The organism is Actinoplanes sp. CA-051413 (assembly GCF_050955795.1).
In the GTDB taxonomy this organism is placed as follows: Bacteria; Actinomycetota; Actinomycetes; order Mycobacteriales; family Micromonosporaceae; genus Actinoplanes.
In genome coordinates, this window is sequence record NZ_CP192100.1 from 1 (window position 1) to 197,500 (window position 197,500).

The following is a 197,500-nucleotide window of genomic DNA, read 5'->3' on the forward strand; positions in this document are numbered from 1 at the left end:
GTGGCCGATACGGTCGACCTTGGCGGGGTGTGGACCGCTGCGACGGACGAGCTGGCGGACGAGATCGCGTCCGCTCAGCAGCGTGCGTACCTGCGGCTCACCCGGCTGCGCGCCATAGTCGAGGACACCGCGCTGCTGTCCGTGCCGGACACGTACACCCGGGATGTGATCGAGTCGCGGCTGCGGCTGGCGATCACCGAGGCCCTGTCGCGCCGGCTCGGCCGGCCGATCCAGGTGGCCGTGACGGTCCGCCCGCCCGAGGACGGCACCGGCCGCCCGGGCACGGTCTACGGCACGCCGCCTCCCGAGCCGCCGACGCAGCCGCCCGCGCACTACGCGGACCAGCAGCAGCACTACGCCGACCAGCAGCCGCCGCGCTTCGCGGAGCAGCAGCCGCCGGCATACCCGGACCGCTATCCACAGCCGCCGTCCTTCGGTCACCAGGACAACTACGATCAGGGCTACGAGAAGTCGTACGAGCAGAGTTACGAGTCGGCCGACGGACCGACCGGTTCCGCCCAGGCGCCGTTCCCGCGCGCCGTCCCGTCGGCCCGTGACTCCCGTGACGGTCAGGACGCCCTGTTCGCCGCGCCGCTCCCGATGCCGGTGCGCCCGGCGGAAGGCCCGAAGACGGTCGCGGAGGACCAGCAGGAGAAGCAGGCTCAGACCCGTACGGAAGCAGAGCCGCAGCGTCGCGAGGCCCCGCGCCAGATGCCGCACTTCGCCGAGGCGCCGAACGAGTCGACCGGCCGCCGGATCGCCACCGACCCGGCCCAGCTGCGCGACAACCAGCGCCGCCCGGACGAGCGCCCGACGATGCACGCCCAGGACCGCCGCGACGACACCCTGCAGATAAGGCAGCACAGCGGCGACAACGGCCCGGGCCGCGCGCCCATGGACATGCGCGGCCAGGACCGCGACCGCCGGCCGGGCGGCAACGACGGCAACCGGCTGAACCCGAAATACATGTTCGAGACGTTCGTCATCGGCTCGTCGAACAGGTTCGCCCACGCGGCGTCGGTCGCGGTCGCCGAGTCCCCGGCCAAGGCATACAACCCGCTGTTCATCTACGGCAGTTCCGGGCTGGGCAAAACGCACCTGCTGCACGCGATCGGCCACTACGCGACGACGCTCGGCCACGCCCGCTCGGTGCGCTACGTCTCCACCGAGGAATTCACCAACGACTTCATCAATTCCCTGCGCGACGACAAGACGCAGGCCTTCCAGCGGCGCTACCGCGACGTCGACATCCTGCTGATCGACGACATCCAGTTCCTGGAAAATCGCGAGCGCACCCAGGAAGAGTTCTTCCACACGTTCAACACGCTGCACAACGCGAACAAGCAGATCGTGATCAGCTCGGACCGTTCCCCGCGCCAGCTGGCCACCCTCGAGGACCGCATGCGCACCCGCTTCGAATGGGGCCTGCTCGCGGACATCCAGCCGCCGGACCTGGAAACCCGCATCGCAATCCTGCAGAAGAAGGCCGCGCAGGAACGCATGTACGCCCCGGACGACGTCCTGGAATTCATCGCCTCCCGCGTCTCGAACTCGATCCGCGAACTCGAGGGCGCCCTCATCCGGGTGACCGCATTCGCCAGCCTGACCAGGTCGTCGGTCCAGCTCTCGCTGGCCGAGGAGGTCCTGCGCGACTTCATGCCCGACGGCGCCGGCCCGGAAATCACGGCCGACCAGATCATGGTGTCCACGGCGGACTACTTCGGCGTGAGCCTGGAAGACCTCCGCGGCCACTCCCGGTCGCGAGTGCTGGTCAACGCCCGCCAGGTAGCGATGTACCTCTGCCGCGAACTGACCGAGCTCTCGCTGCCAAGAATCGGCCAGGCCTTCGGCGGCCGCGACCACACCACGGTGATGCACGCGGACCGAAAAATCCGCCAGCACATGGCCGAGCGGCGATCCCTCTACAACCAGATCGCCGAGCTGACCAACCGCATCAAACAAAACACCTAGACCTTTTCCGGTACGCGCAGCGGCACCCACAACCGCAACAGCGGCTCAAGCGACCACAGCAATCAGCCAGGACCACCTCAAGCCCGGCGATCCCCCGCCGGGCTGAAGCGGCGCCAACCCCACCGGCCGTCCACACAGCTACCGTTCACCGCCGTGATCGCCGTGGCGGACGAAGCGGGATGGTTCCGCGGTTGCCGGTCGCCTCGACCAGTGCGGCCGCGACCGGATGAGGTGTTCCGCCCTGGCAGTCCTTCTGTCATATCGCGCCGGCCGGCCGAGGGTTCGCGTGCCCAAAAGCTCAGGGGTGAGATTCCCTCCGGGCCGATGGGTCGAAGGTTCCCTGGTGGGCCGGTGCGTGGGCGGCCCCCCACATGCCGACCCGCGCGGCCGATGAGCGTTGAGCCGGCCGAGTTCCCCGGCGGACCCTGGCCCCGGCGCTGTCTCCGGCAAACCGAGCTCGGACATCACAGCCCAGGCGGACCCGGACCCTGTGTCGTCACCGGCGACGACTCGCCCTCACCGAGCAGACCTTCTGCACCGGCCAGCAGCAACTTCGACGTGCCAGCTCAAGCCTCGCAGCCCCGCCCGGCCGAAACCCTGCCACTTTCACGTGAAGCCCTTCAGCTCTGACAAGCCGAAACCCTGCTTCCGCCGGTGAAGGCCTTCCTTCAGCTGGCCGAGCAAGAAGCTCACCACCGCGGACGCGATCTCCTCACCGTCGGGTGACGCCTTGGGCCGAAGGACAGAGGTCCCGTCGCCCGCTGGCGAAACCCTCCATACGAGAATCTGGTCCACCGCCAGGCAAAGCCCAGGGCTGCCCAGGCGCCCAGATTCGGTCACCTATTCAGGCCGGCCTCGTCCGACCGGCCAGGTCCGGGCGGCCAAGCCCGGTTGCTCCAGCCCGGTCGGTCAAGCCAGGTCGGCCCGGCCCGGTCACCTAGCTCCAGCCGGCCACGTCTAGTCGGCCGCATTCGGTCCACCAGGTCCGACCGCCCTGGTCCGGTCCACCAGGTCCGACCGCCTTGGTCCGGTCCGCCACGTCCGACCGGCCTGGTCCAGTCGGCCTGGTCCAGTCGGCCTGGTCCAGTCGGCCTGGTCCAGTCGGCCTGGTCCAGTCGGCCTGGTCCAGTCGGCCTGGTCCAGTCGGTCGCAAACGGTCCGTCTGGTCCGGTCCGCCTGGTCCAGTCGGCCTGGTCCAGTCGGTCGCAAACGGTCCGTCTGGTCCGGTCCGCCAGGTCCGGTCCGCCACGGTCGGTCCGCCAGGTCCGGTCGGGTTGGTCCAGGTCGGTCGCATTCGGTCCGCCAGGTCGGGGCGGCCAGGTCGGGGCGGCCAGGTCGGGGCGGCCAGGTCGGGGCGGCCAGGTCGGGGCGGCCAGGTCGGGGCGGCCAGGTCGGGGCGTCGCCCATGAAGATCCCCTCAGCCGCCGCGCGAAGCCCCTGCCCACGACCAAAGACTGCGGATCTTCCGATCGACGCCGTTCGCGCCGCGAAGCCGAAGCCGCCGCTGCTGCCGCCGAGATCTACATCAAGATCGAGTCGCCTCATCCCAGCCGACAAAAGCGGTCACCCGGCCGAGCGCAGTCCAGATCACCATGGCGTGAAACCCATCGCCTCACCGACCAACGACCCCGTATCGCGCAGCAGACGCCGTCACCCCACGCCAAGAGGCCTCGCCTCGCCCAATTGAGGCCCAGCCGCACTCCAACGGACGACTGACCGCTCCAACGGACGACTCACCGCGCCCCGCGGACGCCGGACCACGCCACCCGCGGACGCCTCGCCCGATCCCCGGTGGACTCGCCCAACCCCTCGCACCGCCCGACCGCGGCGTCGGATCCCGCGACTTATCCCCACCCCGTTCGTGTCAACGCCGCGACGAGACGGGATCGTGCCAACGTTATCCACAGCAGTTCACAGGCGTTCACAGGAAGTTATCCCCAGCGGTGGAAAACCTTCGGGGCCGTACCCCACAGATGTGGATGGGGCCTGGGGAAATCGATGTGGACAGACACGCACGGTCACGGCTGTCCCCACAGGCTGTGGACGCGTGTGGATTTCCTGTTGAAGGTTCTGGGGACGACGAGCCGGTAGCGTTCCGGCGTTATCCCCAGGCCTGGGCACAAACCCGGTGGATAACCGGTGGACAGACGGTGGACAACGGTGGACAACCGGAGTCGGGTCGACGACTGTGGACGCAGACCGGGGTTTGTACCCTGGTTTCCCACATGTGAATCACCGGTGGATAACCCGCTGACCTGCGCAAACGGGAGTTCTCCACACTTTGCACAGGACCGATGAAGACGACTATGTCTTCTCTAGGGAAATCCAAAAAGCAATCATCAGCGTTGGGGAAGGTGTGGATGAGCCGCTCGGCGGTCCGAACCATCCCTGACTTACCCACAGCACCGGGGTCGGACGCATGCTGCGCCGACCCGCGCCATAGAGTTCAGTGGGCGCCATCAGCACATCCGATGCTGGTTCGTCGAGAAAGAGTGACGCGGAGGGCATGGCATGAAGTTCCGGGTGGAGCGAGACGCACTCGCCGACGCTGTGGCGTGGACGGCGAAGAGCCTGCCGAGCCGCCCGTCGGTGCCGGTGCTCGCCGGCGTCATGTTGCGGGTGACCGACGGCAGGTTGCACGTCTCCGGCTTCGACTACGAGGTCTCCAGTCAGGTGAGCGTGGAGGTGCAGGCCGACGCCGACGGCGCCGCCCTGGTCTCCGGCCGGCTGCTGGCTGAGATCACCAAGGCACTGCCGAACAAGCCGGCGGACATCGCCGCTGTCGGTGCGCATCTCGAGCTCGTCTGCGGCAGCGCGCGCTTCACGCTGCCGACGATGCCGGTCGAGGACTACCCGACCCTGCCGGAGATGCCGTCCAGCGCCGGCACGGTCGACGCACAGACGTTCGCCTCGGCTGTCCAGCAGGTCGCTATCGCGGCCGGCCGCGACGAGACGCTGCCGATGATGACCGGCGTGCGGATCGAGCTGAACGGCACGTCGATGGCGATGCTGGCCACCGACCGCTACCGGCTCGCCATGCGGGAGCTCCAGTGGAGTCCCGACGACCCCGACATCAGCCTCAACGCGCTCGTCCCGGCGAAGACGCTGAACGACACCGCCAAGACGATGGGCCCGCTCGGCGGCGACGTCATCCTGGCTCTGGCGCAGGGCAACGCCGGCGAGGGCATGATCGGCTTCGCGGGCGGCACCCGACGCACGACCAGTCGGCTGCTCGACGGCGCCAACTACCCGCCGGTCCGCTCGCTCTTCCCGGCCAGCCACAACGCCGAGGCCCGGGTCAGTGTCTCCTCGCTCGTCGAGGTGGTCCGCCGCGTCGCCCTGGTCGCCGAGCGCACCACCCCGGTGCTGCTCAGCTTCGGCGAGGACGGCCTGGTGGTCGAGGCCGGCGGCACGGAGGAGGCCCGGGCCAGCGAGGCCATGGAGGCCGCCTTCACCGGCGAGCCGCTGACCATCGGCTTCAACCCGCAGTACCTGATCGACGGATTGCAGAACCTGGGCGCCCAGACCGCCGTACTCTCGTTCGTCGACGCGTTCAAGCCCGCTGTGATCTCCCCCGCGGCCGAAGACGGCGAAATCGTGCCGGGTTACCGCTATCTGATCATGCCGATCCGGGTAACCCGCTGATACTGGGCGGAAGAACCACTCATCTAGGGGGAACACCATGCAGCTCGGCCTTGTCGGTCTCGGCCGGATGGGCGGCAACATGCGCGGGCGGATCCGCTCCGCCGGGCACGAAGTCGTCGGCTACGACCGCAACCCGGACATCTCCGATGTCGCCAGCATCGCCGAAATGGTCTCCAAGCTCGCCGCGCCGCGGGTGGTCTGGACGATGGTGCCGGCCGGTCACATCACCGAGAGCACGATCGACGAACTGGGTGGGCTGCTGTCCGCCGGGGACATCATCATCGACGGCGGGAACTCCAAGTTCACCGACGACCAGCCGCGGGCCGACCGGCTCGCGCCCAAGGGCATCGGCTACATGGACTGCGGTGTCTCCGGCGGCATCTGGGGCAACCAGAACGGCTACGCGCTGATGGTCGGCGGCTCCGAGGAGAACGTCGCCACCTGCATGCCGATCTTCGAGGCCCTCAAGCCCGGCGGCCCGTACGGCTTCGTGCACGCCGGCCCGGTCGGCGCCGGCCACTACACCAAGATGGTCCACAACGGCATCGAGTACGGCATGATGCAGGCCCTCGCCGAGGGCTGGGAGCTGCTCGAGGCCTCCGAGTACGTGGACAACGTGCCCGGCGCGATCAAGAGCTGGCGCGAGGGCAGCGTCGTCAAGTCCTGGCTGCTCGACCTGCTCGACCGGGCGCTGGACGGCGACCCCGAGCTGGCCAAGCTCAAGGGCTACGCCGAGGACACCGGTGAGGGCCGGTGGACCGTCGACGAGGCGGTCCGGCTGGCCGTTCCGCTGCACGTCATCGCCGCTTCGCTGTTCACCCGCTTCGAGTCGCGGCAGATCGACTCGCCCGCCATGAAGGCCGTCGCCGCGCTGCGCCAGCAGTTCGGTGGCCACGCCGTCGTCGGCTGAGCGGTCCAGGCGGCTTCACCGCACGGCAAAGGAGCTGAACAGCCCAGGCGGCTTCGCCGCACTGCAAAGGAAATCAGTGAGATGTACGTACGCCGGGTCGAGTTGACCGACTTCCGTTCGTACGAGCGGGTGACGGTCGACTTCGACCCCGGCGTCGCGGTGCTCGTCGGCCAGAACGGCATGGGCAAGACCAACCTGATCGAAGCGCTGGGTTACGTGGCCACTCTGGACAGTCACCGGGTGGCCACCGACGCGCCGCTGGTCCGGGCCGGTGCCAGCTCGGCCGTGATCCGCAGCGAGATCGTCCACGATGGTCGCGAGCTGCTGGTCGAGCTCGAAATCGTGCCGGGCCGGGCAAACCGGGCCAGGCTCAACAGATCACCCGTACGCCGGTCCCGCGACGTGCTCGGCGCGCTGCGGATGGTCTTGTTCGCGCCGGAGGATCTTGAACTGGTCCGCGGTGATCCGGCCGAGCGCCGGCGCTATCTCGACGATCTGCTGGTGGCCCGGCTGCCCCGGTTCGCCGGGGTGCGCGCCGACTACGACCGGGTGGTCAAGCAGCGCAACGCCCTGCTGCGCACGGCGTACCTGACGCGCAAGGTCGGCGGCACGCGCGGGCAGGACCTGTCGACCCTCGCCGTCTGGGACCAGCACCTGGCGCATCACGGGGCTGAGTTGCTGGCCGGCCGGCTCGAGCTCGCCGCGTCCCTCGGTCCACATCTGACCAAGGCCTACGACGCGGTGGCGGCCGGGCGGTCGACGGCCACTATCGCGTACGCGTCGCGGCTCGGCGACTCGCTGGCGCCGGACCGCCCCCAGCTGGAGCAGGCGCTGCTCGCCTCGCTCGCCGAGCGGCGGCAGAACGAGATCGAGCGCGGCGTCACCCTGGTCGGCCCGCACCGCGACGATCTTTCCCTCACCCTGGGCGAACTGCCCACCAAGGGGTACGCGAGCCACGGCGAATCCTGGTCGTTCGCGCTGGCCCTGCGGCTGGCCGCCTACGACTTGCTGCGCGCCGACGGGATCGAGCCGGTGCTGGTGCTCGACGACGTCTTCGCCGAGCTGGACTCCGGCCGCCGGGAGCGGCTGGCGGCGCTGGTTTCGGACGCGACTCAGTTGCTGGTGACGTGCGCGGTGCCGGAGGATGTCCCCGCGACCCTGCAGGGCGCTCGCTACGACGTCGGACCAGGAACGGTGACCCGTGTCTGAGGGAACCCCGGAAAAGCCGCCAGCGGCTCCCAGGGACGCCGCGAAGCGGGCTGCCGGAGCGCCGAAGCGATCCACTGCGGGCACCGGTAGGGCCCGGGACCAGGCGGGCAACGCGACCCCCGGTTCCGACGGGCGGGCCGGTGACAACAGTCCCGACAGCTCTGGAAGCGGACCAGGCGTCGCGGCGGAAGCCGGGACAGCGGTCGGGCCGGAGCTCGCGCGCGCGGTCCTGGACGCCGCGCTCGCCAGACGGCGAGCCGCTCAACAGGCGCCGCGACGCCGTACCGGAAATGACGAAGGCACCGGCCGCCGCCTGCGCGGCTATTCCGGCCCCGGGCCGGATCCGCGCGATCCGCAGCTGTTCGGCGTGATGCTCGAGCGGATCATGAAGCAGCGCGGCTGGCAGAAGCCGGCCGCCGAGGCCAAGGTCTTCGGCGCCTGGGAAAAGGTCGTCGGCCCGGACGTCGCCCAGCACAGCCGCCCGGTCAAGCTTGACGCCGGCGTGCTCACCGTGGAGGCGGAGTCGACCGCGTGGGCGACCCAGCTCCGCCTGCTCGCGGCCAGCCTGCTGAAGCGCATCGCCGCCGAGGTCGGCCACAACGTGGTCACCAAGCTCAACATCCACGGCCCGGCGGCGCCGTCCTGGGCCAAAGGCCCGCGCCGGGTGCAGGGCCGCGGCCCGCGCGACACGTACGGCTGACAGTCCGGTCTTCTCAGTAGTCGGCGAAGACCGCGAAGCCCCGCTCGGCGCAGCGGCGGTAGAAGCCCGACAGCACCGCCAGCTCCGTACGGGCGAAGCTCCAGTGCGGTGCGTTGCCCGCCTCGTCCCGCAGCGCCGCCAGCCGCTGGTCCAGCCAGCGCAGCTGCTGCTCGGCGAGGCGTCCGCCGGCCACCGCGGCCCGCATCACGTTCGCCACGCTGTCGAAGGTGACCAGGTCGCCGTACGGCTGGTGGCCTTCCACGAAGCGTTCCAGCCCGCCGGCGATCCAGGCGCAGCCGTCCGGGTCGATGACGGGGTCCTCGTCCTCCGCGGCCGCGTCGGTGGCGTAGAGGACACCCTCCAGCCCCAGCAGCAGGTCGACGAGCTCCGTGTAGGCAGTTGCCCGTACCGTGCCGGTCTTGGCGATGTGCAGCGCGAGCGCGCCGGTGGGCGCGGCGATGTCCGGCGCGTCCGCGACGGCGCCGAAGTCGACGAACTCCGCGGGGGCGACCGGGTCGTAGAACCGGTTCGTCCGCGGCCAGTGCACGGCGACGTTGTCCAGCCCCTTGTCCAGCGCCATGGCGGGCTCACCTCTCCTCGAACTGCCGGGCTGCGGACCCGTCCGGCCGTGTACCGGGCCGCGCGGGCGAGGTTACGACACCGTCGCCTGCTGTCGTCAGGCAGTGTCGCAGCGCGTGGCCCCACCCGCGCGGAGGCGCGCCTCGAGGTCCGGGCGTCGAACGGTTCGCCGTTGCGGGGGGCCCGCATTCCGTGTAGGGGGACTCGTGGGAGTGGCCTTCAATCGCGCTACGGCAATCTGAGGTACCCGGACGAGGGTGCCGGACCCTCTACAACTCGCTCCGACGGAGTAGAATCGACGGAGACCGGGAAAGTCCGCCCCGTGACGGCACTCCGTCACGCTACGCGATTTTTCCAGCCGATCACGATCCGCGGGTGACCGCGGCGACCGGCGCGCTCGGCTCCACCGGTGGTCCGCCTTCTTCCCGCGGCTCGTCGCCGGTGGCTCGCCCTGCCCGTCGGTGGCCGCCGGCCGCCCGCCAACCCCGTGACCAGCCCGCCTCGCGCGGGCCGGCGCGAGAAAGTGGCCGAGGGTGGCAGAGAACACGCAGGAATACGGTGCCGGTTCCATCACCGTGCTCGAAGGTCTCGAGGCGGTCCGCAAGCGCCCCGGTATGTACATCGGTTCCACGGGCGAGCGGGGCCTGCACCACCTGGTCTGGGAGGTTGTGGACAACGCCGTCGACGAGGCGCTCGCGGGCTACTGCGACACCATCGACGTCGTCCTGCTGCCGGACGGGGGCGTCTCCGTCACTGACAACGGCCGCGGTTTCCCGGTCGACCTGCACCCCAAGCTGAAGAAGCCCGGCGTCGAGGTCGCACTGACGGTCCTGCACGCGGGTGGCAAGTTCGACGGCAAGGCGTACGCGGTCTCCGGCGGTCTGCACGGCGTCGGTGTCTCGGTCGTCAACGCCCTCTCCACCAAGATGTTCGTGGAGATCCACAAGTCGGGCAACGTCTACCGGCAGCACTACACCGCCTCCAAGCCCGGCAAGCTGGAGAAGGGCGAGGCGACCTCGCGCACCGGCTCGATGGTCCAGTTCTGGCCGGACCCGACGATCTTCGAGACCGTCGAGTTCGACTGGCAGACGATCTACCGGCGGATCCAGGAGTACGCCTTCCTCAACAAGGCCCTGACGATCAACCTGGTCGACCGGCGCCCGGAGTACGTCGACGAGGAGGGCAAGGCCCGCGAGGTCACCTTCATGTACGAGAACGGCATCGCCGACTTCGTGCGCCACCTCAACCAGACCAAGGCCCCGATCCACAAGACGGTGATCGAGTTCGAGGCCGAGGCGAACGACGAGGGCATGGCCCTCGAGATCGCCATGCAGTGGAACGAGTCGTACGGCGAGTCGGTCTACACCTTCGCCAACACGATCAACACCCACGAGGGCGGCACCCACGAGGAAGGCTTCCGGGCCGCGCTGACCAGCATCGTCAACCGGTACGGCGCTGAGAAGAAGTTCCTCAAGGGCGACGAGAAGCTCTCCGGTGAGGACATCCGCGAGGGCCTGGCCGCGATCATCTCGGTGAAGCTGACCAACCCGCAGTTCGAGGGTCAGACCAAGACCAAGCTCGGCAACACCAACATGAAGAGCTTCGTCCAGAAGATCGCCAACGAGCAGATCGCCGACTGGTTCGACCGCAACCCGGCCGACGCGAAGCAGATCATCACCAAGGCTTCACAGGCCGCCCGGGCCCGGATCGCCGCGCAGCAGGCCCGCAAGCTGGCCCGGCGCAAGTCGCTGCTGGAGTCCGGCTCGATGCCGGGCAAGCTGGCCGACTGCCAGTCGACCGACCCGCGGGTCTCGGAGCTGTTCATCGTCGAGGGTGACTCGGCCGGCGGCTCGGCCAAGCAGGGCCGCGACAGCCAGATCCAGGCGATCCTGCCGATCCGCGGCAAGATCCTCAACGTGGAGAAGGCCCGGATCGACCGGGTGCTGAAGAACAACGAGGTCCAGTCGCTGATCACGGCCCTGGGCACCGGCATCCACGAGGAGTTCGACGTCGCCAAGCTGCGCTACCACAAGGTGGTGCTGATGGCCGACGCCGACGTGGACGGCCAGCACATCCAGACGCTGCTGCTCACCCTGCTGTTCCGCTTCATGCGGCCGCTGGTCGAGCTGGGCCACGTCTACCTGGCCGCCCCGCCGCTCTACAAGATCAAGTGGAACAAGCGCGGCGACGACGCCCAGTACGCCTACTCCGACCGGGAGCGGGACGGCCTGATTGAGCTGCGCCAGCAGAAGAAGGCGAACGCCAAGCCCGACGACATCCAGCGGTTCAAGGGTCTGGGCGAGATGAACTTCCGCGAGCTGTGGGACACGACGATGGACCCGGGCTCCCGCACGCTGAAGCAGGTGACCCTCGACGACGCCGCAACCGCGGACGAGCTGTTCAGCGTCCTGATGGGTGAGGACGTCGAGGCGCGGCGCTCGTTCATCCAGCGCAACGCCAAGGACGTGCGGTTCCTGGACATCTGAGGTACGGGTGAGCGGCGTCGCTCGACGCCGCTCACCTCGGGTTATGCACAGCGAATCACCGCTTTCCACAACGTTATCCACAGCGAAATGCGTAGCCTGACGCCTTTTGTCGGGTTTGACTGTTAGTAAGGGTTAACTGTGACGGATACTCCCGAGACCCCCGCCGAGGAACCCCAAGACGTGCCCGGCGGCGGAGTGAGCCAGCGGGTCGAGCCGGTCGGCCTCGAGGTCGAGATGCAGCGCTCGTACCTCGACTACGCGATGAGCGTCATCGTCGGGCGGGCGCTGCCGGACGTGCGGGACGGCCTCAAGCCGGTGCACCGCAAGATCCTGTACGCGATGTACGACGCCGGCTTCCGCCCCGACCGCGGCTACGTCAAGTGCGCCCGCGTCGTCGGCGACGTCATGGGTAACTACCACCCGCACGGTGACTCCTCGATCTACGACGCCCTGGTCCGGATGGGCCAGCCGTGGTCGCTGCGCTACCCGCTGATCGACGGCAACGGCAACTTCGGCTCGCCGGGCAACGACCCGCCGGCCGCCATGCGCTACACCGAGTCGAAGCTCTCGCCGCTGGCCATGGAGATGCTGCGGGACATCGACGAGGACACCGTCGACATGCAGGACAACTACGACGGGCGGGCCAAGGAGCCCACGATCCTGCCCGCGCGGTTCCCGAACCTGCTGGTCAACGGCTCCGAAGGCATCGCGGTCGGGATGGCCACCAAGATCCCGCCGCACAACCTGCGGGAGATCGCCGCCGCCGTCCAGTGGTATCTGGACAACCCGGAGGCCGACGAGGCCACCACGCTCGAGGCGGTCCTGGGCATCGTCAAGGGACCCGACTTCCCGACCCGCGGTCTGATCGTCGGCCAGCAGGCGATCCAGGACGCCTACCGCACCGGCCGTGGTTCGATCCGGATGCGCGCCGTGGTCGAGGTCGAGGAGGACGCCCGGGGCCGGCCGTGCCTGGTCGTCACCGAGCTGCCGTACCAGGTGAACCCCGACAACCTGGCCGAACGGGTAGCCGAGCTGGTCAAGGAGGGCAAACTCACCGGGATCGCCGACATCCGCGACGAGTCGTCCGGGCGTACCGGAATGCGGTTGATCCTGGTCCTGAAGCGCGACGCCGTCGCCAAGGTCGTGCTGAACAACCTCTACAAGCACACCCAGCTGCAGGAGACCTTCGGCGCCAACATGCTGGCGCTGGTCGACGGTGTGCCCCGCACGCTCAACCTGGCCCAGTTCATCCGGCACTACGTCGACCACCAGATCGACGTCATCCGCCGGCGCACGGCCTACCGCCTGCGCAAGGCCGAGGAGCGCGCGCACATCCTGCGCGGCCTGGTCAAGGCGCTGGACATGCTCGACGAGGTGATCGCCCTGATCCGGCGCTCGCCCACCGTCGAGGACTCCCGCCAGGGCCTGATGCAGCTGCTCGACGTCGACGAGATCCAGGCCACCGCGATCCTGGACATGCAGCTGCGGCGCCTGGCGGCGCTGGAGCGGCAGAAGATCATCGACGAGCTGGCCCGGATCGAGATCGAGATCGCCGACCTCAAGGACATCCTGGCCAAGCCGGAGCGGCAGCGGGCGATCGTCTCCGAGGAAATGGCCGAGATCGTGGCCCGGTTCGGCGACGACCGCAAGACCGTCATCATCCCGTTCGACGGCGAGGTCTCGATGGAGGACCTCATCGCGCGCGAGGACGTTGTGGTGACGATCACACGAACTGGTTACGCGAAGCGCACGAAGGTCGACCTGTACCGCTCGCAGAAGCGCGGCGGCAAGGGCGTGAGCGGCGCATCCTTGCGTCAGGACGACATCGTCAGCCACTTCTTCGTGATCTCCACGCACTCGTGGATCCTGTTCTTCACCAACAAGGGCCGGGTCTACCGCGCGAAGGCCTACGAGCTGCCCGAGGCGAACCGCGTCGCCAAGGGCCAGCACGTCGCCAACCTGCTCGCCTTCCTTCCGGACGAGCACATCGCGCAGGTCATCCAGATCCCGGACTACCAGGTCGAGCCCTACCTTGTGCTCGCCACCAAGAATGGCCTCGTGAAGAAGACCCGCCTCGAGGAATTTGACTCCAACCGCAGCGGTGGCATCATCGCCATCAACCTGCGGGAGGATGACGAATTGGTGGGCGCCACGCTGGCCGCGCCGGAGAACGACCTGCTGCTGGTCTCGAAGAAGGCTCAGGCCATCCGGTTCAACGCGACCGACGAGGCGCTGCGGCCGATGGGGCGGGCGACCTCGGGCGTGATCGGCATGCGCTTCAGCGAGGCGGACGAACTGCTCGCGATGGAGGTGGTTCGTGAGGGCATGGACGTTTTGGTCGCGACCAACGGCGGGTATGCGAAGCGGACGCCGATCGAGGAGTATCCGGTGCAGGGCCGGGGCGGCAAGGGCGTGCTGACAGCCAAGATCACGGAGCGTCGTGGTGGGCTCGTCGGAGCGCTCGTGATCGACCCGGAGGATGAACTATTTGCCATCACCAGCAATGGTGGTGTCATCCGGACTCCCGTGAAGCCTGTACGGCGCACGCGGGATCGGAACACAATGGGGGTCAAGCTGATGGACCTCCCAGAAGGTGTAACCATCGTGGCGCTTGCTCGCAATGCCGACGAGCCTGACGAACAGGACTAGTTGATGCCGGAGACACAGGCGAAGTCGGGGGGCCCGGGATCCTCGGCATCTCCGGTCGACGCGGAGCCGAAGAAGGACGGCGCCGCACCGACCGGACGCGAGGGAGCCGGCCGCGCGGCGGTACCAGCCGATGCCCCGTCCCAGCCGAAGTTCACCCGCGCGCCGGGCATGGCCCCGCCGCCGGGTGAACCGCCCGCCGACAGTGACGGTCAGGCCGAGCAGAAGCGGCCACCGGCCGCCCCGGCGGGCCCTTCGGTCGCCAAGGGCTCGGCCACGGTGCCGATCGTCACCAAGGGCAAGAGCGGCGGGTCCGCAGCAGCGCCCCAGGGCGCGCAGGCCGGGCGCTCCGGGGTCCAGCCCCCGGCGAAGCCCGGTGCCGCGCCCCAGCGGCCCGCTGAGGCCCCCAAACGCCCGACGGGCAACGCGGCCGCCAGCGGTTCCGCCGCTGTCGGTGCCGCCCGGGTCTCCGAGGCGGTCCGTTCCGCGCGCTCGACGGTGACGTCGGCCGCGGCGCGTGGCCCGCGCCGGGCCCGGCTGAACCTCAAGCGGATCGACCCCTGGTCCGTGATGAAGTTCGCCTTCGCCGTGTCCGTGGTCCTGTTCATCGTGGTGGTCGTGGCCACCTCGGTGCTGTACCTCTCGCTCGACGCCATGGGCGTCTGGCAGACGGTCAACAACAGCCTGCAGAGCCTGGTGAACACCACCGGCGGCGGCACCGAGGCCGCGACGGCCGGCGGCGGCTTCCGCATCACCGCCTGGGGCGTCATCGGCACGTCGATGCTGATCGGCGCGGTCAACGTGGTGCTCTTCACCGCACTGGCCACGCTGGGCGCGTTCATCTACAACGTGTGCGCCGACCTGGTCGGCGGCGTCGAGCTGACGCTCGCCGAGCGCGACTGATCCACCCCGATCGTGGTAGCGGCCGCCGTGTCCGGCACGGCGGCCGCCCCCAATTTTGGGTAGCGCCACGGGGTACGGTAATCTTCGTGTCGCTGTCACGGGGCTATAGCTCAGTCGGTTAGAGCGCAGAGCTGATAACTCTGAGGTCGCTGGTTCGATTCCAGCTAGCCCCACCAAGCATCACCTCCCGCCGCAGATGTAAGGGGATCCAGCCATGCTGAAGAAGCTCCTGATCGTTGCCGGCGTCGTCGGCGCGGCGGCCCTGGTCGTCAAGAGGGTCAAGGCCTCCAGCGACGAGCGCGCCCTCTGGCACGAGGCGACGACGGCGCCCGACCTGCGCTGACGCCCCACCTACCGGGGGCCCTAGCTCAACTGGCAGAGCACCGCCTTTGCAAGGCGGGGGTTAGGGGTTCAAGTCCCCTGGGCTCCACAAACCAGCGCGCCGGTCGAGGTGGCTTCCAGCCCAGATCGGCCTGGGCGTAGCGGTCCGGGACCGAGGCCCACATCCGCGAGATCATTCGGATCCAGGGTGCGATTCCACATCTGCGGCCGGCGGTCGGTGAAGTCCGTAAGGCGCGGTGCACCTGGTCGGGTGAGGCCTTGGTCTCCAGGTCGAATCGCATTCTGTGATCCGAGCAGGGTCTCGGCAGATCACTGGAGTGGGGGCGAACCTTCCGCACTTCGCACGCGCTTTCGCCATCGGTGGTGGCGCCATGCGGCGGCTGTGACGGCCACGGCGAAGAGCAGCGCGGTAGTGCCTTTCCAAGTGCGCTCGAACCACCACCGGTTTTCACCGAATGCCGCGTCGCCGGCCATCATGAGCCAGATCCCTGGCCAGGCCCACTGCCAGCCGTGTGGCCGGGAGAAGGTGTCGGGCGGGTCGGAGAGGCCGACGTAGACAGCGGCTGCAGCGCCGCCGACCACGACGAGCGGAATTCCGAAGCGCCAGACGACGTCCCATAGCGACACGAGGCGATCATGGCATCTCGGCTGCTCGCGCGGTGCCCTCGATCCGACCCGGGCGGCGCTATCGCGTGGTGGTCTCGCGGATCATCGCGTCGGTCTCCGGGTCGGGCATGAGTTCCCGGACCTCCTGCGCGCAGCGGCAACTGGCGGCGATCTTCGCAGCCCACTCCAGCGCATCTTCGCGGGTGGCGACCTCGACGACCGAGAAGCCGCCGATGATCTCCTTCGTCTCCGGGTAGGGGCCGTCGGTCACCGTCCCGTTCGTGGCCACGATGCTCGCCCGCTGCCTTTCGAGGCCGGCGCCGTACACCCACACGCCGGCGGTGACCGCTTCCTGGACCACCGCGTGCGAGGCCTTGGCGACGTCGGCCATCTCCTCAGCGGGTATGTGGTCCATTGCGCCCTCGTTGAACGAGATCAGGTATCGGGTCATCCCATGACTCCTTGCCCGGGCGACGAAGCGCCGGAATCCGGTTCCCAGATGAGGATCTGGCGGTGGTGGCTGAAGCCGTTGCGCAGGTAGAAGTCGACTGCGCGGCGGCCTGAGTGGACGGTCACGTGCTCCAACTCCCGGCGTACGGCCTCGGCCAGGATCGCGGCCATCAGCGCGGCGCCGACGCCCTGGTTGCGGTGTTCCGGGCGGACCATGACCGACTGGACGTCGCCGTACCAACGATCCGGCGACTCGTGGCCGGGGACCCGCTCCGCGACGTGCAGCCAGGCGCTGCCGACCACGGACCCGTCGACCTCGGCGACGAACGGCAGGTGCGTCTCCGCATGGGCTGTCATCCAGCCGGCGAACGCCGCGAGTTCGTCCGGTCCCAGTTCGCGCAGCTCCGCCAGTGCTGCCACGTCCGCCGCGCCGGCCATCCGCACGATCACCCGGCGAAGTTTACGGGGACCGAGGAGGCCCTGCTGCCCTGTCAGGACGCCCGAGCGCCGATGGAGTTGCGATCTCGTCAGTCGCCGCCGATCCATTGAGGCGGCTGCCTCCTGAAAGAGTCAAGAGCCATTCGGTTGTTGCGGTGGGTCGGGGATCCCGGTCAATATCCACATGTGACGATGCGCACACGAGAGTGGATGACGACTGGCGAGGCGGCTGTGCTGCTGCGTTCGTCGCGGGCGCATGTGGTTGACCTCTGCCTGCGGGGGCTGCTGCCGTACGTGACGATCAGCTCGCGGCGGCGCATCCGCCGCTGCGACGTCGAGGCCCTGATCCAGCCGCGGATGGACCGGGACCAGCTCGAGACGCTGTGGCTGCACCGGGCCGTCGCCGGTCGGCTGGTCCGCAACCCCCGGGCGGTGCTGGCCGCCGCCGCCATCAACCTGCGCCGGCTGCGGCGGATCCATCCCGAGGGCCGGGCGTGGGAGTGGCTGGACCGGTGGGACGCCGTGCTGGACCAGGGAGTCGAGGCCGTGCTGGAGGCGCTGACCTCGTCGGCCGCCTACGCCATCGAGCTGCGGGAGACCTCGCCGTTCGCCGGGATTCTGCCGGAGAGCGAACGGCGCGCGGTGGTGGCGGCGTTCGCCGAGAGCCGCCGGGACCACGCCCGGTCGATGCCGCCGGAGAAGTTCGAGCGGGTGCTGCGCAGCGTCTGACTGACTCGTGCGTCACAGCCTCTTCTGGCCGAAGGTTGCCGGGTGAATAGTTAGCCCTACTAAGATCCTGTCGGCATCCGGGAGGTTCGATGCCTTCTTCCACCGCCGCCCAGCTGCGCGAACTGCTGGAAAACCTGCTGCAGTCGCCCTTGCCGGTCCGCCTCCGCGCCTGGGACGGATCCGAGACCGGCCCCACGGGTACGCCGATCCTGATCATCCGGAACAGACGGGCCCTCCGCCGGCTCATCTGGCGGCCCGACGAGCTCGGCCTGGCCCGGGCGTACGTGTCCGGCGACCTCGACGTGGAGGGCGACCTGTATGACGCCCTCGGCCGGCTCGCCGCGCTGATCTTCCGCGGTGCCGACATCCACGGGCTGCCGAAACGTGCTGTCGCCGCTGAGCTCGTACGCCTGGGTCTGCTCGGACCGCAGCCCAAGCCGCCGCCGGAGGAGATCGCGATGCGCGGCTCGCGGCACAGCCGGGGCCGCGATCGTCAGGCGATCAGCCACCACTACGACGTCGGCAACGACTTCTACCGGCTCGTGCTCGGCGAGACCATGGTCTATTCGTGCGCATACTGGACCAGCACGGACGCCGGATACCAGCTGGCCGACGCGCAGCGCGACAAGCTCGACCTGATCTGCCGCAAGCTGGAGCTCAGACCGGGCATGCGGCTGCTGGACGTCGGCTGCGGCTGGGGTGGGCTCGCGCTGCACGCGGCCCGCGAGTACGGCGTCGACGTCGTCGGCATCACGCTGTCGGCGGAGCAGGCCGACCACGCCCGCAAGCAGGTGGCCGAGGCCGGGCTCACCGCGCACGTGGAGATCCGGATCCAGGACTACCGCGATCTCGACGACGGCCCGTTCGACGCCATCTCCAGTGTGGGCATGGCCGAGCACGTCGGCACCGGCCCGTACGCCGAGTACGCCGCCATCCTGTTCCGGCAGCTCAAGCCGGGCGGACGGCTGCTCAACCACCAGATCGCGGCCCTGCACCCGGCACCCCCGGCCGAACGGAAGCGGCGCTCCTTCATCGACGCGTACGTGTTCCCGGACGGGGAGCTGGCGCCGCTGGGCACGACGGTGTCGCTGCTGGAGGAAGCCGGCTTCGAGGTTCGGGACGTGGAGGCGTTGCGCGAGCACTACGCGAAGACATTGCGGGCGTGGGTGGCCAACCTGGAAGCGAACTGGTCTACGGCCGTACGGCTGGTGGGGGCGGGACGGGCCCGGGTCTGGCGGTTGTACATGGCGGCTTCGGCGATGTCGTTCGAGCAGGCGCGGATCGGGGTCAACCAGGTGCTGTGCGTACGGGCGCACCGCGACGGCACCAGCCACCTGCCGCCGACCCGTAGGGAGTGGTTGGGTGCATCGATGTGACCGTTGCCACGTTAGGCGGTGCCCGGGTCGGTCGGCCCTGAGAAAGCGCCGGTCGGAGGGGTCGGCAGGGCCAGCAGACAGGCATCCCTGTCGGATGCCCGTGACCATGCGGGCACCGTCCGACAGTTAGCCTTCATTCGTGAGTGGACGGAAGCGAGCCGCGGCCATCATCGTGCGGGACGGCCGGGTATTGATGGTGCACGAGCGCAGCCTGCGGGACGGCAACCGGGAGTGGTGGACGCTGCCCGGCGGCGGCATCGATCCCGGCGAGACCGCCGAGGATGCGGTACGCCGTGAGGTGCTCGAAGAGGTCGGCCTGGTGGTCAAGGAAGCGCGGTACCTGCTGGACACGCCGTACCCGTCGGGGATGACGTCGGTGTTCGCGGTGACCGTGGCGGACGGCGAGCCGCAGCTCGGGGCGCACGTCGGTGGTCCGCTGCCGGTCGGGCTGGACTGGGTGCCGCTGCCCGACGTACGCCCGGACGGGCCCGGCCTGCCGATCCCGCCGATCATCGTCGCGCTGCCGGTGGACTGACCCGGTTACTGGTCGGCGGGGGCGGCCGCGGCTTCGGTGGTCGGCGACGTGATCGTGCGGCGGCGTTCGAGGACGAAGTAGGCGCAGCTCAGCGCGTACCCCAGGGTCAGCAGGCCACCCACGGCCCGGACCATGATCGGCGCGACGGCCAGGAGCGTCATGCTCAGCGCGCCCACCGCCCAGCAGGCGAGCAACGCGGTGTTGATCGTGTCCTGGGCGGCCCAGCCGCCAGGGCTGCGGCGGCGCGCCTGCCGCTGGATCTCCGTCAGGAGCGCGTGGCCCATGCCGCAAGCGAGCAGGCCGAGCAGCACGGTGGCGAAGACGGAGTGGGCGCCGCCGGCCACCGCCGCGACAGCTGTGCCGCCGGCCAGCAGAGCGAGACCACTGACGGTCCCGACCCGTGCGCTGCGTCTCTCCTCCACACCCACTGACAGTCGGCAAGATCTCGCCCGGCCTGAGGAGCGGGGTGACTTTCTGGTTATCCGAGGGCGGTTCGGGGGAGGATGTCCGACGTGATCGGAACCCTGAAGCTCGAACCCGCGATGTCCCGGCTCGACCTGCTCGCGGCGCCGGTCGCAGCCGCGCTGGAGGTGTGGCCGGCGGAGGCGCCCATCGACGGGGACCAGGTGCTGGTCGCGCCCATCGACGCGGACCTGGCCGACACGGCCGCTTTCTGCGAGGCGTACGGCGTGACGCTCGGGGAGTCGGCCAACTGCGTGATCGTGGCGGGCCGCCGCGGCGAGATCACCCGGTACGCGGCCTGCGTGGTCCTGGCCACCACCCGCGCCGACGTCAACGGGATCGTGCGCCGGCACCTGGACGTGCGCAAGGCGAGCTTCGCGCCGATGGACGACGCGGTGCAACTCACGGGCATGGAGTACGGGGGCATCACGCCGATCGGGCTGCCGCAGTCGTGGCCGGTGCTGGTCGACGCGCGGGTCGTCGCGACGCCGCACGTGATCATCGGCTCGGGGGTGCGGCACAGCAAGATCGCCATCGCGGGGCCGGCGCTGGGGGCACTGCCCGGCGCCGAGGTCATCGACGGACTCGCCCGCGAGATCTGACCTGGGCGTGATCTTGGCGCGTGGGGTGGTCGACGGGCTCGGCCGCGAGGTCTGACCGGGGCATGCTCCTGGCGCTCAGGGTGGTAGACGGGCTCGGCCGCGAGGTCTGACCGAGGCGTCATCCTGGCGCGCAGGGTGGTTAGACGGGCTCGGCCGAGAGATCCTGACCGGGCGTGCTCCTGGCGCTCAGGGTGGTAGATGAGCTCTGACCGGGCGGGGAATTGGGTGGACCGGCTGACGCGGTCCTGGTTCGGTCGGAGGCGTGATGCAGATCCGGCCCACGCGGCCCGCCGACCTGGCCGTCATCCAGCGGATCGAGCTGGCCGCCGGTGAACTCTTCCGCGCCATCGGTATGACCGCCATAGCCGACGACCCGGTACCCACCATCGAGGTGCTGACCGACTACCAGCGCGCCGGCCTCTCCTGGGTGGCTGTCGATCACACCGACCAGCCGATCGCCTTCATCCTGGTCAAGCGGGTCGACGGCAACGCGCACATCGAGCAGGTCAGCGTCCATCCCGACCACGCCCACCAGCGGATCGGCCACACCCTCATCGATCACGTCGAACGCTGGGCCGCCGGTCAGGGCCTACCCGCCCTCACCCTGACGACCTTCCGCGATGTGCAGTGGAACGGCCCGTACTACGAGCGGCTCGGCTTCACCGTGCTGACGGGCGCCGAGCAAGGTCCCGAGCTGCGGGCACTGATGATCGAGGAAGCCGCCCACGGCCTGGACCCCGAGCACCGAATCGCCATGATCCGCCCCATCCACAACGATCAATAACGTTTCACGTGAAACAGTGAGCGTTGAGCGGTGAGCGGTGAGCGGGCGAAGCTGCCGACAGCTCATCGAGAGGAGTCGACGGCCTCTCGCCGGGCGATCTCCTCCAGCGCCGAACGCAGAGCCGCCGGCTCCTGCGCGCCCTGGATGACGAACCGCCGGTCGACCACGTAGGTCGGCACGCTGGTGATCCCGAGCTCGCGAGCTTCGGCCAGATCGGCGTTGACCGCATCCGTGCCGGCCGGCGTGGCCAGGTAGGCGAACGCCGCCCGCGCGTCGAGCCCGATCGACCCGGCCAGCTGGGCCAGCGCGGCATGCGAACCGAGGTCGGCACCCAGCGCGAAGTGCGCGTGCTGCAAGGTCTCGATCATGTTGAGCTGCAGCTCCTGCGCCGCGGCCCAGGCCACCAACCGGTGCGCGTCGAACGTGTTGGCCGCGACCGCCCGCTCGTAGTCGAGCGCCAGCCCCTCACCGCGGACGATCTCCGTCACGTGCGCGATCATCTGGTCGACCTGCCGCGGGTCGCCGACCTTGGCCGTCATGGCCTGCCAGGTCGGCAGCGGCACCGGAACCGGCGCGGGATCGAGCTGGTACGCCCGGAAGGTCATCGAAGCGCCCCCGGGAAAACCGAGCAGCACCGCCTCCAGTCGCCGCTTGCCCAGGTAACACCAGGGGCAGACGAGGTCGTACCAGATCTCTATGTTCAAGATTCTTCAGTCCGGTCAAGGGCGGCGGTGGGGCGGTCGGATGGGGACTGCTCGCGGATCTGCCGCTTGAGCCGCCCGAGGATCGCCGTGCCTCCGCGGATCCGCAGCGGACTGATCGCCGTGGCCAGCCCCATCCGGTTGTAGAGGTCGTCCGGCACCGCCAGGATCTCGCTGGTCGACGCGCCCTCCAGGCCTTCGGCGAGGATGCCCGCGAAGGCCCGCGTCGTCGGCGCCTCGGGCGGGCAGTCGAAGTAGGTGCGGACCGTGTCGTCGGGCTGCACCTCGGCGCGCAGGAAGAACTGTGTCTGGCATTCCGGCACCTGTTCCATGCCCTCATGGCCGAGGGAGTCGGGCAGCGGGGGCACCGCGTCGGAGAACTCCAGCAGCATCTCCAGCACCACGTCGCGCGGCGCGGAGGCGAAGTCGTCCACGATCTCGGCCAGTTTGGCAGGCATGTCGCTCACGGCTCCGACCTTACGTCGAGGGGGTCAGGCCGCGGCCGAGGTCGGCAGGAGGGCCAGATCACTGAGGCTGATGATGCCGACCACGTTGCGGTCCGCGTCGCAGACGAGCAGCCGGCGGACGCCGCGCTCGCGCATCGCCTGGACGGCCTCGTCCACCCCGGCCGACTGCTCGATCATGATCAGCTCGTGGGTAGCGATCGAGGCCAGGGTCGTCGACTTCGGTGGCCGGCCGTCGGCGATGGCCCGGACCACGATGTCGCGATCGGTGACCAGTCCGGCGATGGTCGGGCCCGCGGTCACCACGACGTCGCCGATGGACTGGTCGCGCATCGCCTGCGCCGCCTCGTCCAGCATGGTGTCGCCCGGCAGGTAGACCACCCGCCTGGTCATGACCTCAGCGACCGTGGTCCTCGCCATGGGTGGTGACCTCCCCGTTCTCGTGTCACTCGTGTCCAGCCCGTACCCGTGCTATCCGATCGTTACACGCGCCACGTCGGCGATCGGTACATCGTGTCGCTCGTCCGTGCGGCGGTCGCGGAACTCGGCGTACCCCTCGGCCAGCCGGCGGCCGACCACCACGATGCGCCGGATGCCGATCAGCTCGGCGTCGGTGAACTTCACGCCGGCCGACAGCTGCGGCCGGTCGTCGACCAGCACCCGCAGGCCCTGGGCTTCCAGCTCGGCGGCCAAGGTGAGGGCGGCGTCGATCTGACCGCCCTTGCCGGCCGCGATGACGTGCACGTCGGCCGGGGCGACCTCGTCCGGCCAGAGCAGGCCGCGGTCGTCGTGGTGCTGCTCGGCGACGGCGGCGACCGCGCGGGAGACCCCGATGCCGTAGCTGCCCATGGTCGGGCGCACCGGCTTGCCGTCCGCGCCGAGCACGTCGACCGAGAAGACGTCGGTGTAGCGGCGGCCGAGCTGGAAGATGTGCCCGATCTCGATGCCGCGCCGGATGGCCAGCTCGCCCTCGCCGCAGGCCGGGCAGGCGTCGCCGGCGCGGACCTCGGCCGCCTCGATGGTGCCGTCGGGAGTGAAGTCGCGGCCGGCGACCACCGAGGTCGCGTGCCGGCCGGGCTCGTTGGCGCCGGTGAGCCAGGCGGTGCCGGGCGCCACCCGGGGGTCGGCGAGATAGCGCAGCTTGAGACCCTGCGGGCCGATGTAGCCCTTGACCAGGTCGGGCCGGGCGGTGAAGTCGTCGAACATGGTGGCCGTCGCCGGGCTGAGGGCCGCGTCCAGCCGCTTGAGGTCGACCTCGCGGTCACCCGGCACGCCGATGACCAGCAGGCTGTCCTCCCGGCCGGGGTGGTGCACGGTGACGACCACGTTCTTGAGGGTGTCGGCCGCGGTCCAGTCGGTGCGGCCGTCGAGGGACTGTTTGTTGGCCAGCTCCACGAGGGCGGCGATCGTCGGGGTCTCCGGAGTGTCGTGGACGGTCAGCGGGTGGTGCTCGCGCTCCGGGACAGCCGGGACCGGGGTCACCACGGCCTCGGTGTTGGCCGCGTAGCCACAGGTGGTGCAGGCCACGAACGTGTCCTCACCCACCTCGGATGTGGCGAGGAACTCCTCCGAGGCCGAGCCGCCCATCGCCCCGGACATCGCCGACACGATGGTGTGGTCGAGGCCGAGGCGGTCGAAGATGCGCTGGTACGCCGCGCGGTGCCGGGCGTACGACTCGGCCAGGCCGGCGTCGGAGAGGTCGAACGAGTACGCGTCCTTCATCAGGAACTCGCGGCCGCGCAGCAGCCCGGCGCGCGGGCGAGCCTCGTCGCGGAACTTGGTCTGGACCTGGAAGAGGATCAGCGGGAAGTCCCGGTAGGAGCTGGTCATGTCCTGCACCAGCAGGGCGAACATCTCCTCGTGGGTCGGCGCCAGCAGGAAGTCGGCGCCGCGGCGGTCCTTGAGGGTGAACAGGTCGTCGCCGTACTCGGTCCAGCGGCCGGTGACGTCGTAGGGCTCGCGGGGGAGCAGGGCCGGGAAGGACACCTCCTGGCCGCCGATCGCTGCCATCTCCTCGCGGACGATCGCGGTGATCCGGTCCAGCACCAGCTTGCCGAGCGGCAGCCAGGTGTAGCCGCCCGGGGCCGAGCGCCGGATGTAACCGGCCCGCAGCAGCAGCCGGTGACTCGGCACCTCCGCCTCGGCCGGCTCCTCGCGCAGGGTCTTGAGCAGCATGGTGGACATCCGCAGCAGCATGCGACGAAGCCTAGAAGCCACCACCGACAGGAATCATCCGGTTATCCGGTGTCGCCAGCGTCACGCTGACGCGCGGCCGGGCCGGTGCAAAACTGGCTCAAGCGGCGGCATGGAACGGGGGAAAAGGCCATGAGCTGGAACAACTTCGTCGCGCTGGGCGACAGCTTCACCGAGGGCATGGACGATTCGTACCCGGACGGCACCTACCGCGGGTGGGCCGACCTGGTGGCCGCCCGGCTCGCCGTCGACGCCGGCCCCGGCTTCGGTTACGCCAACCTCGCCGTCCGCGGCAACGTGCTCGGCCAGGTCCTCGCCGAGCAGCTGGACCCTGCCCTGGCCATGCGGCCGAGCCTGGTGAGCTTCGCCGCCGGCGGCAACGACATCCTGCGCCGCCGGGTCGACGCGAACGGCCTGGTGCACAAGATCGACCCGGCGATCGCGCAGTTGCGGGCCGCCGGTGCCGACGTGATCCTGTTCCGGTTCGCGGACGTCACCGCCCACCTGCCCGGCCAGCGCATCGTCGGGCCCCGGGCTGCCGCCCTCAACGACGGCGCCCGCGAGCTGGCCGACCGGCACGGCGCCATCCTGATCGATCTCTTCGCCGACGACGCGTTCCACAATCCGCTGCTGTGGAGCTCCGACCGCCTGCACCTGTCCGCGGCCGGGCACCGCCGGGTCGCCGCGCACGTGCTCGACGCCCTCGGTGTCGGTGTCGACGAGGAGTGGCTGCTCGTGCCGCCGATGCCGGCACCCACCCCGTGGCTGCTGGCCCGCGGCGCCGACCTGCGCTGGGCCGGGCAGCACCTCGCACCCTGGATCAAACGGCGGCTCGCCGGCGCCTCCTCCGGTGATCTCGTGACGGCTAAGCGTCCCGAGCTGCGCCCCATCGAAGCGATAGCGTGAGTGACATGTCAGTAGAGAACGATCCGGCGCCGGCCCTGCAGGCGTACGCCCACCCCGACAAGCTGGTCACCACCGAGTGGCTCGCCGCCCACCTGGACACCCCCGGACTCGTGGTCGTGGAGTCCGACGAGGACGTGCTGCTCTACGAGAGCGGCCACATCCCCGGCGCGGTCAAGGTCGACTGGCACCTCGAGCTCAACGACCAGCTCACCCGGGACTATCTCGACCCGGCCGGGTTCGCCGCGATGTGCGAGGCCAAGGGCATCGGCCGGGACGACACGATCGTGTTCTACGGCGACAACTTCAACTGGTGGGCGGCGTACGCCCTCTGGGTCTTCAGCCTGTTCGGGCACCGCGACGTGCGCCTGCTCGACGGCGGCCGGCAGAAGTGGGTGGCCGAGGGCCGCGAGCTGACCCGCGACCGCACCGAGCGGGCGCCGGCGACCTATCCGGTGCCGCAGCGCGAGGACGGTCCGCTGCGCGCGTTCCGGGACCAGGTCATGGCCCACATCTCGAGCGGGCGCCCGCTGGTCGACGTGCGTTCCCCGCAGGAATACACGGGTGAGCTGACCCACATGGCGGCGTACCCGCAGGAGGGCGCGCTGCGTGGCGGGCACATCCCCGGTGCGCTCAGCAAGCCGTGGAAGTCGGCGGCCAACGAGGACGGCACCTTCAAGCCGGCCGACGAGCTCACCAAGATCTACCGGGACGAGCTGGGGCTGGAGACCGGTGACGACGTGATCGCGTACTGCCGGATCGGCGAGCGGTCCAGCCACACCTGGTTCGTGCTGCACCACCTGCTCGGCTATCCGCAGGTCCGCAACTACGACGGCTCCTGGACCGAGTGGGGCAACCTGGTGCGCGCCCCCATCGCCAAGGGCACCGAGCCGGGCGGCCTCTCCTGACGGTCCGCGTGGCGGCCTGACTGCCCGCGTGGCGGCCGCCGCCTAGATTCGGCGGCATGGGAGCAGCCTGGCGGGATCACAGCGCCACGATCATCGCCACGTTGCTGCTCCTGCCGCTGGCCGGCGTCGTCGCGTACCGGTGGCGGCGCCGGAGCCGGTCCCGGCGCGACGCTCTCGCCGAGGTCGGTCTGCTCTGCTGGACGCTGCCGTTCCTCGGCATGCTCTTCACCCCGCAAGCCACGCCGCGGTCGATCGACCTCGTGCCGCTGCACGACCTGCCGTCCTGGTTCTCCGGGGATCCGGGCACGGCGGTCGCGCAGTTCGCCGGCAACCTGGCCGTCCTGGCCGGGGTCGGTTTCTTCCTGCCGGTCCGGTTCGGCTGGGCCGCCTCGCTGCTGCGCATCTTGGCGATCGCCGCGGTCAGTGCGGTCGTGATCGAGGCCCTGCAGTGGGTCCTCGCGATCGGCCGGGTCTCCAGCGTGGACGACGTGATCGTCAACACGGCCGGTGCGGTGCTCGCGGCCGCCTGTTCGGGCCGGTGGTGGGTCACGGAAAAGGCGGACACCGAAGGTCAGATCGTGCCGGTACCCTGAGCGCCTCAGCGCCGACGGGGAGGGCGACGAACCGACGTGAGCAACACTTTTCAAGTCGACCTGCGGGGCATCGTCGACCTGCTCAGCCACCATCTCTATGCCAGCCCGCGGGTCTACGTGCGCGAGCTCCTGCAGAACGCGGTCGACGCGATCACCGCGGTGCGGCAGGACGGGACCGGTGCGACCGCGCGGATCAGCATCGAGTCCGCCGGCACGACCGGTGACGGCAGCCTGCGCATCGCCGACAACGGCATCGGTCTCACCGAGGCGCAGGTGCACGAGCTGCTGGCCACCATCGGCCGCAGCTCCAAGCGCGACGAGCTCGGCTTCGCCCGGCACGAGTTCCTCGGCCAGTTCGGCATCGGCCTGCTCTCCTGCTTCCTGGTCGCCGACGAGATCCGGGTGCACACCCGCCATGCCGACGCCCCACCGGTGCTGTGGACGGGGTACGCCGACGGTCGCTACGACGTACGGCCCGGGCCGGAGCGGGAGCCCGGCACGTCGGTGACCCTGATCCCGCGCCGCGGGTCCGAGATGTTCCTGGCCGGCCCGACTGTCACCCAGCTCGCCACCCTGTACGGCTCGCTGCTGCCGGTCGACGTCACGGTGGACGGCACCACCGTCACCGTCGGCGAGGTCCCCTGGGCCGCCGGTCGCCGGGCCGCGATCTCGTACGCGGAACGCACCCTCGGCTTCACCCCGTTCGACGTGATCGAGCTGGACGTGCCCGAGGCCGGGCTCACCGGCGCCGCGTTCGTGCTGCCCACCCCGGTCAATCCGGCCACCCGCGGCGGTCACCGGGTCTACCTCAAGCGCATGCTGCTGGCCGAGGCCGTCGAGGGCCTGCTGCCGGAATGGGCCTTCTTCGCCCGCTGCGTGGTCGACAGCACCGAGCTGCGCCCGACCGCCAGCCGCGAGGCCCTCTACGACGACAGTCTGCTGGTCGCCACCCGCGAGGCCATCGCCGACCAGCTGCGCGGCTGGCTGGTCCGGCTCGCGTCGACCGACCCGCGCCGGCTGGCCGAGTTTCTGCGCATCCACCACCTCGGGGTCAAGGCGCTCGCCCTGCACGACGACGAGATGCTGCGCCTGGTCGAGCAGTGGTGGCCGATGGAGACCAACACCGGCCAGATGACCCTGGCCGAGTTCCGCTCCCGGCACGGCCTCATCCGGTACGCGGCCACGACCGACGAGTTCCGCCAGCTGGCGGCCGTCGCCGCGGCCCAGGACGTCGGGCTGATCAACGGCGGTTACACCTACGACGCCGAGATCATCGAGCGGTTGCCGCAGCTCGACCGGGCCATCAAGGTCGAGCGGCTGGAGCCGACCGACCTGGCGACCCGCTTCGACGCCCTGGACGCCGCCACCGAGCTGCGGCTGCGCCCGTTCCTGTCGGCCGCCCAGCGCCGGCTCGACCGGCTCGGCTGCGAGGTGGTCGTGCGCACCTTCGAGCCGGCCAACCTGCCCGCGCTCTATCTGGTCAGCCGCGCGGCGCACTTCCACGAGGAGTTCACCGCCACCCGGGAGAAGGCCGACGAGTTGTGGGGCGGCGTGCTCGACGCGCTCGCCGACAGCGACCCGCCGGACCGTCCGCAGCTGGTCCTCAACCACCGCAACCCGCTGGTCCGCCGGGTCACCGCGATCGGCGACGCCGACCTGACCGCGCTGGCTGTCGAGGCACTGTACGGCCAGGCCCTGCTGCTCGGCTACCACCCGATCCGGCCCGCGGACGCAGCTCTGCTCAACACGTCGTTCCTCGGCCTGCTGGGCCGGGCGGTCCCGGGGGAGGCGCAGTGAGCCGGTCCGCCGAGGAGCTGTGGGGGCTGCTCCAGGAGGCCCACCGGATGCCGTACGGGGCCGCGCAGATCGCCGTCATCGAGCAGGTCATCCGGCACGCCGACGCGCTCGGCGACCGGGAGCTGGGCTATCAGGCGCGCATCCTGGCCACGACGGCGTACACGTACGGCGGTGAGGTCGCGAAGTCGTTCGTCACGTTCTCCTGGTGCCTGAGCGACTTCGACCGCGACCCGGCGCCCTTCCACGCCCGCACCGAGCAGGACCTGCTGTGGCATTTCAAATACATGGTGTCGGCGCTGACCAAGTTCCCCGAGGTGCCGCTGGCCCGCACGTACGCGGTGCTGGACGACATGGAACGCCGTTACCTGGAGGCCGGCCACAGCCTGCAAGCGGTCCACAAGCATCGGTACGTGGTGGCCCGGCACGTCGGCCTGGAGGACGAGGCCAACCGGCTCTACGAGCGGTGGAACACGACGCCCCGCGACGATCTCTCCGACTGTGCCGGCTGTGACCCGTCGGCGCAGGTCACCTATCTCTCCAGCCGGGGCCGCGACGAGGAGGCGGTGGCTCTGGCCGAGCCGGTGCTGGCCGGGCGGCTGAGCTGCACCGAGCAGCCGCAGACCATCCTCAGCGGCCTGATGGTGCCGTATCTGCGCACCGGCCGACTGGAGGAGGCCGCGGACGCCCACCGTAGGTCGTACAGGCTGATGCGCGGCAACCTCGCCGATCTGTGGGAGATCGGTGACCACATCGCGTTCTGCGCGCGGACCGGCAACGAGAACCGCGGGCTGGAGATCCTGCAACGGCACATCGACTGGCTGGAGCGGGCGCCGTCCCCGGCCGCGGGCATGAATTTCGCCGCGTCGTCGGCGCTGCTGCTGCGCCGGCTCGTCACCCTGGGCCACGGCAAGACGATCGTGCACCGCCGGGAGAAGGACGACGTCACGGCCGAGGATCTCGCCGAGGAGCTGGCGGCGTTCGCCACCGCGCTGTCGCTGCGTTTCGACGCGCGTAACGGCACCACGGCGCAGAGCCGGCTGATCGCCGCGGAGATCGCCGCGCAGCCTTACGACGTGGTCCTGCCGTTGTCCGCGTCCGCCCGGCGCCGTCCGGCCCCCGCACCGCAGCCGGTGCCCAAGCCCGCCGGGCCGGTCGAGATCCCGGCCGACGCCGATGCCGACACGTTGCTCGGCCTGGCCGAGGAGCACGAGCTGCAGGACCGTGACGACGAGGCCGACGCGGTCCTGGCCGTGTACGACGCCAAGTTCGGCAAGGGTGAGGACGTGGTGGCCGCCGCCGACGGTGATCCCGCGGTGATGCAGCGCGCGGCCCGCCGGGCGATGTTGCTCGGTAGTCAGCTGTGGCGGGCCGATGACCAGGACGGCACTGCAGTTGTGTGGCGCCGGGCGATCGACCTGTTCGCCGCCGCCGGCTCGGAGGGTGACGCCTCGGTGGCCCGGGGCCGGCTCGGCGTCTCGGTGGCGCTGGCCGGGCGTCCCGACGAGGGCCGGACGCTGATCGAGCCGGACACCGCCTATCAGGAGGAGCACGGTGACGCCCGGCAGCGGGCGGCCGCCTGGTCCCGGCTGGCACTGATCAACCTGGTTCAGGACCGCCCCGAGGAGGCCAACGCCGCGCACGATCGGTCGGAGCAGGCCGCCGCCGAGACCGATGATCCGCGCCTGCGGGCCTTCTATCTGGCCCGGCGCGCTTCGAACCGGGCCGCCGCCGGTCGTCACGAGGAGGCCCTGGCTGCGGCGGCCGAGGCGCGCGCCTACTTCCAGGAGCACGGTCCGGCTCTGCGGCTGGCCGACGCGGCCGCCCTGTTCGGCCAGCTCACCTCCGATCCGGGGGAGGCCGCCGAGGCGTTCGGTGAGGTTCTGGCCGCCGGCGAGCCGGCCGCCGCGCTGACCGCGCGACTCGGCCGGGGCCGGGCCCTGGTCCACCTCGACCGCCCCGGTGAGGCGATCGACGATCTGGTCGAGGCCGTCGCGCTCTGCGCCGAGCAGGACCTGGACGAGGGCGGCGCCTTCATCCGGCAGGAGCTCGCGGACGCCTACCGGCAGGCCGGAAGGATCGTGGAGGCGGCCGAGGTCGCCGAGGAGGCCCTCGCGGGGCTCGAACGGCTCGGCCACGACGAGGCCGCGGACAACACCCGGTTCCTGCTGGCCGGGCTCTATCGCCAGCTCGGTGACAACACGGGCTCGCTCGCGCTCTACGAGGAACTGGTCGGGCGGCTGGCCGACAATCCGGCCGGCCGTGGTCAGATCCGGGAGAACGCCGGGGACCTGTTGTTCCGGCTGGACCGTGACGCCGAGGCCGCGGAGTGGTTCGGTGCCGGGGCCGAGGATCTGCGGGTGGCCGGCGATCCGCTCGGTGAGCTGCGGTTGCTGCGCCGCCGGGTGATGGCTCTGCACTGGGCGGACGACGTGGCGGCGGCCGAGGAGACATACCGGCTGGCCGAGCGCAAGCACGCCGGCCTGCCCGCCGAGGTGGGCGAGGAGCCGGGCGCGGTGTGGGAGCGGGCGATGCTCGGCTTCGAGATGGCCCGGCTGCTGCTGGCCCGGGGCCGTGCCGCCGAAGCTGTGCCGTATGTCACCGATGCGCCGGAGCGGCTGCGGGAGGTGGGGTCGGCCGGCGAGGCGGACCAGGTCGCGACGCTGCTGGGGGAGGCGCTGCTGCGCGCCGGACACCCGCAGCAGGCCGAGGACCTGCTCTGGCCGGTGCTCGGGGAGATGGCCCAGGACGCGCCGCAACGGCAGGTCACGGCCCGGGTGCTGGCCGAGGCGCTGGAGGCCGGGGGCAACCTGGAGCAGGCCGCACGGTTGCGCCGTACCGAAGGGGTGGAGGAGGACTAATCGGCTGAACGGCCGTTAAGGCTTCGGCTTGACAGCGGGTTAGAGTTGCCAGGTGACGGTAGATCAGCAGCAGCGTCCGGGCCCGCCGGCCCCCCGCCGGCGCTCGCGCCGGGACGAGATCCTCGAGATCGCGGTCGGCCTCTTCGCCGCACGCGGATATCACGGTGTCTCGATGGATGACATCGGCTCCGCCGCCGGCGTGACCGGCCCGGCCCTCTATCACCACTTCGCCGGTAAAGAGGCCATGCTGGTGGCCGCGCTCATCCCGGTCAGCGAGGGACTGCTGCACGGCGGCCAGGAACGCGTCGGCCGGCACTCCCAGGACGCGCACGCCGCGCTCACCGACCTGATCGAGTTCCACGTGGAGTTCGCGCTGGCCAACCCCGCGGTCATCGCCCTGCACCTGCACGAGCTCGACCGCCTCCCCGAGGAGCCGCGCCGGCAGATCCGCCGCCTGCAGCGCCTGTACGTCGAGGAGTGGGTCACCGTGCTGGCCACGCTGCGCCCCGAGCTGGAGCCGGCGGAGGCCCGGGTGCTGGCCCACTCCGCGTTCGGCCTGATGAACTCGACGCCGTTCCTCGGTGGTGAGGTCGATCGCCGCCGCCGGGCCGTGCTGCTGCGCGAGGCGACGGTGCACGCCCTCATCGGCCGCTGACCCGGCGGGTCGCGGGTAAGCCCGGCACTGCGAGTGGCCGGCCGCCGAGACGGCCGGGAAGCACGAGGGAAAAGAGCGAGATGATCGAGTCGCTGCTCATCGCCAACCGGGGCGAGATCGCCCGCCGGATCATCCGGACCGCCCGGCGGCTGGGGATCCGGTCGATCGCGGTCTACTCGGAGGCGGACGCGGGGATGCCGTTCGTCGCCGAGGCGGACGAGGCGGTGTGCGTGGGACCGGCCAACCCGGCCCAGAGCTACCGCAACACCGAGGCGATCCTGGAGGCCGCCAAGTCGACGGGGGCGCAGGCGGTGCACCCCGGCTACGGCTTCCTGAGCGAGAACGCCGAGTTCGCCCGTACGGTCGAGGCCAACGGCCTGGTGTGGGTCGGACCGTCCGCGGAAGCGATCACCGCGATGGGCGACAAGATCAACGCTCGCAACCTGATGGCGGCGGCCGGTGTCCCGGTCGCGCCGGGCACGCACGATCCGGCCGCGACCGTCGAGGCCGCGATCGAGGCGGCCGCGGAGATCGGCTATCCGGTGATGGTCAAGGCCGCCGCCGGCGGTGGCGGCATGGGCATGGCGGTCGCCGAGGACGAGGACGGCCTGCGCACCGAGTACGACAAGGTCCGCGCGTTCGCCGAGCGGATGTTCGGTGACGGCTCGGTGCTGATCGAGCGCTACTTCCCCCGGGTGCGCCACGTCGAGGTGCAGATCCTGGGCCTGGCCGACGGCCGGGTGGTGGCCCTGAGCGAGCGCGAGTGCTCGGTGCAGCGCCGCAACCAGAAGCTCGTCGAGGAGGCGCCCTCCCCGGCGGTGTCACCGGAGCTGCGTGCACGTTTCCTGGCCGCCGCGGTCAAGGCGGGCGAGGCGGTCGGTTACCGCAACGCCGGCACGGTCGAATGCCTGCTCGACCCCACCACCGGCGAGTTCTTCTTCCTGGAGATGAACACCCGGCTCCAGGTCGAGCACCCGATCACCGAGCTGATCCACGGCATCGACCTGGTCGAGGAGCAGCTGCGGATCGCGTCCGGGGCGGCGCCGACCTTCGATCCGGCGACCATCCACGCCACCACGGGCCACGCCATCGAGCTGCGGATCAACGCGGAGGACCCGAAGCGGTTCCTGCCCGGTCCGGGCCAGGTCACGACCTGGGTGGAGCCCACCGGCGACGGCGTGCGGGTCGACGCCGGCTACGGCCCGGGGACGACCGTCACGCCGTTCTACGACTCGCTGATGGCCAAGCTGATCGTGCTGGGCACCGACCGGGCGGATGCGCTGGCCAAGGCCCGGGCCGCGGTGGCCGGCTTCGAGATCGCCGGCCCCAAGCACAATCTGCCGTTCTTCGCCGAGCTGCTGGAGCACGACGAGTTCCTGTCCGGCAACTACGACACCGGCATCGTCGCCCGGATGCGCCCGGCGAAGGTCAAGAAGGGGTAGCGCTGATGGACACCGTCTCGATCCGCGAGGTCGCGCCGCGCGACGGCCTGCAGAACGAGGAGCCGATCCCGACCGGCAACAAGGTCCGGCTGATCGACGCCCTCTCCGGCACCGGCGTGCGCCGGATCGAGGCGGTGTCCTTCGTGCACCCCAGAGCCATCCCGCAGATGGCCGACGCGGACGAGGTGTGGGCGCGGGCCTGGCACAACCCCGACGTCCGCTACTCCGCGCTGATCCCCAACACCCGCGGCGCCGAGCGGGCGATCGCGGCGGGCTTCCGCGAGATCGAGGTGGTGGTGTCGGCCAGCGACACCCACAACCGGCGCAACCTGAACCGCTCGACCGACGAGTCGCTCGACGACATCACCGGCCTCATCCCGCTGATCCACGCGGCCGGCGCCAAGCTCGAGGTCATCGTGGCCACCAGCTTCGGCTGCCCGTTCGAGGGCGACATCGACCCCAAGCGGGTGGCGTCCATCGTGGAGCGGGTCCGCGCCGACGGCGCCGACCGCATCGCGTTCGGCGACACGACCGGCATGGCGACCCCGCGCCGGGTCCGTGACCTGCTCACCGAGGTACGCCCGGACCTGCTGCACTTCCACAACACCAGGGGTACGGGGCTGGCGAACGTGCTGACCGCCCTGGAGCTGGGCGTCACCGAGTTCGACGCGAGCGTGGGCGGGATCGGCGGCTGCCCGTACGCGCCGGGCGCCTCGGGCAACATCGCCACCGAGGAGCTCGTGCACATGCTCGAGGACATGGGCATCCGCACCGGAATCGACCTGGACAAGCTGATCGCGGTGGCGGAACTCGCCGAGGACCTGCTGGGTCGCACACTCCCGTCGGGTGTTCTTCGGGCCGGGCCGCGCACCAGATTGGTGTGATCCGAATTCTCTTTACCGTTCTTTCGCTTCCGGTGCGACGCGATCAATTTTCCGGAATGCCTGCGTGACCCTCGCTGGGCCGCTTCGTTACCAATACCGAGTGGCCGATATCGCCTTGTTCCTTCCGGGCGGGCAGTCGGTCCAGTAGGAGTCACGAGCCGACGGACAGGGGCAGGACAATGACGGGACGGGTGGTCGAGCGCGATGCGCGTACGGCGTACCGCTCCGCGTCAGTCCGGCCCGCCGGTGTCTCCGCGCTCATGCCGCCCCACAGCCAGGGGGCGGAGCGGCGCAAGGAGCACCGCGCAGGACGCACCGGATCCCGGTGGGGCCTGCGTGCACTGGTCGTCGGCGGTCTGGCCGGCGCGGCCTGGCTGCTCACCGGCGCTGCCGCGCACGCCGCGGACCGTGATCCGGCGGGTGAGGGACTGTCCCTCGGCTCGTCGCTGATCGGCTCTGTGGTGCACGGCGAGAGCCACAGCGTCCCGGTGGTGGACCGGGTCCTCAAGGCGGCCGTCAAGCCGCTGGCATCCGATCACCACCGACGTCTCGCTGCCGCCGTGGCGCTCCCGGGCAAGCTCGTGGGAACGCCGGCCCCGGCCACGAAGAGCAGCAACGACGCGGATCCCGTCCTGGGCGGGGTCGACAGCGTCGTCCGGGAGTTGACCGCCCCACTTCGCCCTTCCGGTGAAGCGGTGGACACCCGGAAACTCGTCCCGGTCACCGATGTCCGGGAGCCCGAGCCGCCGCGGGCGGGGAGTGCGCCGGCGCTGCCGGTGCGGCACTCCGCGACGCGGGTGAGCGGCTCCGAGGTCTCGGGGACCGACGTCTCCGAGGTGGACGCCGAGCAGTCCGATGAGGACCTGACCGCGGCCGGCGAGATCGTCGCCGACCAGGTCAGCACGGTCGGCGAGGTCGTGGACAGGGACGAGGAGGTACCGGCGGCCGAGCGTCAGCCCGACCGGCGGGACCAGGTGGGAAAGACCGTCGCCCGGCAGCACACCTTCGCTGCCGACCGGCACCGGGCCGCCGCCACGGCGGCCGAGCTGGAGACGGTCAGCGACACACCCGGCGGTGACGGACCCGCGCCTCTGCGGGTGCACCTCGGGGCAGCGAACGGCGTTCCGGCCTCCGGGCCGTCAACTGCGACGGAGGGCGGCTCTGCGGCCTTCCTTCCGGCCAAGGTCGCGGACAGTACGGTGGCGTGCCACCGGCTGCCCATCGCGGCCGACGTCGAGGTCCGGCGCCATGACGCCGAGGCACCGACCGTCTCACCTGACTAGTACCGGCACCGGCCGGCATCTCCGTCACCCGCGGCACTCCAGCGGATGCGGTGTGCCCGCACCACGGGCCTGATTCCCGAACCGCTTGCGAACAGGCGGCGAATCACCTCGGGGCCCAATCTCCGGTACGCCACCGCTCTGCAATGCGTCACTCGCAACGGGCGCACGTCGACAGGCGGGGTCAGGGCAGTCCATGAAAAAGGCTCGTGGCACCGCTGCGCCCGAAAGCACCGATCAATTGAATACGCGTCTCACCATTTTCTGACAATTCTGAAAGGCATCTTCTTTCCATGAAGACTTGGGTTCGTAAGACTCTCAGCGTCGGTGTTCTGGCGGCCGGCGCCCTGCTGTTCGCCCCCGGCGCAGCGCAGGCCGACGTCTCGCAGGACAGCTCCGGCAACGTCGGCATCCTCAACGGCACGCAGGTGTTCGCCCCGATCGCCGTGCCGCTGAACGTGGTCGGCAACTCGATCGGCGTGGCCGGCGAGGCCAACTCGGCCGGCTCGGGCATCAACTTCGTCGAGAGCGGCCAGCACCGCAAGCGCGGTGGCAAGGGCGGCGTCTCGCAGAACACCTCCGGCAACTTCGGCATCGCCAACGGGACCCAGGCGTACCTGCCGATCTCCGTGCCGGTGAACGTGGTCGGCAACTCCGCCGCGGTGCTGGGCCTGGCCAACGCTTCCGGCGCCGGTGTGAACCACGTCGAGAGCACCAAGGTCGAGCACGGCAAGGGCAACAAGGGTGGCCGCGGCGTCGACCAGAACTCCTCCGGCAACTTCGGGGTTCTGAACGGCACGCAGGTCTACGCGCCGATCGACGTCCCGATCAACCTGTGCGGCAACGCGCTCAGCATCCTGGGCCTGGCCCAGTCGCAGGCGGCGTGCGTCAACGGTGACGGTGGCGGCCACCGCCGCGAGTCCACCTCGCAGGACACCTCGGGCAACTACGGGATCGCCAACGGCACCCAGGTCTACGCCCCGATCTCCGCGCCGCTGAACATCGCCGGCAACTCGATCGGTGTCGCCGGCGAGGCCAACTCGGCCGCCGTCGCGAAGAACGAGTCGGCCCGTGGCCACGACTTCTCGCAGGACTCGTCCCGCAACGTGGGCATCCTGAACGGCACGCAGCTCGCGGCGCCGATCAGCATCCCGATCAACGTCTGCGGCAACTCGCTCGCCGTCCTCGGCCTGGCGAACTCGGCGGCGGCGTGCGCCAACGACGTCGACGTCGACGGTGACCGCGGTCACGGCCACGGCCACGGCAACGGCAACGGTGGCGACAACGGCCACGGCCACGGCCACAACGGCAACGGTGGCGACAACGGCGACAAGGACGACGACTACGTGGCCGGCGACGGTGACGTCAAGGGCGACGGCTACGGCGACAAGGACGACGACGACGTCGCCGGCGACGCCGGCAACCAGGACGACAAGTACGGCAAGCCGGCTCGCAAGAGCACCCAGGAGGCGGGCGCCGTGGACGGCCTCACCCAGAACCTGAGCAACGCGGGTGGCCTGAACGTCGGTGGCCTCAGCGTCCTCGACACGCTCGGCAAGTAAGTAGTTGCGATGAGGCCCGGGTCACGCCGGTCCCGGGCGTGACCCGAGCGACGCCCCTGGGCGTCGGGCAGTAAACCGGCGCTCCTCCACAGCGCCGGTCGTACGAAACGGACGGGAGTCCCCGCTACCTGCGGGGGCTCCCGTTCGCCGTGTCTGGTCTCCGTCCCCGGAATGCGTTAGCCTAACGATCGTTCAGGGATCGAATGAAGGGGACCAGGTGGCACCCGATCTGTATGGCGAGGACGCGCTCGCACAGGCACGCAAGCGGGCGATGGCCGGCGGCGCCGAGCGCTATCACGCCGCCAACGCCGCGAAGGGCAAGCTCTTCGCCCGCGAGCGGATCGCGCTGCTCGTCGACGACGGCTCCTTCGTCGAGGACGGGCTCTACGCCAACAGCTTGGCTGACGGACTGCCCGCGGACGGCGTCATCACCGGAAACGCCCGGATCGACGGGCGCGAGGTGTGCGTGATGGCCAACGACTCGACCGTCAAGGCCGGCTCGTGGGGCGCGCGTACGGTCGAGAAGATCATCCGGATCATCGAGCGGGCGTACGAGTACGGCGTACCCATGGTCTATCTGGTGGATTCCGCGGGCGCGCGGATCACCGACCAGGTCGACCTGTTCCCCGGTCCCCGCGGAGCGGGCAAGATCTTCCACACCCAGGTCCGGGCCTCCGGTTCGATCCCGCAGGTCTGCGCGCTGTTCGGGCCGTCCGCCGCGGGCGGCGCCTACATCCCAGCCTTCTGCGACGTGGTCGCCATGGTCGAGGGCAACGCAAGCATGTATCTCGGCTCCGACCGGATGGTCGAGATGGTCACCGGGGAGAAGACGACGCTCGAGGCGATGGGCGGCGCGCGGGTGCACTGCGCCGAGTCCGGGGTCGGGCACTTCCTCTGCAAGACCGAGCAGGACGCGCTCGACGTGGTCCGCTCGTACCTGTCCTATCTGCCGGCGAACTGGACGCAGCAGCCGCCGGCGGCCGAGGCCCAGGAGCCCGCCGCCGTCGATCTAGCCGCGCTGGTCCCGGTCAGCGAGCGCCGGGCCTTCGACATGCGCCGGTACGTGAAGGGCATCGTCGACAAGGGCTCCTTCTTCGAGATCCACGCGCTGTGGGCCCGCGAGCTGACGGTCGGCTTCGCCCGGCTCGACGGCCAGGTCATCGGCGTGGTCGGCAACAACTCGATGTTCAAGGGCGGAGTGCTGTTCGTCGACTCGGCCGACAAGGCCAGCCGTTTCGTCCAGCTCTGCGACGCCTTCAACGTGCCGCTGCTGTTCCTGTCGGACGTGCCCGGCTTCATGGTCGGCAGCGCGGTCGAGAAGCAGGGCATCATCCGGCACGGCGCCAAGATGATCAGCGCCATCTCCGAGGCCACCGTGCCCAAGATCTGCGTCGTGGTGCGCAAGGCCTACGGCGCCGGCCTGTACGCGATGGCCGGTCCCGGCTTCGACCCGGAGGCGACCATCGCCCTGCCCACCGCCAAGATCGCGGTGATGGGCGCGGAGGCGGCCGTGAACGCCGTCTACGCCAACAAGATCGCGGCGTTGCCCGAGGGCGAGCGGGCGGCCTTCGTGGCCGAGCGCCGGGCCGAGTACGAGCGCGACATCGACATCCTGCGGCTGGCCAGCGAGCTGGTCATCGACACCATCGTGGAGCCCGCCGACCTGCGCGGCGAGCTCGTCCGCCGGTTCGCCGCCGCGCGCGGCAAGGACCGCGGATTCTCCCGGCGCCGGCACGGCGTCACCCCGGTCTAGAAAGGATCCGTCATGGTCGACTTCCGGCTCAGCGAGGAGCAGGAGGCACTGGTCATCAGCGTGCGGGAGTTCGCCCGCGAGCAGGTGGCACCGGTCATCGCCGAGCACTACGAGAAGAAGACGTTCCCCTACGAAGTGATCCGGCAGATGGGCAAGATGGGCCTCTTCGGCCTGCCCTTCGCCGAGGAGCACGGCGGCATGGGCGGTGACTACTTCGCACTCTGCCTGGCCCTGGAGGAGCTGGCCCGGGTCGACAGCAGCGTGGCGATCACCCTGGAGGCGGGTGTCTCGCTGGGTGCGATGCCGATCTACCGCTTCGGTACGGACGCGCAGAAGGCCGAGTGGCTGCCCCGGCTGACCAGCGGTGAGGCGCTCGCCGCGTTCGGGCTGACCGAGCCGGGCACGGGTTCCGACGCCGGCGCCACCACCACCCGCGCGGTGCTCGACGAGCGGACCGACGAGTGGGTGATCAACGGTTCCAAGGCGTTCATCACCAACTCCGGCACCGACATCACCTGCCTGGTCACGGTGATGGCCGCGACCGGCACGAAGGCGGACGGCAGCAAGGAGCTGTCCACCATCATCGTGCCGTCGGGCACTCCCGGCTTCACCGTCGCGCCCGGCTACTCCAAGGTCGGCTGGTGCGCGTCCGACACCCACGAGCTGGCATTCGACGACGTGCGCGTGCCGGCGGCCAACCTGCTCGGCGAGCGGGGCCGCGGTTTCGCCCAGTTCCTGCGCATCCTGGACGAGGGCCGGATCGCCATCGCGGCGCTGTCGGTCGGCCTGGCCCAAGGCTGCGTCGACGAGTCGGTCAAGTACGCCAAGGAACGTCAGGCGTTCGGCCGGCCGATCGGCAACTACCAGGCCGTCCAGTTCATGATCGCGGACATGGAGATGCGCGCGCACACGGCGCGGATCGCGTACTACGAGGCCGCGGCCCGGATGCTGGCCGGCGAGGACTTCAAGCACCAGGCCGCGCTGGCCAAGCTGTACGCGAGCGAGGCCGCGATGGACAACGCCCGGTACGCGACCCAGGTGCACGGCGGCTACGGCTTCATGAACGAGTCCGCGGTGGGCCGCTTCTACCGCGACGCGAAGATCCTGGAGATCGGTGAGGGTACGTCCGAAGTGCAACGCATGATCATCGCGCGCGGCCTCGGACTGTAGATCTTGGACTCCCGGTCGGTTTCTGCGGCAAATCCGACGGCGGGAGCGTCGGTTACTCGACAAATTGCATGCTGAAGTCGGCATCCATCGATCTGGGTGCCTAGGTTCGAGACATGACGTCCGATCACGGGGCGGACCACGATGGTCCGGGATTCGACGCCGTGCTGCGCAGTTACCGGCTGCGCGCGAAGCTGACCCAGGACGAGCTGGCGGCTCGGGCCGGGGTCGGTGTGCGGACGGTGCGTGACCTCGAACGGGGTCGCGCCTCCAGACCGCAGCGGACCACGGTGGAACTGCTCGCGGCCGCACTCGGCCTGGCGGGCGCGGACAGGATCGCGTTCCTGGCCGCCGCACGCGGTCAACCGGCCGGTGCATCCGCGCAGCCGCGCTACGTACGCCTGCCGCCGGCCGGTGATCTGATCGGCCGCGACGGTGATGTCGCCGAGCTGGTCACCCGCCTCGCCCCGGCGCGCGACGACGGCCCGCGTGGCGTCACGCTGGTCGGCCTGGCCGGGGTGGGCAAGACCAGCCTCGCCCTCACCGTGGCGCACCGGGTCGCCCCCGCGCATCCGGGAGGGGTCGCCGGCATCGTCGTCACCGACGGCTCCACCACCGGCGAGGTGCTCGGTAGCGTCGCCGCGGTCTTCGGGGTGGGCCGGCCCGACGATCTCGCGCCCCGGTTCGCCGGCCGGTCCGCGCTGCTGCTCGTCGACGCGGTCGACCGCGCGTCCGAGGCCGTCGCCGAGGCCCTCAGCCGGCTGCTGCGCCAGCATCCGACGCTGCGTTTCCTGGCCACCGGCCGGCACCCGGTCGGCCTGCCCACCGAACGGGTCTGGCCGGTCGCGCCGCTGGTCGCGCCGCCGGAGGAAGCCGGGCCCGAGCTCGCCGACGTGGCCGGCTATCCGGCGGTCGCGCTCTTCCTCGACCGGCTGGCCCGGGTCCGCGGCGGCCCGGTCGAGCCGGACGAGGTGGCGCCGCTGTCCGCGCTGGTCCGCCGGCTCGGGGGGCTGCCGATCGCGCTGGAACTGGCCGCCGCCCGCGGCCGGGTGCTCACCGTCGCGGAGATCCTCGACCGGTACGGTGACCGCGTCCTGGACCTGTCCGGCCGGCCCGCACCCGGTGCCGTCGTCTCCGTCCGTGAAGCCGTCGCAGCCAGCTACCGCCTGCTCGCGCCGGACGAGCAGCGGGCCCTGCACCGCCTCGCGACCTTCCGCAACCGCTGGTCACTGGACCTGGCCGAAGCCGTGATCGCGGACGGCTCGGCCACCGACGCGGTGCACCTGCTGGACCGGCTGCTGGAGCTGGGCCTGCTCAGCGCCCGCGGCGCCCGCGCCTTCCGGTTCCGCCTGCTCGATGTCGTCGGCGACTTCGCCCTGGAACGTGCCGCCGCCGACGGTGACCTGCCCACGGCGCGGCACCGGCACGCCGAGGTGATGGCCGACCTGGCTCAGGACATCGCACCCGACCTCAAGGGTGGCCGGCTCGCCGAGGCCGCCGCCCGGCTGGACGACGTCGCCGGTGACCTGGGCGCCGCGCTGACCTTCGCGGCCCGCGAGCATCCGCACATCGCGTTGCGGCTCGCGGCCGCGCTGCCCCGGTGGTGGCGCTTCCGCGGCCGCGATGTCACCGGCCGGCAATGGCTGCGCCGGCTGCTGGCCGACCCCCGTACGGCGGACGCCGACCCGCTGGTCCGGGCCTGGGCCAAGGTCGGGCTGGCCCAGCTGGCCCTCGAGCACGGCTCGGGCACGGAGGAGATCGGCTCCGCGGAGGCCGCACTGGCCGACTTCGCGGGCCTGGGTGACGTGCCGGGACAGCTCACCGCGCACACCCAGCTGGCTGCCCTGTGGATGACGGCCGGCGGATACGAGCGGGCCCGCGGGCACGGCGCCGCCGCATTGGAGCTGGCCCGCAGCAGCGGCCACATCCGCGACATGGCGGTGGCGGAGAACAACCTCACCTGGCATGAGATCCGCGAAGGCGATCTGGGCGCTGCCCGGGACCGGCTCGCGGAGGTGGACAGGCTGGCCGGCCGGTGCGGCGAGCACCGGCTGCGGGCGGTGGCGGCGGCGAACCTCGCCGAGGTCGAGCGGCTGGACGGCCGGTTCGAGCAGGCCGCCCGGCTGGGCCGGGACGCGATGGCCGAGCTGGAGGACGTCGGTGATCCGGGCCACCGGCGCCGGGTGCTCGCGACGGTCGGCCTGGCACTGGCCGAGAGCGGCCGGGTCGCGGAGGCGCTCGACGTGCTGGCCGAGCTGCGCGGACCCGAACCGCAAGCGCCCGCCGACGGACCGGCGGCGATCGTGGAGGCGGCGATCGCCCTGCGACAGGGCGAGGAGAAGCGGGCGGCGGAGACCTTCGCGGCTGCCGCCGAGGCGTACGCCGGTGGCCACGATCCCCGTGACACGGTGGAAGCGCTGGTCGGGGTGGTGCGGAGCACGCCGGACGCGGAGCGCCGGCAGGAGGCGGTGGTCAGGCTGGCCGAGCTCTGCCGTACGGGTGGGATCACGCTGCTGCCCCGGGAGCGGGAGCTGCTCGGACCGGAGGCGTTGCGCGGGCTGGAGAAGCAGCCCTGAGCTGTGCCGGGGCGTGGACGACCGGCGCTTGTGTGCCCCCCACACGCCGGCCGTCCCAACGCCCCGGTCACGCGGCGTGAACGAAGGCACCCCCGTTTGCCCAGCCTTCGGCCTCGGCCGCGCCGCGTCCCCCTGCGGAGATCACCTTAACCGGCACCCCCGGGGGATTCGCGGATTTAAGCGGCTTTTGCCCAGGCGCTGACGGGCTTCTGCCGGTACTTCTGCCGGTTACCGCCCCGTTCGGCTCAGTGGCCCGGCACGGCCGGTAAGGCGTCCTCTTCCGAGCTGCCCGCCGTCGCGCACGGGTTGACCGCGTCGCGGATGGTCCGCAGCGACTCCAGCATCTGCGCCAGCTGGTCGGGTGTGAGCTGGTCGATGAACCACCGCTGCACCAGCTCCAGGTGCCCCGGCAGGATCTCGTCGAGCCGGGCCAGGCCGGCGTCGGTGATCACCGCGAAGGAGCTGCGGCGGTCGCTCGGACAGGCCTCGCGGCGGATCAGGCCGCCGCGGTCCATCCGGTCGACGACCCGGGTCACCCCGCTGGTGGACAGGGAGGTCTGGCCGGCGAGGTCGGTCATCCGCAAGCGGTTCTGCGGCGAGCGGGCAAGGCGCATGAGCACCTCGAACTCGACCGGGGAGACCCGGTGCTGCTCGAACTGCGCGGCGAAACGGCTGCTCAACCCGGTGAACGCCTCGGCGAAGAGGCCGATGGCGGTGAACCGGGGGTCATCAAAGTCGGTACCCACGTGAGCCAGCTTACCAGCGGTCTCTTGACACGGGGAATATTGCTTGGCATATAGTTGCTCCGTCAGACAACAACCTGGCTCTGCCTTCGAGAGGAAATGTCATGACCGACGTCGCCAGCACCCGCGAGTTCGAGGGTCTGCAGATCCCGTCCGCCGGCACCTACCAGCTGGACGCCGCGCACAAGCGGGTCGGCTTCGTGGTGCGTCACCTGATGGTCAGCAAGGTCCGCGGCAACTTCGCCGAGGCGGACGCGACCATCACCATCGCCGAGGACCCGCTGCAGTCCTCCGTCACCGCTTCGATCGTCACCGCGAGCGTGCAGACCGGCAATGTCGACCGGGACAACCACCTGCGCACCGGTGACTTCTTCGAGGCCGAGAAGTACCCGGCGATCACCTTCCGCAGCACCGGCATCAAGTCGCACGCCGGCGCCGAGTTCGTCCTCGACGGTGAGCTCACCATCAAGGACGTCACCAAGCCCGTCGAGCTCGTCGTCGAGTTCGAGGGTGCGACCACCAGCCCGTACGGTCAGCAGGTCTTCGGTTTCAGCGCGACGACCGAGATCGACCGCGAGGACTGGGGCCTGACCTACAACATGGCGCTCGAGTCCGGCGGCGTCATGATCGGCAAGAAGGTCAAGATCGAGATCGAGGGCGAGGCCATCCGCCAGGCCTGACCTCCACCGATCCGCAGCGAAGCGCCGTCCGTTCGGGCGGCGCTTCGCCGTGTCCGGCCGTCCGACTGGCGGCATCACCGGCCGAGTGCGAGGGTAAACGTTGCGCTGCCGCGTGCTTACCCAGAGCTGATGTGTGTCCGATTCGTCCCTGGCCTTGGTTAGCGGGTGCACATACCGTGAGAGCGTCACGCGAACGTGCCAGGAGGAACGATGGGTAAGGACCTCTCAGGGGTCGTCTTCTCGCAGGACGACCGGGTCCACTATCGGCAGAAGGTCCGGCGCTGCCTCGACGTGCTGGCTCTGATGCTGGACGACTTCGCCTTCGACGCGGAGAGCCCGATGACGGGCCTCGAGATCGAGCTCAACCTCATGGACGCGGACGCCGAACCGGCGATGCGCAACGCCGAGATCCTGGCCAACCTGGCCGACCCGACCTTCCAGACCGAGCTCGGCCAGTTCAACCTCGAGCTCAACGCCCGCCCCCGGCTGATCACCGGCAACGGCTTCGCCGACTACGAGGAAGATCTCGTCGAGAGCCTGAGCCGCGCCGAGGACCGGGCGAAGAAGGCGGACAGCACCATCGTGCTCATCGGCAGCCTGCCGACCCTGCAACCCCGGCACCTGGTGCTGGCGAACCTCTCGGCCAACGAGCGGTACCGCGCCCTCAACGACCAGATCGTCGGCGCCCGCGGCGAGCAGTTCAGCGTCGACATCCGCGGCGTCGAACGCCTCCAGACGGCGAACGACTCGATCGCGCCCGAGGCGGCGTGCACCAGCGTGCAGTTCCACCTGCAGGTGCCACCGGACCAGTTCGCGGCGTACTGGAACGCGGCGCAGGCGGTGGCCGGGATCCAGGTGGCGGTGGGGGCGAACTCGCCGTACCTGCACGGCCGGCAGCTCTGGGCCGAGACCCGGATCGCGCTGTTCGAGCAGGCCACCGACACCCGGCCGGACGAGCTGAAAGCCCAAGGGGTACGCCCCAGAGTGTGGTTCGGCGAACGCTGGATCACCTCGGTGTTCGACCTGTTCGAGGAGAACGTCCGGTACTTCCCGCCGCTGCTGCCGATCATGGACGAGGAGGACCCGGTAGCGGTCCTCGAAGCCGGCGGAGTCCCGTGTCTCGGGGAGTTACGCCTGCACAACGGCACTGTCTACCGCTGGAACCGCCCGGTCTACGACGTGATGAACGGCCGTCCCCACCTGCGAGTGGAAAATCGGGTGCTGCCGGCCGGCCCGACGGTGGTCGACATGCTGGCGAACGCGGCCTTCTACTTCGGCCTGGCCCGGCAACTGGCCGAGGAGGACCGGCCGATCTGGTCGCAGCTCTCCTTCGGCGCGGCGGAGGACAACTTTCACGCCGCGGCCCGCCGCGGCATCGAAGCGACGATGTACTGGCCGGGCGCCGGGGAGACCCAGGTGACCGAGCTGGTGCTGGACACTCTGCTGGCCAAGGCCCACGCCGGACTCGACCTGTTCGGCGTGCATCGGACGCACCGCGACCGGCTGCTCGGCATCATCGAAGCCCGCTGCCGCACCGGTCGGAACGGTGCGACGTGGCAGACGGAGGCGGTGTGGTCGGCGGAACACCGCCGCGGGCTGGACCGGCAGGGGGCTTTGCACGACATGTTGCTTCGATACAGCTCACTCCAGCAGACGAACGAGCCGGTGCACACCTGGCCGGTCGACTAGCTCAGCGGTCCTCGTTCTCACCGGCGCGACGGCTTGGCGGTCGCCGCCGGGAATCCTGCACGGGCAGCTCAGCGGTGTCGTCCTCGTCGATCCACAGCCCGGCGCCTCCCGAGGCCGTGCCTCCCGCGGCGGTGCGACCCGAGCCGGGGCCCGCCGAGCCGACGGCTTTGGAACCAGCTGCGCTTTTCGCATCAGGGTCCTTCGGGGCGGCATCCCTCCCCGCGTTGTCCTTCGAGCCGGTGTCCTGTGAGCCGGTGTCCTTCGGTGCGGCCGGCTTGGCGGCGGCCGCCGGCTTGGCCGGCGTTGCGGCGCGGCTGCCGGTTGCTCGCGCTTGCCGGGGAGTTGACGGCTGCGGCGTGGCGCGCGCGGGAGTCGCCTTTGTGGACTTCGCGGGGTTCTTCTGCGCGGGGGGCGTTTTATCGGAAATCGCGGTATCCGCTGGTCCAGCCTTCGAATCCGCCGCAGAAGAAGCGGTGGTCTTCGGAGCTGCGGGGCGGTTTTCACCCGATTGAGCGTCGTTGATCTTCGCGATCGGGGGAGAGGCGGGCGGCGGGGCGACCGTCGATCGGGTGTCGGATCGACCCGGGGCGGACGAGGCCGCCGGCCGTGCGCTGCCATCGACAGACGGCGCTCCGGACCTGGGAGAGCCGGCCGGCCGCGACCGTCCGCGGGCGGGGGCCGCTGCCGACGCGGGGCCGGCTTGAGCCGGGGCCGCTGCCGACGAGGAGCCGGCCTGTGCCGGCGCCGCGGCCGAACGTGGTGCCGCAGGGGCCGAGGCAGTCGCAGCGGCAGGGGTCGAGGCGGTCGCAGAAGTGGGGGCTGCGGCGGTCGCGGAAGCAGGGGCCTTGGCGCGGCCGGTGGCGACCGCCGAGGGGTCGACGCCCGACTCAGCGTCACGCTGTGTTGCCTTGCCACGCCGGAACCGGTCCATGAAGGACCGGCGTTGGCGGGGCTCTGCATCGGCCGGCGGAGGGGTGGACTCGGCCACCGGAGTGCTTGTGGTGTCCGATTTGGCCGCGTTCTTCGGCGCAGGCCTGGGCGACGGCACAACCGCAGCTCCGGCCCCGGCGGGATCCGAGCGAGCGGCGCGGGCTCGCGGGGATCCGGCCTCGGGGTCGGCCGCCGTTCCAGCGCCCACTGCCCCGGCGCCCACTGCCCCGGCGCCCACTGCCCCGGCGCTTGTCGTCTCCGAGCTCACGGCCCGGGCGCTCGTCGCCTCCGAGCCCATGGCCCGGGTGCTCGTCGCCTCGGAGCTGGAGGACCCCGACCTGGCAGGTCTGGAGCTAGCGGATCCGGCGGTGGCGGACTTGGCGGTGGCCGTTCGGGCACCGGCTGACCCGGCGCTCGTGGGATTGGCGTTTCCAGATCCGGCGGCAGGTTCGGAGTCGGCCGCCTTGGCGCTGACCGCGCCGACTTTGCGGGATCTTGAGCCGCGCGCATCCGAGCTGCGAGAACTCACCGATGCCACGTCGTCAGAAGCTGCCGGCAAGGCGGCATCCCTCGACGCAGATCCGGCCGCCCGACGCGCAGCACCGCGCTGGCCCAAGGCGACCGTCAGCGCCGACCCCGCCAACCCGGCCAGCACCGCGTAGGGCGCAATCAAATAAGCCGACTGCAACGGACCAGGAGTGCCGGTCAGCTGCGGAGCCAGCACGAAGAAAGCCGCCGCCACCAGCAGCGGCCCGACCGCCCCGGACGACGCAGCGCCCACCCCCAGGTCACCGCGCCGAACCGCCGGCAGCGCGCCGATGACCCCGATCACCAGCGCCGCGAGCAACGTCAGCAGCGCGCTCGGCCAGTAGATCGTCCCGTACTGGTCGTCGGGGGAGTCCGGGGAGAAGAACTGCCAGCTCGACAGGTACGTCGCCGAGGGGCGGTGCCAGAAGATCGTGGCCACGACCGCTGCCACGGCCAGGGACCAGAGCCAGGCCGCCGTCGCGATCAGGTTTGCCGCCACCGGTCTGGAGACCACTGCCCAGTACGCGATGGCCAGGCCCAGGAGCACGCCGATCACCGCGTACCCGCCGGCGATCGTCTGGGGTGAGAAGGTGTCCGTCCGTACCGCTGCCCGGGCCGGGAGCGCGATCAGCGCGACCGTCAGCAGGGCGCCGACCGCCGCGGACGCCGCCAGCGCGAAGCGCCACGGTCCGCCGGTGCCGCGGCCGAGCCGGCCCGCGATGACCGCGCCGAACACGGTCGCGCTCGCCGCGATCCAGGTCGCCCAGCCGAGACTGCCCAGCCAGACGCTGTCGTCGGCCGGCACCGCCGGCCACACCACCACGCCCAGGCCGTAGCCGAGGCCGAGCTGGGCGGCGCCCGTCCCCGCGGCCACTCCGGCCGCGGCTGCCACTCGCGCTGTCCAGCCATTGTCGGCCATGCCGGGCACTGTAGCCGTCGGTGACGATGCCTGCGAATCAATGAGTTGATGCGCCAAGATTGGTTAGGTTGGCGGCAGAGGACGCCCGAACGGAGAGGATCCGGCGATGTCCGACGACGACGAGCGCCGCCGCCTTGATGAGACAGGTGAGTACTTTCCGTTCGCCGAGGATGAGGAAGTTCCCCCGATCGGTGGTCCCCCGAAGGATGACCGGACGGCGCAGTTGCCCCGCGCCGCCGCGGATGTGGACCGCACCCAGCTCTTCCCGCCGGCGGCGGACGACGCAACGTCGGTGATTCCGGCCGACGCGACCGACGGTACGCGCACAGAGCGTCACCCCCGCAGCACGGACAACTGGGCCGACGACGGCGATGCGGTGTGGTCCGCGCGGGCCGGGGTACGTCCGCCACGCCCCGGCTACGGCGACGAATACGCCGGCACGGACTGGGCGGCAGTGCCGGCCGACGAGCCGCGCGGTCGCTGGTGGACGCCGATCGCGGTGGGCATCGTGGCGTTGCTGCTGCTGGCCCTGCTGGGCTGGGGCATCTACCTGATCGTGCAGTCCACCAGCGACGATGCCACCCCGGGCGTGACTGCCTCTCCCGCGCCGCCGGCCACCACGGCCGTGACGACCGCGCCCACCTCCACGCCGCCGTCCACGGAGCCGGCGACGACTCAGCCGACCACTTCGGCGCCCGCCACCCCGAGCGACATCACCGTGCCGGCGTTGAAGGGACTGTCCTCGGACGAGGCGCGGGGGGCTCTCGACCGCAAGGGCCTGAACTACCGCCTGCGCTATGTGACCAGCGATTCTCCGGCCGGGACCGTGATCGACAGCGATCCGGCCGAGGGCCAGCAGGTGCCGGCGGACACGGTGATCACCCTGATCATCGCGGCGGGGCCGACGACGTCGCCGACCCCCACGCAGACGCAGACCACCGGGCCGACCGGGCAGCCGGGGGAGGACTGACTCCGGTCGGAGATCAGCGGTTGGCGCGCAGGGCGCGGGCCTGGATGGCGCCCGTGGTCATGCCCGGCTGGCGACCGTTGCGGGTGCGCGGGTCCGGAGCCTTGCCGACCTGTCGCAGGCCGCCGACCTGCACAAAGATGGACCGGCGCTCGACCGCGTCACCGGACGCGTTGAGCTCGTAGCCGTCCAGCCAGATCCAGCCTTCGTACGTCGGCCAGTCGTGCACCCGGATGACCCGGAAAAGCATGGGCGCCGCGAATTGGACGCTGGCCGCCTTCGTCACGTGTATGACATCGCCGGACCGAGGAAGCACGTCATCTCCTGTCCTGAACCCAGTAGGGGCAAATTGCACTTTGCCGCACGGTGAACACAGATGGTCCAGTGTGCCCGGCTGATGCATCTTTGCACCATAACGATTGTGCCAATCATCGCAACGGTGCGGTTTAGCCGCTACCGGCCCGGTCGCTGCTCGCGGACTTCTTCGAGTCCGGCGAGGACAGTCGGCTACGGTCGGTCCCCCAGTGCGCGGCGTCGCTTTTTGGTGCATTGCTGCGTACCCGGCGCGTGTATCTCAGGTTCCCACAAGAACACTAAGTGACGTGCGCCATACGGAAAGATTGCACCACGAGGCGAATCGATGCAAGTTGCAGGTCAGCCGAAAGTGACTAAACGATCACTGTGGACGCTTGAGGGATCAAGAGACCACCAGACAGACTGAGGGCGACAACGCCGTACGGTGGAGCCCGCGCCGTCCGGTCGCATGATGCCACGCAGCCCGGAGGTGAGCGTGAATCCGCGCCGCAGCCCCACCATCCGCCGCCGCCGACTCGGTGCTGAACTACGCAGATACCGCGATGCGGCCGGCGTGACCATCGACGTGGTGGCCGAGCGTCTCGGCTGTTCACCCTCCAAGGTGTCCAGAATCGAGACCGGCCACACGAGCGCCACTCCCCGCGACGTAAAGGACATGCTGGACATTTACGGCGTCAACGGCGTCGAATCGGACGAATTAGTGCAAATATCCCGTGAAGCCCGGCAAAAGGGATGGTGGCACCCGTTCAGCCCCGTGCTCACCGGCGCTTATGTCGGTCTCGAAGCGGCGGCCCGGTCGATCAGGGCGTACGAGCAGCAGGTGATTCCCGGTCTGCTTCAGACCGATAAGTACGCAATAGCGATGATCAGGGCCGCCCGATCGGATGACAGCGACCGAGAAATAGAGCAACGGGTACGCGTCCGGATGGCTCGCCAAGCGTTATTGATTCAGGACGATCCGATCGATCTTCAGGTGGTGCTCGATGAAGCGGTGGTGAGTCGCCCCGTCGGCGGCGACCAGGTCATGCGGGACCAATTGCTCCGATTGGTCGAGGCGAGCCGGCTGCCGAACGTCACTCTGCAGATCCTGCCGTTCGCGGCAGGGGCCCACGCCGGCATGGACGGCACATTCGCGATCCTCGACTTCCCCGATGCCGAGGACCCCAATGTGGTGTTCGCCGAGAACGCGACCGGCGGGCTGTTTCTGGAGAAGAGCGACGAACTGCGCAAGTACAACTCCATCTTCGACACCGTCCGATCGGCGGCCCTCTCTCCCGAGGAGTCCAGAGACATGATCGTTAGGCTGGCAGAGGAGCCATTGTGGAAAGTGAGACCAAGGGTTTCCGGATCGACCTGAGCCGCGCGCAGTGGTTCAAGAGCACACGCAGTGGCCCGAACTGTGACAACTGCGTGGAGGTGGCCTTCGTCGAGCAGGCCATCGCGGTTCGCGACTCCAAGAACCCGACGGGACCCGCGTTGATCTTCACCGCCGCCGAGTGGGACGCCTTCGTGGGCGGAGCCAAGGGCGGCGAGTTCGACCTGTAGAGCAGGTGACCCTCGACCGCCCCCGCCACGAGCGTGGGGGCGGTCGCTGCATTTTGCCCCATTTGCGCCGTCGCCCGTTCGGGTCGGCCTCGTTGAACGCTCTAAGCGCGGACCGGACCGCGCGCCCGGAGAACCGCCGTCGGCCCGTACGGCTGACCGTCCCCCTCGCGTGACGGTGCGGGCAGGCGATCCATACGAGCGAGGCAAGGCGAAACAGATGACGATGGGTTCCGACAACCTCAGCAACGGATCCGTGACCGCGCAGGACCGCTTCAGCGGAGGCGTGAGCGCGTACCGGCAGACCCGCCGCGACGCGGCCCTGGCCGCTGACAACGGCGACGAACTGGTCTCGCGCGGCAGCGGCGGAACCGGTCTGTCCGGCCTGCCGACCCGTACCCCGATCGAACCGACCAGTGCGCTGGACCGGGCGGCCAAGCTGCCCTCGCTGGACCTGCAGGGCCTGACCGAGCCGGTCTTCCCCACCAGCGGCGGCTGGGTCGACGCGGGCAGCTCCCAGTCGATGGCGGACCACCCGCTGCTGCGCGGCCTGCTGCTGGAGCTGCCGGTGCGCGGCACGATGCCGGACTCGGGCTGGCTGGACCGCTGGTTCGAGGCGGCTCGGTCCATCCTCGAGCTGCTCTACGTCCAGGAAGCCAAGCGCAAGTAAGGAGCGCTATGCGGCCCGGTGCGCCGAGGATGCGTAGTTCTCGGCCGGGCCGGTTTCCAGCGGCAGCGCGGTGTAGGTCTCCGCCGAGGTCTGACGCGCCGGCACGGCCCGCAGCCGGACCTTGCCGATCGGTGCGAAGACCTTGACGTTGAGCCGGCTGTGCCGGATCGCGTGCCGGATGCCCAGCGCGAGCACCGCGACTCCCACCACGGTCAGCACGATCCCGGCGACCTGGGCGCCGGGCACCTCGATCACGCCGGCGGCGATCGGCACCCCGGCCAGCGCGGCCAGCCCGGTGATCTGCAGCGGCGTCGCCACCAGCGGATGGGCGGCGGCGGCCAGCAGCGCCGGCGGCGCCGGCGTCAGCGGCGCGGTGGCGAACGCGCCCGCGCCGCGCCGCACCTGAGCGAGGCGCCGCGCGGTCACCAGCACCACGACCAGCGCGGGTACGGCGGGAAGCACAGCAGCCGCCGGAGCCGCGGAGTGACCGGACAGCGCGCCGGTGACCAGCGGTACGGCGATGAACACCGCGACCCCGCCACCGACCAGCATGGACAGTGTGCGAGCGCGCCGGCGCAGCTCGCGAGCCGTGCGAGCGCTCGGCAGGGCGTCCGCGAGCAGTCCGGCGATGAGCCAGACCCCGGCGAGTACGCCGATCAGGATGAGGTCCGTCGTGGTGTTCACATCGACAGCCTTCACCCGTCGCGCAAGCGGCAAAACCGGGATATGCCCGGACGGTCAACCCGTAGGGGTGCGCTCGTGACTTTGCGTGAGCGCCCTTTTACGAAGCGAACTCATCCCAATGGGCGAAGGGGACAATGCCCCCTGTTGCAGCCGTGACCGGTGTCCTAGTGTCGGGTGCCAGACGGCACCGATGCATCGGTGCCGGCCACGGGTTCGACCTGGGGAGGTCGGCCGGGGTTTCCGGCGGCGACGCCGTGAGACCCCGGCACCGCCCGGGCCGACCGCTTCGAGCCCTTGGGACAGCTCAGACCGCGAACGTCTGGACCGGCTCGGTGGCCGGCGCGGGCGGCGTCGCCTTCCACAGGCCGAGCTTCTGCACGGCCAGCCGGGACAGGTAGGCCGGGTTCAGCAGGATGTAACGCCTCCACAGCCGCTTGGGCTCCAGCCCGAGGCGCCAGAGCCACTCGAGGGCGTACTTCTGCATCCACGCGGGCGGGTTCTTCAACAGCCCGGCGTGGTAGTCGAAGGCCGCCCCGACGGCGAGCAGCGGCATGTCGAGGAGCGGGCGCATCGCGTACGTGAAGATCTCCTGGCGTGGGCAGCCGAGCCCGACCAGCACGATCCGCGCGCCCGACGCCTTGATCCGGTCCGCGATCTCCACGTCCTCGCCGGGCTGGGCGGCGCGGAACTTCGACGCCTCGACCCCGGCGATCTTCAGCGCCGGGAACATCCGCTCCAGTGCCGGCACGAGCTTGCTGAGGGTCGGTTCCGTGGAGCCGTACAGGTAGACCGGCAGGCCCTCGGCCGCGGCCTGGCGCAGCACGCGCAGGGTGAGCTCGGGGCCGTAGACCCGGTCGGTCAGGCCGGCGTGGTGCAGCAGGTTGAGCGCGCCGCGGACCGGCTGCCCGTCCGGCGTGACCAGGTCGAACGAGTTGAGCCGGGCGTTGTGCGCCTTGTCCTGCACGCCGGTCATGACCCCGTGCACGGCGAGCGCGGTGACGGCGTAGTGGCGGCGTTCGCGGGCGGCGTCGAGGATCTGGGCCACGGCGGCGTCGTAGTCCACCGCGTCGACGAGCACGCCGAGGACGTTCTTCTTGCCCTGGGCGATCACGGCTGGGGCACCCACTTGTCGACGTTGGCCTCGTAGATCTCCTGGAGGATCATCGGGACGTCGTAGACCTGCTTCCACTGCGGGTAGTCCGCCTGGAAGGCCGCCATCGAGCCGATCCACCACTGGTGGTCGCCGATCCGGTTGTCGTCGACGTACTCGGTGACCATCTCGGTGCCGCTGATCTTCTCCGCCATGGCGAAGGCCTCGAGGTTGGAGCAGTTCGAGTGCCGGCCGCCGCCGAGGTTGTAGACCGCCGCCGAGCGGGGGTTGCGGAAGAAGGCCTCGAACGCGCTGAGCACGTCGTGGCTGTGGATGGCGTCGCGGACCTGCTTGCCCTTGTAGCCGAAGATCCGGTAGAGCCGCCGTTCCATGTTGGCCCGCATCACGTAGCCGAGGAAGCCGTGCAGCTCGGTCGCCGAGTGGGCCGGCCCGGTGAGGGTGCCGCCGCGGAAGATCGCTGTCTTCATGCCGAAGTAGCGGCCGTACTCCTGGGCCATCACGTCGGCGGCGACCTTCGAGGCGCCGAAGACCGAGTGCAGGCACTGGTCGATCGACATGTCCTCGGTGATGCCGTCGGCGTACGGGTGGGCCGGGTCGATCTCCCAGCGGGTCTCCTGCTCGATCAGCGGGAGCCGGTTCGGGGTGTCGCCGTACACCTTGTTGGTGGAGCAGTGGATGAAGGCCGCGTCGATGCAGTGCTCGCGGGTGTTCTGCAGCAGGTTGAGGGTGCCGCCGGCGTTCACGTCGAAGTCGGTGAACGGGTCCCGCACGGCCCAGTCGTGCGACGGCTGTGCCGCGGTGTGGATGACGACCGCGATGTCCTTGCCGTACCGCTGGAAGATTCGCGACAGTGCGTCGCGGTCCCGGATGTCGACCCCGTGGTGCGAGTACGCCGTCCCGAGGTCCGCGGTGAGCTGCTGCACGTTCCAGGCCGTCGACGCCTCCGCGCCGAAGAACTCCTGCCGCATGTCGTTGTCGATCCCGACGACATCAAGGCCCAGCCCGGCAAAGTGCCGAACCGCCTCAGAGCCGATGAGACCACCTGATCCAGTTACCAGGGCGACGGCCACGAGCAAACTCTCCCAGAGGTCTCGGGGGCAAAACCAGTCGAGAGCATAACGCCACCCCCCTCACGCTCCGCTGTCACCCAAAGGAGCAAGGCACAAACCCAGGAGAAGAGAAGGAGGAGAAGAAGGGGAGGGGTAGGAAACAGGGACCCCGATGCCGAGCGAAGCGAGGCGAGCTCCCGGCCAGCGCGACAAGATCACTCACCGTGCCCATCGCAACGCGGGGCTTCCGGGGGCTCGGCCCCCGGAGCAGATATGCCGATCGCCCCCGGTCCGCGCGTTCCGCGGACAGAGGGCGACCAGGTGATCGGGTGGGGATGGGGGGAGTTGAACCCCCACGTCCTTTCGGACACACGGACCTGAACCGTGCGCGTCTGCCATTCCGCCACATCCCCGTGGCATTCAGTTAGCCGGAACAGACTACGCTGTCCCTCGTTACACCGCGAGCAGATACTGCCCTTGGCGCCAGGGAAGACTAGCACGGCGTCAGGGGCCGCAATACGAGGGTCAGGAGCGACCGGTTGCTCTTCGCAGAGATGCGGAAGCGGCGGCCGGATACCATCATGTCCTCGGAACCCGAGGAGGAGCCGGTGAGCGTGCTGCAGCGCTTTGAGAAGCGGTTGGAAGGCCTGGTCGAGGGTGCCTTCGCGAAGGTGTTCAAGGGTGTCGTGCACCCGGTGGAGATTCTTAATGCCATGCAGCGGGAGGCCGAGGCGCACAAGGCTATCCTCGCTGGTGGTCGCACCTTGGTGCCCAACCGCTACGTGATCGATCTCTCGCCGTACGACCACAGCAGGCTGGCACCGTATGCCGCCGCACTGGCCCAGGAGCTGGCCCAGTCGCAGGCGGAGTTCATCGGTGAGCAGGCCTGGACGGTCTATGGCGACGTCATCGTCGAGATCGAGCGCGGGGACGGGCTCGATACCGGCATGTTCCGTGTCACAGCGGAGGTGTACACCGGCGGCGAGGTCGCGCCTGTGCAACAGCCCGCCTATGACGCTGCGCCGGCGTATTCGCCGTACGACCAGCAGCAGGGCGGGTATCCGCCGCACGGGGGGCACAACGGCCGCAATGTCGGCCTGGTCTCCGGTGACGGCCGCACTTATCCGTTGCAGATGGGCTCGACGGTCATCGGCCGTGGGGACCAGGCGAATCTGCGTCTGCCGGATGTCGGGATCTCCCGGCGCCACGCCCGGCTCGACTATGACGGCAGCCAGGTCGTGCTGACCGACCTGGGCTCGACGAACGGCACGATGGTCAACGGCCAGCGCGTATCGGCCGTGGCGCTCAACCCGGGCGACATGATCCAGTTGGGGACGACCACCCTCACGTTCCGAGTGGACGGCTAGGCACCTTGCCAGAATTTGTCCTCACCGTCGCCCGCTTCGGCTTCCTGATACTGCTGTGGATCTTCGTGTTCACGGTGGTGGGAGTCATCCGTAAGGATCTCTTCGCCGGGGTCCGGTCCAAGAGTCTCGTCGCCTCGCCCCGAGGGGTGGGTGGCGTGGTGCCGCAGGGCCGGCCGGCGAAGGCGAAGCGGGGCAAGGCTGCCCGGCAGCTCGTGGTGACAGCCGGTCAGCTGGCCGGCACCAGGATCACTCTGGGTGAGGCTCAGATCACTATCGGACGTGCGGAGGACTCGACGCTGGTCATCACGGACGACTTCGCGTCGGCCCGGCACGCCCGGCTCGTACCGCGGGACGGTTCGTGGTTCGTCGAGGACCTCGGCTCGACGAACGGCACCTATCTCGATCGCGGTAAGGTCTCCGGACCTACTCCCGTCCCCCTTGGCGTGCCGATCCGGATCGGCCGCACTTCACTCGAGTTACGGCCATGACCCTGACCCTGCGCTACGCCGCCCAGAGCGACCGCGGTCTGATCCGAGACGGAAACCAAGACTCCGTCTACGCCGGACCGCGGCTCCTTGCCGTCGCCGACGGCATGGGCGGCATGGCCGCCGGTGACGTCGCCAGCAACATCGTCATCGCGGCCATGGCTCCGCTCGACGAGGACGTCCCCGGCGATGCGCTGGTCGACGCCCTCCGGCATGCCGTGGGCACGGCCAACCAGACCCTGCGCGACACCGTCGACGCCAATCCGCATCTGGAGGGGATGGGCACCACGCTGACCGCGGTGCTCTTCTCCGGCAGCAAGATCGGCATGGTGCACATCGGCGACTCGCGCGCCTACATGGTGCGCCAGGGTGAGTTCGCCCAGATCACCAAGGACGACACCTACGTCCAGATGCTGGTGGACGAGGGCCGGATCAGCCCGGAGGAGGCGAGCAGCCACCCGCAGCGGTCGCTGCTCACCCGGGCGCTCGACGGCCGGGACATCGATCCGGAGTATTCGGTCCGCCAGGTCCTCAAGGGCGACCGCTATCTCATCTGCAGCGACGGGCTCTCCGGCGTGGTCAGTGCCGAGACCATCGGCGAGAGCATGCGCGACATCAAGGATCCGCAGGCGTGCGTCGAGCGGCTCGTGCAGCTCGCGTTGCGCGGTGGCGGCCCGGACAACATCACCGTGGTGGTCGCCGACGCGACCGACGCGGACATCGTCGAGCAGGCCCCGATCGTCGGCGGCGCGGCCGCCCGCGACCGCGGTAACTCGACCGTCGCGGACGCTTCCAGTGCTGCTGCCCGCGCGGCGGCTCTGCAGGCGCCCCCGCGGCCCGCGCAGCCTTCCGGCCCGCCGTACGACCGGGACGAGCCGGAGCCGCAGCCGAAGAGGCACCCGGTCCGCACGAGCCTCTTGCTGCTCGTGCTGCTCGGCATCCTCGGCGGCGGCCTCTATCTGGGCTGGCAGTACACCCAGAAGCAGTATTACGTCGGCGCCACCGAGCAGGGCCAGCTCGCGATCTTCCGCGGCGTGCCCGGCCAGATCGCCGGCCTCGACCTCTCCAGTGTCAACGAGACCAGTACGGCTCGCCTGGACGACCTCACCTCGGTCGCCCAGGACCGGGTCAAGCAGGGCATCCACGCGGCCGATCAGCCTGACGCCCGGCGGATGCTGCAGGAGCTGACCAGCGACGAGCCGTCCAACCCCAACCTGAAGCCGATCTGCGTGGCCGGCAGCGCCGCGCCGACGGTGTCGGAGCCGGTGACCCCGTCCGGCACGCCGTCCGCGGTCGGGAAGACGTCGTCTCCCGGCCGGCCCACCTCCTCGTCGGCGCCGGCTCTCGCGCCCACCATCACGCCGGACGCCCTGCCTTCGGAGTCTGCCCCGCCGGTCGTCGACCCGGTCGGGTGCCGGCCCGTCGACTGAGCGTCCGCTCACCGAAGTCTGGGGACCCTTTCTTGACCGCGCCCGCCCTTCCGGCTCCCACACCCGCGACCACGGGTGAGATGCCCCGTGTCCCGGGCACGAAGACCGGGCGCAACGCGGAGCTGGGTCTGCTCGCGCTGGCGATGAGCATCGTGGCCGCGTACGGCGCCATCGTCGAGTCCAACCAGTTCGACAAGATCACGCCGACGTTCTGGGTGCCGGCCGCGTTGCTGAGTGTCCTGTTCGTCGCCCTGCACCTGGTGGTCCGCTTCACCGCGCTGTACGCCGACCCGGTGCTGATCCCCACTGTGGCGCTGATCAACGGCCTCGGAGTCGGCTTCCTGCGCCGGCTCGACCTGGCCCGGTCGATCGCGCAGAAGCAGCCCGAGCCGGGCATCTTCGCCGGGGTCGGTGGCCGTCAGCTCGCCTGGACGCTGGCCGCCCTGGTGCTGGCCGCGGTGCTGCTGATCGTGGTCCGCGACCACAAGACGGTCTCCCGGTACGCGTACACCCTGGGCCTGGTCGGCATCGTGCTGGTGATGATCCCGGCGGTGCTGCCGGCCAGCATCTCGGAGATCAACGGGGCCCGGCTGTGGATCCGGATCGGGTCGTTCTCGATCCAGCCCGGTGAGTTCGCCAAGCTGGCCCTGGTCTCTTTCTTCGCGTACTACCTGGTCCGCAAGCGGGAGGTGCTCTCGCTGGCCAGCCGCCGGGTGCTCGGCATCGACTTCCCACGCGGCCGCGACCTCGGTCCGGTCATCACGGTGTGGATGCTCTCCCTGCTCGTGCTCGTCTTCGAGAAGGACCTCGGCACGGCCCTGCTCTACTTCGGCCTGTTCGTGGTCACGCTCTACGTCGCCACCGAACGGGTCAGCTGGCTGATCATCGGCCTGGTGATGTTCTTCGGCGGCGTCTACGTGGCGTACCTGCTCGGCGCGTCGGTCGGCGGCCCGTTCGCCAACTTCTACGACCGCGCCACGGTCTGGCTCGACCCGTTCGCCGCCGAGAACTACAACCGCCTCGGCGGCAGCTATCAGCTCGTGCAGAGTCTGCTGGGCCTGGGCACCGGTGGCCTGTTCGGCACCGGCCCCGGAGCCGGCTCGCCGAGCAAGGTGCCCGAGGTCCGCACCGACTTCATCTTCGCCGGCATGGGTGAGGAGATCGGCCTCTTCGGCCTCTCCGCGCTGCTGATCTGCTACCTGCTGATCGTCGAGCGCGGCCTGCGGGCGGCCCTGGGCGTACGCGACTCGTTCGGCAAGCTGGTCGCCGGTGGCCTGGCGTTCACCCTGGGTTTGCAGGTCTTCGTCATCCTTGGTGGCATCACCGGGCTGATCCCGCTGACCGGTCAGACGACGCCCTTCCTGTCCGCCGGTGGTTCGTCGCTCATGGCGAACTGGCTGCTCATCGCGATGTTGCTGCGGATCTCCGACGCCGGCCGCAGACCCGCGAGCGGTGGCCCGACGCCCGCGTCCGGTGGACCGAAGCAACCGCCCGCCCAGCTGCACGGCGCCATGACGGAGGTGATCAAGCCGTGAACGCACCCCTGCGCAAGGCCGGCGTGGTCATCCTCGTCCTGTTCGGCCTGCTCTTCGCCAACCTGAACTGGGTTCAGGGTTACAAGGCCGACGCGTACCGCACCAGCGACTACAACGGCCGGGTCCAGGTCGCGGAGTACGAGGTGCCGCGCGGGGTCATCGAGGCGGACGGCCAGGCGCTCGCCCAGAACAAACTGACCGACGACGAGCTCAAGTACCTCCGGCAGTATCCGGAGAAGCAGGTCTACGCCCCGATCGTCGGCTACAAGCCGGTGAACATCGCCGAGGTCGGCATCGAGCGCACCGAGGACGAGTTCCTCTCCGGCGCCAGCGACAAGCTCTTCGCCGACCGGGTCAGCGCCATGTTCACGGGGGACAAGAGCGGCGGCGGCAACGTGGTGCTGTCGATCAAGACCAAGGCCCAGGAAACGGCCTGGAAGCAGCTCACGAACAACCAGGGTGGCGCCAAGAAGGGGTCGGCGGTCGCGATCGACCCGCGCACCGGCGCAATCCAGGCGCTCGCCTCGTTCCCCAGCTTCGACCCGAATCCGCTGGCCAGCCACGATGTCGACGCGGCCGCCGCGGCGTACAAGAAGCTGAACGGGGACAAGGACAAGCCGCTGCTCAACCGCGCGCTGTCCGAGACCTACCCGCCCGGGTCCACCTTCAAGGTGATCATCTCGGCCGCGGCCCTGCAGAACGGCTACGACCAGAGCACCGAGATCCCGGCCGGGCAGAGCTACACCGCGCCCGGCTCCGGCGCTCCGATCCGCAACTCCGAGGACCAGACCTGCCCCGGCGCGCAGGTCACCCTCAAGGAGGCGCTGACCGACAGCTGCAACACCGGCTACGCGCAGCTGGGCGTCAAGCTCGGCGGCGACAAGGTCAAGAAGGCGGCCCGGGACTGGGGCTTCGAGCAGGACGACCTGACGGTCGGCAACCTCAAGGGCTCGGGGCTGCCGGTCGCGGCCAGCCGTACCGGTGAGATCAAGAACCCGGACGGCAGCATCGACCAGGCCGGGCTCGCCCAGTCGTCGATCGGGCAGAAGGATGTCCGGATGACGACCCTGCAGGGCGCGATGATCGCCGCCGCGGTGGCCAACGACGGCCGGCAGATGCGGCCGTACCTGGTCCAGCAGCTGCTCAGCCCCGACCGGCGGCCGATCTACAACGCCGCCCCGGAGACGCTGCGCACGCCGGTCAGCGGGGACGTCGCCAAGGACCTGCGCGAGATGATGGTCAGTGTCGTCGAGAACGGCACCGGCCGGCGGGCCAAGATCAGCGGCTTCGAAGTCGGCGGCAAGACCGGTACGGCGCAGAACGCGACCGGCGCCGACAACCACGGCTGGTTCATCGGATTCGCCTTCAACGACAAGGGTGAGGCAGTCTCAGCTGTCTGCGTCATGCTGGAGAACGTGCCTGGCGATCACCCGAGCGCCGAGGCGGCCCGGATCGCCGGGCTCATCATGAAGGCCGCGGCGGGCCGGGGAGGGGACTGACATGATCAGCCCTGGGGTCACCCTCGGCGGCCGGTACCGCTTGGACGAGCGGATCGCCGGCGGTGGCATGGGTGACGTGTGGCGTGGCACCGACGAGGTGCTGGGCCGGACCGTCGCCGTCAAGATCCTGCTCCCGGCCCTGCTGGACGAGCCCGGCTTCGCCGAGCGGTTCCGCGGCGAGGCCCGGACCATGGCCACGATCAACCACCCCGGCGTGGTCGACGTCTACGACTACGGCAGCGACCAGCAGCTCGCGTTCCTGGTCATGGAATACGTGGAGGGCGACGCCCTGTCGCGCACCCTGAGCCGGGTCGGCCGGCTGACGCCGGCGCGGACCATGGCGCTGGTCGCGCAGGCCGCCGACGCCCTGCAGGCCGCGCACGCGAACGGCATCGTGCACCGCGACGTCAAGCCCGGCAATCTTCTGGTACGCCCGAACGGCACGCTGGTGCTCACCGACTTCGGCATCGCCCGGTCCGCCCTGGTCGGGCAGCTCACCGTGGCCGGTTCGGTGCTCGGCACGGCGTCCTACATCTCCCCGGAGCAGGCCTCGGGCGCGGTCGCCACGGCCGCCTCCGATGTGTACGCCCTCGGCGTGGTCGCCTACCAGTGCCTCTCCGGCCACCGGCCGTTCGACGGCGCCACCCCGATCGAGATCGCCATGAAGCACGTCCGGGACACCCCGCGACCGCTGCCGGCCGACATCCCGCCGGCCGTGCGCGCCATCGTGGACCGCGCCCTGGCCAAGGATCCGGGTGCGCGCTGGCCCACCGCTTCGGCGATGGCCGCGGTGGCCCGCCAGGCCGCCTCGTCGCTCACCACCCAGGTGCAGCAGCCGGCCGTGAACGGCTCCGCGCCCGCCGGCCGTCCGCAGTCGGGTGGCCCGGCGATGAACAGGCCGCAGTCCGGTGGCCCGGTGGTGGCCAACCGGCCGCACTCCGGCGCTCCCGCTTCCGGCCCGCCCGGACATCCGGTCTCCGGGCAGGCCCGCCCGCCGTATCCGCCGGTCCCGCGGCCGGTCTCCGGGGCTCAGGCGCGTGGTGCGGCCTCCGTGCCGTCCGGACAGCCCCCGTACAGGCATCCCTCGGCACCGCCGATGCAGCAGCCGATGCCGGGCGGCAAGCAGCCGGAGGGTTCCGGTGGACGGCAGGTGCTGATCGTCCTCGCCGTTGTGCTGGCCCTGCTTGTCCTGCTGTGTGCCGGTGTGATCTCGTTCCTGCTCAAGCAGGGCCAGAACGGCGCGATGGGTGGGGGCGGTCCGCGTGCCACGGTCGTGCAGGCGGGCTCGGCTGACCCACGGGCGCCGGTGGCGTCGTACCGTCTTACGAAGCAGGCTGCGGCTCCCCTCAGTCTGAACCATGCGACCGAAGGACGACAGACGCTATGACGGCGCAGGCCCGCCTGCTCGGTGGCAGGTACCAGGTCGGCGAGCTGCTCGGCTACGGCGGCATGGCCGAGGTGCACAAGGGCCGTGACCTCCGCCTCGGCCGGGACGTCGCGATCAAGATGCTGCGTACCGACCTGGCCCGCGATGCCACTTTCCAGGAGCGGTTCCGCCGGGAGGCGCAGAACTCCGCCGCCCTCAACCACCCGGCGATCGTGGCCGTCTACGACACCGGTGAAGAGGTGTCCGCGGCCGGCGAGAAGCAGCCGTTCATCGTCATGGAGTTCGTCAACGGCCGGACGCTCAAGGAGGTCCTGGCGGCCGAGCAGCGGCTCCAGCCGCGCCGGGCCCTGGAGACCATCGCCGACATCTGCGCCGCGCTGGAGTTCAGCCACCGGCACGGGATCATCCACCGGGACATCAAGCCCGGCAACGTGATGATCACCCAGGGCGGCCAGGTCAAGGTCATGGACTTCGGCATCGCCCGGGCTCTGGCCAGCGGGGCCACCACGATGACCCAGACCAGCGCGGTCATCGGTACGGCGCAGTACCTCTCCCCCGAGCAGGCGCGTGGCGAGTCCGTCGACGCCCGCTCCGATGTGTACGCCGCCGGTTGTGTGCTGTTCGAGCTCCTGGTCGGGCACCCGCCGTTCGTCGGGGACAGCCCGGTCAGCGTGGCGTACCAGCACGTCCGCGAGGACCCGAAGGCACCCAGCGACATCAACCGCGAGGTCCCGCCGGACGTCGACGCGATCGTGCTCAAGGCGCTGGCCAAGAACCCGCTGAACCGCTACCAGAGCGCGCAGGAGATGCGGGCCGACGCCCTGCGCGCGGTCGCCGGGCGCCCGGTCATGGCCACCCCGGTGATGTCCGAGGCCGAGACGATGGCGATGTCCGGGCCGCCGATGCGCCAGCAGACGGCGATGACCCGGGCGATCCCGGCCGGCGTGGGCCCGCGCGGCCCGCAGCCACCGGAACGCAAGACCTCGTCCTGGGTGATGGCGGTCCTCGCCGCCCTGGGTGTGCTCGCGGTCGTGGCGCTGGGCATCGGCCTGGTCCTGTCGCAGAACAAGGACGACGAGCCCGACCCCATCGCGAGCGCGGCAGTGCCGAAGGTCGAGGGCCTGTCGGAGAACGAGGCCAAGGCGAAGCTCACCGCGGCGGGCTTCCAGGACGTCACGGTCGGCGATCCCGTCACGACTGACGACTGCAAGAAGAAGGTCGAGAAGCAGTCGCCGAGTCCGGCCCAGACGGTCCCGGTCAACACGCAGATCACTCTCACCATGTGCGTCAGCCCGGAGGACACCCGGGTGCCCAGCAACCTGCGCGGCAGCAGCCGGGAGGTGGCCGCGGAGGCGCTGCGTGAGGCCAACCTCAAGGCCGACTTCCAGGAGGTCGACAGCGACGCGGAAGGCGGCCGGGTCATCTCGGTCGAGAAAGAGGGCGAGAAGGTCAAGCCCGGCACGACCATCACCGTCAAGATCTCCAAGGGCAACCTGGTCGAGGTGCCGTCGGTGGTCGGCAAGACCGAGGAAGTGGCCAAGGCGCTGCTCCAGCAGAAGGGCTTCACCAACATCGAGGTCGAGCCCTCGAACCAGCAGGGCACGCCGGGTCAGGTCGTCGACCAGACCCCGAACGGCAAGCAGAAGAAGCCCAAGGACACCCAGATCACTCTGACCGTGATCGCCGAGCAGGAACCGAACCCGGACGACTCGGGTTCCCCGGACCCGGACATCCCGAACCCGCCGGGCGGCGACGGCGGCGGCACGGGCACCGGTACGGTCGGCGGCCTGCTCAACTGAGCACACAGGGAAGCCCGGACGCGAACCCGCGCCCGGGCTTTCTGGTTGTGCGGGACGGCTCAGGCGGTGGCGAAGGCCGAGCGCCGGCGGCTCTCCACCTCGGCGGCGAGCTCGGGGGCCCGGTCCAGAGCCTCCGGCAGGCCGCAGGAAGCGAGCCAGTTGGCCAGCATGGTGTGGCCGCCCTCGGTCAGCACCGACTCGGGGTGGAACTGCACGCCCTCGATCGGCAGGGTGCGGTGCCGCATCGCCATGACCACGCCGGACTCGGTCCAGCCGGTCACCTCGATCTCCTCCGGGAGGGTCTCCGGGAGGACGGCCAGCGAGTGGTAGCGGGTCGCGGTGAACGGATCGGGCAGGCCGGCCAGGACGCCGGTGCCCTTGTGCTGCACCGTGGAAGTCTTGCCGTGCAGCAGCTCCGGGGCGCGGGTGACGGTGCCACCGAACGCCGCGCCGATCGCCTGGTGGCCGAGGCAGACGCCGAACATGGGCAGCTTGCCCGCGTACTCCTGAATGACGTCCATCATGATGCCGGCGCGCTCCGGCGTGCCCGGCCCGGGCGAGAGCAGCACCCCGGCGGCGCCGAAGCCGGCGACGTCGGCCACGGTGATCTCGTCGTTGCGCCGGACCTCGCACTCGGCACCCAGCTGACCCAGATACTGCACCAGGTTGAAGACGAACGAGTCGTAGTTGTCGATCACGAGGATGCGCACGGGACCACCTAGCTGGCCGACGGGTGGGGATTGTTGGTGTGCTCGTTGTACGGGATCTCGTCGGGTCCCAGCAGCGAGTCGTCGCCCGGCACCGCGTTCGGGTCCTGCTCGGCCGAGCCGTTCTGCTCGGTGCCCGTGCTCACCTGCACGTCGTCGAACGGCAGCAACGGCGTGGCCCACGGGAAGACGACGTACCAGAGCAGCGCGCCGACCATCGTGACCAGCGCGAGGGAACCGGTCAGCTTGCCCCACAGGCCGAAGGGCAGCTTGCGCCAGATCCAGGCATACATCGCTACCCCCTATGCCTTCGTCTTGCCGATGTCGGCGGGCCGCCCGGCGCTGGGCAGCGACGCGTCCCGCTTGACCGTGTCGACCAGCTCGGCGTGCACGATGAGCCGCTCGTAGTTGTTGAACTTCGGGTTGCAGGTGGTCAGCGTGAGCATCGCCTTGGTCGCCTTGGCCTTGGGCTTGCCCGGGACCGGGGCCACCACCTCGACGGCGCTGGGCTTGACGACCACGCTCTCGCTGACCTTGTAGACGTACCAGTTGGTGCGGGTCTCGACGCCGATCACATCACCGGGCTTGAGCTCGTCGAGCCGCCAGAAGATCTTGCGGATCCGGTGGCCGGCCACCGAGAAGTTGCCGATCTCGCCGGGCTCCGCGGTATCCGGGTAGTGCCCGGGGGCGTACCGGATGTCCTGCGGCCGCACCCCGTTGACAACGACCCACTGCTTGCCCAGCTTGGGAATGTAGAGCCGCCCGACCAGGTCCTTCCCGGGCGCGGCCGGCGCGGCCTTGACCGGCGTGCTCGGCGCGACGGTCGGATCGTTCCACTGGTCGTCGAGCTCGGTGGCGAGGGTGTCCTGCTCGTTGTCGACCTTGGCCGAGTTGCCGAACACCTCGTACCCGGCGAACAGCAGCACGATCAACCCGAAGGTGATCATCAGCTCGCCGGAGACCCGCACCGCGGACCGGATCCGCGAACCCAGCGTCGGACGGGTCAGCTCGGAATACACGCTCTTGTAACCCTCGTCGGTCTGCTCGGGCCGCAACTTGACGACCTTCTCACCCCGCCGCGGCTTGGCGTCGTCCGCCGCGCCGTCATCGAGATCAGGATCGGCAGCGGCGGCGGCCGCGGCAGCAGCGACGGAAGCGGCACCGACGGTGCCGGACCCGCCGGGCAGAGGGGTACGCACAGAGCTGCTCACATCCGTGGCCGACTTGGAACTGACCTTGGGCCGGACCGACGGAAGCAGACCGGTCGGCGCATCCGCGGTACGAATGATTGCGGTGGCCGACGGGTCCTGACCCTGACGCGGCGGAAGCGCACCACTGCCGAGCACCTCATGACCGTCCTGCTCGCGGGCGCTGCGCCTGCTGTCCGGGACGGCTCGGCGCTCGCTGCGAGAACGGAAGGCGTCCGCCACCGAGGGGGTGCCGAGCCGATCCCGCCCAGCGGCGTTCGGGAGCTGCTGGTCCGTGCCGGGGGGCGTCTGGCCGGCGCGGCGGCCGAAGCCGTTCGCCGCCTCGGCGTGGCCCGCGTCCTGGGGGTAGGCGTCGGCTGGCCTCGGGTCCAGGCCGTTCGCCCGGCTGAAGCTGTCGGGGTACGTCCGGCGCGGCATGGCCTCGTCGGCGGCTGTGCGACGCGGGGCGGCTTCCTCAGTGGCTGCGCGGCGGGGCATGGCTTCGTCGGCTGCTGCGCGGCGTGGTGAGGCGTATTCGTTCGCCGGCTGGCCTTCGGGACGGCCGGGTCGTCCGTCCTCGGCGAGTGGGCTGCGGTAGCTGCTGGTCGGCGTCGGGTAGACGTCGTTCTCCTGGCCGTGGGCCGAACGCCGGCCCGGGCTGCGGGGCTGGTCGAAGCCGTCGGGCGGAGAGTAAGGGGCGTTGCTGGTGGGCCGGACGGCAGCCGCAGCGGACGCCGAGCCGCTGACAGGGCGGAAATCCTCGGCAGCGTCACCCAGCGCCCGCCCGAAGCCGTTCGCGCTGCTCGGCCGTGCGAAGTCGCTTGCGGCGGGTGCGCTGCCGTTGGGCCGTGCGAAGTCGTTAGCGGGGAATGCGCTGGTCGGTCGCGCAAAGTCGCTTGCGGCGGGAGCGCTGCCGTCGGGCCGCGCGAAGTCGTTTCCGCCGGTGGCGCCGCTGACGGGCCGGGCATAGTCACTGGGCGCGGCAACCCCGGCGGAACGCTGACCGTCCACCTCGCGGGGGCTCGCGAACTCCGGCGCAGACTCGCGCGGCCGCGCAAACTCACTTACCGCTGGGCCGGCCGCCGCCGGAGCAAAGCCGTTCGGAGCGCTCGGCGGCGCTGCAATCTCCGGCCCCGCGAAGCCGCCACCCGCTGCCTGCGCCGATTCCCGAGCGACCCGAGCCTCCTCAGCCGCAGCCGCGAAGAAATCAAAGCCAGGAGACGCGGTCGCCGGCACCACAGGCGGCGGAGGAACAACAGCCGCCGCACTGGCAATCACCGGCGAACTATCGGTCCGACCCGCAACATCAGCAGCACGGCCCACCACCGGCGAGCTATCCGTTCTACCCGCGGGACTACCCACCACCGGCACGCCACCGGTCCGGGCCGCAGCCCGAGCAGCCGCAGCAGCCCGAGCAACCACCGGATCAACCGCCCCCGAAGCCGCCTCACCCAGCAGCACAGCAGTATCGGCCGCCGAAACAGCCCCAGCAGCCCCAGCAGCGCCCCCAGGACCCTCAGGTGCCGGAAAGGACGGACCAGGCGACGCCGGAGCCTGAGCGGCCACTGAGGGCCCCTGCACAGGCGAAGTCGGATGTGTCTGGACAACCGGACCACCAGGCGCGGCCCAAGGCGCTGCCGGCCCCAAGCTGGGCGGCGGGTCCAAAGGCCCACCGGGTACGCCGTCCGGCGAAGCGTCCGTGATCCGGGGAATGAAGGCAGTCTGCGCGTCGCCGTCGGGAGCGCGGTGCCGACCGGAGTTCGCCGCAGCCTGCTGGGCGTCCGACGCTTCCATCACTCCGTGGCCTCGGCGGATCGGAGGTCACTCGACCCGTCGTACGCCCGCACAGTCACGTTCCTCTCGACGGTTTCCTGATAGCCGAGTCCGAAGTCCGCCACTGCCGTACGGAATTGCTGGACTCCCTCTGCGGACTCCAACGCGCGATGCATCGCCGTGGGTTCGCCGATCGCCGTGATCTTGAACGGCGGCGAGAAGACCTGCCCGTGGAGCAGCAGCGTGTTGCCGACACAGCGTACCGCGCTCGTGGAGATGACGCGGACATCCATGATCGCCATTGCCTCGGCCCCACCTGCCCACAATGCGTTCACCACCGCCTGGACGTCACCCTGGTGGACGACGAGGTCGTCGTTCTCCGGGGCGTCCGTGCCGGTGCCGGTGGTCCGCTGCGGGGAGTCGTTGAGGATGACCGTGACGCCGGGGCCGTGCAGGGCGGTGAAGCCCGCGCCTCCGCGCATCGCGTCCGCGCGCTGCCGGGCCCGCTTGACCGGTTCGTCGACGTTGGCCAGCCGGGCCGCGTCCTGGTCGACGGCCGCGCGCAGGTCAGCGGCCTTTTTCTCGCGGTCCTCGAGCCGGGTGCGCTTGTCCGCGATGAGCTGGGCGAGCTGCGGCCGGCGGTCGTCGCGCAGGGAGGTGCCGTCCGCTGTTGTCGCCGATGTGGTGAACAACAGACCGGCCGCCAGTCCGATCAGTGGGACCGCGACCGACCATCCGCGCTGCCGTTGAGCCCTGCGACGGGGACGTAGTCCGCCAAGGGCTCGTCGCAGGACAAGTCGCCACGAGGGCGCCCCCGTGGTGTACTCCACGTCGGTTGTCCTCCCTGGCTCGGCCGAAAAACGCACCGGCGGGTGCCTGCGCGCGCGCCGCCTTGACTACGCTAGCTATCGAACAGTATTCGCCACGGGCAGCTTTCGGGGTCCCCGGAGCCGCTCAGGGGTGGGTTGTTCACCACTTGTTGCCCTCAGGAGAGCACCGTGCCGAAGTCACAGGTTCGAAAGAAGAAGGTCTACACCCCGCCGACGGACATTCGTCCGTCCGGGACGGCGGCGTCGAAGAAGCCGAGTCCGGTGTGGCTGCCCATCACGGCGGTCGCGCTGATCGTCTTCGGCATCTCCTGGCTGGTGGTGTACTACCTCTCGGAGCAGCAGTACCCGGTCGAGGCGTGGCGGTATTGGAACCTCCTCGTCGGCTTCGGCTGCATGGTCGCCTCCTTGGGCATCCTCTCCCGCTGGCGCTAGTGCCGCTCCTGCCGCGCGGCCCCCGGCCGAGCGGTAGCGTGATCTGCGTCTGATTTGTCCGACAGCGCACCCCGGCGTCCGAGCCGCGGGGTGCGCTGTCGACTGCGTTCCGCCAGACGACTGCAACACCTGCCCGGACTGCCGCTCGCATTCTGATTACTCGTGGGTAACATAGGTCGGCGGGCCAGCTGACTCCAGGAGGCACAACCACATGGGCACAGTGCAGATCGTCGCCACCGTCCTGGCGGGCGTCGTCACCCTCGTCGCCGTGGTCCTGGCGGTCCGGGCGGTCATGCAGATGACCGCGGTGATCCGGCTGGGCCGGCCCGACCCCACCCGCTCCGGGGACAAGGGCACCCGCACCCGCACGATGCTGGTCGAGACCCTCGGTCACACCCGGATGCTGAAGTGGACCGCGGTCGGTGCGGCGCACTGGTTCGTGATGGTCTCCTTCATGATCCTGTTCCTGCTGGTGGTCGAGGCCTACTTCGAGGTGGTCGACCCCGAGGGCGGGCTGCCGATCGTCGGGCACTGGACGGTCTACGGCCTGGTCACCGAGTGGATCGGCGTCCTCGGCCTGCTGGGCATCCTCTACCTGATCTACCGGCGCCAGCACGACAAGCGCAAGAAGGTCTCCCGGTTCACCGGCTCCACGATGTGGCAGGGCTACTTCGTCGAGGCGGTCATCGTCGGCGTCCTGATCTGCGGCTTCCTGATCCGCGGTTTCAAGGTCGCCAACGACACCTTCGAGTACGCCGCCTGGGCCACCCCGGTCAGCCACGGCGTCGGCGCCCTGCTGCCCGCAGCGGCCGACGGTCCCACCTGGGTTGCCCTGGTCAAGATCTTCATCTCCATGGGCTGGCTGATCACCATCGCGCTGAACGTGACGATGGGCGTGGCCTGGCACCGCTTCCTGGCCTTCTTCAACATCTTCTTCAAGCGCAGCCCGGAGAAGCCCGCGGGCTCCGGCCTGGGCGCGCTCAAGCCGATGATGAGCGACGGCAAGCCGCTCGACTTCGAGGAGGCCGACCCGGAGAAGGACCAGTTCGGCGTCGCCCAGGTCGAGCAGTTCACCTGGAAGGGCCTGCTCGACTTCTCCACCTGCACCGAGTGCGGCCGCTGCCAGTCGCAGTGCCCGGCGTGGAACACGGCCAAGCCGCTCTCGCCCAAGCTGCTCGTCCTGTCGCTGCGCGATCACGCCTACGCCAAGGCGCCCTACCTGCTCGGGGGTGGCGGCAAGGACCTGACCGGCGAGGAGAAGGCCACCGAGGCCCAGCTCGCCCACATGGACGTGCTGGCACTCGCCGAGGGCAACCGGCCGCTGATCGGCACCGAGGCCGAGGGCGGCGTGATCGACCCGGACGTGCTGTGGTCCTGCACCACCTGCGGCGCCTGCGTCGAGCAGTGCCCGGTGGACATCGAGCACGTCGACCACATCGTCGACATGCGCCGCTACCAGGTGCTGATCGAGTCCAGCTTCCCGGCCGAGGCCGGCGTCATGCTGCGCAACCTGGAGAACAAGGGCAACCCCTGGGGCGCGCCGCAGAACACCCGTGAGGACTGGACCAAGGGCCTCGACTTCGAGGTGCCGCGGGTCGGCGAGACCGAGGACTTCGACTACCTGTTCTGGGTCGGCTGCGCCGGCGCCTTCGAGGACCGGGCCAAGAAGACCACCCGGGCGGTCGCCACGCTGCTGCACGAGGCCGGCGTCAATTACGCCATCCTCGGCGAGGGCGAGACCTGTACGGGCGACCCGGCCCGCCGGATCGGCAACGAGTTCGTCTTCCAGATGCTGGCCCAGCAGAACGTCGAGACCCTGCAGGAGGCGAAGGTCAAGCGGATCGTCGCGACCTGCCCGCACTGCTTCAACACGCTGGGCAACGAGTATTCACAGCTGGGCCTCGAGGTCGAGGTCGTGCACCACACCCAGCTGCTCGCGCACCTGGTCAAGGAGGGCAAGCTCACGCCCGTCCAGCCGATCGAGGGCGACGTGACCTACCACGACCCCTGCTACCTGGGCCGGCACAACCGGGTCTTCGACGCTCCCCGCGAGGTGCTGGGCGAGGCGGCCAACCTCGTGGAGATGCCGCGCAACTCCGAGCGGTCCTTCTGCTGCGGCGCCGGCGGTGCCCGCATGTGGATGGAGGAGAAGATCGGCAAGCGGATCAACGTGGAGCGCACCGAGGAGGCCCTGGCGACCGGCGCGAAGACGATCGCCGTGGGCTGCCCGTTCTGCTACACGATGATCGGCGACGGGGTCACCGGCAAGGGGGAGCAGGACAACGTCGAGGTCGTCGACGTGGCGAGCGTGCTGCTCCGTTCGATCAAGGGCGACAAGGCACCCGCCTAGGCCGGCTAGGAGGTCGCCGCGCTCACGGCGGAGGCGGCGACCACCGCGACGATGACCGCGGTCTGGATCTCCTCGACGGTCTGCCGGACCGCCGCGGCGGTCAGGTCGCCCGCCGAGATCTCGCGGAGCCGCTCGTCGACCCGCTTGCGGTCCAGCGTGCGGAAGACCTTGCGGTCGAGGTTGGTCGCGCCCACCAGGGCACAGAGCGCAGCGGTACGCGGCTCGACCGGCCCGGCTCCGGAAACGGCGGCGGTCAACCGTTGCCGCGCCTCCGTCTCCGGCACCGGCTCCACGCCGTTCGGGGCCGGATAGCGCGTCCGCGGGAAGACGAACAGCACCTTGTCCTGCTCCCGGGTCAGCACGCCCTGGTCGACGAGCCGGTCCAGGGCCGGCTTGCGGGTGTCGGTGAACTTCTTGACCCAGTACGCGGGCTTGCGCGGCTTGTCGTCGGCCACGATCCGGTCGAGGGCCTGATCCACCAGCGGGTCACCGGTCGCCGTCGGGTCCAGGACCACGACTTTCTTGTCCTCGACGCCGATCCGGCCGCTGATGGCCAGCTCGAGCAGCAGGGCGCCGCCCAGGCCGTGGTCGAGACGGACGCTGTCGGTGTCGGGCACGCCGTCGTCGCCGTAGGCGAGCAGCACGAACTCTTCGGCGAGGTTCATGGTGCGACCGTATCCGGGCGGCCGGCGGCAGAGGTGATCCGCGGCACCGGACACGAGCGCCCGCGGGATGCCGCGTTCCGGCACAATGAGGGCCGAGGTGAACCGATCATGGACGGCCCGCTCCTGACGACGGTGCTCCCGTTGGCGGCTTTCGCGTTGCTCACGGCGGGCAACGCGTTCTTCGTGGCAGCCGAGTTCGGCCTGGTCACCGTCGACCGGGCGGAGATCGACAAGCGCGCCGACGAGGGTGACCGGCGCGCCCGTACGGTCCGGCACGCCCTGCATGAGCTCTCCTTCCAGCTCTCCGGCACCCAGCTCGGCATCACCCTCACCGCCCTGCTGACCGGCTATCTGGCCGAGCCCGCGCTGTCCCGGATCTTCCGTCCGGGCATCGAGCCGATCGCCGGGGGCGCCACCGAGACCGTCACCCACGTGCTCTCGCTGGTGCTGGCCACGATCGTCTCGATGCTCTTCGGCGAGCTGGTGCCGAAGAACGCGGCCCTGGCCCGGCCGATGCGGGTCGCGCTGGCCACCGCGGCCCCCCTGCGCACGTTCTCCAAGCTCTTCAAGTGGCTGATCGGCGCGCTCAACGGCTCGGCGAACTGGCTGGTCCGCCGGCTGGGCATCGAGCCGCAGGAGGAGCTGGCCAGTGCCCGATCGCCGGAGGAGCTGGGTCTGCTGGCCGCGATCAGTGCCCGGGCCGGCGCGCTGCCCACGGAGACGGCGACGCTGCTGCGCCGCACGATCCGCTTCGGCGAGAAACGCGCGGCCAAGGCGATGACCCCGCGCGTCGACGTGGTCGGGCTCAAGACCACCGCGAGCGTCGCGGACCTCATAGTCGCGGCCCGCGAGACCGGCCACACCCGCTTCCCCGTGTACGAGTCGACGCTCGACCTGGTCGTCGGCGTGGTCGGGGTGTCCGACGCCCTCGGTGTCCCGCCCGAACGCCGCGCCTCGACCGCGGTGTCCACCGTCGCCCGCGAGCCCGTTTTCGTGCCGGAGAGCCTCGACCTGGACAAGGTCCTGGCCGCCCTGCGGGCCGCGGACGCGGACATGGCGATCGTCGTGGACGAGTACGGCGGAACCGACGGCGTGGTCACGGTGGAGGACCTGGTCGAGGAGCTGGTCGGCGAGATCGCTGACGAGTACGACGTGGACTTCCCCGACGCCGGCAGCGAGGAGCTGACCGCGCCCGGCGACGACCGGAAGTTCCTGGTCGACGGGCTGCTGCGGGAGGACGAGGTGGCCGAGCAGACCGGTTTCCGGCTGCCCGAGGGCCCGTACGAGACGCTCGCCGGCTTCCTGCTCTCCCGGCTGGGGCACATCCCGGTCGTCGGCGAGTCGCTCGAGGACGACGGCTGGGAGTTCACCGTCATCGAGGTCGACCGGCACCGCATCGAGCAGGTCCGGGTCGTCGCGCCGCCGGAGAGTTCCGATGACTGAGCTGCTGGTCACGGTCGTGCTGCTGCTCGGCAACGCGCTGTTCGTCGGTGGTGAGTTCGCGCTCATCGCGTCCCGGCGTACGGCTCTCGAACCGCTCGCCGCCACCTCCCGGCCGGCCCGCTGGGCGCTGTCGGCGATGAATCAGATCCCTCTGATGATCGCCGGCGCCCAGCTGGGGATCACCATCTGCTCGCTCGGCCTGGGCGCGATCGCCGAGCCGGCCCTCGCGCACCTGCTGGAGGGCCCGTTCGGCGCGATCGGGATGCCCGAGAACGCGATCCACCCGGTGGCCTTCGTGCTGGCGCTGGGCGTGGTCGTCTTCCTGCACACCGTGGTCGGCGAGATGGTCCCGAAGAACATCACCCTGGCCGGCCCGGAACGCTCGGCGCTGGTGCTGGGCCCGTTCATGTTGGCCTTCTGCACCGGGACCAAGCCGCTGCTGGTCGCGATGCGCTGGGCCTCGCGGATGGTGTTGTCGCTGTGGAAGATCGAGGCCACCGACGCGGTCAAGACGGTGTTCACCGCCGAGGAGCTGGCCGGCATGGTCACCCAGGCGCGGGCCGAGGGCCTGCTCGGCACCGAGCAGTACGCCCGGATCCACGCCGCGCTGGGCCTCCACGACCGGACCGCGGCGGACACCCTGCAGCCCTGGGCGGGCGTGACGACGGTCGCCGACGACGCATCGCCGGCGACCATCGAGGCGGTGGCGACCCGCAGCGGCCGGTCGCGGCTGCCGGTCGTGCAGCGCGAGACCCGGCGGGTGCTGGGCTTCGTGCACGTCAAGGACCTCCTCGGGTACGAGGGAGCGCAGCGCAGCCTCCCGATGCCCGCCGAGATGATCCGTCCCCTGGCCGTGGTGGCCCCGGACCGCACGCTGGCCGACCTGTTGCTGACCATGAGACGCGACCGCCGGCACATCGTCCTGGTGAGTGACGGGCGCCGACCGCTCGGCGTGATCGCCCTGGACGACGTCCTGCACGCCGTGATCGGCGAACCCTCCGTTCGGCCGACCACGTAAGGGTGCTTTAGCCCACATTTACGCGCAAACGGAGTTTGAACACGCTAGTTAAAGCGGCGATCCGGACAATAACCGCATGCTCGACTCTCGACGGTCCCCGCGAGGCGCACGCCGGCGCGTCACCCCCCTCGGCGCGCTGGTAGTGAGCGCCGCCCTCGGCTCCGGCCTGTTCGCAGCCCAACTGGTCCACCCCGGCACCACCGAGCCGTCCCGGATCAGCCCGCAGTACGTCGCCTCCCAGCCGCGCCCCTCCGGCGGCGTACTCACCCCCACGAACCCCGGCTTCGCCGCCGTACCCCAGACGGGTGGACGGATCGGCGTGGCCAAGTCCCCGGTCACCGTCCGCTACACCTTCGACGGAGGGGTGAACCAGCCCCTGACCGACACGCACGGCGCGTACGCGTTGCGGGCGCTCGCCCAGAACGGCGGCACCCTGAGCCTGGTCCCGCAGGGCAACGGCCTGGCCGTGCAGTACCCGACCCGCTGCACCCTGGCCCGCGAACGGCAGTGCCCGAGGGCGATCCTCGAAGGCTTCCGCGAGGACGCCCTGAACCCCGGCACCCGCCCGATGCGCTACGGAGCGTCGATCATGATGACCCACCGGGACCTGGCCGACGGCGCGAACGTCTTCCAGAAGGGCTATTCGGTGGGTGGGGTGAGCCAGTTCAAGCTCCAGGTGGACCACCGGCAGGGTCACCCGAGCTGCGTGATCGCGGGCCGCACCCAGATCTACCGAGCGGAACCCCTGATGGACGTGGCGGACGGCCGCTGGCACAACCTGATGTGCGCCCGGACCCGGGACCGCCTGACCCTGACGGTCGATGGCCTGGAACGCGCCTGGGTCCGCCTCCCGGCGAACCTGTCGATCGCGAACGCGGAACCGCTGCGGGTCGGCGGCAAGGGCGCGGGCAAGGGCAACGACCAGTTCTCCGGCCAGATCGACAACGTCTTCCTGACCATCGCCTGAAAGATCAGGTCCTACTCCAGCAAGGAGTCGTCGATCTCGCGCTGATCCGCGGCCCGGTCCCGTTCGTCCTGCTGGAGCCGTCGCTCGTCGATGTTCGACAACGCCTGGTTCATCTGAACTTCCTGGTCTTGCAGCTTCGCTTCGCGGGCGGCGACCTGCCGCTCTCGTGCACCGAGCCGGGAATGATGTCGCTGCGAAAGCCGCTCCTGGTCATCGAGCTTGCGGTTGCGGCGCTCGAGGTCCGCGTCGCGCGCGTCGGCGTCGTACTGCCGGTCGGCGAGCTGCGTCTCGCGCTTCTTCAGGGAGCTCTGCCGGTCCTGGAGCCCGTCCAGCAGCTGCCGGGCCTCGGTGTCCCGCACCTCCGCGTCGACCTCTTGCTGATCGTCGCGCGACCCGCTGACGTCGTCGCCTGCCACCCCGAAATCGTAAGGCCGCCGCGTCGCTCAGCGCCACGAGTCGGTCAGGAAGACCACCTGGTCATGCCTGAAGCCGGCCGATGTCCGCAACCTCAACGCGGTCGGTGGGGCACTGCCACACCGCCCGCCCGCGGATCTCAACCGCCGCGAGCGGATGGCTGTGCGGGTGGCGCGGACAGAACGGCCAGTTGGTGGGCCGGCCCAGCGTCCACAGTGCCTCGACCGCCCACTCCTGCACCTGATCAGCCAGCTCGGCGATTTGCTGAGCCGGCGGCCGTCCGAGCGTGATCGAGATCCCCTGCCCAGAACCGTCCTGGGCGTAGAGGAAGGCGCTGGCTGTGCCGGGGAGGTCGTTCCAGGTCTCGTCGCGGACCTCGGGAAGAACGCCTCCGGGCCGGGCGAGGTCGGCCAGGATCGGGACCAGGGAGGCGGCCAGCTCAGGGTCCATGGACCCAGTCTCCTACCCGTGCGCCGAGAACAGGCGGAGGCTCGGGCCATCACCACTGGCCCGAGCTTCCGCCTCGACCACGAGCCGGAGCTATCCCCGGCCACGCTGTCATCCCGATCTTAAGGCGCAGCCCGCCACGTCTATCGACATACATACCTGCTGTATTGCCCGCGACCGTGTCCCACGCGCCTGTGGTCAATCGCGTAAGCGTGCTGGTCGTCCAGATCTAGAAAAGCCGGCCAGCCACTCCGCGTGCTGACGCATGCGAACCAGGTCGTCGGGAAACCAACTCTCCCACGAGCGATCCAGACTCATCCACGCGGCCGGCTGACCGGGCTCGGCCATCAGCGGAACCGCAGGATCGACGATCGTGGCATAGGACAACCCCAGGGTCGCCGGCTTGTCGGGATGGTACGAGCGGACGCTGACGGCAGCCGGCCGATCGAAAAGATCGACATCCACTCCGGTCTCTTCGCACAGCTCACGACGTGCTGCCTGACGGGGCGACTCCCCGGGCTCGACCTGCCCGCCCGGCGGAACCCAACCCCGCCACGGATGCTGCACTAGCAGAACCCGGGACAGGTCCGCGTCGAACACCCAGACCTCGGCCCCCAATGGATCCGCCGGACTGGCACCAGCGGCTGCCACCCAGCCCGCGACGTCGTCATATTCGACCCGTGCAGCACCAACATCGCCCAACGCGGCCGCCAGCGACCGCCGCTGCAACTCGTCACGACTCATGCCCGCAACCTAGCGAGAGGGTATGACATCGCTGCCCACGATCTCAGCGCCACGAGCCGGCCAGGAAAGCCACCCGATCTTCGGCCGACTCGTACGCCATCATCGGCGGGTAGCTGTCGAAAGCCCCCTCGGCGTATACGAGCACGGACTTGCCGAGGGCTGCACCAACGGTGCGCAGGAATCGGCAGAAGGCGTCCAGCCTCTCCTGGCCCTGGATCTCATGCAGGCTGACATCGCTCACGATCTCGTCGGGAGTCCATGGTCGGATGATCCACTCCAAGCCGGGGTCGGGCCAAACCCACACACTCCTCAGCAAGCCCTCGAGGTTTGGATCGAACAGCTCAGCGGCTGCTGCCGGCAGCGGTCGCCGCTCGTCGCCGATCTCGTACTCACACCGCCAACCCTCGGACCGGATGAGCCCCAACAACGCTTCCCAGTCCGCGATCGCTGTACCAGGCACCACGACGTCAGGGGCGCTCCCGTTCTGCGACGGGTCGAACCACTCTGCGACGTCGACCCATCGGATGATCTCCACCCGAGCGATTCTCCTGCCACGGCTCCACTGAGAAGAGGCAATGGCACGACAGCAGGTGATGGTGCGCCAAGATGACGAACGCCTGGCCTCGGCATCAGCCGTGACCAGGCGCTTCGTACGTGGAGCGGGTGACGGGAATCGAACCCGCACTGTCAGCTTGGGAAGCTGATGTTCTGCCATTGAACTACACCCGCGAGCGGCCCCACTGTACCCGATTGTCGGGCTTGGTGGCGGAGCCGCCCCGAGTAGGCACCGGCCGGACCTGGTGCGGCCCAGCTCCCTCCCGAACCTGGCAGCGCCCCGCGACGCAGAGCGGTGGCCGGCCGGTGCCTACGACCTTGCGGCGGCGACCAGGGGGCGGCCTAAGTTGGCGGCCGGGTCGCGCCACGATCGGGTGATCGGGGGGTATCGGAGGGTCATTGCCAGGGGCAGGGCGCCGGCCGGGCCGTGGCGGCGGAGCATGGCTGTGGTGATGTCGAACTCGAACAGGCGCCAGTCGACCAGGGCGGAGGCGCGGAGGGCTTCCGCCAGGCGGTTGATCACGGCCGGGTCGGTCACCGGGTGGGCGTGGCCGGTCACGTACGCCTCGTCGTCGCTCTCCTCCGGTGGGTACGAGTGCAGGGCGTAGCGGCCGTCGCGTTCCAGGTCGCGGCGTTTTGCCGAGTTGACCACGAAGCAGTAGAGGCCTTCGTCGGTGATGACCGGGGACACGGGGTGCACGCGGGGCCCGCCGTCGGCGCGGACTGTCGCGAGGTAGCCCATGCCGGGGCCGTACTGCTGGAGCAGTGCGCGGACGGCCGCGGCGAGCTCGGGCTCAGCCGCAGCGAATTCGGACCAGGAAGCCATGCGAACATCATATCGAACATATGTTCTAGTCGACCACTGAACACGCACCCCAATGCCGGTCGGTATGGTGTGCCGATGCTGCTCTCCGACCGTGACCTGGTCTCCGAGATCAAGTCGGAAAACCTCGCTCTCGAGCCGTTCGCGCCGGAGCTGATGCAGCCGTCCAGCATCGACGTCCGGCTGGACCGCTTCTTCCGCGTGTTCAACAACCACCTGTACACGCACATCGACCCGGCCGAGCAGCAGGACGACCTGACCGCCGAGGTCGAGACCGCCGACGGCGAGGCGTTCGTGCTGCACCCGGGCGAGTTCGTGCTGGCCTCGACGCTCGAGGTGATCACGCTGGGCGACCAGCTGGCCGGGCGGCTGGAGGGCAAGAGCAGCCTGGGCCGCCTCGGCCTGCTGACCCACTCGACCGCCGGCTTCATCGACCCGGGCTTCTCCGGGCACGTGACGCTGGAGCTGTCCAATGTGGCCAACCTGCCGATCAAGCTGTGGCCGGGCATGAAGATCGGCCAGCTGTGCATCTTCCGCCTGTCGTCCCCGGCGGAGCACCCCTACGGCTCGGCGGTCTACGGCTCGCGCTACCAGGGCCAGCGCGGCCCGACCCCGAGCCGCAGTTACCACAACTTCCGCACCTGGCCGACGGCCTGACAGATCCAAAACAGGATCAAGGGCAGCAAGATCAAGGCCATGTCGTGCCTGGTTGCATGTCACTGGCCGTCGCTCCCGCCGAGACCGGGCGAGGGCGGCCAATCGCCTGGCGGCTCATGAACGGCCACCCTCACCCTGCCGGCTGCGTGCTCGCAAGACCGGTCAGGCGCCGGGTAGCTGCGTCAGCACCGACGAGCCGGCCATGACCCACGCGCCCCACACCTCGACGATCTTCCCGTCGGCGATCCGATAGACCGCGAACTCCTGCGTGTCGATCGTCCGGCCCGTCGGTGTGTGCACGCCTGTATCAGTGAAGTGGGCGGACATCCGGTCGCCGTCGACGAGCAGGTGCCGCACTTCCCAGCGGTAGTCGGGAAACGGCTCGACCATGGCCCGCAGCCCCGCGACGTACCGGTCGAAGCCCTGGTCAGTGCCGTTGATCCGCACCTCCGGATCGACGAACTCGGCCAGGTCCGCGAACCGGCGATCGTTGCAGCACGCCAGGTAGCGCCGATAGAAGTCCCGCACAGCGTCGCCGTTCATGACCCCATCCTCGCGCGGCGGACTCGCCCGAGGCGGCAGTCAAGCGCAGCGATCAGAGGCACGCGAAGAAGTGCAGGCCAGGGCAACCCTGTTGCATCCTCGGGCGCGGTCGACCAGGGCCGACGACGGATGATAACGCCCCAAAGTCAATACAATGCTCGAATGAACCAAAACGGTACGATCTTCCACCTCACCTCGCGTCGCGTTCTCGCCGCCGCTCTGGTGATGGCCGCCTCGGGTGCGCTCGCTGTGAACGCGCAGCCGGCCAGCGCCTCGTCGCACCAGCCTTGCAAGATCGAGAAGCACAGCACCACCGCCGGCATCACCAAGGTCGGTACGGCCACCGCCACCGTCGTCACCGACGGCGTCAAGCTGACCACCGCCCGGTCCAGCAACGCCGACAAGGTGTCGTGGCGCGACTCCTTTAAGCCGGTGGCGGCCAGCACGGTCACCGAGATGAGCTACGAGACCGTCAAGCTCGACACGACCGCCGGGGACAACAACGCCGTCAACGACGCCGCGCTGCCCTCGTACCAGGTCTTCGTCAAGACGGCCGCCGGTGACGGCGTGCTCATCTTCGAGCCGTACTACTACCTGGGCTCGATCGGCGCCGGCAACCCGCAGCGCAAGGTACGCACCGAGTGGAACGTGCTCGACGGTCCGCTGTGGACGTCCTCGACCACGATCACCGGCCTGCCCAAGACCGCGGGTGGCCCGGCCACGAAGACGTTCGCCCAGGTCGTCGCGGAGAACCCCCGGATGACCGTCACGGGCATCGGCTTCGGGCTCGGCACCTACAACGCCGGAGTGACCACGGTCCTCGACGAGCAGCGCTTCGCCACGGCCCGGCAGTGCACCGAGCACCAGTGGTCGACCGGCTTCAAGTCCGGCGGCTGGTGGCACTAGGCACCGGCATCTGACGCAACGGCCGGGTCCGCGAGGACCCGGCCGCGCGCCCGTACGCGTCCTCGTACGATTGCTGCGAGCTTTCCGCGGCTGAGAGGACACCACCGTGTACCTGATGATCTCGACCTATCGCGCCCCGCTCGAGCAGGTCGACGAGGCCCGGACCGCGCACCTCGCCTTCGTCGACGAGTTGCAGCGGGCCGGCGTGCTGGTCTCCGCCGGCCGCCAGGATCCGCCGGTCGGTGGCATCCTGCTGCTGGACGTCGAGTCCGAGGCCCGGGCGCACGAGCTGCTCGCCGACGACCCTTATGTCCGCCAGGGCCTGGCCGACTACGCCGCGACCGGCTGGCAGCCCACCCGCGGCGGCCTCGCCGACTGGAAAAGCCCAACCGCCTAAGGCAGGCCGGTTGGAGAAGGCCTAACTGACGCCGATCTCGCCGAGGGCGCGCAGCGCATTGCCCTCGGCGATCTCCCGCATGAACTCCGCATGCGGAAAGTCGCCCTCAATGAGCTGCAGCGGCCCGGCAACCAGCGACAAGTAGTGCACAAGCCGATAGAGCGCCAGCCGGGCCGCATCCAGCTCTACCGTGCGCAGCGCCGGGTAGAGCGGACCGAAGCGCAGCTCCAGGAACGCGTGCTCCCACTCCACGTCGAAGAACATCGTCGCCTCGATGTCGATCAGAACCGGCTCCCCGCCGGGGCCGATCAGGACGTGGTCGGGACCCAGCTCGCCGTGGATCAGGCCGTACCCGGATCGGGGTCGCACGGCCCCGAACCGCGTATGCAGCTCTTCCTCCAGCCGCTCGCGCGCCGCCCCGATGCGCGGATCCCGCGCGGCGGCCTCGACCAGCGAGTTGAGGCCGCGTTGCCAGGCAAAGCGCGCCGGGGTCTCGCCCAGGAAGCCGAAGCTGGGCGCCTGATGGCTGTGCATCGTCCGGAGCATCTCGGCCAACCGACCGAGAGCCTCGCGCCCGGCCGCCGGGTCGCGCTCCAGCAGCGCCTCCAGCGTGCCCCCGCGGACGTCCTCGACCAGCGCGCGGTCCGGACCCATCCTCACGATTTCCGGTACGCGCACCCCGAGGTCCCGAAGCAGCTTGTGGCACCGGACAAACCCGTCACGCCCCGCATCGGCCTGGAACGGTCCGACGTCAAGCCCGGTCTGCGCAGGCCAGAAGTTCTCCTCCGCCGCCCAGCGGTACAACAGCACGGTCGACCCGTCGTCAAGAGTGAGCCGGTAAACACCCTTGGTGGTGCCGCCGGCGAGGCGGGACAACTCGCGGAGCCGGCGGTCGGTGCCGTACGTGTCGCGTACGAGATCTTGCAGGTCTTCTGGGGTGACGAAAGCGCGCATCCGGTCCACCTTTCCGCACCGGCGCGCGGGGGGACACCGAGTTACGCGCGGTGCGAGCGGAGCCGGCCGACCTCGCCCACGATGGTGTTGATCAGCAGGGTGTTGAGCAGGACGCCGGCCGCGACGCTCAGCCACAGCATGGCGATGGCCAGCCAGCCGTCGCCGAGCAGGAAGACCGGCGCGAAGATGATCGAGACCGGCGCGGTGAGCCCGATCAGGTAGACCGCGGCCGATGACGGCTCGTGGTTGCCGGTGGCGAGGTTTCCGCCGAGCAGGATGACCGAGGTGACCGCGACGGCGAATAGGTAGACGCGGGTGGTCCAGGTGCCGAGGAAGAAATTGGTCATGCGGTCCATCGTGGTGAGGCCGCCGGGCGCTCTCCTGAGTAGCGCTACTCAGGAGGGCCCGGTACTCAGCTCAGATCCGCGCCGGTGAGCAGCCCACGGATCTTCAGCTCGGCGGCGACCGCCGGGTCGCACTCGTCCACGATGACCGCCGTACCGGTGAACGTCGCGCCCAGCGCCGCGATCAGGTCTTGCAGACCCCGGGCCTGGGCGCCGGTCACCGCCCAGTCGTCGACCACCAGCACCCGGTCGGCCGGGCCGACCAATCGGGTACGCACGCCGAGCTGCTGGCCGGCACCGCGGTGATCGGCCGGCACCCGCGCCCACGTCATCGGCTCGGCGATCGGCAGCCGCGCCCCCGCCCGGTACGCCTCCACGAAGCCCACCCCCAGCGCGCGGGCCACCAGCGGGCCGACGAGGAAGCCGGTCACCTCCGGCGAGACCACCACCGTGGGCGTGGCGTCCGGAAAAAGTCCCGCCAGTCCCGGACCGAGCTCGTCGAGCACCAACGGGTCGCGCCACCAGCCGGAGCGGTCGCTGACGAGCAGATCGGTGCCCGGACCGGGGTCGGTCCAACGGAATCCGGCGCGAAGCCGGTCACGCAGGTCGGATGCCACAGCGCCATGGTGTCACCGCGGGCGCGGTACCCCGGCGCCGAGTGGGCAGAACCCGCTCAGACTAGGGGTCAAGTTGATGCAGCCGCCCACGTGCATCAGGCATGCTGTTCGGCGTACCCATGCCGATTCTCCCGGCGGGCCGCCGCCCGCTCAGCCCAGCATCCCGCGCCGGCCTCGGCGCGGCCCTCGTGCTGCTCGTTGTCGTGTCGGGCGTGGAGATCGCGGACGGCCCGCAGGCCAACTTCGTCGGGCTCTACGCCGCCGTGCCGTTCCTGGCCGCCGTGTTCGCCTACTGGCAGACCGTGCTCGCCGTCGGCGCCATCGCGACGATCGTCGGGATGGTCTTCGCCGGCACCGACGGACGCTTCGACACCGTCGGGATGGTCAACGTGGTCGGTATCACACTGGCCACCGGGATCGCCGCCGCGGTCGCGACCATCCGGCAGCGCAAGGACAACCGGATCGCCGAGCTGCTGCGCCTGGCGGCGGTCGCGCAGCAGGCGGTGCTGCGCCCGCTCGGCCCGCAGGTCGGCAACCTCGCGGTCGCGGGCCGCTACATCTCGGCGTCGGCCGCGGCGGACATCGGCGGAGACCTCTACGAGGCCCTGGACACCCCGTACGGCGTACGGATCATCATCGGCGATGTGCGGGGCAAGGGCCTGGACGCGGTACGGCTGGCCAGCATCGTGCTGGGCTCGTACCGGCACGTGGCGTTCGAGCGGGCCGACCTGCGGTCCATCGTCACGGATCTGGACCGGGCGGTGGCCCGTAGCGTGGGCGACGAGGACTTCGTGACCGCCGCGCTGGTCGAGGAGCGGGGCGGCACGCTGACCATCGTCAACTGTGGACATCCGGCCCCGCTGCTGCTGCGGCGCGGGCAGGTCATCGCGCTCGATCCGCCGGCGCCGGCCCCGCCCCTGGGGTTCATGCCGGTGGCCCGGCCCCGGGTGGAGCGGCTGGAGCCGGGGGACCGGTTGCTGCTGTTCACCGACGGCCTGGGCGAGGCGCGCCGGGACGGCGAGTTCTTCCCGACCGCGGACCGGGCCTGGCGGCTGCTGGGTCACGGCACGGTCGGGGACGGTCTGGCGTCGCTCGAGACCGCCCTGGTCGACTGGGTGCACGGGCAGCTGGACGACGACATCGCCCTGGTGCTGCTGGAGTACACGGGCCCGGACGGCAGCGCGTCCATGGCCATGCCGAGCTGGGAAGTCGGCGCCGCGGGGAGCTAGTCCTCGGTCTTGTCCGGCTCGGCCGGCGCGGTCTCCGGCGCCTGCGCTTCGGCTGCCGGCACAGGCACCACGGCAACCGCGGCGCGTGCGGCGATCGTCTCCGGCTGACGGTGCCGTCCCACATAGTGGCGTGGCTGGTCCGCCTGCCGGGGCTCCGGAATCAGACTCTTGATCGTGGCGAACATACTGACCTCCCCGGGTCGGGCGTACGTTTCGTCGCGTACATCCGGAGCAACGACGGGCTGGGCCCGTCGATACGTCCCGGCGGCGCGGCGACTTGCAAATGACCGAACGGTTGCCCCGGTTGCCACCTGATCGGAGACGTTTGACCCCCAACCCGACGGACAGCAAATGATCGAAGCGGACTTGTCGGGCCCTACCCATGGGTAATACAGTGGTGGTTACTGACGGGTAACTCGCGTCCGGAGAGCGGGGCCAAGAACACATGAGTCACTACAAGAGCAACCTGCGCGACCTCGAGTTCAACCTCTTCGAGGTCTTCGGGGCGGATCGTGCTTTCGGCCAGGCGCCGTTCGACGGCATCGACGCCGAGACCGCACGCGACGTGCTCGCGGAGGTCAACCGCCTCGCTCGCGAGGACCTCGCGGCCAGCTACATCGAGGCCGACCGCAACCCGCCGCGTTTCGACCCGGCGACCAACACCGCGGATCTGCCCGAGGCCTTCAAGAAGTCGTACGCCGCGTTCATGGCGTCCGAGTTCTGGCGCCTCGACCTGCCCGAGGCGCTGGGTGGCACCCTCGCCCCGCGTGCGCTGTGGTGGGCGATCGCCGAGCAGATCCTGGGCTCCAACGCCCCGGTCTGGATGTACTCGTCCGGTCCCTCCTTCGCGCACGTCGTGCACGTCGAGGGCACCGAGGAGCAGAAGAAGTGGGCGAAGCTCTTCGTCGACAAGCAGTGGGGCTCGACGATGGTGCTCACCGAGCCCGACGCCGGCTCCGACGTCGGCGCCGGCCGCACCCGGGCCATCCCGCAGCCCGACGGCTCGTGGCACATCGAGGGCGTCAAGCGCTTCATCACCTCGGGTGAGCACGACCTGAGCGACAACATCATCCACTACGTGCTGGCCCGCCCGGTCGGCGTCGAGGGTGCCGGCGGCCCGGGCACCAAGGGCCTGTCGCTGTTCATCGTGCCGAAGTTCCACTTCGACCCCGAGACCGGCGAGCTGGGCGAGCGCAACGGCGTCTACGCCACCAACGTCGAGCACAAGATGGGCCTGAAGGTCTCCAACACCTGCGAGATGACCTTCGGTGAGGGCGCGCCCGCCCAGGGCTGGCTGCTCGGCGACGTGCACCAGGGCATCCGGCAGATGTTCATGATCATCGAGTACGCCCGGATGATGGTCGGCACCAAGGCGATCGCCACCCTCTCCACCGGTTACCTGAACGCGCTGGAGTACGCCAAGAACCGCGTCCAGGGCGCCGACCTGGTGCAGAACACGAACAAGGCCGCCCCGCGCGTCACGATCACCCACCACCCGGACGTACGCCGTTCGCTGATGCTGCAGAAGGCGTACGCGGAGGGTCTGCGCTCGCTGGTCATCTACACGGCCACCTGGCAGGACAAGGTCTACATCGCGCAGGCCGCCGGGGACAAGGAGGGCGCCGAGCTGGCCGAGCGGATCAACGACCTGTTGCTCCCGCTGGTCAAGGGCGTCGGCTCGGAGCGGGCGTACGAGCTGCTCGGCCACGAGTCGCTGCAGACCTTCGGTGGCTCCGGCTTCCTGCAGGACTACCCGCTGGAGCAGTACGTCCGCGACGCCAAGATCGACACCCTGTACGAGGGCACCACGGCGATCCAGAGCCTGGACCTGATCTTCCGCAAGATCGTCAAGGACCAGGGTCAGGCCCTCGCCGCGCTCGCCACCGAGATGCAGGAGTTCATCGACAGCGAGGCCGGCAACGGTCAGCTCAAGGTCGAGCGGGCGTCGCTCGGCAAGGCGCTCGGCGAGCTCCAGGCCATCCTGGGCATCCAGATGGGCTGGCTGCAGGCGGTGCAGGGCGGCGACGCCCGCGAGCTGTACAAGGTCGGCCTCACGTCCCGCCGGGTGCTGCTCGCCCTGGGTGACGTGGTCGTCTCGTGGCTCCTGCTGCGCGGCGCCGAGGCTTCCCTCAAGGCGCTGGGCGCCGAGGTCAGCCCGGCCGACAAGACCTTCTACGAGGGCAAGATCGCCGCGGCCCGGTTCTTCGCCCGCGAGGTGCTGCCCCGCATCGGCTCGGACCGCCGGATCATCGAGAACACCACCCTCGACGTGATGGACCTGCCCGAAGAGGCGTTCTGATCTTCACCTCCTCCTGAGATGACGGAAGCCGGCGGACAATGACGTCCGCCGGCTTCCGGCTATCCGCGGGCAGTGTGCTCGGCGATCAGGGGCAACGTGAACGGCTCGGTCTGCGACCAGAGCCCCTCGGCCCGGTGCACGGCCAGCCCGGCGGTCCGTATCGCCGTCAGCGGCGCTTCTCCGTCGTACGGGCGCAGCAGGATCGACACATCGGACATCGTGGGGTTGTGCCCGATGACCAGCACCGTGCGCACCGCGTCCGGCACGGCCCGGAGCAGATCGATGACCTCCGTGCGGCCGCCGTCGTAGAGCCGCTGCTCGTAGTGCACCTCGGGACTGGGCGACTCCGGATCGGCCTGCGCGAGCGCCACCGAAACGCCCTGCCAGGTCTGCCTCGTCCGGCGCGCCGACGAGCACAGCACCAGGTCCGGACGCAGCCGCTTGTCGGCCAGCCAGGAGCCGGCCGCGTCGGCATCGGCGTCACCCTTCTCGGTGAGCCGGCGCTCGAAATCGGGCAGCTCACCGGGGGTCTCGGCCTTGGCGTGCCGCAGCAGGACCAACGTCCGCACAGTCATGTTGTTCAGCTTGCCTGATTGAGGAATCCGCTGCCTGGGTAGACACCCCCATCGACGTATTGCCGCGGCTCGGTGCGGCAGCCACGAGCCATGGGAGGCCATTTATGGGCATCGGCGGAAGTATTTTCCTACTCGCGCTGGGAGCGATCCTGGCGTTCGCTGTCAACGCGGACATCAGCGGTCTGGACATCAACGTCGTCGGCTACGTACTCATGCTGGCGGGCCTCATCGGCCTGGCCATCACGCTCTGGTACTGGAACAGCCGCCGCCGTCCCGCCGCCGCCGTGCAGCAGCGGCCGGTCGTCACCAACGACCCGGCCTACCGTGACGGTGAGGTCGTGCAGGAGTACCGCGAGACCACTCGTCGCGAGCCCCCGCCCCCGCCGCCGTACGGCGCCTGACAGCAGGCGACAGGGAGTGCCACCGCACCGGTGGCACTCCCTTCGTCGTACCCGGAGGCTGGATCAGGCCAGCTGCGCGCGGACCCCGTCGGCCAGCGGGGTGGCCGGGCGGCCGAGCAGGTGGGCCAGGTCCTCGGTGCCGGTGTAGAGCGCACCGGAGGCGGCGTGGTGGTCCGAGTCGGCCAGGACGGCGGCGAAGCCCTCCGGCAGGCCGACACCGACCAGGAACTCGACGTACTTGTCCTGCGGCAGATTGGTGTAGGTGACCTCGCGGCCGGACTGGCGGGAGACCTCGGCGGCGAGCTCGGCCAGCGTGACGCCTTCGCCGCCCAGCTCGTACACCTGCTTGTCGTGCTTGTCCGCGAGCACCGCCGCGGCCGCCGCCTCGGCCAGGTCCGCCCGGGTGGCCAGGCTGAGCTTGCCGTCGCCGGCGGCACCGACCAGGCCGTGCTCGAGGGCACCGCGCAGGTCGTAGTTCTCCAGGTACCAGCCGTTGCGCAGGATGACCGACGGGATGCCGGTCGCGGCGAGGGCCTGCTCGGTGGCGAGGTGCTCGGTGGCGAGGATCATGCCGGACGAGTCGGCGTGCGGGGCGCTGGTGTAGACGATCAGGCCGATGCCGGCGTCCTTGGCCGCGTCGACCACGTTCTGGTGCTGCGGGATGCGCTTGCCGGGCTCGCTGGCCGAGACGAAGAGCAGCTTGTCGGCCCCCGCGAAGACCTTGCGCAGGGACTCCGGCTCGTCGTACGAGGCGTACTGGACGCGTACGCCACGGTCGGCGAGGTCCTGGATCTTCTCGATGCTGCGGCCGATCGCCACGATCTGGTCGGCGGGCACACCGCGCGAGAGCAGGGACTCGACGGCGTGGCGGCCGAAATGCCCGGTGGCCCCGGTGACGACGATGGTCATGCGAACTCCTCAACAAGCGTTTCCGACGGCCGGTCGACCGTCCCCTGGCACAACTGCGCAGCTCGAGGCTTACTTCCCATGAGATAGAGAGCACCTTGAAGTGCAGTACACACCTGAGGGATAGTTCCCTGGTGGAAGCCGACGTGTACGCCAAGAACTGCCCCAGCCGTCAGCTGCTGGACCGCATCGGTGACGCCTGGAGCGTGCTGATCGTCGCATCGCTGGCCGACGGCGCGATGCGCTACACCGAACTCAGTCACCGCATCTCCGGCATCAGCCCCAAGATGCTGACCCAGACCCTGCGCGCCCTGGAGCGCGACGGCCTGGTCACCCGCACGGTCTATCCCGTCGTCCCGCCCCGCGTGGACTACGCCCTGACCTCACTCGGGCGCAGCCTGCTGAGCCTGGTCGACGCGCTGCAGGAGTGGGCGGAGAAGCACATCGCGGATGTGATCGAGGCCCGTCACGCCTACGACGCGCGGGACTGAAGCCACTCCAGCGCCGCTTTCGCGGAGGTCAGGATCGAGATGTGCCCGTCGTCCGGGCGCAGCCACAGCTCGGCGGTGGGACAGTGCCCGGCGAGCCAGACGCCGTGTGAGCTCGGCACCATCAGATCCGCGCCGCCGTGCACGATCAGCAGCGGAGCCGTGATGGTGGCCGGATCGAAGCCCCACGGCGCGACGTAGGCCAGATCATCGTCGATCAGCGCGGCCGGGCCGGCGGCCAGCGCCGGGTGCACCACGTCCAGGATCCAGGACCACTCGCCGGCGAACATGGCCTGGTCGCGATCGGTGAAGCCGGGCTCGGCGTCGGTGACCGTGGCCTCGTGGTGCTCCTTGGCGGCCCGGCCCTGGGCCGCCGCGCGCAGGGAGGCGAGGCTGGAGGGGGCCATCCCGGCGAACCAGGCCAGCCCCTCAGCGCCGTAGGGAGCCAGCCCGGAGAGCGTCGCCACTGCGGTGATGCGGCCCGGCAGCAGGGCGGCGCAGGCCATGGCGTGCGGGCCACCACCGGAGTGGCCCATGGCGGCGAAGCGGTCGAGGCCGAGCTCGTCCGCGACGGCCGCGACATCCTCGGCCGCGGATGCGATGTCCCGGTCCGGGCGGGGGGTGGAGCCGCCGTAACCCGGCCGGTCGTACGAGAGCCAGCGGATCCCGTCGCGCATCAGCGGTACGGGCGGCGCGCCGAGATTCGGGGTGCCGTGGAACCAGAAGACCGGCGTGCCGTCCCCACCCGTGTCGTACGCGTGCAGGGTGCGGCCGTCGCCGAGCTTGAGGTCGAATTCCATAGGGCCCCTATGCGTAGAGGGCGAAGTAGATCGCGATGTGATGGCAGAGGCCGGCCAGCAGGGTGCAGGCGTGGAAGAACTCGTGGTGGCCGAAGACGTCCGGCCATGGGTTCGGGCGGCGCATGGCGTAGAAGACCGCGCCGGCGCTGTAGATGACTCCGCCGGCCGCCAGCAGCACCAGGTCGGCCACGCCGCCGTTGTGCAGGATGTCCGGCAGGATGGCCACCGCGCCCCAGCCCAGCGCCAGGTAGAGCGGCGCGCCGACCCAGCGGGGCAGGTGCGGCCAGATGCTCTTGAGGGCCACGCCACCCACGGCACCGGCCCAGATCAGGGTGAGCAGCAGAGTCGCCTTGTCGCGCTCCAGCAGCAGGACGCAGAACGGCGTGTAGGTGCCCGCGATGAAGATGAAGATCATCGAGTGGTCCAGGCGCCGCATGATCTGGTAGCCGCGCTCACCCCACTGGCGGCGGTGGTAGAGCGCGCTGATGCCGAAGAGACCGCACACCGTGATGCTGTAGATCAGGGTGCTCACGAAGGGCGCGATGCCGGGACGGGTCGCGGCGAACGAACAGAGCACAACGCCGCAGATCAACGCGACGAAGAACGCGTACTGGTGCAGCCGGCCGCGCAAACGCGGCTTGCCGATGTCGGCAGGCTTCATCTGGAACGGGGCTTCGGTCGTCACGGCTCCAGGCTACGGCACCGTAGGTTACTGGCGGGTAGTGAAGCGGCTCACCTCAGCTGTCCAGGCCGCGAAGGATCAGCGGCAGCCGGGCCGCCGCACCCGGCTCCACCAGCACCGGGACTCCCCAGTCCTGCCTGGTGAGGTGGCAGGCGGCATGCTCCACGTCTGCGTCACAGGTGGCAGCCTGCGCCACCACCTGCAGGATGCCCTTGGGGACCGCCGGGTTGAGCACGAGGCGACGGGACAGATCGGTGGACGTGCCCTCGCCCTCCAGGAGCAACTCCGGCGGCGAGGCGGAAACCACCAGGCGGGTCGACGGGCCGAACGACGTGTCCAGCTTCTGACCCGGGGCCGGGGTGAAGACCACATCCAAGGTCACCTCGCCCGGGGCCAGCGACGACGGCGGGCGCTCGGTGCGGTGTCGCTCGCCGGCGACCGTACGGACCGCGCCCGGCGCGAGCCGCACCAGGCGGTGGGCGCCGGACTCGACCACGAACACCTCGCCGGCCCGGGTGAGCAGAACGTCGCTCGGCTCGCTCAGACCGGAATCCACCGTGGACACCTCGCCGGTGGCCGGATCGAAACGCCGGACAGCACCGTTGTAGGTGTCGGCGACCAGCACCGAGCCGTCCGGCAACCCGCACACCCCCAGCGGATGCTGCAGCAACGCCTCGGCGGCCGGCCCATCCACGTGGCCGAAGTCGAACAGGCCCTGCCCGACGGCGGTGTGCAGCTCACCGGCCTCGACCCAGCGCAGCGCCGACGTCTCGCTGTCGGCGATCCAGAGCCGGTCACCGGCCGCGGACAGGCCCGAGGGCTGCGCCATCCACACGTCGGGGAGCTTGCCGTCGCGCAGGGCTTCGACGGTGGTGCCCGCGTACACGCCGGAGCCGCCGGTGGCCGGGTCGAACCACCAGAGCTGGTGGATGCCGGCCATCGCGACGATCATCTGACCCTCAAACCAGGCCACGTCCCAGGGCGAGGAGAGCGCCACCCCGTCGTCGGCCGCGGACCGCCACGGCCGGCCGGTGCCGGCCACGGTGATGACCTCGCCGGTCTCCAGCCGCAGGCCGCGCAGCAGATGGTTGACCGTGTCGGCGACGACCACGTCGTAGTCGGCGGTGCCCGCAGGGAGCAGGCAGAGGCCCTGAGGCTCGGAGAAGCTCGCGACCTCGGCCGGGCCGTCGGTGCGGCCACGCTCACCCGTGCCGAACCGGCGCACCAGCGACTCGCCGTCAGCGGTCAGCTCGACCAGCGAGTGGCGGGCCGAGTCGGAGACGAGCAGGTTTCCGTTCGGCAGCTCGATGGCCTTGCCGGGGAAACGCAACAGGGTGTCGGGGGCGGCCGGCGGCACGTACGGGCCGTCGCCGCGGTGCAGCGTGCCCTTCGCCTCGTGGGTGGCGATCAGCTCGTCCAGCAGGCGCGTCAGGCCCTCGGCGTGACCCTCGCCGGCCATCGAGGCGACGACGTAACCCTCGGGGTCGATCACCGAGAGAGTGGGCCAGGCCTTGGCGGCGTACTGCTGCCACATGTGCATGTCGGCGTCGTCCAGGACGGGGTGGTGCACGCCGTACCGTTCGACGGCCGCAGCCAGGGCGGCCGGGTCCCGCTCGTGCTCGAACTTCGGCGAGTGCACGCCGATGATGACGAGGACGTCGCCGTACTTCTCCTCGAGGGGGCGCAGCTCGTCCAGGACGTGCAGGCAGTTGATGCAGCAGAACGTCCAGAAATCGAGGATCGCCACCTTGCCGCGCAGGTCGGCCAGGGTCAGAGAACGGCCACCGGTGTTCAGCCAGCCCCGGCCCCGCAGCTCGGGGGCCCGTACGCGCGCGGTCATGAACCCATCGTGCCCGACGCGCGGGCCACCCCAGGTCCGGGGTGGCCGCGCTTCGCGCACGTCACACCATCAGAGCCGCGGCGTGTCGTCAGGCCGCGGCTTTCGTCAGGGGCGTGGTTTCAGGCAGAGCACCTGGCTGCGGCCGTTGTCGGTCGGGTTGACCACGTACGGCTGATTCGGGTCCGGGCACTGCTCCTTGGTGTCGACGATCGCCGTCACCTCGAACGACCCGGCATCGCTGCAGTTGGCGGTGACCGCCTCATTGCCGTTGCGCTTGACGCAGTCACCGGCGCTCACCGAGAAGCCGGCGTTGCCGCCGTCGTGCGAACCCCGGGCGATCAGCCAGGTCACGCCCAGCGTCAGACCGACGATCAGGCCGGCGCCGAGGATGACCCCGAGGATCACCGGCAGCATCCGGACATGCGGCGTCTCCGGCTTGGCCACCTCGGTCGGCACGATCTCCGGCGCATCCGCCTTGAACGAGTCGAACCGGCCCTGGTCAGGGTCCCCTTCGGGCCGTCCGGGCCAGGCCGCGGTCTGCTCCGGGCCGGGCGGCGTCACCGTGGCCCGGCTGGCCGGCCCCGGGAAGACACCACCCATCCGCGGCCGGTCCCCGAACGGCTGGGTGGCATCCGGCGCCGGCGCGGGCGGGAAGCCGTTCTCCAGCGGCGGGGCGGCGTGCATGGACGGCAGTGCGGGCGCCGGAACGTACGGCTGCTCGGAACCCTGCCCGCGGCCCGACACGTCCGTGGTGTTCTCGCTGTAGTGGTCCGGCGGCGTGGTGCGGGCGGCCGGGTTGCCGGGCACTGCGCCCGGCTGGTCCGGCTGACCGGACCGGCCGCGACCGGCGATGTCCGTGGTGAACTCGGTGAACTGGGCCGCGGCGGCCCGCGGATCCGGCACCTGGCCGGGAGCGGGCGAGGCCGGTGCGAACGGCTGGCCGGGCGGGCTGACCCGGGCGCTGGCCGAAGCCCGGCCCGAGGCGCGACCGGGCGGCTGGGCGCCGCCGGAGGTGGGCGCGGCGCCGAACGCACCGGACGTCGGGGCTGCTTCGGGGGCGCCGGAATCCGTTGAGGGGCCGCCGTGCTCCGGGGGTGCGCCGAACGCGCCCGAGGACGGACGGACAGCGAACGGGTCGTCCTGGCCGGGCCGCTCGCCCTGGGCGCCGCCGGGCCAGTTCCCCTGGCTGCCGGGGCGGTCGTCCTGGCCGCCGGGCCAGCTTCCCTGGCTGCCTGGGCGGTCGCTCTGATCGCCGGGCCGGTCGCTCAGGCTGCCGGGCCAGTCTCCCTGGGTGCCGGGCCGGTCGTCCTGGCCGCTGGGCCGGTCGCTGAGGCCGCCGGGCCGGTCGCTCTGGCCGTCCCCGAACGGGGATGCGCCGGACGACGGCCGGGTGCCGAACGGGGCCTCGGACGGGCGCCCGTAGGTGCCGTCAGCGGGCGCGGGCGTGCCGTACGTGCCGTCTGCCGTCGCCGGCTTCCCATAAGTGCCGTCGGCAGATGCCGGCGCACCGTAGGTGCCGTCCGCGGGGACCGGCTTGGCGTAGGGGTTGTCTGCGGGGACCGGCTTGGCGTAGAGGTTGTCGGCCGGAGGGGCGAACGGGCTCGCGGGCGGCGTGCCGTAGCTGCCGTCGGTCTGCGGCGCGAAGGGGCTCGCGGGCGGCTTGCCGTAGGTACCGTCGGCCGGGCGGGCGTAAGGATTCTCCGGGGGCTGGCCGTAGGCGCCGGAGGTCGGCGCGGACTCGCGGGCACCCGAGGTGGGTGCCGCGCCGAACGCGCCGCTGACCGGCTGATCCTCGTCCTGGTACGGCGACTGCGGCGCGGGCTCGTCGACCGGGGCCGGACGACCGTAGACGCGCGGCTGCGGGCTCGCTGCGGCCGGCGGGGGCACTTCCTCGGCGTCCGCGGGCGGAGCCACCCGGCTCGCCACGGGCACGGAGGCACTGGCCGACACCGGACGTGCGGTGCCCTTGGCCGGACCGGCCGCGGGCGGCTCGCCGGATTCGGGGCGCTCGGCGGGGTCCCGCGGCTGCGGGACGGCTGCGGCGTTGCGGGGCTCGGCTGCTACCGGCGAACCGATGCTGCCGAGCGAGGCGCCCGGGACACGCTGGGGATATCCGCCGCTGCCGCTCTCGGGGCGAACGGCGTCGGGCGGACCGGCCGCCGCGAAGGACGCGCCGGGGATGCGCTGGGCGTAGCCGTTGCCGCCGGGCCCGTCCGGCGGCTGGTCAGCGTCGAAGCGGCCGGCCTCGGGACGGGCGAACGGCGACTGGTCGTCACCGTCACCCGGGCGGTCGGAAGCGCTGCGGATCGGTGCGGGGAAGTCGCCGTCGGCACCTTCGCGGCGGAACGAGCCGTCGCGGAAGGGGTTGCTGTCGGGGCGACTTCCACCGGGGAAGCCTTCGCTGTCCACGTCGTCGTCTCCACCTGCGGGGAAGGCGCCACCACGATTCGGCGGCGTGCCGTTGTCGGCGGCGTTACGTGCGGAGAAAGCGCCGCTACCGGGGCCGAAGCCACCGTTGTCGGCGGCGCCGCGAGCGGGGAAGGAACCGTCGGACTCGCCGCGGGCCGGGAAGGCGCCGCCGTCGCCACGGGAGGGGAAGGCGCCGCTGTCCGCGTCACTCCGCGAACCGAAGGAGCCGTTGTCGGCGCTGCGAGCGGAGAATGCGCCGCCGCTGTCGGCGGGCAAGGCGATGTCATCGGCGTCGCTGCGGGCTGCGAAAGAGTCGCCGCGGGCGGAAAAGGCGCCGTCACTGCGGGCGGGGCTGTCGCCGCCGCGGGCGCCGGCGCCCCGGATCGGGAAGCTGCCGTTGCCGGAGCCACCGCGGGTCGGGAAGCCGCCGCTTTCGCTGCCGCTGCGGGTGGGGAAGCCGCCGCTTTCGCTGCCACCCTGAGTGGGGAAGCCGCCGCTTTCGCCGCCTCCGCGGGTGGGGAAGCCGCCGCTCTCAGCGCCACCACGAGTAGGCAGGCTGCCATTTTCGCTGCCGCCGCGGGTCGGGAAGCCGCCGCTCTCACTGCCACCGCGAGAAGGCAGGCCGCTGCTCTCGCCGCCGCTACGGCCGGGGAAAGCGTCGTTGTCCCCGCCGGCGGGCGGTGCGTCCGGCAGGCCGGTCAGAGTCGCGCCGGGAACGCGGACCCGCTGGTCACCGAAAGCCGACATCCCCGCCGGACGCTCGCGGGACTGCTGGTCGTCGTCGGAGCGGGCGGCGCCGAAGGCCTCGCCGGCCGGGGAGCCACCGAAAGGCTCCCGGGGCGCGGGCGCGAACGATGACCGTTCAGCCGGACCGGACGGTGACTGGTCGGCCGGGGCCGATTCCGGTCGGTCGAAGGGCGAGCCACCGGGGCGGCGTGCCGCGTCCGGCGCCGACTCGGCCGGCTGGCGGGCCGGGGTGAAGCCGTTGAACTCGCCGACCGGGCCGTCCAGCGGTCCACCGGCGATGCCGGGCGAACGCTGAGGCAACTCGCCGCCGCCGCGGTACGGGTGCGGCTCGGCGGCGCGGGTGAACGGGTCGTCCTGAGCTGCGCCGGCCGGCTGGGTCGTCGGCGGGGGAGCCCACGCGGACTCCGGCGCGGCGAACGAGTCGGGTTTGCCCTGGGCGGCGGCCGGCGGGCGCTGGGGCAGGGCGCCGGGCTCGGGCACGCGGGCAGAGCCGCTGGAGCTCGACGCGAACTGGGCCGCTCCCGGGCCGAAGGCCGGGCCCGGCGTCCGCGCCGGATCCGATCCCTGCTGGCCGGTGGACGGTGGTGGGAAGTCGGGTGCCGAGGGAGAACTGGGCTCGCGCTGAGACAGCGGGAAGGCGGCCGGAGACCCGGGCTGCTGCGGCCCACGCTGCGAGAGCGGGGGCGGGAAGGCCGGCGATCCGGGCTGGGGCTCGCGCTGCGAGAGCGGCGGCGGGAAGCCGGGCGACCCAGGCTGGGGCTCACGCTGCGAAAGGGGGGACAGCGACCCGGGCTGGAGCTCGCGCTGCGAGAGTGGCGGCGGGAAGCCGGGCGATGACGGTCCAGACGCCGGGGACCCGGGTTGCTGCGGTCCGCGCTGGGAGAGCGGGGGCGGAAAGCCGGGCGAGGAAGATCCAGACGACTGCGACGCGGGCGGCTGGGAGCCGCGCTGTGCGAGCGGAGTGGCGGCGCCGGGCGTCGAGGGTCCAGAGGGGGACCCGGGCTGCTGGGGTCCGCGCTGCGTGAGCGGCGGCGGGAAGCCGGGCGGCGGCGACCCGGGAGATTGCGAGCCGGGCGACTGCAGGCCAGGCGACTGGGGGCCGGGCGGCGGCGGAAAGCCGGCGGGCGGGAAGCCGGGCGGCTGCTGCGGCGCCGGCTGCTGGCCGGCCGGCGGCACCGCGGGCACCACGAACGGCGAGCCGCCGTTGGGGGTGGCGTGCGGCGGCGGGGCGTACGCGCTCGGGAAGGATTCCTGGGCGTGCGGGTACGACGGGGCCCGGTCGGCGGTCTTGTGACCGTCGGAGTCCGGTGGGAAGGCGTCCGGCGGGAAGCCGTCGGTGCCGAACGGGTCGGCTCCGCTGCCCGACGTGGCCCCCGGCTGGTGGCCGGCGTGCTGGCCCTCGGACGTCATACGCGCCTCCTCCATGACTGTCGGCCGTGCCAGCTTGCCACGGACGCGGCCGACCCTGCAGAGCTGGGCGTCGCCCGGTCACTGCCCCGCCCGGCCGGCCGAGCCGGGCAGGTGACCGTCGCCAACCGTACCGGGCGTCGCGGGCGGAAGAAATCCCGGTGTACGCCGTGGAGAGCGTGGCGGTGCGTCGTAAATCACGAAGGAGGGCGACCTTTAGTGGTCAATTGCCCTTTTTGGAACGACGGCGGCCCGCTCGGAGAACCGGGCGGGCCGTCGGGTGCCGTGTTGCTCAGCAGGTGATCAGTACATGCGCTGCTGGCTGAGGATCGCGATCTCGTCCCGCATCGACTGCGTCGGCGCCGACTTCCACGCGCGGTCGATCGCGCGGGCGTTGCGCTTGGCGATGCGGCGGTTGCGGATGCGCTCGATGGTGCTCATGCGGTGCTCACTCCCTTGGGCCATTGCTGGCCTCGTTGCTGTGGTGCCGTGTTCCGGCGCTGGTTCCATTGAACCGCGCCGGAACACGTACCGCCAACGATTTGAGGGGTGATCCCGCTTACCTGCCTAAGGATCGAAGGCTGGGAAATCCGGCTGCCGACGAAACTCAGGTCCAGGAGAGCATTGCCGCCTCTGGATCCTCCAGGAAACCGCCGATGTCGCGGAGGAACTTCGAGCCCAGTTCGCCGTCGATGATCCGGTGGTCGAAGGAGAGCCCGAGGGTGGTGACCTGGCGAATCTTGATCTTTCCCTTGTGGACCCACGGCGTCGGCCGGATCGCACCGAAGGCCAGGATGGCTGCCTCGCCCGGCGGCAGGATCGGCGTTCCCGTGTCGATGCCGAAGACACCCACGTTGGTGATCGAGAACGTTCCGCCGGACATGTCGGACGGCGGGGTCTTGCCCGACTTGGCCGTTTGCACGAGGGCAGTCAGGGTGTCCGCCAGCTCACGCAGGGTCAGCTGGCCCGCGTCCTTGATGTTCGGCACGATCAGGCCGCGCGGGGTCGCGGCCGCGATGCCCAGGTTGACGTAGTCCTTGACGACGATCTCGTTCGTCGCCGCGGACCAGGTCGAGTTGACCATCGGGTGCCGCTTGACCGCCAGCAGCACGGCCTTGGCCACGAACAGCAGCGGGGAGATCCGCACGTCACGGAACTCCGGCCGGGCCTTGAGCCGCTCCAGCGACTTCATCGTCCTGGTTACGTCCACGGTCAGGAACTCGGTCACGTGCGGCGCGGTGAACGCCGACGCGACCATGTTCTCGGCCGTCAGCTTGCGGACGCCCTTGATCGGGATGCGCTGCTCCCGCGAGGCGTCGAACACCGCGGCCGACGCGGGCGCCGGCTGGGTGACGAGCGACTCAGTGACGTCCGTCTCTGCAAGCGCCGAAGCGGGCGCCGACGGGGCCGCTGCCGCCTGCTGGACGTCGTCGCGGGTGATCGAGCCGAGCGGGCCCGTGCCGGCGATCGTGGTCAGGTCGACCCCGAGATCGCGGGCGAGCTTGCGCACCGGCGGCTTGGCGAGCACCGGCCCGGCGGGCCGGGCTGTCACGCCCGCGGCCGGCTGAGCCGGTGCCACGGGAGCGGGTGTGACGGAAGCCGGTGTGACGGGAGCTGGTGTCACGGGAGCGGGCTGGGGCGGTGCGGGTGCTGCGGCCGCTGGGGGCTGGGAGGTAGCCGGGGTCGGCTGGGCCACGGGCGTAGGTGCAGCTGCCGGAGGTGAGGCGGGCGGTGCTGCGGTTGTCGACGCTGTGGGCGTACCGATGCGGGGTCGGCGTTTGGCAGTTGCGGTTTTCGGGCCGTAACCGACCAGCACGGCCGTGCGGCCGCCCGGAGCCGGGCCACCGATCATGCCCGGCTCGACCGAGCCCTCCTCGGGGGCGATCTCGACCGCCGCCAGTGACTCCGCGGAGGGCACCGGGCCGGCGCCCGGATCGGTGTCGATCGAGATGATCGGCGCACCCACCTCGACCGTCGTGCCGGCCTCGTGGAAGATCTGCGTGACGACCCCGCCCCACTTGGCCGGGATCTCCACGGCCGCCTTGGCCGTCTCCACCTCGACGATCGGCTGGTTCAGCTCGATCGTGTCGCCGACCTTGACCAGCCAGGCGAGGATCTCGCCCTCGGTCAGGCCCTCGCCCAGGTCGGGCAGCGTGAACTCCTTGATCCGGGACATCGGCGTCACCAGCCGAACGAACGGTCGACGGCGTCCAGCACCCGGTCCAGGTCGGGCAGGTACTCCTCCTCGACGCGGGCGGCCGGGTAGGGCACGTCGAAGCCCGTCACCCGCAGCACCGGCGCCTCCAGGGAGTAGAAGCACTCCTCGGTGATCCGGGCGGCGATCTCGGCGCCGAGGCCGAGGTTGCCGGGGGCCTCGTGCACGACCACGGCCCGGCCGGTCCGCCGGACGGACTCGAAGACCGGGCCCAGGTCCAGCGGGGAGAGCGTGCGCAGGTCGACGACCTCCAGATTGCGGCCGTCCTCGGCCGCGGCCTGCGCCGCGTCCAGGGCGGTACGGACCATCGGCCCGTACGCGATCACAGTGGCGTCCGAACCGTCACGCACGACCCGCGACGCGTGCAGCGGGAAGTCGCTGGGCGCGTCGAGGTCGACCACGCCCTTCTCCCAGTAGCGGCGCTTCGGCTCGAAGAACACGATCGGGTCGTCGGAGATGATCGACTGCTGGATCATCGCGTACGCGTCGGCCGGGTTCGAGCAGGTCACGACCTTGAGGCCGGGGGTGTGCGCGAAGTACGCCTCGGGCGACTCGGAGTGGTGCTCGACCGCGCCGATGCCACCGCCGTACGGGATCCGGATGACGATCGGCACCCGCACCTTGCCCAGCGACCGGTAGTACATCTTCGCCACCTGGGCGACGATCTGGTTGTACGCCGGGAAGACGAACCCGTCGAACTGGATCTCGCAGACCGGCCGGTAGCCGCGGATGGCCAGGCCGACCGCGGTGCCGATGATGCCGGCCTCGGCCAGCGGGGTGTCGATGACCCGGTCCTCGCCGAAGTCCTTCTGCAGGCCGTCGGTGATCCGGAAGACGCCGCCGAGCTTGCCGACGTCCTCGCCCATGATGACGACTTTGGGGTCGTTCTCGAGCGCGCGGCGGAGGCCGTGGTTCAGGGCCTTGCCAAGGGTGATCGTCTCGCTCATCAGTGGGTGCTCCCCTCGAACGAGGCCTCGTAGGCGGCGAACTGCGCGCGCTGCTGGTCGAGCTCGGGCGAGCCGTTCGGGTAGACGTGGTCGAACATGGTGACCGGTTGCGGGTCGGGCATGGCCAGCACCCGCTCGCGCAGGTCGAGGGCCAGCTTGCGGGCCGACTCGTCGACCTCGGCGAAGAACGTGTCGTCGGCGACCTGCTGCTTGGTCAGGAACGCCTTGAGCCGGCTGATCGGGTCCTTGACCTTCCAGGACTCGACCTCGCTGGCGATGCGGTAGCGGGTCGGGTCGTCCGAGCTGGTGTGCGCACCCATCCGGTACGTGTACGCCTCGATGAGCGTCGGGCCCTGACCGTTGCGGGCCTGGTCGAGCGCCGCCCGGGTCACCGCGAACGTGGCCAGCACGTCGTTGCCGTCGATCCGGACACCGGGGAAGCCGAAGCCGGCCGCGCGCCGGTACAGCGGGATGCGGGTCTGCCGCTCGAGCGGCTCGGAGATGGCGTACTGGTTGTTCTGGCAGAAGAACACCATCGGCGCGTGGAAGACGCCGGCCCAGACGAACGCCTCGTTGACCTCGCCCTGGCTGGTGGCGCCGTCGCCGAAGTACGCGATGACGGCCTCCCCGTCCGGAGTGCCGGTCTTGCCGTCCATGGTGACGCCCATGGCGTAGCCGGTGGCGTGCAGCGTCTGCGAGCCGATCACGATCGTGTAGCCGTTGAACTTGTACTTGTTCGCGTCCCAGCCGCCCTGGTCGACGCCCCGGAACAGGCCGAACGGCATGATCGGGTCGATGCCGCGGGTGTAGAGCACGCCGTGCTCGCGGTAGGTCGGGAACGCCATGTCCTGCGGGCGCAGGGCCCGGCCGGAGCCCACCTGGGCGGCCTCCTGGCCCAGCAGGCTGGCCCAGATCCCCAGCTCACCCTGCCGCTGCAGGGCGGTCGCCTCGGCGTCCAGACGGCGGACCGTCACGAGGTCCTGGTACAGCTCTCGGTACTCGCTGTCGGTGAAGTCGACCGAGTAGGTAACGCCCTCCGCCGTGGTGACGCTGTCGATGCGCTCACCGTCGGGCGTCAGTAGCTGAACGAAGCCGCCGGCCGGAGCGTCTGCCCCGACTTCGCTTTCGCCGTTCGCCATCCGTGTCTCCCTGTTTCATCTCTGCGCCCACGGCGGGTGTTGCCCGTCCGCGCGGCTGACCGCTGGGGTTCGCCGCGCCTGGCCCGGGTGAGGTTGCCGCGCGGCTGGTCGGCGGGATCACAGACCCCGCCGGGGAGTGACGGCTCCCACCGCGTCCCGCTGCTTGGTCCAGCCGCGACGGCGGCGGTGCCGTCGCCCCCATCCTCGCAGAGAACGTGAGTGGCGCCACAGGTCAGGTCGATCACAGATCCGAAATCTTGCGGAGTCATTCGTGCCCGTGTTTGTCCGGTTAAGTGGTTTTCGTGCCATCACTTCTGTCGGAACGGACAACTTTCACCGCTGCCCGAACGGCCATGCGTCGTTCACCCCGATAGTCGAGACAGATCCAAGTTGATCTTTACGCAGGGGGTGCTGGCCGTGCCGGAGCAACCGGACGACGACGGGCTCGTGCCGCCGATCAAGGTGATGCGCAAGCGGCTCAACGGCGTCTACAGCGCCGAGGGCTTCTCCGGCCCGACCCGGCGCTACGTGCTCATCGTGGCAATGCTGGTCGGGCTCGCGTCGCTGCCCACCCTGGCGGCGATCACCGCCGGCTCCCGCGAACTCGACGACGACCGGACCGGCGCGATGGACGTCCCGTTCATCCCGCCGGCATCGACCGGGCCGGTCCGGCCGGCGCCGACGGCTTCGGCGGGCACCGGTTCGCCGAGCGGCTCCGGCCCGGTGCAGGGCCAGGCTCAGAGGCGCAAGACCAAGCCGCGGCCGGCCGCGCCGATCAAAACCAGCAAGGGGTACGGCCAGAGCACGCGCAACGGGTCCTCGGCGGCGCCGGCGCGTGGCTCGAATTCCTTTGGATCTTCCAGTCCTTCGGGTGATCGTGGGGAGTCCTGGCGGCCTGGGTCGTCGGGGTCAGGCTCGGGTTCCGGGTCCGGCTCCGGTTCGTCCGGGTCTGGCTCGTCCGGGTCTGGCTCGTCCGGGTCTGGCTCGTCCGGGTCCGGCTCCGGCTCGTCCGGCTCCGGCTCGTCCGGCTCGGGCTCGTCCGGCTCGTCCGGTGGCGGGAAGCCGGCTCCGGTTCGTCCGCCTGTGCTGCCGTCGGTGCCGGTCAGGCCGCAGCAGCCGGGGGACTCGGACGGCTCGTCGGGTGGGGAGACGCCGGATCCGCCGCAGAAGCCGGTTCGGCCGCCTTGGTGCTGGGATCGGACGGACTGCTCTTGGCGGCCTTCGCACCACCAGCGCCCTGATCGGCCGCATCACCACGATCACGCGGATCAGCAGGACGACCCGGACCGGCCGCACGACCGGGACGACTCAGATCAGGCCGGCGACCGGGACGACTCCGACCGGGGCCGTGATCAGGACGACTCCGACCGGGGGCGTGATCAGGACGACTCGGACCAGGGGCGTGATCAGGACGACGCTGATCGGGCGGGCGACCGGGATGACTTCGGCCGGGCGCGTGATCGGGCTTGTGACGACGACCGCCGCGGGTCCGCTGACCGCGGTCGGTCCGGCGACCGCCGCAAGTCATCCGACCGCAGCGAGTCCGCCGACCGCCGTCAGTTCGCCGACCGCCGTCGGTCCGCCGATCGCGAGGGCGCCGGTCGCCGGATCACCGTCCACATCGAAGCAGCGCGTGGTCGCGACGACTCCCGGGCTGCCAGCGACGGTGACAACGACCGGGCGGCCGACGACGAAGGCCGAACCGGCCGGACGGCCGCTCACCGTGACAAGGGCGGCCGGGCAACCGACCGCCACGAGCGCACCCGCCGGTCAAAGGGCCACGACAAGCGCTCGTCGACCGAGCAAGAACAGCTCATCCGTTCCATCAGCAGCCGGACGGCCGAGGCCGCCGGATCCGACTCCCGCCGGAGGTCAGAAGTGACCGAACGCCCGCAGAACGTCCGGCCCGCCCGCACGGCGGACCGCACCCACAACAGTCACCGCTACCAGCCGTCCGCCGCCGACCGTGGCGAAGGCGGCACCCAGACCACAACCGCGACCCGCGCCTACCGCGGCTCCCACCGCTCCGAACGCATGCACCGCGTCGACGACCGCACGGGCGCGCACCACCGCAGCTCCCGGGTGGGCCGTCACCACCTGGAGCAGCAGCAGGAGAACCAGGACCACCAGCAGAACGGCTGGTGAAAGGCCCGCCCTCACCCGGCGACGTGGAGGTTCGCCGGGCGAGGCGGGCCGAACAGCGGCTACTGCGGGTCGATCCGCATCATGCGGGCCCGGCGGGCGATCAGCTGCGGCAGGTCGACGCGGATCGGCCACGGCGTACGGGTCTCGAAGACCTCGGTCGTGTAGTGCGTGGCGAAGGCATACTGTCCGGCCTGCTCGTCCAGGACCAGCTCGGCCAGGGAGATGGTCGGCTTGTCGGCGTCCGGGACGATGATCCCGTAGGCGGGCACGCCGGCCCGGGCGTAGAGCGCCCGCTTGGTTTCGGTGTCCCGCAGCACCGACGTGGGAGAGACGACCTCGACCACGAGTTGCGCCCCTTCAATGGGGAACGGCGACTGCTGCAGATAATCGGCCGGCGCGACGATGACATCTGGTCTGGGCTCGTTGTGATCGTCGATGGTGGCCGACTGATCGGTCCCGATGACGAACTCGTTCGACGGGTTCGAGTCCCACAGGATGTTCGCTATCCACCTAGCGACGGTGTTGTGATCGATGGTCGTGGCGGGCGAAACGATGAGGCTGCCGTCGATCAGCTCCCAACGTCGCCGATTGTCGTGCAGTGCATGCAGATCCGCCGTTGTGTAGCCATAGATGTCAGGTCGGCCTAATCCCGACAACGCTGCTGTCATCCCAGCGCCCTGATCAGGAGTCGTCGGTGAGGCGGTGGCGGTTGGTTTCGATCCAGGCGTCGATGGCTTCCGCGTCGTTCGGGTCGACGCCTTCCGAGATCAGCTGCGCCACCGCCGCCGTTGCCGGGCTGCGCTTCTCTCCTGTTGCGTACAGGCGGGCGAACTCCGGGATCATTTCCTCGACCACCGTGTCCGTCTGCTCCGCCGCTGCCGCCGGGAGGCCGCGCTTGCGGGTTGCGTACGCCGACCAGGCCCGGGTCACCCGGGGGAGCATCGCCGCGTCGTCCATGTCGAGGACTGCGCGCCGGTGCACCCAGTCGAGCAGGAACAGGCCGGCCACCGCCGGGCTCCAGCGCAGCGGGTTCGGCTCCGGGAGGCTGGCCGCGTGGTCCAGCAGCAGACTCAGGCAGAAATGCAGCGACGCCAGCTCGTCGTCGGCTGACACGTCGCCGAGGGCGAAGCGGGCCGCCTCCGGTGAGGACAGGAAGTCGCGGAGCAGGCGTTCGCGGTCCGGGGCGCTCAGCTCGGGCGGCTCGGCCAGGGGCGGGACCGTCGTGGCCGGCAGCAGGGCCAGCCGGGCTGTGGCGAGGGCGCGATCAGTGGCCAGGTTGCCGTCCGCCGGCAGGTCGCTGAGCCCGTCGGTGATCTCCAGGTGCTTGCCGACCTCGCCGCGGAGCCGGCCCGGGTCCTCCTCGCGGAACCAGGTCAGCTCGTCGCCCGCGCACATCTCCCGGACCTGGCCCAGGATGCGTTCGGCCGGGCCGCCGACGAAGACGTCCTTGGTGATGCCGATGTTGTGGTCGACCAGGGCGACGACCGCGTGCTCCGGGCCACCGAGCTCGGCGTCGTCGTAGGCGAAGGTGACCAGATAGGACGTCTGGTCGCCGTACACGTCGCCGTACGCGTAGCAGCCGGTCGGGCGCACCTTGCCGAGCTGTTCCGTCCAGGCCGGGGCCTGGGCGCCGGGGCGCACGGCGGCCGCTCCCTCCGCGTCCGGCACCAGGGCCGCGAAGACCTCGCGGATCGTCGTCGCCGACGCGGTGCGCCGCCGGGTGGTGGCGCCGAGGAACTGGCCGACGAACTCCCGGACCGCCGCGGCGCGGTCGGTGACCGCCACGGCGTACACGCTGCCCAGGAGTGCGGTGCCCAGCATCTCGGCGTCCAGGGCGCAGTCGAGCTTCGCCACGTCGCGGGCCGCGTGCAGGACCGCGTCGTATGGAGTCTGGGGTGCCGCCATGCCGCCGAGCCTACCCGTCCGGGCGCTCGCCGGACCTATTCCGAACGGACGACCGTCAGGGCTTCACGTGCCTGTGCGTACCCGTTCAGCACCTCGCGGACCGGCGCCACGACGTATTCGCGGGCCACCTCGGTGACCGACCCCCGCAGGCGTTGCTCGGCGCGCCGGCCGGCGCGTCTCGCGCCCAGGTTGACGATCGGCCGGATCAGCACAGCCAGCAGGGCACCGAGCAGGAGGCCGCCGAGCAGCAGCAACGTCGGCAGCGGCACATCGCCGACCTTCGGGTTGTCGAACGCGGGCAGGCCCAGGACACGGACGGCGTACCCGGCGATCAGCCAGCCGAGGCCGACCACCGCCGCGATGGTGAACAGCCATTGCAGCAGGCCGACCACGGTCCACCAGATCGGCTTGCGGCTCATCCCGAGGTCGGTCCTGGCCACCGCCCGGTCCAGCGCGTCGGGTAGGTCACCGAGCCGGGACCGGGACGCCGTGCTCAGCGCCGGGGCCCACACCTGCGGGATCGGCGCGGCGGCCCGGGCAGCGACGGCACGGACGGACAGGCCGACCGCCGACTTCTGGGCCGCGTCCGCTTCCGGCAGGGAGGTCCGGGACACCGGAGCCGCCTCGATCGCCGTCTCCGCAGCGTCCGGCTTGTCGGTGGACAGGTGCAGGCGTTTGAGCGGGTCCGGGCGCAGCTTGCGGGCGCCGCGCACCAGCGGCCAGCCGGTGCTGGCGATCGCCCGGTGGCGGTAGGCGCTCGCGGTCGCGGCGGCCACGGCGGGGACGCCGGCGGACGCGGCGAGGGCGTCGCTGAGCTGGCGTACGGTCGCCCGGTCCACCTCGTCCTCGGCGGCCGGCGGGCCGATCGTCGTGGCCAGCTGCTCGGCCACCACATCCAGGTCACCGGCGAGGCGGCGCAGCGCGGCCTGCCGTTCGGCGACCGTCTTCTCCAGGGCCTCGCGCAGCTCGGTCAGCATGCCCGGCTGCTTGGCCGATGTCGCCAGCACCGGTACGCCGTTCAGCCCATCCTCGTCGAGCAGCCGCTTGAGGTCGGTGACGACGATCTCGGTGTCCGACGGGGAGAGCCGGTCCGCCTGGTTCAGCACCACGATGGTGATGTCGCTGTGCTGCTTGAACTGGCGCAGGTAGGCGTTGTGCAGGACGCGGTCGCCGTACTTCTGCGGGTCGACCACCCAGACCACCTGGTCGACCAGGCCGAGCAGCCGGTCCACCTCGAGCCGGTGGCCGCGCTCGACGGAGTCGAAGTCGGGCAGGTCGAGCAGCACCAGCCCGCGCAGGGCGGCCTCGTCGTCGCCGTCGAGGGCGCTCTCCCGGATGAAGCGCTGCCGGGGCAGCACGCCGACCCAGTCGAGCAGCCTGTTCGCCGGCTCGAGCGGACCCCAGACGCAGGCGTGCGCGACACCGGTCGTTGGCCGGCGTACGCCCACCGGCGAGAGCTTGAGCCGGGCCAGGGCGTTGAACAGGCTGGACTTGCCGCTGCCGGTGCTGCCGGCCAGCGCCACCACGGTGTGGTCCTGCGACAGGGCCAGCCGGCTGCCGGCCCGCTCGACCAGGGTGTGCGCGGCGACCAGGTCGTTGTCGGGCAGGTACGGGTCGGTGACCCGCAGGAAACGCTGCAGGGCGTCCAGCCGGGCGACGAGCTGCTCGGCGTCCACCCGGTCGTCGCCGGTCAGCGCGTGCTTGACCCGCTCCACGAGGCTCATGACGGCGACCCGGTCAACGCGACTTCCTCCCTGGACCGCTCCACATCGGCCGCGGCCTGCCGCAGCGTGGCCCCCGGTTGCAGCTCGAGGCCCACGGCTGCGGTGCGGTCCGTGAACCGGGCCGCTTCCGCGTCGAGCAGCACGTTAACGCGTTTGATGAGTTCCTCGCGGGCCCGGGTGGCCAGAGTGCGGATCGCCTGGTCCCCGAAGATCGCTTCCAGCACCTTCTGCGCCGCGACGGTGGTGCCCGCGCCGACGGCCAGCTCGGCGCCGGTCGGGATGAAGGCGGTCGAGGTGAACACCGCGATCATCACGGTCAGGCCGATGCCGTTGACCGCGTACGCCGCGCCGCGGGCCACGACCCGCTTGTCGCCGGCCTCGCTGCGGACCAGCTCGAGCACGAACTGCTGCCAGTCGCGGATCACCCGCTCGGCGCGTTGCGGCAGGTCGGGCGAGGGCTTCTGCAGGCCCGGCTCGAGCAGCGCGACTCCGGCCGGGTGCGCCTGCCAGGCCGCGTACGCCTGCTCGGCCGCGTCCGAAGCGACCCCGCGCAGCAGCAGGGCGAGCTGCGACTCCAGCGCCGCCTGCAGGTTGCGTCCGGGCGCCGGGCGGCCGGTGACCGCCGCGACGATCTTGTCGCGGAGCTGGCCGACCCGCGACTCCAGGGTGCGCAGCAGTTCACCGGTGCCGACGAACTCCTGCCAGCGGGCCAGCACCTCGCCGCGCAACAGCCGGCCGTCCTGCAGGCCGTCCTCCATGGTCCGGCGGGCCGTGCGGTACGCCGCGGTGACCCGCTCGTCCAGGGCCTTCGCGGCGGTCGCCTGCTCGTCGGCGGCCTCGGCCAGCCCGGCCACCGCCGGGCCCAGCGCGGCCAGCGCTCCGTCGAGCGTCTGCTTGACCACGGCCGCCCGCGCGTTGCTGTCGGCCGCGAGCTGCGCGAACCAGTCGTGCAGCGGCCGGGTGACGTCCTCCGGCAGCAGGCCGCTGCCCTCCAGGATGGACTCCGGCAGCACGAAGATCGGCGCGGCGCCCATGTCGCGGTCGGTGAGCATCTCGGCCAGGTGGGCGGAGATCTCGCCGGCCGCCTCGGCCGGCACCCGGTCCAGGACCAGGGCGATCACGGTGCCGCGCAGCCGCGCGGTGGTCAGCAGCTCCCACGGTACGGCGTCAGCGTAGCGAGCCGCCGTCGTGACGAAGAGCCACAAGTCAGCGGCGGCCAGCAGTTGCGCGGCGAGCTGCCGGTTGCGGTCGACCACCGAGTCGATGTCCGGCGCGTCCAGAAAAGCCAGACCAGGACCGAGCGCCGTCGCGGAGACCAGCTGCAGCGTCTGCGGATCCGTCGAGCTCTCCGCGGTACGCGTCAGCCCCGGCAGCAGATCGCCGTTGCGGAACCACGGCGAATCGGACGGATGGCTGACCAGCACCGGCGAACGGGTCGTCGGGCGCAGCACGCCGGCCTTGGTGACGGGCGCCCGGACCAGGCTGTTGACCAGGGTGGACTTGCCGGCGCCGGTGGAGCCGCCGACCACGACCAGCAGCGGCGCGTCGAGCCGCGCGAGGCGCGGCAACAGGTAGTCGTCGAGCTGGGCGACCAGCGCGGCGCCGATCCGCTTGGCCTCCTCGGCGGAGGGCATGACCAGGGGGTACGGGGTCCCGCCGATTGCCGCGCGCAGCTTGGAGAGGGCGACGGCGAGATCCCCGACAGCGGGCGGCGGCTCGACGGGCGGAACGGGCGCGAGCACCGCGGCGAGGTCCTTGGGCCGGGAGCGCGAGATCGGCACATCGTCCTTGACCCCGCCGTCGGCCGGAACCGGCTCGGTGACCGGGGCAGCCTTGTCCTTGCCGGCCGTCTTGTCGACCGCCGGGGATTTGTCGGTGCCGGCCGTTTTGTTGACCCGGGTCGGCTCGTCCTCGGCGGGGGCATCGATCAGGGTGGGCTCTTCGGCGCCGGCCGGGCGGGCGGCGACGGTCGGCTCCTCGTCGGCCGGGCGTGACGTCGGCAGCGCCTCGGTGTCGGCCGCGGGCTCTTCGACCAGGGTCGGCTCGTCGCCGGCGGTCGGCTCCTTGACCAGGGTCGGCTCGTCGCCCGCGTCGGACTTCGCGGCCAGTGTCGACTCGTCGCTGGCGGTCGGCTCCTTGGCCAGAGTCGGCTTTTCGCCGGCGTCCGGCTTCGCGGCCGCCGTCGGCTTGTCGCCGGCAGCGGATTTCGCGGCGAGGACCGGCTCGTCGCCGGCCGGGTTTGTGCGCGGGCGCGGCTCGGTGGCCGCCGCCGGCTCGGCGTCAGCGGCCGCCTCGGGCTCGATGTCGGCTGTGGACTTCTGCTCGGCCGACGGGCCGGATGCGGACGAGCTGGATGCGGGCGAGTTGGATCCGGGTGCGTCGGAATCCGCTTCCACCGCGTCAGTGGACTTCGGCTTGTCGGCCGGCGGGGGCTCGACGGCCTTCCCGCTCTTGGCCGCGGCGCTGGGCTCGGTCGCCGCGGGAGCGCTCTCCGGCGTACCGGGAGGTGCGGTGCCGTCTGGTGTGGTCGGCTCGTCGGGGATCTGCTCCCCGGCCGGCTGCTTTGACTTCGTCGTCACGACGTTTCCCGTGGTCGCGGCCGTGGTGGGCGGCCATTCCGGCTTCGGTGGCGTGGTGGCGGCAGGCTCCGGCTGCGCGCCGCTGTCGGCCTCGTCGGCCTGGGCGGACGGACCTGCGGTTGTCGCGTCTGCGACCGTACCGGATGATTTGTCGGGTTTGCTGGCGCCCGCCGCTGCGGGCGCGCCGTTGGTCTGGACTTTTGTGGGGGGTGGGTCGGCTACGGCGGGAGTGGCCGACGGACCGACCGCGTCACCGTGCGTCGTCACGGGTAAAGCGTGCCTGATCTATGCATTCCCCACAACAGGTACCCCGTCGCCGTGACCGGACAGGTACCTGCTGACAGTGACTTGCGCCGCCTTGACTCAACTCTGGCTTGCGGAGTTGGATCGCCGTGGCATCATTGAGTCCGGTCCACTCAACTTGAGTACCGAGACTTGCAACCGGCAATGAAGCGAGGAAGCGAACATGGCACGAGCGGTCGGCATCGACCTCGGCACCACGAACTCCTGCGTCAGCGTTCTCGAGGGCGGTGAGCCCACGGTCGTCGCGAACGCCGAAGGCTCCCGGACGACGCCGTCCATCGTCGCCTTCGCGCGCAACGGCGAGGTGCTCGTCGGCGAGGTCGCCAAGCGTCAGGCGGTGACCAACCCCGACCGGACGATCCGTTCGGTCAAGCGGGAGGTCGGCACCAACTGGTCCGTCGACATCGACGGCAAGAAGTACACCCCGCAGGAGATCTCGGCGCGGGTGCTCATGAAGCTCAAGCGCGACTCCGAGGCGTACCTCGGCGAGTCGGTCACGGACGCGGTCATCACCGTCCCGGCCTACTTCAACGACGCGCAGCGCCAGGCCACCAAGGAGGCCGGTGAGATCGCCGGCTTCAACGTCCTGCGCATCGTCAACGAGCCCACCGCGGCCGCGCTCGCGTACGGCCTGGACAAGGGCTCCAAGGAGCAGACCGTCCTGGTCTTCGACCTCGGCGGCGGCACCTTCGACGTCTCCCTGCTCGAGCTGGGCGAGGGCGTCATCGAGGTCAAGTCGACCTCCGGTGACAACCACCTCGGCGGCGACGACTGGGACCAGCGCGTCATCGACCACCTGGTCAAGACCTTCCGCGGCGAGCACGGCATCGACCTCTCCACCGACAAGATGGCCCTGCAGCGTCTGCGTGAGGCCGCCGAGAAGGCGAAGATCGAGCTGTCGGCCGCGTCGACCACCAGCATCAACCTGCCGTACATCACTGCCGGCCCGGCCGGTCCGCTGCACCTGGACACGACCCTGAGCCGGTCGGAGTTCCAGCGCATGACCCAGGACCTGCTGGACCGCTGCAAGGGCCCGTTCGAGCAGGCCATCAAGGACGCCGGCATCAAGATCCAGGACGTCGACCACGTCATCCTGGTCGGCGGCTCCACCCGCATGCCCGCGGTGTCCGACCTGGTCAAGTCGATGACCGGCCGCGACCCCAACAAGGGCGTCAACCCGGACGAGGTCGTCGCCGTCGGCGCCGCCCTGCAGGCCGGTGTGCTCAAGGGTGAGGTCAAGGACGTCCTGCTGCTCGACGTGACCCCGCTGTCGCTGGGCATCGAGACCAAGGGCGGCATCTTCACCAAGCTCATCGAGCGCAACACCACCATCCCGACCAAGCGCTCCGAGGTCTTCACCACGGCCGACGACAACCAGCCGTCCGTGCTGATCCAGGTCTTCCAGGGCGAGCGCGAGATCGCGGCGTACAACAAGAAGCTCGGCACCTTCGAGCTGACCGGCCTGCCCCCGGCGCCCCGCAACGTGCCGCAGATCGAGGTCACCTTCGACATCGACGCGAACGGCATCGTGCACGTGGCCGCCAAGGACATGGGCACCGGCAAGGAGCAGAAGATGACGATCACCGGCGGCTCCGCGCTGCCGAAGGACGACATCGAGCGCATGATGCGCGACGCCCAGGACCACGCCGACGAGGACAAGCAGCGCAAGGAGGACGCGGAGACGCGCAACCTGGCCGAGCAGCTGCAGTGGCAGACCGAGAAGTTCCTGGCCGAGAGCGGCGACAAGCTGCCCGAGGACTCGCGCAACCAGATCAGCGAGGCGCTGGGTGACCTGCGCGGCGCGCTGGGCGGCAGCGACATCGAGAAGATCAAGACCGCGCACGAGAAGCTGGCCTCGGTCTCCCAGCAGGCGGGTTCGCTGCTGTACGCGCAGCAGAACCAGGACGGCACGCAGGACGCTCCCGGCCCCGACGGCACGCAGGGCGCCCCCGGTGGCCCGGGTGCCGGTGCGGCGGGCGCAAGCGCGGGCCCGAACGCCGGCGCTGACGACGTTGTGGACGCCGAGATCGTCGAGGACGACAAGAAGTGAGCCGGTCCGACGACGGTGAGGCAACCGAGCGCGTCGTCATCCGGGACCGGCGCAAGATCGACGTGAAAGGTAAGGACACCAAGGTGGCCAAGCAGGCCGAGGAGGAGTCCGCGGGAGGCGCGCACCGCGCTGCCGAGGAGCCGGAGGAGGGCGTGGTAGTCGACACGCCCGCCCTCGGCGCCGAACTGGAGGCGTTGCGCACCGAGCTCGAAGAGCGCACCCGGGACCTGCAGCGAGTGACGGCTGAGTACGCCAACTACCGCAAGCGCGTCGACCGTGACCGCAGCGTGGCGGCCGAGCAGACCACCGGCTCGGTGCTCACCGCGCTGCTGCCGGTGCTGGACGACATCGACCGGGCCCGCGAGCACGGTGACCTGAACGGTCCGTTCGCCACCGTGGCCGAGGCGCTCGGCACGTCGGTCGGCAAGCTCGGGCTCGTGGCGTTCGGCGAGAAGGGTGACCCCTTCGACCCGACCCGGCACGAGGCCGTCGCGCACCTGACGTCGGCCGACGTCACGGAGCCGACCTGCGTCGAGGTGATGCGCCGCGGTTACACCCTGGGCGAGCGGCTGCTGCGGCCCGCCCTGGTCGCGGTCGCCGACCCCGAGTGACGAGCACCTGTCCCGCCCACCGCACGGTGGGCGGGACCTTGGCCCCTATGACGACGATCCGGTGGAGGAGGTGGGCTGGATGAGTTCGAAGGACTGGCTGGAGAAGGACTTCTACGCCGTTCTCGGGGTGGGCAAGTCCGCCTCCGCCGACGAGATCAAGAAGGCGTACCGCAAGCTGGCCCGGGAGAACCACCCGGACCACAACCCCGGCAACAAGGACGCCGAGGACCGGTTCAAGGCCGCGTCCGAGGCGTACGACGTGCTCTCCGACGACAAGAAGCGCCGCGAGTACGACGAGATGCGCTCCCTGTTCGGCTCGGGCGCGTTCCGCCGGGGCGCCCGTCCGGGCGGTTCCCAGTTCGACCCGTCCGACCTGTTCGGCGGCGGATTCAGCGGGGCCGGTCAGGGCGGCGGGTCCGGTGACCGCCGGTTCGGCGGCGCGGGCTTCTCCGACATCTTCAGCTCCATCTTCTCCGGCGGTGGCGCCGGCGGGGCGGGAGCGGGCGCCCGCCGGGGACCCCAGCGGGGCCGGGACGTCGAGGCCGAGGTCACGCTCGACTTCGCGCACGCGGTCAAGGGCACGACGCTGCCGCTGACGTTGCGATCGCCGGGGGTCTGCGACACCTGCCACGGCAACGGCGCCAAGCCCGGCACGGTGCCGCGCACCTGTCCGCAGTGTCACGGCTCCGGGCTGATCTCCCGCAACCAGGGGTCGTTCAGCTTCTCCGAGCCGTGCCGCGAGTGCCAGGGCGCGGGCAGCATCGTCGACGAGAAGTGCCCCGAGTGCCGGGGCACCGGCGGCGTCACCAAGAACCGCACCATCAACGTCCGCTTCCCCGCCGGGGTCGCCGACGGCCAGCGCATCCGGCTCTCCGGCCGGGGTGAGCCGGGCGACAAGGGCGGCCCCGCCGGCGACCTGTACGTGCAGGTCAAGGTGAGGCCGGACGACATCTTCGGGCGGACCGGCGACGACATCACGCTGACCGTGCCGATCACGTTCGCGGAGGCGGTGCTCGGCACCGATCTGCGCGTCCCCACGCTGGACACGCCCGTGACGCTGCGGGTGCCGGCCGGCACGCCGAGCGGCCGCACACTGCGGGCGCGCGGCAAGGGTGTGCAGCGCCGCGACGGCCAGGCCGGCGATCTGCTGGTCACCGTCGAGGTGCAGGTTCCGTCCCCGGCCGCGGTGACCACCGAGGCCCGGGACGCGCTCGAGCAGTTCGCCAAGCTCACGCCCAACGCCGAGCGGGAGCGCATCGAGGCCCGGCTGCGCCGCGGCTAGGTCAGGACCCTTGTCAGGAGGTGGCACATGTATGAAGAGATCAGCATCTCGTGGGAGCAGGCCTCCGACGCGAAGGTCCTGATCATCTCCGTCGCGGCGCGGCTGGCCGGGATGCACCCGCAGACGCTGCGCCAGTACGACCGGCTCGGCCTCGTGCAGCCCGGCCGGGCCGGTGGCGGCGGTCGCCGCTACAGCGAGCGTGACGTCGCGCTGCTGCGTGAGGTGCAGAAGCTGAGCCAGGAAGAGGGCGTCAACCTGGCCGGCATCAAGCGGATCATCGGGCTCGAGCAGCTGGTGGGCGAGCTGCAGGAACGCGTGGCCGAGCTGGAACAGCAGCTCGGCGAGGCGTACCAGCGGATCGCGCAGCTGGAGTCGGTCGGGCCGTACCCGGGGCGCGATCTGGTGCGGCAGGAACGGCCGTCGACCGCGCTGGTGGTGTGGCGCCCGCGTCGCTCCGGCGAGCGGTAGGAGTCCTAGCGGCGGCCGAAGGCGGCGAGGCGTCGGGGGTGGCGCACCAGGCCACCCTCGATCCAGTCCTCGTACTCGAACAGCTCGGGGCGGGTCATCAGCACCCGGCAGTTGTGCGCCCACATCGCCATCGGCTCGTCGCCGACCTCTTCCGCGCGCTCCACGTACTTCTTCAGGCGGCGCTTGCGCTGCGACGTCGCGTTGGGCCGGACACCGTCGGCCGCGTAGATGTACATGCAGTGCAGCGCGAAGCGGCGGGCCGGGCACTGCCGGTCCATCGCCAGCTCGAACAGGGTCGGCGCGAGCACGTCACCGGCGATGAGCAGGTCCCAGTCGGACGGCATGGCGTCCAGCGGCACGGCCTCCGGGTGGTAGGCCCAGGCCTGCAGCTCTTCCGGCCGTGGATCGACCGGGTTCACGAACCCGAAGAAAGCCGACTCACGCACGGTCACGACGCCGCCTCGTTTAGCTCACTCATGCCGCCGTCCTCCCCGGCAGAGGGCCGTGCTGACCCGCTGGGAAGGCATCCCCCTGCATCCGGCGAGTCGCTGGTCACCCGATAACACGTTGTTGTCGCGGCGACACGTTAGCGCGAGGTGAGTGTTCTACGGAAGTCGTCAGAGATCACTTTCGGATACTGGTCAGTAGCTTAGCGCTCGCTGAGCGCGGAAAAGGTCATTCAGCAGCGGGAACGGCTTCCACCGGCCGGCGCACAGCCGTCCTTTTCCGGATCATTGCCTTGAACCAGGCGTAGTCCGACAGGCGGGCCAGCATCGGCCCGGTCACCACAGTGATGAGCACGTACGCGGTCGCGAGCGGGGCCAGCTCGGGCTCGACGCCGGACGCCACGGCCAGCCCGGCGATGACGATCGAGAACTCACCGCGCGGCATCAGGGCCAGCCCGGCGCGCACCTGACCGGGCAGCGCGATGCCGGCCCGGCGGGCGGCGATCACGCCGGTCAGCACCTTGGTCAGCATGGTCAGCACGGCCAGGCCCAGCGCGGGCAGCAGCACCGGCGGCATCGCGGCGGGATCGGTGGAGAGCCCGAAGAACACGAAGAAGACCGCCGCGAACAGGTCGCGCAACGGCGACAGGATCTGCGTCGCATGGTGGGCGACCGGACCCGAGAGCGCGATTCCCACCAGGAACGCTCCCACAGCAGCGGACACCTTCAGCTCGGCGGCCACCCCGGCGACGAACAGCGTCAGCCCCAGCACACTGAGCAGCAGCGCCTCGGCGTCCTTGACCGAGATGAAGCTGGAGATCGCGTGGCCGTACCGGATCGCCACGACCAGCACCGCGACCACCGTGAGTACCGCGACGGCCAGCGCCTTGAGCCCGCCGACCAGCCCCACCCCGGCCAGCACGGCGGTGACCAGCGGCAGGTAGAACGCCATCGCGAGGTCCTCGATGACCAGCACCGACAGGATCACCGGGGTCTCGCGGTTACCGATGCGGCCCAGGTCACCGAGCACCTTGGCGATCACCCCGGACGACGACACCCAGGTGATCCCGGCCAGCACCAGCGCGGCCTCCCAGCCCCAGCCGAGCAGGAACGCGAAACCGGCCCCGGGCAGGGCGTTGAGCGCGGCGTCGACCACGCCGGCGGGCGCGGCCGAGCGCAGGTTGCCGACGAGCTCGCTCGCCGAATACTCCAGGCCCAGCATGACCAGCAGCAGGATGACGCCGATCTCGGCGCCGACCTCGATGAATTCCTGGCTGGCCGACAGCGGCAGGAAACCGCCGTGCCCGAAGGCGAGCCCGGCGAGCAGGTAGAGCGGGATGGGTGAGAGCCCGAAGCGGCGGCCGATGCGCCCGAGCATGCCGAGCGCGAAGAGGAGCGCGCCGACCTCGATCAAGAGGATCGTCGTGCTGTGCACAACCTCCGCCTTCTTTGGGTTTTCCGCCGCGGGTTGGCTCAGTGCCTCAGTCGCCGGTGTCGCCGGCCAGGATGGCGGTGACGCCGTCCAGACCTTCGCGGGTGCCGACGGCGACGACGACGTCGTTCGCCTCGAAACCGAAGGACGGGCCGGGGGAGGCGATCACCTCGCGGTCGCGCAGGACGGCCACGATGGACGCGCCGGTGCGGGTGCGGGTGCGGGTGTCACCCAGGCGGCGGCCGACGAACGGCGAGCCGGCGGGCAGGGCGATCTGCTCGGTGAGCAGACCCGCGGCCTGCTGCCGCAGGCCGGCGAGCTGGCCGAGCATGAGGGACGCGCCGAGGACGTCGGCGAGCGCCTCCGCCTCGTCGTCGGTGAGCGGTATCGACGCCAGGCAGGCGTCGGGGTCGTCCACGTCGTAGAGGACCAGGTCGCGGCGGCCGTTGCGGTGCGAGACCACCCCGACCGTACGGCCCGACGAGGTCACCAGGTCGTGCCGGACACCGATTCCCGGCAGTGGAGTCTGCTCTACCCGTACGCGCACGCCTCAACGGTAACGGATCAGTCAGGCCGGCTGCGGTACGCGCTCGTTACGTACCACGATCAGGAGCAGCAGCCCGGCCGCGCACAGCCCGGTGCACAGCCAGTACGCGAGCCGGTAGTCGAAGTGCTGGGCGACGCCGAACAGCGGCCCGGCCAGCATCGCGCCGAGCGGGAAAGAGTTGGTGAACAGGGTCGTGGCCCGTCCGGGCTGCCGGGGCAACATGTTCTGCATGTAGGAGATGCCCAGCCCGGAGACCGCAGCGATGAACAGCGCGTTGAGCACCTGCCCGCCGACGAGCAGCCAGAGGTCGGTGGCCACGGCGACGAGCGCGTAGTACGCGACACCGCAGGCGGCCCCGCCGAACAGCAGCCCGCGGAGCGGCAGCCGGGTGGCCAGCACCCCCAGGCCCAGCATCAGCGGGATCTCCAGGGCGGCGCAGAGCCCGAGCAGCAGCCCGGCGTCGCCGACGTCGCCGCCCACGTCGGTGCTGATGAACAGCGGCAGGGCCTGCACCGCGAGGGTCAGCGGCGTCTGGAGCAGCGTGAAGGCGGCGGCGGTGAGCCACAGCGTCCACCTCGGCGCGTCCAGGCGGTCGTCGACGGGCGCGTCCGGGGTGTCGGGGGCAGCGGCCGCGGGCGCCGGGACCTCGTCGAGCCAGAAGATCGCGACCACGGCGGCGAGGGCGTACATCAGGGCGGCGGTGCCGTAGACCCAGACGAAGCTGCCGGCGTCGAGCAGGAACGCGGCCAGCGGCGGGCCGGCCACCCAGGCGAGCGAGAAGACCGTGCGCAGGGCGCTGATGCCGAGCGCGGCGCGGGCCGGGTCGTCGCGTTCGAGGACCTGCCGGGCGTACGCGAAGGATTGCGGGAACAGCGACCCGGCCAGCGCGAAGGCGGTGACCGCCAGGGCGAGCAGCACCCAGTAGTCACGGACGACCGCGGTCAGGCCGGTGCCGATCAGGCCGGCCACCGCGCCGGCGATCAGCAGCCGGCGCCGGATCGGCCGCCGGTCGGAGAGCCGGCCGACGAGCATCGAGCCGAGCACGCCGCCGAGCGGCGCGACGATCAGGAAGAACGTGATCTTGACGGGCCCGGCGTCCACGTCGGTGCTGAGGAACAGCGACAGGAACGGGTTGAACAGGGCGGTCGAGATGCCGACGGCCAGGAAGAGGAATCCGAGCGGGAGCAGAGCCCGACCGATGCGTGACCCGAGCTGAGACGATGTTTCCTGGGCCATTACGGCCACGCTACGGCCATCGTGGGGCATTGCCCATGGTGATGCCGATTACCCCCGGATTCGGGTGAGTGGCCGACGTAGAGTTGAGTGGAATACGCTCAAGTCTCGGATTGCTGCACTACTGGGGAAGATCCGATCCAGGGGAGCTCATGAACGCCGAACGCCTGACCACCAAGAGCCGCGACGTCATCACCGGTGCGGTAGCCGACGCGAATCAGCGGGGCCACGCCACCGTCGAGCCGTGGCACCTGCTCCTTTCGCTGCTCGACACCGGTGGCTCCACCGCGTCGGCGCTGCTGCGCGCGGTCGGCGCCAATCCGGCCGACGTCCGGCGCGCGGCCGTACGCGCCGTCGAGCAGCAGCCCTCCGCCCGCGGCTCCTCCACCGCCGAGCCCAGCCTGTCGCGCGAGTTCGTCAACGCGATCGGTGAGGCCGAGCTGATCGCCAAGCCGCTCGGCGACGAGTACGTCTCCACCGAGCACCTGCTGGCCGGCCTGGCCCGCGTCGGCGGCGCGGTGGGCAAGACCCTGCGCGACGCCGGTGCCACCGAGGAGACCCTGGTCGGCGCCTTCCCGGCGGTCCGAGGGGGCGATCGGCGGGTCACCACCGCCGAGCCCGAGCAGACGTACCAGGCGCTGGAGAAGTACAGCGTGGACCTGACCGCGCTGGCCCGCGAGGGCAAGATCGACCCGGTGATCGGCCGCGACGCCGAGATCCGCCGGGTGGTCCAGGTGCTGTCCCGGCGCACCAAGAACAACCCGGTGCTGATCGGGGAGCCCGGCGTCGGCAAGACCGCGATCGTCGAGGGCCTGGCCCAGCGGATCGTGGCCGGCGACGTCCCGGAGACCCTGCGCGACAAGAAGCTGGTCTCGCTCGACCTCGGCGCGATGGTCGCCGGCGCGCAGTACCGCGGCCAGTTCGAGGAGCGCCTCAAGAGCGTGCTCGAGGAGATCCGCAACTCCAACGGCCAGGTCGTCACCTTCCTCGACGAGCTGCACACCGTCGTCGGCGCCGGCAAGGGCGAGGGCTCGATGGACGCCGGCAACATGCTCAAGCCGATGCTGGCCCGCGGTGAGCTGCGGATGGTCGGCGCGACCACGCTGGACGAATACCGCGAGCACATCGAGAAGGACCCGGCCCTGGAGCGGCGCTTCCAGCCGGTCGTGGTCGGCGAGCCCACGGTCGAGGACACGATCGGCATCCTGCGCGGGCTCAAGGGCCGCTACGAGGCCCACCACCGGGTGCAGATCACCGACGCCGCGCTGGTCGCCGCCGCGGCGCTGTCCGACCGCTACATCAGCGACCGGTTCCTGCCGGACAAGGCCATCGACCTGATCGACGAGGCCGCCTCCCGGCTGCGCATGGAGATCGACTCCAGCCCGGTGGAGCTGGACCAGCTCCAGCGCCAGGTCGACCGGATGCGGGTCGAGAAGCTCGCGCTGGCCAAGGAGACCGACCCCGCCTCGGTGGCCCGGCTGGAGCGGCTGGAGCGTGACCTCGCCGACCGCGAGGAGGAGCTGACCGCTCTGAACGCGCGCTGGGAGCGCGAGCGCGGCGGCCTGAACCGGGTCGGTGAGATCAAGAAGCAGCTCGACGAGGCCCAGGCGGAGCTGGAGCGCGCGCAGCGCGACGCGGAGTGGGAGAAGGCCTCCCGCCTGCAGTACCAGGAGATCCCCGCGCTGATGGCCGAGATCGAGAGCGCGTCCGCGGCCGAGGAGGAGAAGACCGAGCCGCCGATGGTCAAGGAGGAGGTCGGCGCCGACGACATCGCCGAGGTCATCGCCTCGTGGACCGGCATCCCGGCCGGCCGGATGATGGAGGGCGAGACCGCCAAGCTGCTCCGGATGGAGGAGTCGCTGCAGGCCAAGGTGGTCGGCCAGACCGAGGCCGTGGCCGCCGTCTCCGGAGCCGTACGCCGGGCCCGGGCCGGAGTGGCCGACCCGGACCGCCCGACCGGCAGCTTCCTGTTCCTCGGCCCCACCGGCGTCGGCAAGACCGAGCTGGCCAAGGCGCTGGCCGGCTTCCTCTTCGACGACGAGCGGGCCATGGTCCGCATCGACATGAGCGAGTACGGCGAGAAGCACTCCGTGGCCCGGCTGCTGGGCGCCCCGCCCGGATACGTCGGCTACGAGGAGGGTGGCCAGCTCACCGAGGCCGTGCGGCGGCGGCCGTACTCGGTGGTGCTGCTGGACGAGGTCGAGAAGGCCCACCCGGACGTCTTCGACGTGCTGCTGCAGGTCCTCGACGACGGCCGGCTCACCGACGGCCAGGGCCGTACGGTCGACTTCCGCAACGCCATCCTGGTGCTGACCTCCAACCTGGGCTCGTCGATCATCTCCGACTTCACCCTGGGCGAGGAGGAACGGCGCGAGGAGGTCATGGCCACCGTCCGGGCGCACTTCAAGCCCGAGTTCCTCAACCGGCTCGACGACATCGTGGTGTTCCACTCGCTGACCTCGCAGGACCTGGCGGCCATCGTGGACATCCAGCTGGGCCGGCTGCGGCACCGGCTCGCCGACCGCCGGCTCGCCCTCGAGGTGGGTGAGGCCGCGGTGCAGTGGCTGGGTGAGCGCGGCTTCGACCCGATCTACGGCGCGCGTCCGCTGCGCCGGCTGGTCCAGTCGTCGATCGGCGACTCGCTGGCCCGGGCGCTGCTCGCGGGCGAGATCGTCGACGGGGACACGGTCCGGGTCGACCTCAGCGAGGGCAAGGACGGTCTGTCCGTACGCCGGGCATGAAAAAACCGGGGCACCCGATCGGGTGCCCCGGTTTTCGTCTGTCAGCTGGCCCGTGCCTCCCGCTGCCGGTAGGCGTGGGTCATCAAGATGTCCGTGATGGCGTGCTCGCCGTCGGACGACCAGATCCTGATGCCGTCGCGGTGCAGCTGGTACCGGACGTCGGTGTAGCTGGTTCTCGTGTCGTCATGGTGCACGACGGTCAGGGTGTCTGCGTGGGGCATGGGACTCACCGGTCCTTGTCGAGTCTGGGGCGGCCGCGGCATGGTCACGCGGCCGGCGCAATCGGGAAGGTGCCCGTATCCGGTCTGCCTGGCCCCCGGCATGCGTTGGGCGGGGGCGGCGACTCGGCCGGGCAGGGGGCGTCACCGCTGGACTCTGGTGCCTGCGGCGCGCCACGGATGGAAGTGTAGGGGTCACGTTCGACCTGTGTCGTCCCCCTGAACGAGCGACCTGTTTCAGGCGATTTCGTCGTACATCGGGCGATGTTGCCACAGCTGGGGGCTCGATGTCGGCCGGTCGACGGATCTGGCAGCCGCCCGATACCGTGGTGGATCTAGGAGGTAGCGCCGTGTCTGATCCGATGTACCCCGGAACGACCCCCACCCGGGCCCGCCCGACGGTCGTTTCCGTCTCGTCATACCTGCTCTACTTCAGCGCGGCCGCCTCGATCATCTCCGCGGTGCTGTCGCTGACCACGATCGGCACGATCCGGCGCGTCTACTCCGACCTCTACGCCGACACCGCGGGAGCCGGCACCGAGAGCGTCATCGTGGCGGCCAGCGTGGTCGGCGTGGTGATCAACATCCTCTTCGCCGCCGGCTTGGCCATCCTGGCGATCTACAACAACCGCGGCAAGCAGGGTGCCCGCATCACGACCTGGGTGGTCGGCGGCATCTTCCTCTGCTGCAACGGCTTCGGCCTGCTCGGCAACGCCGCGACCAGCGGGATGAACCTGGACGCCGGCAACACCTCGGGGCCCAGCGCCAGCGAGGTCGAGGCCCGGCTCTCCGACGAGCTGCCCGGCTGGTTCACCCCGATCTCCACGCTGCTGACCGTGCTGGTCGTGCTGGCGCTGCTGGGTGCGGTGATCCTGCTGGCGCTGCCGGCCGCGAACGCCTACTTCCGCAAGCCGCAGGCCACGTGGGACCCGCTGAACCCGTACCCGGGCTATCCGGGCCAGCCGGCGGCGTACCCGGGATACCCGAGCCAGTCGCCGTACCCGACGTACCCCGGCCAGCCCGGCCAAGGTCAGCCCGGCCAGAGCTATCCCGGGCAGGCGTACCCGGGTCAGCCCGGCCAGCCGCCGTATCCGGGCCCGGGTGGTCAGCCGCCGTATCCGCAGAGCTCGCCGCCCGGCGGTGCCGGCGACACGACCCCGCCGCCCGCTTCCGGTGCCGGCGCGGTTTCCGCCCAGGACCCGACCGGCGGCGACCCGCACACGGGCAGCGTGCCGCCCACCGATCCGTGGAGTCCGCCGTCGCCGCCCGCGTCGCCGCCGCCGCCCTCCGACGACAAGCCGGGCCGCCCGCCGGCCGATCCCGCCTGACCCCCGCTCGTCTCGCGCCGCCGGGTATCCCGGCGGCGCGTCGCGCGTCCAGGTAGGTTCGTCCGCAACGGATCACCCGGGAGACGTCCATGTCGTACGCAATGCAGCCGCCGGCAGCCGCACCGGCCCCCACCACCGCGCCCCGCCGGCCGGCATCGGTGGCGTCGGCATCGGTCCTGCTGATCGTCATGGCGGTGGCCGGCCTGGCGTACGCGATCGCCACGCTGGCCGTCGCCGCCGGCACGGTCGACCGGTTCCGCGCCGCGGCCGGCGGGGCGAACAGCGTGGACGTCGACGGCTTCGTCACGGTGGTCTGGATCGGTGCCGCGCTCGGTGCCGTGCTCGCCGTGATCCTCTTCGCCCTCTACGTCGTCCTGGCGCTGGGTCTGCGCCGGGGCAGCAACGCCGCCCGGATCGCCACCTGGGTGGTCGCCGGGCTGGGTCTGCTGGCCGGCTGCGCCTCGACCGCCACGGTGGCCGTGGAGCGCGCCGGCGACCCGGTGCAGGGTTCGCTGTCCGCGGCGCTCTCCGACGCGTATCCGGGGTCATGGATCCCCTTGAACGTGGCCCTGGGGATCGCGCAGATGCTCGGTTACGTCCTCGTCGGGGTGCTCCTGCTGGCGAGCCCGGGCACGTTCTTCGGCCGTGCGCCCAAGCCGCTGCCGCCGGATCCCTTCGCCGCCCCGCAGCCGGGCACCCCGAACTACGGCGCACCGAGCTACGGAGCCCCCGGCTACGCGCCGCCTGGCAGCCCTCCGGCCTACGGTCCGCCTGGCAGCACCCCGGCCTACGGTCCGCCTGGCAGCACCCCGGCCTACGGTCCGCCCGGGGGATATCCGCCGCCGCCGGCCGGTTACGGCCCGCCACCAACGGGTGGTTACTCGGCGCCACCAACGGGGGGTTACGGCTCGCCGCACCCCGCCGCGGGGCCCGCAGGGCCGTCCGCACCGGGTGAGCCGCCGGCCGGGCCGGGCCCCGATGATGAGTACTGGTCACGTCCGTCCAGCTGACGGGCCTGCCGACATCGACGGATGTGCGTCACCCGAACGGGTACCGTTGGCGGACGAGGATGTGCCGGCCACCGCTGTCCGGACGCTTTCGTCTTGCCGCTCGGCGCGGGTTTTTCGCTGGACGGGCAGACGTGGCGCGATGACAACGGTGTCGGTGCGTACTCGTTCGATGACCGTCGTTGGGTGCCGCCCCGGGCGGGGTGTGGCGGAAAGGTGCTTTGAGCTGCGTCTATACCTGTTGGAAACGGGGTGCGCGGGGCCTCTCAGTTAACAATATTTACTGTTGAGGCCGGGCTTTGCCGTGGGTCAATAGTTCCTTTCCGCCCTGGCGGGGCAGAACGTTCCAGTTTTGCGGCAGCCAGTACGCTCGATGTGATGGAAGCCCATCACGACCTGCGTAAATTCATCACTGAATTGACCGTCGCGCAGCGTTGTGTCGTGCTTTCATCGGGTCGTGAAGTTGACTGTGTTGTCGACCCACGCCGTGTGACCGTGCAGTACCAGGACAGTTCCGACGACCGGGCGGGCGTCGGGACAGCCGCGGAACGGATCGTGAATCAACAATGTGGGGCGGCTCACTCCGGGGGCGGGGATCGAGAGCTCGACGACGTTGACCAGCGACCTGACGGCGACTGAGGCGTTGCAGGAGGCAGAGACCGAAGTCGGTGTCGCGGAATGGTTCGATCGGAGTGCGGACGCTGCCCGTGCGGGGTGCCGGACAGACGTACCGATCGGCCTACCGTTCGACCGATCTCGGCCTTACGGCCTGAAAGTTAGCCGGTTCGTTCCTGCGCACATGCAGGAGAATCGATGCAGTTGGTGGAAGGATGGAGATCGTGGGAACTGCGTTGGCGGAAATGACAATGCCTCAGATCTCGCCGCTTGCCGGCGAGCCAATTGAACGTGCCGATGCCGAGCGACTGGCGGGAGTGCTCAAGGCACTCGCCGACCCGGCTCGGTTGCGGCTGCTCAGCCTCATCCAGTCCGCTACGGACGGTGAAGCGTGCGTCTGCGACCTGACGGCCCCGCTGGGGTTGTCGCAGCCGACGGTGAGTCACCACCTGCGGATTTTGACGGAGGCCGGCCTGCTCGAGCGTGAGAAGCGCGGCGTGTGGGCGTACTACCGGCTGGTCCCCAGCGCGATCGCGACGATCGCGGACCTGCTGACCCCGCCGCGCAAGCGGGCCACCAAAAAGGCCCGCTGAGCAGACCCGACAAAGCCTGGCGTCACCGTTCATGGGGCGTGACGCCAGGCGGGCCACCTCCATCAGGATCCACCCCCCGGACCCGAGGAGTTGACGGGTTGAACTACGTGCCCGGCGATCTGCGCGACCAGCTCGCGCACGTGGGCTATGACGTGGTCCAGGCCGGACTGGTCTGTGGCTCCGGCGGCAATCTGTCCGCCCGGATCCCCGACGAGGACGCCTGCTGGGTCACCGCGAGCGGTGCCTGGCTGGACAGACTCAGCCGGACCAGCTTCGCACCGGTACGCATCTCCGACGGCGCGCCCGCGACCGTCGGCCCGCTGCCGTCACCACGGCTGGCCCCGACCAGCGAAATCGCCCTCCACCTGGCGTTGTACCGCGCCCGCCCGGACGTGAACGCGGTGGTCCACCTGCACCCGCAGACGGCGCTGCTCCTGGATGCGCTCGGTGAGCACATCCGCATCGTGACGACCGACCACGCCTTCTACCTGAAGCGGGTCTCCACTGTGCCGTTCCGCCTGCCGGGCAGCACCGAGGTGGCGGCGCTGACGGCGGCGATGGCGGCCGACGGCACAGACTGTCTGGTGCTCAGCCAGCATGGCTCTGTGGTCATGGCCGACTCCGTCGAGCTGGCCCACAAACGGGCCCGCAACCTGGAAGAAGCCGCGGCGCTGACCTATCGGGCGCTGACCCTGGGCCGGCTGGACAACCTCCGCGAAGTGCCGGAGGAGTTCCTGGACCGGCTGGCCACGCTGCCACCGTCAGCGGTCTCCGTCTGACAACCGGAAGTCCCCGCGGCCGGCTCGTTGCGAGCCGGCCGCGGGACCTTTCCGTGCCCGAGCTCAGGGCAGGCGCACGATGTGGGCGACCAAGGCCGACCCGACGGCCGCCGGGTCGGCCTGGTGCTGGACGTAGACGAGCTTCGGCGCGCGCACGTCGACCCGCACCGGTGCCGGCTTGTCGCCGCAGCGCACGTTGACGACGGAGGCGTCCGGCGGCGGAGTGCGCATGGACTGCGGGTCGGGGTCGTGGGAAGCAGCCCGCACCGTTGTCCGGATCGTTCCCTCACCCAGGCAGATGATCTCAACCACGTAGTCACCGGTCTTGTTGGTGCTGGACGCCGAGCCTGAGGTGCCCATGTTCAGGCGGGCGGGGGCCGCGGCTGAAGGCGACGACAGCCGGCTTGCCCGCCTTCTTGCGGTCGTTGTTGTTGACGTCGGCGCCGAGCGTGGCCATCGCCTCGGATCCCAGCTGCTTGAGCTGGGCCTCGGTGAGCGGTGGCCGGGAGAACGACGGGCTGGGCGCGGCCGGTGTGGGGGCGGCCCGGTCGGTGTCGACCACGGACATCACGGTGGCGGTGGTCACTATGGCGATCCCCACACCGGCGGCTACCGCGACGACACCGGCACGGCGGCGGCGCCGTACCGTGCGCTGCGCCGCCGCCGATCCCGGCGGCCGGATGAACGTCAGGTCCGCGGCGCGCATGTCGGCGAAGGCCGTCCGGGTCTGCTCCTCGGTGAGTTCCTCAGGCATGCGGTACCTCCGTGGGTGCGAGGCCGAGCCGGGCGGCCAGCGTGACGCGGCCGCGGTGCAGTCAGGATCGGACAGTGCCCTCGGGCACCCGCTCCCGGTCGGCGATCTCGGCGACGGGCAGGTCGGCCAGATAGCGCAGCACCATCGCCCGCCGTTGCGCGGCCGGCAGGGTGGCCAGAGCCTCGATCAGCGCGAGCCGCTCGGGTCCGGGCCCCTCGACGACCGGCTCAGCCTGCTGGCGGCTGTGGAACGCACGGATCGTGCGTAATCGCCGCCAGCGGCTGGTTGCCAGGTTCCAGGCGACGCGGCGGACCCAGGCGGCCGGGTCGTCGTAGCTGGAGACCTGCCGCCAGCGGGCCAGCGCCCGGCAGGAAGGGCAAGCCCCGCCGCGGAATCTTTCTAGGCGGAGTGCCGGGGGCGGTGGTCGCGGTGCTCGTCGTCGTCGTGGTCGACGATCGCCTCGGCCATGCCGGCCACGGTCGCTGCCGCCACGACACCGATCGCCGTTGCCGGGCCCGGGTCGGCGGCGGCGTTCTTCTTCGCCTTCCGCTCGCGGAGCATCTCGATGATGATCGGCAGCACCGAGATCAGCACGATCAGGGCGACCACCGGCAGGATGTAGCGGTCGATCTTGTCGCCGATGGCGTCGTAGATCTGCTGGGCCAGCAGGTAGCCGACCAGCAGCACGCCGTCGCACCACAGGATTGCGCCGACCACGTTCCAGATGAAGAACTGGCGGGCCGGCATGCCCAGGGTGCCGGCCACCGGGTTGAGGAACGTGCGGACGATCGGGATGAAGCGGGCCAGCACCACGGCCTTGGCCGGGCCGAACTTCTCGAAGTAGTACTCGGCCTTCTCCACGTACTCGCGCTTGAACAGCTTGCTGTCCGGGCGTTCGAACATCCGGCGGCCGTACTTGGCGCCGAGCAGGTGACCCAGCTGGGCGCCCACGATGGCGCACAGCGGGGCGCCGATCAGCAGGCCGGCCAGCGAGATGCGGGTGCCGTCGCCGAAGATCGAGTCGGCCACCGGGGAGGCCGCCACGCCCGCCAGGAACAGCAGCGAGTCGCCCGGGAAGAAGAAGCCGACGAGCAGACCCGTCTCCGCGAAGAGGATCACCCAGACGCCGATCAACCCGAAGGTCTGCAGCAAATCCTTCGGATCCATCGGGTTCAGGGCAAGCTGCTCGGAGAGCGCACGGATGTCCACGAGGAGCCAGGGTACCGGCCCCGGCAAGCCCGGCACCTGTACGAATGCTGTGGATTACAGCCGGGGGTCCACCGGCTCCGATTCCGCCGCGAGGATGGCGAAGACGAGTTCGTGGATCCGCCACAGCGCCGCACCCTCGGCCAGCCGGTCCAGCGCCGCCAGCCCCAGGCCGTGCTCGCGCAGCGCGAGCCCACGCTTACGGCCCAGCGACCGCTGCCGGAGCCGTTCCAGCTGCTCGGGACGGGTGTACTCCGGTCCGTAGATGATCCGCAGGTACTCCCGGCCCCGGCACTTCACCCCCGGCTGCACCAGCCGGCCCTTGGCGTCGGTCATGCCCAGGCCGCCGTACGGCTTCACCACCATCCCCTCGCCGCCCGCCGCGGTCAGCGCCAGCCACCAGTCGGTCGCGGCCTGTTCCGTGGCCGGATCGCCGAGCTCCACCACCATCCGCCGGGTCGGGGTGAACAGCACCGGATCCGCCGCGACGAGCTTGTCCGCGATGTCCAGGTGCCAGCCGTGATCCTTGTCCCGGTACGAAACCCCGGCCCCGGCCAGCACCGCGAACGGCGCCAGCGTCACGCCGGTCAGCCCGTCGGTCGGCTGCACGTACGCTCGGTACGCCGCCGAGTAGCCCTCGATCTCCGTCGCCCGCAGCTCCAGCCGCGCGCGCAGTTCCGTGACGTCGAGGCCGCGCCCGGCGACCTGCTCCAGCACCGACAGGGCAGCCGGCAGCGCGGCCCGTCCCGCGGCACCGACTCCCGCGTACCGCTCGCGGATCAGCCCGCCGGCCTTGGCCGACCACGGCAGCAGCTCGGTGTCGAGCAGCAGCCACTCGGTGTCCAGCTCGGTGAAGACCTTCTCGGCCGCCGCGCGTACGCCGGCCAGCAGCGTGGTGTTGCGCTCGGCGTCGAAGAACGGCCGCCCGGTACGGGTCCAGATGGCGTCCCCGGTCCCCGAACGCGAGACGCGGACCACCGCCCGGGAGCCCATGTGCTTCTCCTCGCACACCACCGTGCCGACGCCGGCCGACCGCAGGTCCGCGAACGCCGTCGCCGGGTGCTCGAGGTAGCCGTCGTGCGTCGACGTCGAGCACGGCGCCATCGTCGGGGGCAGCCAGACCAGCGTGGCCGGGTCCAGCGCGAAGCGGCTCATCACTTCGAGTGCCGCGGCGGCGTTCTCCGCGGCGACCGTGGTGCGGCCGTACCCGTAGTCGAGGTGCCGGCGGCCGGTGACGTCGGCCAGGTCGAGGCCCTCGTCGGGCTTGGTGTCGACCGGGACCAGCGGGCGGGCCGGGGCGTAGTACTCGCGGGCGGCGGGGACCGACACCAGCTCGCGGGTCGGCCAGCGCAGCGCGGTCAGCTTGCCGCCGAAGACGCAGCCGGTGTCGAGGCAGATGGTGTTGTTGATCCACTCCGGTTCCGGCGTCGGCGTGTGGCCGTAGACGACCGCCGCCGAGCCGCGGTAGTCGCGGGCCCACGGGTAGCGGACCGGGAGGCCGTACTCGTCGGTCTCGCCGGTCGTCTCGCCGTACAGGGCGAAGGAGCGGACCCGGCCGGAGGCGCGGCCCTGGTATGCCTCCTTCAGGCCGGCGTGGGCCACCACCAGCTTGCCGCCGTCCAGCACGTAGTGGCTGACCAGGCCGTCGATGAAGGTGCGGACCTGGGCGGTGAACGCCTCGTCCTCGCGGCCGAGCTGCTCCAGGGTCTCCGGCAGGCCGTGGGTGAGCTGCACGTTGCGGCCGTTGAGCTTGCGGGCCAGCTTCTGCTCGTGGTTGCCCGGCACGCAGATCGCCGTGCCGGCGCCGACCATGCCCATGACCAGGCGCAGCACGCCGGGGGAGTCCGGGCCGCGGTCGACCAGGTCACCGACGAAGACCGCGGTACGGCCCTCCGGGTGCACGGCACCGACCGGGCGGCCGGAGTCGTCGCGGCCCAGGGCGTACCCGAGGGTTTCCAGCAGCGTCTCCAGCTCGGCCCGGCAGCCGTGCACGTCGCCGATGATGTCGAACGGGCCGGTGACCTCACGCTTGTCGTTGAACAGCTTCTCGTAGCGGATCGAGGCGGCGGCGATCTCCTCCTCGCCGCGCAGCACGTGGATCTTGCGGAAGCCTTCCCGGGCCAGCTGCCCGAGCGAGCGGCGCAGGTCCCGGTGCATGCGGTTGAGGACCTGACGGCCGAAGGTACGGTCCGCCCGGCCCTGGGTGCGCTCCCAGGCCAGCGGCTCGGGCACGTCGAGGACCACGGCCACCGGCAGCACGTCGTGCTCGCGGGCGACCTTGACCAGCCCGGCCCGGGCGTGCGGCTGCAGGTTGGTGGCGTCGACGACGGTGAGCCGTCCGGCGGCCAGCCGCTTGCCGGCCACGTAGTGCAGCACGTCGAAGGCGTCTCCGGACGCGGACTGGTCGTTCTCGTCGTCGGCGACCAGGCCGCGGAAGTAGTCGGAGGAAAGCACCTGGGTGGGCTGGAAATGCTGCCCGGCGAAGGTCGACTTGCCGGATCCGGAGATGCCGACCAGCGCGACGAGCGCGAGCTCCGGGATGTCGATCTGGGTCATGCCTCCTCCTTCACGAACACGGCGAGCTGGGTCGGTGCGCCGGCCTTCGCGTCCTCGTCGCCCACGCCCCGGAAGCCCACCCGGTAGCCGTGCGCGGACGCGGTGCGTGCGGCCCACTCCTGGAACTCGGCGCGGGTCCACTCGAAGCGGTGGTCCGAGTGCCGCATCCCGGTCAGGCCCTCGTACAGGCCGTTGTATTCGACGTTCGGCGTGGTCACGATGACCGTCGCCGGGCCGGCGTGGCCGAACACCGATGCCTCCAGCGCGGGCAGGCGCGGCGGGTCGACGTGCTCGATGACCTCCATCAGCACCGCCGCGTCGAAGCCGCGCAGCCGGTCGTCGCGGTAGGTCAGCGCCGACTGCCACAGCGTCACGCGGTCCCGCTGGCGCTCGGGCACCCGGTCCAGCCGCAGGCGCTTGTGGGCCAGGTCGAGGGCGCGTGCGGACACGTCCGTGCCGACGATCCGCGTGTACCGGCGGTCCTTGATCAGGGCGCCGAGCAGCGCACCCTGGCCGCAGCCGAGGTCGAGCACCCGGGTCGCGCCGGACTCGGCCAGCGCGGCCAGGACCGCGTCGCGCCGCTGCTCGGCGAGCGACTGCTTGCGGGCCACCGGCAGCTCGGCCTCCTCGTCGGTCACCGTGTCGGCCGGGGCGTCGACGGAGTCCGGGTCCAGCCGGTCGAGCTGTTCCAGCGCGCTGGCGGCCAGCGACCGCCGGTGGGCCAGGTAGCGCCGGGTGATCAGCACCTTCTCCGGGTGGGCGGCCAGCCAGCCCTCGCCCGCGCGCAGCAGCTTGTCGATCTCGTCGGGCGCCACCCAGTAGTGCTTGGCGTCGTCCAGGACGGGCAGCAGCACGTACAGGTGGTTCAGCGCGTCGGCCAGCCGCAGGGTGCCGGTCAGGGTGAGGTCGACGTACGGGCTGTCGCCGGCCAGCGGATGCCCGGCCTGCACGTCGTCGAGGGGGATGGGCGTCGCGGTGACCGTCCAGCCCAGCGGCTCGAACAGGGCGGCCGCGCTGCCCCGGCAGCGCAGCACCGGCACGTGGATCTCCAGCGGGAGGGCCGCGCCGGCCAGCTCCGGGCGGTCCTTGGACTCGCCGCGCAGGGCGCTGCGGAAGACCTTGGCCAGGGCGCCGGCGAGCAGACTGGACGCCGCGTACGGGCGGTCGTTGACGTACTGGCCCAGCGCGAACGACTCCGGTGCCGACTGCTGCTTGCGACCGCCGCGCGCGGCCCCGAGCCGCTGCGGGTCGACGTCGAGCAGCAGCGCGGCGGTGCACCGGTCCTCGGCCGCGTCCGGGAACAGGACGTGGGCCGTACCGGTGGGCACGTCGAAGGAGTGCACCTTGTCGGGGTGCTTGACCAGCAGGTAACCGAGGTCGGTGGCCGGCCGGTGGGTGGTCGTCACGGTGAGCAGCACCGGCTGATGATCGCAGCGCGGGGCAATCGGCAGCGACTGATTTGACGCGCGGCGCAATGATTCGCGGGTCCGTGGCCGTCGTAGGAGCGGAGGTGCCCGTGACCTACGAGGAGTTCGCCGACAGCCGGCTCGGCGCCCTGCTGCGGTACGCCGTCATGCTCACCGGTGACCAGCACACGGCGCAGGACCTCGTGCAGGAGACGATGGTCCGCGTGCAGCTGAACTGGCGGCGGGTCGCCGGCAGCGACTCCCCGGACGGGTACGTCCGCAAGATGCTCACCAACCAGTTCGTCGACCTGCGCCGGGGCTCGTGGTTCCGGCGGGTGCTGTTGCGGCCCGAGCCCGACCCGGCCCGCGCCGCGCCCAGCGACCACGCCCAGGAGAGCGCCGAGCGTGACCGGGTCTGGACCATGCTGGCCCGGCTCCCGCGTCAGCAGCGGGCGGCTCTGGTGCTGCGCTACTACGAGGATCTGCCGGATGCCGAGATCGCCGAGGTGCTCGGCTGTGCCGTCGGCACGGTTCGTTCGTCCATCTCGCGAGCGCTCGCCACGCTCCGTACCGAGTTCGTGGAGGCCCGATGACCCCGATCGAGGAAGAGCTGCGGGCCACCTTCGAGCGGCACGAGGCCCTGACCCCGGCCGTCGGCCCGGTGCGGGCCGGGATCGAGGCGGCTTCGGTACGGGCCAGACGCCGCCGCATGATCCGCCGGGTCACCACCGCGGCCGTGGCCGTGCTGATGGCCGGAACCGCCGTACCGGTGATCCTGGAGCGGTGGCAGCGCGACTCGTCACCGTCGGTGCCCACCGCCGATCTGCTCGCGACCGAGCCGGCGCCGGCCGGCCCGCTGGACGTGTTGCTGCTGGGCAGCGACAACAGGCTCCGCTGGCCGGACCGGAACCGCCGGGCCGACACAGTCATGATCATCCACGTGCCGGCCGACCGCACCCGGGCCTATCTGGTCAGCCTGCCGCGCGACGGCGAGGTCAAGCTGCCGGAAGGCGAGGGCAAGTTGAGCGAGACGCTCTTCCTCGGTGGCCCGGAACTTACCGAGAAGACCGTCTCCGAGCTCACCGGAGTCACCTTTGACGCGACCGTGACGGTCGACTTCCGGGCGCTGCGGGCCGTGACCGAGACCGTCGGCGGCGTGCGGGTGTGCCTGCCGCAGGCCGTCAAGTCGGTGCACAACGGCAAGACGTACCCGAAGGGCTGTCAGCAGCTGACCGCGGCCGACGTCGTACCGGTCCTGCAGGCTCGCTACGGCCTCCGGAACGGCAGCTACGACCGGGACCGCAACGCCCAGCTCTTCCTGCGGGCGCTGGCGGGGAAGCTGGCCGCGGACGGGACCGTGACCGATCCCGCCCGCGTGCACGCGCTCCTCACCGCCGCCCGGGACGGGCTGGAGATCTCCGGTGACCCGGCGGCGTTGTTCCGGGCGGCCGGCTCACTGGGCTCGCCCGGATCACCGGTCGGGATCAGCGAGCGCACCTTCCACGGCATGGCCAACGGCCGGGAGCAGATCTATGCCAAGGTCGGTCCCTCGCTCTACGCCGCGCTCCGCGACGACACACTTCCGGCATGGATCTCGGCAAACCCGGCATACGTCGTGAAATAGGGCTCAGCGGTAGTCGTCGTCGAGGGGCACACTGCGTCCCTGTTCCTGGGCGTCCCATTCCGGCGCCTCCAGGGACGGGCTCACGGCCGGCTCCTCGGCGTCGTCGTCCCAGGCCGGATCGGCCACCACGGCCTGTTCGGCCGCGTCGCCCTCGGGCGCTTCCAGGTCACGCTCGTCCTGCGGGTAGGTCATGGCCGGCTCCCTTCACGTCGCGGTCACTCCCTCATGCTGCACCGTCCCCGCCGCGCCCGGCCCGCAAACCGGCGCCAGGGTAACGGGGCGATTTCCGTGCCGGTCCCCCGCTGCGGGATACTGCCTGCTGGAGGACAGCGCGGTCCTGCCCTCTGCTTCGCATTCCGATATCAAGGAGCGCACCGATGCCCATCGCTTCCCCTGAGGTCTACGCCGAGATGCTCGACCGCGCCAAGTCCGGCGCGTTCGCGTACCCCGCGATCAACGTGACGTCCTCGCAGACGCTCAACGCCGCCCTGCAGGGCTTCGCCGAGGCCGGCAGCGACGGCATCGTCCAGATCTCCACCGGTGGCGCCGAGTACGCCTCCGGCCCGACGATCAAGAACATGATCACCGGCGCGGTCGCCCTCGCCGAATACGCGACCGAGGTGGCCAAGAACTACCCGGTCAACATCGCGCTGCACACCGACCACTGCCCGAAGAACAAGCTCGACGCGTACGTGCGCCCGCTGCTCGCCCTCTCCAAGGAGCGCGTCGCGAACGGCCAGGCGCCGCTGTTCCAGTCGCACATGTGGGACGGCTCGGCAGTACCGGTCGACGAGAACCTGCAGATCGCCGAGGAGCTGCTCGCGCAGGCCGCCGCCGCGCACATCATCCTCGAGATCGAGGTCGGCGTGGTCGGTGGCGAGGAGGACGGCGTCTCCGCCGCGATCGACGACAAGCTCTACTCGACGGTCGAGGACGGCCTGGCCACCGCGGCCGCGCTGGGCCTGGGCGAGAAGGGCCGCTACATGACGGCCCTGACGTTCGGCAACGTGCACGGCGTCTACAAGCCCGGCAACGTCAAGCTGCGCCCGGAGATCCTCAAGGAGATCCAGGAGGCGGTCGGCGCCAAGTACGGCAAGGAGAAGCCGTTCGACCTGGTCTTCCACGGCGGCTCCGGCTCGCTGCTGTCGGAGATCCACGGCGCCCTGGACTACGGCGTGGTCAAGATGAACATCGACACCGACACGCAGTACGCGTTCACCCGCCCGGTCGCGGACCACATGTTCCGCAACTACGACGGCGTGCTGAAGATCGACGGCGAGGTCGGCAACAAGAAGCAGTACGACCCCCGCGCCTGGGGCAAGCTGGCCGAGGACGGTCTGGCCAAGCGCGTCGTCGAGGCGTGTGAGCACCTGCGTTCGACGGGCACCTCGCTCCTCAAGTGATCTTGTCGGGAACGGCCGGTCCCCGTACGTGGGGGCCGGCCGTTCTCGTGTTGCCGGACTACGCAGAGGCGTGGGTACGATCGTCGTCTTGTCCGGAAGAGGGCGGTGATCATGCTCGGTATCGAGGGGTATGAACCCGAGTGGCACCACGACGCCGAGGCCCTCGCTGCCGTCCACAGAGCACGGTTCACCCGGCTCATCGGCCGTGAGCTGGTCGGCGGCTGGCTGATGTGGGACATGTCCGAGCGGGGCTGGTTCGCCGACGGCCCGGTGATCCTTGGCTTCGGTGGCACCAACGTGGAAATCACTCACCGCAAGTTCGACGAGTGTGCAATCACCTGGAACCAGGTCGACATGAGTGCCCCCATCGAGTGGTACGCGACCGGCATCCAGCTCGACTGGCGGGCCGACCCGCACGCGGCGCTGCGCAACGCCCGGGGCCGGAAGCTGCGCGAGGTCAACATCATCGAGCGCACCACGGTCAAGGAGTGGCGGCCCCGGGTGCTGCACGCCGTCGAGTTCCTCTTCGAGGGGGCGCGACTGGCGGTCTTCAACGCGATGGACGAGAACGGGCTGACCGACGTACCGGAAATGGATCTGCCGGTGCACAGCTGGCGCCGCGTGCACGTCGCCTGACCGGCCGGGGGCTGACCCTACCCGCGGGACGCCGGGCAGCAGGATTTTGCCGGTCCGCAGCCGTCATTAGCGTCGAAGACATGAAGATGCTCCTCGCTGGCCTCGCCGTTCTCGGCCTGGCCGCCGCGACCGTACCGGCCACTTCGGCCTCCGCCCATCAGTCCGATCGCGGCCAACTGATCACCGCGACTCCGCTGCAGACCCTGACCACCAGAGCGGACGTCGCCGACGCCCTCACCGAAGCGAAGTTCGACCCCGCACCCGCCCGGTACGGCGTCGACACGTACCAGTTGATCTACCGCACGGTCGACCCGGCGGGCCGGCCCACCGTCGCCAGTGGACTGCTCGCCCTGCCCCGGAACGGTGGCCGGCAGCTGCGCACGGTGTCCTACACGCACGGCACCGAGCTCAACCGGCTCGATGCGCCGTCCCTGACCGCCGACGGCTGGGGTGTCGCGCCGGCTCTGACCTTCGCGTCCACGGGCTTCGCCGCCGTCGCACCGGATTACCTCGGCCTGGGGCTGGGACCCGGGCCGCACCCGTTCCTGGACGTGCCTTCGGAGACCACCGCGGGGGTGGACCTGCTCCGGGCCGCACGTGCTTTCGTCCCGCGTACCGGCCATGAGCTGGGCCGGGACGTGCTGGTCACCGGCTTCTCCCAGGGCGGGTCGGCCGCGACCGGGCTGGCCAAGAGCCTGCACGGCGGCGCGGACGACTGGTTCCGGCTGCGTGCGCTGGCGCCGATCTCCGGGGCGTACGACGTGCGCGGTGTCGAACTGCCTGCCCTGATCGACGGCACGGTCGAGCCGCCGTGGAACGTGGGCTACACCGCGTACCTGATGGTTTCGTGGAACCGCCTGCATCACCTCTACGACGACCCGGCCGAGGTCTTCAACGACAAGATCGCGGACCGGGTCGAGGGGCTCTACGACGGCGTGCACGACGGCGACGACCTGGGTGAGCTCCTGCCCATGCGGCTCGACCAGCTCTACACCCGGCACGGGTTGAAGCTGCTCACCGAACCGTCGGGGCCGTTCGCCGCGGCGTTGCGGGTGCACGACGCGACGTGTTCGGGCTGGCGGCCGGGCGTACCGGTGCGGTTGCTCGTCTCGGCCGGTGACGAGCAGGTCCCGACCGCGAACGCCGAGCACTGCGCGGCATCGTTCCGGACGGTGCCCGTGGTCGACGTGGGCGACCTGAAGTACGAGGGCTCGATCCACCTCGGCTCGAACATCCGCGGCACCGCCGCGGCGGCCACCTGGTTCGCCAGCCTGCGCTAGTTCCCGCCTCCGCCGCCTCCACCACCGTCGCCACCGCCGCCGGACCAGCCGCCGCCATCGCTGCCACCGCCGCCATCTCCGCTCCCGGAGTGGTGGCGGTGGTCTGTGTCTCCGTAGTTGTAGAGCACGCCTGAGCCGCCGCTGAGGTAGCGGTTGCTGCCGGACGGGCGTGTCCCGGTCGTGCGACGGCTGGTCCAGACCGCGACGCCCACAGCTGCCGCGAGTCCCAGAACGAACAGGATCGTCACCATGACCGCAGTGTGGGGCACGCCTGCCACCCAGCCGTAATGGCTTTGCGGCAGCTGGCGCCGGACCGCTTCAATGCCGGTATGGATCTCCGTCGAGTGGACCTGCGGGCCCTCAACTCCCTGACCAAGTACCCGTCGATCCCGACCTACCACCTGCTCGACCCGCGCAACGGCGGTCTGCAGGACGAGGCCGTGGTCTTCTCCGGGCCGGTCGTGGGAACCGAGAAGGTCGACGGTACGAACGCCAGGATGATCCTGACCCCCGGTGGTGGCTGGCTGATCGGGTCGCGCGAGGAGCTGCTGCACGCCCGGGGTGACCTGATCTTCAACCCGTCGCAGGGCATCGTCGCCGCGCTGAAGCCGGTCGCCGAAGCGCTTGCGCTCGTCACCGGCGACGAGATCCGGGTCGTCTACGTCGAGCTCTACGGCGGCAAGGTGGGCTCCGCCGCCAAGCAGTACACCAGCGACCCCACCCGGTACGGCTGGCGGTGCTTCGACGTGCTCGTTCTGAACGACCCGGCCGAGCAGCTCAGCTGGCCCGCCGAGCGGATCGCCGCGTGGCGCGACGGTGGCGGGCAGACCTTCCTCGCCGAGGACGAGCTGGCCGGCGCCGCCCGCGATGCCGGGCTCGAGCTGACGCCGCGGCTGTTCACTGTGGATGCCGCGGAGCTGCCGGCCGACCTGGAGAAGACCAGCGCCTGGCTGGCGGAGCAGCTGCCCGAGTCGCGGGTGCGGCTGGACGCCGGGGCGCCGGGCGGGGCCGAGGGCATCGTGCTGCGCAGCAACGATCGCAGGGTGATCGCAAAGGCCCGGTTCCAGGACTACGCCCGTACCCTCAAGCGCCGCCGTTGAGGTAGCTCTCCACCGCCGCCGACGTGCGCTCGACGTCGCCGGTGGCGACGAGATCCAGCAACGCTCCGCGCAGCACGGCGAGGGTGAGGGTGGCCCGCTCGGTCCCGGGCCGCCCGGCCGTCAGCACGGCGAGCCAGTCCTGCACGGTGGCCCGGGCGAAGTCGGCCCACGGTCCGGCCGGGTCGACCAGCGAACGGACGTACGCCTCGGCCCACAGCACGAGCAGCGGCCGGTGCTCGGCGGCGGCCAGCCACCGCCAGATCTCCGCCACGGGGTCGCCGGCGGCCGGCAGCCGCCCGAGCATAGCCAGCTCGTCGCTCCGGGCCCGGTCGAGCAGCGCGCGCACCAGCCCCTCCTTGCTGCCGAAGAGCAGCAACAACACCCGGGGGCTGGACTCAACGGCAGCGGCCAGCGGCCGCAGCGACATGTCCGCCAGGCCGTGCGTCAGCACGTGGTCGTAGGCGCGTTCCAGCAGCTCAGCACGTCGGGCCGACACTCCGCTATCCTCACTGAAACAGTCGTTTCAGTCAACCGAGTCGTTTCAGTCAACCGAGGAGGACGCCATGAGCTCAGCGGAGGCGGTGATCCGGCCCCTGGACCAGCCCGGGGATCTGGGCTGGGTCATCGCGGCCCACGGCGAGGTCTACGCCGGCGAGTTCGGCTGGGACCGCAGCTTCGAGGCGCTGGTCGCCCGGATCGTCGCGGACTTCGCCTCCGGCCACGACACCGAGCGCGAGGCGGCCTGGCTCGCCGAGGTCGGCGGCCGGCGCGTGGGCTGTGTCTTCTGCGTCGCCGGCCCGGACTCGACGGCCCAGCTGCGGCTGCTGCTGGTCCACCCCGACGGGCGCGGGCACGGCCTCGGCGGCCGCCTGGTCGACACCTGCCTGGAGTTCGCCCGCGACGCCGGCTATCGCACCATGCGGCTGTGGACCAACCATCCGCTGACTGCCGCACGCGCCATCTACCTCAGCCGCGGCTTCACCCTCGTCGACGAGGAGGCCCACCACAGCTTCGGCCTGGAGCTGGTCGGGCAGACCTACCAGACGCAGCTGTCCTGATCAGTGCGTCAGCGCCGCCATCGCCTCGTCGACGGAGTCGGTGACCACGATCAGATCCGACTGGTCGCCGTGCGGTGAACGCGCCAGCAGCGGCCGGAGCAGCGCCTCGACCGGCAACGCGGACCAGTGCTCAACCCCCAGGAAGACGAACGCGCCGGACGGGCCGTCGGTGCGATAGAAGGTCTTCGTCGCCGCCTGGAACACCTCCTGGACCGTGCCGGCCCAGCCCGGAGCGAAGACGATGCCCCCGCGGGCCAGGCGCAGGATCGTGTCCTCCCGGACGGCGTTGGAGAAGTACTTGCCGATCTGGCCGGCGAACAGGTTCGCCGGCTCGTGGCCGTACAGCCAGGTGGGCAGGGCCAGGCCGCCGTGGGTGAGCCGGCCGACCACGTCCGCCGCGGCCGGTGCCGGGTACGCCGTACGCACCGCCAGCGCCGCCGCCGTGTACGGGTCGTGGTCCATGAACTTCGGCGCGGGCGCCAGCAGATCGATCGCCGCGTCCAGCTCGTCCGCCGTCCGACCCGTGAAGTAGGCGCCCAGATTCGCCGCCTCCATCACCCCAGGCCCGCCACCGGTCACGATCAACCGGCCGGCGCCGGCCAGCCGCCACGCCAGGGTCGCGGCCATCCGGTACGCGGCCGACCCCCGCGGCTCGGCGTGCCCACCCATGATCCCGACCGCACCTCGGGCGTCGTGCTCGCCGACCCACGCGGCCAGCGCCTTGCCCAGCGCGTTGTCGATGCCGGCGTCGTGCAGCCGCTGCCCGATGGCCTCGCGCAGATCGGGCGCCGCGCCGCCGTGGGCCAGGAAGTGCTCGTAGACGCGGGTGTCGTACATGCCCGCGAAGCCGTCCTGCTCGAACCCGAGGGCCAGATCGTCCGGCGTGTACAGGTGGGCCGGATGCGTCGGATAGGGACGGGCCTCGAACGGCGGCACCAGGTGCGCGCCCCGGGAGATGAGATCCATCTCGACCTCGGGGCCGGCCAGCCGGCAACCGACGAACAGGGTCCCGGTCACGTCGACGCCGGTGAAGTCGGGGCACTGCTCGTCGAGCCGCAGCCCGAGCACGATCAGCCCGGCCAGCGACCGCTTGGCGAGGTGGGTGTCGAGTTCGGCACGCGACTCGATCTCGGACGCGGTGGCGTCGAACGGCGTCTCGCCGCCGAACACGGGCTGCAATGGATCACCGGGCATGACCGTAGGGTAGCCAGCGTGAAAAAGGCGTCGGGATCGCTGTTCGGGTTGGCGTACGGGGACTCGCTCGGCAAGCCGACCGAGTTCCAGGACTACGAGACGATCGTGGCGGCGTACGGGCCGGGCGGGCCGCGGGAGCTGACCGGTGATCCGGCGCTGGTCACCGACGACACCCAGATGATGCTGGCGGTCGGCGAAGCCCTGGTGGCGGCCGGTCCGCTGACCCCGGCGAGCTTCGAGCCGGTACTCCGGCAGGCGTTCCTCGACTGGGCGATCAGCCCCGACAACAACCGCGCCCCCGGCATGACCTGTCTGCGCGCATGCGGCGACCTCGCCGACGGCCGGCCCTGGCAGCGCGCTTCACAGATTCACTCGAAGGGCTGCGGCGCCAACATGCGCGTCACCCCGGTCGGCCTGATCCCCGGGCTCACCGACACGCAACTCGCGGGAGCTGCGCAGTTGCAGGCCGGTCTGACCCACGGCCACGCGACGGGTCTGGCGGCGAGTGAACTGACCGCGTACGCGGTGCGCTGGCTGAGCGACGGCCTGCCGCCGCAGGATCTGCTGCCGCGCCTGCGGGCGCATTGCGCCGAGCAGCGGTGGGTCTACCACGAGGACTGGCTCGGCGACCTGTGGCAGCGACCGGCGGTGGAGTCAGCCGAGGACTTCATCTCCCGCGGCTGGGACGAGAACGCCGCGGCCCTCGACCGGGTGGCGGACGCGCTGCGCCGCGGCGACACCGGTGGCGATCCCTGCCTGGTCACCGGGGCCGGCTGGATCGCCGAGGAAGCGCTGGCCACGGCCCTCTACTGCTACCTGCTCACCCCGGACGAGCCGGTCACGGTCCTGGGCCGGGGCGCGGCCTCGTCCGGCGATTCGGACTCCATCGCCTGCTTGGCCGGCGGCTTCGCGGGTGCGGCGCTGGGCCTGGCGGCCTGGCCGCCGGCCTGGCAGGAGCGCATCGAGTACGCGGACAGGCTGCACGCCTTGGGCGAAGCATGGGATTAGCAAGGTGACATTCACCAACCCACCCCCGGGAACGGGTCCCCGGCGCGGTTGAATAGGCCCATGCAAAACCTCCTTCCCGAGCCGCCGGCCACCCGCCTCCCCGCCGACACCGAGGCCGACGCGGCCCTGGCCGAAGCGAAGCAGGCCGGCACCGACGACGCCTACAAGACCGTCGCGGCCCGCTTCCCGGCATACAGCGGTGGCTGGGCAGCGCTGGCGGAGAGCGCCCTGGCCGAGAAGCAGCCGGTCACCGCATACGCGTACGCCCGCACCGGCTACCACCGGGGGCTCGACGCCCTGCGCCGCAACGGCTGGAAGGGCCACGGGCCGGTGCCGTGGTCGCACGCCCCCAACCAGGGCTTCCTGCGCTGCCTGCACGCCCTGTCGCTGGCGGCGGCGCAGATCGGCGAGTCGGACGAGGCGGCCCGGTGCGCCCAGTTCCTGCGCGACAGCGACCCGGCGGCGGCCGACGCCCTGACCTGATCGGGCCGGGCCAGGCCGAAACCTCCGGCCTGGCCCCGACCCCTACAGACCCTCGGCCACCGCGGCGGCGATCTTCAGCCAGGAGTCGCGCGTGCCGTTCGACAGGTGGCCGTAGCGAAGCGGCTCACCCGAGTCGATCAATTTCTCGTACGGGGCCAGCAGAACCGCCCGGGTGCGGGCCGCGAAGTGCCGCTGGATCGCCGGCAGGTCGATGTCCTTGCGGGTCGGCGGCATCGTGACGACGCTGACCGCCTGCCGGACCAGCCGCTGCCGGCCGCTCTGCTCCAAGTGGTCCAGCATGCGAGCCGCAGTCTCGGCCGAGTCGTTACGGGCCGACATCGTGATCACCAGCTGGTCGGTGGCATCCATCGCCGCCTGCCAGTTCTGCGCCCGGACGTTGTTACCGGTGTCCACGAAGATCAGCTTGTAGAACCGGCTGACAATCTCCCGGATCTCGGCGAACGCGCTGGCCGTGAGCATCTCACCCGCGGTCGCGGACTCGTCCGAAGCGAGCACGTCGAACATGCCCTCGCCCTGCGCCCGCACGTACTGGCTCAGGTCACCGACCCGCCCGTGCGACCCGCGGAACAGGTGCAGGTCCCGCATCATGTCCCGGACCGTACGAGCATGGAAGTCCTGTTGCGCCCGCATGCCGAGGGTGCCCTGGGTCTCGTTGTTGTCCCAGGCCAGCACATAGCCGCCACGCTTCTGCCCGAACGTCATCGCGAGGAGAAGGACGGCGACTGTCTTGCCGGCGCCGCCCTTCGGGTTGACGACAGTGACCTGCCGCAGGCCGCCGAAGTTACGCCGGACCATCTCGACGTCCTGCTTGTACTCCTGCTCACGCTTGCCCGGCGCCAGGCGGACCAGGCCCATCGTGCCCTTCTGCAGCATGGCCCGGGCGCCCATGGTGGCGGTCGGCTCGGCCGGCTTGGCCAGCCGCCGCCGGGCGAACTCCTCAGCGGTGGGCGTGCCGTCCGAGACCCAGGGGAGCTGCTGGTAGGGGTCAACGGGCGGGGGCTGCTGGTTGGGGCCGGGGGGCTGGTCGCCGTGGTGGGGTGGTGGCTGCTGGAGCTGGGGGTGGGGTGCGGCGGCCCTGGGGTCGATGGTCGGGGGGAAGGGGCCGGGGACCGGGGGTGGTTGGGCGTTGGTCGTCCGGGGTTGCTCCACCGGCCACGGTGCTGGCTGGCCCTGGTGGGGTGGGCCTGGGTGGGGTGGCAGCGGGCCGGCTGGCACTGGTCCTGGTTGCTGGGTCCCGGCCTGGTGCGGTCCGGCCTGGTGCGGCGGCCCGGCTTGGTGCGGTCCGGGCTGATGTGGCGGCCCGGCGTGGTGCGGTCCGGCTTGGTGCGGTCCGGGCTGGTGCGGGCCGGTCTGGTTGAGGACGGCCTGGTTGGGGGTCGGCACCGCTGGGCCAGTCAGGTGCGGTCCGGGCTGGGGGCCTGGTGGGTTCGGGGCGGGCACGGCTGCGCCTGTTCGGCTCAGTCCTGCCTGGTGGGGGCCGGGCTGATGCGGTGCAGGCGGGCCTCCCTGCTGGGGTCCGGTCTGGTTCGGCGCCTGATGCGACGGCACTGACACAGGCGCTGCGCCGCTCTGCCGAGCGCCGCCGGTCTGCCCGCCACCGCCGGCCTGCCCGCCACCGCCGGCCTGCCCGGCACCAGCGTGCCCGCCGCCGCCAGCCTGCCCACCGCCGGTTTGTCCGACACCGCCGGTCTGTCCAGCGCCGGTTTGTCCGACACCGCTGGAGTGTCCGGCGCCGGTTTGTCCGGAACCCAGCTGCGGGCCGACCGGTCCGGGCCGGTAGACCGCTCCCGCGTGCTGTTCGTCGACATTCTCGGGACTCTGCCGCGGCGTCACAGTCGGGAAGTGCGCCGGACCGGCGCTGGACACAGCACCGTTCCGCTGCACCGCCCCAGATGCGTCCGTCCCGCTGCGGGGCCCGGGCGTCGGAGCTCCGTCGGTCTGGGCCGGCCGCTGCGGCGGCTGCGACCAGGGCGAATCCGCCGCAGACGGCCCGTCAGGGTGCGGTCCACCACTGATCGGCACGCTCAGGTCCGGCCCGTGAGCCGTCGACGGCCCGTCGGGCCGCGGCCCTCCGCTGACCGGTGAGCTGAGGACCGGTCCGTGGGCGGTGGCCGATGGTCCGTCTAGGCGCGGTCCGCCGCTGACCGGCGCGCTGGGCGTCGGTCCGGAGACCGGTGCCGCGCTGCCCGTACCGTGCGGCGCAGCGTCCGAAGTGGTCGGCGGCGGCGAAACATGGGCAGAAGCGGAGAAGTGCCCCGCCGCTGTAGAGCCCGTGCGGGACGGGATGTTCGGCCAGGGCTGTGCCCCGCCGCCATCCGGACCGGGCGCGGGCCGCGGCTGGGGAATCTGCGGCTGGGGCGGCTGCTGGTGGTACATCGGTGGTGCGGGCGGCGGCGTCACCACGCGGTCCATCGGCCGGTAGACGCTCGGGTCGCCCTGCTGCGGGGCGGTCACCGGCGGGGCCGGCGGGAGCGGGAAAGCCTGCGGTGCGTCCCGGGGCACCGGCTTGCCGCCGTGCACCGGAGCGTTCAACTCCTCCGGCGGCCAGAACGGCTCGACGTCCCGGTCGGGTTGCGTGCCGTTCGTACCCGGGACGTAGACGCGGTCGGCGTTCTCGTCCTCCACGGATGCGACCTCCCCGTATTTCCAAAGATTCGTACCTGAGTGCTAGTTCAGACTCGCACAAAGGGTCATCCCGCGTACACCGCCCAGGCGCCGGGCTCGGTCCACCACGAGCGTTTGCGGTTCATCGTCCCGGCCACGCCGTCGTCGAGGAACTGCAGCTCGCCGTCGCGGGGTAGGACCGACACGGCTCGGCCCCGGGCCCGGCGCACCTCGACGCGTACCCTCGGCTTTTTGAACAGCTGCTTGACCAGCACCGGGACCGCCACCGCGACCTCGACCCGGCCGTCGGTCGGGTCCGGCGTGCCGAGCAGCGGCAGGCCGTCGAACTCGGCGTAGGCGCCCGCGTTGCCGATCGCGCAGGCGATGATCTGGTCGGTGCCGTCGGAGAGCACAGCGTCATCGACCTCGATGCGACCGCGCCACGGCACCGCCTTTCCGGCGTCGTCGGCCCCGCCGACCAGCGCGCCGTCCACCGTCACCGAGCCGCCGTCGTTGCGCAACAGATCAAGGCGGCGGACCGTGCCACCGAGCACCGCGGCGGCGACCGCGGCCGGGTCGCGGGGCAGGCCCAGCTGGGCGGCGAGGTCGGTGCTGTTGGCCGGGTCGAGCGGCAGGATCGCCACCGGCGGCAGGTCCGGCACGGTGCGGTTCTCGTCGAGGTCGGCGGGGCGTTTGCTCGGCGGGGGCGCGTACCGCCGGACCAGCCGGCGCATCACCGCCCTGAGCTGGCCGTCCGTCGCCGTCGCGACGACCAGCCGCAGCTTGCTCTCCTGGTCGGGCCAGGCGAGGCCGTCCGGCCGCGCCGGCGCGTCGAAGCGGGCGATCACCGCGTCGATCTCCGCATCCGAGGATGCGGTCACGGTCTCGACCCGCGCGCCGGCCGCGGTGAGGGCATCCACGCACTTCAGCACCGGTACGCGCGGAGTGTCGCAAACCTCCTGCTCGGCGGAGCCGCAGCCGCCGCACGCCGAACCGCAGGCACCCGCGGCCGAGCCGCCACCCTCGGCCAGGCTGAGCACGATGACGTCGTACACGGCTCAGGCCTCGCTCAGCACCGAGTGCCGCTCGATGACTTCCTCGCGGCCCGGGCCGACGCCGACCACGGAGATCCGCGCGCCGATCCGTTCCTCGACGAACTCGACGAAACGCTGGGCGTTGTCGGGCAGCTCGGCGAAGCTGCGGGCGCCGCTGATGTCCTTCTTCCAGCCGGGCAGCGTCTCGTAGATCGGGGTGGCGTGGTGGAAGTCGCTCTGGCTGTACGGCATCTCGTCGTGCCGTACCCCGTTCACGTCGTACGCCACGCAGACCGGGATCTCGTCCAGCCCGTCGTAATTGTCCAGTTTGGTCAGGGCGAAGTCGGTCACCCCGTTGATCCGCTGGGCGTAGCGGCCCATCACCAGGTCGAGCCAGCCGATGCGGCGGGGGCGGCCGGTCGTGGTGCCGTACTCGTGACCGACCTCACGCAGATAGTCGCCGACCTCGTCATGCAGCTCGGTGGGGAACGGACCCTCGCCGACCCGGCTGGTGAACGCCTTGAGCACCGCGACGACCCGGTCGACCCGGGTGGGCGGGATGCCCGAGCCGGTGCAGGCGCCGCCGGCGGTCGCGTTGGAGCTGGTGACGAACGGGTACGTGCCGTGGTCGACGTCCAGCAGGGTGGCCTGGCCGGCCTCGCAGAGCACGACCTTGCCGTTGTCCAGCGCCTGGGAGAGCTCCAGCGCGGTGTCGGCGACCATCGGGCGCAGCCGCTCGGTGTAGGAGAGCAGCTCGGCGATGACCTCGTCGGGCTTGATCGCGCTGCGGTTGTAGATCTTGGAGAGCACCTGGTTCTTGAAGCTCAGGGCGGCTTCGACCTTCTGGCGCAGGATCGACTCGTCGAAGAGGTCCTGGATGCGGACGCCGAGCCTGTTCATCTTGTCGGCGTACGTCGGGCCGATGCCGCGGCCGGTGGTGCCGATCCGCCGGGCGCCCAGGTAGCGCTCGCTGACCTTGTCCAGCGTCCGGTTGTACGACGCGATGACGTGGGCGTTCGCGCTGATCCGCAGGCGGGAGGTGTCGATGCCGCGCGCCTCCAGGCCGTCGATCTCCTCGAACAGCACCGCCAGGTCGACCACCACGCCGTTGCCGATCACCGGGGTGACGCCGGGAGTGAGGATGCCGCTGGGCAGCAGGTGCAGGGCGTATTTCTCGCCCTTGATCACGACGGTGTGGCCGGCGTTGTTACCGCCGTTGAACTTGACCACGTAGTCGATCCGGTCGCCCAGGAGGTCCGTGGCCTTGCCCTTGCCCTCGTCGCCCCACTGGGCGCCGACCAACACGATCACCGGCACTTGACTGACGCCTTCCGTTGACACACGTCGTACGCGGAGAGGCCCGGGTACTGCCGAAGTTTACGCGACGCGGCGATCCGCCGCCCGCCGGTTATCCACAGCGTTGTCCACAGGACGATATCGGTGCTTTGTGGACTTGTGGACGAGCGCGCGGGAGATCAACGCTGGCCCGTAGGATCTGCGGCGTGCGTGTACTTCTGATCGGATCCGGCGGCCGCGAGCACGCCCTTGCCGTCGGCCTCGCCGCGGACCCCTCGGTCGAGCGACTGATCGCTGCCCCCGGCAACCCCGGCATCGCCGCGGTCGCCGAGCTGCGTGACGTCACCGCCACCGACCCGGCCGCGGTGGCCGCCCTCGCTGTCGAGGTCGCCGCCGACCTGGTGGTGATCGGCCCCGAGGCGCCGCTGGTGGCCGGCGTTGCCGACGCCGTGCGGGCCAAGGGCATCGCCTGCTTCGGTCCGAGCGGGGCGGCGGCCCGGTTGGAGGGCTCGAAGGCGTTCGCCAAGGACGTGATGGCCGCCGCGGGCGTGCCCACCGGCCGGTCCTACGAGTGCACCACCGACGCCGAGGTGGCGGCCGCGCTCGACGACTTCGGCCCGCCGTACGTGGTGAAGAACGACGGCCTCGCCGCAGGCAAGGGTGTGGTGGTGACCGATGACCGCACCGTCGCCGAGCAGCACGCGCGCGACTGCGGCCGGGTGGTCATCGAGGAGTTCCTCGACGGGCCCGAGGTGTCGCTGTTCGTGGTGACCGACGGCACAGCCGCGGTGCCGCTGATGCCGGCCCAGGACTTCAAGCGCGCCCTCGACGGCGACGCGGGGCCGAACACGGGTGGCATGGGGGCGTACGCGCCGCTGTCCTGGGCGCCGGACGACCTCGTCGAGCGGGTGATGGCCGAGACCGTCATGCCGACGCTGGCCGAGATGCGGGAGCGGGGCACGCCGTTCGCCGGGCTGCTCTATGTGGGGCTGGCGCTGACCGGCAAGGGCCCGAAGGTCATCGAGTTCAACGCGCGCTTCGGCGACCCGGAGACGCAGGTGGTGCTGGCTCTGCTGGCGACGCCGCTGGGCGAGCTGCTGCACGCGGCGGCGACGAGCACGCTGGCCGCCTTCCCGGCGCTGCGCTGGCACGAGGGCGCGGCGGTGACGGTCGTCGTGGCGAGCCACAACTATCCCGGCACGCCCCGCACCGGCGACGTGATCACCGGCGGCGAGCAGCCGGGTGTGATCCACGCGGGCACGGCGCGCCGGGAGGACGGTGCGCTGGTGTCGGCCGGTGGGCGGGTGCTCAGCGCTACCGCTACCGGGGCGGATCTGGCTGCGGCCCGGGCGGCGGCTTATGGGCTGGTGGACGGCATCACGCTGGAGGGTTCCCACCACCGGACGGACATCGCCCTGGGCGCTGTCGAGGGCCGCATCACCGCCTGACCCGGCGGCGTCCAGCTCGCCCACCTGGCCTGCGGCGCCGGGCCGCCACCTGGGCCCGCGGCGGCGGCCCGCCCGCCCCAGCCCGCGGCGCGGCGCCGCCACCTGAACCCGCGGCGGCGGGCCACGACCTGAACCCGCGGCCCCAGGGCCGCCCACCTGGGCCGGAGCCCCGATCTGGGGGATATCCCCCAGCGGAAGACGGCCGTCAGCCGGGTCCTCTTCAAGCGGCCCGATGCATAGCGTGACTTTCCGTAGGCACCGACTACGGAAGGAGTCCGGATGATAGAGGCCCGGAATCTCACCAGGCGATATGGCCGGACGCTCGCCGTCGACGCGCTCAGCTTCGACGTGCGGCCGGGCAGTGTTACCGGTTTCCTCGGCCCCAACGGGTCGGGCAAGTCCACCACGATGCGGTTGATCCTCGGGCTGGACCGGCCCGACGCCGGCCAGGCGCGGATCGGTGGCCGCCGCTACCGCGAGCTGCGCTGGCCGCTCCGCGAGGTCGGCGCGCTGCTCGAAGCCAGGGCGTTCCACCCGGGCCGTACCGCCCGCAATCACCTGCTCGCCCTGGCCGCCGGCAATGCGATCCCGCGGGCCCGGGTCGACGAGGTGCTCGACCTGGTCGGCCTGAGTGGCGCGGCCGGGCGGCGGGCCGGGAAGCTCTCCCTCGGCATGGGGCAGCGTCTGGGCGTTGCCGCGGCGCTGCTGGGCGATCCGGCCGTGCTGCTGCTGGACGAGCCGGTCAACGGGCTGGATCCCGAGGGGGTCCGCTGGATCCGTGACCTGCTGAAGTCGCTGGCCGCGCAGGGCCGCACCGTTTTTGTGTCCAGCCACCTGATCAGCGAGATGGCGTTGACCGCCGAGCGGCTGGTGGTGATCGGCCGGGGGCGACTGCTCGCGGATACGACCGTCGCCGAGTTGTCGGCCGGTTCGGCGTCGCTGGAGGACGCGTTCTTCCGGCTCACCAGCGCAGAGGTCGAATACCAGGGGACCATGACGACGGAGGCGACAGCATGACCACGCCCGCGATGACCCGTGTGCCGAGTGGCCGTTACGGGCCGGTGCAGGTGGCCCGGATGGAATGGATCAAGCTGCGCAGCCTGCGCTCCACCTGGTGGACGCTGGCCATCACGGTCGCCGCAACTGTCGGGATCGGCGTCGCGGTGGGTCTGAACAGCCGGGACGCCTCCGTGGATCTGACCAACAACGCGCTGGCCGGCGTGGTCCCCGGCCTGCTGCTGGCCGGTGCGCTCGGCGTACTGACCATGACCGGCGAGTACAGCTCGGGGACGATCCGGGTCACGCTGGCCGCCGTACCGCGGCGGCCGCTGGTCCTGGCGGCGAAAGCGGCCGTGTTCGGGGCCGTGACCCTGGTCGTCGGGGAGCTTGCTTCCTTCATCGCGTTTTTCGCCGCCGCCGGCACCCTGCGCCACGGCATCACGGCACCCACGCTGGCCGACCCCGGCGTGCTGCGGGCGGTCGTGCTCACCGGGGCCGCGTCCTGCCTGGTCGGGTTGCTCGGCCTGGGGCTGGGGGCGATCATCCGGCACAGTGCGGCCGCGGTCGGGGTCCTGGTGGCCGGCGTGTACGTGGTCGTGCAGGTCATCGGGTTCATCGCGCACGGTGCGGCGCCCTACATGCCGATTTTGATCCTGGCCAACTCGCTGAGCACGACCAAGCCGGTGACCTGTGGCACCGACGCGGCGTCCTGTCCGGACTTCCTGTCCGCGTGGGCCGGGCTCGGCATGCTCTCCCTGTACGCCGCGATCGCGCTGGCGATCGGCGGCCGGCTGCTGGCCCGGCGGGACGCTTAGGGCGCAGGCGGGAAGAGAGGAGGATGGCGGCATGGGCATGACCGTGGTGGTGGCCCCGTTCTCCCGGCGTCAGGGCCGTGAGCTGTTGTTCTGCCTGGCCGGGCTGCCGCTCGCCCTGCTCAACCCGCTGGTGTTGTTCGTGCTCGCCGCGGACCTGATCTGGTTGGCGGCCGACGGCGGCCGGGGCAACCCGACCCCGGCCCAGATGGCCCTCGCCGGCCTCTGCGTGGGACTGCTGCTCCTGCTGCTGGTGTCGACCGGGGCGGCCCGCAGGCTCGGCTCGCTGCAACGCAAGCTCGCGGGCCGGCTGCTCAAGGTGCAGATCGCGCCGCCGCCGCCGGTGCGGCGGCGCCCCGGCGCCCGGGCCTGGCCCGGCCCGGGCCTTCGGGACGGCGCCGGCTGGCGGGTCGTGGCCTATCAGCTGGCCAAGCTGCCGGTCGCCCTGATCGAGCTGTACGCCGTGTTCTTCTGGATCGGCGGCCTGGTCAACCTGAGTTACCCGCTGCTGTGGGGGGCGTTCCGCAACCATCCACCGGGGGTCGAGCTCAGCCCGGTGCCGGTGTTCACGCCGTTCGGTCTGTTCGGTGACGGCACGTTCCAAGTCACGACTCTCCTCGGCACGTTCGCCGCCGCCGCGGCGGGAGCGGCGATGTTGCTGGCCGCCCCGTGGGTCACCCGGGCCGTCACCGCCGTCGACGCCTGGCTGATCCGAGGGTTGCTCGGGCCCGGGCGGCTGGCCCAGCGGGTCCACGATCTGGAGCTGAGCCGGGCGCTGGCCGTGGACGACTCCGCCGCCCTGCTGCGGCGGCTCGAACGGGATCTGCACGACGGCGCGCAGATCCGGCTGGCCACGCTGGCCATGAACCTCGGCATGGCCCGGGAGAAGCTCGGCGACAACGGCCCGGTTCCGGACGCCGCAGCCGCCCGGGAGCTGGTCGACGCCGCGCTGCGGGGCGCCAAGGACGCGCTCGGCGAGCTGCGCACCCTCGTGCGTGGCATTCACCCGCCGGTGCTCGACAACGGGCTGGCCGACGCCCTCGCCTCGCTGACCGCTGACCGGGCGATCCCGGTCGAGCTGGACGTCACCATCCCGGTCCGGCCCACCCCCGCGATCGAGACCATCGCCTACTTCTGCGCCGCCGAGCTGCTGGCCAATGCGGCCAAGCACAGCTTGGCCGACAAGCTCGCGGTCCGGGCAGCCGGGCAGCACGACGTGCTGCTGCTCAGCGTCGCCGACGACGGTACGGGCGGCGCCGACCCGACCAGGGGCAGCGGCCTGGCCGGACTGGCGCAGCGGGTCGCCGTGGTGGACGGCCGCCTCACGATCGTCAGCCCACCCGGCGGTCCGACGACGATCACCGTCGAGCTTCCGTTGCACGCATGAAGGCGCGGATCGTGATCGCCGAGGACTCGGTCCTGTTCCGGGCGGGGCTCGCCCGGCTGATCGAGGACCGCGGCCACCAGGTCTGCGCGGCCGTGGGCGACGGCGGTGCGCTGCTCGAGGCGGTGGCCGAGCATCAGCCCGACGTCGTGGTGGCCGACATCCGGATGCCGCCGACACACACCGACGAAGGGCTGCGCGCCGCGCTCGAGATCCGCCGCCGGCACCCACGGACCGGGGTGCTGGTGCTGTCGCAGTACATCGAGACCAAGTACACGGCCCGGCTGCTGGAAGGCAACGCGGCGGGCGCCGGATATCTGCTGAAGGAACGGGTGGCCGACGTCGCCGAGTTCGCCGACGCGCTGGAACGGGTCGCCGCGGGCGGGACGGCGCTCGACCCCGAGGTCGTCGGCCAGTTGCTGCGCGCGAGCCGCCGGGCCGACGGTCTGGCGGCGCTCACCGCGCGGGAGCGGCACGTGCTGGCGCTGATGGCCGAGGGTCGTTCGAACGCCGGCATCGCCGACGCGCTCGTGGTCACCGGCGGAACCGTGGAGAAGCACGTCGCGGGCATCTTCGACAAGCTGGGACTGCCACCGGGCGAGGCCGACAACCGGCGTGTGCTCGCGGTGCTGCGCTACTTGAGCTCGTGACTGCGTACCGGTGAAGCAAGGACGCCCCGCCGAGACAGGTCTCGGCGGGGCGGGCCAGCAGGTGAGATCAGTTCTTCGGGATGTCGAAGAGCTTGGCGACCTGGGCCGCCAGGCCGAGGTCACCCTTCGCCTTGATCTTGCCGGTCATGAACATCATCATCGGGTTGCCGTCGCCGGAGACCACCTTGAGGAAGGTCACCGGGTCCATCGTCATCGCCAGCTTGGGCTCGCGGACCGGCTGGTTGGTGACGGTGCAGGCACCGTTCTCGATCACGGTCTCGTAGGTGTCCGTGCTGCCGCCGGGGCCGCCCGTGATGCTCCAGTGGATGACGGCCTGGGTCGCGCCGGCCCGGTCCGCGCGGAACAGCGTCGGCATCCGGTTGAACACCTCGTCCAGGATCTTGGTGCGGCTCTCGGAGCCCATGACCTCGGCGATCTTCGAGTCCGGGGTGGACTTGACGAGCTGCGCGAACTCCTTCGGGCCGATCGTGGCGAGAGCTTCGGGGCTGAATTCAGTCATCGGTGGACCTTTCGGGATGAGCGCCAGACCTACTCGCGAGTAACCCTAGCGATAACCGCGTAGTCCTGCAGTGTCTCAACCCCCCAACATCTGTTGGACAGTGAGCCCCGTCTCTCCTAGACTCCCCAACATGTCTTTGGGAGATGCGCGTCGTCAGGCCCGGCTGCGGGCCATGGCCCATCCGGTCCGCCTGCGGATGCTGTCGTTGCTCACCGGTGCGCCGCTCACCGCCGCTGATGTCGCCCGCGAGCTCGGTCTCACCCACGCCAACGCCAGCTATCACCTGCGCAATCTGCTCAGCGCCGGCCTGATCCTGCAGACCGGCGAGGAACGCATCCGGGGTGGCGTCGCCAAGCGCTACCGCTATGACGCCGAGCGCGACCGGGAACGCGAGCGCGAGACGATGGTCGGCCCGCATCACGCCGACACCCAGCGGGCGCTGTTCGAGGCCGTGGCCAACGAGCTGGTGCGGCGTACCGCCGAGGCCGACTGGTCGGTCGGCGGCTCGATGACCGACGCCGAGCTCTGGGTCGACCCGCAGGTCTTCCGCGAGATCCGCGACCGCATCGCCCAAGCCAGCCGCGACCTGCACGACGCGGCCAGGCCCCCGCGCACCCCGGGCACCATCCGCACCAGCGCGACCATCGCGATGTTCCGCATGGAGGAGCCGTGAACGCCCTCGCCCCGCTGCGCCATGCCCCGTTCCGGTTCCTGCTCGCCGGCCGCACGATCAACTCGATCGGCAACGCAGTCGCGCCGGTCGCCCTGGCCTTCGCCGTCCTCGACCTGACCGGCTCGCCCAGCGACCTCGGCCTGGTCGTCGGCACGCGGGTGTCCGTCAACGTGCTGTTCGTGCTGTTCGGCGGGGCGCTGGCCGACCGGATGCCGAAACATCACCTGATGGTGGGCGCGAGCATCGCGGCCGCCGTCACGCAGGCGGCGGTGGCCGCGCTGGTGCTCTCCGGCGCGGCGACGATCCCGTGGCTGATCGTCCTGTCCGCGGTCAACGGCATGGTGAGCGCGCTGGCCCTGCCGGCCTCGTCGTCGATCGTGCCGCAGCTCATCCCGGCGGACATCCGCCAGCAGGCGAATGCGCTGAACCGGCTGTTCTTCAACGGCGCCTACATCGTCGGTGCGCCGCTGGGCGGGATCCTCGTGGCGGGCGTCGGTCCGGGATGGGGGATCGCGGTGGACGCGGCGGCGTTCGCCCTGTCGGCGATCGCCTTCGCCCTGCTCCGCATCCCGACGCCCGCGCCCGCCGCGCCCGCGCCCGGGCAATCCGCGTCCGCGGAGGCCGGCACCGGGCCGCGGCCGGACCTGGCACCGGAGGAGGGCTCCGCGCCGGTCCGGAGCAGCATCTTCGCGGATCTGCGGGGTGGCTGGACCGAGTTCCGCAGCCGTACCTGGCTGTGGGTGGTGGTCGCCGGCTTCGGCGTGATCAACGCCTGCCTCAGCGGCGGCATGTACGTCCTCGGTCCGGTGGTCGCCGACGACACCGTCGGCCGCCGCGCCTGGGGTTTTGTGCTCGCCGCCCAGACCGTCGGCATGGTGCTCGGCGCGGTCGTCGCCATGCGGATCAAAGTGGTCCGGTTGCTGCTGTTCGGCGTCGTCTGCACCATCTTCGAAGTTCTGCCGATGCTCACCCTCGGCATCGCCCCGCATCTCGGGTTGCTGCTGGCGGCGGCGTTCCTCGCCGGCCTCGGCATCGAGCAGTTCGCGGTGGCGTGGGAGACGACGATGCAGGAGCACGTCCCCGCTGACAAACTCGCGCGCGTCTACTCGTACGACATGGTCGGGTCCTTTGTCGCGATCCCCGTCGGTCAGGTCCTGGCCGGGCCGATCGCCGGGGCCGTCGGCGTCGAGCCGACGCTGGTCGGGGCGGCCGCCCTGATCGGGCTCGCGGTCGCCGGCATGCTGGCCGGCCGGGACGTGCGTAACCTGCGGCACCACCGGCCGACGAGCCCGGAGCCCGCCGCGGCCGTCATGGAAGAATCGGCCCGGTGAGCATCCCGAACGTCCTCGCCAGCCGCTACGCGTCCGCCGACCTCGTCGACCTCTGGTCGCCGGAGGAGAAGATCCGGATGGAGCGCCGGCTGTGGCTCGCGGTCCTGCGGGCCCAGCGCGATCTCGGCGTCGCGCTTCCGGACGGGGTCGTCGAGGCGTACGAGGCAGTGGTCGACGATGTTGATCTCGCGAGCATCGCGGCGCGGGAGCGGGTCACCCGGCACGACGTGAAGGCCCGCATCGAGGAGTTCAGCGCGCTCGCCGGGCACGAGCACATCCACAAGGGCATGACCTCGCGTGACCTCACCGAGAACGTCGAGCAGTTGCAGATCCGGGCCTCGCTGGAGCTGGTGCGCAGCCGGATCGTCACCACGCTGGCCCGGCTGACCGAGCGCGCCCTGGAGCACAGCGACCTCGTGCTCACCGGACGGTCGCACAACGTCGCGGCCCAGGCGACCACGCTGGGCAAGCGGTTCGCGAGTGCGGCCGAGGAGCTGCTGATCGCGTACGAGCGCCTGGACGATCTGCTCCGCCGTTATCCCCTGCGCGGCATCAAGGGTCCGGTCGGCACCGCCGCCGACCAGCTCGATCTGCTCGACGGCGACGCGGACAAGCTGGCCGAGCTGGAGCGCAAGGTCGCCGCGCATCTCGGCTTCGAACGGGTGCTGACCAGCGTCGGCCAGGTCTACCCGCGGTCGCTCGACTTCGACGTGGTGTCCGCCCTGGCCCAGGTGGTGGCGGCGCCGTCGTCGCTGGCCACCACGATCCGCCTGATGGTCGGCCAGGAACTGGTCACCGAGGGTTTCAAGGCCGGTCAGGTCGGCTCGTCGGCGATGCCGCACAAGATGAACACGCGTTCGTCGGAGCGGGTCAACGGCCTCGCGGTGATCGTCCGTGGCTACCTGTCGATGGTCGGGGAGCTGGCCGGCGACCAGTGGAACGAGGGTGACGTCTCCTGCTCGGTCGTGCGCCGGGTGGCCCTGCCGGATGCGTTCTTCGCCACCGACGGCCTGTTCCAGACATTCCTGACCGTGCTCGACGAGTTCGGTGCGTACCCGGCGGTCATCGCCCGCGAGCTGGACCGCTTCCTGCCGTTCCTCACCACCACCAAGCTGCTGGTCGCCGCCGTGCGCAAGGGCGTCGGCCGGGAGGTGGCGCACGAGGTGATCAAGGAGCACGCGGTGGCGGTGGCGCTGGCCATGCGGGAGAAGGGCATCGCCGAGAACGATCTCTTCGACCGGCTGGTGGCCGACGGTCGCCTGCAGCTTTCGCGGGCCGAGATCGACGCCCTGGTGGCGGACCGGGCGGCCTTCGTGGGCGCGGCTCCGGCCCAGGTCCGGGCGGTGGCGGAACGGGTGGCGGCGATCGTGGCGCAGCACCCGGAAGCGGCCAAGTACACGCCCGCGGCCATTCTTTAGAACGTGATGCCGTCAGGGGGCGGCGGAGCGGGTCTCACCGCCCCCCGACGGAATTCTCAGACGCCCGCGACCGAGGTGATCCACGCCCGGTTGTAGGCGACGCTGCCGTAGTACTGCCGGCTCTGGCCGTCCGCCGTCGAGGCGACGCCGACCTGCGCGCCGTTGTAGACCTGCGGGCCGCCGGAGTCACCGCGCCACGCGTTGCCGTTGATCGCGGTGGAGCCGATCGCCCGGCCGCCGTACGCGTCGGTCTGGTTGGTCGAGGTGACCCGGACCGTGGCGGTCTTCAGGGTCGTCGAGGCGCCGCAGCCGCTGTAGCAGGTCTGGCCCCAGCCGTAGAGCGAGTTGGTCGAGCCCACCGGCGGGTACGCGCTGGACAGCGGCATGTAGCTGGTGGAGACCGAGCTGCTCAGCCGCATCAGGGCCAGGTCGTTCTGGGTGGTGGTGGAGCTCACCGTACGGGTGACCCCGCCGGACGTGCGGCTGACGCTGCCGACGCGCACCGACATCGAGCCGCTGATGCAGTGCCGGGCGGTCAGCACGTAGTTGGCCGAGATGATCGTGCCGGAGCAGGTGAAGCTGCCGTTGCTGAAGACCGCGGCGGCCCAGGGCGCCGACGCGACGGTGCTGCCGCCGATGATGAGGTCCGGTCCGGGCTCGACGGCACTGGCGGCGGCGGGGGCGGCCAGGATGCCGGTCAGGGCGGTGGCCAGAGAGGCGACGACGATGCGGATGCGCACGCCGGGCTCCTTCCGAAGTTCTGTCGATGGGGGGATGCATCGAACTTGATCGACTGAACGCTATGACCTGCGCCACCCCGGGACAAGACTCCAATTGACACCTATCACCGTGTGATGGGGGAGGTCGCGGACGGTGAGCCGGCGACACCGTCGGGTGATCTTGTCGTGGCGGAGATCACGGTCGAGATTCGCTGCTCAGCGGCCCTCGCGTCGGCCTGCCGACACCGGCCGATGGGTCGATCGGGAGTCGTACAAGGTAGGCTTTGGCCGCTCGCCCCTTAGAGGGCCACCCAACTGCGCACCTACACAGTCAGGAGTGCCCGTGGCTCGCGTCGTCGTCGACGTCATGCTCAAGCCGGAGATCCTCGATCCGCAGGGCCAGGCAGTCGCCAACGCGCTGCCACGGCTCGGGGTCAGCTCCATCTCCTCCGTACGCATCGGGCGCCGCATCGAGATCGAGTTCGACGGTGAACCCGACCTCGAGACGGCCCGCGAGATCGCCGACAAGCTGCTCGCCAACCCGGTCATCGAGGACTTCTCGATCCGGGTCGACGAGCCTGCCGGTGACGCCGCTCTCGAGAGCGCGTGACCATGCGGATCGGAGTCGTCACCTTCCCCGGTTCGCTCGACGACGGTGACGCGGCCCGCGCCGCGCGCATCGCCGGCGCCGAGGCCGTCCGTCTCTGGCACGGCGAGGAGGACCTGCACGGCGTCGACGCCGTGGTCCTGCCCGGCGGTTTCTCCTACGGCGACGCCCTGCGCTGCGGCGCGATCGCCCGGTTCGCCCCGGTCATGGAGACCATCGCCGACGCGGCTCGCGGCGGCCTGCCGGTGCTCGGCATCTGCAACGGCTTCCAGATCCTCTGCGAGGCCCACCTGCTGCCCGGCGCGCTCACCCGTAACCAGCACCTGCACTTCCGCAACCGCGACCAGCACCTGCGCGTCGCCAGCACGTCGACGGCCTGGACCAACGGCTTCACCGAGGGCCAGGAGATCCTGATCCCGGTGAAGAACGGCGAGGGCTGTTACGTCGCGGACGAGCGCACTCTGGACGAGCTCGAGGCCGAGGGCCGGATCGTCGCCCGCTACACGCGCGGCAACCCGAACGGCTCGCAGCGCGACATCGCCGCGATCACCAACGCGGCCGGCAACGTGGTCGGCATCATGCCGCACCCGGAACACGCGGTGGAGGCGCTGACCGGTCCGTCGCTCGACGGCCTCGGCTTCTTCACCTCAGCCCTGCGGTACCTGGCCGGGTCGGCCGCGGGCGGGCAGCTCACAGGGGGAGCCCAGCGATGACCACCCAGCACGACACGGCGACCAGCGGCGCGACAGCGCCTCCGGAGGTGCCGCAGCAGCCGGCCAGCGCCAAGCCGGGTGGCTTCGCCGCCACCGACGTGCTGATCAACCAGTTCGACGGGGGACCTGACACCGTCGAGCGGGCGCTCAACACCGGCGACGAGCTTCAGCCGCACACCGAGCTCGGCCTCAAGGACGACGAGTACGACCGGATCCGGCAGATCCTCGGCCGCCGTCCGACCGCGTCCGAGCTGGCGATGTATTCGATCATGTGGAGCGAGCACTGCTCCTACAAGTCGAGCAAGGTGCACCTGCGCCAGTTCGGCGAGAAGGCCCCGAAGAACACCAGGATGCTCGCGGGCATCGGGGAGAACGCGGGCGTCGTGCAGATCTCCGACGAGATCGCCGTCACCTTCAAGGTCGAGTCGCACAACCACCCGAGCTTCGTGGAGCCGTACCAGGGTGCGGCCACCGGCGTCGGCGGCATCGTCCGCGATATCCTCGCCATGGGCGCCCGCCCGATCGCGGTGATGGACCCGCTGCGCTTCGGTGCCGCGGACCACCCGGACACCGCGCGGGTGCTGCCCGGCGTGGTCGCCGGCATCGGCGGCTACGGCAACTGCCTGGGCCTGCCCAACATCGGCGGCGAGATCGTCTTCGACCCCTGCTATCAGGGCAACCCGCTGATCAACGCGCTGAGCATCGGCGTCATGCCGGTCGAGCGCCTGCAGCGCAAGGAGGCAGCCGGCGTCGGCAACGTCGTCGTGCTGCTCGGCGCCCGCACCGGGCGCGACGGCATCGGCGGCGTCTCCGTGCTGGCCTCGGCGACCTTCGACGAGGGCGCCGAGCAGCGCCGCCCGTCGGTGCAGGTCGGCGACCCCTTCATGGAGAAGCTGCTGATCGAGAGCTGCCTCGAGCTGTACGACGCGGGCCTGGTCGTCGGCATCCAGGACCTCGGCGGCGCGGGCCTGACCTGCGCGCTCACCGAGACCGCGGCGGCGGCCGGCACCGGCATGCGGGTCTACCTCGAGCGGGTGCCGCTGCGCGAGGCCTCGATGTCGCCGACCGAGATCCTGGCCAGCGAGTCGCAGGAGCGGATGCTGCTGATCGTCGCGCCGGAGAAGCTCGACGAGGTGCTCAAGGTTGCCGAGAAGTGGGGCGTCTGGGCCACCGACATCGGCGAGGTCACCCCCAGCCAGACCGACGGCCAGCCCGGCCGCCTGGTGATCAGCTGGAACGACCACATCGTGGTGGACGTGCCGCCCGGCTCGCTCGCCGATGACGGCCCGGTCTACGCCCGGCCGATCCGCGAGCCCGCCGACCTGATCCTGCTGCAGGCCGACCGGGCCGAGACACTGCCGCGTCCGTCCACCCCGGACGAGCTGCGGGAGACGCTGCTGCGCATGATCGCGTCGCCGAACCTGTGCGACAAGAGCTGGGTCACCGAGCAGTACGACCGGTACGTGCTCGGCAACACCGTGCTCGCCCAGCCCGAGGACGCCGGCGTGCTGCGCATCGACGAGCGCACCGGGCTCGGCGTGGCGCTGTCCGTCGACGGCAACGGCCGTTACACCCGGCTCGACCCGTACGAGGGTGCGCGGCTCGCGCTGGCTGAGGCGTACCGCAATGTCGCCGTCACCGGCGCCGAGCCGATCGCCGTCACCGACTGCCTGAACTTCGGTTCCCCCGAGGACCCGGCCGTCATGTGGCAGTTCGCCGAGGCCGTCCGCGGCCTGGCCGACGGCTGCCAGCAGCTCGGCATCCCGGTCACCGGCGGCAACGTCAGCTTCTACAACCAGACCGGCGCCGCGGCGATCCACCCGACCCCGGTGGTCGGCGTGCTCGGCATCCTCAACGACGTAGCCCGCCGCACGCCGATGGGCTTCCCGCCGCCGCCGACCACGGACGGCGACCTGCTCTTCCTGCTCGGCGACACCGAGTGCGAGCTGTCCGGCTCCGAGTGGGCGTGGGTCACCCACGGCCACCTGGGCGGCCGCCCGCCGAAGGTGGACCTGGCGCACGAGCAGGCGCTGGGCCGGCTGATGGCGCAGGCCTCGGAACGCGAGCACATCGTCGCGGCGCACGACCTCTCCGACGGCGGTCTGGCCCAGGTGCTGGTCGAGTCCTGCCTGCGGCGCAACGTCGGCGCGCGGATCAAGCTGCCGGAGCACGACACGACCGTCACGCCGTTCGTCTGGCTGTTCAGCGAGTCGGCCGGACGCGCGCTGGTCGCGGTGCCGCGTGGGCACGACAAGGCGTTCGTGGCGCTGGCCGCGGAGCACAACGTGTCCTGCGTGCAGATCGGCGTCACCGCGGAGGAGCCGGTCCTCGACATCCACGACCAGTTCACCGTCGGGCTCGACGAGTTGCGGGCGGCCTTCACGGCCACGATGCGCAACCTCTTCGGCGGACCGGCCGAGGGCGTCACCCGGCAGATCGCCGCCGTGGTGGAAGCCGCCGAGCTCTCCGCAAAAGAGCAGGCCGAGCCGGCCGGGGACGACCGGGGCACGGGACCGTCGGTCACGCTGGAGATCAGCGAGCCCGCCCACCCGGCATCCGGCCCGGCCGACGAGGTCGCCGACCTGCCCGGCCGTTCCGACACGGACGCCGGGGCAGTAGCACCGGGTGGTCCGATCGACGCTGAGCCGGCCGTGACCGAGCCGGCGAAGCAGGACGACGAGCCGGAGTCCAAGGCCTGACAACGCAGGCAACCGCCGCACCGAGCAACGATCAGCGCGCCACGGCTGGGCACCCGCCCGGACGTGGCGCGCTGTCGTGACCGGCTCTATATCCTGCTGCGGTGCTGCTACCCCTGCCGGCCGGCGACTTCCGGGCCTACCTGTTCGACTGCGACGGGACCATCGCGGACTCCATGCCCGTGCACTACCTCGCCTGGCAACAGGCGCTCAAGGAGTGGGGCGCGGTGCTGCCCGAGGACCTCTTCTACGCCTGGGGCGGGCGACCCGTCGCCGAGATCATCGCCGACCTCAACGAGCAGCAGGGCCTGAGCATGCCGGTGGAGATCGTCGCCGCCCGCCGGGAGGTTCTCTTCCAGGAGTTGCTGCCGACCGTCAGCGCCGTTCCCGGGGTGCTGGAGCACATCGACGAGGCGCACCGGCGGATCCCGTTCGCGGTGGTATCCGGCAGCACCCGCGAGTCCGTCACCGCCTCGCTCAGCGCGCTGGGTCTGCTGGACAAGTTCGACGTGCTGGTCTGCGCCGGTGACTACCCGCGGGCCAAGCCGGACCCGGGGGCGTTCCTGCTCGCCGCCGAGCTGCTGCGGGTGCCGCCCGGCGACTGCCTGGTCTTCGAGGACACCGACCTCGGCATCCAGGCGGCCACGGCGGCGGGCATGGCCGCCGTACGGGTGCCGCCGCCCTGGGAACGCTGAGCGTCAGGCCAGGACGGCCGGCCGCAGCACGTCCTCGCACCACTGCCGGAAGGTGGTCGGCGTGGTGGCCTGCGGCGTACGGGGCTCGGCGTTGTCCAGGCCGGCGTCCTTGGCCTGCCACATCTCCAGCGTGGCCTGCGCCATCGGCTCGGACATCCCGCGACCGAGGAGGCCGGCCCGCAGGTCCTCCCCGGAGATCCGCTGGAACCGGATCGGTCGGGCCAGCACCTCGGACATGACGGCGGCCATGTCGTCGTACGACAGATCCTCGGGGCCGAGTACGGGCACGCTGCCCGGGCCGCTCCAGAATTCGTCGAGCAGCAGGTCGGTGGCGACCGCGGCGATGTCCCGGGTGGCGCAGGACGGGAACTTACGGTCGCCGGCGATCGGTGCGACGAACACACCCCGGTTCCTGAGGGCTTCGACCTGCCGCAGGATGTTGTCCATGAACGAGGGCATCGTCAGCGCGCGGTAGCTCACCCCCGTACCGGTGATCAGGTCGTCCATCGCCAGCGACGCGGTGACCAGCCCGGCCTGCCCGGCCACGGCTGTGCCGCGGCCGAGGGCCGAGACGCCGACCACGCGGCTGACGCCCTGGCTGGTGAAGGCCTCGCACGCGGACCGGGTGAAGTCCACATAGGCGGCGGTCACGCTGCCGGCCCGTGGGTCCGGCGGGACCAGCCAGAAGACCGCATCGGCGCCGGCGAAGGCCTTGGCGACGACGTCGGCGTCCGCGTGCGATCCGGGTACGACGTCCAGGCGGTCCCGGCTCTCCGGGGGTAACCGGGACGGGTCCCGGGCGATGACGCGGACCGGGGCGCCCCGGTCGAGCAGGTTCCGCACAACCTGGCGGCCGATGTGGCCCGTGGGTGCTGTCACAACGATCATGAGATCCAGTCAACGCCGCCCCAAGGCACACCTGAAGGACCGATCCGGTCGCCATTGATACTCTGCTGGTATGAATAAGCTGCTGAGATGAATGAGCTGGAGGTTCGGCAACTCCGGTACTTCGTGGCGGTGGCCGAGGAGCTGCACTTCGGGCGGGCGGCCGAGCGGCTGGGCATGGCGCAACCGCCACTGTCCCGCGCCATTCGCGAGCTGGAACGCCAGCTCGACGTGCGGCTGCTGGAGCGGACGACGCGGCAGGTCGCCCTGACTGCGGCCGGGGAGGTGCTGCTCCGCGATGCCCGTACGGCGCTCGATGCGGTGACTGCGGCCGGCCGCCGAGCCCGGCACGCCGGCCGGGTGGCGCCGGGGCTGCGGCTCGCGTTCAAGGCCGACTACGACTCCGGCCTGCTGCCGCAGATCCTCGCCGCCTATCAACGGGAGGCGGCCGCGCTCCCGGTGGAGCTCGTGCTGGGCGGTCCGTGGGAGCAGGCCCCAGCCGTACGCGACGGGCGGGCCGATGTGGCGCTGCTGCTCGCGCCGTACCTGGATCCGGACCTCGACGTCGAGCCACTGCTGACCGAGCCACGCCTCGTCGCCCTGGCCGTCACCGATCTGCTGGCCGACCGGCCGTCGCTGTCTCTGACCGAGCTTGCCGGCCGGAAACTCCCGGACGGGTCACCGGCCGACCGGGGCGGCTTCACGAGACCGCCGGCCGAGGTGAGCGGGGCGGGGCTAGACCTCGCGCAGATCTTTAACCTGGTCGAGCTGGGCAGCAGCGTGTGGTTCCCACCGCGCTCGGTCGCGCAGCGCCATCCGCGACCCGGCCTGGTCTATCGCAGCGTCGACGACTTGCTGCCGGTCACGCTGGCCGTCGCGTGGCTTCCGGAGTCGCACTCGCCGGCCGTGGCGGCCTTCGTCCGTGCCGCCGTCGAGGTGGCGGCCACCGTCACGTAAGACGAAAGGCCGGCCCGTGGGAACGGGCCGGCCTTCTCGCTGCGTTGCTGTGGTGCGTCAGTCCTCGGTCCAGTCGTTCGGCCGGCGCTGAGCGGGACGGCCACCGTCCCGCGGCGGCCCGCCGTGCCGGCCACCCTGCTCCGGACCGTAGTAACCGGTCTGGTCGGCAGCGCCCCCGGCGTAACCGCCCTGGTCGGGGTAGCCACCCTGCGGCGGCTGCTGACCCCGGCCGGCACCCGGCTGCTCGTAGCCTTCCGGCCGGCCGTACGTCGCCCGCGGGTCGTAACCCGGGTCGCCGCCGTAGCCGCCGCCACCGCCCGCAGGAGCCGGAGCTCCGTAGGCGCCGCCGCCCGCTGCACCGCCGTACGTGCCACCGCCCTGAGCGCCACCATAGGTGCCACCACCGGCGGGCGGACCGTACGCGTTGCCGCTGTCGATCCCACCGGCCGCGCCACCCCAGCCGCCGTAGCCTGCCTGGTCAGCCGGCTCAGCAGCGGCACCGTAGGAGCCACTCTGGTAGCCGTTGCCGCCCTGGTAAGGCGCCGCCTGGCCCGGGTCGGCGTACTCGTCGCTGCCCTGCGGGTAGCCGGCGTTCTGGCCGTAGGCCGGCTCCGCGCCGCCGTAACCGCCCTGGTCGGCGTAGCCGGCCTCCGCCGGGTAGCCGCCTGCCGGTTCCGGCCTGTACATGCCGGTCGGCTCGTCGTAGCGCTGGGCGGGCGGCTCGTAGCCACCCTGTGCGCCGTAGTCGGCCTCGTCATAGCCGGCCTGGTCGGCGTAGCCCGCGGGCTGACCCGGACCGTAGCCGTTGCCGGCGTACCCGTGGTCGTCCTGGTCGGCGTAGCCACCCGGCTGGGCCGGAGCCGGAGCGCCGCCGTACTGGTTGGCCGCGCCGTACCCCGGAGCAGCTTGCGCGGCACCGTAGGCGCCGGCGGCACCGGCCGCACCGGCAGCACCGGCCGTGCCCCAACCGCCGGGTGCGTTGTATCCGCCGCCCTGGGGCATCGGCGCACCGTACGGGTCCGGGAACTCGTCGACCGGCGGGGCCGCCTGGTGGATCATCGTCGGGGCGTCCGCCATGGACGGTGCGCCCGAGCGGGGCGCGATCATCGTGGCGTCGCTGACCCGGCCACCCACCGGGGCGGCGAGACGGGTCTCGTCGGCGCCGCCGTACCGTCCGGCCGGGGCCGCGGCCGGGATCGCACCGCCGGCTCCCGCGCCGTCCAGCTCGTCGGGGTCCTCGTTGGACTTGCGGCGCATCAGCACCAGCACGATCGCGCCGATGCCGGCCGCCACCAGCAGGCCGCCGAGGATGATGAACAGCAGCGACCCGGAACCCTCGTCGGATCCGGACTTGGGCGCGGCGTCGAGAACCCCCGCGGACTCGTCGGTCGCCGGCTCGGACGCGTCGTCGGTGGCCTCGTCGGTCGGTTCCGTGGTGGCGCTGGGCGAGGGGGACGGGCTCGAGGTCGTCGGCGCGGCCTTCGACTTGAGCGTCAGCGGCACGGTGATCGACTTGCCGGCTGCGCCCTGGGCGTTCTTCGAGGTGAGCTCGTAGCCGTCCTTGGTGGCGCCGACCGCCATGGCCCCCACGGAGATGGGCTTGCTGTCCGATGACGTGAACGAGTAGCCACCGTCACCGTTGGTGTTGGTCTGGTACTGGTGCCCCTGGCTGTCGCGCAGGCCGACCAGCGCGCCGGAGACGGCCTTGCCGTCCTGGTCCTTGACCCGGCCGCTGACCTGACGCACCGTCTGCGGCTTGTCCGGGCCGCGCACGGTGACCTCTCTGCTGTCGCTGTCGCTGACACCCTTGACGGTCGCGGTGACGGTGACTGTGATCTTCTTGGTCTCACCCGGAGCGACGTTGCCGGCGATCAGCTTGGTCGAGAACGTTCTCGGCGCGCCGACCGTCACCTGCTCCTCGAAGGTGCACCCCGGGTCGCACCGCAAGCCGTCGCCGCTGACCTGCACGCTGACGTTGGTGTCGCCGGGGTTGTTCTCGATCCGGTAGCCGATGGTGGTCGTGCCGCCGGACGTGATGTCCGCGGGCCGCAGACTCACGACGGATACCGTCGGGTTGTCGGCCTGGGCGGCTGAAGGTGCGGCGACGAGGACGCCACCGACCAGCGCCAGGAACGCACCGGCCTGGAGAGCCCTGGCTCGTAGGTGCGTTGTCACGTCCACCGCCTTCCGGGTCGCACGGGCCTCGGGCTGCCTTCGAAATGCCCCATGGATCCCGCGACGAGTACACACCGTCGGCCACTATGCCCTGTCGTAGGTCCTCTGCGCGACCCAGGGCCGCCGGGTTCTCGTTTAATCCGGGGTCGTATTGTCCCGACGTGTCTCCTGCGCACAATAAATCCGAGTCCGTCGGCGCCGCCCTGGACGCGCTGGACCGAGGTGCCGAACCGGAGCGAGCGGTGCTGCGTGACGCCGTGCGCGCGCTCCTGAGCGAGCTGGCGCGGACCGCGCCGGGCCGATCGGTGGAGGTCCGTATTCCACCTTTCGGTGCGATTCAGTGTGTCGCCGGGCCGCGGCACACCCGCGGCACACCGCCCAATGTGGTGGAGACCGATCCGATGACCTGGCTGCTGGTCGCCACCGGACGGCTGACCTGGGCCGATGCGGTGGCCTCGGGACGGGTACGGGCCAGCGGGATACGCACAGATCTCACTCCGTACCTCCCTGTGCACCCGAGTTGAGTGGTCTCCGTCTCGCGTACACTGGGCCGTCGGAACAGACCAGCAAGTCCAGCAGATCAGCATGAGGGAGCAAGCGCGTGCCCCGAGGCGACGGCCGGTTGACCGACGATCTCGACCCCCAGGACCGCGGACCCCAGGATGCCTGCGGCGTCTTCGGTGTCTGGGCCCCGGAGGAAGAGGTCGCGAAACTCACCTATTTCGGGCTTTTCGCACTGCAGCACCGAGGGCAGGAAGCAGCGGGCATCGCCGTCAGTGACGGCTCGGGCGTGGTGGTCTACAAGGACCTCGGCCTGGTCTCGCAGGTCTTCGACGAGCCCACCCTGGCGAGCCTGCGCGGGCACCTGGCCATCGGCCACACCCGCTACTCGACCACCGGCGGCTCGAACTGGGAGAACGCCCAGCCGACGATCCGGGCCACCACCGCGGGCACGACGATCGCGCTGGCCCACAACGGCAACCTGGTCAACACCTCCGAGCTCGCCCGAGAGGTCGCCGAGCGCGGTCTCGAGGCCGACATGGGCACCTCCGACACCGCGCTCGTGACGACCCTGCTGGCCAGCCGCCCGGACCTGTCGGTCGAGGCCGCGGCGCTCGAGGTGCTCCCGCGGCTGCGGGGCGCGTTCAGCTTCGTCTTCATGGACGAGAGCACCCTGTACGCCGCCCGCGACGCCCAGGGCGTACGCCCGCTGGTGCTCGGCCGGATGGAGCGCGGCTGGGCCGTGGCCAGCGAGACCGCCGCCCTGGACATCGTCGGGGCCAGCTTCGTCCGCGAGGTGGAGCCCGGCGAGATCATCGCGATCGACGAGCACGGCCTGCGTTCCACCCGGTTCGCCGCGCCGGAGCCGAAGGGCTGCCTCTTCGAGTACGTCTACCTTGCCCGTCCGGACACCACGATCGCCGGCCGCAACATCTACTCCGCGCGCGTCGAGGTGGGCCGCAAGCTCGCCAAGGAGCATCCGGTCGAGGCCGACCTGGTCATCGGCGTGCCGGAGTCCGGCATCCCGGCCGCGATCGGCTATGCCGAGGCCTCCGGCATCCCCTACAGCGCCGGCTTCATGAAGAACGCCTACGTCGGCCGCACCTTCATCCAGCCCTCGCAGACCATCCGCCAGCTCGGCATCCGGCTCAAGCTCAACCCGCTGCGCGAGGTCGTGCGGGGCAAGCGGATCGTGGTCATCGACGACTCGATCGTGCGGGGCAACACCCAGCGGGCTCAGATCCGGATGCTGCGCGAGGCCGGCGCCCTCGAGGTGCACGTCCGCATCTCCTCGCCGCCGGTGAAGTGGCCGTGTTTCTACGGCATCGACTTCGCCACCCGCGCCGAGCTGATCGCCAACGGCCTGGAGATCGACGGCATCCGCCGCTCGATCGGCGCCGACTCGCTCGGCTACGTTTCGCTGGACGGCCTGGTGCAGGCGACCGAGCAGCCGAAGACACGCCTGTGCATGGCCTGTTTCGATGGTCAGTACCCGATCGAGCTGCCGGCCGGTCACCTGATCGGCAAGCACGTGCTCGAGGGTGTGGGCAAGCGGGCCGCGCTGCCCGTCACGACCGTCCAGGCCACCAACGCTGCGGTGGCCGGCCTGGAGCGGGAGTATGAGGACGAGCAGTACGCCGAGGGCGAGCGGGAATCCGCGGAACCCCTGGTGGGGAGCCCGGGCGGCGTCGACGCCCTGCGTCGCCCGTAACCGCAGGACCGCTGGAACCTCAGCATCACCACAACAGTCGTAGTCAGCGGCACCGTCAGCTGCAACCGCGCGAAGAGCCGCGCACTAAGGGGAGAACCGTGACGCACGTGTCCGAGCGCAACAGTGCCGGATCCAACGGCGCTGAAGGCGCCGACCACCAGCCGTGGTCGGCGGGTGCCGGCCGGCCCGGCCGCAAGCGCACGGTGACGTATGCGGACGCCGGCGTCTCGATCCACGCCGGTGAGCGCGCGGTGGAGCTGCTGAAGTCGAAGGTCAAGAAGACCACCCGCCCCGAGGTCATGGGTGACCTGGGAGGCTTCGCGGGCCTGTTCAAGCTCAACACCCAGAAGTACAAGAGCCCGATCCTGGCCTCGTCCACGGACGGCGTCGGCACCAAGCTGGTCATCGCCCAGCAGCTCGACATCCACGACACGATCGGCATCGACCTGGTCGCCATGGTCGTCGACGACCTGGTGGCCTGCGGCGCCGAGCCGCTGTTCCTGCTCGACTACATCGCCTGCGGCGAGGTCGTGCCGGACAAGGTGGCCGAGATCGGCGCGGGCATCGCGGACGGCTGCCGGTACGCCGGTTGTGCCCTGCTGGGCGGCGAGACCGCCGAGCACCCGGGCGTGCTTCGCCCGGACGAGTACGACGTCTCGGCGACCGGGGTCGGCGTGGTCGAGGAGAGCGAGATCCTCGGCGCGCACCGGGTCGAGATCGGTGACGCGGTCATCGCGATGCGCTCGTCGGGCCTGCACTCCAACGGCTACTCGCTGGTGCGGCACGTGCTGCTGGGCGCCGGCCGGATGCGGCTGGACACGGTGGTGGAGGACTTCGGCAAGCAGCGCACCCTCGGCGAGGAGCTGCTGACCCCGACCAAGATCTACGCCAAGGACTGCCTGGGTCTGATCGAGGAGACCGACGTCCGGGCGTTCTCGCACGTCACCGGCGGTGGCATCCCGGGCAACCTGGTCCGGGTCCTGCCCGAGCACGTCGACGCGGTCGTGGACCGGTCGTCGTGGCGCCCGCAGTCGATCTTCGACCTGATCCAGGCCAAGGGCCGGATCGAGGACGTCGAGATGGAGGCCACGTTCAACATGGGCGTGGGCATGTTCGCGGTCGTCTCGGCCGATGACGCCGACCGGGCGATGGCCTACCTGACCGGCCGGGGCGTCGAGGCGTGGCAGGTCGGCGAGATCATCGAAGGCACCGGCCAGGTGCAGATGATGGGCCAGTACACCCGGGGCTGAGCCCGGCCGGGCCCGGCCCATCGCGGTGGAGGCAATCTGCCGCGAGTGGGGTATGGCCCGCCCTTGGTATGAAATGATCCGCGTGTGTCGATACGTCGGCACCGCGGATCTTTTTTCGGCCGGGAAGGTGGACGACGCCGCATAGCCTGACGAGGGACGGGGGTGGATGCGCCGGTGGCACAGCTGTGGAGCGGGATGCGGGGCATCTCGACGGTTCCCACCTACGTCGTCATGCAGCCCACCACGCTCTGCAACCTCGACTGTTCCTACTGCTACCTCCCGTTCCGCAAGGTCGACCGGAAGATGCCCGTCGAGGTCGCGCAGGCGGTCGCCGCGTCGGTGAATCCCTGGTCGCGGACCGGCCGCTTCTCGGTCGTCTGGCACGGCGGCGAGCCGCTCGCGGCCGGCCGGGAGCACTTCGCCGCGCTGCTGGAGCCGTTCGCGGCGGACGTCGAGCACCACGTGCAGACCAACGCGACGCTGATCGACGACGCCTGGTGCGAGTTCTTCGTCGAGCACGGCATCCGGGTCAGCGTGAGCGTGGACGGGCCCGAGGCCCGCAACGGTGACCGGGTCACCCGGGGCGACAAGCCCGCCTACGACCGGATCATGCGCGGGATCGACGCGCTGCGCCGGCACGGCATCGCGTTCTCCGCGCTCTGCGTCGTGGCCCGTCCCGAGCCGGGCCTGGCCACGGAGCTGTACGAATACTTCCTCGACCTGGGCTGTGACGTGCTCGGCATCAACATCGAGGAGCTCGAGGGCGTCAACCTGCGGGACAACCGGCATCCCGAGGCGGACGTCACGGCCTTCTGGGCGGAGCTGGTCGGGGCCTGGCGCAGTGACCCCCGCATCCACCTGCGCGAGATCGAGTGGTCCCTGCGGTACGCGGCCGCTGTCCTGGACGGCACGGCCGACACCGTGCTGCCGCGCCGGCTCGACCCGATCCCCACGGTGGCCGAGGACGGCTCGGTCGTGCTGCTCTCCCCGGAGCTGGCCGGCTTCTCCGATCCCCGGTACGACGACTTCTCCAGCGGTAACGTGCTGACGACCCCGCTGGCCGAGATCCTGGAGCGGGCCACCGAGACGCCCTGGATCCGCGAGTTCCTCGACGGTGTGGAGGGCTGCCGGGCCCAGTGCCCCTACTTCGGCTTCTGTGGCGCCGCGCATGCGGCGAACCGCTACTTCGAGCACGGCAGGTTCGACGTCACGGCGACGGAGCACTGCCGGAACAGCAAGATTCGTCTACTGGAGGGAGTGCTGGACCATGCCCGAGATCACGAGCCCACGGCTGTCTGACCGCGTGGAGACGGATCCCGTGACGGCACGGGTGCAAGAGACCCGGTCCGGGCTGGCCGCCCTCATCGAGGAGGCGGAGGAGGCGCGGGAACGGCGCTCGGAGAGCACAACGAAGGACGGCTCGGCGGTGTGCGCCTGGAACCACTTCGAGAACATCCCGACGTTCTACAACTGGAACAACCGCCCCCGTTGAGTGGCGGCTCTGAAGCCCACGCGGTGTTCAACCCGCGTGGGCTTCATTCCCGTCGGAATGACTACGGAACGACCACAACACACGGAAGCACGCGGTAAGCCGCGTGCTCTGTGCAAACTTCGTTCGGGTCAGCGCCTTGTCGGCGACCAGGGATCCTGGTCGTCGTCCGCGTCGTCCTCGTCATCGTCGTCGACGAACTGCTCGTCATCGACAAACTGATGGTCGGACTTACCACCGGCACCTGCCAGTTCGCGCTGCAAGGCGGTGAGGTCGGTGTTCGGGGAGTGGTACTTCAACTCCCGGGCCACCTTCGTCTGCTTGGCCTTAGCACGGCCGCGCCCCATGGCTCGACCCCCTCGCACAGAATTCGGGGCAGCCCGAAGGCGGGCCCCGATGACGTCAGGCATCTCTCGTGGGTCTTACGGTACATGGGCGATGCCCGCTTCGGCACCTCGGGTTGCGTGTACCACCATCGCGCGTCGTCCCTTGTCATCGACCCGACGCGCGATGGCCTACAAAACGCTCAACTCAGGTAGATACTGCGCAAACGGCCCACCTCGGCCATTCGGCGCTCGGCGAGCCGGTCGGCGGCGACCGCCGGCGGCACCCCCTCGGCGTCGGCCAGGCGCAGGATCTGCCCCGTGGTCTCGAAGATCCGGGTCGCCCGCAGCTTGGCCCGCTCGAAGTTGAAGCCCTCGATCTCGTCGGCCACCTGGATCACGCCACCGGCGTTGACCACGTAGTCCGGCGTGTAGAGGATGCCGCGCTCCTCGAGCAGCTTCTCGATGCCCGGGTGCGCCAGCTGGTTGTTGGCGCCGCCGGTGACGACCTTGGCCCGCAGGGCGGTCACGGTGTCGTCGTCCAGCGCACCACCGAGCGCGCAGGGGGCGTACACGTCGATGTCGGCGGTGATCAGCGACTGCGTGTCGGCCACCAGGTCGATCTGCGGGTACGTGGTCCGGGCCCACTCCCGCGCGGCCTCGCTGACGTCCGTCGCGACGACCGCGGCGCCGTCCTCGATCAGGTGACCCGCCAGATATTTGCCGACCTTGCCCAGCCCGGCGATGCCCACCCGGCGCCCGGCCAGGGTGGGGCTGCCCCAGGTGTGCGCGGCCGCGGCCCGCATGCCCTGGAAGACACCCCAGGCGGTCAGGATGGAGGAGTCGCCGGCGCCACCGTGCTCGACGCTGCGACCGGTCACATAGCGCGTCTCGCGGGCGATGACGTCCATGTCCGGGACGTACGTGCCGACGTCACAGGCGGTGTAGTAGCGGCCGTGCAGCGATTCGACGAACCGCCCGTACGCGCGGAGCAGCCCTTCGCTCTTGATCTTGTTGGGGTCGCCCCAGATCACGGCCTTGCCGCCGCCGAGGTCGAGCCCGGCCAGCGCGTTCTTGTACGCCATCCCGCGCGAGAGGTTCAGCGCGTCGGTGATCGCCGCTTCCTCGTTCTCGTACGGGTAGAACCGGGTGCCACCCAGCGCGGGCCCGAGGGCCGTCGAGTAGATACCGATGATCGCCTTGAGGCCGGTCTGCCGGTCCTGGCAGAAGACGACCTGTTCGTGTCCGGCGGCGTCGCTGCCTTCGGTGTCGAACACACTCATCTGCGATTTCTCCTGGTCGTGACGGGGCCCTCGTGAGGCCTGCGGGCCGGCGGGGTGGGCCGGATACGACGAGCCTAGACCGACTGCAGCGTCCTTCCGAGCGGACAATGACACTCCCGTGGACCCCGTTCGCCCGGTGTCACGCAGGCGGGCGAACGGGCCCCGCCGCCAATGTGGAGCCGGCGTCCGCGGCGGTGGTGCGGGTTCGGTAGCGCGGGAGACGGCGATTGCCGCCGATATCGTGAAAGGATCGGCGGCGTGCCGTCACTGTTCGCGTCGTACCTGCGGATTTACGAACCGCTGACCGCCTTCGACCGGGACCGTCAGATTTTCTGGCGCCGGTATGCGCGGGAGGGCCGGGCGCTCGGCCCCGTCGAGGGTCCCGTCCGGCAGCGCACCGCCGTCCTGGAGGCGCTGGGTGCGGGCTGGACCCGGCTGCCCGACCTGCCCGACGAGGCGTACGTGCTGGAGTGGGGCGAGACGCTGCTGGTCTGCCCGTGGAACCTGCGCCTGCGCGTCGCCGAGGCCGCGTTGAACGCGCGCGACGGCGTGCCCAGCGTGCTGGCGGACGCCTTCGTGCCGCCGGTGCTGGCCGGGCAGGCCAAGGCGATCGTGGAGGACTGGCGCAGCGGGGCGAAGGTGCTCGAGCGCGGGGTGCCCCGGGTGCACGAGCAGATCGCGACGTGGGGCGTACCGCTGCGCTGGTTCGTCTTCGTCGACCTGGACGAGCGTGAGATCAGCCTGGCCGACGGGCGGCGCACGCTGCGCTACCGCACGGAGATCTCCAAGGCCCGCCGGCGCGCGCACCGGGCCGTCTCGGTGCTGCGCAAGTCGCTGGGCGATGCCCCGATCACCGAGGCGGTGGAGGAGGGCACCCGGTGGCTGGAGGAGTTCCATCCCCGCTCGATCGTCGAGCTGGACTACGGCGGCCTGACCGGTCTGCTGAGCGCGGACGCCCTGGCCGAGGATGACTCTCCGGGCCTGGTGGCGGCCGGTGTCTCGGCGCTGTCCCGGGGTGACGCGGACGCCGCGACGGACGCCTACGAGAAGCTCGTGGCCCGGTGGCGCGCGGTGCAGTTGCTCGAGCGCTGCAACTGATCGACGTTCATGACCGTCTGACCAGGGAATATGGGACGAACGGGCACGGAACACCGTGCTGGGAAGCGCTCTCTAGGCGAACACTCTTCGTAATCGCCGTCCCGCGAAGCGTGATAATCGGTCCAAACAAGACACTTTCTGGCGTAGAAAACAGGTAAAAATCGGGCATGCTTCAACCGTCTATCTAGGGACGTTCGGCCGTTCGGCCCATGTCGGACATCGGGGACTAGCCGGACCATGAGAGACGCACCGGCCGGCGGGACCCCGGCCGATGTCTTTAGGTACCTGTGGAGGAGTGACCGATGGCATCGCGTACGCATGATCCTGAGCCGCTACTCACGCCGGCCGAGGTGGCGTCGATGTTCCGTGTCGACCCGAAAACCGTCACCCGGTGGGCCAAGGCGGGCAAGCTCAGCGCAATTCGCACCCTGGGCGGGCACCGTCGCTACCGTGAGTCGGAGGTTCGCGCCCTGCTGCAGGGGCAGATCCCCACGCAGCGTCAGGGCGACTGAAACCGCAGTCGACCGAGAGATCGATAAAGGGGCGAATGCCAGGCCGGCAGTCGCCCCTTCTTCGTCTCAGGAGACGAGGACGGCCAGCGTGCCGTCCGCGCCCCGGCGCAGCTTGCTGCCCAGCAGCGAGAGCCGGCCCATCAGGCCGTACTTGCGCTTGAGCCCCTCGGCGACCCGGCGCAGGTCGGCCGCGTCGCCGATGCGCGCCTGGGCCTCGATCGCCGCACCCCGCACGTTGCCGCGCACGTCGCACGCGGCCACCGTTACCCGGTCGCTGTTGCGGATCCGCTTGACCTTGCCCGTGCCGGCCGGCGTCCAGAACGCCAGCCCGGGGCCGTCGGGCACCACCCACAGCGGGGTCGGCACAGCCCGGCCGTCCCGGCGGAACGTCGTCAGAAGGACGTACTTCTCCGCGCCGAGTTGCTCGAGCGTCGCCATAGACCAAGAGTAGTGGCAATGGATCAACCTACGATCGGCGACGTGTTCGGCGAGATGATCCGGGACGCCTACGCGGTGCACACCGGGATCGGGCCCCGACCGCTGGCCGGCGGCCGGGTGCCGCGGCCGGTCATCGAGATCATCGAACGCGACGACGGGCTGATCAACGGCGCGCCCGCCGACCACTACCTGGCCGCACCGGGCGACTGGCAACCCCACGACCACCGAGCGCTGCGGCTCGTGCGTGGCGCGGTGCTGGACATCGGGGTCGGGGCCGGGCGTACGGCGCTGGAGCTGCAGCACCGCGGCATGGCGGTCACCGGGCTGGACACCTCTGCGGGAGCGATCGAGGTGGCACGCAAGCGGGGGCTGCGGGACACCGTGCTCAACACTGTCGACGCGTACGCCCGCTCGGCGGCCCGTTACGACACGTTCCTGCTGCTCGGCAACAACCTGGGCCTGATCGAGGGGCCGGAGCGGGCCCCTGACTTCCTCGCCGCGCTGGCCGAGCTGGCCCGTCCGGGAGCCCGGATCATCGCGCAGGGCACCGACCCGTACGGCACCACGGATCCCGTGCACGTCGCGTACCACCAGCGCAACCGGGACCGGGGACGGCTCGGCGGCCAGCTGCGCCTGCGGCTGCGGTACCGCCTGCTGGCCACCGAGTGGTTCGACTACCTCAATTGCTCGGTCGAGGAGCTTGACGGGCTGCTGACCGGCAGCCGGTGGCGGCTCAAATCCGTCGACACCGAGGACCGGCCTTACTACCTTGCGGTCATGGAGCTACGACCGTGAGCACGGTGCTGACCAGGGAGCAGGTGCGGCTCAGCAAACGGCTGTCCCTCGTGCTGCGGCACCGGCCCGAGACGGCCGGCCTGACCCTCGACGCGAACGGCTGGGTGCCGGTCGCGGACCTGCTCGCCGCGCTGCGGATTTCCCGGGCCGAGCTCGACGTCGTGGTGGAGCACAACGACAAGTCCCGCTTCGCGGTGCAGATGGGTGCCGACGGTGTCGAGCGCATCCGGGCCAATCAGGGGCACTCCCGGCGGGTGCAGGTTGATCTCGATCTGCCGCCGGCTCAGCCGCCCGCCGTCCTCTTCCACGGCACTCCCCGGGCGAACCTCGACGCGATCCTGCGGGAGGGCCTGCGCCCGCGCAGCCGTCAGCACGTGCACCTCTCACCGGACGTGGCGACCGCCCTGGTGGTGGGTCGCCGCCGCGCCACCGACGTGGTCGTCCTTGCGGTGGAGGCGGGTGCCATGGCTGCCGCCGGGCACGTGTTCCACCGCAGCCAGAACGGGGTGTGGCTGACCGCCGCGGTGCCGGCCGGGAGCCTTCGCGAACATTCGGAGTAAACAGACAAAACACGCTCGTCCGGGAGACGGTGCTGGTCGCCGGTTAGCGTATTGAGATGGGGTGGGTTACTCGGCGTCAGCTGATGAACCTCTTCGGTGCGCTCAGCCTCGTCCTGGCCCTCGCCGGGCTCGGCGTCGGGCTGCCCGCCCTGGACCGGGCGCTGCCCGCCGACCGCTCGGTGCCGACCGACCGCCCGTACGCCATCGGCGGGGGTGTCACGGTCGTCCCGCCGCCCGGGTCGCGGATCGACGTCACCGAGACCCGGCCCACCGACGACGCCGGCACGGCCCTGTTCCGGCTCGGCCCGGTGCGCTACCTGATCACCGTCCGGCGCTTCGAGGGTGACCTGGCGGCCGCCGCCAACGGGCTGCGCCAGCGGATCACCGGCACCCCCGGCTACCAGGTCACCGGCACCGAGCTGACCGTCGCCACCGGCTCCGGCCTGGCCGGCTTGCAGGGCGGCTACACCGCGCCGGGCCGTGGCGGCCGATACGCCGTCTTCGTCGCCGACGGCCGCACCATCGAGGTCACCGTCAGCGGGGCCGACCTGGACCTGGGCCGCACGCTGCCGGCGATCGACGCGAGCACCCGGACGTTGCGGTACGACCCGGCGGACACCGGATGACGGCGGAGTCCCGTTTGCGCAGCGACCGCACCGCGCCCGTACAGCCCGGCGCCCACTGCGGCCCCGGGCTGATCCGGCTGCCCGCCTTCTGGATCGTGCTCACGCTGGTGGTGGCCGGCGGCGTGCGGATGACGCTGATCGCGGGACGCTTCCTGGGCACGTACCCGCTGGCCACGTTGACCGCGATCGGGTTGTTCGCGCTGCTCGCCGTACCGTTCTGGTTCATCGTCAGTGAGCTGGACTTCCTCGAGCGGGAGCCGCCCGCCCTGCTCGCGCTGGCCTTCGCCTGGGGTGGCCTGGTGGCCACGACCGTGTCGATCCCCGGCAGCGCGGCCCTCGACGACCTCATCGCCAAGCTGGGCTCGCCGCACCTGGCCGCCGACTGGGGCGCCGCGCTGGCCGGCCCGACGGTCGAGGAGATCGCCAAGACGCTCGGCGTCGTGGCGATCGTGCTGGTGGCCCGCGCGCAGGTCAACAGCGTGCTCGACGGCGTGGTCTACGGCGCGATGGTGGGGCTGGGCTTCCAGATCATCGAGGACATCGTGTACGCGCTCGGCGCCGTCGCGCTGGCCGGGCGCGGGGACCACGTCGAGCCGGTGATCACCACGTTCCTGCTGCGCGGCTTCCTCTCCGGGGTGTGGAGTCACACGCTGTTCGGCGCGCTAGCCGGGGCCGGCATCGGCTATCTGGTCGTGCGCGCGGACCGGCCCTGGCGGATCCGGATCGGCGTCGCCATGCTGGCCGTCCTCGGCGCGTGGGCCTCGCACTTCCTGTGGAACTCGCCGCTGCTGCGCGACGGTCTCGGCAACGGCGCGCTGGCCCTGCTCGTGGTGCTGGTCTGCAAGGGGCTGCCGCCGTTGCTGCTGGTCCTGCTGCTCGTGCGCGCCGCCCACGACCGCGAGGCCGACTACTACGCCGTGCAGCTCGACAAGCTCGACGACCACGAGCTGATCACCCCGGGCGAGCGGGAAGCCCTCAAATCCGGGTCGCGGCGGGCCAGTGCTCGGTGGCACGCGCGGACCCGGGCGGGCCTGCGGGCCCGGGCAGCGGTACGGCGGTTGCAACGCGCGCAGGCCCGGCTGGCTGTCGAGCTGAGCCGCGGCACCACCGACCTGAGCCGGTGGCAGCACGAGGTGCGCCGGCAGCGCCGTACCCTCACCGCCCTCGGGCACCCGGAGGCGATCGCGCCCGAGGGCAAGGGGCCGTGGCGGCGTACCGCCTCGGCGGTCTTCACCACGGCCCTCGCCATTGCCGTGCTCTGGGCCGCCATCAGCACACTCGGTGGCGGCTGACGGCCCAGGGCGTCAGGTGATCAGGCGGTCGGCGGGTGACCGCCGTCGCCGTCGACGATCGTGTCCGGGGTGCCGTCCTGGTCGAGGTCGGCCATCGTGATGTCGACCTTGCCGTCGCCGTCGGTGTCGAACTGGAACAGGTCGGCCTTGCCGTCGCCGTCGGTGTCGGCCACCCACACGTCCGGCCTGCCGTCGCCGTTGGTGTCCGTCGCCAGCAGGTCGACGCGGTCGTCGCCGCGGGTCTCGACGATCTCCTTGGGCTCGCTCATGGTGTCTCCTCAGGTGATGCGTCGCAGCGGATCTGACCAACGTAGGGCCCGGGTCGCCCCCTCGCGACCCGAACCGGCCTCGAAGATAAGGATCGGTCGCCAGTGGTGTGACCGATGTCGCTGGCTCCGCCGGAACTCACCGGTAACGTAGCCGGGCGTGACTACAGCGGCGGACGGCATGCAGCAGCTCTTCGGCAACGGGGGCGGGGGTGCCCTGGGCGAGCGCATGGGCATTCAGATCACCGAGGCGACCCCCGAGCGAGTGGTCGCCACGATGCCGGTCGAGGGCAACACCCAGCCGTACGGGCTGCTGCACGGCGGGGCGTCCTGCGTGCTGGCGGAGACGCTCGGCTCGGTCGGGGCGGTGCTGCACGGCGCCACGGTCGACCGGCCCTTCGCGGTAGGTGTCGACATCAACGCCACGCATCACAAGGGTGTGCGCTCCGGGACCATCACCGGGGTGGCGACGCCGGTGCACCGCGGCCGGACGGCGGTGACCTACGAGATCGTCATCACCGACGGCGACGGCGACCGGGTCTGCACCGCGCGTCTCACCTGCCTGCTGCGCGGCGCCTGATCCCCACCGGGGGCGGAAAACCCCAGCAGGATCGCTGCCTGAGCGGCAATTCTTGACGCATCCGCGTACCTTTTCCCACGTGACGGACATACCACAGCACGCCCTGGACGACGCGACGCAGGTGTTGCACTGCGCGCTCAGTGGCGACAGCGACGCTGTGGTGGGGACCTTCGACGCGGTGGTCGACCGGTCGGGCGTCGTGGGGGCGTACGACGTGGCGTGGTGCCTCGCTGCGACCATGGTCGGACAGAACGTGCCCAGAGGCGCCTGGACGCTCGACTTCCCCGGGATCGACGACGCGCGGTACGACAAGCGCTGGGTCGCCCGCTTCGTCAGCGCGTACGTGAACGGCGACATCTCCACCGGCGAGGCCCTGTTCGGCGCGGCCATCGCCGACGGTCAGCTCCCGGACTGCCTGCTCGCCCTGGCCGGCTCGACCGTGGCGACCCTGCGCCACCGGGCGGCATGAGCGCAGCGCCTCAGCCGCCGTCGTGCTTGAGGTAGAGCGCCTTGGCGTACTGGGCGGCGGCGGCCTCGTTGTACATCGTGGCCTGGGACATGTACCAGGCATTGTCGCCCAGGGCCTTCTTCGCCGCGGTCATGCCGGACCAGCGGATGTCGGCGTCGACCTCGGACAGGCCGCGGGCCTTGAAGTTGCGCCGCATCTGCATCTTGCCCGACCGGAAATTCTCCGCGGCCTCCTCCGCCTCACGCATGCAGGAGAAGCCCTTCTCGCTCAGCGCCTCCGCCATCGTCCAGGCCGCCCGTTCCTCCGCGCTCTTGAACTTCGGCACGTCGTTCCTCCCGTGAACTTTGTTCCCGGTTAGCTGTACGGAACGCAGGCCCGCAGCGCTAGGCCCCCACGCAGACTGCAAGAAAGGTCAAACTGGCCGATGCCGCTCGGGCGAGGGCGGCCCGCTGTGGGTGAAAACGCACATGATCGCCGCCCGGGCTGGGAAACATTCACTCATGCCCTTCTTGAGCGCACAGTCGCCGCCCGCCATGACCGAGCTGCACAAGTGGGTGCTGGACAGCCCGGTGCAGCTGCGCAGCCTGCGAGCTTCTCTGCACGAAGCGATCACCGGCCAGCCGCTGCCCGCGGGCGCGGAGCTGGACGAGATCCCGGAGAAGGTCGTGCTCGTCGCCACCGAGCTGGCCACCAACGCCCTGCGGCACGGTCTGCCGCCGACCATCGTGCGGCTCGGCCGGCACGACCTGGTCTTCGTGCTGGACGTCGCCGACCACAGCCCGGAAACGGTGCCGCAGTACGCCGACGACCGGCCGCCCGGGGCCGGCGGGCTGGGCCTGTACCTGGCCAAGAAGTTCGCCCTGGACCTCGGCTGGTACATCGAGGATCACACCAAGCATGTGTGGGCGGAGTTCCCCGTTCCGAGCTGACTTATGATCACGGGATTCGTAAACCGTCAGAGGTGTCCGTGACCCAGCCGAGTTACCAGATCGTCCGTGAGGCCGCCGTCGTCCGGCTGGCCGGCGACTTCGACATCAACGCCCGCGACGAGATGCGCACCGCCCTTCTCGAGGCCGTGCGATCAGCCCCCGCCGAGGTCGTCATCGACTTCGACGCGGCGGTGTTCCTGGACAGCGAGGCGATGGGCGCGCTGATCGAGGGCCTCAACGCCGGTCGCGAGGCGGGCGTGCCGCTGCGCATCGTCAACGCGCACGGCCTGGTGCACCGCGTCCTCGACGTCTCCGGCGTGCTGGCCCTCTTCAACGGTTAGAGGGTCGACAGGTTGCCCGGGCCGGTCCACTTGCTGACCAGCCGCGTACGGGTGCGCACCTTGCCGGCGACCCGGACCCGGTAGGCCTGCTTGACCGTGCGCAGCGTCTGCCACGTGCGTACCCGGCGGCTCGCGCCGTTGATCTCCGCCGTGACGGTCCGCAACTTCCACGTCCGGCACTCGGTGCGGTGCCGCACCTCCCCGTCCTGCACGACCTGGGCGGCCAGGCAGCGGTACGTCGACTGCAGCGCGTACGGGTTCGGGCCGGTGTCACCCGAGGTCCGGAACACCTTGGCCATCGCCCGGTAGAAGTTCCAGGCCATCTTCGAGTAGCCGAAGTCGTTCGGGTGGTGCAGGTCGTGCAGGTCGATGCCGCCGACCGTGGATTGGTCGACCACCGTGATCAGCGGGTCCTGCTTGGCGGCGACCATGCCCGGGATGAGCCGGTTGTAGACCCGGTCGTCGGCGAGCTCCCACGGGACCCGCGAGCCGATGATCTTCGCGACGAAGATGTACGCCTCCGGCCGCGCGGCCCGGATCTGGTCGATCAGCCCGGACAGCTTGCGGTTCGTCTCGTACGGTCCGTCGCCCTTGGTGATGTTGTTGGTGCCGGCGTGCAGCAGGACGATGTCCGGCTGGGTGTCGGCCAGCCAGCCGTCGACCTCGGCGGCCATCTCGTCGATGTCCCAGCCGCCGTGGCCCTCGTGCTGGTTGTCGCCGCCGGAGCCGTTGCTCTGCGAACCGACGTAGTTGATCTGCATGCCGCCGCGGAGCAGCCGCTGGGCCAGGCCCATCCGGTACGAGCTGCGGGTCGGTGATCCGGTGCCCAGCGTGATCGAGTCGCCCAGCGGCAGGACGCGCATCGCACCGGAGCCGGCGATGCGGGCCTCGGCGGGGGCGTCTCCGGAGACCCGGGCGGCGATCTGCGCCCGCGCGGCTCCCGGAGTGCCGAGGCCCGCGACCAGCCCGGCCGCCAGGAACCCGGTCATGACCTTGATGCCCAGACGCCGCGCGCCCGTGTTACGCCCCGCAGATCCCACGATCAGCTCCCCCGTCCCGCCAGCAATTACTCCCGACAGATCGGGTGGCGGCGGGGCCGTTCGAGACCCGGCCGGTAGCTGTGGGTTGTGATCAAGGTGCAGGTGGGCTGGGTTCAGTCGGCGAAGACGCCCGGGTCGTACGGCTGGGTGCCCTCCTCGACGGTCCAGACAGCGCCCAGGGGCATCAGGTCGCGGATCCGGACGCTGCGGATGCCCTCGCCGGTCGGCAGGATCACCCGGATCCGCGGGTGGTAGTCGAAGAGGATCTGCCGGTCACGGCCGCACGGTCCCACCGGTCCGCGGCCGAAGTTGCCCACCGCCACGATCGTGGCCAGCTCCCGCGCCCCGGACGCGCGGGCGTGCCCCAGCGCCACGAGCTCCGCGCAGGGCCCGCCGGTGAAGTGGTACAGGTTGATGCCGCCGTACATCCGGCCGTCCACGCCGCGGACCGCTGCGCCCATGGTGTGCACGCCGTCCTCGCCGTCGGTGTTGGCGTCGACGATGCCGCGGGCGAACTCGATCAGCTCGAGGTCCTCGGCGGTGAGCTCACGAAGATCGATGGTCACCGGCTGACCCTAACGCGGCTGCCCGGGCCACGAGATACCGCTGCTCAGGTGCGCTCAGCGTCAGTCTGGCCGCCTCCAGGTAGGCGGCGTGCGCGGCGGTCAGGTCACCGCACTTCTCCAGCAGGTGGGCGCGGACCGCCGCCAGCCGGTGGTGCCCGCGCAGCGCCGGGTCGTCCTCGGCGACGTCGAGCCGGGCCAGCGCCAGCACCGGCCCGTGCACCTCGGCCAGGGCGACGATCCGGTTGAGCTGCACCATCGGGCCGGGGGCGAGGGCGTGCAGCATCCCGTACAGCTCGAGGATCTGCGGCCAGTCGGTGTCCTCGGGCCGCGCCGCCTCGTCGTGCACCGCCGCGATCGCGGCCTGCACTTGATAGGGGCCGATCGGCGCACTCGCGAGCGTCGCGGTGATCAGCGCGACGCCCTCGGCGATCGCCGCCGCGTCCCACCGCGAGCGGTCCTGCTCGGCCAGCGGCACGAGGGATCCGTCGGGCAGCGTGCGGGCCGGCCGCCGCGCGTCCGTGAGCAGCATCAACGCGAGCAGCCCGGCGACCTCGCCGTCGTCGGGCAACTGCGCCCGCAGCAGCCGGGTGAGCCGGATGGCCTCGGCGCTGAGCTCGGTGCGGTGCAGCCGCGCCCCGGAACTCGCGGTGTAACCCTCATTGAAGATCAAATACAACACCTGGCGTACGGCGGTCAGCCGCGCTTCGCGCTCACCCGGCGGCGGCAGGCTGAACGTGGCCCCGGAGTCCCGGATCTTCTGCTTGGCCCGGCTGATCCGCTGGCCGACGGTGGCCTCCGGCACGAGCAGTCCCCGGGCGATCTCGGCGGTGCTGAGGCCACCGACCGCGCGCAGGGTCAGTGCCACCTGCGACCCGGTGCTGAGGGCGGGATGGGCGCAGAGCAGCAGCAGGGTGAGCGAGTCGTCGACTGCGGAGGCGGGCGCGTGCTCCGGCTCGTACCGGACGGCCTCCTCGCGCCGGCGCCGGGCGGTCTCGTTCCGCAGCAGCTCGATCCGGCGCCGCGAGGCGACGGTGATCAACCACCCCCGCGGGTTGGCCGGCACCCCCTCGGCGGGCCACTGCTGAGCCGCGGCGAGCAGCGCCTCCTGCACCGCGTCCTCGCAGGTGTCGAAGTCGCCGAAGCGCCGCACGACCGCGCCGAGGACCTGCGGCGCACACTCGCGCAGCAGGTCCTCCAGGGCGGCCGGCGGGTTCAGAACTCCCAGCCGCTCATGTCGAGCACCGGTCGCACCTCGACCTGGGTGAACGCGGCGTCGGGCACCCTGGCCGCCCAGCTGATCGCCTCGTCGAGATCCTCGACGTCGATCAGATAGAACCCGGCCAGGTGCTCCTTGACCTCGGCGAACGGTCCGTCCGAGGCCACGGTACGGCCGTCGCGCACGGAGACCCAGCGGGCCAGCGAGGGGTCGGCGAGGCCTTCCGAGGCGACGCAGACACCGGCCTTGGTCATCTCCTCGGTGAGCTGCAGGTGCCCGCGACCGAACTCCATGCGCTGCTCGTCGCTGAGCGTCTCCCACACGGCCAGCGAACGCTCGTTGGACTGGATCAGGATCAGGTACTTCATCGGAGCCTCCACACGTCCCGGAAATTCTTTCACCGGGGACGTCGAAACCGGCGGAGCTGCTTCTACCTCCCGGCGTAAAGCTCTTCTCAACGAGTTCCTCGAAAGGCGTGAACGATGGACACGACCGAGATTCGCCGGGTGGTGCTGGAGCGGGCGGCAGCGGTGGCCGCCAAGGACGCGAAGGCGATGGTGGCGCACAACGCGCCGACAATGATCGAGTACAACCTGGCGCCGCCACTGCGCCAGCCGTCGGCCGGTGACGACGTGACGCCGGTGGAGAAATGGCTGGCGACCTTCGAGGGCCCGATGAGCATGGAGGTCCACGACCTGGAGGTGACGGCCGAGGGGTCGGTGGCCTTCTGTACGAGCCTGAACCGCCTGACCGCGACGCCTCTCGGGCAGCCGGAGAGCTTCAGTCTGTGGTTCCGGGTCACCCTGGGCCTGCGGAAGATCGACGGGAGCTGGCTGGTCGTGCACGAGCACGAGTCGGTCCCGTTCGAGATGGACGGCAGCCTGCGGGCATCCGTTTCCCTGCAGCCCTGACGAGACTCGCGACGGCCGGCCGGGTTCGGCCCGGCCGGCCCGCGCTTCGATGGGATGGTCAGCAGCAGTCGCAGCCGCAGCCGCAGGCACGGATCAGCATGATGCACCTCCTCCCTCAGGCGGGCACCAAGTGCCGGGCGTGGGAGGAGGACAGTCACTGGCCGGAATGGCGTCGATCATGGCGACCATGTCGGCGCGCAACGCGGCGAGCCGGGCCATCTCGACGTCCAGCTCGGCCAGCCGCCGGCGCAGCAGATCCTCGGCGGGCTCACACGGGCAGACGCCGGTGTCGCGGACGGCGAGCAGATCACCGATGTCGCGCAGCTTCAGGCCGAGCCGCTGAGCTCCTTGAATGAAGCGCAGCCGGTCGACGGCGGCAGGGTCGTAGGCCCGATAGCCGGCGGAGGTACGGGCCGGTGCGGGCAGCAGCCCGAACCGTTCGTAGTAGCGGACGGTGTCGGACGGCACTCCGGCGGCGGCTGCGAGCTCGGCCACCCGCAGGCCCGCCGCCGGAACTGTTGTCGCGCTCATGCCACCGACGCTAAACCTTGGACCACGGTCCAACGTCAAGCGTCGATGCCGGCCTCAGCCCAGAACGGCGACGTTCACCTCGGCCCGGTCATTGGTGTAGTCCTCGTCGATCGCCCCGTCGAGGTCGGCGAACACCACCCCGGCGTCGTACGAAGGACCGGTGATGAGCAGCCCGAACGTGCGCAGGAACGTGGCGCCGCGGTCGAAGTACAGCGACGGCAGCTGGCACACGTACGTCACGGGCTGAGCTTCGTCGTCGAGCCGGCAGTCGGCGGGGACGTCGGTGGCCTCCGTACCCCCGGGAAGCTGGAACCGGAACCGCCCGGCGCTGCTGCCGGTGCGGGTGAAGTCGATGGCCCCGCCGACGTTGCGCGAGCCGACCTCGACCCGCACGGTCTCGCCGACCGAGCCGGAAGCGGAGGCGCCGACGGCCGCGACGTCCGACAGGTTGTCCACCTCGAAACCCCAGTACCGGTAGTCATTGGCGTGATCAACGTCGGCGGCCCGGCTGACCTTGGCCCGCTTCGGCGCCGAAGTGACGGTGACCAGCGGCAGCCGCGACCCGCCGCGCCCGGAAAGAACCACACCGTCCGGCAGACCGGCCCCGGCGAGCGGCGCGATCGTGTACTCGACCACCTGGTGATCAACGGCAGCGTCGGTGACGAGGGCGCCGAAGCCGCGGCTGAGCTTGAACACGGCCCCCGGATCAATCCGCTGCGCGAAATCACAAACAGCGACGGTGCCGCGCTCGGGGAAGGTGGTGCGGTGGCCGTACCGGCAATTCGCGTACGGGGTAGGGGTGAGGGGTTTGCTGAACTCGACGGTGACCCGGATGCCCTTGACGGCCCGGTTGCCGAAGTTGGTCACGGCCATGGGCGCGTAGATCCGGTCGCCGACCTTGGCGTCCGGGATCAGCCCCTCGGCGAGCCCGGCCAGATCGGGCCCGTCCCCGGAGACGGTGATGACCGCGTCGGAGTTCATGAGGTCGCTGCCGTCGCCGGGGTTGTCGGCGTCGCCCCGAACCCGGATCGTGCCGTGCCCACCGGCCGGGGCGCCGGCAACCGCGGTGACCGGGATGAACAGCGGCGCGTTGTTGTCGACGGATCCCGGCGGGGCGGGGCAGGTGGCGACTGTGCCCTGGGTGGTGCAGCCGGCCGGCCAGGCGAAGGAGACCAGGCCGGTCAGGTCGCTGACGTCGATCACGACGCGCGGGTTGACGGCCTCGCTGGTGATCACTTCAAGGCGGAAGTCCTTGGCCGGGGCGCCGGCGGGGGCGACTGTCATGTCCTCGATGAAGGCCCAGACTCGGGCGTTGGTGCTGGACTCTTCGGCCGCGGCCAGGGAAGGGTCGGTGCCGAGGGAGAGGGTGACGGCGGCGGTGGTGGTTGCCGTCAGGGCTAGGCGGGCCAGGTGCCGCCCGGCGGGAGCCAGGTTCATGCAACATCCTTTGTGAGGGGTGGGCGCAGCGGATCTTAAAGAGAGTGGGGATGGCTGCGCTGCCCCGTCGTCCGTCCATGGTGGACATATGTAGGCAATCTCGGCGCGGGGTTCACTGGCGCCCAGGCATGCCCTTGGGGCGTCGCACTAATCGCGAGATCGAGTCGCGTCAGGCATCCACGCGCAACGGTGGCGTCACCATCAATCTCCAGTGAGCGGCACCGGCGGGTCGGTCGCACGGACACGACCACGGCTCTCCGCCATCCGCCGGCCGCGGAGGCGAGAACATGATGTCGATTTCCCTGGCATGGACCGGGCCCGGATCAAACGGTTGCTCGACAACGATCGTCAGAGTCTCTCCCGCCCGCGCCACCTCCGGCAGTTCAAGTGCCCATCGCTCACCACCACCCGCCGCCTCAGCAGTGATCCGATAACTGCGTGGTGCGGTGAACCGCATGAGCAGGTAGGTCATGCCTTCGTCGCCGAAACCGCGGAAGAACGTCGTCGTGAGGTCCGCGAGCGTCGGCCTCAGCCGATCGTGTTCGCGCTCGTGTTCTACCGCAGCAACCTGCGCGGCAGCATCTGCTGATCGTCGAGATTCAATGGACGCTTGCTCGGCCGCTCTTGCTGAGACCTTGTTGTACTTTGCGGCCCACGCGGCGACACCTAAAGCGGCCATGCTGACGATGATGGCGATGCCCTCGGCCTTCACAGGACATGACGCTAAGAGGTACCCATGCCCACGTGGCAGTTTTCGGCGAAGACGACCCGCTTAAAGGTCGCGCCGGCCGCTGCCCATCGCCGCATATTGGAGCTACACCGACGTCGACCAAGTCGGCCACTCCCTAGCTCGCATTCCCTGGCAGAGTCAGATTGATCTCATCCCCAGGTGCCTCGTCCAGGCCCGGACAGCAAAACGCCCACCGTGCGTTTCCGCAGGTGGGCGGTGCTCAAAGCCCGGCGAGAGGCTTGGTGGCCAGGGGCGGGGTCGAACCGCCGACCTTCCGATTTTCAGTCGGACGCTCGTACCAACTGAGCTACCTGGCCCTGCCGCGCCGTGGTGCGCGCGGACTCGGCTGCTGCGGTCCTGACGGGACTTGAACCCGCGACCTCCGCCTTGACAGGGCGGCGAGCACTCCAACTGCTCCACAGGACCTTGCTCGTGCTGCGTACTTTCTATCACTTACCCCGACCGAGGTCGGTTCGTACCCCCAACGGGATTCGAACCCGTGCTACCGCCTTGAAAGGGCGGCGTCCTGGGCCACTAGACGATGAGGGCAACCCCGCCATCATTGCATATTCCAACTCCGGCGGCGTGGGCCCCAACCGAGCCCCGCTTGAGGCTTGGAAAGCATACGTGATCCCCTGCCCCTCATCCAAACCGGTATCCCTCCCGCCGCGTACACCTCGCTGACCTGCACTAACGCGGCCGGTTCGCGGGGAGGGCGACCGCCGACACCAGCTGGACCGCCTCGGTGAGATTGCCGAGAAGAGTGACTCCCGCGGGCAGTTGCTCCGGCAGCCAGCCCGGTCCGGCCGCCGCGGCGAGCAGCGGCCGATGCCGGCCGGCCAGCACCAGGTGCCATTGCGCGGGGTCGGCGCTGCCCGCCAACTGCGACCACAACACCAGTACGGCCGGTCCGGTCCTGGCGACGGCGTCCGCGACGGCCTGTGCGGGCACACGAGCGCCCAGCAGCCTGCTGGACACCCCCGCCTGTGCCAGCGCGGCAGCGAGCGCCTCCAGGGGCAGCGTGTGCTGTTCCTCGTCGGCGGCAGCCAGCAGAACGCGGGGAATCTGACTGCTCGGCGGGCGTGTGACGGAACCGAGCACCTCGGTGACCACCCGCGACAGGATGTGCTCGACCTCGATGAAGCGCTTGGTGGCCGCGTAGCGCTCGCCGACGCCGATCAGCACCGGCATGATCACTTCTTCCCAAGCCGCGACCACACCACGGTCCGTGACCGTCATCTCGAGGATGTCGCGCAGGGCCGGACCGTCGAGACGCATGGCGGCGCGGGCCAGCCCGCGAGCAACAGGCCCGGCCCTTCCGGTACGGATGGCATGCCCCCCACCGTCCCGGGCGACGAACATCTGGCCGAGCTGCTCGGGCCACACCGCGTCAACGGTCGGCGGCTGTTCCCCGACCCGGAAGAAGGTGTCGCCCTCGTCCGAGGCTGCTCCAGCCAGGTCGAATCGGTCGGCCGTCGGGTACCCCGGATCACCTGACCAGTCGTCGGGGCGTATTCCGTCTCGCCGCTGCTGCGCCGATCGGGTCGGACCGTTCTCAGCGGCACCGGACGTTTTCTCGGCAGCCGTGCCGTCGTGGTCCGGCTGAACCGCGTCCCGGGATGTCTCGGCGTCAGAGAGCTGGTCGGGTCGTTCCGCGGCCATGCCGTGCCACGGTGACTCGGATTGCTGGCCTCCGGAGTCGCCGGCTCGCCGATCTGACGGCACGCTCTCCGCGGCCGGATCCTGAGCGGTCCCGCCCGGATTTTCAAGAGCAAGCCCGTCGCTGCCCTGAGCTGCCTCTGGACGCGCCGAGCGATGATCGGCGTCCTGGCTCGTCCGCTCGGGTGGCGCGGAGTCCTCGGAGCTTCGGCCCGCCGATGAATCGTCGAGAGGCCCCTCCCGCGGCTGATGCTCCCGAACCTCCGGGCGAGCGTGCGGCCCGACCGGCGCGGACACATCCAGAGGCACCGGAACGCGCCGAGCCCAGGCCGCCGCCTCCGCCGGCGCCACCCCCTGAGCGGTGAGCCTGCGCATCACCTGCAGGCGGTCCATGTCTTCCGGGGTGTAGCGCCGATGCTGGCCCGGCACATGGTGACTCGGCCCCAGCCCGTACCGCTGGTGCCAAGTGCGCAAGGTGGTCACGGCGACGCCCAGACGGCGGGCAACCGCCCCGGCCGTCAGGGCCTCATCGGCCACCCGACCGCTCCGGTGCATCGTCGGCCGGCCGCGGTACGCCCGCGGGATCAGCCTGCGGCCCGAGGGCCAGGTGGCGGATGAGTCGCTCGGTGACCCCTGGAAGCCACGGCGCGTACGACCGCAGATCCTCGCGCAGCCCTTCGTTCAGCTCCTCGACGGACGTCCAGCGCACATCCGCGACCTCGTCCGGGTCGACGAGCATCCGGGCGTCCGCGGGCACGTCGCCCAGCAGCACGTGGTCGTACTCGTATTCGACCAGCCCGGTGGTCGGATCCTCGGCGTAGTACGAGTACACGCCGACCTCGGTCAGCGCCACGTCTTCAACGCCGATCTCCTCGACGAGACGGCGGGCGGCGGCTGTCGCGGGTGTCTCCCCCGGCAGGGGATGACCGCAGCACGTGTTGGCCCAGCGCAACGGGAAGCGGGTCTTCACCGCAGCTCGCTGCTGCAGCAACACCCGTCCTTCCGGGTCGCGCAGGAACACCGAGAACGCTCGGTGCAGTCGACCGGGGGCACGGTGCGCGTCGCTCACCGTGGCAGCGCCGGCCGGCACCCCCTCGGTGTCGACGAGCTCAACGAGGTGCGTCTCGCGGGACGCGGTCACAGGGCCCTCCCCACGAGGTCCGCCGCCGTTCCGGTGATCCGGGCGGCGGCCAGTTTGCCGGAGATCAAAACCATTGGTACGCCCACGCCCGGCTGCGTGCCGGAGCCGGTGAAGACGACGTTGGGCAGAGTCGGGTGGAGGTTACTCGGGCGGAACGGGCCGGTCTGCGTGAAGGTGTGCGACGACGCGAACGGGGTGCCGGCGGCCATGCCCTGGGCGGCCCAGTCGTCCGGGGTGATGATGCGTTCCACCTCGATGCCGTCGCGGAAGCCCACGTAGCCGCGCTGCTCCAGCACGCCCGCGATCTCGTCGGCGTAGCGCCGGCCGAGGCCGCCCTTCCAGTCCAGCGGCGCGACGTCGAGGTTCGGCGTCGGGGCCAGGACGTAGTAGGTCTGCCGGCCGGGTGGCGCCACGCTCGGGTCGCTGTGACTCGGATTGGTGACCAGCAGCGACGGGTCGCTCATCAGCAGGCCCTGGTGGATGACCTCGTCGAACGTGCCCTTCCAGGCCGTACCGAAGTGGATGTTGTGGTGAGCGATCTTCGAGTAGCTCTGGCTCGACCCGATGTGCAGCACGACACAGGACGGCGAATACGTCAGCTTGCGCGGACGGCGCGACTCGGGCAGCAGATCCCGGTACGCAACGGGTAGATCGGGGTTGAGCACCACGACATCGGCCGGGATGCGTTCGCCGCTGTCGGTGATGACCCCGGTCGCCCGGCCGTTGGCGGTCTCGACGCGCGTTACCGTCGTCTCGTACCGGAATTGGACGCCGTGCTTCTCGGCCGCGCCGGCCATCGCCTTGGGCACCGCGTGCGTGCCGCCCCGGGGGAAGAAGACCCCGGCGACCGAGTCGAGGTAGGCGATGACGGCGTAGATGGCGAGCGCGTCGTGCGGGGCCAGGCCGGCGTACATGGCCTGGAAGGAGAAGATGCGCTGGGTCCGCGGGTCGCGGAAGTACTGGTTGATCTTCGGCTGGAGCCGCCGGAAGCCACCCATGCCGAGCAGCTTGAGCAGGCTCATGTTCATCAGGTCGAGCGGGGTGTCCAGGTTGCGGTCGATGAAGTTGTTGCGCTCCAGGCGCCACAGGTCGCGGGCGAAGTCGACGAAGCGCAGATAGCCGTCGGCCTCGCGGGGACCGCAGACCCGGGAGATCTCGGCGGCCATCTGAACGGTGTCGGTCTTGACGTCCAGGGTGGAGCCGTCCGGGTAGAAGGCGCGGTATGCCGGGCTCAGCGGGGTCAGCTCGAGCCAGTCGGAGAGTCGCTCCCCGACGGCGGCGAGCGGCTCGGCGATCAGCTCCGGCATCGTCAGCACGGTCGGGCCGGTGTCGAAGTCGTACCCGTCGACCGAGAGCCGGCCTGCCCTCCCGCCCGGCACCGCTTCACGTTCGACGACGGTCACCTGCCGTCCGGCCGCTGCGAGGTGCAGCGCACAGGCGAGCCCGCCGAGTCCCGCGCCCACCACGACTACCCGGTCCGTCGTTCCCGTCACTTTTCGCACGTCAACAGCTCCAGGGGGGTCAAAAGTCCATCATGCCCGGCGGTGGCTCGCGGAAGCCGCCAGGTTGGTCAATGCCGCACGGGCGTCATCGTGGATCGGTGCGCTGGCCAGCGCCTCGACGCCTTCCGCCACCCGCTGCTGGATCAGGGCCTCGACCTGCGCGACGGCGCCGGTCTCGGCGATGACCTCGGCGCGGCGGGCGATCGCGGCGGGGGAGTTGAGCCCGCCGGAGCCGTCGGCGGGGATGACGGCTCCGGCGGGGTCCGGGGTCAGCTCGGCCCGCTGGGCGGGCGACGCGAGCTGGTGGGCGAGCATGAGCAATGTCGTGGGCTTGCCGGTGAGCAGGTCGTCGCCGGCCGGCTTGCCGGTGACCACGGGGTCGCCGTAAACCCCGAGCAGGTCGTCGCGCAGCTGGAACGCCTCGCCGACCGCGATGCCGTAGCGGTTGTAGGCCTCGTCGACGGCCGCCGCGTCGGAGTCGGCAGGACCCGCCAGCGCGAGACCGAACTGCAGCGGGCGCTGCACCGTGTAGCTCGCGGTCTTGTGGCGGGCCACCAGCAGCGCGCGGTCGACGGACCAGGCGGCGGGCTCGGTCTCGCCGAGGACGTCGAGATACTGCCCCGCCACCGCCTCGATGCGCATGCGGTCGTAGCAGGCGCGGACGGCGAACAGCGTGGCGGTGGAGACGGCGGCCCGGGCCAGCAACTGATCGGCCCACACCAGGCACAGGTCACCGACGAGGATCGCCGAGGTGGTGCCGAAATGGTCGGGGTCGCCGAGCCGGCCCGCGTTGCTGTGCTGGGCGGCGAAGATGCGATGGGCGGTAGGGCCGCCGCGCCGGGTGGCTGAGTCGTCCATCACGTCGTCGTGGACGAGCGCGAACGTGTGCATCAGCTCGAGCGCCGCGAGCGCCGGCAACACCGGCTCGACGGGCTCGCGCGCGGCCACCACACCGCGCCACCCCCAGTAGGCGAACGTCGGGCGCAGTCTCTTGCCGCCGGTCAGCACGAGATCCCGTGTCGTGCGGGCGAAGCGGCCGAGCGCCGGGTCGACGTCCTCCAGCGCGGCGGTCTGGCCGCTCAGGAACTCGGAAAGAGTGCCCTCGACAGCCGTCGTCAGCCCGTCCGCTTGGACGGTCTGGCGAGGTATCCCGATACGGGGGTTTCCCTCGAGGATGTCGTTGGCCACGGAGGCGACATTACCGTAGGCTGCGAGTTGCGTCGATTCATGCGTCGATTTATTTGGGAGGGCCCGTGGAGGTCGATCTGGCGGCGGCCTACGAGCGGTGCCGTGAGCTGCACAAACGCCATGGCCGCACCTACTACCTGGCGACCCGGTTGCTCCCGAAGTGGAAGCGACGCCACGTCCATGCTCTGTACGGTTTCACCCGGTACGCGGATGAAATCGTCGATCGCACCGAGGACCTGCCACCGGCCGAGCGGGCTGCCCGCCTCACCGCCTGGTCCGACGAGTTTCTCGCGGGTCTGGCCGGGGCGCCCACCGACGATCCGCTGCTGCCCGCGGTGCTGCACACCATCGCCGTGTTCGACCTGGACCGCGCGGACTTCGCCGCGTTCCTGCGCAGCATGGCGATGGACCTCACCGTCACGTCGTACGCGACCTATGACGACTTGCTCGACTACATGGAGGGTTCGGCCGCGGTCATCGGCACGATGATGCTGCCGATCCTCGGCTCCAGCGACCCGGCCGCCGCCCGCGAGCCGGCCCGCCAGCTGGGTCTCGCCTTCCAGCTCACCAACTTCATCCGCGACGTGTCTGAGGACCTGGACCGCGGTCGCACCTACCTGCCCGACGAGCATCTCGCCGAGTTCGGGGTGACCCGCGCCGACCTCTTCGCCGCGCAGGCGGCGGGCCGGTCCACCCCGCAGATCAAGGCGCTGATCCGCGCCGAGGTCACCCGCGCCGACGAGCACTACGCGGCCGCGGCTCCCGGCATCCCCCTGCTGCTGCCCGGGTCCCAGGCCTGCATGCGCACCGCCTATGAGCTGTACGGCGGCATCCTCGACGAGGTCGCGGCCGAGGACTACGACGTCTTCACCCGGCGCGCAACAGTGCCCAACCAACGCCGCGCCGCCGTGGTGGCCAGATCCCTGTTGACCAGACCGGGCACGCCGACCACGGCCTTCGCCCGAAGCTGACCCTCGGAGATCGCGAAACAGAGAAGCGGAGCTGACATGCGAACGGCCGTCGTCCTGTTCACCCGTGACCTGCGGGTGCACGACAACCCGGCGCTCGCCGCCGCCTGCGCCAACGCCGAGCAGGTCGTTCCCCTGTTCGTCCTCGACCCCAACCTGCAACGCCTCTCGTCGAACCGCGCCCTGTTCCTGCACCAGAGCCTCGCCGACCTCCGCGAAACCCTCCGCGGTCTGGGCGGCGATCTCGTCATCCGCACGGGTGATCCGGTCGCCGAGGTGATCAAGGTGGCGACCGAGGTCGGCGCCGAGGGCATCGCACTGAGCACCGACGTCAGCGGCTACGCCCGGCGCCGGGAGCAGCGGCTCGAGCAGGAGTGCGAGCAGCACCGCATCTCGCTGCGCCTGTTCCCCGGCACCACGGTCGTGCCGCCGGGTGACGTGCGGCCGGGAGGGGGCGGCGAGCACTACCGGGTCTTCTCCCCGTACTACCGGGCCTGGTCGGCGGCCAAGTGGCGCGACGAGGTGGCGACGCCTGCGCACGTTGTGCTGCCACCGGAGCTCAGCACCGGCGAGCTGCCCGAGCCGCCGGCCGGGGAGTCGCCCGCGGCCGCCACGGGTGGCGAGACGGAGGGCCGGCGTCGGCTGAAGACGTGGCTCAAGCACGTCGGCCCGTACGACGATCTGCACAACGATATGCCCGCCGACGGCACTTCGCGGCTCAGCGCGTACCTCCGGTTTGGATGTGTCTCGCCGTTGACCGTGGCCAACGCAGCGCGGGCGTTGGACGGCCCGGGCCCCGACGCCTTTGTCCGCCAGCTCGGCTGGCGCGACTTCTACTACCAGGTCACCGCGGGGTTCCCGGCCATTTCGACGCAGGCCTACCGCAGGTCGGGCGACGGTGAGTGGCGCGATGATCCGGAGGCGCTGTTGCATTGGCAGGAGGGGACGACCGGGGTGCCCGTGGTCGATGCGGGTATGCGCCAGTTGCGGGCCGAGGGCTGGATGCACAACCGGGCCCGCCTGATCACCGCTTCGTTCCTCACCAAGCACCTCGGGCTCGATTGGCGCGACGGCGTGCGGTGGTTCTTCCGCTGGCTGAACGATGGTGATGTCGCCAACAATTCGGGTAATTGGCAGTGGGTGGCCGGCACCGGGAACGACACCAAGCCGTACCGGCGCTTCAACCCCATCCGGCAGGCAGAGCGGTTCGACCCTGACGGCGTGTACGTTCGGCGCTACGTTCCGGAGTTGATTTCCATCCCGGGCCGAGCCGTACACCAGCCATGGCGACTACCGGATACGGTTCGCTCAGGTCTCGGCTATCCGGGCCCGCTCGAGTCGCACCGCGACGAGGCGGTGTGGCTGCGGCCATGATCGGGGTGCCGGTGAGTTTCCTGTCCGGTTCGCCGGACGGGATGTGGAAGCGGGTCCTGCCGACCCGTTGCGTTCGTCCGTTGAAGGCCGGCAGGACCCGCGACAAACTGCCCACCCGGTCGGCCCGGAAACCTCGTGGCCGGGCGGAGACGTTAGGCCGGCAGCGTGTGCCAGGCGCCGTAGTGGTGCACGGCGATGCCGCCGAAGGCCGCCGTCTGCCGGGTCGCCTGATCAACCTTGGCCAGCTCCAGCTTCAGCGCGGTCGCGCCTTCCTCGTAAAAGGTGCAGTGCAGGCAGTCCGTCAGTGGCCCGGTTTCCGCCGCCAGCCGCACCCGCTTGCCCGCCGCCTTGCCGCGGGCCAGCCAGTCCAGGCTGACCGCCAGGATGGAGTTCGGGCCGGTCGCGGTGTCGCGGTAGCTCATGACCGTCACCCCGTTGACCCGGCGGAGCACCTCGTCGGCCAGGTTCTTGCGGCCGAGCTTGTACTGCCCGAACCAGAACGGCACGTCGGCCTCCAGCGACAGCGTGCTCGCGGCGCGCATCCGGTCCAGCAGCTTGAGGTACGCCGCCTCGGTCGCCGGCAGGTCGGTGGTCCAGCCGTCGACCAGGTACGGCTCGACGTCGAGGTGGATGCCGTCGAAGAGGCCGGTCGACACGACGGTCCGTTGCCAGGCCAGCGCCGCAGCGTGGTTGGTGACCCAGTCCGGGTCACCGCCGAGCGCGCGCAGCTTGATCCGCCGGGCGACGGCCATTTCCTTGAGCTCCTGCAGCCGGGCCAGGCCGCCGTCGGTGAGGACCGTCGGTGCAACGTGGACGAACACCTCGGAGATGTTGTGCTCGCCGGCCCAGCTGATCACGTCAGCGGCCGGATCGTCGCCCCACAGCCACATGGCTCGGGTGTTCACCGGCACCGCAGTAAGACCCGCACTGCCTGCCGACGAAGCCCCGGGCAACGCCGTGGCGGCGGCCATGAGGATGGCAGACACCAGCCCTGCCTGCCATCGCCCCCTCATGACCGCCCCCTTTACCGTGGTGATTCCGCTTCCGCGAGGGAACAGAATCGGCGGGGGCGGCGGTCAGGTGAGAAGTCGCAACGAGGAAATCGCCGTGTCGACCGCACCGACCCGGTCGAAGTCGCCGATCCGGCGGGTCACGTAGGCGATCGAGTGCCCGGCGGCCGGGTCCGCCCAGGCCGCGTTGCCGCCCAGGCCGCCCATGCCCCAGGTCCCGTCCGGTTCGAGCTGCACGCCGAGACCCCAGGTCGTGGATTGTTCGATGAACAGATCCGGACCGGTGAAGTGTGCCGAGGCGAGGTCGGTGACGAGCGCCGCACTGAGCAGCCGGTGCCCGTCCAGCACGCCGCCGGCCAGCAATCCCGCGTAGAAGCGGGCCAGCGAGTCGGCCGTCGCGTGCAGGTTCACCGCCGGGATGACGGACCGGCGCCACAGGTCGCTGTTGAGGACTGCGAGGTCGCGGGAGCCGGGCGGGTTCGCGATGGCCCGCGCGCGCACCGAGCCCGGCTCCCCGGCCAGCAGGTCCTGCCGGTCCGGCCGGTCGAACTCGAGCTCGGCGCACCGGGCCGTCTCCGCGGTGCCGAAGCCGAAGTCGAGCTGCCACGGCCGGGCGATCTCCTCGGCGACGAAGCGCGCCGGCGGCCGGCCGTCGACGCGGCGGACGAGTTCGCCCAGCAGATGGCCGTAGGTCAGGGCGTGTTCGGCAGCCACTGTGCCCGACGGCCACTCGGGGTGCGCGGCGGCCAGGTCGGCGCAGAGCAGATCCCAGTCGCTCCACGCGGACGCTTCCCGCGGCACGGGGAAGAACGGGAGGCCGGCCGTGTGCGTCAGCAGCTGCCGTACCGAAGCATCGGTCGTGAATCGCGGCCAGTGCCGCGCGATCGGGTCGTCCAGGCCGATCAGGCCGCGGTCGACCAGCAGCAGCACCGCCAGCGCGATCACCGGCTTGCCCACCGAATAGACGTTGACCAGGGTGTTCGCCGTCCACGGCCGGGTCCGCGCGATGTCGGCCCAGCCCTCGCGCAGATCGACCACCAGATCACCGTGCCGTCGCACCGCGAGGGCCGATCCGCCGCGCGGCTCGGCCGCGAAAGCGTCCCGGACCGGTTCGTATCCGGGCGCCACGAAGCCGTCGATATTACGGTCCGCTGACATGGGCGCACAGTACCCGCCGAGGGTGGAAAGCTGGTCCCATGGGCGAAGCGCAGCAAGCAGATGTGGTGGTCGTCGGCCTGGGCGTCGGCGGCGAGGAGGTCGCGGGACGGCTCGCGCAGGCCGGCCTGACGGTCATCGGCGTCGAGCACACCCTGGTCGGTGGCGAATGCCCCTATTGGGGCTGCATCCCGACCAAGATGATGATCCGCGCCGGCAACGCCCTCGCCGAGGCCCGCCGCATCCCCGGCCTGGCGGGCACGTCGCAGGTCACGCCCGACTGGGCGCCGGTCGCCCGCCGGATCCGCGAGCAGGCCACCGACACCTGGGACGACAAGGTCGCCGTCGACCGCTTCACCGGCAAGGGCGGCCACTTCGTGCGCGGCCGGGCCACCATCACCGGACCGGGCCGGGTGCGGGTCGACGATCAGGAATGGGTGGCGAGCCGCGGCATCGTCGTCGCCACCGGGACGACGGCGGTGATCCCGCCGATCGACGGGCTTGCCGGCACGCCGTACTGGACGAACCGCGAGGCCGTCGAGGCCGAGACCCTGCCGGACACCCTGCTGGTCCTCGGCGGCGGCGCCATCGGGCTCGAGCTCTCCCAGGTCATGGCCCGCTTCGGCGTGCAGGTCACGGTCATCGAGGGCAGCGATCGACTGCTCGCGATGGAGGAGCCCGAGTCGTCCGAGACCGCGGCCGCGGCCTTGGCGGCCGACGGCATCAAAACCCTGACCGGGGTACGCGCAAAGCACGTCACCCACGCCAGCGACGGCTTCTCGGTCGAGCTGTCCGACGGCTCCACGGTCACGGGCGAACGGCTGCTCGTCGCCACCGGCCGTGCCGCCCGCCTCGGGAGCCTGGGCCTGGAAACGATCGGTCTCGACCCGTCGGCCCGCTTCCTCACCACCGACGACCGGATGCGCGCCGCCGACGGGGTCTGGGCCGTCGGCGACGTGACAGGCAACGGCGCCTTCACCCACATGGCGATGTACGAGGCCGACGTCGCCGTCCGCGACATCCTCGGTCAGGGCGGCCCGGGCGCGGACTACCACGCCAAGCCCCGCGTCACCTTCACCGATCCCGAGATCGGCGCCGTCGGCCTGACCGAGCAGCAGGCCCGCGACGCCGGCCTCGACGTCCAGGTGGGCTACTCGAGTCTGCCGTCGTCTTCCCGCGGGTTCGTGCACGGCCCGGGCAACGAGGGGTTCATCAAGGTCATCGTCGACCGGTCCCGCGGCGTGCTGGTCGGCGCCACCTCAGCCGGCCCTTCCGGCGGCGAGGTTCTCGGAGCATTGACCGTGGCGGTGAAGGCCGAGGTGCCGGTGGCCACGCTGCAGGCCACGATCTGGGCCTATCCGACATTCCATCGGGCGATCGGTGACGCCCTGCATTCCCTCTAGAGCGGGACGGTCGCCGTGATCGTGGTGCCCGCCGGCGAGGTGACGATGGACAGCTCGGAGAGCTGCCGGGCGATCCACAGTCCGCGTCCGCCGGGCAACGAAGGCGCCGGCAGGGTGTGGCCGGCCTGGGCCGGATCGTCCAGGCCCGTGCCGGCGTCGCTGACCTCGCAGTGCAGCAGGCCGTCGGCCAGCCGCAGCCGCAGCCGGCCGGTGCCGCCGCCGTGCCGGACAGAGTTGCTGGCCAGCTCGTGGGCGATCAGCACCATCGTGTCGACGGTTCGGGCGTTCGCCACCGTGGAGACATGGGCGGCGACGGTCGCCCGCACGCCATACAGGCTGTCCTCGTCGAAGCCCTGCTCGACGAGCACCTCCGGACTTCCCCCAGCAATTGCGGGCTCGCGGACCGCGGGCGAGGTGTCGGTCCGCTCACCGTTCGCCATCGCGCACCAGCATCCGCAGCGCAGGCACGTCGGCGGCGCCGGCGACCGTCAACGTCCGTTCGATCGGCTCGGCGCAGACGACGATCATCCGCCGGGGCTCCGGCAGATTGGCCGCCGTCC

The 197,500-nt window shown here is 70.8% G+C and carries 190 protein-coding genes, 7 tRNA genes and 1 pseudogene (1 of these 198 cut by a window edge); 106 read left to right on the plus strand and 92 right to left on the minus strand.

Annotation, left to right across the window (positions count from 1 at the left end; genetic code table 11):
* From dnaA to ACQP2Y_RS00025, 5 genes are all read left to right on the plus strand, one after another.
* Positions 1–1,971 carry a chromosomal replication initiator protein DnaA gene (dnaA, locus tag ACQP2Y_RS00005; RefSeq protein WP_433723371.1) on the plus strand — a complete coding sequence of 657 codons (1,971 nt, stop codon included), beginning with the start codon at positions 1–3 and terminating at the stop codon, positions 1,969–1,971.
* 2,511 nt (positions 1,972–4,482) lie between these two features.
* Positions 4,483–5,616, plus strand: a complete 1,134-nt coding sequence (dnaN, locus tag ACQP2Y_RS00010) for a DNA polymerase III subunit beta (protein WP_360814997.1) — start codon at positions 4,483–4,485, stop codon at positions 5,614–5,616.
* 37 nt (positions 5,617–5,653) lie between these two features.
* The gene (gene gnd, locus ACQP2Y_RS00015) at positions 5,654–6,526 is read left to right on the plus strand and encodes a phosphogluconate dehydrogenase (NAD(+)-dependent, decarboxylating) (RefSeq protein ID WP_433723374.1); all 873 of its coding nucleotides are present in this window, start codon (positions 5,654–5,656) and stop codon (positions 6,524–6,526) included.
* A gap of 81 nt (positions 6,527–6,607) precedes the next feature.
* Positions 6,608–7,735, plus strand: a complete 1,128-nt coding sequence (gene recF, locus ACQP2Y_RS00020) for a DNA replication/repair protein RecF (RefSeq protein ID WP_433723376.1) — start codon at positions 6,608–6,610, stop codon at positions 7,733–7,735.
* A 229-nt stretch (positions 7,736–7,964) separates the two neighbouring features.
* Positions 7,965–8,435 (plus strand): DUF721 domain-containing protein, encoded by a 471-nt coding sequence (locus ACQP2Y_RS00025; protein WP_433732402.1) that lies wholly within the window; start codon positions 7,965–7,967, stop codon positions 8,433–8,435.
* A 13-nt stretch (positions 8,436–8,448) separates the two neighbouring features.
* Here ACQP2Y_RS00025 and ACQP2Y_RS00030 read toward each other — a convergent pair whose 3' ends face one another.
* Positions 8,449–9,015 (minus strand): hypothetical protein, encoded by a 567-nt coding sequence (locus tag ACQP2Y_RS00030; RefSeq protein ID WP_360546693.1) that lies wholly within the window; start codon positions 9,013–9,015, stop codon positions 8,449–8,451.
* 532 nt (positions 9,016–9,547) lie between these two features.
* Between ACQP2Y_RS00030 and gyrB the strand changes: the two genes are divergently transcribed.
* The 6 genes from gyrB (at position 9,548) to ACQP2Y_RS00060 (ending at position 15,479) form a co-directional block, all read left to right on the plus strand.
* Entirely contained in the window at positions 9,548–11,500 is a 1,953-nt protein-coding gene (gene gyrB / locus ACQP2Y_RS00035) for a DNA topoisomerase (ATP-hydrolyzing) subunit B (RefSeq protein WP_433723378.1), read from the plus strand.
* 138 nt (positions 11,501–11,638) lie between these two features.
* Complete coding sequence (gene gyrA / locus ACQP2Y_RS00040) at positions 11,639–14,149, plus strand: DNA gyrase subunit A (protein WP_433723380.1); 2,511 nt, start codon at positions 11,639–11,641, stop codon at positions 14,147–14,149.
* Between the two features lie 3 nt (positions 14,150–14,152).
* Complete coding sequence (locus ACQP2Y_RS00045) at positions 14,153–15,049, plus strand: DUF3566 domain-containing protein (RefSeq protein WP_433723382.1); 897 nt, start codon at positions 14,153–14,155, stop codon at positions 15,047–15,049.
* A gap of 99 nt (positions 15,050–15,148) precedes the next feature.
* Positions 15,149–15,225: transfer RNA gene (locus ACQP2Y_RS00050), tRNA-Ile, on the plus strand.
* A gap of 38 nt (positions 15,226–15,263) precedes the next feature.
* On the plus strand, positions 15,264–15,392 hold the full coding sequence (locus ACQP2Y_RS00055; protein ID WP_360546700.1) for a DLW-39 family protein: 129 nt from the start codon (positions 15,264–15,266) through the stop codon (positions 15,390–15,392).
* Between the two features lie 14 nt (positions 15,393–15,406).
* Positions 15,407–15,479, plus strand: a tRNA-Ala gene (locus ACQP2Y_RS00060).
* 221 nt (positions 15,480–15,700) lie between these two features.
* Here the strand turns inward: ACQP2Y_RS00060 and ACQP2Y_RS00065 are convergent.
* Genes ACQP2Y_RS00065 through ACQP2Y_RS00075 form a run of 3 tightly spaced genes read right to left on the minus strand, consistent with a single transcriptional unit; the run spans position 15,701 to position 16,897 of the window.
* The gene (locus ACQP2Y_RS00065; RefSeq protein WP_433723384.1) at positions 15,701–16,018 is read right to left on the minus strand and encodes a hypothetical protein; all 318 of its coding nucleotides are present in this window, start codon (positions 16,016–16,018) and stop codon (positions 15,701–15,703) included.
* Positions 16,019–16,076: 58 nt separating this feature from the next.
* Entirely contained in the window at positions 16,077–16,448 is a 372-nt protein-coding gene (locus ACQP2Y_RS00070) for a YciI family protein (protein ID WP_433723386.1), read from the minus strand.
* Positions 16,445–16,897 carry a GNAT family N-acetyltransferase gene (locus tag ACQP2Y_RS00075; RefSeq protein ID WP_433723388.1) on the minus strand — a complete coding sequence of 151 codons (453 nt, stop codon included), beginning with the start codon at positions 16,895–16,897 and terminating at the stop codon, positions 16,445–16,447. The genes ACQP2Y_RS00070 and ACQP2Y_RS00075 overlap by 4 nt, the downstream gene beginning before the upstream one ends.
* A 198-nt stretch (positions 16,898–17,095) precedes the next feature.
* Between ACQP2Y_RS00075 and ACQP2Y_RS00080 the strand changes: the two genes are divergently transcribed.
* The 3 genes from ACQP2Y_RS00080 (at position 17,096) to ACQP2Y_RS00090 (ending at position 19,525) form a co-directional block, all read left to right on the plus strand.
* Positions 17,096–17,614, plus strand: a complete 519-nt coding sequence (locus tag ACQP2Y_RS00080) for a helix-turn-helix domain-containing protein (protein WP_360814316.1) — start codon at positions 17,096–17,098, stop codon at positions 17,612–17,614.
* An 89-nt stretch (positions 17,615–17,703) separates the two neighbouring features.
* Positions 17,704–18,990: a class I SAM-dependent methyltransferase gene (locus ACQP2Y_RS00085; RefSeq protein WP_433723391.1), complete on the plus strand. Its 1,287-nt coding sequence runs from the start codon at positions 17,704–17,706 to the stop codon at positions 18,988–18,990.
* A 139-nt stretch (positions 18,991–19,129) separates the two neighbouring features.
* A complete protein-coding gene (locus tag ACQP2Y_RS00090; RefSeq protein WP_433723393.1) occupies positions 19,130–19,525 on the plus strand; it encodes an NUDIX domain-containing protein in 396 nt (131 codons plus the stop codon).
* Between the two features lie 5 nt (positions 19,526–19,530).
* On the opposite strand, the gene ACQP2Y_RS00095 is transcribed toward ACQP2Y_RS00090, so the two are convergent.
* Entirely contained in the window at positions 19,531–19,947 is a 417-nt protein-coding gene (locus tag ACQP2Y_RS00095; protein ID WP_433723395.1) for a hypothetical protein, read from the minus strand.
* A gap of 93 nt (positions 19,948–20,040) precedes the next feature.
* Between ACQP2Y_RS00095 and ACQP2Y_RS00100 the strand changes: the two genes are divergently transcribed.
* Together ACQP2Y_RS00100 and ACQP2Y_RS00105 are read left to right on the plus strand one after the other, a co-directional pair.
* Complete coding sequence (locus ACQP2Y_RS00100) at positions 20,041–20,589, plus strand: YbaK/EbsC family protein (RefSeq protein WP_433732404.1); 549 nt, start codon at positions 20,041–20,043, stop codon at positions 20,587–20,589.
* Positions 20,590–20,854: 265 nt separating this feature from the next.
* Positions 20,855–21,373, plus strand: coding sequence for a GNAT family N-acetyltransferase (locus ACQP2Y_RS00105; RefSeq protein ID WP_433723397.1), 519 nt, complete (start codon positions 20,855–20,857; stop codon positions 21,371–21,373).
* 62 nt (positions 21,374–21,435) lie between these two features.
* Here ACQP2Y_RS00105 and ACQP2Y_RS00110 read toward each other — a convergent pair whose 3' ends face one another.
* The 4 genes from ACQP2Y_RS00110 to ACQP2Y_RS00125 are packed head-to-tail and all read right to left on the minus strand — an operon-like array spanning position 21,436 to position 24,734.
* Positions 21,436–22,077 (minus strand): DsbA family oxidoreductase, encoded by a 642-nt coding sequence (locus ACQP2Y_RS00110; protein ID WP_433723399.1) that lies wholly within the window; start codon positions 22,075–22,077, stop codon positions 21,436–21,438.
* Positions 22,074–22,541 carry a SufE family protein gene (locus ACQP2Y_RS00115; protein WP_433723401.1) on the minus strand — a complete coding sequence of 156 codons (468 nt, stop codon included), beginning with the start codon at positions 22,539–22,541 and terminating at the stop codon, positions 22,074–22,076. Before ACQP2Y_RS00115 ends, ACQP2Y_RS00110 begins: the two co-directional genes overlap by 4 nt.
* 24 nt (positions 22,542–22,565) lie before the next feature.
* On the minus strand, positions 22,566–22,958 hold the full coding sequence (locus ACQP2Y_RS00120; RefSeq protein WP_433723403.1) for a CBS domain-containing protein: 393 nt from the start codon (positions 22,956–22,958) through the stop codon (positions 22,566–22,568).
* A gap of 51 nt (positions 22,959–23,009) precedes the next feature.
* On the minus strand, positions 23,010–24,734 hold the full coding sequence (locus ACQP2Y_RS00125; protein WP_433723405.1) for a proline--tRNA ligase: 1,725 nt from the start codon (positions 24,732–24,734) through the stop codon (positions 23,010–23,012).
* A 129-nt stretch (positions 24,735–24,863) separates the two neighbouring features.
* Here ACQP2Y_RS00125 and ACQP2Y_RS00130 point away from each other — a divergent pair, with 129 nt between their 5' ends.
* From ACQP2Y_RS00130 to ACQP2Y_RS00190, 13 genes are all read left to right on the plus strand, one after another.
* The gene (locus ACQP2Y_RS00130) at positions 24,864–25,637 is read left to right on the plus strand and encodes an SGNH/GDSL hydrolase family protein (protein ID WP_433723407.1); all 774 of its coding nucleotides are present in this window, start codon (positions 24,864–24,866) and stop codon (positions 25,635–25,637) included.
* 5 nt (positions 25,638–25,642) lie between these two features.
* Positions 25,643–26,542: a sulfurtransferase gene (locus tag ACQP2Y_RS00135; protein WP_433723409.1), complete on the plus strand. Its 900-nt coding sequence runs from the start codon at positions 25,643–25,645 to the stop codon at positions 26,540–26,542.
* A 56-nt stretch (positions 26,543–26,598) separates the two neighbouring features.
* Complete coding sequence (locus tag ACQP2Y_RS00140; protein WP_433723411.1) at positions 26,599–27,135, plus strand: VanZ family protein; 537 nt, start codon at positions 26,599–26,601, stop codon at positions 27,133–27,135.
* Positions 27,136–27,171: 36 nt separating this feature from the next.
* Positions 27,172–28,932, plus strand: a complete 1,761-nt coding sequence (locus ACQP2Y_RS00145; protein WP_433723413.1) for an HSP90 family protein — start codon at positions 27,172–27,174, stop codon at positions 28,930–28,932.
* Complete coding sequence (locus ACQP2Y_RS00150; protein ID WP_433723415.1) at positions 28,929–31,790, plus strand: tetratricopeptide repeat protein; 2,862 nt, start codon at positions 28,929–28,931, stop codon at positions 31,788–31,790. The genes ACQP2Y_RS00145 and ACQP2Y_RS00150 overlap by 4 nt, the downstream gene beginning before the upstream one ends.
* A 52-nt stretch (positions 31,791–31,842) precedes the next feature.
* Positions 31,843–32,445, plus strand: coding sequence for a TetR/AcrR family transcriptional regulator (locus ACQP2Y_RS00155; protein WP_433723417.1), 603 nt, complete (start codon positions 31,843–31,845; stop codon positions 32,443–32,445).
* An 80-nt stretch (positions 32,446–32,525) separates the two neighbouring features.
* Positions 32,526–33,887: an acetyl-CoA carboxylase biotin carboxylase subunit gene (locus ACQP2Y_RS00160; RefSeq protein ID WP_433723419.1), complete on the plus strand. Its 1,362-nt coding sequence runs from the start codon at positions 32,526–32,528 to the stop codon at positions 33,885–33,887.
* Positions 33,888–33,892: 5 nt separating this feature from the next.
* Positions 33,893–34,771, plus strand: a complete 879-nt coding sequence (locus ACQP2Y_RS00165; RefSeq protein ID WP_433723421.1) for a hydroxymethylglutaryl-CoA lyase — start codon at positions 33,893–33,895, stop codon at positions 34,769–34,771.
* Positions 34,772–34,950: 179 nt separating this feature from the next.
* Positions 34,951–36,054, plus strand: a complete 1,104-nt coding sequence (locus tag ACQP2Y_RS00170) for a hypothetical protein (RefSeq protein ID WP_433723423.1) — start codon at positions 34,951–34,953, stop codon at positions 36,052–36,054.
* 290 nt (positions 36,055–36,344) lie between these two features.
* Positions 36,345–37,613, plus strand: coding sequence for a chaplin family protein (locus tag ACQP2Y_RS00175; RefSeq protein ID WP_433723425.1), 1,269 nt, complete (start codon positions 36,345–36,347; stop codon positions 37,611–37,613).
* A gap of 271 nt (positions 37,614–37,884) precedes the next feature.
* The gene (locus ACQP2Y_RS00180; protein WP_433732406.1) at positions 37,885–39,366 is read left to right on the plus strand and encodes an acyl-CoA carboxylase subunit beta; all 1,482 of its coding nucleotides are present in this window, start codon (positions 37,885–37,887) and stop codon (positions 39,364–39,366) included.
* A 12-nt stretch (positions 39,367–39,378) separates the two neighbouring features.
* A complete protein-coding gene (locus tag ACQP2Y_RS00185) occupies positions 39,379–40,536 on the plus strand; it encodes an acyl-CoA dehydrogenase family protein (RefSeq protein ID WP_433723427.1) in 1,158 nt (385 codons plus the stop codon).
* A 113-nt stretch (positions 40,537–40,649) separates the two neighbouring features.
* Complete coding sequence (locus tag ACQP2Y_RS00190; RefSeq protein WP_433723429.1) at positions 40,650–43,109, plus strand: ATP-binding protein; 2,460 nt, start codon at positions 40,650–40,652, stop codon at positions 43,107–43,109.
* A gap of 245 nt (positions 43,110–43,354) precedes the next feature.
* On the opposite strand, the gene ACQP2Y_RS00195 is transcribed toward ACQP2Y_RS00190, so the two are convergent.
* Positions 43,355–43,855 carry a MarR family winged helix-turn-helix transcriptional regulator gene (locus ACQP2Y_RS00195; RefSeq protein ID WP_360827150.1) on the minus strand — a complete coding sequence of 167 codons (501 nt, stop codon included), beginning with the start codon at positions 43,853–43,855 and terminating at the stop codon, positions 43,355–43,357.
* 101 nt (positions 43,856–43,956) lie between these two features.
* Between ACQP2Y_RS00195 and ACQP2Y_RS00200 the strand changes: the two genes are divergently transcribed.
* Both ACQP2Y_RS00200 and ACQP2Y_RS00205 read left to right on the plus strand, forming a co-directional pair.
* On the plus strand, positions 43,957–44,532 hold the full coding sequence (locus tag ACQP2Y_RS00200) for a YceI family protein (protein ID WP_360827152.1): 576 nt from the start codon (positions 43,957–43,959) through the stop codon (positions 44,530–44,532).
* 210 nt (positions 44,533–44,742) lie between these two features.
* Positions 44,743–46,221, plus strand: a complete 1,479-nt coding sequence (locus tag ACQP2Y_RS00205) for a glutamate--cysteine ligase (protein ID WP_433723432.1) — start codon at positions 44,743–44,745, stop codon at positions 46,219–46,221.
* Position 46,222: 1 nt separating this feature from the next.
* Here ACQP2Y_RS00205 and ACQP2Y_RS00210 read toward each other — a convergent pair whose 3' ends face one another.
* Positions 46,223–48,655: a hypothetical protein gene (locus ACQP2Y_RS00210; protein WP_433723434.1), complete on the minus strand. Its 2,433-nt coding sequence runs from the start codon at positions 48,653–48,655 to the stop codon at positions 46,223–46,225.
* Positions 48,656–48,704: 49 nt separating this feature from the next.
* On the opposite strand from ACQP2Y_RS00210, the gene ACQP2Y_RS00215 reads away from it, so the two are divergent.
* A complete protein-coding gene (locus ACQP2Y_RS00215) occupies positions 48,705–49,568 on the plus strand; it encodes a PASTA domain-containing protein (RefSeq protein WP_433723436.1) in 864 nt (287 codons plus the stop codon).
* 13 nt (positions 49,569–49,581) lie between these two features.
* Here the strand turns inward: ACQP2Y_RS00215 and ACQP2Y_RS00220 are convergent, their stop codons facing one another.
* Complete coding sequence (locus ACQP2Y_RS00220; protein WP_360546758.1) at positions 49,582–49,881, minus strand: hypothetical protein; 300 nt, start codon at positions 49,879–49,881, stop codon at positions 49,582–49,584.
* Between the two features lie 474 nt (positions 49,882–50,355).
* Between ACQP2Y_RS00220 and ACQP2Y_RS00225 the strand changes: the two genes are divergently transcribed.
* From ACQP2Y_RS00225 to ACQP2Y_RS00235, 3 genes are all read left to right on the plus strand, one after another.
* Positions 50,356–51,237, plus strand: coding sequence for a helix-turn-helix domain-containing protein (locus ACQP2Y_RS00225; protein WP_433732408.1), 882 nt, complete (start codon positions 50,356–50,358; stop codon positions 51,235–51,237).
* Complete coding sequence (locus ACQP2Y_RS00230; protein WP_360830576.1) at positions 51,201–51,425, plus strand: DUF397 domain-containing protein; 225 nt, start codon at positions 51,201–51,203, stop codon at positions 51,423–51,425. The genes ACQP2Y_RS00225 and ACQP2Y_RS00230 overlap by 37 nt, the downstream gene beginning before the upstream one ends.
* A gap of 217 nt (positions 51,426–51,642) precedes the next feature.
* Positions 51,643–52,092, plus strand: a complete 450-nt coding sequence (locus ACQP2Y_RS00235) for a hypothetical protein (protein ID WP_360546762.1) — start codon at positions 51,643–51,645, stop codon at positions 52,090–52,092.
* A gap of 6 nt (positions 52,093–52,098) precedes the next feature.
* Here the strand turns inward: ACQP2Y_RS00235 and ACQP2Y_RS00240 are convergent, their stop codons facing one another.
* The 4 genes from ACQP2Y_RS00240 to ACQP2Y_RS00255 form a co-directional block, all read right to left on the minus strand.
* Positions 52,099–52,776 carry a hypothetical protein gene (locus ACQP2Y_RS00240; protein ID WP_433723439.1) on the minus strand — a complete coding sequence of 226 codons (678 nt, stop codon included), beginning with the start codon at positions 52,774–52,776 and terminating at the stop codon, positions 52,099–52,101.
* A gap of 304 nt (positions 52,777–53,080) precedes the next feature.
* Positions 53,081–53,884: a WecB/TagA/CpsF family glycosyltransferase gene (locus ACQP2Y_RS00245; RefSeq protein WP_433732410.1), complete on the minus strand. Its 804-nt coding sequence runs from the start codon at positions 53,882–53,884 to the stop codon at positions 53,081–53,083.
* The gene (locus ACQP2Y_RS00250) at positions 53,884–54,957 is read right to left on the minus strand and encodes an NAD-dependent epimerase/dehydratase family protein (protein ID WP_360828558.1); all 1,074 of its coding nucleotides are present in this window, start codon (positions 54,955–54,957) and stop codon (positions 53,884–53,886) included. The genes ACQP2Y_RS00245 and ACQP2Y_RS00250 overlap by 1 nt, the downstream gene beginning before the upstream one ends.
* 309 nt (positions 54,958–55,266) lie before the next feature.
* Positions 55,267–55,349, minus strand: a tRNA-Leu gene (locus ACQP2Y_RS00255).
* Positions 55,350–55,517: 168 nt separating this feature from the next.
* Here ACQP2Y_RS00255 and ACQP2Y_RS00260 point away from each other — a divergent pair.
* From ACQP2Y_RS00260 to pknB, 7 genes are all read left to right on the plus strand, one after another.
* A complete protein-coding gene (locus ACQP2Y_RS00260) occupies positions 55,518–56,303 on the plus strand; it encodes an FhaA domain-containing protein (RefSeq protein WP_203769381.1) in 786 nt (261 codons plus the stop codon).
* A gap of 5 nt (positions 56,304–56,308) precedes the next feature.
* Complete coding sequence (locus ACQP2Y_RS00265; RefSeq protein WP_433723441.1) at positions 56,309–56,791, plus strand: FHA domain-containing protein FhaB/FipA; 483 nt, start codon at positions 56,309–56,311, stop codon at positions 56,789–56,791.
* The gene (locus tag ACQP2Y_RS00270) at positions 56,788–58,218 is read left to right on the plus strand and encodes a PP2C family protein-serine/threonine phosphatase (RefSeq protein WP_433723443.1); all 1,431 of its coding nucleotides are present in this window, start codon (positions 56,788–56,790) and stop codon (positions 58,216–58,218) included. Before ACQP2Y_RS00265 ends, ACQP2Y_RS00270 begins: the two co-directional genes overlap by 4 nt.
* 80 nt (positions 58,219–58,298) lie before the next feature.
* Positions 58,299–59,753 carry an FtsW/RodA/SpoVE family cell cycle protein gene (locus tag ACQP2Y_RS00275; protein ID WP_433723445.1) on the plus strand — a complete coding sequence of 485 codons (1,455 nt, stop codon included), beginning with the start codon at positions 58,299–58,301 and terminating at the stop codon, positions 59,751–59,753.
* Positions 59,750–61,252 carry a peptidoglycan D,D-transpeptidase FtsI family protein gene (locus tag ACQP2Y_RS00280; RefSeq protein WP_433723447.1) on the plus strand — a complete coding sequence of 501 codons (1,503 nt, stop codon included), beginning with the start codon at positions 59,750–59,752 and terminating at the stop codon, positions 61,250–61,252. Before ACQP2Y_RS00275 ends, ACQP2Y_RS00280 begins: the two co-directional genes overlap by 4 nt.
* 1 nt (position 61,253) lies before the next feature.
* Positions 61,254–62,639 (plus strand): protein kinase domain-containing protein, encoded by a 1,386-nt coding sequence (locus ACQP2Y_RS00285; RefSeq protein WP_433723449.1) that lies wholly within the window; start codon positions 61,254–61,256, stop codon positions 62,637–62,639.
* Complete coding sequence (pknB, locus tag ACQP2Y_RS00290; RefSeq protein ID WP_433723451.1) at positions 62,636–64,438, plus strand: Stk1 family PASTA domain-containing Ser/Thr kinase; 1,803 nt, start codon at positions 62,636–62,638, stop codon at positions 64,436–64,438. Before ACQP2Y_RS00285 ends, pknB begins: the two co-directional genes overlap by 4 nt.
* A gap of 59 nt (positions 64,439–64,497) precedes the next feature.
* Here the strand turns inward: pknB and ACQP2Y_RS00295 are convergent, their stop codons facing one another.
* The 4 genes from ACQP2Y_RS00295 to ACQP2Y_RS00310 form a co-directional block, all read right to left on the minus strand.
* Positions 64,498–65,148 (minus strand): aminodeoxychorismate/anthranilate synthase component II, encoded by a 651-nt coding sequence (locus tag ACQP2Y_RS00295; RefSeq protein WP_360813944.1) that lies wholly within the window; start codon positions 65,146–65,148, stop codon positions 64,498–64,500.
* Between the two features lie 8 nt (positions 65,149–65,156).
* Positions 65,157–65,438 (minus strand): hypothetical protein, encoded by a 282-nt coding sequence (locus ACQP2Y_RS00300; protein ID WP_433723453.1) that lies wholly within the window; start codon positions 65,436–65,438, stop codon positions 65,157–65,159.
* 9 nt (positions 65,439–65,447) lie between these two features.
* The gene (locus ACQP2Y_RS00305; RefSeq protein WP_433723455.1) at positions 65,448–66,830 is read right to left on the minus strand and encodes a class E sortase; all 1,383 of its coding nucleotides are present in this window, start codon (positions 66,828–66,830) and stop codon (positions 65,448–65,450) included.
* A 1,295-nt stretch (positions 66,831–68,125) separates the two neighbouring features.
* Complete coding sequence (locus tag ACQP2Y_RS00310) at positions 68,126–68,935, minus strand: DUF881 domain-containing protein (RefSeq protein ID WP_433723457.1); 810 nt, start codon at positions 68,933–68,935, stop codon at positions 68,126–68,128.
* Between the two features lie 168 nt (positions 68,936–69,103).
* On the opposite strand from ACQP2Y_RS00310, the gene ACQP2Y_RS00315 reads away from it, so the two are divergent.
* A complete protein-coding gene (locus ACQP2Y_RS00315; RefSeq protein ID WP_360546788.1) occupies positions 69,104–69,367 on the plus strand; it encodes a cell division protein CrgA in 264 nt (87 codons plus the stop codon).
* Between the two features lie 211 nt (positions 69,368–69,578).
* Positions 69,579–71,717 (plus strand): (Fe-S)-binding protein, encoded by a 2,139-nt coding sequence (locus tag ACQP2Y_RS00320; protein ID WP_433723459.1) that lies wholly within the window; start codon positions 69,579–69,581, stop codon positions 71,715–71,717.
* A gap of 5 nt (positions 71,718–71,722) precedes the next feature.
* On the opposite strand, the gene ACQP2Y_RS00325 is transcribed toward ACQP2Y_RS00320, so the two are convergent.
* Positions 71,723–72,382, minus strand: coding sequence for a GOLPH3/VPS74 family protein (locus tag ACQP2Y_RS00325; RefSeq protein WP_433723461.1), 660 nt, complete (start codon positions 72,380–72,382; stop codon positions 71,723–71,725).
* A gap of 108 nt (positions 72,383–72,490) precedes the next feature.
* Here ACQP2Y_RS00325 and ACQP2Y_RS00330 point away from each other — a divergent pair, with 108 nt between their 5' ends.
* The 3 genes from ACQP2Y_RS00330 to ACQP2Y_RS00340 all read left to right on the plus strand — a co-directional run bounded on the left by ACQP2Y_RS00330 (position 72,491) and on the right by ACQP2Y_RS00340 (position 75,810).
* Entirely contained in the window at positions 72,491–73,825 is a 1,335-nt protein-coding gene (locus ACQP2Y_RS00330; RefSeq protein ID WP_433723463.1) for a hemolysin family protein, read from the plus strand.
* The gene (locus ACQP2Y_RS00335) at positions 73,818–74,843 is read left to right on the plus strand and encodes a hemolysin family protein (protein WP_433723465.1); all 1,026 of its coding nucleotides are present in this window, start codon (positions 73,818–73,820) and stop codon (positions 74,841–74,843) included. The genes ACQP2Y_RS00330 and ACQP2Y_RS00335 overlap by 8 nt, the downstream gene beginning before the upstream one ends.
* A gap of 76 nt (positions 74,844–74,919) precedes the next feature.
* Entirely contained in the window at positions 74,920–75,810 is an 891-nt protein-coding gene (locus ACQP2Y_RS00340) for a LamG domain-containing protein (protein ID WP_433723467.1), read from the plus strand.
* Positions 75,811–75,821: 11 nt separating this feature from the next.
* Here ACQP2Y_RS00340 and ACQP2Y_RS00345 read toward each other — a convergent pair whose 3' ends face one another.
* The 6 genes from ACQP2Y_RS00345 to ACQP2Y_RS00370 all read right to left on the minus strand — a co-directional run bounded on the left by ACQP2Y_RS00345 (position 75,822) and on the right by ACQP2Y_RS00370 (position 78,796).
* Positions 75,822–76,226 (minus strand): hypothetical protein, encoded by a 405-nt coding sequence (locus tag ACQP2Y_RS00345; RefSeq protein ID WP_433723469.1) that lies wholly within the window; start codon positions 76,224–76,226, stop codon positions 75,822–75,824.
* 61 nt (positions 76,227–76,287) lie between these two features.
* Positions 76,288–76,674, minus strand: coding sequence for a hypothetical protein (locus tag ACQP2Y_RS00350; RefSeq protein ID WP_433723471.1), 387 nt, complete (start codon positions 76,672–76,674; stop codon positions 76,288–76,290).
* A 195-nt stretch (positions 76,675–76,869) separates the two neighbouring features.
* Entirely contained in the window at positions 76,870–77,415 is a 546-nt protein-coding gene (locus tag ACQP2Y_RS00355; RefSeq protein ID WP_433723473.1) for an NUDIX domain-containing protein, read from the minus strand.
* A 43-nt stretch (positions 77,416–77,458) separates the two neighbouring features.
* Entirely contained in the window at positions 77,459–77,950 is a 492-nt protein-coding gene (locus ACQP2Y_RS00360) for a hypothetical protein (RefSeq protein WP_433723475.1), read from the minus strand.
* A 120-nt stretch (positions 77,951–78,070) separates the two neighbouring features.
* Positions 78,071–78,144, minus strand: a tRNA-Gly gene (locus ACQP2Y_RS00365).
* A 136-nt stretch (positions 78,145–78,280) separates the two neighbouring features.
* A complete protein-coding gene (locus ACQP2Y_RS00370; protein WP_360546808.1) occupies positions 78,281–78,796 on the minus strand; it encodes a pyridoxamine 5'-phosphate oxidase family protein in 516 nt (171 codons plus the stop codon).
* Between the two features lie 75 nt (positions 78,797–78,871).
* On the opposite strand from ACQP2Y_RS00370, the gene dcd reads away from it, so the two are divergent.
* Complete coding sequence (gene dcd, locus ACQP2Y_RS00375) at positions 78,872–79,450, plus strand: dCTP deaminase (protein ID WP_433723477.1); 579 nt, start codon at positions 78,872–78,874, stop codon at positions 79,448–79,450.
* Between the two features lie 162 nt (positions 79,451–79,612).
* On the opposite strand, the gene ACQP2Y_RS00380 is transcribed toward dcd, so the two are convergent.
* The gene (locus tag ACQP2Y_RS00380) at positions 79,613–79,993 is read right to left on the minus strand and encodes an ester cyclase (RefSeq protein WP_433723479.1); all 381 of its coding nucleotides are present in this window, start codon (positions 79,991–79,993) and stop codon (positions 79,613–79,615) included.
* Between the two features lie 162 nt (positions 79,994–80,155).
* Here ACQP2Y_RS00380 and ACQP2Y_RS00385 point away from each other — a divergent pair, with 162 nt between their 5' ends.
* Both ACQP2Y_RS00385 and ACQP2Y_RS00390 read left to right on the plus strand, forming a co-directional pair.
* Positions 80,156–80,899: a hypothetical protein gene (locus ACQP2Y_RS00385; RefSeq protein ID WP_433723481.1), complete on the plus strand. Its 744-nt coding sequence runs from the start codon at positions 80,156–80,158 to the stop codon at positions 80,897–80,899.
* Between the two features lie 115 nt (positions 80,900–81,014).
* Entirely contained in the window at positions 81,015–81,296 is a 282-nt protein-coding gene (locus tag ACQP2Y_RS00390; protein WP_433723483.1) for a YciI family protein, read from the plus strand.
* Positions 81,297–81,317: 21 nt separating this feature from the next.
* Here ACQP2Y_RS00390 and ACQP2Y_RS00395 read toward each other — a convergent pair whose 3' ends face one another.
* From ACQP2Y_RS00395 to ACQP2Y_RS00405, 3 genes are all read right to left on the minus strand, one after another.
* On the minus strand, positions 81,318–82,250 hold the full coding sequence (locus tag ACQP2Y_RS00395; RefSeq protein WP_433723485.1) for a phosphotransferase: 933 nt from the start codon (positions 82,248–82,250) through the stop codon (positions 81,318–81,320).
* A 41-nt stretch (positions 82,251–82,291) separates the two neighbouring features.
* Positions 82,292–82,597 carry an SCO4225 family membrane protein gene (locus ACQP2Y_RS00400; protein WP_433723487.1) on the minus strand — a complete coding sequence of 102 codons (306 nt, stop codon included), beginning with the start codon at positions 82,595–82,597 and terminating at the stop codon, positions 82,292–82,294.
* Between the two features lie 65 nt (positions 82,598–82,662).
* Complete coding sequence (locus ACQP2Y_RS00405; RefSeq protein ID WP_433723489.1) at positions 82,663–83,211, minus strand: phosphoribosyltransferase; 549 nt, start codon at positions 83,209–83,211, stop codon at positions 82,663–82,665.
* Between the two features lie 101 nt (positions 83,212–83,312).
* Here ACQP2Y_RS00405 and ACQP2Y_RS00410 point away from each other — a divergent pair, with 101 nt between their 5' ends.
* The gene (locus ACQP2Y_RS00410) at positions 83,313–84,440 is read left to right on the plus strand and encodes a PP2C family protein-serine/threonine phosphatase (protein ID WP_433723491.1); all 1,128 of its coding nucleotides are present in this window, start codon (positions 83,313–83,315) and stop codon (positions 84,438–84,440) included.
* On the opposite strand, the gene ACQP2Y_RS00415 is transcribed toward ACQP2Y_RS00410, so the two are convergent.
* Positions 84,437–84,625: a hypothetical protein gene (locus tag ACQP2Y_RS00415; RefSeq protein WP_433723493.1), complete on the minus strand. Its 189-nt coding sequence runs from the start codon at positions 84,623–84,625 to the stop codon at positions 84,437–84,439. The genes ACQP2Y_RS00410 and ACQP2Y_RS00415 overlap by 4 nt on opposite strands.
* Positions 84,626–84,885: 260 nt before the next feature.
* Between ACQP2Y_RS00415 and ACQP2Y_RS00420 the strand changes: the two genes are divergently transcribed.
* Positions 84,886–86,739: an acyl-CoA dehydrogenase gene (locus ACQP2Y_RS00420; RefSeq protein ID WP_433723495.1), complete on the plus strand. Its 1,854-nt coding sequence runs from the start codon at positions 84,886–84,888 to the stop codon at positions 86,737–86,739.
* A gap of 59 nt (positions 86,740–86,798) precedes the next feature.
* Here the strand turns inward: ACQP2Y_RS00420 and ACQP2Y_RS00425 are convergent, their stop codons facing one another.
* Positions 86,799–87,314, minus strand: coding sequence for a SixA phosphatase family protein (locus ACQP2Y_RS00425; protein WP_433723497.1), 516 nt, complete (start codon positions 87,312–87,314; stop codon positions 86,799–86,801).
* A 104-nt stretch (positions 87,315–87,418) separates the two neighbouring features.
* Between ACQP2Y_RS00425 and ACQP2Y_RS00430 the strand changes: the two genes are divergently transcribed.
* On the plus strand, positions 87,419–87,715 hold the full coding sequence (locus ACQP2Y_RS00430) for a DUF6458 family protein (RefSeq protein WP_360546830.1): 297 nt from the start codon (positions 87,419–87,421) through the stop codon (positions 87,713–87,715).
* Between the two features lie 63 nt (positions 87,716–87,778).
* Here ACQP2Y_RS00430 and ACQP2Y_RS00435 read toward each other — a convergent pair whose 3' ends face one another.
* Positions 87,779–88,624, minus strand: coding sequence for an SDR family oxidoreductase (locus ACQP2Y_RS00435; protein ID WP_433723499.1), 846 nt, complete (start codon positions 88,622–88,624; stop codon positions 87,779–87,781).
* 131 nt (positions 88,625–88,755) lie between these two features.
* Here ACQP2Y_RS00435 and ACQP2Y_RS00440 point away from each other — a divergent pair, with 131 nt between their 5' ends.
* The gene (locus ACQP2Y_RS00440) at positions 88,756–89,112 is read left to right on the plus strand and encodes a winged helix-turn-helix transcriptional regulator (protein ID WP_360546834.1); all 357 of its coding nucleotides are present in this window, start codon (positions 88,756–88,758) and stop codon (positions 89,110–89,112) included.
* On the opposite strand, the gene ACQP2Y_RS00445 is transcribed toward ACQP2Y_RS00440, so the two are convergent.
* The 8 genes from ACQP2Y_RS00445 to pdhA all read right to left on the minus strand — a co-directional run bounded on the left by ACQP2Y_RS00445 (position 89,094) and on the right by pdhA (position 101,295).
* Complete coding sequence (locus ACQP2Y_RS00445; protein WP_433723502.1) at positions 89,094–89,909, minus strand: alpha/beta fold hydrolase; 816 nt, start codon at positions 89,907–89,909, stop codon at positions 89,094–89,096. The two genes, ACQP2Y_RS00440 and ACQP2Y_RS00445, sit on opposite strands and share 19 nt — an antisense overlap.
* A 7-nt stretch (positions 89,910–89,916) precedes the next feature.
* Positions 89,917–90,594, minus strand: a complete 678-nt coding sequence (gene trhA / locus ACQP2Y_RS00450) for a PAQR family membrane homeostasis protein TrhA (RefSeq protein WP_433723504.1) — start codon at positions 90,592–90,594, stop codon at positions 89,917–89,919.
* Between the two features lie 52 nt (positions 90,595–90,646).
* Positions 90,647–92,431, minus strand: coding sequence for an NHL domain-containing thioredoxin family protein (locus ACQP2Y_RS00455; RefSeq protein ID WP_433723506.1), 1,785 nt, complete (start codon positions 92,429–92,431; stop codon positions 90,647–90,649).
* Between the two features lie 105 nt (positions 92,432–92,536).
* On the minus strand, positions 92,537–96,997 hold the full coding sequence (locus ACQP2Y_RS00460) for an LppU/SCO3897 family protein (protein ID WP_433723508.1): 4,461 nt from the start codon (positions 96,995–96,997) through the stop codon (positions 92,537–92,539).
* A gap of 300 nt (positions 96,998–97,297) precedes the next feature.
* Entirely contained in the window at positions 97,298–97,435 is a 138-nt protein-coding gene (locus ACQP2Y_RS00465; RefSeq protein ID WP_433723510.1) for a hypothetical protein, read from the minus strand.
* A gap of 166 nt (positions 97,436–97,601) precedes the next feature.
* Positions 97,602–99,170, minus strand: coding sequence for a dihydrolipoamide acetyltransferase family protein (locus ACQP2Y_RS00470; RefSeq protein ID WP_433723512.1), 1,569 nt, complete (start codon positions 99,168–99,170; stop codon positions 97,602–97,604).
* A 5-nt stretch (positions 99,171–99,175) separates the two neighbouring features.
* The gene (locus tag ACQP2Y_RS00475; RefSeq protein WP_433732413.1) at positions 99,176–100,159 is read right to left on the minus strand and encodes an alpha-ketoacid dehydrogenase subunit beta; all 984 of its coding nucleotides are present in this window, start codon (positions 100,157–100,159) and stop codon (positions 99,176–99,178) included.
* Positions 100,156–101,295, minus strand: a complete 1,140-nt coding sequence (gene pdhA, locus ACQP2Y_RS00480) for a pyruvate dehydrogenase (acetyl-transferring) E1 component subunit alpha (protein ID WP_433723514.1) — start codon at positions 101,293–101,295, stop codon at positions 100,156–100,158. The genes ACQP2Y_RS00475 and pdhA overlap by 4 nt, the downstream gene beginning before the upstream one ends.
* Positions 101,296–101,712: 417 nt before the next feature.
* Here pdhA and ACQP2Y_RS00485 point away from each other — a divergent pair, with 417 nt between their 5' ends.
* Positions 101,713–103,440 (plus strand): hypothetical protein, encoded by a 1,728-nt coding sequence (locus ACQP2Y_RS00485; protein WP_433723516.1) that lies wholly within the window; start codon positions 101,713–101,715, stop codon positions 103,438–103,440.
* A gap of 59 nt (positions 103,441–103,499) precedes the next feature.
* On the opposite strand, the gene ACQP2Y_RS00490 is transcribed toward ACQP2Y_RS00485, so the two are convergent.
* Genes ACQP2Y_RS00490 through ACQP2Y_RS00505 form a run of 4 tightly spaced genes read right to left on the minus strand, consistent with a single transcriptional unit; the run spans position 103,500 to position 108,811 of the window.
* Positions 103,500–104,108, minus strand: coding sequence for a Uma2 family endonuclease (locus ACQP2Y_RS00490; protein ID WP_433723518.1), 609 nt, complete (start codon positions 104,106–104,108; stop codon positions 103,500–103,502).
* 13 nt (positions 104,109–104,121) lie between these two features.
* The gene (locus ACQP2Y_RS00495) at positions 104,122–105,345 is read right to left on the minus strand and encodes a hypothetical protein (RefSeq protein WP_433723520.1); all 1,224 of its coding nucleotides are present in this window, start codon (positions 105,343–105,345) and stop codon (positions 104,122–104,124) included.
* 35 nt (positions 105,346–105,380) lie between these two features.
* Positions 105,381–107,069, minus strand: a complete 1,689-nt coding sequence (locus ACQP2Y_RS00500; protein ID WP_433723522.1) for a GTPase family protein — start codon at positions 107,067–107,069, stop codon at positions 105,381–105,383.
* The gene (locus ACQP2Y_RS00505) at positions 107,066–108,811 is read right to left on the minus strand and encodes an ABC transporter (protein WP_433732415.1); all 1,746 of its coding nucleotides are present in this window, start codon (positions 108,809–108,811) and stop codon (positions 107,066–107,068) included. Before ACQP2Y_RS00505 ends, ACQP2Y_RS00500 begins: the two co-directional genes overlap by 4 nt.
* A gap of 1,303 nt (positions 108,812–110,114) precedes the next feature.
* On the opposite strand from ACQP2Y_RS00505, the gene dnaK reads away from it, so the two are divergent.
* From dnaK to ACQP2Y_RS00525, 4 genes are all read left to right on the plus strand, one after another.
* Positions 110,115–112,001: a molecular chaperone DnaK gene (dnaK, locus tag ACQP2Y_RS00510; protein WP_433723524.1), complete on the plus strand. Its 1,887-nt coding sequence runs from the start codon at positions 110,115–110,117 to the stop codon at positions 111,999–112,001.
* Entirely contained in the window at positions 111,998–112,612 is a 615-nt protein-coding gene (gene grpE / locus ACQP2Y_RS00515; RefSeq protein ID WP_433723526.1) for a nucleotide exchange factor GrpE, read from the plus strand. Before dnaK ends, grpE begins: the two co-directional genes overlap by 4 nt.
* 79 nt (positions 112,613–112,691) lie before the next feature.
* The gene (gene dnaJ, locus ACQP2Y_RS00520; protein WP_433723528.1) at positions 112,692–113,894 is read left to right on the plus strand and encodes a molecular chaperone DnaJ; all 1,203 of its coding nucleotides are present in this window, start codon (positions 112,692–112,694) and stop codon (positions 113,892–113,894) included.
* Positions 113,895–113,921: 27 nt separating this feature from the next.
* A complete protein-coding gene (locus ACQP2Y_RS00525; RefSeq protein ID WP_360546864.1) occupies positions 113,922–114,362 on the plus strand; it encodes a heat shock protein transcriptional repressor HspR in 441 nt (146 codons plus the stop codon).
* A 5-nt stretch (positions 114,363–114,367) separates the two neighbouring features.
* On the opposite strand, the gene ACQP2Y_RS00530 is transcribed toward ACQP2Y_RS00525, so the two are convergent.
* The 4 genes from ACQP2Y_RS00530 to ACQP2Y_RS00545 all read right to left on the minus strand — a co-directional run bounded on the left by ACQP2Y_RS00530 (position 114,368) and on the right by ACQP2Y_RS00545 (position 118,023).
* On the minus strand, positions 114,368–114,814 hold the full coding sequence (locus ACQP2Y_RS00530; RefSeq protein WP_360546866.1) for a hypothetical protein: 447 nt from the start codon (positions 114,812–114,814) through the stop codon (positions 114,368–114,370).
* Positions 114,815–115,037: 223 nt separating this feature from the next.
* Positions 115,038–116,243 carry a cation:proton antiporter gene (locus ACQP2Y_RS00535; protein WP_433723531.1) on the minus strand — a complete coding sequence of 402 codons (1,206 nt, stop codon included), beginning with the start codon at positions 116,241–116,243 and terminating at the stop codon, positions 115,038–115,040.
* A gap of 46 nt (positions 116,244–116,289) precedes the next feature.
* Positions 116,290–116,787, minus strand: a complete 498-nt coding sequence (locus ACQP2Y_RS00540) for a cation:proton antiporter regulatory subunit (protein WP_212992843.1) — start codon at positions 116,785–116,787, stop codon at positions 116,290–116,292.
* A gap of 21 nt (positions 116,788–116,808) precedes the next feature.
* Positions 116,809–118,023: a sugar efflux transporter gene (locus ACQP2Y_RS00545; protein WP_433723534.1), complete on the minus strand. Its 1,215-nt coding sequence runs from the start codon at positions 118,021–118,023 to the stop codon at positions 116,809–116,811.
* Between the two features lie 149 nt (positions 118,024–118,172).
* Between ACQP2Y_RS00545 and clpB the strand changes: the two genes are divergently transcribed.
* Entirely contained in the window at positions 118,173–120,761 is a 2,589-nt protein-coding gene (gene clpB, locus ACQP2Y_RS00550; RefSeq protein ID WP_433723536.1) for an ATP-dependent chaperone ClpB, read from the plus strand.
* 41 nt (positions 120,762–120,802) lie between these two features.
* Here the strand turns inward: clpB and ACQP2Y_RS00555 are convergent, their stop codons facing one another.
* Positions 120,803–120,982 (minus strand): hypothetical protein, encoded by a 180-nt coding sequence (locus tag ACQP2Y_RS00555; RefSeq protein WP_360546874.1) that lies wholly within the window; start codon positions 120,980–120,982, stop codon positions 120,803–120,805.
* A gap of 347 nt (positions 120,983–121,329) precedes the next feature.
* Here ACQP2Y_RS00555 and ACQP2Y_RS00560 point away from each other — a divergent pair, with 347 nt between their 5' ends.
* The 5 genes from ACQP2Y_RS00560 to ACQP2Y_RS00580 all read left to right on the plus strand — a co-directional run bounded on the left by ACQP2Y_RS00560 (position 121,330) and on the right by ACQP2Y_RS00580 (position 125,301).
* The gene (locus ACQP2Y_RS00560) at positions 121,330–122,307 is read left to right on the plus strand and encodes a hypothetical protein (RefSeq protein WP_433723538.1); all 978 of its coding nucleotides are present in this window, start codon (positions 121,330–121,332) and stop codon (positions 122,305–122,307) included.
* 89 nt (positions 122,308–122,396) lie between these two features.
* On the plus strand, positions 122,397–123,317 hold the full coding sequence (locus ACQP2Y_RS00565) for a hypothetical protein (RefSeq protein WP_433723540.1): 921 nt from the start codon (positions 122,397–122,399) through the stop codon (positions 123,315–123,317).
* 375 nt (positions 123,318–123,692) lie between these two features.
* Entirely contained in the window at positions 123,693–123,953 is a 261-nt protein-coding gene (locus tag ACQP2Y_RS00570; RefSeq protein WP_433723542.1) for a hypothetical protein, read from the plus strand.
* A gap of 191 nt (positions 123,954–124,144) precedes the next feature.
* A complete protein-coding gene (locus tag ACQP2Y_RS00575; protein WP_092549981.1) occupies positions 124,145–124,522 on the plus strand; it encodes an ArsR/SmtB family transcription factor in 378 nt (125 codons plus the stop codon).
* 107 nt (positions 124,523–124,629) lie between these two features.
* On the plus strand, positions 124,630–125,301 hold the full coding sequence (locus ACQP2Y_RS00580) for a class II aldolase/adducin family protein (RefSeq protein ID WP_360818944.1): 672 nt from the start codon (positions 124,630–124,632) through the stop codon (positions 125,299–125,301).
* Between the two features lie 63 nt (positions 125,302–125,364).
* On the opposite strand, the gene ACQP2Y_RS00585 is transcribed toward ACQP2Y_RS00580, so the two are convergent.
* From ACQP2Y_RS00585 to ACQP2Y_RS00610, 6 genes are all read right to left on the minus strand, one after another.
* Complete coding sequence (locus tag ACQP2Y_RS00585; RefSeq protein ID WP_433723545.1) at positions 125,365–125,613, minus strand: hypothetical protein; 249 nt, start codon at positions 125,611–125,613, stop codon at positions 125,365–125,367.
* Between the two features lie 4 nt (positions 125,614–125,617).
* Positions 125,618–126,055: a hypothetical protein gene (locus ACQP2Y_RS00590; RefSeq protein WP_433723547.1), complete on the minus strand. Its 438-nt coding sequence runs from the start codon at positions 126,053–126,055 to the stop codon at positions 125,618–125,620.
* Positions 126,056–126,116: 61 nt separating this feature from the next.
* Complete coding sequence (locus ACQP2Y_RS00595) at positions 126,117–126,200, minus strand: sigma factor-like helix-turn-helix DNA-binding protein (protein WP_433732417.1); 84 nt, start codon at positions 126,198–126,200, stop codon at positions 126,117–126,119.
* Positions 126,201–126,454: 254 nt separating this feature from the next.
* Complete coding sequence (locus ACQP2Y_RS00600; RefSeq protein WP_433732419.1) at positions 126,455–127,222, minus strand: DedA family protein; 768 nt, start codon at positions 127,220–127,222, stop codon at positions 126,455–126,457.
* 96 nt (positions 127,223–127,318) lie between these two features.
* Complete coding sequence (locus ACQP2Y_RS00605; protein WP_433723549.1) at positions 127,319–129,817, minus strand: polynucleotide kinase-phosphatase; 2,499 nt, start codon at positions 129,815–129,817, stop codon at positions 127,319–127,321.
* Positions 129,814–131,235 (minus strand): 3' terminal RNA ribose 2'-O-methyltransferase Hen1, encoded by a 1,422-nt coding sequence (locus ACQP2Y_RS00610; RefSeq protein WP_433723551.1) that lies wholly within the window; start codon positions 131,233–131,235, stop codon positions 129,814–129,816. The genes ACQP2Y_RS00605 and ACQP2Y_RS00610 overlap by 4 nt, the downstream gene beginning before the upstream one ends.
* Before the next feature lie 98 nt (positions 131,236–131,333).
* Between ACQP2Y_RS00610 and ACQP2Y_RS00615 the strand changes: the two genes are divergently transcribed.
* Both ACQP2Y_RS00615 and ACQP2Y_RS00620 read left to right on the plus strand, forming a co-directional pair.
* Positions 131,334–131,816: a SigE family RNA polymerase sigma factor gene (locus ACQP2Y_RS00615; RefSeq protein WP_433732421.1), complete on the plus strand. Its 483-nt coding sequence runs from the start codon at positions 131,334–131,336 to the stop codon at positions 131,814–131,816.
* Positions 131,813–132,847 (plus strand): LCP family protein, encoded by a 1,035-nt coding sequence (locus ACQP2Y_RS00620; RefSeq protein ID WP_433723553.1) that lies wholly within the window; start codon positions 131,813–131,815, stop codon positions 132,845–132,847. Before ACQP2Y_RS00615 ends, ACQP2Y_RS00620 begins: the two co-directional genes overlap by 4 nt.
* A 3-nt stretch (positions 132,848–132,850) precedes the next feature.
* Here ACQP2Y_RS00620 and ACQP2Y_RS00625 read toward each other — a convergent pair whose 3' ends face one another.
* The gene (locus ACQP2Y_RS00625; protein WP_433723555.1) at positions 132,851–133,039 is read right to left on the minus strand and encodes a hypothetical protein; all 189 of its coding nucleotides are present in this window, start codon (positions 133,037–133,039) and stop codon (positions 132,851–132,853) included.
* A gap of 185 nt (positions 133,040–133,224) precedes the next feature.
* On the opposite strand from ACQP2Y_RS00625, the gene fbaA reads away from it, so the two are divergent.
* From fbaA to ACQP2Y_RS00640, 3 genes are all read left to right on the plus strand, one after another.
* Positions 133,225–134,250 (plus strand): class II fructose-bisphosphate aldolase, encoded by a 1,026-nt coding sequence (fbaA, locus tag ACQP2Y_RS00630; RefSeq protein WP_433723557.1) that lies wholly within the window; start codon positions 133,225–133,227, stop codon positions 134,248–134,250.
* Positions 134,251–134,361: 111 nt separating this feature from the next.
* Complete coding sequence (locus ACQP2Y_RS00635) at positions 134,362–134,886, plus strand: hypothetical protein (RefSeq protein WP_433732423.1); 525 nt, start codon at positions 134,362–134,364, stop codon at positions 134,884–134,886.
* Between the two features lie 80 nt (positions 134,887–134,966).
* On the plus strand, positions 134,967–136,166 hold the full coding sequence (locus tag ACQP2Y_RS00640) for an alpha/beta hydrolase family protein (protein WP_433723559.1): 1,200 nt from the start codon (positions 134,967–134,969) through the stop codon (positions 136,164–136,166).
* On the opposite strand, the gene ACQP2Y_RS00645 is transcribed toward ACQP2Y_RS00640, so the two are convergent.
* A complete protein-coding gene (locus tag ACQP2Y_RS00645) occupies positions 136,163–136,417 on the minus strand; it encodes a hypothetical protein (RefSeq protein ID WP_433723561.1) in 255 nt (84 codons plus the stop codon). The two genes, ACQP2Y_RS00640 and ACQP2Y_RS00645, sit on opposite strands and share 4 nt — an antisense overlap.
* 78 nt (positions 136,418–136,495) lie before the next feature.
* Between ACQP2Y_RS00645 and ACQP2Y_RS00650 the strand changes: the two genes are divergently transcribed.
* Positions 136,496–137,266, plus strand: a complete 771-nt coding sequence (locus ACQP2Y_RS00650; RefSeq protein ID WP_433723563.1) for an RNA ligase family protein — start codon at positions 136,496–136,498, stop codon at positions 137,264–137,266.
* On the opposite strand, the gene ACQP2Y_RS00655 is transcribed toward ACQP2Y_RS00650, so the two are convergent.
* A complete protein-coding gene (locus tag ACQP2Y_RS00655) occupies positions 137,250–137,762 on the minus strand; it encodes a TetR/AcrR family transcriptional regulator (protein ID WP_433723565.1) in 513 nt (170 codons plus the stop codon). The genes ACQP2Y_RS00650 and ACQP2Y_RS00655 overlap by 17 nt on opposite strands.
* A 67-nt stretch (positions 137,763–137,829) precedes the next feature.
* Between ACQP2Y_RS00655 and ACQP2Y_RS00660 the strand changes: the two genes are divergently transcribed.
* Positions 137,830–138,324, plus strand: coding sequence for a GNAT family N-acetyltransferase (locus ACQP2Y_RS00660; protein WP_433723567.1), 495 nt, complete (start codon positions 137,830–137,832; stop codon positions 138,322–138,324).
* On the opposite strand, the gene ACQP2Y_RS00665 is transcribed toward ACQP2Y_RS00660, so the two are convergent.
* Positions 138,325–139,518, minus strand: a complete 1,194-nt coding sequence (locus tag ACQP2Y_RS00665; RefSeq protein ID WP_433723569.1) for an LOG family protein — start codon at positions 139,516–139,518, stop codon at positions 138,325–138,327. It abuts the gene before it with no gap.
* Positions 139,519–139,536: 18 nt separating this feature from the next.
* Between ACQP2Y_RS00665 and ACQP2Y_RS00670 the strand changes: the two genes are divergently transcribed.
* Positions 139,537–140,526 carry an ADP-ribosylglycohydrolase family protein gene (locus tag ACQP2Y_RS00670; RefSeq protein WP_433723570.1) on the plus strand — a complete coding sequence of 330 codons (990 nt, stop codon included), beginning with the start codon at positions 139,537–139,539 and terminating at the stop codon, positions 140,524–140,526.
* Positions 140,527–140,586: 60 nt separating this feature from the next.
* Complete coding sequence (locus ACQP2Y_RS00675) at positions 140,587–141,009, plus strand: DUF3151 domain-containing protein (protein WP_433723572.1); 423 nt, start codon at positions 140,587–140,589, stop codon at positions 141,007–141,009.
* Positions 141,010–141,051: 42 nt separating this feature from the next.
* Here ACQP2Y_RS00675 and ACQP2Y_RS00680 read toward each other — a convergent pair whose 3' ends face one another.
* The 3 genes from ACQP2Y_RS00680 to ACQP2Y_RS00690 form a co-directional block, all read right to left on the minus strand.
* Positions 141,052–142,179: a MinD/ParA family ATP-binding protein gene (locus tag ACQP2Y_RS00680; RefSeq protein ID WP_433723574.1), complete on the minus strand. Its 1,128-nt coding sequence runs from the start codon at positions 142,177–142,179 to the stop codon at positions 141,052–141,054.
* 1,541 nt (positions 142,180–143,720) lie between these two features.
* Positions 143,721–144,689 (minus strand): hypothetical protein, encoded by a 969-nt coding sequence (locus tag ACQP2Y_RS00685; protein WP_433723576.1) that lies wholly within the window; start codon positions 144,687–144,689, stop codon positions 143,721–143,723.
* A gap of 3 nt (positions 144,690–144,692) precedes the next feature.
* Positions 144,693–145,985, minus strand: a complete 1,293-nt coding sequence (locus ACQP2Y_RS00690; RefSeq protein WP_433723578.1) for an adenylosuccinate synthase — start codon at positions 145,983–145,985, stop codon at positions 144,693–144,695.
* Between the two features lie 185 nt (positions 145,986–146,170).
* Between ACQP2Y_RS00690 and purD the strand changes: the two genes are divergently transcribed.
* From purD to ACQP2Y_RS00715, 5 genes are all read left to right on the plus strand, one after another.
* Positions 146,171–147,412 (plus strand): phosphoribosylamine--glycine ligase, encoded by a 1,242-nt coding sequence (gene purD, locus ACQP2Y_RS00695; protein WP_433723580.1) that lies wholly within the window; start codon positions 146,171–146,173, stop codon positions 147,410–147,412.
* A 279-nt stretch (positions 147,413–147,691) separates the two neighbouring features.
* Complete coding sequence (locus ACQP2Y_RS00700) at positions 147,692–148,429, plus strand: ABC transporter ATP-binding protein (protein ID WP_433723582.1); 738 nt, start codon at positions 147,692–147,694, stop codon at positions 148,427–148,429.
* Complete coding sequence (locus ACQP2Y_RS00705) at positions 148,426–149,226, plus strand: ABC transporter permease subunit (protein WP_433723584.1); 801 nt, start codon at positions 148,426–148,428, stop codon at positions 149,224–149,226. The genes ACQP2Y_RS00700 and ACQP2Y_RS00705 overlap by 4 nt, the downstream gene beginning before the upstream one ends.
* Positions 149,227–149,257: 31 nt before the next feature.
* Positions 149,258–150,610, plus strand: coding sequence for a sensor domain-containing protein (locus ACQP2Y_RS00710; RefSeq protein WP_433723586.1), 1,353 nt, complete (start codon positions 149,258–149,260; stop codon positions 150,608–150,610).
* Positions 150,607–151,257 (plus strand): response regulator transcription factor, encoded by a 651-nt coding sequence (locus ACQP2Y_RS00715; RefSeq protein ID WP_433723588.1) that lies wholly within the window; start codon positions 150,607–150,609, stop codon positions 151,255–151,257. Before ACQP2Y_RS00710 ends, ACQP2Y_RS00715 begins: the two co-directional genes overlap by 4 nt.
* 67 nt (positions 151,258–151,324) lie before the next feature.
* Here the strand turns inward: ACQP2Y_RS00715 and ACQP2Y_RS00720 are convergent, their stop codons facing one another.
* A complete protein-coding gene (locus ACQP2Y_RS00720; protein ID WP_433723590.1) occupies positions 151,325–151,777 on the minus strand; it encodes an SCP2 sterol-binding domain-containing protein in 453 nt (150 codons plus the stop codon).
* Positions 151,778–151,907: 130 nt separating this feature from the next.
* Here ACQP2Y_RS00720 and ACQP2Y_RS00725 point away from each other — a divergent pair, with 130 nt between their 5' ends.
* The 3 genes from ACQP2Y_RS00725 to purB are packed head-to-tail and all read left to right on the plus strand — an operon-like array spanning position 151,908 to position 155,199.
* Positions 151,908–152,450, plus strand: a complete 543-nt coding sequence (locus tag ACQP2Y_RS00725) for an ArsR/SmtB family transcription factor (protein ID WP_433723592.1) — start codon at positions 151,908–151,910, stop codon at positions 152,448–152,450.
* Positions 152,447–153,781, plus strand: a complete 1,335-nt coding sequence (locus ACQP2Y_RS00730; protein ID WP_433723594.1) for an MFS transporter — start codon at positions 152,447–152,449, stop codon at positions 153,779–153,781. The genes ACQP2Y_RS00725 and ACQP2Y_RS00730 overlap by 4 nt, the downstream gene beginning before the upstream one ends.
* A complete protein-coding gene (gene purB, locus ACQP2Y_RS00735) occupies positions 153,778–155,199 on the plus strand; it encodes an adenylosuccinate lyase (RefSeq protein WP_433723596.1) in 1,422 nt (473 codons plus the stop codon). Before ACQP2Y_RS00730 ends, purB begins: the two co-directional genes overlap by 4 nt.
* Before the next feature lie 56 nt (positions 155,200–155,255).
* On the opposite strand, the gene ACQP2Y_RS00740 is transcribed toward purB, so the two are convergent.
* On the minus strand, positions 155,256–155,939 hold the full coding sequence (locus ACQP2Y_RS00740) for a S1 family peptidase (RefSeq protein ID WP_433723598.1): 684 nt from the start codon (positions 155,937–155,939) through the stop codon (positions 155,256–155,258).
* 322 nt (positions 155,940–156,261) lie between these two features.
* Between ACQP2Y_RS00740 and purS the strand changes: the two genes are divergently transcribed.
* From purS to ACQP2Y_RS00760, 4 genes are all read left to right on the plus strand, one after another.
* Positions 156,262–156,528 (plus strand): phosphoribosylformylglycinamidine synthase subunit PurS, encoded by a 267-nt coding sequence (purS, locus tag ACQP2Y_RS00745; RefSeq protein WP_360546940.1) that lies wholly within the window; start codon positions 156,262–156,264, stop codon positions 156,526–156,528.
* Positions 156,525–157,238, plus strand: coding sequence for a phosphoribosylformylglycinamidine synthase subunit PurQ (purQ, locus tag ACQP2Y_RS00750; RefSeq protein WP_433723601.1), 714 nt, complete (start codon positions 156,525–156,527; stop codon positions 157,236–157,238). Before purS ends, purQ begins: the two co-directional genes overlap by 4 nt.
* The gene (gene purL / locus ACQP2Y_RS00755) at positions 157,235–159,937 is read left to right on the plus strand and encodes a phosphoribosylformylglycinamidine synthase subunit PurL (protein ID WP_433723603.1); all 2,703 of its coding nucleotides are present in this window, start codon (positions 157,235–157,237) and stop codon (positions 159,935–159,937) included. The genes purQ and purL overlap by 4 nt, the downstream gene beginning before the upstream one ends.
* A 101-nt stretch (positions 159,938–160,038) precedes the next feature.
* Positions 160,039–160,629, plus strand: coding sequence for an HAD family hydrolase (locus ACQP2Y_RS00760; protein ID WP_433723605.1), 591 nt, complete (start codon positions 160,039–160,041; stop codon positions 160,627–160,629).
* 3 nt (positions 160,630–160,632) lie between these two features.
* Here ACQP2Y_RS00760 and ACQP2Y_RS00765 read toward each other — a convergent pair whose 3' ends face one another.
* Entirely contained in the window at positions 160,633–161,517 is an 885-nt protein-coding gene (locus ACQP2Y_RS00765) for an NAD(P)H-binding protein (RefSeq protein WP_433723607.1), read from the minus strand.
* Positions 161,518–161,604: 87 nt separating this feature from the next.
* Between ACQP2Y_RS00765 and ACQP2Y_RS00770 the strand changes: the two genes are divergently transcribed.
* A complete protein-coding gene (locus ACQP2Y_RS00770) occupies positions 161,605–162,471 on the plus strand; it encodes a LysR family transcriptional regulator (protein ID WP_433723609.1) in 867 nt (288 codons plus the stop codon).
* Positions 162,472–162,528: 57 nt separating this feature from the next.
* On the opposite strand, the gene ACQP2Y_RS00775 is transcribed toward ACQP2Y_RS00770, so the two are convergent.
* Positions 162,529–164,646, minus strand: a complete 2,118-nt coding sequence (locus ACQP2Y_RS00775; RefSeq protein ID WP_433723611.1) for a carboxypeptidase regulatory-like domain-containing protein — start codon at positions 164,644–164,646, stop codon at positions 162,529–162,531.
* A gap of 161 nt (positions 164,647–164,807) precedes the next feature.
* Here ACQP2Y_RS00775 and ACQP2Y_RS00780 point away from each other — a divergent pair, with 161 nt between their 5' ends.
* The 5 genes from ACQP2Y_RS00780 (at position 164,808) to amcA (ending at position 169,600) form a co-directional block, all read left to right on the plus strand.
* Positions 164,808–165,170, plus strand: a complete 363-nt coding sequence (locus tag ACQP2Y_RS00780) for a sterol carrier family protein (protein ID WP_360819974.1) — start codon at positions 164,808–164,810, stop codon at positions 165,168–165,170.
* Positions 165,171–165,247: 77 nt separating this feature from the next.
* Positions 165,248–166,858 (plus strand): amidophosphoribosyltransferase, encoded by a 1,611-nt coding sequence (gene purF / locus ACQP2Y_RS00785; RefSeq protein ID WP_433723614.1) that lies wholly within the window; start codon positions 165,248–165,250, stop codon positions 166,856–166,858.
* Between the two features lie 98 nt (positions 166,859–166,956).
* The gene (gene purM / locus ACQP2Y_RS00790; RefSeq protein ID WP_360546958.1) at positions 166,957–168,108 is read left to right on the plus strand and encodes a phosphoribosylformylglycinamidine cyclo-ligase; all 1,152 of its coding nucleotides are present in this window, start codon (positions 166,957–166,959) and stop codon (positions 168,106–168,108) included.
* A 195-nt stretch (positions 168,109–168,303) separates the two neighbouring features.
* Positions 168,304–169,407 (plus strand): cyclophane-forming radical SAM peptide maturase AmcB, encoded by a 1,104-nt coding sequence (amcB, locus tag ACQP2Y_RS00795; RefSeq protein ID WP_433732425.1) that lies wholly within the window; start codon positions 168,304–168,306, stop codon positions 169,405–169,407.
* Positions 169,376–169,600, plus strand: coding sequence for a multiple cyclophane-containing RiPP AmcA (gene amcA, locus ACQP2Y_RS00800; protein WP_433723616.1), 225 nt, complete (start codon positions 169,376–169,378; stop codon positions 169,598–169,600). Before amcB ends, amcA begins: the two co-directional genes overlap by 32 nt.
* 128 nt (positions 169,601–169,728) lie before the next feature.
* On the opposite strand, the gene ACQP2Y_RS00805 is transcribed toward amcA, so the two are convergent.
* Entirely contained in the window at positions 169,729–169,944 is a 216-nt protein-coding gene (locus tag ACQP2Y_RS00805) for a DUF3073 domain-containing protein (protein ID WP_433723618.1), read from the minus strand.
* A gap of 179 nt (positions 169,945–170,123) precedes the next feature.
* Positions 170,124–171,203 (minus strand): Glu/Leu/Phe/Val family dehydrogenase, encoded by a 1,080-nt coding sequence (locus ACQP2Y_RS00810; RefSeq protein WP_433723620.1) that lies wholly within the window; start codon positions 171,201–171,203, stop codon positions 170,124–170,126.
* A 258-nt stretch (positions 171,204–171,461) separates the two neighbouring features.
* On the opposite strand from ACQP2Y_RS00810, the gene ACQP2Y_RS00815 reads away from it, so the two are divergent.
* Positions 171,462–172,301, plus strand: a complete 840-nt coding sequence (locus tag ACQP2Y_RS00815) for a hypothetical protein (protein ID WP_433723622.1) — start codon at positions 171,462–171,464, stop codon at positions 172,299–172,301.
* A gap of 302 nt (positions 172,302–172,603) precedes the next feature.
* A complete protein-coding gene (locus tag ACQP2Y_RS00820; RefSeq protein ID WP_014687221.1) occupies positions 172,604–172,813 on the plus strand; it encodes a BldC family transcriptional regulator in 210 nt (69 codons plus the stop codon).
* A gap of 66 nt (positions 172,814–172,879) precedes the next feature.
* Here ACQP2Y_RS00820 and ACQP2Y_RS00825 read toward each other — a convergent pair whose 3' ends face one another.
* A complete protein-coding gene (locus ACQP2Y_RS00825; RefSeq protein WP_433723626.1) occupies positions 172,880–173,251 on the minus strand; it encodes a PPOX class F420-dependent oxidoreductase in 372 nt (123 codons plus the stop codon).
* Between the two features lie 18 nt (positions 173,252–173,269).
* Between ACQP2Y_RS00825 and ACQP2Y_RS00830 the strand changes: the two genes are divergently transcribed.
* From ACQP2Y_RS00830 to ACQP2Y_RS00845, 4 genes are read left to right on the plus strand one after another with little or no spacing between them, the layout of a single operon-like run.
* A complete protein-coding gene (locus ACQP2Y_RS00830; RefSeq protein WP_433723628.1) occupies positions 173,270–174,046 on the plus strand; it encodes a class I SAM-dependent methyltransferase in 777 nt (258 codons plus the stop codon).
* Positions 174,043–174,606: an RNA 2'-phosphotransferase gene (locus tag ACQP2Y_RS00835; RefSeq protein ID WP_433723630.1), complete on the plus strand. Its 564-nt coding sequence runs from the start codon at positions 174,043–174,045 to the stop codon at positions 174,604–174,606. The genes ACQP2Y_RS00830 and ACQP2Y_RS00835 overlap by 4 nt, the downstream gene beginning before the upstream one ends.
* 56 nt (positions 174,607–174,662) lie before the next feature.
* Entirely contained in the window at positions 174,663–175,232 is a 570-nt protein-coding gene (locus tag ACQP2Y_RS00840) for a hypothetical protein (protein ID WP_433723632.1), read from the plus strand.
* Complete coding sequence (locus ACQP2Y_RS00845; RefSeq protein WP_433723634.1) at positions 175,229–176,524, plus strand: PrsW family intramembrane metalloprotease; 1,296 nt, start codon at positions 175,229–175,231, stop codon at positions 176,522–176,524. The genes ACQP2Y_RS00840 and ACQP2Y_RS00845 overlap by 4 nt, the downstream gene beginning before the upstream one ends.
* A gap of 20 nt (positions 176,525–176,544) precedes the next feature.
* On the opposite strand, the gene ACQP2Y_RS00850 is transcribed toward ACQP2Y_RS00845, so the two are convergent.
* The gene (locus ACQP2Y_RS00850; RefSeq protein ID WP_433723636.1) at positions 176,545–176,793 is read right to left on the minus strand and encodes a hypothetical protein; all 249 of its coding nucleotides are present in this window, start codon (positions 176,791–176,793) and stop codon (positions 176,545–176,547) included.
* 157 nt (positions 176,794–176,950) lie between these two features.
* Here ACQP2Y_RS00850 and ACQP2Y_RS00855 point away from each other — a divergent pair, with 157 nt between their 5' ends.
* Together ACQP2Y_RS00855 and ACQP2Y_RS00860 are read left to right on the plus strand one after the other, a co-directional pair.
* Positions 176,951–177,370, plus strand: coding sequence for a PaaI family thioesterase (locus tag ACQP2Y_RS00855; protein WP_433723638.1), 420 nt, complete (start codon positions 176,951–176,953; stop codon positions 177,368–177,370).
* A 79-nt stretch (positions 177,371–177,449) separates the two neighbouring features.
* On the plus strand, positions 177,450–177,839 hold the full coding sequence (locus ACQP2Y_RS00860; RefSeq protein ID WP_360546980.1) for a hypothetical protein: 390 nt from the start codon (positions 177,450–177,452) through the stop codon (positions 177,837–177,839).
* A 10-nt stretch (positions 177,840–177,849) separates the two neighbouring features.
* Here ACQP2Y_RS00860 and ACQP2Y_RS00865 read toward each other — a convergent pair whose 3' ends face one another.
* On the minus strand, positions 177,850–178,164 hold the full coding sequence (locus tag ACQP2Y_RS00865; protein ID WP_433723640.1) for a hypothetical protein: 315 nt from the start codon (positions 178,162–178,164) through the stop codon (positions 177,850–177,852).
* Between the two features lie 175 nt (positions 178,165–178,339).
* Here ACQP2Y_RS00865 and ACQP2Y_RS00870 point away from each other — a divergent pair, with 175 nt between their 5' ends.
* Both ACQP2Y_RS00870 and ACQP2Y_RS00875 read left to right on the plus strand, forming a co-directional pair.
* Positions 178,340–178,768 carry an ATP-binding protein gene (locus ACQP2Y_RS00870; RefSeq protein WP_433723642.1) on the plus strand — a complete coding sequence of 143 codons (429 nt, stop codon included), beginning with the start codon at positions 178,340–178,342 and terminating at the stop codon, positions 178,766–178,768.
* 38 nt (positions 178,769–178,806) lie between these two features.
* On the plus strand, positions 178,807–179,109 hold the full coding sequence (locus ACQP2Y_RS00875) for an STAS domain-containing protein (RefSeq protein ID WP_433723644.1): 303 nt from the start codon (positions 178,807–178,809) through the stop codon (positions 179,107–179,109).
* Here the strand turns inward: ACQP2Y_RS00875 and ACQP2Y_RS00880 are convergent.
* The 4 genes from ACQP2Y_RS00880 to ACQP2Y_RS00895 form a co-directional block, all read right to left on the minus strand.
* On the minus strand, positions 179,106–180,149 hold the full coding sequence (locus ACQP2Y_RS00880; protein WP_433723646.1) for an SGNH/GDSL hydrolase family protein: 1,044 nt from the start codon (positions 180,147–180,149) through the stop codon (positions 179,106–179,108). The two genes, ACQP2Y_RS00875 and ACQP2Y_RS00880, sit on opposite strands and share 4 nt — an antisense overlap.
* Positions 180,150–180,262: 113 nt before the next feature.
* Positions 180,263–180,715, minus strand: a complete 453-nt coding sequence (locus ACQP2Y_RS00885; RefSeq protein ID WP_433723648.1) for a cytidine deaminase family protein — start codon at positions 180,713–180,715, stop codon at positions 180,263–180,265.
* Positions 180,696–181,940, minus strand: a complete 1,245-nt coding sequence (locus ACQP2Y_RS00890; RefSeq protein ID WP_433732427.1) for an RNA polymerase sigma factor — start codon at positions 181,938–181,940, stop codon at positions 180,696–180,698. Before ACQP2Y_RS00890 ends, ACQP2Y_RS00885 begins: the two co-directional genes overlap by 20 nt.
* Positions 181,928–182,299: a YciI family protein gene (locus tag ACQP2Y_RS00895; RefSeq protein WP_433723650.1), complete on the minus strand. Its 372-nt coding sequence runs from the start codon at positions 182,297–182,299 to the stop codon at positions 181,928–181,930. Before ACQP2Y_RS00895 ends, ACQP2Y_RS00890 begins: the two co-directional genes overlap by 13 nt.
* A 114-nt stretch (positions 182,300–182,413) precedes the next feature.
* Here ACQP2Y_RS00895 and ACQP2Y_RS00900 point away from each other — a divergent pair, with 114 nt between their 5' ends.
* The gene (locus ACQP2Y_RS00900; RefSeq protein ID WP_433723652.1) at positions 182,414–182,842 is read left to right on the plus strand and encodes a nuclear transport factor 2 family protein; all 429 of its coding nucleotides are present in this window, start codon (positions 182,414–182,416) and stop codon (positions 182,840–182,842) included.
* A 93-nt stretch (positions 182,843–182,935) separates the two neighbouring features.
* On the opposite strand, the gene ACQP2Y_RS00905 is transcribed toward ACQP2Y_RS00900, so the two are convergent.
* The 11 genes and pseudogenes from ACQP2Y_RS00905 to ACQP2Y_RS00955 form a co-directional block, all read right to left on the minus strand.
* Positions 182,936–183,373: a heavy metal-responsive transcriptional regulator gene (locus ACQP2Y_RS00905; RefSeq protein ID WP_433723654.1), complete on the minus strand. Its 438-nt coding sequence runs from the start codon at positions 183,371–183,373 to the stop codon at positions 182,936–182,938.
* 54 nt (positions 183,374–183,427) lie between these two features.
* Positions 183,428–184,810: a hypothetical protein gene (locus tag ACQP2Y_RS00910; protein ID WP_433723656.1), complete on the minus strand. Its 1,383-nt coding sequence runs from the start codon at positions 184,808–184,810 to the stop codon at positions 183,428–183,430.
* A gap of 169 nt (positions 184,811–184,979) precedes the next feature.
* Complete coding sequence (locus ACQP2Y_RS00915; RefSeq protein ID WP_433723658.1) at positions 184,980–185,522, minus strand: hypothetical protein; 543 nt, start codon at positions 185,520–185,522, stop codon at positions 184,980–184,982.
* A 258-nt stretch (positions 185,523–185,780) separates the two neighbouring features.
* A tRNA-Phe gene (locus ACQP2Y_RS00920) sits at positions 185,781–185,857 on the minus strand.
* A 35-nt stretch (positions 185,858–185,892) separates the two neighbouring features.
* Positions 185,893–185,966: transfer RNA gene (locus tag ACQP2Y_RS00925), tRNA-Asp, on the minus strand.
* Between the two features lie 50 nt (positions 185,967–186,016).
* Positions 186,017–186,089 (minus strand) — tRNA-Glu (locus tag ACQP2Y_RS00930).
* A 141-nt stretch (positions 186,090–186,230) separates the two neighbouring features.
* On the minus strand, positions 186,231–187,202 hold the full coding sequence (locus tag ACQP2Y_RS00935) for a B12-binding domain-containing protein (protein WP_433723660.1): 972 nt from the start codon (positions 187,200–187,202) through the stop codon (positions 186,231–186,233).
* 190 nt (positions 187,203–187,392) lie between these two features.
* Positions 187,393–187,736, minus strand: a pseudogene (locus tag ACQP2Y_RS00940) (MerR family transcriptional regulator); the annotation flags it as partial.
* Positions 187,726–188,340, minus strand: coding sequence for an isopentenyl-diphosphate Delta-isomerase (gene idi / locus ACQP2Y_RS00945; RefSeq protein WP_433723662.1), 615 nt, complete (start codon positions 188,338–188,340; stop codon positions 187,726–187,728). The pseudogene ACQP2Y_RS00940 and the gene idi, both read right to left, overlap by 11 nt.
* Complete coding sequence (crtI, locus tag ACQP2Y_RS00950) at positions 188,337–189,842, minus strand: phytoene desaturase family protein (RefSeq protein ID WP_433723664.1); 1,506 nt, start codon at positions 189,840–189,842, stop codon at positions 188,337–188,339. The genes idi and crtI overlap by 4 nt, the downstream gene beginning before the upstream one ends.
* A gap of 30 nt (positions 189,843–189,872) precedes the next feature.
* Entirely contained in the window at positions 189,873–191,030 is a 1,158-nt protein-coding gene (locus ACQP2Y_RS00955; RefSeq protein WP_433723666.1) for a polyprenyl synthetase family protein, read from the minus strand.
* A 65-nt stretch (positions 191,031–191,095) separates the two neighbouring features.
* Here ACQP2Y_RS00955 and ACQP2Y_RS00960 point away from each other — a divergent pair, with 65 nt between their 5' ends.
* Positions 191,096–192,001: a phytoene/squalene synthase family protein gene (locus ACQP2Y_RS00960; RefSeq protein ID WP_433723668.1), complete on the plus strand. Its 906-nt coding sequence runs from the start codon at positions 191,096–191,098 to the stop codon at positions 191,999–192,001.
* Positions 192,002–192,037: 36 nt separating this feature from the next.
* Entirely contained in the window at positions 192,038–193,372 is a 1,335-nt protein-coding gene (locus tag ACQP2Y_RS00965; RefSeq protein WP_433723670.1) for a cryptochrome/photolyase family protein, read from the plus strand.
* 152 nt (positions 193,373–193,524) lie between these two features.
* Here the strand turns inward: ACQP2Y_RS00965 and ACQP2Y_RS00970 are convergent, their stop codons facing one another.
* Both ACQP2Y_RS00970 and ACQP2Y_RS00975 read right to left on the minus strand, forming a co-directional pair.
* On the minus strand, positions 193,525–194,358 hold the full coding sequence (locus tag ACQP2Y_RS00970) for a hypothetical protein (protein ID WP_433723672.1): 834 nt from the start codon (positions 194,356–194,358) through the stop codon (positions 193,525–193,527).
* A gap of 90 nt (positions 194,359–194,448) precedes the next feature.
* A complete protein-coding gene (locus tag ACQP2Y_RS00975) occupies positions 194,449–195,540 on the minus strand; it encodes a serine hydrolase domain-containing protein (RefSeq protein WP_433723674.1) in 1,092 nt (363 codons plus the stop codon).
* Between the two features lie 38 nt (positions 195,541–195,578).
* Here ACQP2Y_RS00975 and ACQP2Y_RS00980 point away from each other — a divergent pair, with 38 nt between their 5' ends.
* Positions 195,579–196,940: a dihydrolipoyl dehydrogenase family protein gene (locus tag ACQP2Y_RS00980; protein ID WP_433723676.1), complete on the plus strand. Its 1,362-nt coding sequence runs from the start codon at positions 195,579–195,581 to the stop codon at positions 196,938–196,940.
* Here ACQP2Y_RS00980 and ACQP2Y_RS00985 read toward each other — a convergent pair.
* Together ACQP2Y_RS00985 and ACQP2Y_RS00990 are read right to left on the minus strand one after the other, a co-directional pair.
* Complete coding sequence (locus ACQP2Y_RS00985; RefSeq protein WP_433723678.1) at positions 196,937–197,380, minus strand: ATP-binding protein; 444 nt, start codon at positions 197,378–197,380, stop codon at positions 196,937–196,939. The two genes, ACQP2Y_RS00980 and ACQP2Y_RS00985, sit on opposite strands and share 4 nt — an antisense overlap.
* A protein-coding gene (locus tag ACQP2Y_RS00990) for an MEDS domain-containing protein (protein WP_433723680.1) crosses the window boundary here: on the minus strand, positions 197,367–197,500 show its 3' end. Its footprint extends 724 nt past the window's final position; only the last 134 of its 858 coding nucleotides appear in the window; its start codon lies beyond the right edge, outside the window — the gene reads right to left on this strand; the stop codon is at positions 197,367–197,369. Before ACQP2Y_RS00990 ends, ACQP2Y_RS00985 begins: the two co-directional genes overlap by 14 nt.

Coding starts and splice junctions, on each gene's coding strand:
- ACQP2Y_RS00270 (WP_433723443.1), top strand. CDS start 56,788: ATGACCCTGACCCTGCGCTACGCCGCCCAGAGCGACCGCGGTCTGATC.
- ACQP2Y_RS00575 (WP_092549981.1), top strand. CDS start 124,145: ATGGAGATCGTGGGAACTGCGTTGGCGGAAATGACAATGCCTCAGATC.
- pknB (WP_433723451.1), top strand. CDS start 62,636: ATGACGGCGCAGGCCCGCCTGCTCGGTGGCAGGTACCAGGTCGGCGAG.
- ACQP2Y_RS00390 (WP_433723483.1), top strand. CDS start 81,015: ATGATCTCGACCTATCGCGCCCCGCTCGAGCAGGTCGACGAGGCCCGG.
- ACQP2Y_RS00420 (WP_433723495.1), top strand. CDS start 84,886: ATGAGTCACTACAAGAGCAACCTGCGCGACCTCGAGTTCAACCTCTTC.
- ACQP2Y_RS00910 (WP_433723656.1), bottom strand. CDS start 184,810: ATGAACCTGGCTCCCGCCGGGCGGCACCTGGCCCGCCTAGCCCTGACG.
- ACQP2Y_RS00895 (WP_433723650.1), bottom strand. CDS start 182,299: ATGAAGTACCTGATCCTGATCCAGTCCAACGAGCGTTCGCTGGCCGTG.
- ACQP2Y_RS00340 (WP_433723467.1), top strand. CDS start 74,920: ATGCTCGACTCTCGACGGTCCCCGCGAGGCGCACGCCGGCGCGTCACC.
- ACQP2Y_RS00335 (WP_433723465.1), top strand. CDS start 73,818: ATGACTGAGCTGCTGGTCACGGTCGTGCTGCTGCTCGGCAACGCGCTG.
- ACQP2Y_RS00170 (WP_433723423.1), top strand. CDS start 34,951: ATGACGGGACGGGTGGTCGAGCGCGATGCGCGTACGGCGTACCGCTCC.
- ACQP2Y_RS00190 (WP_433723429.1), top strand. CDS start 40,650: ATGACGTCCGATCACGGGGCGGACCACGATGGTCCGGGATTCGACGCC.
- ACQP2Y_RS00825 (WP_433723626.1), bottom strand. CDS start 173,251: ATGGCGACGCTCGAGCAACTCGGCGCGGAGAAGTACGTCCTTCTGACG.
- ACQP2Y_RS00725 (WP_433723592.1), top strand. CDS start 151,908: ATGTCTTTGGGAGATGCGCGTCGTCAGGCCCGGCTGCGGGCCATGGCC.
- recF (WP_433723376.1), top strand. CDS start 6,608: ATGTACGTACGCCGGGTCGAGTTGACCGACTTCCGTTCGTACGAGCGG.
- ACQP2Y_RS00085 (WP_433723391.1), top strand. CDS start 17,704: ATGCCTTCTTCCACCGCCGCCCAGCTGCGCGAACTGCTGGAAAACCTG.
- ACQP2Y_RS00805 (WP_433723618.1), bottom strand. CDS start 169,944: ATGGGGCGCGGCCGTGCTAAGGCCAAGCAGACGAAGGTGGCCCGGGAG.
- ACQP2Y_RS00715 (WP_433723588.1), top strand. CDS start 150,607: ATGAAGGCGCGGATCGTGATCGCCGAGGACTCGGTCCTGTTCCGGGCG.
- ACQP2Y_RS00525 (WP_360546864.1), top strand. CDS start 113,922: ATGTATGAAGAGATCAGCATCTCGTGGGAGCAGGCCTCCGACGCGAAG.
- ACQP2Y_RS00355 (WP_433723473.1), bottom strand. CDS start 77,415: ATGAGTCGTGACGAGTTGCAGCGGCGGTCGCTGGCGGCCGCGTTGGGC.
- ACQP2Y_RS00285 (WP_433723449.1), top strand. CDS start 61,254: ATGATCAGCCCTGGGGTCACCCTCGGCGGCCGGTACCGCTTGGACGAG.
- ACQP2Y_RS00275 (WP_433723445.1), top strand. CDS start 58,299: ATGCCCCGTGTCCCGGGCACGAAGACCGGGCGCAACGCGGAGCTGGGT.
- ACQP2Y_RS00905 (WP_433723654.1), bottom strand. CDS start 183,373: ATGAGCGCGACAACAGTTCCGGCGGCGGGCCTGCGGGTGGCCGAGCTC.
- ACQP2Y_RS00810 (WP_433723620.1), bottom strand. CDS start 171,203: ATGAGTGTGTTCGACACCGAAGGCAGCGACGCCGCCGGACACGAACAG.
- clpB (WP_433723536.1), top strand. CDS start 118,173: ATGAACGCCGAACGCCTGACCACCAAGAGCCGCGACGTCATCACCGGT.
- ACQP2Y_RS00130 (WP_433723407.1), top strand. CDS start 24,864: ATGAGCTGGAACAACTTCGTCGCGCTGGGCGACAGCTTCACCGAGGGC.
- ACQP2Y_RS00625 (WP_433723555.1), bottom strand. CDS start 133,039: ATGACCTACCCGCAGGACGAGCGTGACCTGGAAGCGCCCGAGGGCGAC.
- ACQP2Y_RS00660 (WP_433723567.1), top strand. CDS start 137,830: ATGAGCTCAGCGGAGGCGGTGATCCGGCCCCTGGACCAGCCCGGGGAT.
- ACQP2Y_RS00490 (WP_433723518.1), bottom strand. CDS start 104,108: ATGACAGCAGCGTTGTCGGGATTAGGCCGACCTGACATCTATGGCTAC.
- ACQP2Y_RS00635 (WP_433732423.1), top strand. CDS start 134,362: ATGCTCGGTATCGAGGGGTATGAACCCGAGTGGCACCACGACGCCGAG.
- ACQP2Y_RS00400 (WP_433723487.1), bottom strand. CDS start 82,597: ATGACCAATTTCTTCCTCGGCACCTGGACCACCCGCGTCTACCTATTC.
- ACQP2Y_RS00675 (WP_433723572.1), top strand. CDS start 140,587: ATGCAAAACCTCCTTCCCGAGCCGCCGGCCACCCGCCTCCCCGCCGAC.
- ACQP2Y_RS00385 (WP_433723481.1), top strand. CDS start 80,156: ATGAACCAAAACGGTACGATCTTCCACCTCACCTCGCGTCGCGTTCTC.
- ACQP2Y_RS00120 (WP_433723403.1), bottom strand. CDS start 22,958: ATGGCGAGGACCACGGTCGCTGAGGTCATGACCAGGCGGGTGGTCTAC.
- ACQP2Y_RS00125 (WP_433723405.1), bottom strand. CDS start 24,734: ATGCTGCTGCGGATGTCCACCATGCTGCTCAAGACCCTGCGCGAGGAG.
- ACQP2Y_RS00470 (WP_433723512.1), bottom strand. CDS start 99,170: ATGTCCCGGATCAAGGAGTTCACGCTGCCCGACCTGGGCGAGGGCCTG.
- ACQP2Y_RS00605 (WP_433723549.1), bottom strand. CDS start 129,817: ATGACCCAGATCGACATCCCGGAGCTCGCGCTCGTCGCGCTGGTCGGC.
- ACQP2Y_RS00465 (WP_433723510.1), bottom strand. CDS start 97,435: ATGAGCACCATCGAGCGCATCCGCAACCGCCGCATCGCCAAGCGCAAC.
- ACQP2Y_RS00710 (WP_433723586.1), top strand. CDS start 149,258: ATGGGCATGACCGTGGTGGTGGCCCCGTTCTCCCGGCGTCAGGGCCGT.
- ACQP2Y_RS00935 (WP_433723660.1), bottom strand. CDS start 187,202: ATGGCCGCGGAACGACCCGACCAGCTCTCTGACGCCGAGACATCCCGG.
- ACQP2Y_RS00435 (WP_433723499.1), bottom strand. CDS start 88,624: ATGACCATCGTCGTCACCGGGGCCACCGGGCATTTCGGCCGCCACGCC.
- dcd (WP_433723477.1), top strand. CDS start 78,872: ATGCTGCTCTCCGACCGTGACCTGGTCTCCGAGATCAAGTCGGAAAAC.
- ACQP2Y_RS00200 (WP_360827152.1), top strand. CDS start 43,957: ATGACCGACGTCGCCAGCACCCGCGAGTTCGAGGGTCTGCAGATCCCG.
- ACQP2Y_RS00545 (WP_433723534.1), bottom strand. CDS start 118,023: ATGGCCCAGGAAACATCGTCTCAGCTCGGGTCACGCATCGGTCGGGCT.
- amcA (WP_433723616.1), top strand. CDS start 169,376: ATGCCCGAGATCACGAGCCCACGGCTGTCTGACCGCGTGGAGACGGAT.
- ACQP2Y_RS00445 (WP_433723502.1), bottom strand. CDS start 89,909: ATGGAATTCGACCTCAAGCTCGGCGACGGCCGCACCCTGCACGCGTAC.
- ACQP2Y_RS00665 (WP_433723569.1), bottom strand. CDS start 139,518: ATGCCCGGTGATCCATTGCAGCCCGTGTTCGGCGGCGAGACGCCGTTC.
- ACQP2Y_RS00500 (WP_433723522.1), bottom strand. CDS start 107,069: ATGAGCCTCGTGGAGCGGGTCAAGCACGCGCTGACCGGCGACGACCGG.
- ACQP2Y_RS00165 (WP_433723421.1), top strand. CDS start 33,893: ATGGACACCGTCTCGATCCGCGAGGTCGCGCCGCGCGACGGCCTGCAG.
- ACQP2Y_RS00410 (WP_433723491.1), top strand. CDS start 83,313: ATGCTGTTCGGCGTACCCATGCCGATTCTCCCGGCGGGCCGCCGCCCG.
- dnaK (WP_433723524.1), top strand. CDS start 110,115: ATGGCACGAGCGGTCGGCATCGACCTCGGCACCACGAACTCCTGCGTC.
- ACQP2Y_RS00425 (WP_433723497.1), bottom strand. CDS start 87,314: ATGACTGTGCGGACGTTGGTCCTGCTGCGGCACGCCAAGGCCGAGACC.
- ACQP2Y_RS00370 (WP_360546808.1), bottom strand. CDS start 78,796: ATGGCTTCCTGGTCCGAATTCGCTGCGGCTGAGCCCGAGCTCGCCGCG.
- ACQP2Y_RS00175 (WP_433723425.1), top strand. CDS start 36,345: ATGAAGACTTGGGTTCGTAAGACTCTCAGCGTCGGTGTTCTGGCGGCC.
- fbaA (WP_433723557.1), top strand. CDS start 133,225: ATGCCCATCGCTTCCCCTGAGGTCTACGCCGAGATGCTCGACCGCGCC.
- ACQP2Y_RS00320 (WP_433723459.1), top strand. CDS start 69,579: ATGGGCACAGTGCAGATCGTCGCCACCGTCCTGGCGGGCGTCGTCACC.
- ACQP2Y_RS00705 (WP_433723584.1), top strand. CDS start 148,426: ATGACCACGCCCGCGATGACCCGTGTGCCGAGTGGCCGTTACGGGCCG.
- ACQP2Y_RS00975 (WP_433723674.1), bottom strand. CDS start 195,540: ATGTCAGCGGACCGTAATATCGACGGCTTCGTGGCGCCCGGATACGAA.
- pdhA (WP_433723514.1), bottom strand. CDS start 101,295: ATGGCGAACGGCGAAAGCGAAGTCGGGGCAGACGCTCCGGCCGGCGGC.
- ACQP2Y_RS00840 (WP_433723632.1), top strand. CDS start 174,663: ATGGGGTGGGTTACTCGGCGTCAGCTGATGAACCTCTTCGGTGCGCTC.
- ACQP2Y_RS00850 (WP_433723636.1), bottom strand. CDS start 176,793: ATGAGCGAGCCCAAGGAGATCGTCGAGACCCGCGGCGACGACCGCGTC.
- ACQP2Y_RS00600 (WP_433732419.1), bottom strand. CDS start 127,222: ATGGATCCGAAGGATTTGCTGCAGACCTTCGGGTTGATCGGCGTCTGG.
- ACQP2Y_RS00460 (WP_433723508.1), bottom strand. CDS start 96,997: ATGACGTCCGAGGGCCAGCACGCCGGCCACCAGCCGGGGGCCACGTCG.
- ACQP2Y_RS00105 (WP_433723397.1), top strand. CDS start 20,855: ATGCAGATCCGGCCCACGCGGCCCGCCGACCTGGCCGTCATCCAGCGG.
- ACQP2Y_RS00055 (WP_360546700.1), top strand. CDS start 15,264: ATGCTGAAGAAGCTCCTGATCGTTGCCGGCGTCGTCGGCGCGGCGGCC.
- purL (WP_433723603.1), top strand. CDS start 157,235: ATGACCACCCAGCACGACACGGCGACCAGCGGCGCGACAGCGCCTCCG.
- dnaN (WP_360814997.1), top strand. CDS start 4,483: ATGAAGTTCCGGGTGGAGCGAGACGCACTCGCCGACGCTGTGGCGTGG.
- ACQP2Y_RS00590 (WP_433723547.1), bottom strand. CDS start 126,055: ATGCCTGAGGAACTCACCGAGGAGCAGACCCGGACGGCCTTCGCCGAC.
- dnaJ (WP_433723528.1), top strand. CDS start 112,692: ATGAGTTCGAAGGACTGGCTGGAGAAGGACTTCTACGCCGTTCTCGGG.
- ACQP2Y_RS00260 (WP_203769381.1), top strand. CDS start 55,518: ATGTCCTCGGAACCCGAGGAGGAGCCGGTGAGCGTGCTGCAGCGCTTT.
- ACQP2Y_RS00080 (WP_360814316.1), top strand. CDS start 17,096: ATGACGACTGGCGAGGCGGCTGTGCTGCTGCGTTCGTCGCGGGCGCAT.
- ACQP2Y_RS00305 (WP_433723455.1), bottom strand. CDS start 66,830: ATGCCCCGCCGCGCAGCCACTGAGGAAGCCGCCCCGCGTCGCACAGCC.
- ACQP2Y_RS00300 (WP_433723453.1), bottom strand. CDS start 65,438: ATGTATGCCTGGATCTGGCGCAAGCTGCCCTTCGGCCTGTGGGGCAAG.
- ACQP2Y_RS00350 (WP_433723471.1), bottom strand. CDS start 76,674: ATGGACCCTGAGCTGGCCGCCTCCCTGGTCCCGATCCTGGCCGACCTC.
- ACQP2Y_RS00770 (WP_433723609.1), top strand. CDS start 161,605: ATGAATGAGCTGGAGGTTCGGCAACTCCGGTACTTCGTGGCGGTGGCC.
- ACQP2Y_RS00965 (WP_433723670.1), top strand. CDS start 192,038: ATGCGAACGGCCGTCGTCCTGTTCACCCGTGACCTGCGGGTGCACGAC.
- amcB (WP_433732425.1), top strand. CDS start 168,304: ATGCGGGGCATCTCGACGGTTCCCACCTACGTCGTCATGCAGCCCACC.
- ACQP2Y_RS00205 (WP_433723432.1), top strand. CDS start 44,743: ATGGGTAAGGACCTCTCAGGGGTCGTCTTCTCGCAGGACGACCGGGTC.
- ACQP2Y_RS00415 (WP_433723493.1), bottom strand. CDS start 84,625: ATGTTCGCCACGATCAAGAGTCTGATTCCGGAGCCCCGGCAGGCGGAC.
- ACQP2Y_RS00565 (WP_433723540.1), top strand. CDS start 122,397: ATGTCGTACGCAATGCAGCCGCCGGCAGCCGCACCGGCCCCCACCACC.
- ACQP2Y_RS00330 (WP_433723463.1), top strand. CDS start 72,491: ATGGACGGCCCGCTCCTGACGACGGTGCTCCCGTTGGCGGCTTTCGCG.
- ACQP2Y_RS00180 (WP_433732406.1), top strand. CDS start 37,885: ATGGCCGGCGGCGCCGAGCGCTATCACGCCGCCAACGCCGCGAAGGGC.
- ACQP2Y_RS00030 (WP_360546693.1), bottom strand. CDS start 9,015: ATGGCGCTGGACAAGGGGCTGGACAACGTCGCCGTGCACTGGCCGCGG.
- ACQP2Y_RS00640 (WP_433723559.1), top strand. CDS start 134,967: ATGAAGATGCTCCTCGCTGGCCTCGCCGTTCTCGGCCTGGCCGCCGCG.
- ACQP2Y_RS00455 (WP_433723506.1), bottom strand. CDS start 92,431: ATGACCGCGCGCGTACGGGCCCCCGAGCTGCGGGGCCGGGGCTGGCTG.
- ACQP2Y_RS00495 (WP_433723520.1), bottom strand. CDS start 105,345: ATGGCGGCACCCCAGACTCCATACGACGCGGTCCTGCACGCGGCCCGC.
- ACQP2Y_RS00070 (WP_433723386.1), bottom strand. CDS start 16,448: ATGACCCGATACCTGATCTCGTTCAACGAGGGCGCAATGGACCACATA.
- ACQP2Y_RS00235 (WP_360546762.1), top strand. CDS start 51,643: ATGACGATGGGTTCCGACAACCTCAGCAACGGATCCGTGACCGCGCAG.
- ACQP2Y_RS00620 (WP_433723553.1), top strand. CDS start 131,813: ATGACCCCGATCGAGGAAGAGCTGCGGGCCACCTTCGAGCGGCACGAG.
- ACQP2Y_RS00395 (WP_433723485.1), bottom strand. CDS start 82,250: ATGCGCGCTTTCGTCACCCCAGAAGACCTGCAAGATCTCGTACGCGAC.
- ACQP2Y_RS00555 (WP_360546874.1), bottom strand. CDS start 120,982: ATGCCCCACGCAGACACCCTGACCGTCGTGCACCATGACGACACGAGA.
- gnd (WP_433723374.1), top strand. CDS start 5,654: ATGCAGCTCGGCCTTGTCGGTCTCGGCCGGATGGGCGGCAACATGCGC.
- ACQP2Y_RS00900 (WP_433723652.1), top strand. CDS start 182,414: ATGGACACGACCGAGATTCGCCGGGTGGTGCTGGAGCGGGCGGCAGCG.
- ACQP2Y_RS00135 (WP_433723409.1), top strand. CDS start 25,643: ATGTCAGTAGAGAACGATCCGGCGCCGGCCCTGCAGGCGTACGCCCAC.
- ACQP2Y_RS00430 (WP_360546830.1), top strand. CDS start 87,419: ATGGGCATCGGCGGAAGTATTTTCCTACTCGCGCTGGGAGCGATCCTG.
- ACQP2Y_RS00380 (WP_433723479.1), bottom strand. CDS start 79,993: ATGAACGGCGACGCTGTGCGGGACTTCTATCGGCGCTACCTGGCGTGC.
- ACQP2Y_RS00570 (WP_433723542.1), top strand. CDS start 123,693: ATGGAAGCCCATCACGACCTGCGTAAATTCATCACTGAATTGACCGTC.
- ACQP2Y_RS00185 (WP_433723427.1), top strand. CDS start 39,379: ATGGTCGACTTCCGGCTCAGCGAGGAGCAGGAGGCACTGGTCATCAGC.
- ACQP2Y_RS00595 (WP_433732417.1), bottom strand. CDS start 126,200: ATGGTGCTGCGCTATCTGGCCGACCTGCCCGTCGCCGAGATCGCCGAC.
- ACQP2Y_RS00985 (WP_433723678.1), bottom strand. CDS start 197,380: ATGGCGAACGGTGAGCGGACCGACACCTCGCCCGCGGTCCGCGAGCCC.
- ACQP2Y_RS00645 (WP_433723561.1), bottom strand. CDS start 136,417: ATGGTGACGATCCTGTTCGTTCTGGGACTCGCGGCAGCTGTGGGCGTC.
- ACQP2Y_RS00765 (WP_433723607.1), bottom strand. CDS start 161,517: ATGATCGTTGTGACAGCACCCACGGGCCACATCGGCCGCCAGGTTGTG.
- ACQP2Y_RS00650 (WP_433723563.1), top strand. CDS start 136,496: ATGGATCTCCGTCGAGTGGACCTGCGGGCCCTCAACTCCCTGACCAAG.
- ACQP2Y_RS00720 (WP_433723590.1), bottom strand. CDS start 151,777: ATGACTGAATTCAGCCCCGAAGCTCTCGCCACGATCGGCCCGAAGGAG.
- ACQP2Y_RS00830 (WP_433723628.1), top strand. CDS start 173,270: ATGGATCAACCTACGATCGGCGACGTGTTCGGCGAGATGATCCGGGAC.
- ACQP2Y_RS00160 (WP_433723419.1), top strand. CDS start 32,526: ATGATCGAGTCGCTGCTCATCGCCAACCGGGGCGAGATCGCCCGCCGG.
- ACQP2Y_RS00820 (WP_014687221.1), top strand. CDS start 172,604: ATGGCATCGCGTACGCATGATCCTGAGCCGCTACTCACGCCGGCCGAG.
- ACQP2Y_RS00325 (WP_433723461.1), bottom strand. CDS start 72,382: ATGAACCTCGCCGAAGAGTTCGTGCTGCTCGCCTACGGCGACGACGGC.
- ACQP2Y_RS00870 (WP_433723642.1), top strand. CDS start 178,340: ATGCCCTTCTTGAGCGCACAGTCGCCGCCCGCCATGACCGAGCTGCAC.
- ACQP2Y_RS00215 (WP_433723436.1), top strand. CDS start 48,705: ATGTCCGACGACGACGAGCGCCGCCGCCTTGATGAGACAGGTGAGTAC.
- ACQP2Y_RS00845 (WP_433723634.1), top strand. CDS start 175,229: ATGACGGCGGAGTCCCGTTTGCGCAGCGACCGCACCGCGCCCGTACAG.
- ACQP2Y_RS00700 (WP_433723582.1), top strand. CDS start 147,692: ATGATAGAGGCCCGGAATCTCACCAGGCGATATGGCCGGACGCTCGCC.
- ACQP2Y_RS00980 (WP_433723676.1), top strand. CDS start 195,579: ATGGGCGAAGCGCAGCAAGCAGATGTGGTGGTCGTCGGCCTGGGCGTC.
- ACQP2Y_RS00045 (WP_433723382.1), top strand. CDS start 14,153: ATGCCGGAGACACAGGCGAAGTCGGGGGGCCCGGGATCCTCGGCATCT.
- ACQP2Y_RS00140 (WP_433723411.1), top strand. CDS start 26,599: ATGGGAGCAGCCTGGCGGGATCACAGCGCCACGATCATCGCCACGTTG.